This is a genomic window from Methylobacterium organophilum, assembly GCF_022179465.1.
In the GTDB taxonomy this organism is placed as follows: Bacteria; Pseudomonadota; Alphaproteobacteria; order Rhizobiales; family Beijerinckiaceae; genus Methylobacterium; species Methylobacterium organophilum.
The window spans coordinates 1-227298 of record NZ_BPQV01000001.1 but is presented as its reverse complement, the minus strand read 5'-3'; the positions used below and the strand labels follow the sequence as shown (position 1 = coordinate 227298).

Below are 227298 nucleotides of genomic sequence, written 5' to 3'. Positions count from 1 at the left end.
CGAGCGAGAAGCGGAAATCGGCCTCCACCTTCTCCTGCCGGAAGTCGAGCCCGATCAGGGGGCGGCCGATCACGTGGGTGAGCCAGGTGCCGACCACCGCGTAGCCGACCACGAGCCAGACCAGGAAGCCCGGCACCACCATGTCGGTAAACGGCAGGATGAAGTCCCGCGACAGGCCCCACAGGATCACCATGAAGGAGACCAGGGTGGCGGCTTGCGAGAGCAGGCGGATCGAGAGCGTCGTCGTCTGCTGGATGAACAGGTTGACGTCGCTCTGGATGCGCTGGTCCGGGTTGTCGGCGTGCTCGCCGGTGAAGGCGATGCGGTAATGCGTGCCGCCGTCGAGCCAGCGCTCGTAGAGGCTGCGGGTCAGCCAGGTGCGCCAGCGGATATGCAGGCTCGCATCGACGAAGACGTCGAGCATCCCGATGATCACCCAGACGGTGGCGAGCGGCCCGAACACCCAGACGAGCTGGTACCAGAACACGTCCGCCTTGTATTCCTGCAGGGCGTTGAAGAGGTCGCGGTACCAGAAGTTCAGGCGCAGCTGCAGTGCCACCTGCGCGAAGGTGATGAAGATCGAGAGCGCCACGAGGCGCTGGCCGATCCGGCCCTCGGTGGTGCCGAGGAAGCGGAACGGGCCGATCTCCTGCGTCGGCTGGCCGCGATCGGCGAAATAGGGATCGGCGATCAGGGTGATGGCGCGGATCGGCTCCAGATAGGAGATCGCGAGCACGATTCCGGCGAAGACCACGGCGCCGGTGGCGGCGAAGTCCGGCGGCAGCAGGGCGGCGAGCGTGCCCGGCAGAAGGCCGAGCCCCGCCGCCTGCTTGGCGAGCGCCAGGAACAGGTAGCCGACGCCGTAGACCGAGACGAAGACCTTCAGATAGGCGGAGAGATTGGCGGAAGCGAGCAGGATGCCCGCCATCACGAAGCCGGCGAGTGACACGTAGAGGGGCGGCGCGGGCATGCCCGGCGCGAGCAGCAGCGCCAGTGCGACGAGTCCCGTCAGGACGGCCTGGATGCCGAGCCCGCTCTTGAGTGCGGCCACGCGGGTTCTCCTTCACGTTCTCGCTCCCGGTCTCGGAACCGGGAGGCGCCGCCGCCTGTGCGGGCGCGCCATGGCGAGATAGTGGCGTGGAAGCCCCTCCGTCTCCTGAAATTTTTGTAATCCGCACCGGCGAGGGGCGGCCGCGTGCCCGCCGGGGCCGGCCGGGGCTACTTGTCCCAGTCCCAGTCGTCGTAATCGGGCTCGCGGCAGCGATAGCCGATCGGGCATTGCGGGTTGTCGCGGGTCGGCACGAAGCGCAGCTCCGCGATCTCGGTGAGCTCGCAGAAGCCGCGGTCGCGCACGAAGCGCTCCCGCCCCAGCGGGGTGGTGAAGCTGGCCGAGCCCTCCCGGCGCACCAAGGCGATCGCCTCGTCGCAGGTCGTGCGCAGGGTCGAGGGGGCCGGTTGTGCAGCTGCCGGCAACACGGCGAACGTGCCCTCCAGCAACGCGAACGCGACGGATTTCATCGAACGCACCGGCCGTCGCTCATTCTCTGGGCCCAAGCTTGAGCATAAGGGGTTCGTCGGGCGCCGCAAAGGCCTTGCCGCGGGCTTGCCGCAATCGAGCAGTCTACGATTGCGGCCGGGCCCCGAAGGCCCTTAACAATTCGTGACGCGCGCCTATTCTGGACCGCCGCGTCGCGCCTGGGACGGATGCCGACCATGACGGGCCTGTCGATCCTCAACCTGGAGGCCGTGCGCGCCGCGCCGGTCTCGCGCGATCCCTACACGTATTTCCTGGGCAGCGGCGTCCTCAACGAGGCGGCGATCGACGAGATCCGCCAGGATTTCCCGGCCATCGCCAAGCCCGGCTACCTCACGGTGGACGAGGTGGCGCTGAAGGGCCGCTTCAAGGCGCTGATCGACGAGCTCGAGAGCGACGAGTTCTCCCGTATCCTCGGCGACAAGTTCGGCATCGACCTCGTCTCCTGCCCGCGCCTGACCACGATCATGAAGCGGAGCCAGCTGAAATACGGCTCGATCCACACGGACGGCCCGTCCAAGGTCATGACCCTGCTCGTCTACATGAACGACGCCTGGGACGCCCCGGCCGCCGGCCGCCTGCGGGTGCTCTACGACGGCAAGAACTACGCGCCCTTCGCCGTCGAGGTCCCCCCGACCATGGGCACGATGTTCGCATTCCTGCGCTCGGACAATTCCTGGCACGGCCACGAGCCCTTCGAGGGCGAGCGCCGCGTGGTGCAGGTGGCCTGGGTGAAGGATGCGGCGGAACTGGAGCGCAAGAAGAAGCGCAACCGCACGGCCCAGTTCCTGAAGGGAATCTTCGGACGCTGACGGGGAGGCCGCGGCGCGGCTCTGGAACGGATGCAGGGGGCGATCATCCTCGACGAGGGGCCGCAGGCGGAGCCGGATGGGGCGCCCGCCCGGGGCCGCCTGCGCCTCGTGCTGCCGATGGCGCTCGCCGCCGGCTGGGGCGCGCTGCTGACCTTTGCCGGGCTCGTCCTGTTCGACGATTTCGGCGCGGAGACCCGCGCGGCGCAGCATCGGGAGAGCGTCGCCAATGGGGACGAGAGCGGCGAGGACCTGCTCCGGCCCATGGGGCTCGCCGCGCCGGCCCGCCGCTGGCGCGATCCGGACGAGACCGGCGCCCGGGCCGAAGCGCCCCGTCGCATCGCGATGGCCGCTGTCGGAAACGACGCGTCCTTCCCGCCTCAGCCGCCGGTCGAGGCCGCCCCGCCGCCGGTGGCGCCCGCCGCGGCCACGCCGCTGTCGAGCCCCGCGGCGGAGTATGTCGGCACCTGGGGGCCGGCGGCGGCGGCCTGCGGAGCGCCCTCCCGCCGCCGCGGCTACATCCCGGCCACCATCAGCCAGGACGGGGCGCAGGCCGGCCGCACCCTCTGCCGCTTCCGCAGCGGGCATCGCGAGGGGCCGACCTGGGCCATGACCGCCGAATGCAGCGAGCGCGGGCGGCGCTGGACCTCGCAGGTCCGTCTCCTCGTCGAGGGCGACCGTCTGGTCTGGACGAGCGCGAAGGGCACCACCGCCTATATCCGCTGCGGCCGGCGCAACGGATGATCCCGCCCCGCGCCCTGGCTTTTCCCGTCCACCGGGTGCAGGGAAGCCACAGCCCGTGCGGAATGCTCCGGAGAGAACGCGTGCCGGGTCGCGACGGAAGCGCCACGATGGGACGCCGATGGCCGGCTTGAGGGATGATTGCGTTCAGGAAAGCGAAAAACTGCTTTCCATCGAGGCCGCTGTGGCGCGGCTCATTGAGGCGCTGCCTGCGGGCGCCGGTCGCGAGACGGTGGCCCTGTCCCAGGCGGACGGGCGCGTCGCGGCGGAGGATGCCTTCGCGCGCAACGACCTTCCCCCCTTCGACAATGCCGCGGTCGACGGCTACGCCGTCCGCTTCGCCGACCTGCGGGCCGACGCGCCGACGCGGCTGCCGCTCGGCGGCCGGCTGCCGGCGGGCGCATCGGCGGAGGGGCTCGCCACGGCGGGCGTCGCCCATCGCATCTTCACCGGCGCCCCGATCCCCGCGGGCGCCGACACGGTCTTCATGCAGGAGGACGTGCGCGTCGAGGACGGTCACGTGCTTCTGCCGCCTGGCCAGTCGCGGGGCGCCAATCGCCGGCGGGCCGGCGAGGATGTCGCCAAAGGCAGCCGCGTGGTGCCGGCCGGCCGGCGCCTGCGCCCGCAGGATCTGGCGCTCGCCGCCGCGGCCGGCCTCGACGCCCTGAGCGTTCGCCCTCGCCTGCGCGTCGCGGTGTTCTCCACGGGGGACGAACTGGCCGAGCCCGGCGCGGATCTGCGGCCCGGGCAGATCCACGACGCCAACCGGGCGATGCTCCTCGGCCTTCTCGCCCGGCTCGGCACGGGGACCGCGGATCTCGGCATCCTGCGCGACGATCCCGTGACCCTCACGCGGCGGCTCGCGGAGGCCGCGACGGCGCACGACCTCGTCCTCACCTCCGGCGGCGTCTCGGTGGGGGAGGAGGACCACGTCAAGGCAGCGCTGGCGGCAACGGGCCGGCTCGACCTGTGGAAGCTCGCGATCAAGCCGGGCAAGCCCGTGGCGGTGGGGCGGATCGGCGAGACGCCCTTCGTCGGCCTGCCGGGCAACCCGGCCGCGGCCTACGTCACCCTGCTGTTCGTGGTGCGCCCGCTGCTCGCCGCGCTGAGCGGGGAGTGCTACGCCCTTCCCCGGGCGCAGCCGGTGCGCGCCGCCTTCACCCACCGCCACCAGCCCGGCCGCCGGGAATTCGTGCGGGTGAGCCTCGCTGTCGGCCCGGACGGGACGGCCGAGGCCCGCAAGGACATGCAGCAGGGCTCCGGCATGCTGAGCTCGCTCACCGAGAGCGACGGCCTCGCCGTGATCCCGGAAGCCATGGGCAACGTGACCGAGGGGGCCGTGGTCGGGTTCTACCCCCACGCCCTGCTCTGGTAGTCCTCACTCCGCCGCGTCGGCGGGGCGGAAGCCTTCGAGGCCGATGCGCTCGGGATTGATCGCGGCCAGCGCGCCCTTGGCCGCCTCCAGCGGGTGCTCGGATTCGATGCGCACACCCTTCAGGTCGGGGCTCTTGTAGACGGTGACGATGGTGTCCATCACCTCGGTCAGCGTGGTGCGCTTGTCCTCCGGCGCGGCGATCAGGAGCTGCAGGCCCCAGGCCCGGTAGAGGTCGACCAGGGCTTGGCTGTTGCGCACGTCGAGCTTGGAGAAGGCCTCGTCGAGCAGGCACAGGCCGAGGCCGGGATTCTCATCGCCGGGCCGATCGCCGGGATAGTAGGCGGAGGCGAGCGAGGCGGCGATGGCCACGTAGAACGGGGCCTGCGCCTCGCCGCCGGAGCCGCGCAGGGCCCGGTTCGACATGGTGGTGCGGTTGCCCGCCCGGTCGCGCATGCCGATCTCGTAGACGAAGTAGTTGCGGTAATCGGCGAGCCGGGCCGCGCTCTCCTCGCCGGCGATCAGCGCCGAGATCTCCTCGATCGCCGCCTTGAGCGGTCCCTCCGCCGTGGTGCCGTCGCCCGGCAGGATCGCCTGGGCGGCATCGGCCGAGCGGGCGACCTCGGTGGCCAGGGCGTGCACGGCGGCGTAGCGCCGGTCCACCGCCGCCTCGAAGGCGTAGGTCTGGCCGGTGAAGGTCTGGGAGGAGAGGCGCTCGTTCAGGGCGTCGAGCCGGGCGCGGACGCGCTCGAACTTGTCGGCGAGCCGGGTCAGCAGGTCTTCCGTCATCAGGCGGCGCATCTCGGCCTCCGCCCGCAGCGCCTGCTCGCGGTAGCGGCGCAGCTCGTGGCCGGCCACCTCGTCATGGGCCCGTTTGGCCCAGCTGTAGCCGAAGGAGGCCGGCGCGTCGGCGCCCCGCCCAAGGGGATTGTCGATGCGCCACTGCACGCAATACTCGGCGAGGTCGCGCTCGGCGGCGCGCCCCTGGTGGCGGGCGGTCTCCGTCGCCTCCTTGGCGGCGTTGCGCGCGAAGGCGGCGGCGGCGGCGAGCCCCTTGGCGTCCCGCTCGGCGAGATCGGCCCGGCAGGCCGCGAGCGAGCCGGCATCGTAGAGGTCGGGGCGGACGAGGCGGATGCGCACGCTGTCCCCGCCCGACCAGCGGGCATAGGCGGAGCGGCGTGCGGCGAGCGCCGCCTTGGCCGCCTCCCGGGTCGCGGCGAGCTTCGCCTTCAGCGTCGCCTCCTCGGAGAGCAGGGCGTCGCGCTTCGGCTCCAGCACCTGCACGAGCTCGGTGAGATAGGCCGAGCGCTCCTTGGTCAGCTCCGCGATCTCGGCTTCGAGGGCGCCGGTATCGGCCTTGGCGGCGCTCTCGCGCTCCGTCGAGAGCGAGCGGCGGCGGCCCTCGATCGCGTCCGCCTCCTCGCGCAGGACGGCGATGTCGGGCAGACCCTCGGCGAGCCGGACCCGCAGCATGGCGGCGTTGCGGGCGGCCTCGCGCAGGAGGTTGGCCTCGTTGCGCAGGCGCCGCGCCTCCTCGGTCGCCACCTCCAGGTTGCGGCGTCCCTCGGCGGTGGGGCCGCGATGGCCCCGCGTCATCATCAGCTGCACCGGCCGGTTGACCGAATAGGCCATGCCGGAGGTCGAGCGCCCGCTCGGGGCGATGGCGCGGCTCATATGGCGCAGGGCGGCGTCGTTGGGGGCGAGGTCGTAGCCGCCGAGGCGGGCGGCGAGGAAGGCCTCGGCATGGGGGTCGTCGGTGTCGATCAGGCCCATCGGCCCGTCGTCGAAGCGGCGGGCGGAGCGCTTGGCCGTGTCCGTCGTCTTCACCAGCAGGCAGCGGTAGAATTGGCTGCGCCGGGATTCGAGCACGCCGAAGGCTCGGTCGAGCCGGTCGGGATCGACCACCAGCGCCTCGCGGGCGCGGCCGAGCAGCCCTTCCAGTGCCTGCCCCCATTTCGGATCGGTGATCTCGGCGAGCTCGCAGATCGGCACCGCCGCGATCCCGATGCGGGCGAGCTCGTCGCGGAAGGCGAGGGTGTCGGGGGCGAGGCGCCCGGCCTGCTCGCGTCCGCCGGCCATCTCGGCGCCGAGGGCCTGCGCCTCGCGCTCCTGCTCGCGGGCGCGCAGGGCCAGATCCTCGGCGGCGTCCTCGAGGGGCCCGGCGATGTCGGGCAACTGGCGCAGGCTCTCGACGAGGCGGGGGAGGGGGCCGTCCGCCCGCAGGGTCTCCTCCGGCGGGGCGTCCCGGCGCAGGCCCGAGCGGGCGCAGGCCTCGACGATCCGGGCCGCGTCGGGATCGATCCGGCGCAGCTCCGCCGCGATGGTGCCGAGCCGGCCGGCCTCCTGCACCAGGGAGACCAGGGCGGAGACGCGGTTGGCGAGGTCGCGCCGGTCGCGGGCGGCCATGGCGAGCCCGGCATCGGAGGCGGCGAGCCGCCCCTCCATGGCGCTGCCGGCGATCTGTGCCTTGCGCGCGGCGATCTCGCCGTCGATCTCGCGCACGAAGCCCTGGCTCGTCGTCACGCTGTCGCGGGCGATGCGCAGGCGCTCGGACACGTCCTGAAGGCTGGTGCTCAGGGCGGCGACGTCGAGGATGCGGCGGCGCAGATCCGCGCTCGCGGCGCGCAATTCCTCGAAAGTGGCCGTGAGGCTCGCCTCCGCCCAGGCCTCGTAGCGCTTCACGATGCGGGCGAGATGGGCGAGGCGCCGCTCCAGTTCCTCGATCGTCTCCAGCAGACGGCGCCAGTTCTCCGCCGATTGCCGGATGCGGCCGACATCGAGGGGCTCGGGCTCCAGCACGAAGCTGCGCACGAAGGCGCTCGAATCGAAGATCGGCTTGAAGGCGACCGCGTTGGCGAAGGTGCGCAGGAAGTGGCGCGGCTCCGGCACCGGCGCGCCCTCGCGCAGGGTCGCCAGCACCTCGGCGGTGAAGCGCTCGCCGGAGGTGCGGAATTCCTCGAAGCGGCCGGGCTTGGCACGCAGGTCGCGGGCGATCTCGACCCAGGGCGCCACATAGCTGCCCTCCGCGGTCTCGCGGACATAGTCCGCGATTTCGAAGCGGTGGTCGACGCTGATGAAGCGCGACAGCGTCTCTTCCTTGGCCTCCTCCGCCCGGGCGGCGAGCGCCAGCCCGACCGTGACGATCCGGCCCGAGGCCTCGTTCTCGAAGACGAGGGCGATGATGGTCTCGCAGGCTTCCCGGGTGGGCCGGCCACCCTCCGCCGGGTCGCTGATCCAGCCGAGGCAGTAGTCGCGCACGGTGCGCGCGCTGCGGCCGGAGGCCGAGGCGTTCAGGGCCAGGCGGCTCGCATTGTTGCCGGCGAGCACGGTGCCGACCGCGTCGAAGATCGTGGACTTGCCCGCCCCCGTTGGCCCGACGAGCGCGGTCGCGCCCCGGATCCGGATCTGCTCACGCCGGATCAGGTACCAATTCGAGAGCGCGATATCGGTGAGGCGGTACACCGTTAGGGCCCGCGCGCCTGTCCTGGAACGATCATCGTCCCGGCATGGACGCCGCCGCCCCGGGATGCAAGCGCCGGAGGTCCGGCGGGCTGAGGCCGGTGTGGATGCGCCTCACCCGGTCGGGAGGCGGCAGTCTCCGCCGCACGATCATGCCCGCGGCAGATGCCGGCCTGGGCAGGCTGTCCCTGCGCACCGCATAAGCCGCTGACTTTTCTGAAATATCGAAAGTTTCGATCAAATTTATTCGGCTGTTTCGCCAAGTCGAACGGGGCCATCTTCCTCTCATCGGAAGCGGCCAACGGGGCCGCCTCCAAGACCCTACGAAGGAGCCCACCATGTCCCGTCTCGTTTCCGCCGCCCTGGTCGCCCTCTCGCTCGTCGCGGGCAGCGCCGCCCAGGCCCAGAGCTTCACCGCCCCCGCCGGCATCCCGGTTCAGGCCGCTCCCGGCGCCGCCGTCCAGGGCCGCTGAATCCCCTCTCTCCAATCCCCCCTTCCAAGGAGACCCGTCATGAACCGTATCGTCGCCCTCGCCCTGCTCGCCTCTTCCCTCGTCCTGTTCGGCTTCGCCATGGAAGCCCAGGCTCAGAGCTTCACCGCCCCGGCCGGCATCCCGGCCCAGACCGCCCACGCCGTCGGCGGCCGTTGAGCCCGGCCCTGGCCGGATCCGGATTCCGGCACCGCGCAGCAGACAGCGAACACGAGAAAGCCGGCCCTCTCCGACGAGACGGCCGGCTTTCTCGTGTTCGAGGCTCGCTGCGTCCTCGCTTGTCTTCGCCGCATGCGACGCCGCCCGGGCTTTGGGGGCCTTCCGGGGGGGCGCCTAGCCGTTCGCCAGCACCCGGATCCGCGCCGGTCCCTCCTCCACCCGCCCGATGATGGCGGCGGTCGGGTGACCGGCCTGCCAGATCCGCGCGAGGATCGACTCGGCGGCCTCCGGTTCGCAGCTGACGAGCAGGCCGCCCGAGGTCTGCGGATCGGTCAGCAGGTGGCGCCGCCAATCGGGGAAGCCCTCCGGGAGCGCCACCGACTCGCCGAAGGCGGTCCAGTTGCGGTGCGAGGCCCCGGTGACGAAGCCGTCGCGGGCCAGCGCCGCGGCCTTGGGCAGAAGGGGCACCTTGTCCGCCTCGATCAGGAGGCCGAGCCCGGCGCCGCGGGCGACCTCCAGCCCATGGCCGAGCAGCCCGAATCCGGTCACGTCGGTCATGGCATGCAGGTCGGGATCCTCGGCCAGGACGGCACCGACCCGGTTGAGCAGCGTCGTGCTCGCGATGAACTCCGCATAACCGCCCGTGGGCAGGGCCTCCTTCTTGATCGCCGCCGAATAGATCCCGACGCCGAGGGGCTTCGTCAGGATGAGGGCGTCACCGGCCTTGGCGTCGCGGTTGCGGCGGACATGCTCGCGGGGACAGGTACCGATCACGGCGAGCCCGTAGATCGGCTCCGGCGTGTCGATCGAGTGGCCCCCGGCCACCGGGATGCCGGCTTCCGCGCAGATCGAGGCCCCGCCCTTCAGGATCGCGGCGACGGTCTCGGGGGCGATCTTGCCGACGGGCATGCCGAGGATGGCGAGGGCCAGGATCGGCCGGCCGCCCATGGCGTAGACGTCGGAGATCGCGTTGGTCGCGGCGATGCGCCCGAAATCGTGTGGATCGTCCACCATCGGCATGAAGAAGTCGGTGGTGGCGATCAGGCAGGTGCGGTCGTCGAGGGCCCAGACCGCGGCGTCGTCCGAGGTCTCGTTGCCGACGAGAAGCCGCTCGAAGGGGCCGCCCATGGGCTGATCGGCCAGCAGCCCGCGCAGGATCGCGGGGTCGAGCTTGCAGCCGCAACCGCCGCCATGGGCGAGGCTGGTGAGGCGGGGCTGCGTCGCATCCATCGTCGTCTCCTGTTGTCCGATCCGAGCTCGGGCGGAAAGGCCGCAGCCTGTCCACCGCAGCATAGGGGGTTCAACCCTGCCGCGTTCGCGTCCGATCTGCTACCTCGCATGATGATCCGCCGGGCGGCGTCCCGCCCTTGCGTGCGGAGATTTCGGAGTTTCCGATGCGACGTCGTGCCGTCCTGTCGTGCCTTGCCCTTCTCGCCGGCGCCCTCGCCTCGGCCCACGCGCAGGAGGGCGCCAAGCCGCCCTTCGTCTTCACCGGCATCCCCGATCAGGACGAGAGCCGCCTCGTCGAGCGCTTCGGCAAGGTCGCGACCTATCTCGAGGGCAAGCTCGGGGTGCCGGTGCGCTACATCCCGGTGAAGAACTATCCGGCCGCGGTCACCGCCTTCACCAACGGCCAGGTCCAGCTCGCCTGGTTCGGCGGCTTCACCGGCGTCCAGGCCCGCAAAGCGGTGCCGGGCAGCCAGGCCATCGCCCAGGGCGCCGAGGATGCGGCCTTCAAGACCTACTTCATCGCCAACGCCGCCACCGGCCTCGCCCAGGGCGCCGACTTCCCGAAGGCGATCGCGGGCAAGACCTTCACCTTCGGCGCCCGCGCCTCGACCTCCGGCCGGCTGATGCCGGAGCACTTCATCCGCCAGGCCTTCCCGGGCAAGACGCCGGAGCAGGTCTTCTCCCGCGTCGGCTTCTCGGGCGACCACAGCCGCACGATCCAGCTGGTCCAGTCCGGCGCCTTCGAGGTCGGGGCGGTCGACTATTCGGTGTGGGATCTCGACGGCAAGGCCGGCAAGATCGATCAAAAGGCGGTCGCGGTGATCTGGGAGAGCCCGACCTTCCCGGATTACCAGTGGACCGTGCGCGGCGACGTGGACAAGACCTACGGGGAGGGCTTCACCGAGAAGCTGAGGGCAGCCCTCGTCGGTATCACCGACCCGGCCATCCTCGAGCCCTTCGGCCGCTCGAAGTTCATCCCCGTCGACAACGCGGCCTATGCGCCGCTGATCGAGGTGGGCCGTTCGACCGGCCTGCTCGACTGAGGGCAGGCTCCGCCGTGCCGGAGAATGCGATCGCCCTCACGAACGTCTCGGCGGCCTATGGCGGACGGCCGGTCCTCTCCGGCATCGACCTGACCGTGCGCCGGGGCGAGCGGGTGGCCCTGCTCGGGCGCTCGGGGGCGGGCAAGTCGACCCTGATCGGGCTGATCCACGCCCAGGGGCCGGCCCAGGTTGCCCTGGTGCCCCAGGCTTCGGCCCTGGTGCATCCCCTGAGCGTGTTCCACAACGTCTATATGGGCCGCCTCGACCGACGCTCGACCTGGCACAACCTGCGCACCCTCGTCCTGCCGGCCCGGGCCGACGTGGACGAGGTGCGGGCGGTGCTCGGCGGCCTGGGGCTCGCCGAGAAGCTCTTCGCCCGAGCCGGGGAACTCTCGGGCGGGCAGCAGCAGCGGGTCTCGGTGGCCCGCGCCCTCTATAACGGCCGGCCGATCCTGCTCGCCGACGAGCCCGTCTCCGCCCTCGACCGGCAGCAGGGGGCGGCGGTGCTGGAATTGCTCTGCGCCCGCCACGAGACCCTCGTCGTGGCCCTGCACGATGTCGGCCTCGCCCTTGCGCATACGGATCGGGTGGTGGTGCTGGAGAACGGCCGCATCGTCCTCGATGCGCCGAGCCGGGGCCTCGACGCGGCGACGCTGGCGCCCTTTTACGCGGCCGCCTGATGGACGCCTTCCTCGCCCGGCCCGGCTACGCCTCGATCAGCCGCTGGTTCGTCGCCCTGGCGCTGGCCGCCCTGCTCACGGCCGATCTCCATGTCTCGAGCCTCAACCCCTTCGCCGATCTGCAGCGCCTGCTCGCCGGGCTGATCCGGCCCGATTTCCTCTCCGTCGAGATCCGGAGCATCGCCTACACCGTGGCCTTCGCCGTGCTCGGCGTCGGGCTCGGGGCGGGGGCGGGCTTCCTGCTGGCGATCCCCTTCGCCCGCTCGCGGCCGGTGCGCCTCCTCTGCGCCTTCCTGCGGGCGGTGCACGAGCTGTTCTGGGCGCTCCTGCTGATGCAGGTCTTCGGGCTCTCGGCCACCACCGGGATCCTCGCCATCGCGCTGCCCTATGCCGGCATCTGCGCCAAGGTCTATGCCGAGATCATCGAGGAGGCGGATCTCTCGGCTCTGCGCACCCTGCCGCCGGGTACGGGGGCGATCGCCGCCTTCGCCTATGCCCGGCTGCCGGTCGTGGCCGCCTCGCTGCGGCACTACACGCTCTACCGCCTCGAATGCGGCCTGCGCTCGACCCTCGTGCTCGGCTTCATCGGCCTGCCGACCATGGGCTTCTATCTCGAATCCGCCTTCCGCCAGGGCCGCTACGGCGAGGCCGGCGCGCTGCTCCTCGTCTTCTATGCCCTGATCGGCACCCGCCGGCTCTGGATGCGGACCAAGACCCTGCCCTTCCTCCTGGTGGGCAGCGTGCTGGCCCTGCCCGCCACGGTCGGCGCCACGGATGTCGGGGCGAGTCTCGCCCGCTTCCTCGGGCACGACATCGTCCCGGCGCCCCTGCGTGATGCGCCGCTCCTGGCGATCGAGACCTGGGCGCGGTTCTGGGCCTGGCTCGCGCCGATCCTCACCGGCCAGATCCTGCCAGGCCTGCTCCAGACCCTGGTGCTGGCCCAGATCGCCCTGGTGGCGACCGCATTCGGCGCCCTGGCGCTGTTTCCCCTGGTCTCGCGGCGCTTCACGGGCCCCATCGGGCGGCCGCTCGGGCGGATCCTGCTCGTCACCGTGCGCTCGACACCGGAATACATGCTGGCCTACGTCGCCCTGCAACTCCTCGGCCCCTCGATGCTGCCGGCGATCCTGGCGCTCGCCATCCACAATGCGGGGATCGTGGGCTACCTGCTGGGGCGGCACGCGGACGAGATCGGCTACCGCCCCGACGCGCCGGCGGGCCTGAACCTCTACGCCTACGAGACCGTGCCGCGGCTCTACGGCCAGTTCCTGGCCTATCTGCTGTATCGCTGGGAGATCATCCTGCGCGAGAGCGCGATCTTCGGCATCCTCGGCGTGGCGACGCTCGGCTTCTACGTCGATGCGGCGATCTCGGAGCTGCGCCTCGACGTGGCGGTGGTGCTGATCCTCGCGACCGCCCTGCTCGCCATCGCCGTCGACGCCCTGTCGCGCGGCCTGCGTCGGGCGCTGCGCATCAACACCCTGCCGACCCGCCTGTCCGCGCCGATCGGCCAAGAAGAACCGGCCCGGTGAAGGGGGGCTTACGGGGCCGAGGCCTCCGCGGCCGTCGTCCGGTCGCCGACCGTCGCGTCGATGGCCTTGGCGTCGAGGATGGCGGCGGCCCCCGGAGCCGTGCCCGGCGGTGTGATCGCCGCCCGCAGGACGCCTCGGATCTCCGCGCCTTTGGCTCCGAAGCGCGACCAGGCCGCTTCGCAGCGGCGATGGTCGTCATCCGCCTGGAAATAACGCTCCTGGTCCTCCAGCAGGGCGGCGTAGACCGCGGCCCGGACCGAGTGCTCCTCCCCGACATAGAGCCGGTAGATCCGGCCCCAGAATTCCTCGTCGAGCTCCCACTCGCAGTGCGAGGCGGCCTTCATCATCGCGAGCTTGCGCAGGCTGCGCCGCTCCGGCTCGGGCAGATAGAGCAGGCCGTAGCGTCCCTTCAGGGCGCGGCCGCCCCCCTCGTACCCGGCATCGCTGGTGAGCGCCCAGGTCAGGTAGGCGCCGGCGCTCCCCGCGATCAGGAGGCCGGCAAGGACGGTGGCTCTGACGACTCGCATGCACGCATCCGGAGATTGAAGCCGCGTCGTAGAGCAGCCGACCCGGGCGAATTCGTGGACATGCGACCGAAAATTGCAACGCTCCCGACGCATCCGGGGTCCGCCTGCGAGACGCATGTCTCGCATCTGCGAAACGGTGCCGATTCCATGCTGCAGGGCGGTTGCCCGCCGCATCCGGCGCCATAAGTCCGCCGGGAACCGGAAAGGGTTCGCCGCCTTCTCCAGCAGGCGCCGGCTTGACCGAGCCCGTGCGGCGCTGCTGCCGAAAAGAACGAGGATCCTGATCTCCATGCGGCGCATCCATGCCATGGCCTTCGGCGGCGCGCTCGAAGCGGACGGTGCGCGGTTCGCCCTATGGGCGCCGAGCGCGAAGGAGGTCGCCCTCGTCCTCGACGGGCAGGAGCATCCGGTGCCGGAGGCGGGCGAGGGCTGGCGGCGCCTCGTCGTGCCCGGCGTGAAAGCCGGGGCCCGCTACGGTTTTCGCATCGACGGCGCCCTCGTGGTGCCGGATCCCGCTTCCCGCTTTCAGCCCGAGGATGTCTCCGGCCTGTCCGAACTCGTCGACCCCGCGGCCTATGACTGGCAGGATTCCGACTGGAGCGGCCGCCCCTGGGAAGAGGCTGTGATCTACGAGTTGCATGTCGGCACGGCCACGCCCGAGGGTACCTATGCCGGCCTGGAGAAGCGCCTCGACGACCTCGTCGATCTCGGCGTCACCGCCCTGGAGCTGTTGCCGCTCGCCGACTTCAAGGGCCGCCGCAACTGGGGCTACGACGGCGTTCTGCCCTACGCGCCCGATGCCGCCTATGGCCGGCCGGAGGACCTGAAGCATCTGATCGACGCCGCCCATGCCAAGGGGCTGATGGTCTTCATCGACTGCGTCTACAACCACTTCGGCCCGGCTGGGAACTACCTCCACGCCTACGCGAAGAGCTTCTTCACCGAACGGCACCAGACCCCCTGGGGCGCGGGCATCAACTTCGACGGGAAGGAGGCGGGCCGGGTGGTGCGCGACTTCTTCCTGCAGAACGCGCTCTACTGGCTGGAGGAATACCATTTCGACGGCATCCGCTTCGACGCGGTGCATGCCATCCTCGACGATTCCGAAAAGCACTTCCTGGCCGAGCTCGGCGAGACCGTCCGGCAGCGTTTCCCGGATCGTCACGTCCACCTGATCCTGGAGAACGAGGCCAACCAGGCCCGCTGGCTCGAACGTGACGAGGCGGAGAAGCCGCGCCTGCACAGCGCGCAATGGGCGGACGACCTGCACCATTGCTGGCACGTGCTGCTCACCGGCGAGGAGGCCGGCTATTACGAAAGCTTCGCCGACAAGCCGGTGGAGCACCTCGCCCGCTGCCTTGCCGAGGGCTTCGCCTACCAGGGCGAGCCCTTCAAGACCCTCGACAACCATCCCCGCGGCGAGCCCTCGGCGCATCTGCCGCCCTCCGCCTTCGTCACCTTCCTCCAGAACCACGATCAGGTCGGTAACCGGGCGCTGGGCGAGCGCCTGAGCCACCTCGCCGATTCGGGCAAGCTGGCGCTTGCCCGTGCCGGGCTCCTGCTCGCGCCCCAGATCCCGATGCTGTGGATGGGCGAGGAATGGTCGGCCTCTGCGCCCTTCCTGTTCTTCGTCGACTTCACCCCCGACGAAGAGCTGAACAAGGCCGTGCGCGAGGGGCGCCGGCGCGAGTTCAAGAGCTTCGCGGCCTTCGCCGACGATACCTCGGTCATCCCCGATCCCACCGAGGAGAAGACCTTCACGGATTCCAAGATCGACTGGGACGAGGCCGAGACCGGGCCGCATCGGGCGGTCTGGGCCGATACACGCAACCTGATCCAGATCCGCCACCAGACCGTGGTGCCGCTGACGAAGTCCGGCTTCCGCGGGGCCGAAGCCCACGTCCCCGCGCCGGGCGTCGTCGATTGCACTTGGCATTTCGGGGCTGGCACCCTGCGCTTCGTCGCCAATGTCGGCGACGGCGAGTACGCTGCCGATCGCGCGGGCGGCCAGGTAATCTGGTCGAGCGGCCTCTCGCGCGAAGCGCTGCAACTGCCGCCCTGGACCGGGGTGTTCCTGGTCAGTGCCCCCGAATGACCGCGCGCATGAGCGAGAAAGCCTGAAGCCGGACATGGACGCCGTCCCCGCACACCTCCTCCAGCGTCTGACCGACCTCGTCGGCATCGCCCCGGGCTATACCGATGCCTTCGGCCACCGCGTCGAAACCGGGCTCGACGTGCGCCGTGGTATGCTCGCCGCTTTGGGCTTCGCTGTCGGCAACGAAGCCGAGATCGGCGAGAGCCTCGCCAGGGTCGAGGCCGTGCGCCGGGCCTTGATCCCGCCGCTCCTGCCCACCGAAGCGCGGCGGAGCCTGCGCGTGCCGGTGCTGGCCGATGGCACTTCCGGCTCGATCGCGTGGCGCCTCGTGGATGAGCGCGGCCATGCCCGAGAGGGGCGCGCTCCGGTCACCATGGGGGAGGGCGGTCCCGGCTTCGACCTGCCGCCACTCACGCCCGGCTACCACCATCTCACCGCCGTCCTCGGCGAGCGGCGGGCTGAGGCCCATGTGATCGCGGCGCCGAAGCGCTGTTGGCGACCCCGCGCCTATGCGGAGGAGGGGGCGCGGGACTGGGGCATGGCCGCCCAGCTCTACGGCCTGCGCTCCCCGGACAATCTCGGGATCGGGACCTATGCCGATGCGGGCCGGGCCGCCCGCGACGCCGGCCTGCGCGGCGCCTCTTTCCTGGGGCTCAGCCCGGTCCATGCGCTCTTCCCCACCGACCGGAGCAAGATCTCCCCCTACTCGCCCTCCTCGCGGCTGTTCCTGGAGACGCTGTTCATCGAGCCGGGCGTGTTGCTGGGCTTCTCCGGGAGCCGGGCGGAACAGCTTCTTGCTGAGCAAACCCCGCGGATCGAGGCCCTGCGCGACGCGGCCCTCGTCGACCACGCCGGCATCTGGGAGGTGCTCGCGCCGGCCCTGGAGGCGCTCTGGCAGGATTCACCCGCCCGCGCCGGCCGGGACGAGGCCTTCGCCGCCTTCCTGAAGGAGGGGGGCGAGAACCTCGAATCTCACGCGACCTTCGAGGCCCTGGCCGAGCATTTCTCCGCCCGGGGCGCCAAGTGGCTCGGCGACTGGCCGGAGGAATACCGCCGGGCGGGAACGGAGGCGGTGCGTGTCTTCGCTCGGGAGCAGGCAGAGCGGGTGAATTTTCACCTGTGGCTGCAGTTCCTTGCCGACGAGCAGCTGAGGGAAGCCTCCGAAGCGGCTCTGGCCTCCGGCATGCGGATCGGCCTCTACCGCGACCTCGCGGTCGGAGCCGACCGAGGCGGCTCCGAAATCTGGTCGCATCCCGAGCGCTTTGCCAACGGCGTCTCCATCGGCGCTCCGCCGGATCTGCTCGCGCCCCGCGGCCAGGACTGGGGCCTGCCGGCCTTCCACCCGCTGGAACTGGAGCGGGACGGCCTCAAGGCGTTCCGGGCTCTGGTCCAGGCCAATATGCGCCATGCCGGCGCGATCCGCATCGACCACGCCTTCCAGCTCGCCCGGCTGTTCCTGATCCCCCTCGGCCAGTCGGCGCAGGCCGGCGCCTACATGGCGATGCCCTTCGAGCCGATGCTGGCGGTGCTGCGGCTCGAGAGCCACCGCGCCAAGTGCCTCGTCATCGCCGAGGATCTCGGCACCGCCCCGGAGGGATTTTCCGATGCCCTGATGCAGGCCGGCATCCTGAGCTACCGGATCCTTGCCTTCGAGCGGGAGCAGGGCGGCCGCTTCAAGGCGCCCTCGGCCTACCCGCACGACGCGCTCACCGCCATCACCACCCACGACCTGCCGACCTTCGTCGGCTGGTGGCGGGGCGTCGACACCGACACCCGCCAGTCCCTGGGCCTGTACGACTCCGACCGGGCCGATGCGGAGCGGGCCGAGCGCGTGGTCGAGCGCCACCGCCTGGCCGAGGCGCTGGCCGGCGAGCAGCTGCTGCCGGGCGCCGAGCCGCCGGAGGCCGCGCCCTTCGAGGCGGCCGCGCGCTACCTCGCCCGCGCCCCCTCGATCCTCACCGCCGTGCAATACGAGGACGTGGTCGGCGAGCTGAGCCAGGCCAACGTGCCGGGCTCTACGGAGGGCTATCCGAACTGGCGGCGCAAGCTCGATCGGAGCCTGGAGGCCATCGCCGCCCCGGGCGGCCCGCTCGCCAAGCTCGCCGCCGCGCTCGCCGCGGAGGATCGCGGCCCCCGCTCGGGCGCCGCCCGGCTGTCCTCGGCGCCGCCCCGGGCGACCTACCGGCTCCAGTTCCACGAGGGCTTCACCTTCGCGGATGCCCGCGAGATCGTCCCCTATCTCGCCCGGCTCGGCATCAGCCACGTCTACGCCTCGCCCCTGCAGCGGGCCCGGCCGGGCTCGACCCACGGCTACGACATCGTCGACCACTCGCAGATCAATCCCGAGATCGGCGGTGAGGACGGCTTCGTCGCCTTCTCGGACGCCCTCAAGGCGCACGGCCTCAAGCTCCTGCTCGACGTGGTGCCCAACCACATGGGCGTCGGCGGGGCCGACAATCCCTGGTGGCTCTCGGTGCTCGAATGGGGCGGGCTCTCGCCCTACGCCCATGCCTTCGACATCGACTGGGAGCGGCTCGGCGCCAACGGCAAGCTCGTCATCCCCTTCCTCGGCGCGCGCTACGGCGAGGCCTTGGAGACGGGCACGCTGGAACTGAAGTTCGACGAGGCGGCCGGCGCCTTCAGCGTCTGGCACTACGAGCACCAGTTCCCGGTCTGCCCGCTGCAATATCCCTCGATCCTGAACCGGGCGCTCGCGGCGCTCGGCGAGATCGGCGACGACCCCTCGGCGGACGTCCTCGCCATCTCCGAGCGCCTGCGCAACATGGGCGAGGAGACCAACGGGGAACGCCGCCGCGACTTCCCCGCCGAGGCCGAGACCCTGAAGCAGGATCTCGCGGATGCCGTGCGCGCCTCGCCCCAGATCGCCGCGGCGATCTACCGGGCGCTGCATCTCCTCAACGGCAACAAGGACTATCCCGACACGTTCGGGCCGCTGCACCGCCTGCTGGAGAGCCAGTCCTACCGGCTTGCCCATTGGCGGATCGCCTCGAGCGACATCAATTACCGCCGCTTCTTCGACGTGAACTCCCTCGCGGGCCTGCGCGTCGAGAAGTCGGACATCTTCCAGAAGTCGCACACGCTCCTGTTCCGCCTGGTCGAGGAGGGCCGCATCGACGGCCTGCGCATCGACCATATCGACGGACTCGCCGATCCGCTCGGCTATGCCCGCGCGCTGCAGGCGGCCGTCGGTCCCGGATTCTACGTGGTGGTGGAGAAGATCCTGGAGCCGGGCGAGAAGCTGCGGGCCTGGCCGGTGGCGGGCACCACCGGCTACGACGTGCTCAACCAGCTCGACGGCATCCTGGTCGACCGCGAGCGCAAGACCCGGGTGGAACGCTTCTACCGCTGGGCGACGGGCTTCGACGAGCCCTACGGCTTCCAGCTGCGTGCGGCCAAGGCCGAGATCCTCGAGATCAGCTTCGCCTCCGAGTTGGAGGTGATCACCGGCGACCTCAAGCTGATCGCCGATGCCGACCGGCGCACCCGCGACTTCTCCGTGAACACGATCCGGCGGGCGCTGATCGAGATCATCGCGCGCTTCCCCACCTACCGCTCCTACCTGCCGGGCGACCTCGACGAGAGCGACGTGGAGGATGCCGACATCGCCCTCATCGAGGGGGCGGTGAAGAAGGCCAAGCGCTGGAGCGCGCTGCCCGACCGCTCGGTGCACGACTTCGCCGAGAACGCGCTGCTCGGGCGCATCGACACCACGGGACCGGGCCGGCCGGACCCGGCCGTGATCCTGCGCTTCCGCCGCCGCTTCCAGCAGCTCACCGGCCCGGTCATGGCCAAGAGCCTGGAGGACACGCTGTTCTACCGCTACGTCGAGCTCCTGGCGCTCAACGAGGTCGGCGGCGATCCCGGCGAGTACGGCCTCGACCTTCCCCATTTCCACGCGCTGCAGGCGGCCCGGGCCCGGGACTGGCCCAACGCCATGATCGCCACGGCGACCCACGACACCAAGCGCGGCGAGGATGCGCGGTCGCGCCAGCTCGCCCTGTCCGAGCTGCCGGAGGACTGGGCGCGGGCCTGGGACATCTGGCGCGAGACCGCCGGGCCGCACTTGTCGACCCACGACGACGAGCCGGCGCCCGACGCCAACGACCAGTGGATGTTCCTGCAGGCGATTCTCGGCGCCTGGCCCCTCGAGCTCTTGGAACAGGACGACGCGGCGGCGATCGAGGATTTCCGAAAGCGCCTCGACGCCTATGCGGAGAAGGCCCTGCGCGAGGGCAAGCGCCGCTCGAGCTGGGTCAATGTCGACGAGACCTACGAAGGCGCCGTGCATGCGCTGTTCGCGAGGATCGTCGCCCCGGGTTCGGACTTCCTGGCCCGCATGCGCCCCTTCGCCCGGCGGCTCGCCCATCTCGGCATGATCGCGGGGCTCGGCCGCACGGTGCTGAAGGCGACGCTGCCCGGCATTCCGGACACCTATCAGGGCACCGAGTTCTGGGATTTTTCCTTCGTCGATCCCGACAACCGGCGCCCGGTCGACTACGCGGCCCGCGCCACGGCGCTGGAGGCGGGATTACCCCCCGCCGATCTGATCGGCACCTGGTGGGACGGTCGGGTGAAGCAGGCGACGCTTGCCCGCCTGCTCGCCGACCGGGCGGCCCATCCGAGCTTCTACGCCGATGCCGACTACCAGCCCCTCGAGGCCAAGGGCGAGCGGGCCGAGAACGTCGTCGCCTTCATCCGCTCGGATGCGGTCTCGGGGACCGGCGACCTGATCGTGGCCGTGCCCCGCCTCGTCGCGGGGCTCGCGAAGGAGGGCATCCCCTGGTCGGGCGCGGCCTTTGCCGGCACTGCCCTGAGCGTGGACGAGGGCAGCCACTGGCGCGATCTGGCCGGCGGCGAGGTCGGCGCGGAGGACGGCCGGCTCGATCTCGGTGCGCTCTTCGCACGGCTGCCCTACGCTGTGCTGCGCCGGCAGGTGTGAACCATCGCTTGCCCGGGGCTTTTGGATACGGGCAGGGTCCGAGCACATGACAAGGCCGCCGGCGGACGGCCGAGGGAGAACGGCATGAACGCACCCAACACCGCGACGAGCCCGGCGACGCCGACCGATGCGGCTGTGGCGCTGCCCGCGGGCCTCGCGCCCCGGGCCGAGGGGCCGCGGATCTACAACCTGTTCCCGCTCCTCGTGGGCAAGGTCTCGGCCTGGACGGCGGAACTGCCGCGCATCGCGCAGCTCGGATTCGACTGGGTCTATCTCAACCCGTTCCACCAGACCGGGGGCTCGGGCAGCCTCTATGCGGTCGCCGACCTCGACCGGCTCGATCCCCGTTTCCGCGACGAGGACGGCACGCCGGATGACGAGCAGATCGCCCGGTTCTGCCGTGCGGCCGACGCCCGCGGCCTCTCCGTGATGACGGATCTCGTCATCAACCACACGGCCAATGACGCGCGCCTCGCCCGCGAGCGGCCGGACCTTTATGTGCGCGACGCGGCGGGCGCCATCGTCAGCCCGGCGGCGGTCGATCCCGACGATCCTTCGATCCGTACGGTCTGGGGCGACCTCGCCGAGTTGGACTACCATTCGGAGCACGCCCGGGCGGAGCTGACGAAGATCTTCGACGGCTACATCGCCCGCCTGCAGGCGCTCGGCGTGCGCGGCTTCCGCTGCGATGCCGCCTACAAGGTGCCGGCCCCGGTCTGGCGCGACCTGATCGCGGCGGCCAAGGCCCGCGACCCGGACGCGCTCTTCGCCGCCGAGACCCTGGGCTGCACCTTCGAGGAAGCGCAGGCGACGGCGGGGGCCGGCTTCGACTACCTGTTCAACTCCTTCGCCTGGTGGGACCTGAAGGCGCCCTGGGCGCTGGAGCAATACGACCGCCTGCGGGTGATCGCTCCCTCCATCGCCTTCCCCGAGAACCACGACATGGCCCGGCTTGCCGCCGGGCTGTCCGGCGGGCCGGAGGCGATCGCCGCGAAGCTGCGGACCCGCTACGCGCTCGCCGCCTTCTTCTCCGCCGGCGTGCTGATGCCGATCGGCTACGAATGGGGCTATGCCCGCGCGCTCCACGTGGTCGAGACCCATCCGGGCAGGCGCGAGCACGACACCGGCATCGACATCTCGGCGGAGATCGCCGCCCTCAACGCCCTGCGCGCCGAGATCCCAGCGGCGAATGTCGAGGGCGTGCAGATGCGACTGTCGGCGCCGGACGCGCCCTTCGTCGCCCTGTTCCGCGCCAATACCGGGCACCCCTCCTCGGCCACCTCGGGCCTGCTCCTGCTCTACAACCCCACCGACGTCCCCGTGCCGGTCGAAGTCGGGCCGCTGATCGCCCGCACCGGGGGGCGGCTCGGCGCCTTCGTCGACCGCACGCCGAAATCCGAGCCCATTGCCTTCCACCCGGGTGCCTCCATCGACCTCCTGCCGGGCGAGCTGCGCATCCTCGCCGCGGGCGAGGCGGAGGCCGCGGCCGCGCCGAAGCCCGTCGCCCCCGAGGGCAAGGGCCGCGTCGTCATCGAGGCGGTGACGCCGGAGATCGACGGCGGCCGCTCGGCGGTGAAGCGCATCGTCGGCGAGACCCTCCGGGTCGAGGCCGACATCTTCTCCGACGGCCACGAGATCATCGACGCGGCCATCGTCGCCCGCACCGCCGATGGCGGGCCCTGGCGGCAATACCCGATGGTCTTCATCGACAACGACCGCTGGGGCGGGGAATTCCCGCTGGAGCGCAACGGGCGCTACGAATACACCGTGATCGCCTGGCGGGACGCCTTCGCCTCCTGGACCCGCGACACCCTGAAGAAGCGCGATGCCGGAGTCGACGTGCGGCTCGAGACGATCGAGGGCATCGAGCTGGTGCAGATCGCCGCCGACCTCGCCAAGGGCCGGGACAAGGACAGGCTCAACGCCCTGGTCCAGGCGCTGGCCGCCGAGCCGGAGGGCTCGCCCGCGATCCTCGAGAAGATCCTGGCCCCCGAGAATGCCCGGCTGATCCGGCGCAATTCCGAGCGGGTGAACCTGTCCCGCTATCCCGTGAACCTGCCCGTGGTGGCCGACCGCCTCGCGGCCCGCTTCTCCGCCTGGTACGAGATCTTCCCCCGCTCGCAATCCGGCGACCCCAACCGGCACGGGACCTTCGACGACGTGATCCGGCGCCTGCCGGAGATCCGCGAGCTCGGCTTCGACGTGCTTTACTTCACGCCGATCCATCCGATCGGGAAGACCAACCGCAAGGGCAAGAACAACACCCTCAAGGCGCAGGAGGGCGATGTCGGCTCGGTCTACGCCGTGGGCTCGGAGGAGGGCGGGCACGAGGCCGTGCATCCCGAGCTCGGCACCCTGGAGGATTTCCGCCGCCTCGTCGGCGCCGCCCATGCGCACGGCATGGAGATCGCCCTCGATTTCGCGATCCAGTGTTCGCCCGACCATCCCTGGATCAAGACGCATCCCGAATGGTTCGAGTGGCGCCCCGACGGCACGCTGAAATTCGCCGAAAACCCGCCGAAGAAGTACGAGGACATCTCCAACGTCCATTTCTACGGCGGCGCGCTGCCCTCCCTCTGGATCGAGCTGAGGGACATCCTCCTGGGCTGGGCCAAGCTCGGGGCGCGCATCTTCCGCGTCGACAATCCCCACACCAAGCCGGTGCCGTTCTGGGAATGGGTGATCGCCGAGGTGAACGGGATTTACCCGGACGTGATCTTCCTCGCGGAGGCCTTCACCCGGCCGAAGATGATGAAGAAGCTCGCCAAGGCCGGCTATCAGCAGAGCTATACCTACTTTACCTGGCGCAACACCAAGCAGGAACTGACCGACTACGCCATCGAGCTCGCCGGCGAGATGGGCGAGTACTACCGCCCGAACTTCTTCGCCAACACACCGGACATCAACCCGTATTTCCTGCAAACCAGCGGGCGGCCGGGCTTCGTCATCCGCGCGACGCTGGCGGCGACCCTCTCCTCCGTCTACGGCATCTATAACGGCTTCGAGCTGTGCGAGGCCGCGCCCTATCCGGGCAAGGAAGAGTATCTCGATTCCGAGAAATACGAGCTGAAGGCATGGGACTACCACCGGCCGGGCAACATCCGCGAGCACATCATCAAGCTCAATCGAATCCGGCGGGACAACCCGGCCCTGTGGGACTTCCGGAACGTCACCTTCACCGGCGCCTGGAACGACAACATCCTCGCCTATGCCAAGGCGACGCCCGAGAAGGACAACTGCGTCTTCGTCATGGTCAATCTCGATCCGAGGAACCGCCAGGAATGCTCCTACGAGGTGCCGCTCTGGCTGCTCGGCCAGCCCGACGACGGGGCCGTGGAGGTCGAAGATCTGCTGCTCGGCTACAAATTCGAGTTGCGCGGCAAGACCCACCGCATCGCCCTCGACCCCGCCGACCGTTCGGTCCTGATCTGGCGTCTTCGCGCCCCGCGGCGGGTTGCGTGAGACTCCTCCCCTGCTAGACCGGGGCCCTTCGGGCGGGATCCGGCTTAAGGCCGAATCCGACCCGGAGGGTTCCGTCCCTTCCCGCCCGCCCGGCGGGCCCTGTCCGAGACGTCCTCGAACCCGCGACGTGAGGTAGCCGACGCGATGATCGATCGCAGCGACCCGCAATGGTACCGTGACGCCATCATCTACCAGATCCACGTCAAGTCGTTCTTCGACTCGACGAATGACGGGATCGGCGATTTCGAGGGCCTGACCCAGAAGCTCGACTACGTCCGCGACCTCGGGGTCACGGCGATCTGGCTGATGCCGTTCTATCCCTCGCCCCTGCGGGACGACGGCTACGACATCGCCGATTACCGCGACATCAACCCGTCCTACGGGACGATGGAGGATTTCCGCCGCTTCGTGGAGGCGGCCCACGAGCGCGGCCTGCGGGTCATCACCGAGCTTGTCATCAACCACACCTCGGACCAGCATCCCTGGTTCCAGCGCGCCCGCGAGGCGCCGGCCGGCTCGCCGGAGCGGAATTTCTACGTCTGGTCCGACACGGACGACAAATATTCCGACACGCGCATCATCTTCCTCGACACCGAGGTCTCGAACTGGACCTGGGATCCCGTCGCCAAGCAGTATTTCTGGCACCGCTTCTATTCGCACCAGCCGGATCTCAACTTCGACAACCCGGCCGTGCTCGAAGCCGTGATCGAGGTGATGCGCTACTGGCTCGACATGGGCGTGGACGGTCTGCGTCTCGACGCGATCCCCTACCTCGTCGAGCGCGAGGGCACGAACTGCGAGAATCTCGCCGAGACGCATACCGTCATCAAGAAGATCCGCGCGGCCCTCGACGCCGAATATCCGGACCGGATGCTGCTGGCGGAAGCCAACCAGTGGCCGGAGGAGACGGCGCAGTATTTCGGCGAGGGCGACGAATGCCACATGGCGTTCCACTTCCCCCTCATGCCGCGCATGTACATGGCGATCGCCCGGGAGGACCGGCACCCGATCACCGACATCATGCGGCAGACCCCGGAGATCCCGGAAGGCTGCCAGTGGGCGATCTTCCTGCGCAACCATGACGAGCTGACGCTCGAGATGGTCACAGCGGAGGAGCGTGACTACCTCTGGTCGTTCTACGCCGCCGAGCGGCGTGCCCGCATCAATCTCGGCATTCGCCGCCGCCTCGCGCCTCTGCTCGAGAACGACCGGCGCAAGATCGAGCTGATGAAGTCCCTCGTCTTGTCGATGCCCGGCACGCCGGTGCTCTATTACGGTGACGAGATCGGTATGGGCGACAACATCTATCTCGGCGACCGCGACGGGGTGCGCACGCCGATGCAATGGTCCCCGGACCGCAACGGCGGCTTCTCCCGCGCCAATCCGCAGAAGCTGTTCCTGCCCGCGATCCAGGACCCGATCTACGGCTTCGACGCGATCAACGTCGAGGCGCAGACCCAGGCGCAGACGAGCCTGCTCAACTGGACGCGGCGCATGATCGCGATCCGCAACAACTCGGTCGCCCTCGGGCGCGGCGCGATCCAGTTCCTCTACCCGGCGAACCGCAAGGTCCTGGCCTGGATCCGTGAATATGAGAACGAGCGCATTCTCTGCGTCGCCAACCTGTCGCGGGCGCCGCAGGCGGTACAGCTCGACCTGTCCGACCTGCGCGGGGCGATCCCGATCGAGCTCACCGGCGGCACGGAATTCCCGGCGATCGGCGAATTGCCCTACCTGCTGACGCTGCCAGCCTATGGCTTCTACTGGTTCTCGCTCTCGGCGGCCAATACGGGCGAGGTCGGCCCGCAGCCGCTCTCGCCGGAGCTGTTCACCCTGGTCCTGACCGGCGGAGTCGAGACCCTGATGAAGGGCCGCGAGCGCGTGGCCTTCGAGCGCACCGTGGCGCCCCCCTTCCTGAGCGGCCGGCGCTGGTTCGGCGCCAAGGGCTCCCGCATCAAGGGGGTGCAGGTCACGGATAGCGCCATCGTCAAGGACGGCACCGGCGAGGGCAAGTTCCTGCTGCCGCAGATCGCCGTCACCCTCGTGAACGGCGAGCGCCAGGACTACTTCGTGCCGCTCGCGGTGGACGAAGGCCGCGAGGACGAATCCCTGATGGATCACGCGGTCGCCCGCGTGCGCCGGGGCCCGCGCACCGGCTTGCTCTACGAGGCGGCGGTGGCCCCGCCCTTCGCCATCGCCTTGATCGAGGCCATGCGCGACGGCCTGACCATCCCGAGCGAGCGCGGCCGGCTCGTCTTCTCGACCACCTCCGCCTACGATCCCGACCTGCCCTTCGAGGTCGGTGAGGTGCGACGGCTCGCGGCCGAGCAGAGCAACACCTCGGTCGCCATCGGCTCGAAGATGATGCTCAAGCTGCTGCGCCGGCTGCAGACGGGGGTGCATCCCGAGATCGAGATCGGCCGCTTCCTCACCGAAGAGGCGCATTTCGCCAATACCCCGGCCCTGCTCGGCACCCTGGAGCACGTGGCCGAGGACGGCACCCGCACCGCCCTGGCGCTGCTGCAGAAATTCGTGCCGAACCAGGGCGACGCCTGGACGCTGATGCTGGAGGGCCTGCGTCGCGACTTCGACATCGTGGTGCTCGCCCCCGAGAGCGAGGCGCCGATCCCGGAGGAGGCCTTCCATCCGCATCTGCGCTGGGCGGACCTGCTCGGCCGGCGCACTGCGGAGATGCACAAGGCCTTCTCCATCGCGACGGACGACCCGGCCTTCGCCGCCGAGCCGCTCTCGCCCGCGGATGTGGAGGCGCTCGCGGCGGATGCCCGCTTCCAGATGAGCCGGGCCTTCCGGGGTCTGGACGCCATCACGGCCTGGTCCCCGGGTTCGGCGAGCGAGGCCCTGGCGGCCCGCCGCAGCGAGGTCGAGGCCCTGATCGACGATCTCGCCCGCACGGTGCCGGTCGGCGCCCACAAGATCCGCATCCACGGCGACTTTCATCTCGGGCAGGTGCTCGCCTCCGAGGGCGATCTCGTCATCGTCGATTTCGAGGGCGAGCCGGCCCGGCCGGCGGACGAGCGCCGGGCGAAGTCGACCCCGCTGCGGGACGTCGCCGGCATGCTGCGCTCCTTCGCCTATGGCGCGGAGACGGTGGTGCGGGAGATCGCGGCCCGCTTCGGCGACAGCGAGGAGCGCGCCCGCAACGCGGCCATCGCCTGGCGTGGCATGATCGATGCGGCGTTCCTGCAGGGCTACGACGCGGCCCTGGAAGACAGCCGCGCTGCGGTGACCGACCCGCAGACCCATGCCCGCCTGCTGCGCCTGAGCCTTCTCACGAAGGCGCTCTACGAGGTCGATTACGAGGTCAATAACCGCCCGGACTGGATCGAAATCCCGGCCCGGGGGGTTCTCAACATCTTGGACGAAGCGAAGCGCGCCTGAGTCTTCGCATTCCGGAAACCGGTGAGAGAGGTGTCTGAATGACGGTGCTGGACGAGAAGGCCGCGGCGCGTGCCGTGGCTCCTACGGAAAGCCCCTCTTCCCCGACGGTCGAGGCGCGGCCGGGCACGGTCCGGCCCGCTTCCGGCCCTGTCGCCACCCCGGCCAAGGCGCCCCAGCCCGCCGATTCCCTCTCCGGCACATCCGAGCCCGGCAAGCCGCCCCGGCCCACCGCCACGATTCCCTCGGGCATCGCCGTGAGCCCCGAAGCGGTCGCCGCCATCATGGCGGCCGATCATGGAGACCCCTTCGCCGTGCTCGGCCCGCATCAGGTCGGCGCCGGTGCCTGGGAGGTCCGGGTGGTGCTGCCCGAAGCCCAGGGCGCGACCCTCCTCACCGCCGGCCAGCGCATTCCGTTCGAGCGGGTGCATCCGGACGGCTTCTACGTCGCGCGGGTGAAGAGCGAGGGGCGGCCCCTCTACGAGATCGAGGTCGCCTTCTGGGATGGCAGCACCCGTAACCGCCACGACCCCTACGGCTTCGGCTCGTCCCTGGAGCAGCAGGACCTGCATGCCCTGCGCGAGGTCGGCAGCAACGCGGTCTACCGTGTGCTCGGTGCCCAGGCCGGCACGCTCGACGGCATCGACGGGTTCCGCTTCGCGGTCTGGGCGCCGAATGCCAAGCGCGTGAGCATTGTCGGCGACTTCAACGACTGGGATGGCCGGCGCCATCCCATGCGGCTCTGGCCGGATGGCGGCGTCTGGGAGCTGTTCGTACCGGGCCTGAAGGCGGGGCAGAACTACAAGTTCGAGATCCGCGGCCCCGACGGGGCGCTATTGCCGCTCAAGGCCGATCCCGTCGCCTTCCGCGCCCAGCATCCGCCGGAGACGGCCTCCGTGCTCCAGGGCACCGGCGAGCCCGCCTGGCACGACGACGCCTGGATGAGGACGCGCGGCGAGAAGGATCCGCGCCACGTGCCCATGGCCGTGTACGAGGTCCATCTCGGCTCCTGGGCCCGGGTGCCGGACGAGGGCAACCGCTACCTGACCTACAAGGAGCTGGCGCAGCGCCTCATCCCCTACGTGAAGGAGATGGGCTTCACCCATATCGAGCTCCTGCCGATCACCGAGTATCCGTTCGACGGTTCCTGGGGCTACCAGCCGGTCTCGCTGTTCGCGCCGACGAGCCGCTTTGGCACGCCCGATGACTTCGTCGCCTTCGTCAACGCCGCGCACGAGGCGGGCATCGGCGTGCTGCTCGACTGGGTGCCGGGCCACTTCCCCCTCGACGCCCACGGCCTCGGCCTGTTCGACGGCACGCATCTCTACGAGCATGCCGATCCCCGCCAGGGCTTCCACCAGGATTGGGGCACCTACATCTACAATTTCGGGCGCACGGAGGTCTCGGCCTTCCTCGCCGCCAATGCCCGCTTCTGGCTGGAGCACTACCATCTCGACGGCCTGCGCGTGGATGCCGTTGCCTCGATGCTCTATCTCGACTATTCACGCCGCGCCGGGGAGTGGATCCCCAACCAGTATGGCGGCAACGAGAACCTCGACGCGATCAACTTCCTCCGGAAGACCAACGAGGCGACCTACAGCCACGCCCCGGGCACGATCACGGTAGCGGAGGAATCGACCTCCTGGCCGGGCGTCTCTCATCCGACCTATACGGGGGGCCTCGGCTTCGGCTTCAAATGGAACATGGGGTGGATGCACGACACCCTGAAATACATCTCCGAAGATCCGATCCACCGGCGCTATCACCACCACAACCTGACCTTCGGGCTGCTCTACGCCTTCTCCGAGAACTTCGTGCTGCCGCTCTCCCACGACGAGGTGGTGCACGGGAAGGGTTCGCTGCTCGGCCGCATGCCCGGCGATCGTTGGCAGAAATTCGCGAACCTGCGCGCCTATTTCGGCTTCATGTGGGGGCATCCCGGCAAGAAGCTGCTCTTCATGGGGGGCGAGTTCGGCCAGGAGCGGGAGTGGAACCACAACCAGTCCCTCGACTGGCACCTGCTCGACGACCCCTTCCACCGCGGCGTGAAGGACCTGATCGCCGACCTGAACCGGCTCTACGTGGCGACGCCCGCGCTCTACGAGCGCGACACCGAACCCGGCGGCTTCCAGTGGCTGGTGGCAGACGACCAGGACAACAGCGTGATCGCCTGGGCGCGCAAGGGACGGGAGGGCGAAATCGCCGTCGTGGTCTCGAACTTCACCCCCGTGCCGCGGGAGGGCTACCGCATCGGCGTGCCGGCGGGCGGCTTCTACCGCGAGGCGATCAACTCGGACGCTGAGCGCTACGGCGGCTCGAACCTGGGCAATATGGGCGGCGTCCAGGCCGAGGCTCAGGAGAGCCACGGCCTGCCCCATTCCCTCAGCCTGACCCTGCCGCCGCTCTCGACCATGATCTTCGTGCGCGAGGGCTGACGCGGGCAACCCCCGCCGGCGGAGCCCCGGGCTCCGCCGGGACGCGTTCAGCTTTCCTCCGCCTCCTCCGGCTCCAGCACGCGCTGGGCCGCGAGCTGGCGCTCGGAGCCGATCAGGCCGCGGGTCTCGGCGCTGAGGGCGCGGGCCGGGCGCTGCGGCGCGGTGAGCGGCTCGGGACGCAGTTCCCCCGTGCCGCCGCGCATCCAGCCGACACCGTCCGGCAGGGCGCCGGCCTGCTGGAGCACCAGACGGGCCACGTCGCGCTTGCGCACGTCTTCGGCGCGCTGCGCCGCCGCTTCCACCGGCACCCCGAGCCCTTCGAGGGCGGCCCGGCCAAAGGTCAGGGCCGATTCGACCGTCTCGCGCAGCTGGAAGTCGACATCGCGGTTCATCAGCTCGACGGCGTGGGTGCGGTCATAGGCCCTCACATAGGTGCGCACGTTGGCGAATTCCTCGTGCACCACGTCCACGATCTTCAGAGCCGCTTGGGCGTCGTCGATGCAGATGCAAACGAGCTCGGCCCGGCCGATCCCGGCCGCCCGCAGCACGTCGAGCCGGGTGCCGTCCCCGTAATAGATCCGGAAACCGAAGCGGGTGGCGGCGCGGATCTGCTCCACGTCCTTGTCGATCACGGTGACGCTGATTCCCTCCGCGAGCAGGACCTGCGTCAGGATCTGCCCGAAGCGCCCGAAGCCGATCACCAGCACTCGGGTCTCGGTGGTCTCGACGAGATCGGGGGGCGGCTCCTCCACCTCCGGGCGGCGCGCGGCGAGCAGCGCGTCGAGGCCCTTGGCGGCCACCGGGCCGACGAGCATGGTCAGCGCCGCGAGCGCCACCGCGAACCGCGTGGCGGTGGCATCGACGATGTTCAGATCGCCCGCCGCGGGCAGGATCACGAAGGCGAACTCGCCCGCCGGCGCCAGCACCGCGCCGCCGCGCACCGCATCGAGCCAGGGGGAGCCGAACAGGCGGAACAGCAGGGCGACGAGCAGGATCTTCACGCCGATCGCCAGGGCGGTGGCCCCGAACAGGGTCGGCCATTGCGCCGCCACCAGCCGCCCGTCGATCGACATGCCGACGCTCATGAAGAACAGGCCGAGCAGCATGCCGCGGAAGGGCTCGATATCGGCTTCGAGCTGGTGGCGGAAATTCGATTCGGCGAGCATCACCCCGGCGAGGAAGGCGCCCATCGCCATGGAGAGGCCGACCTCCTCCATGATCAGCGCCGTGCCGAGCACCACCAGCAGGGCCGCGGCTGTCATCACCTCGCGCCCGCCGGAGGCGGCGAGTAGGCGGAAGAGCGGGTTGAGGCCGTAGCGCCCGATCAGCACCACACCGAGGATCGCCCCGGCCGCGGTTGCGCCGGAATGCAGGGCCTCGGAGAGCCAGCCGCCCTCCGGCGTCCCCCCGGCCGAGGCCATCAGCGGCAGCAGGGCGAGGATCGCGACGACGGAGATGTCCTGGAACAGCAGCACCGCGAAGGCGCGGCTGCCGTAGGAGGTGCCGAGATCGCCCCGCTCCTCCAGGAGCTGCAGGGCCACCGCCGTCGCCGAGAGGGCCAGCGCGACGCCGATCACCGTGGCGGCGCCGGCGTGGAGGCCGAACAGGGCGCCTGCGCCGGCCAGGATCAGGGCGCAGACGGCGAGCTGCGCGGCGCCGAGGCCGAAGATGTCGCGGCGCATCGAGACGAGCCGCGACAATTCCAGCTCGAGCCCGACGATGAAAAGGAGGAGCACCACGCCAATCTCGGCGACGCTCGCCGCGGTCTCGGGCTCGGCGATCAGCGAGAAGCCCGAAGGGCCGATCACCACCCCGGCCACGAGATAGCCGAGCACGGCGCTCTGGCCGAGCAGCCGCACGATCGGCACGCCGACCACTGCCGCGGTCAGGAAGGTCAGGACCGGCGGCAGGAAGCTCGCATGAGTCGTGGCGTTCGCCATGGCACTCCGATCGGCGTGAGACGGTTTCCCGCCATAGCCCGGCGCGCCCGGCGGCGCGAGGCCGCGACGGGTGCCATTCTTCACACGTCGGAGGGGCCGCCGGCGCCTGAAACGCGACGGGAGGTCCAGCCGAAGGTCGGTCCGAGAGACCCCAGGTTGATCGCGGGGCAGCGATCGACGTGCATGGGGGTCACGTCGCGTGCGGGATGTGTTACAGACGGCACGGACCGGGGCCTTATGTCCCGGCGCTGTTGACAGCCCGACCCGCCCCTCGCACATCCCGCGGATCATGAGCGCCGACACCATCAACCTGACTGCCGATCCTGATCGGGTGCCCCAGCCGGCCATCACCGGCGAGAAGCCACCCCTCGAAATCCTGCTCTGCGCCCCGCGCGGCTTCTGCGCCGGCGTGGTACGGGCGATCGACGTCGTGGAGCGGGCGCTCGCGATCTACGGTGCGCCGGTCTATGTCCGTCACGAGATCGTGCACAACAAGTACGTGGTCGAGACGCTGAAGCGGAAGGGCGCCGTGTTCGTCCGCGAGCTCGACGAGGTGCCAGACAGCGGCGCGCCCGTCATCTTCTCCGCCCACGGCGTTGCCAAGACCGTGCCGCAGAATGCGGACATGCGCGGGCTGACCACGATCGATGCCACTTGCCCGCTGGTGACCAAGGTCCACCGCGAGGCCGAGATCCACCACAAGCGCGGCCGCCACGTGCTGCTCGTCGGCCATTCCGGCCATCCCGAGGTGGTGGGCACCATGGGCCAGCTGCCCAAGGGCTCGATCACCCTCGTCGAGGATATCGAGCAGATCGCCGCCCTGGAGCCTCCGGCCAACCAGGAACTTGCCTGGGTGACGCAGACCACCCTTTCGATCGACGATACCAAGCACATCGTCGAGGCGCTCAAGGCCAAGTTCGCTGGCATCCACGGCCCGCACAAGGACGACATCTGCTACGCCACCACCAACCGCCAGGAGGCGGTGAAGGAGGTCGCACCGCGGGTCGACGCCCTGATCGTGGTCGGCTCCTCGAATTCCTCGAACTCGCAGCGCCTGCGCGAGGTCGCCGAGCGCGCCGGCTGCCCGATCACCCGCCTCGTGCTCCGGGCGGAGGAGATCGACTGGGACGCCTTCCAGGGCGTGCGCCGCCTCGGCCTCACCGCCGGCGCCTCCGCGCCGGAGGTGCTCGTCGAGGAGATCATCGACGCCTTCGCCGCCCGATTCGACGTGACCGTGGATCAGGTCTCGGTGACGATCGAGGATATGTCCTTCCCGCTGCCGCGCGAGCTGCGCAGCGAGGCGGCCGAATAGGCTTCCAAACAGGTTCCGTCCCTCGGGACGGATCATGACGGCGGGGGCGCACGGCTGAAGCCGGCGCCCCTTTTTTCGACCCCGTGAGCAAAGCAAGTCCCGTGGCCGTCTACACCGAGGTCCCCGATGCGGCGCTCGCCGCCTTCCTGGCCGAGTACGATCTCGGCGCGATGCTCTCCTACAAGGGCATCGCGGAGGGGGTGGAGAACACCAACTTCTTCCTGCACACGACCACGGGCAACTACATCCTCACCCTCTACGAGAAGCGGGTGCGCGAGGAGGACCTGCCCTTCTTCCTCAACCTGATGGAGCATCTCGCCCGGCGCGGGCTCGCCTGCCCGCAGCCCGTGCGCAACCGGGCCGGCGTGGCCCTGGGGCGGCTTTGCGGGCGCCCGGCGGTGATCGTCAGCTTCCTGGAGGGCGTCTCCGTCAGCAGGCCGAATGCCGGCCATTGCCATGCCCTGGGGCGGGCCCTGGCCGGCCTGCACGAGGCCGGCAGCGATTTCGGCATGGTGCGGCCGAACAACCTCTCGGTCGCCTCCTGGCGTCCCCTCTTCGCGCAGAGCGCGGCGCAGGCCGACGACGTCGCCCCGGGGCTCGCGACGCGCACCCGCGCGGATCTCGCCGTCCTGGAGGCCTCCTGGCCGGAGGGGCTGCCCGGAGGCGTCATCCATGCCGATCTCTTCGTCGACAACGTGTTCTTCATCGGGGACAGGCTGTCGGGGCTGATCGATTTCTACTTCGCCTGCACCGACGCCTTCGCCTACGATCTCGCGATCTCGCTCAACGCCTGGTGCTTTGAGGCGGACGGTACCTTCCAGCACGACAAGGCCGAGGCGATGATCGCCGGCTATCAGGAGACGCGGCGCCTTGAGCCCGAGGAGGTCGCGGCGCTGCCGATCCTCGCTCGGGGCGCGGCCATGCGCTTCATGCTCACCCGCCTCGTCGATTGGCTGAACGTGCCGCCAGGCGCCCTGGTGAGGCCGAAGGACCCCCTCGAATACGATAGGCGCCTCACCTTCCACCGGCAGGCGACGCACGCGCGGGATTACGGCTGGCGGGGCTGATCCCGCCGAAATCAGGCGTTCGGATCGAGGGGGATCGGGTAGCAGCGTGCGCCGGTCGCCGCCGCCAGCACCTCCACTGCACCCACCGTCGCGGCGCAGCCCGAGACATGGACCGCGTCCGTCGTCCGCAGGGAAGGCACATGGGCCGTGAGCGGGCCCGGCCGCACCTCCGGCGGGCGCTGCCGGTGGCGTTCGGAGACGAGAGTGATGCGTGACACGCCCGTCGCCTTCAGCCAGTCGAGGGCAGGGCGCATGTAGAGATCGAGGGGATCGCGCGCGCCGACGACGAGATGGATCTCGCGGGCGGGCTCGATGTAGCGGGCGGCCCGGGCGATCGCCCAGATCCCGGCAAATCCCGTCTCGGAGGCCACCAGCACGAGGCGACCGCCCCCGGGGCGGTACTGGCCGCGGCCGACCGGCCCCTTCGCCTTCACCTCGTGGCCGAGGGCGAGGCCGTTCGCGAGGGCGGCGGCGAAGCCCTCCTCGGCGCCCTCCTGCCCGCAGCGCAGGTGGAAGACGAGTTCGTTCAGTTCGGCCGCTCCGTCCACGCGCAGGCTCGGCGTCAAGGTCAGCGGCGCGAAGCCCTCCGGGCTCAGGACGACCTGATGCCCGGGCTCGACGGCGAGAGGCTTGGTGAGCGTCACCACCGCCTGGACCAGACGGGGCGAGAGCCGCGTCACTTCTGTGAGGGTGCCGGCACGTTTGGCGAGGGCCGGCTTGCCGGCGCGCGGCTCGACCTCCGCCAGCCCCTCGCCGTCGCGCTCGGGGATCTCGGGAAGCTTCACCGCTTCGGATCGGCGCAGACGCGGCCGGCCGCGCCGCAGGGCGGCTTGGCCAAGGGCGGTCACGCCGTGGACGCCCTGGGTGGCCGCGATCATGCCGTCGGCGAGCGCGGTTTCGAGGGGCGTGTCGCCGGTGGCGCAACGCACGGTCTTGCCATTGACGACGAGGGAGCAGCGCGTGCTCATGGTCGTCTCCATCTTCTTCCGTGGCAGCGACGGAAGCGGCGCTTCGGGCGCCATCAGGCGGAGGCGTGCAGCAGGCGGTCGACCATGGCGGCCCAGCGCTCGCGCACGGCACGGGCCTCCTCGCCGAGTTCTGGCTGCTCGCCATCGAGGCCGGCGCAGATCCTGAGCTTGGCGATCTCCTCGCGCTCGGCCGCGAGAACCGCCTTGAGCACCTGGAGATTGGCCTGAAGCTGCGTCGCGTCCGGGCGGGCCGGAGTGGGCTGCGGGACGTCCTGTTCGATCTCGATTGGGGCGGGCACTGCCGGGACGGTGGAACGCGGCGCCTCGATGTCCATCTGCTTCAGCCGGATCGGACGGGCGATCAGACGCCGTACGACATCGTTGCCGTGCCCCCCCGTCGCCCGCCTCGCCGCCTCGGCCATCGCTTCCCGCTCCTCACCGCCGCCCCGACCGCATCCACAGCGATCTTCGGTGTCGCGCTCAGCTTTGGGCAGACATGGTTAAGGGACGTTTAAGATCTGGCTTTCCGGCGCCGTCCCGCTTCAGGATCCGGACGCTTTTGACAGCTTCGCGCCGGGACGCCGGTCAGGCCGCCTCGGGTGCCGCGCCGACGAGCTGGCGAGCCTGGAGCGTCGTCATCGGCTCGCCGAAGGCGAAGCCCTGGGCGTAGTCGCAGCCGAGATCCTGGAGGGCCTGGGCGTCGGCCTCCGACTCGGCGCCCTCCGCTACGATCGCGAGGCCGAGCTCCTGCGCCATCTTCACGATCGAGCGCAGAATCACGTCCTGCCCGCTGCCCATCTGGCGCACGAAGGACTGGTCGATCTTGATCGTGTCGAAGGGGAAGCGCTGCAGATAGGACAGGGACGAGTAGCCGGTGCCGAAATCGTCCAGGGAGAGGCCGGCGCCGAGGTCGTGGATCCGGGCAAGCATCTGCGCGGCGTATTCCGGGTTCTCCATCACCAGACTCTCGGTGAGCTCCAGCTTGAGCGAGCCCGGCAGCACGCCGGTGCGCGCCAGCACGGTCTTCACATCGTGCAGGAGGTCGTGGCGCAGGAGCTGGCGCGAGGAGACGTTGACGGAGGCGAAGATCGGCGGCTCGACGTCGAGGGAGCGCTGCCAGGCGGCGAGCTCCAGCGCCGCGCGCTCGATCACGAAATTGCCGAGCTGGACGATGAAGCCCGTCTCCTCGGCCAGGGGAATGAAGGTCGAGGGCGAGATGCGCCCCAGGCGCGGATGGTCCCAGCGCAGCAGGGCCTCGAAGCCCGCCACCGTCCGGTCTTCCAGCCGCACGATCGGCTGGAACAGCACCTTGATCTCGTTTCGCTCCAGGGAGCGGCGCAGGTCGCTCTCCAGCATCAGCCGGTCGGAGCGCTCCGTGCGCATGTTGGCGCGGAACACCTCGATGCGGTCGCCGCCGCCGCGCTTGGCCTGGATCATCGCCATCTGGGCGTTCTTGAACACTTCCTCCCGCTTGAGGGTGGTGCCGGCCTCGTAGAGGGCGATGCCCGTCGAGACGGTGAGGAAAACCTCGCGCTCGGCATAGGTCACCGGGGTGGCGATGGTGCGCCGGATCATCTCGGCGAAGGCGAGGATGCGGTCGGGGTCGCGCTCCGAGAGCAGGATCACCGCGAACTCGTCGCCGGCGACCCGGGCCAGCGTGTCCTGTGGGCGCAGGAGCCGGCCGAGGCGGCGCGATAGGGTGAGCAGGATGGAATCGCCCGCCGACAGCCCGACCGCGTCGTTGACGGTCTTGAAGCGGTCGATGTCGAGCACGATCACGGTCGGCTTCAGCCGGGCGTCCTGGCCGGCCAGCGCCATGGCGGCGTCGAGGCGGTCGTAGAACAACTCGCGGTTTGGCAGGCCGGTCAGGCTGTCATGCACCGCGTCGTGCAGCAGCCGTTCCTCGGCGGTCTTCAACTCGGTCACGTCGGCGATGGTGCCGACCACCCGGATCACCTCGCCGTCGGTGCCGATCACCGGCCGGGCCTTCAGCCGGTACCAGTGATAGGCGCCCCCGGTCGAGCGCAGGCGGAAATCGTGGACGATGCGCCCGCGGCGCTCCTCGATCACCGTATCGAGGGCGGCGGAATAGCGCTCCACGTCGAAGGGATGCAGCAGGCCGAGCCAGGTCGCGGCCGGCCCTTCCAGGGCGCCGCGCTTCAGGCCGAGCTGACGCTCGATTTCCTGGCCGGCATAGACGCGGTCGCCGGGCACGTCCCAGTCGAACACGATGTCGCCGGCCCCCGTCAGCGCCAGGGCGCGGCGCTCTGTGTCCGAGACGAGGGCGTGACTCAGGCCGCCCCCGGCGAAGGCGTGCTGCATCACCGTGAAGCCGATCAGCATGACGATGAGCACGAGGCCGCCGATCAGGGCCGGCTGGACGAGGTCCGATCCGATCTGGCCCGTCACCGCGAAGCCCGCCGCCGCCACCCAGACCAGCAGCAGGATCCAGGTCGGCACCAGCAGGATGGCGCGGTCGTAGCCGTTATGCACGGCGAGATAGAGGATCAGCAGCAGGCCGACCCCGGCCACCGCGGCGATGGAGATGCGCGCCACGCCTGCCGCCACCGGCGGGTCGAACACCGCGAGCCCGACGAGGCCGGCGAGGAAGACGAGCCAGAAGAAGGCGACATGGCTGTAGCGCACGTGCCAGCGCGACAGGTTGAGATAGGCGAATAGGAAGACGAGCAAGGTGGCGCCGAGCACCGCCTCGGCCGAGGCCCGGTAGATCCGCTCGGCCACCTCGTTGATCGGAAAGACCCGCTGCAGGAAGCCGAAATCGATGCAGGCATAGGCGAGCACCGACCAGGCAAGCGCCGCTGCCGCCGGGAAGATGATCGCCCCGCGCACCACGAAGATGATCGTCAGGAACAGGGCGAGCAGTCCCGAGATGCCGATGATGATGCCCTTGTAGAGCGTCAGGCCGCTGGTCTTCTTCTGATAGGCCTCCTGGTCCCACAGATAGACCTGCGGGATGTTCGGGCCCTTCAGCTCGGCGACAAAGGTGATGGTCGTGTCCGGGTCGAGGGTGATCAGGAACTCGTCGGCATCGAGCCCGTCCTGGCGGTCGGGGCGCTCGCCCTCGCTCGCGGTGATGGCGGCGATGCGCGAACCGCCGAGATCCGGCCAAACCACGCCGGAGCCGACCAGCCGGAAATGCGGGGCCACCAGCAGGCGCTGGATCTGCTCGTCGGTGTCGTTGGTGAGCGCGAACACCATCCAGTCCGGTCGCGCCCCCGCCTCGCGGGCCTTCACCACGATGCGGCGCACGATCCCGTCCTTGGCCGGGGCGGTCGAGATCTGGATCAGGTCGCCGTCCGAGCGGTAGCGCTCGATCATCGGCGTCAGGTCGATCGCTGGCGTGTTCGGAGTGACGCGCACCGCCTCCACGGCACGCGCGGGGCCGGTCGTCCCGAGGGCGCAGGCCAGGGCCGTCAGCAGGAGGAGGACGAAGGAGACTGTGCGCAACGGGGCGATTTCTTGAGGCCGGCGGAACAGGCAGGCGCGTTCGGCAAGTCGTATCGGCGGGGCGACCGGCCGGCAAGGCGAAGCTTCCCCGGAACGGACGGCGCCCACCGCTCATTGGCCGTGACACCGTCTCTGGGGTCGCTCCGATTTGCGGCCAAAACAAGCCGGGCGCGGCAGTGGATCGGGCCTGCCCTTCGTGAGCAGGCGCGCTAAAGCGGGGGCATGACGCTCGCTCCCCTCCTGGCCGTGCCCCTCGCCTGTGGCGTCAGCGCCGGCCTGATCGTGCTGCTGAAGCCCGTGCTCGCCCGCTATGCGCTGGCCCGGCCGAATGCCCGTTCGAGCCATAGGGTGCCGACGCCGCAGGGCGGCGGCATCGCCATCGTCGCTGCGGCGCTCCTCGTGGCCGTGGGCTTTGCCCTGTCCGCCGGGGCCGGCGACGCCGGATTCCTCACGCTCGTTATCGGGGCGCTGGTGCTTGCCGTGATCGGCGCGGTCGACGACATCCGCCCCCTGAGCCCCGCCCTGCGCTTCCTGCTGCAGGCGCTGGCGGTCGCGGCGGTGGTGATGGCGGCGGGCGGGCGGCTGCTGCCCGAATGGCCGCTCTGGCTGGAGCGTATCATCGCCGTCCTGGCTGGGCTTTGGTTCGTGAACCTTGTCAATTTCATGGACGGGCTCGACTGGATGACGGTGGCGGAGATGGTGCCACTTAGCGGCTTCCTGGTCGTCCTCGGCTTCGGAGGCGGCTTCGGAGCCGTCCCCACCCTCCTCGCGGCCGGCCTGCTCGGCGGGCTGCTCGGATTCGCGCCCTTCAACCGGCCGGTGGCGCGGCTCTTCATGGGCGATGTCGGCTCGCTGCCCATCGGCCTCCTCGTCGCCTGGCTGCTCTATCGGCTGGCGCTCGAGGGCCAGATCGTGGCGGCGCTGATCCTGCCGCTCTATCCCGTAGCCGACGCGACCCTCACCCTGCTCTGGCGCCTGAAGCGCGGGGAGAAGGTCTGGCAGGCCCATCGCTCGCATTTCTACCAGGTCGCCACGGTGAACGGCTTCTCCGTGCCCGAGGTCGTCGGCGCCGTCTTCGCCCTGGGGCTCGCCCTCGACGCGCTCGCCGCCGCGAGCTTGCTTTGGCCGTCCTGGCCGGTCAGGCTTCTCTGCCTCGCGGGTGCCCTCGCGCTCGTGGCCGCCCTGCTGCGGCGTTTCTCCAGGCCGAAGCCATCGAGGACCCTGCGCGCGTGACCGGACCGACCATCGCCCTCACCGGGGCCACCGGCTTCATCGGTCGCCATCTCCTGCGCACGCTCAGCGCCCGGGGCTACCGGGTGCGCGTGCTGCTGCGGCGGCCCATCGATACGCTGCCGGAGGGGGCGAGCGGCGCCGTGGTCGGGGACCTCGCCCGCCCGATGAACATGGCCGCCGCGCTGGCTGGCGTCGACGCGGTGGTGCATTCGGCGGGGCTCGCCCACGCCATGTCCGGTGCGCCGGAGGACGATTTCCGCTCCTCCAACACGGAAGCGACCCGGCACTTGGCGGAGGCCGCGCAGCGGGCCAAGGTGCGCCGCTTCGTCTTCCTCTCCTCGATCCGCGCTCAGATCGGTCCGAGCGCCCCTGCTCCCCTCGGCGACAATGACGCGCCCGCGCCGACCGACGCCTATGGCCGCTCCAAGCTCGCCGCCGAGCAGGCGCTCGCCTCCCTCGATCTCGATTGGGTGGCCCTGCGGCCCGTGCTCGTCTACGGCGAGGGGGTGAAGGGCAACATGGCGGCGTTGCTGCGGCTCGCGCGCCTGCCCTATCCCCTGCCGCTGGGCGGTTTTTCCGGGCGCCGCTCGCTGGTCTCGGTGGAGAGCCTTTCGGCGGCGGTGGCGACCGCCCTCGGGGTCGCCGGCCCCCTGCGCCGCCCGCTCATCGTGGCCGATCCCGATCCGCTGACCCTGCCCGAGATGCTCGGCGCCCTGCGCGAGGGGCTCGACCGCGCACCGGGCCTTCTGCCCGTGCCCGCCCCGCTGATCGGTCTCGCCTGCCACGTCACGGGGCGCCGCGAGGTCTTCGACCGGCTCGCCGGCTCCCTGGTCGCCCGCCCCGACGGGCTCGCCGCCTTGGGCTGGTCGCCGGCCTTCCCGTCCCGCGAAGGGCTCGCGCAGCTCGCGCGCCTCTCCGCCTGATCAGGCGGAGACGGCTTGCGGCGCGGGAACGGGCGCGGCCGGGATCGCCCCCGCCCGCAGCCGGAAATCCGGGACGGCCTCCTCGAACACCGCCTCCGCCGCGGCCCGGTCGCCCCGCTCCACGGCCGCCCGCAGGCGGGCGATCCAGGCCTCGAGCACGCTGCGGTCGGCGAAGACGGGCTTGGCCGCCATCACCCCCTCGATGCCGTCGAGGGTGACCCGGGGCTCCTCGCGGGCGAACAGGATCTCGTTGAGGCGCTCGCCCGGCCGGGCGCCGGTGACCTGGATCTCGATGTCCTCCCCCGGTTCGAAGCCGGCGAGCCGGATCATCCGCTCGGCGAGATCCTTGATCCGCACGGGCTGGCCCATCTTGAGCACGTAGACCGCCGCGCGCTGGTCGGAGGCGGCGGTCGCCGGCTCGCGGGCTTCGCGGTCGGCATGGGAGGCGGCGGTGAGCACGAGGTCGGAGGCCTCGCGCACGGTCATGAAGTAGCGCACCATGTCCGCGTGGGTGACGGTCACGGGGCCGCCCCGGGCGATCTGCGCCTTGAACACCGGCACTACGGAGCCGACCGACCCGAGCACGTTGCCGAAGCGCACGGCGATGAGGCGGGTCGGCGTCGGGCCGGCCTGCTCGGCGTCGAGGGCCTGGGCCACCATCTCGGCGAAACGCTTGGTGACGCCGAGCTGGGAGACCGGCTCGATCGCCTTGTCGGTGGAGATCATCACCAGGGCCCGGGCGCCGGCCGCCACCGTGGCCTCGGCCACGTTGATCGAGCCGAACACGTTGGTCTTGATACCCTCCGCCCAGTCGCGCTCCAGATAGGGCACCTGCTTGAGCGCCGCGGCGTGGAACACGTAGGTGGGCCGGAACTCCGCGAAGAGCGCCGCGATGCGCTCCCGGTCGCGGATATCGGCGAGGGCGCCGCGCAGCTCGGCCTCCGCGGTCAGCAGGGCCGGGCTGTTGAGCACGCCGTGCAGGGCCGGCTCCGAATTCTCGACCACGAGCAGGGCGCTCGCGCCGAAGGCCAAAGCCCGGGCGCAGATCTCCGAGCCGATGGAGCCGCCGCCGCCGGTGACGATGACCCGCGCGCCGGTGAGGAAGCGCTCCAGCCGCGGCCGGTCGATCGCGACGGTGGGACGGAGCAGCAGATCCTCGATCTCGAGGGGGGCGAGCTCGGCGTCGCGCATGCCCTCGCCGAGGCTCGTCACCCGGGCGAGCGGCAGGCCGAGCCGGCGGGCCCGGGCGATCAGGTCGTCGGGCTCCGCCTCCGGGGCGAGGGCGCTCGGCGTGGCCACGAGCCGGCGCACCGGCAGGCCGCGATTGCCGAGATCGGCCACGACCTTCTCCAGGTCCTGGAAGCCGCCGAGCACGGGCACGCCGCGCATCATCTGCCCCGCCTCGTCCGCCCGCGGCGAGAGGATGCCCTTGGGCGCGAGCCGGCGCACGGAGCCCGCCTCGATCGCGCGCAGCACGATCTCGATATCGGCGCCGCGCCCGAGCAGCAGGGTCGGGGTGGTGGCGCTGCGGGCATGGCTCTGCCGGGAGCGGGTGTATTTCAGGTAGCGGAAGGCGAGGCGCGGTCCGCCCAGCAGGAAGATCTGCAGCACCCAGTAGAGGGCGATGGCGATCTTGCCGAAGAAGTAGAAGCCGTAGAGGTTCTCGGAAACGAGGACGTAATCGAGCACCAGCAGCGTCAGGGCGCAGACGCTCGCTGCCCGCACGATGCCGGCGAGATCCGGCAGCGAGGCGAAGCGCCACTTCGTGCGGTAGAGCTTGAACCAGGCGTAGACAAAGCCGGCGAAGGCGAGGAACGGGGGCAGCAGCAGCGGCAGGGCGTGCAGCCGCTCCGTCAGCTGGTCGCCGTGGAAACGGAACACGAAAGTGAGGATCACCGCCGCCGCGGTCGCCACGAGATCGTGGCCGACCATCGCCGCCGTCTTGAGGGTGCGCTGCTGCATGATGCTTTCGCGGGAGGCCGCGCAGGGTATCGGCGGCGCCTCGGGAGATGTCAACGCGACGGGTGGGGCGCCGACCCGGCGCAGACGATGACCTACGAGCCAGCGGTCTGCCGGATCAATTTCGACACGGCGTCGTCCGCCCGGTCGATATCCGGGGCGTCGATATGGCGGTAGCGGGCCTGGATCATGCCGAAGGCTCCGAAGGCGAGATGGCCCGCGGCGACGAGCCCGAGCAGAACCCGCCCGAAGGGTTGCGCCCGCAGGGCCGCGAAGGCGCCGGACAGGCCGTGCGCCTCGGAGGAGGCCTGGGTCCAGGCCGCCGCGAGCACGAAGCCGGCGATGAGGAGGAACACGATTCCGCGCGCGGCATAGCCGAAGCGGCCGAGGGGCTTCACCCAGGCCTCGGCGCCCCCCGGGAGCGAGAGACGGGCGGCGACGTCGCCCCGCCAGGCCTTGGCGAGGTAGCCGATCCCGGCCCCGGCGACGCCCAGCCCGACGAGGCCGACGAGCCAGGGGCCGAGGGGCTGGCCCAGGAGCCAGGCCGTCCAGTCCTGCACCCCGTCCCCGCCGGCGGCGGCGCGGCCGATCCCGAAGGCGAGTTGGCCGGCGCTGACGGCGAGGGCGGCATAGGTCGCGGCGCTGACGAGATGCGCGCCGCGCACGACGAGCGCCTTGGCCGAGCGCCCGCGCCGGTCGGCATCGATCGTCCCTTCCACGAGGCGCCAGAGGGCGAAGCCCGCGAGGCCGAGGGCGATGGCCCCGACCAGGACCGCGCCGAACGGGCTGCCCATCAGGCTCCGCAGCGCGCCCTTGCTGTCGCCTGCCGCGCCGCCCTGGCCGAGGGCGGCCAGCAGGGCAAGGGCACCCACCACGCAATAGACGAGCCCGCGGGCGCCGTAGCCGAAGCGGGCGAGATGCTCCAGGGCGTTGTCGTGCCGGCTCCAGGCCATGCCGGTCAGTCGCGCTCCCGCTCCCGCTCCGGCTTGCCGGCGAGCGCCACGTAGAAACCGAGCCCGTCCTGGGCCGGCAGCGTCTGCAGCCGCTCGATCCAGCCGCGGCGCTTGGCGTCGAGGAGCTGGCGGCCCACCGGCTGGAACAGGGTCTCGCCGCCCCCTTCCGGCGGCGGGTCGAGGCGAATCGCCACCGTCTTGCCCTTGGCGAAGCGGCTGCGCTCCAGCATGTCGTTCAGCGAGGCCTCCGCCGTGGGGCGGTTCGTGCCGCGCAGGTCGAGTACGGAATCCGCATCCGTCACGCCGAGGGAGCCGCGCAGCTTGTTCGCGTAGAAGTCTTCGAAGTGGGGCAAATCCGAGCCTGCGCGTTCGTGTCAGAAGCCGATGTCGTCGTAGAGGTCGGCCACGGCAAGAGTGCCGTCGATCAGCTGCCAGCGCTCCTCGTCGGGCCGGTCCTCGACCCAGGCCCGATCCTCCGCGACCTGCATGCCGGGATCGCGCCGCACCGCCAGCGCCATCGTCAGGAACCTCCGGGTGGATGGTCGATGCTAGCACCCGGCGCAGCCCGCACCAATGCGGATGCGGCGGGTCAGAAGGCCAGGCGCGCGTAGATGTCCGGCAAGGCCAAGCTGTCGTCGAGCTCGGGCAGGTCGATCACGTCCTCCGGGCCGGCGACCCGCATCCGCCACTCGCTCTCGCGGCGCCAGATCTCGACCCGACGCTCGTCTTGGTAGACGATCAGAAGGATCCGGAGCGAGGGCACGGTCTGATAGAACGCGGTCTTGCGGCCGCGATCGTCGACCATCGTGGAGGGCGAGAGCACCTCTGCGATGAGGATCGGATCTTCTGTGTCGCCGTCTTCCGGTGGCGGGCCGCATGGAAGGACGACGTCCGGGATGGGAGCGAAATCGTCCATCGCCTCGCTGAGGATGGCGAGGCCGGGATAGGCGCCGCAGCTCCTGCGTTCCGCAAGGTCATCGAGGCGCTTGATCAGATTGGTGACGATGCGCTGGTGCGGTCCCTTGGCCTGCGCCATCAGCACCGGGACGCCGTCGAGCAGTTCCCAGCGCTCCTCGTCGGGCTGGGCCGCGACCCAGTCCCGATATTCGGCGACCTGCATGTGGGTGTCGCGGTGGGCGGCGACGGCCATGATCAGCCTCCGGTGAGGAGGGCCGATCCTAGCATGGCGCCCCGTCGGCGCGGGAGTCTCGGCCGGGGCGGCGCGCGCCTCGGAATGAGAGACGCGCCGTTCCGTCGTCGGCGAGGGGCCGCCCGCGGGGCGAGCGGCCGGCCGCCGCTTAGCCGTGCACCAGCACGTTGCGGAACTGCCAGGGGTCGCTCGTGTCGATGTCCTCCGGGAACAGGCCCGGGCGGTCGCTGAGCGGGGTCCAGTCGGTGTAGACGCCGACGACGGGGCCGAGATACGGCGTCTGCACCTCGAGGCAGCGGCGGAAGTCGATCTCGTCGGCCTCGACGATGCCGGCCTCCGGGTTCTCCAGCGCCCAGACCATGCCGGCGAGCACGGCGGAGGTCACCTGCAGGCCGGTCGCGTTCTGGTAGGGGGCGATGCGGCGGGTCTCCTCGATGGAGAGCTGCGAGCCGTACCAGTAGGCGTTCTTCTTGTGGCCGTAGAGGAGCACGCCGAGTTCGTCGATGCCGTCGACGATCTCGTTCTCGTCAAGGATGTGGTGCTTCTCCTGCACCTTGCCGGCATTGCCCCACATCTCGTGCAGCGAGAGCACGGCATCGTTGGCCGGGTGATAGGCGTAGTGGCAGGTCGGGCGGTAGACCGCCTCGCCGTTCTCGCGGACCGTGTAGTAGTCGGAGATCGAGATCGCCTCGTTGTGGGTGACGAGGAAGCCGAACTGCGCGCCGGCGGTCGGCACCCAGGTGCGCACGCGGGTATCGGCGCCGGGCTGGAGCAGGAAGATCGCGCAGCGCGAGCCCTTCTCCTGGCCGCGGGCGTTCTCGGGCTTCCAGGTCTCGTGCGTGCCCCAGCCGAGCTCGGCCGGCTGGTTGCCCTCGGACACGAAGCCCTCGACCGACCAGGTGTTGACGAACACGCCCATGGGCTTGGGGTGCTTGGCGCGCTGGGTGTCGCGCTCCGCGATGTGGACGCCCTTGACGCCGAGCTCGCGCATCAGCGCGGCCCATTCCTCGCGGGTCTTCGGCTCGGGGGTGGTCGAGCCGGTGTCCTTGGCGATGTTCAGGAGCGCCTGCTTGACGAACCAGGAGACCATGCCGGGGTTTGCGCCGCAGCAGGAAACGGCGGTCGGGCCGCCGGGGGCGGCGCGGCGCGCCTCGAGGATGTTCTCGCGCAGGGCGTAGTTGGTGCGGTCGGCCTGGCTCAGGCCCTTGTCGAAGTAGAAGCCGGTCCAGGGCTCGGCGACGGTGTCGATGTAGAGCGCGCCCAGCTCACGGCAGAGCTCCAGGATGTCCCGCGACGAGGTGTCGACCGAGAGGTTCACGCAGAAGCCCTGGCCGCCGCCCTCGGTCAGCAGGGGCGTGAGGACGTCGCGGTAGTTCTCCTTGGTCAGCGCCACCTGCTCGAAGCGCAGGCCGTGCTTCTCGGCGAGATCCTTGTGCGCGTCGGAGGGCTCGATGACCGTGAAGCGCTTCTTGTCGTACTCGAAATGGCGCTCGATGAGCGGCAGCGTCCCCCGGCCGATGGAGCCGAAGCCGATCATCACGATCGGGCCGGTGATGCGGCCGTGGACCGGCCACTCGGTCTGGGTTGCGTCGGACATGGCGCAATGCACTCCTTGGGATAATGACGTGCGGCTCGCGTGAGCGGAGCGGCGTGCTTGATGCCTGGAAATGACGTGCGGATGACGGTTCGACGCCCCGCGGTCAACCGTCCGGATCACGAGAATCTTGCGGAACGGTGAAGCACTGATCTCGGCGCTATGATGTGGGTGCAGGTCTGAGGCGGAGGCCGGGCAAGGACGAGCGACCGGAGCATGCTTATATTGCAATGCAACAAGGAGGAGACACCAAGCTTCGCACCACCTGACGCCAAGGGGATCCACACCATGCTGACCGTGCTCACGGCCCAGCCCGTCCGCCCGGAGGTCGAGGCGATCGACCGCGATCCGGGCATCATCACGCTCCTGAGCGCCCTCGTTCGCTCCGCACGCCGCGCCGGCCATGCCGTCGGTGCCCAGACCCGCGCCTGTCATCGCACCGCCGCCGAGACCGATCTGTTCAGCTCCTCGACCGCCTGGCCCTACAACCAGCGCTGAGGATCGGCCGCGCCGTCGACGGACGCGCCGCGCGCCGCTAGGATTCGCCACCGGCCGCCGGGGAGCGGGCCGGCTGCGGACCGGGTTGCTGCCTTGCCTCTGCCGATCGGACGCTGCGCCGCCCCGTTTCTCGTCGGGCTTGCGGCGGCCTCCGCCCAGGCGCGGGAGGGGGCCTGCGAATCTCTGCCGGCGGGCATCGACCGGCTCGTCCTGGTGACCGGCGCCGGTTTCGCGAGCGGGAACGGTCGTCTCCGGCTTTTCCGGCGCAACGGCGCGGACGCCTCCTGGCACGCCGTCTCGCCACCGGAGCCGGTCGTGCTCGGGCGCCACGGTCTCGCCTGGGGTCATCCGTTCCGCGACGCCGCTCGACCCGGTGAGCCCGTCAAGCGCGAAGGGGACGGTCGTACGCCCGCGGGCCTCTACCGGCTCGGCCGCAGTTTCGGCTTTCCGGCGACGGTCCGGCCCGGGCACCTCGTGTTGAGACCCGGCCGCACGGTCTGCGTCGACGACCCGGACTCGCCTGCCTACAACCACCTCGTCCCGGTCCGGCAGGGACGCGTTGCGCCGAAGGGTGAGGACATGGGCGCCGAACCGCTCTATCGGCGGGGCCTCGTCATCGCTTATCCGAGCGACGCCGCGCAACGGGCGGGCTCCTGCATCTTCCTGCATGTCTGGCGCGGGCCGACGACCGGCACGGCGGGGTGTGTCGCCCTGCCCGAGAGACGGGTTGCCGCCATCCAGAATTTCGCGAGCCGGGGTGCCGCGATCGCGATCCTGCCCGAGACGGCGCTGCCCCGCTTCTCGGCCTGCCTGCCGCGACCGTGAGGTTGCCCCGGGGCCGCCGCGATGGCGGCCGATTCCGGCCCGCCGCCGAGGCGGACCGAGATCCGACCGTGCGGCTCGCCGTGCCTGTCGGCGAGCCGTGAGGCGGCCTATCCTGCGAGATGCACCTCGACGAGGTTGTCGCTGAAGGTCGGGGAATGGCCCATGCCGCCATAGGTGGCGGAAGAGACCACGTTCACCGCCCCGTCGCGGTTGAGGGCGTGCCAGTAGCCGAGGGAGGCGACGACCACGCCCGGCGGCACGTCCTCCGTCACCCGCGCCTCGCCGTGGAAGGTGCCGCGGTCGTTGAACACCCGCACCAGGGCGCCCTCGGTGATGGCCCGCCCGCCGGCATCCCGCGGGTTGATCAGGATCGCCTGGTTGCCCTGCTTGGCGATCTTGTGGGTCTCGTTCGCGTATTGCGAATTGAGGAAGCCGTGGCTCTTCGGCGAGACGATGTTGAGGGGGAAGCGCGCGGCGAGCGCGCCGTTCGTCTCCGGCCGTTCGTTCGCCGGCACGTAGCCCGGCAGGGGGTCGAGGGGCTCGCCGCCCTGCATCGCCTCGTACATCTGCCGGAAGGGCGGGGCGACGAAGTTGCCGTTGGCGGCCGCGGCCTCCGAGTAGAACTCGCACTTGCCCGAGGCCGTCGGGAAGTTGCCCTCCGCATGCGGCGTGCGCGTCTCGGGATCGCCGACATCGAGGCGATACCAGCCCTGCGCGCGGAAATGCGCCATGCTGGCGCCGGCCATCTTCGGGCTGTCCCAGTCGAGATACCACTCCATCAGCTCGGTCTCGCTCATGGAGAACTGGGGATCGGTGAAGCCGAAGCGTTGGGCGAGGCGCCGGAACAGCTCGGCGTTCGACACGGTCTCGCCCGGGGGCTCGATCGCCTTCTGATTGAGCGTGAAGAAGAAGTGGCCCCACGAGAACATCATGTCGTCGTGCTCGGCCGCCATGGTCGCCGGCAGAAGGATGTCGGCGTAGCGGGCCGTGTCGGTGACGAAGTGCTCGCTCACCACCGTGAACAGGTCCTCGCGGGCGAGGCCCTTCTTGATGGAGGCGGTCTCGGTGGAGTTCGAGACCGGGTTGGCGTTGTAGACCATCAGGGCGTGGATGCCCGGATTCAGTCCCGCCTCGCCGTTCAGCACCGCGCCGAGCTTGAGCACGTTGACCGCCCGCGTGCCCTCCGGGATCCAGTCCGGCCGGCAGACGCGGTCCCAATGCACGGGAAATTCCCAGAGCGGCATCTGATAGATGCCGCCGCCGGGGTCCTTCCAGGCGCCGGTCAGGGCCGGCAGGGAGAAGATGGCGCGCAGGGCCTGGGCGCCGCCGGCGCTGCGCTCCACCGCCACGCCGGGGCGGATCGCGGCGTTGCGGGTGGTGGCGTATTCATGGGCCAGCATGCGGATGTCTTCCGCCGCGATGCCGCAGATCCCGGCGGCGTATTCCGGCGTGAAGGGCGCGGCGCGCTCCTTCAACGCGTCGAAGCCGAGGGTATGCTTCTCCACATAGTCCCGGTCGATCAGGTTGCCGTTGATGAGACAGTGGATCAGCGCCATCGCCAGGGCGCCATCCGTGCCGGGGCGCGGCATCAGGTGCCAATCCGCCTCCTTGGCGGTGCGGGAGCGGTAGGGGTCGATCACCACCACCTTGGCTCCGTGGCGCTGAGCCTCCTTCACCACGTGCCAGTGGTGGATGTTCGTGGAGATCGAGTTGCAGCCCCAGATGATGATGTACTTCGACTGCGTGAAGCTCATCGGGTCGAGGCCGTTGGTGGGGCCGACGGTGAGCAGCCAGGCCGTGCAGGAGCCGGAGCCGCAGAAGGTTTTTTCCGCCACGCTCGCGCCGAGCCGGTTGAAGAACGCATCGCCGACGGTGAGGCCCTGCACCACGCCCTCGTTGCCGAGATAGTTGTAGGGCAGGATCGCTTCGCGGCCGTGCGTCGCGATCACCTCTTGGAAGCGGTCATGGATCGTGTCGAGGGCTTCCGCCCAGCTGATCCGGGTGAACTGGCCCGAGCCCTTCGGGCCCGTGCGGCGCATCGGGTAGAGCACGCGGTCGGGATTGTAGTGGTGCCGCTCGAAATCGTGCACCTTGGTGCAGAGTGCGCCCCGGGTCATCGGATGGTCCGGGTTGCCGCGCACACCGGTCAGGCGCCCATCCTCGACGGTATAGATCATCGAGCAGGTGTCGGGGCAGTCATGCGGGCAAGCGCCCAGCTTGGTGGTGCTCGCAGCAGTGGCGGCCATGGTGCGTCTCCTCTCCCTCCGGTTGCCTTTTCGGCATCTTGTTGCTGGGAGACTGGCCGTCGCGCGGTTCGTAAGTCAATTATAATTCTAATGAGAGGCCCATGAAGGTCACCCTCGATCTCACCCGCCTGCGGGCGGAGGGGCGGATCACCGCGGAGGAGCACGACCGGCTCCTGGCCCTCTCGGCGAAGGAGGGCGCCTCCCTCGCCATCAACATCCTGATCGGCTTCGGCGTCGCCGCGGTGAGCCTGGCGGCGCTCGCCCTGGTGCCGGATCCCCGCGCGGCGCTCGCCCTGGGCGGGCTGATGCTGGCCGGAGGTACGGGCCTGCTCGCCCGGCTCGCTGCGTGGCGGGTGCTCGGCGCCATCCTCGTGCTGGTGGGCGCCCTGCTCTTCGGCGGCGGCCTCGTCGTGCTGCAGGAGGGCAGCGCCGCCTCCTTCCTGACCGTGACGGCGGTCTTCGCCGTCGCTGCCCTGCTCTCGGGCAACGGCCTGCTTGCGGTGCTCGCCGTGTTCGGGCTGTCCGGGGCCCTCGACGCCCGCGCGGGCTACAGCCACGCGGTCTATTCGATCGCGATTCCCGAGCCCGCGGCGACGGTGCTCGTCTTCTCCGCCCTGGCCTTCGGCCTCTACCGGCTGTCGAAGCATCTGCCCCCTGCGGGCGAGCGGCTCGCCCTGATCGGCGCGCGCACGGCGCTGTTCCTGGTCAATCTCGGCTTCTGGGTCGGCTCGCTCTGGGGCGACGAGACGCAATCCGGGATGCGGGAGTCGTTCGGCCGCTCGATCCCGGCCGAGGCCTTCGTGATCGGCTGGGCGCTCGCGCTGCTTGCGGTCGGTGCCTGGGCCGTGCGGGAGAACCGGCGCTGGGTGCTCAACCTCGCCGCGATCTTCGGTGGGATCCACTTCTATACGCAGTGGTTCGAACGGCTCGGCGCCACGCCGCTCAGCCTGCTTGCCGCCGGCCTCGTGCTCCTCGCCATCGCCTTTGGGCTCTGGCGCTGGAACGAGCGGTTTTCCCGTGAAAATTAACCCTGATAGCGAAGAAACGTGACGGCGCTGTCGCCGTAATCGCGCCGCTCCAGCGCCGTGAACCCGGGTGGCGGCGCCACCTGCACGGCGGCGGCTTCTTCGACGAGGACCAGGGCGCCAGCGCCGAGCCAGCCGCCGGAAGCGGCGGAGGCGAGGGCCTTCGGGGCCAGATCACGGTTATAGGGCGGGTCGCAGAACAGCAGGTCGAAGGGGCCTGCCGGCCCCGCCGGGCCGAGCTTGGTGGCATCCCGGCGGAACAGGCGGGTCGCGCCTTCCAGGCCCAGCGCTTCGATATTGCTCCGGATGATTGCCCGCGCCTCCGAGCCCTCGTCGACGAGGAGGGCGTATTCGGCGCCACGGGAGAGCGCTTCGAAGCTGAAGGCGCCGGTGCCGGCGAAGAGGTCGAGCACGCGCGCGCCCTCGACCACGTCGTCATAGGCATGGGCGAGGACGTTGAACAACGCCTCGCGCATCCGGTCCGTGGTCGGCCGGATCGCGTCCGTGCGTGGTCCCGCGAGCCGGCGGCCTCCGAGCCGCCCGCCGACGATCCTCACCGTTGCCGCTCCCGGACCGGGCTACTTCGACCCGCGCGGCTTGCCGCCGCCGCGGGGACCGGGCTTGCCGGAGAAGCCGCCCGGGCGTCCGCCGGGCTTGCCGCCGCCGGGACGGCCGCCGGCCTTGAAGCCCCCCCTGGCGCCGCCGGCTTCCTTGCCCGCCCCGCCGCGGGCGGGACCGGGCTTGAAGTCGCGGGAGGCGCCGCGCTCGCCCTCGGCACGGCCGCGGAAGCCGCCGGCCTTGCGCTCGAAGGCCTCACCGCCGTCACGCGAACGCTCCTGGTGCACACGCTCCTGGCGCGGGCGGTCCTGGCGCGGGCGCTCCTGCCGGGGACGATCGTCCCGAGCCCGATCCTGGCGCGGACGATCCTCACGCGGGCGATCCTGCGGCGCGCGATCCTGACGGGGACGATCTTGCCGGGGACGATCCTGGCGCGACCCGGTCGCCCGCTCCCGCGGCGGTCCGCGCCGCTCGCCCTGCCCCTCGAAGGCTCCGCGGGCCTCGGCCTCGCGGCGGCGCGGACGCGCTTCGCCGCCTTCCCCGCGCGGGGGACGGGCATCGCCGCGCGGCGGCCGGGCGTCGCCCCGGGGGGGACGGGCCTCCTCGTCGCGGCTGCGGAACTTGACCCGGCGGTGCGGCTCGGGGGCCGGCTGCTCCGGCGTGGGCTGCAGGCGCTCGACCAGAACGCGCCGCTCGCCGGTCTGGATCGAGCCGACGCGCTCGCGGCCGCGCTCGGCGGCCTGGGCGCGGGCCGCCTTCGGGTCGGCGCCCCGGCGGGGCACGCCGCCGCCACGGGGCCGCTCGTCCGCATCGGCATGCCAGATCGACTGGCGCGGACCCGGACCCATGCCGCCGGTCGGCACCCGCGCCGGCGCGGCGGGACGGGAGGGATCGCGGGCCGGACGGCCCGGCCGGGCGAAGCCGGCCTGCGGCCGCTCGGCGGGCGCGCCGCGGGAGGCACGGGGCGGGCGCGGCGCTTCGGCGGCGGCGGCCTGGGCCGCGGCCTTGGCCGTCTTCTTCGGGCTGCCGAAGGCAGCGATGGGGTCGCGCACCGGGCTCTCGAAATCGACGCCCGCCTGCTCGGCGAGGCCCTTGCCGAGCTGCTCCTTGAGCACCTTGGTCCGGATCTCCTCGACGAGCCCGACTTCGAGGTCGCCGAGCTGGAACGGCCCGAAGGAGAGCCGGATCAGCCGGTTCACGGAGAGCCCGAGATGCTCGAGGATGCGCTTGACCTCGCGGTTCTTGCCCTCGCGCAGGCCGAGTGTGATCCAGGCATTGTCGCCCTGCACCCGGTCGAGACTGGCCTCGACGGGACCGTATTCCATGCCGTCGACGGTGACGCCCTTCCTCAGCTTGTCGAGATCGGCCTGGGTGATCTCGCCGAAGGCGCGCACGCGGTAGCGGCGCAGCCAGCCGGTATCGGGATGGGCGATGACCTTGGCGAGGCCGCCGTCATTGGTCAGCAGCAGCAGGCCCTCGGTGTTGATGTCGAGCCGGCCGACCGCGACCACCCGGGGCAGATCCTCCGGCAGCACGTCGAACACGGTCTGGCGCCCTTCCGGGTCGCGGGCGGTGGTGACGACGCCCCGGGGCTTGTGGAAGATCCAGAGCCGGGTGCGCTCGCGGGCCGGCAGGGGCTCGCCGTCCACGCTGATGCGGTCGCTGTCGGTCACGTTGAGGGCGGGCGAGTGGATCACCTTGCCGTTCACGCTGACGCGGCCGGCCTCGATCATCACCTCGGCGTCGCGGCGCGAGGCGAGGCCCGCCCGGGCGATCGCCTTGGCGATGCGCTCGCCCTCGTAGCCCGCCTCGGGTTCGACCGGCTCCGCGGGGGCCTTCGCCGATTTGGCACCCTTGCGGCGCAGGGGCGCGTCGCCCCCGCTCGCCGGGGTGTCTGCCTGCGGGGGCGCCTCGGCGCCGGTGGATTCTTGGGGCACGGCCTCGTGCGGTGCGGAGTCCTGCCCGCCCGGCGCGTCGTCATTCATGTCGTTCATGCCCGCCCCATATCAGAGGCCTTCCCGGCTTGCGAGGCGTTCCGATCGAGAAGCCGCGCGCCGGATTCATGGCTCGGGCCTGCCGCAGCGGGATCAAGCACAGAAAAAGGCGGCCGAAGCCGCCTTTTCCGATGCGATCCGGGCACCCGAAGGTGCCCCGCCTCAAAGCCGGGGGGAACGGCCCCGCACGGCGCCCATCACCGCCGAGATCAGGAACAGGGCGATGGCGACGAAGAAGACGATCTTGGCAGCCTCCATCGCGGTGCCCGCGATGCCGCCGAAGCCGAGCAGCGCCGCGATCAGCGCGACGACGAGGAAGGTTACGGCCCAACCGATCATGGTATCCTCCGACAAGTTGTCTTCCGGCTGGCCGGCGCCGCTCGGTGCGGCCCGGATCCGGAGAATGTCTTCCGCTCCTCGCCGGTCGGGCCGGCGATGCGGTCTCATCCCTAGAAATTGCCAAGCTGCCGGATCGTTCCGCGCCGGCTTACAAAAGCGGGTGATGGCCGGGGAGGCGCTGAAGGGCTTCGAAGTTCGGCCGAACCGGATCGTCGCGACCCGGTCCGAGACCTGACCGTCCCGCATCCTGCGAAAAGCCAACGGACCGCGATCAGGCGATGTTCCGAGGCGCTGCGTTAGGGGCAGGATCCGGGCCTTCCCGCGGCCCCGACTCAACGCCGCCCGAACAGACGCTCGATATCCGTGAGCTTCAGCGCGACGAAGGTCGGGCGGCCATGGTTGCAGGAGCCGGAATGGGGCGTGGCCTCCATCTCCCGCAGGAGCGCGTTCATCTCCTCCGGCTTGAGGCGGCGGCCGGCGCGGATCGAGCCGTGGCAGCTCATCCGGGAGAGGATGGCGTCGAGGCGGCGGGTCAGCGGATCGCCGTCGCCGGCCGGCGCGCCCTCGTCCAGCCCACTGTCGAGGAGCGCATCGAGCACATCACGCACGAGATCGCGCACCGAGCCGCCGGCCAGGGCCGCCGGCACCGCCCGCACCAGCACCGCACCGGGGCCGAAGGCTTCGATCGAGAGGCCGAGGGCCTCCAGTTCGGCGGCGGCCGCCACGAGCCGTTCGGCCTCGGCGGGCGCCATCTCGACCACGTCGGGGATCAGCAGGCCCTGACGCGCGATGCCGCCGCCGGCCCGCTCGCGTTTCAGCCGCTCGTAGACCAGCCGCTCATGGGCGGCGTGCTGGTCGACGATGACGATGCCGTCCGCGGTCTGGGCGACGATGTAGGTCTCGTGGAGCTGAGCCCGGGCTGCTCCGAGGGGATGCTCGCTCGGTTCGGGCAGGAAGACGGCCTCCGGTGGCTCCCGAAGGTCGGCGGCGGGCGGGGCGAGATCGGCCTCGAACAGGCTCTGCGGCGTGTCGGAGAAGCCGCCGGCCGGCGGCGTCCGCTCGGGCATCCGCCAGCCCGCGGGGGCCGCGACGGAAGGGCCTGAGACGCTCGGGCGGCCCGGCGAGGGGAAGGCCTGCCGTCCGGAATGGGTGGTGAAGCCGCCGGGCCGCAGCGCCTCCAGGGTGCGCGCGGCCCCGGTCGTGGCAGACCGCATCCCGGCCTGGGCCAGGGCGGCGTGGATCGCGCTGACGACCAGGGCGCGCACGAGGCCCGGATCGCGGAAGCGCACCTCGGTCTTGGCCGGATGCACGTTCACGTCGACGAGGGCGGGATCGCAGGTCAGGTCGAGGGCGAGCACGGGATGGCGGTCGGAGGCCATGCTGTCGGCATAGGCCCCGCGCACGGCCCCGAGCAGCAGGCGGTCGCGCACCGGCCGGCCGTTGACCGTGAAGTGGATGTGGCCGGCCGCCCCCCGGTGATAGGTCGGCAGGCCGATATGGCCTTCGAGCAGGAAGCCCTCCCGGGCCAGCGAGAGCGGCACGGCGTTGCCCGCGAAATCCGACCCGAGCACGCTTGCCGCCCGGCGCAGCTGCGCCGCCGGTCCCGGCTCGCTCTCGGCGGGGAAGACGGTCGGCGTGGCGCTCTCGGTCCTGAGGGTGAAGCGGATCCGCGGCTGGGCGAGCGCCAGGCGGCGCAGCACCTCGGCCACCGCCAGGGTCTCCGCTCGGTCGGATTTCAGGAACTTGAGCCGGGCAGGCGTCGCGGCAAAGAGGTCGGTGACCTCGATGCGCGTACCCCGCGCCGCCGGGGCCGGGCGCAAGGGACCCTTCACCCCCGCCTCGACCACGAGGCTCCAGCCTTCGCCGCCCTCCGCCCGGGAGACGATGGAGAGCCGCGCCACGGCACCGATCGAGGGCAGGGCCTCGCCGCGGAAGCCGAGCGTGCCGATCCGGCTCAGGTCGCCATCGGGCAGCTTCGAGGTGGCGTGGCGCTCGACCGCGAGTTCGAGATCCTCCGGCCCCATGCCGCAACCGTCGTCGACGACCCGGATCAGCCGGCGGCCGCCGCCCTCGATCGTCACCTCGATGCTGCGGGCGCCGGCATCGATCGCGTTCTCGACGAGCTCCTTCACCGCGGAGGCCGGCCGCTCCACCACCTCGCCCGCAGCGATGCGGTCGACGAGGATCGCGTCGAGGCGGCGCACGGCGGCGCGGGGGATCACCGGTTCGGGGAGGGCGGACATCGCCGCGGGATCATAGCGGGCCGCGGCGGGCGCTCAAAGGCGCAGGCGCGTCGCGGCGGGCGCTGTCCCGCCCTCAGGCGGCGCCGGCCCGCAGCAGATCGTGGTAATGCACCAGCCCGACCGGTCGCTCCGCCTCGATCACGATCAGCGCGGTGATCTTCTTGGTCTCCTGGATCTCCAGGGCCTTGGCGAGCAGGGTCTCGGGGCTGACCGTGCGGGGATTGCGGGTCATCACCGCCTCTACCGCCACGGAATCGAGGTTCTCGCGGAAGATCGCCCGGCGCAGGTCGCCGTCGGTGACGATGCCGGCGAGCCGGCCTTCCGCGTCGGTCACGATCACCGAGCCGAAGCCCTTGGCGTCGATCTCGCGGATCGCCTCGCGCATGGGGGTGCCGAGCGGCACCACCGGCAGGCTCGCGCCGCCATGCATGACCTCACGGACTTGGCGGAGCGAGGCTCCGAGGCGGCCTCCGGGGTGGAACACGGAGAAGTCCCGAGCCGAGAAGCCCCGGGCTTCGAGGAGGGCGATGGCGAGGGCATCGCCGAGGGCGAGCTGCATCGCGGTGGAGGTGGTGGGGGCGAGCCCGTTGGGGCAGGCCTCCTTCGCCTTGGGCAGGGCGAGGCAGATATCGGCCTCCCGCCCGAGGGTGGAGGTGACCCCCGAAGTGATCGCCACCAGCGTCACCCGATAGCGGCGCGCATAGCCGATGATGTCGGCGAGCTCCGTGGTCTCGCCGGACCAGGACAGGGCCAGCACCACGTCCTCGGCCTGGATCATGCCGAGATCGCCGTGGCTCGCCTCGGCCGGGTGCACGTAGAGGGCCGGGGTGCCGGTGGAGGCGAGCGTCGCGGCGAGCTTGCGGGCGACATGGCCGGACTTGCCCATGCCGGTGCAGATCACCCGGCCGCTGCCCGTCCCGATGCGGGCGACCGCCGCGGAGAAGGCCGCGCCGAGCCCGTTGCCGACCGCCTCCATCAGGCAGGTCAGGCCGTCGCGCTCGGTCTCCAGGGTGCGCAGCGCCGAGGCGATGGCCGGGTCCCGCGACTCCGCCGGGGCGCCGTCCTGGTCCTCGATGCGCTGGGGCCGTGCCATGCCGGATGTGCTCTCTCGGGTCGCTCGGAGCGCGACGGTGGTCTGTGATGCGTCCCGCCATCGCGCCGGATTGTGGTCGCCTCATGGCTCCGCCCGAGGCCCTTCCTGAATAGGGGCCGCTGGTTGACCGCCCGTTAACCACGTCCGGTGTAGCCCGGTTAACCATGCCTGCCCGGGGGCGATGCCGGGCGACTCTTGCCCGGATGGCGGAAAGCCCCCAAGCCCGTGAAGCGCCCGCGGCCGATCGCAGAGACAGCCCGGACGGCCCGCGCGCCGGCGCGGACCGTGGCCGTGGCGCTCGCCCTCGCCGCCGGACTCCTCGTCGGGCCGGCCCTCGCCCAGGAGGCCCCCGACGCCGCGGGCGCGGACCTGTTCTCCCCCAAGCGCCAGAACCGCCTGTTCGCGCAGCCGGGCGCGGACGACCTGCCGAGCCTGCGCGGCGTGAACCCGTCTGCCGGAAGCGCGGGCGGGGGCGAGGCCGGCGTCGGCGTCTCCGGGGGCGGCGAGGGCCTGTCGCGGCTGCCCCGCTTCCGCTCGGGCGGCAGCGCGATCTCTTCGGTCGCCAACGCGCCGAATGCCGCGCGGCCCAGCCTGCTGCGCCTGCGCGCGGCCCCGCCCCGCCGGATCGGCCTGCCGACGCGCCAGCTCACGCGGGGCCGTATCCAGGATTTCACGACGGATCTGCGCCTGACGCCGGTGATCCAGCCCGCCGTCTCCGGCGTGCCCCTGCCGACGCCGATCCCCGTGCTCGGCCTGCTCAACCCCACCGGCATCCTGCTCGGCACGGCCCTGCGCCGGCCGATCGCCGCCGACCAGGCCTATGCCCCCCTCGGGATCAAGCTCGGCACCTTCACGGTGCTGCCGGCCTTCACCCAGAGCATCGGCTACGATTCGAACCCGGACCAGATCGGCGGGAACCTCGCCAAACCCTCCCTGGTGCTGCGCAGCGAGGGCGAGGTCGTCTTCCGCTCGGACTGGTCGTCGAGCGCCCTCGAGGGCGAGCTGCGCGGGGGCTATCTCGAATATCCCGACAACGAGGCCTCGAGCCGGCCCAATGCCGCGGGCACCACGCGGCTGCGGGTCGATATGAACCGCGACACCCGCATCGACGTGGAGACGCGCTTCCTCCTCGACACCCTGCGTCTCGGCAGCCCGGAGGTCGGCAGCCAGGCGACGAGCCGGCCGATCTACGCCACCTATGGCGGCACCGTCGGCGTCACCGAGAATTTCAACCGCCTGCAGGTCACGCTGCGCGGCTCGATCGACCGCCAGATCTTCGAGGATGCGCGGCTTGCGAGCGGCGCACCGCTGATCCAGAGCGACCGCGACACCAACCAGTACGGCCTGCGCCTGCGGATCGGCTACGAGGTCTCCCCGGCGATCACGCCCTTCGTCGAGACCATCGTCGACACCCGCGTCTACGACACGCCGGTGGACCAGCAGGGTTTCCGCCGCGACTCGGACGGGGTGGCGCTCACCGGCGGCGCCAGCTTCGCGCTCACCCGGTTCATCACCGGCGAAGTCTCCGGCGGCCTGCAGCGGCGCGACTATGTCGATGCCCGCCTGCGCGCCATCTCCTCGCCGCTGATCAACGCCGCGTTGATCTGGTCCGTCAGCCCGCTCACCACGGTCCGCTTCAACCAGCAGACCGGCGTCATCGAGACCTCGGTGGCCGGGGCGAGCGGCGTCGCCACCAACGTGGCCACCCTGGAGGTGCAGCACGACCTCCTGCGCAACCTCTCGATCACGCTCGGCGGCGCCTACATCGCCAACGACTATCAGGGGGTGAGCATCCGCGAGCGCGGCTTCTCCGCCACCGCCCGGCTCGATTACCGCTTCAATCGCTGGCTGACCCTGCGCGGCAGCTACATCCACCAGGAACTGACGAGCACGGCGGCCGCCTCGAGCTACCAGGCGGACACGGTCCTGCTCGGGGTGCGGGTGAACCCTTAGAGCCGCTTCCGATCGCATTGCCACCGGGAGCGGCTCCACGCCTTCGTCGTGACGCGCGCTCTCACGCCGAACCGGTGTCCCCTTCGGCGCAGAGCGTTCTCGGCGCTCAGGCGGTCCTGATCAGCAGCGCGATCGCGGCGACGGCGATCACGCCGAGGGTGACGAGGATGCCGCCGCCGCGGCAGGCGAACTGGCGGGGCGAGTTCTTCGGCGCGAACATCCCGATCGGGTGCAGGATCCGCGCGATCACGAGGACGATCAGCAGGGTCTGGACCAGGGTATGCCCGCCACCGGCGGCTTCGAGCAGGCCAATCAGCACGAGGGCCAGCGGCACGTTCTCGGTGAAGTTGCCCTGCGAGCGGATGCGCTTGAACAGGCTGTTGTCGTTGCCGTCGCCGAACAGGGTGTTGGTGGAGAGCCGGCCGCCGATCACCCAGCCGGTCAGGCCGACATGGATCAGGCCGAGAAGGCCGGCGTAGAACGCGGTGGTGATGGGAAAGATCACGCGCGGGAATCCTCAGGAGCGGGGGGGCGGCAGCCGGCTCCGCCCGGGGAGGGACATGGCGACGGGGCAACCCGAAGGCCTGCCGTTCGTTGCGGGGCGAGGTGGAAATTCCTTGTCCTGTGTTGAGAACCGCCCGCCGATGGGCGGCACGTCCCGTTAACCGCGCCGCGAGATGGCCACGCTTCGGCCCGTGGGGCGTCATGGTGCGGTCAAGCTTCCGGCCGCTTGCCGGCCGAACAAGGCACCACGCCGCACCCTATCCGCGCGGCGCCGAGGAGCCCCATGACGAACCGCCTCAAGCTCTGCGCCGCCGGCCTGCTGACCCTCACCGTCGCCGCCTGCGCCTCCGCCCCCGCCGCGCCGGTGGCCGATCCGGTGCCGCCGCCGCGCCGCCCCTACGACGCCAAGACCCAGCTCGAATACGGCAACCCGCCGCCCCCGCCGCCGCAGCAGGGCTACTGAGTGGCGACGAGCCTCATCGGAACGCCCGCGCTCACGCGGTCTCGCGGGCGCGGCGGTTCTCGTAGGCCTTGAGATGGGTGAAGACGCGCGCGAGCAGCGGCGTCTCCACGCCGAAGGCGCGCCCGCGGGCGATCAGGTCGCCGACGATGTGGTCGCCCTCGATGCGCGCGCCGTTCTCGATGTCGCGCAGCATCGAGGCGGTCATGGCGGATTTCTCCGCCGTCAGCATCTTCCGCGCGCCCTCGTAGACCTTCTCGCGCTGCGGATAGCCCGCGGCCTGCGCGACCGCGCGGCATTCCTCCAGCAGCGCCTCGACGAAGGGCAGGCCCTCCGGCGCTGCGACGATGTCGCCGATCGCCGCCCGCATCAGGGTGGTGGCCCCGGCGAGCGTCGCCAGGAAGACCCACTTCTCCCACATCTCCAGGAGCACCTTGTCGCTGGCGCGGGCCTGGAAGCGCACCCCCTCCATCAGCGCCTCGATCGCCGTGACGCGCGCGCTGCGGCTGCCGTCGCGCTCGCCGTAGGTCAGGCTGTGCAGCTCGCTCATCTGCCGGATCTCGCCGGCCTTGGTGAGCGTGGCGACGATGGCGCAGCTGCCGCCGAGCACCGTCTCCGCGCCGAAGGCGGCGTCGAGGGCGTCGAGATGGGACAGGCCGTTCAGGATCGGCAGCACGGTCGTCTGCGGCCCGACCGCGGGGGCGACGTCGCGCAGGGCGGTGTCGAGATCGTAGGCCTTGCAGCTCAGGAGCACGAGGTCGAACGGGCCGGGGATCGTGTCCGCGGTCACGGTCCGCGGGGACGCGATCTGCGCGTCGCCCACCGGGCTCAGCACCTTGAGGCCGGCCTCCGCGAGCCTCTGGGCCCGGGCCGGACGCACGAGGAAGGTCACGTCCCGCCCGATCTCGGCGAGCCGGGCTCCGAAATACCCGCCGGTCGCACCGGCTCCGACGACGAGAACACGCATCCGAGAACCCTCCCTGAGCGCCCGTTCGGGCTTTCCCGCTGCGTAGGAGGTGCGGTGCGCGCGCGCAAGGTTCAGGGGGGTGCGGCCGATGACGAAGGCGCCCGGCACCGCGTGCCGGACGCCTCGCGAAGGGCTCCGAAGGCGGTCGGGCGCGGCTCCGAGCCTTTGTCGTGACGGCTCAGCGCCCTAGAACAGGCTGCCCTGGATGCGGCCGAGGCCCTGCTTGGCGATCGGGTTGGACGGGTCGAGGCGGGCGGCCTGCTGGTAGCTCTCGGTGGCTTCCTTGCGGCGGTTCGTCTTCTCGTAGGCGAGGCCGCGATAGGCCCAGGACGCGGCGTCCTTCGAATTCACGTTGAGGGCCGCGTTGTAGTCCTCGATCGCCTTGTCGAACTGGTTCGTGGAGATCAGGCTCTGGCCGCGGGCGGCGTAGGGGGCGGCGACGAAGGGGTTGCGGTCGATGGCGGCGGCGAAGTCGCCGATCGCCTCGGCGTCGTGGCCCTGACGCTGCTTGACGAGGCCGCGGGCGTGATACGCCTCGGCCGATTCCGGGTTGAGGCGGATCGCGACGTTGAGGTCGTTGATCGCGCCCGAGAGATCGCCCTGGGCGCGCAGCAGGTTGGCGCGGCCGATATAGGCGGCGGCGAAGTTCGGGTCGTTGGCGATGGCCTTGGAGAAGTCCTGCAGCGCGACGTCGTTGCGCCCGGTCTGGCGGTTGGCCAGGGCCCGGTTGGTGTAGGCGGAGGCCGAGTTCGGATCGAGCTGGATCGCCTTCGAGAAGTCGCCGATGGCGTCGCCGAACTGGCCCGCACGGGCATAGGCCGCGCCGCGGGTGACGTAGGCGGCGGCATCGTTCGGGTTGCGGGCGATCACCTCGCTCAGCGAGGCGATGTTGACGTTGGTCGCGCCCGTGGTGTCGGATTCGAGCACCGCGAATTGCCGCGGCGCGGCGGCGCTGCCATAGGTCTCGCAGCCCCCGAGCGCCGCCGCCGTGAGGGCGAGCGCTCCGTAGAGCCCGGTCTTGCCGGCACGCAGCGAGATCAGCTTCATCCTTCGAACCCCCTCCGGCCCGAGGCCCGTCGCGCCCGGGTCCGCGCCTCGCGATCGGCCCTTTCGCGCTCGCCTGGCGAGGCTCGGGTCGATCGGCGGCGACGGTCCGACGCGTTTCGGGCCACCATTCCGCATCGCGGTGTACGGGCACTTAAAACGTCGCGGTTTCCAAAGGCTGAAGCGGGGGGATGTGGCGAAGGTATGGCCCCTGCCCGCGGGCGGCCTCCAGGGGCTCCCGCAGGCCCGTCCCGGCGCCTGGCTGTGGCTTTCGCGCCGCAATTTTCGGGGCGCGCGCCGCTCCGGCGGGCCCGGGGGGCGACTCAGGGGATGAAGTCGAGTTCCGGCGCGTCGGCGTCGTCGAGGCCGCGCATCACGTCGAGGCAGGCCTGCAGGATGTAGGCCGCGGCGAGCTTGTCCACGAGCTCGCCCCGGCGCGCCCGGGAGGCATCGGCCTCGAGGAGCGTGCGCGTCACCGCGGCCGTGGAGAGCCGCTCGTCGAAGAACAGCACCGGCAGGGGCAGGATCGGCTTGAGGTTGCGGGCGAAGGCGCGGCTCGACTGGGCGCGCGGCCCCTCCGACCCGTCCATGTTGAGGGGCAGCCCGATCACCAAACCGCCGACGCGGTGCTCCGTGCAGAGCTTGGCGACGCGGGTCGCGTCCGGCGTGAACTTCACCCGCCGGATCGTCTCCAGGGGGGAGGCGATCTGCCGGCCGACATCGCAGAGCGCGAGCCCGATCGTCTTGGTGCCGAGATCGAGCCCGATCAGCCGCGGGCCGGCCGCGCGGGACTCCGCCGCGAAGGCGGCGATCGCCTCGCGGTTCACGGCGCGCCCTCCGCCTGCCCGAGGGCGGCGAGCGCCGCCGCATCGTCGCCGAGGAAGCGCGCGGGCAGGGGCGCGGCCTCCTCGCCGAGGATGTCGATGACATCGAGCCCCTGGAGGCCGCGCAGGAAGGCGCGCAGATCCGCGCCGCCATGGCGCACCGTCTCGAGATCGGCGGCGAGCACGAAGATGTCGTATTCCTCGAAGCCGGGGGTCACGTCGAAGAACACAAAATCCCCGCCCTCGGTCTCCCCGAAGAAGCAGGCCCGGTCCATCAGACCGGCCGGGGCCTCCGCGGGCAGGGCGAAACCGGGCGCCGCGCCCCTTTCCGACAGCTCTCCCATCGCCGTCGCGATGCTGTGGGCGATCAGCTCGGCCCGCACCACCAGATCGGCCGCCTCGATCGGCAGGGGCGTGTAGAGGCGCAGATGGCCGCCGATGCGTCCGGCCCCGCAGTCCCGGCAGAAGCTCCTGTAGGAGGCGGGCAGCGCGAAGCCGAGTTCGGCCTCCGCCCGGGCGATCTCGTCCGGCTCGGAGACGAGGCCCGGCCGGAATTCGGAAAAGACGTCAGCCCACATCGCACCGGCCCGCTCGACGAAGGGCCGCTCCCGGCCCGAGGCGGCGGCTTAGGGCGGGTCGCCCCGGCTTGTCCACCGTTGTCCCCGGCTCCGTTAACCATAACGGAAGGTTGTCGGGGCTCGGCAGGAGCGTCCGCATGCGGATTGCGTTAACGATTGCTTAACCATTTCCGACGAGACGCCCGTGCCCGCCGCGACCCGCCTCCCCGAATCCCCGCGCAACCGGTCCGGCCGCCCCCTCGGACCCGTCGTCGGTGTGGTCCGGCGGCGCCGGGTGCCGGAGGAGGCCCTGGTCGCGATCGGCCGGCGCGATCCGGTCACGGGGATGCGGCGGACGATGCCGCGCCGCCACCTCATCATGCTGGCTCTGGCCGCGGAGGTGCTGTTCCTCGGCTACCGCCTGTCGGACCGCTACCGGCCGCCGGGCATCGCCGTGGAGCCGACCCTGGTCGAGGGCCACGTCATCACCTGACGCCGTCGCGTGCCCGGCGTTGCCGGCCCGCGAAGCGCTCTGCTATAGCCCGCCCCTGAGGCCCGCCGGATTGTCGGCCCGGGCCTGCGAGGCACTTTCCTTCTCAAGGGCGGCATGTCGGTCGACGCGAAGACGGTACGGCGCATCGCGCATCTGGCGCGCATCGCGGTGACGGACGAAGAGGTTGAGCCGCTCCGGGGCGAGCTGAACGCGATTCTCGCCTTCGTCGAGCAGCTCGGCGCGGTCGACGTGACTGGCGTCGAGCCGATGACCTCGGTCACCCCCATGGCCATGAAGAAGCGCACCGACGTGGTGAACGACGGCGGCCGGGCCGCCGACATCGTGGCCAACGCCCCCGAGACCGAGGACAACTACTTCCTGGTTCCGAAGGTCGTCGAGTAGACGATCCCGCGGCCAGGCATCGCCGCTGCGCGGTCTCGCCCCCCGACGGGCGCCGCGCCAGCCTCGCTCACGGGGCGACGTTACGGTTAAGGGCATGACGGCACTCAACGAACTCACCCTGGCCGAGGCCCGCGACGGGCTGAAGGCGAAGACGTTCTCGGCGCGCGAGCTGACGCAGGCGCATATCGCGGCGGTCGAGAAGGCGCGGGCGCTCAACGCCTATCTCGTCGAGACGCCGGAGCGCGCCCTGGCAATGGCCGAGGCCTCCGACGCGAAGATCGCCAAGGGCGAGGCGCGGCCGCTGGAAGGCTTGCCGCTGGGCATCAAGGACCTGTTCTGCACCCACGGGGTGGCGACCACCGCCGGCTCGAAGATCCTCGAAGGGTTCGAGCCGCATTACGAATCGACCGTCTCGGCCAATCTCTGGCGGGACGGCGCGGTGATGCTCGGCAAGCTGAACCTCGACGAGTTCGCCATGGGCTCGTCCAACGAGACCAGCGCCTACGGCAAGACGGTCTCGCCCTGGCGCCGCCAGGGCTCCGAGGCCCCGCTGGTGCCGGGGGGCTCCTCGGGCGGCTCGGCCGCGGCGGTCGCGGCGCATCTCTGCCTGGGCGCCACGGCCACCGACACCGGCGGCTCCATCCGCCAGCCCGCGGCCTTCACCGGCACGGTCGGCATCAAGCCGACCTACGGGCGCTGCTCGCGCTGGGGCATCATCGCCTACGCCTCCTCCCTCGATCAGGCCGGCCCGATCGCCCGCACGGTGCGCGATTCGGCGATCCTGCTCGCCTCCATGGCGGGCCACGATCCCCGCGACACCACCTCGGTGGACCGGCCCGTGCCGGATTACGAGGCTTCGGTCACCCGCGGCGTGAAGGGCCTGACCATCGGCATCCCGAAGGAGTACCGGGTCGAGGGCATGCCCGTCGAGATCCAGAAGCTCTGGGACCAGGGCGCGGACTGGCTGCGGGCCGCGGGCGCGCAGATCAAGGAGATCTCGCTGCCGCATACCCAATACGCCCTGCCCGCCTATTACATCGTCGCCCCGGCGGAAGCCTCCTCGAACCTCGCCCGCTACGACGGCGTCCGCTACGGCCTGCGCGTGCCGGGCAAGGACATCGTCGGCATGTACGAGAACACCCGCGCCGCCGGCTTCGGCCGCGAGGTGCGCCGCCGCATCATGATCGGCACCTACGTGCTCTCGGCCGGCTATTACGACGCCTATTACGTGCGCGCGCAGAAGATCCGCACCCTGATCAAGCGCGACTTCGAGGCGGCCTATGCCGACGGCGTCGACGCGATCCTCACCCCCGCCACCCCCTCGGCCGCCTTCGGCATCGGCGAGATGGCGAGCGCGGACCCGGTGCAGATGTATCTCAACGACGTGTTCACCGTGACGGTGAACATGGCCGGCCTGCCGGGCATCTCCGTGCCGGCGGGGCTCGACGCGCAGGGGCTGCCCCTCGGCCTGCAGCTGATCGGCCGCCCCTTCGACGAGGAGACGCTGTTCGCGGCCGCTCAGGTCGTCGAGGAATCCGCCGGCCGGATGCAACTGCCGCCGGCCTGGTGGGCCTGACGTGCCCCCGGTCGTCCCGACCTATCCCGCCTCCGTCTGGCTGCTGGCCGGGTTCGACCCCATCCTGATCGGGTTCGCCCTGTTCCTCGGCTGGAAGGCGGACCAGTTCGGCAAGGTCTTCATCGCGGCCATCGCCGCGCTCGCCGTCTCGGTCCTCGCCTCCTGGCTGATCACCGCGCTCGGCGTGCCCTGGCCCGCGCCGGTCGGCCACGATCTGCCGACCTTCTTCCCCGTGCGCACGGTCGCGGCCTTCCTGTGGGCCTGCCTCGGCTTCTTCGGCCGGCGGGTCCTCGCCCCGCGCCGCTGACCCTCGCCCCTTCCGGGCTTAAGCACCTTTCGCCCGGATTTATCTTTCACGGCAGCGTGCTGCGTTCGACAGAACGCGGCGGCTCGCTGGGCCTCCGCCGGCCCGGATGACGAAATGCGGCGCTTGCTTGAACTTTTGTTATAGCTCTCCTACGGTGTTGCGATGCAGCGCAGACACCAATCCGGGTATAGCGGAGTTGACGGCCTGACGCAGACCGGATCGTCCGGTTCCGTGGCTGCCCCTCCTGACGTGCTCGCCCAGCGCGTCGAGCCACAGGGCGGCTGCTACGGGGTTCAGATCCTGGTCGCAGGGCGCCGCAAGGGCTGGCGCAACGATGTCTGCGCCCAGATCCGGCGGGCCGGCTTCTGCGCCACCACGGTTGATTCGGGCGTCGACGCCCTCACCGTTCTCGTGCTCGGCATTCCGGTGGACGTTCTGGTGACGGACGCCGAATTGCAGGGCGAGCTCTGCTGCTCCCGGCTCGCGGCCGAAGCCAAGGCGCTGCGCCCCAATCTCGGCATCATCTACGCGGGCGACGAATCGGCGGTCTCCACCCTGCCGCCCGACGCGATCATCCTGCCGGCCGATGCGGAGGAGGAGGGCGTGACCAAGCGGGTGCGCCAGGCGCTCCGCTCGCGCGCACCGGCGGACGCGCCCGAACCCGCTCACAAGCGTGCGTGAGTTCGCCGCGGCGGTTCCCAAGAGGCTCGCCGGTTCTAAGTGAGACGGGCGGGATCCGAACCGGGGATCGAGCCATGACCCTGCTGCGCCGCGACTGCCTCGTTCTCATCGGTGCCTTCGCCGCGGGAATGGCCCGGGCGGAGGACGGCAAGGCCGAGGGCGCCTTTGCCTTCAGCTTCGAGAAGCCGGGCGGCGGCCTGCTGCCGCTCTCGGCCCATGCGGGCAAGCCGATCCTCGTCGTCAACACGGCCACCGCCTGCGGCTTCGCTCCGCAATTCTCCGGCTTGCAGGCCCTCTGGACGCGCTTCGGCGAGCGGGGCCTCACCGTGATCGCCGTGCCCTCGCCGGATTTCGGCAATCAGGAGCCCCTGGACGGCCCCGCCATCGCGGAGGCCGCGCGCAAGAATTTCGGCGTGACCTTCCCGATCGCCGAGAAGACGCATGTGAAGGGGGCCGCGGCGCATCCCTTCTATCGCTGGGCGGCGGAGCGGAAGCCGGGCGAGACCCCGCGCTGGAATTTTCACAAATACCTCGTCGGCCGCGACGGCAGCCTGAAGGCCGCCTTCGCCACCCAGGTCGAGCCGACCGATCCGCGGGTGATCGCGGCGATCGGCGCGGAACTCGGCGCCGCCTAGAGAGCCAGCTCAGCGCGTGACGGCGACGAGGCCGATCACGAGGGCCGCCATCGGCAGGACGACGTGGACGCCGCCCCTACCGGTAGGGCACCTCGGCGGGTGGCAGCGGGGCCTCTTGCGCCACGCCCCGCTGCCGGTGCGAGCGCCGCACGATCACCCGCTCCCGCGGGGCCGGGCGCATCGCGGGCGGTGGCTCGGAGGGATAGTTCGAGGCGAAGGGATTGGCCGGCAGGCCGACCGTGCTGCCGGCCAGGCCCGGCATGCCCTGCGCCCAGGCGTCCCCGGCACCGAAGCCGAGCAGGCAGAGGCCGGAAGCGGCGGCCAGGGTTCGGCGTCTCGGCATCGGCATCTCCTCGTGCGGCGGCGTTGGCGGAAGGATAGGGCGCGACCCCATATCGCGACAGCGGGGCGGCGGGCCGCGCCGCTTCAGCGAAGGACGATGCCATGGATCCCCACCGTTTCGAGCGCGACGGCGAGACCTACGAGGCCCGGTTCGAGCGGGTGGCGGAGGGCTGGGTCGCCCGCATCCACCGGGAGGGCGACGACCATGTCCATGTCCTCGCCTTCCCGGATGGTGCCGGCTTCGACCCGGAGGACGTGCGGGGCTCGCTCGTCGCCGGCTGCGAGGGCATCCTCGCGCAACTGCCGGGCCGGGGCACCACGCGCCACTGAGGCGCGGCACCCCGGGAGGGAACTCCCCCGCGGCCTGCCGTGTTCGCGCTTCTCAAGGGTAAAGACAAAGTGAGGAGCGCGCATGGGCGAGGTCGTCTATCACATCATCGAGCATGACGGGGGCTACGCCTACCGCGTCGGCGACACGATCTCCGAGACCTTCCCGAGCCGGGCGGAAGCCCTGGAAGCGGCCCAGGCCGCGGCGGCCGAGCAGCAGGTGCCGGGTTCGACCGAGGGTATCCGCTACCAGGACGGACGCGGCGTCGAGCACGAGGAAGTCGCCCGCGGCAACGATCGCCCAAAGGCCAAGGTCGAGGGCTAGGGAAATGGCGCGAAAGCCGGCCTCCCGCATCCAGCGCAGCACGCGGTCCCCTCGCCGGAGGGCGAGGAGAGGCGCGGGGCGCTCACCCGTCGAGGGTGATCAGGCTGACGCTGCCCCCGGCGGCGGCGGTGTTGACGGTCAGCGTCCGCTCGGTGGCGAAGCGGGCGAGGTAGTGGGGGCCGCCGGCCTTCGGCCCCGTGCCGGACAGGCCGGTGCCGCCGAAGGGCTGGCTGCCCACCACCGCGCCGATCATGTTGCGGTTGACGTAGACGTTGCCGTGCGGGAGCGCGGCGGCCACGCGCGCGGCGAAGGCGTCGATGCGCGACTGCACACCGAGGGTGAGGCCGTAGCCGCCGGCCGCGACCGCGGCGAGAACCGGCTCGACCGCCTCGGGCCGATACCGGACCACATGCAGGATCGGGCCGAACACCTCCTCCGTCAGGTCCTCCACCCGCGCGAGCTCGAAAATCTGCGGCGGGACGAAGAGCCCTTCCGCGGGCACCGCATCCGCGAGATGCGTCCTCGCGCTCGCCCGCATCCGCGCGACATGGGCCACGAGCCGCGCCTTGGCGGCGGCGTCGATGACGGGGCCGAGGTCGCTCGCGAGATCGCGCGGATCGCCGACCTTCAACTCCCGGGCGGCGCCCGCGATGGCCGCGATCATGCGGTCGGCGACGTCCGCCTGGACGAGGAGCAGGCGCAGGGCGGAGCAGCGCTGCCCGGCCGAGCGGAAGGCGGAGGCGACGACATCGTCGGCGACCTGCTCGGGCAGGGCCGTGGCATCGACGATCATCGCGTTGATGCCCCCGGTCTCGGCGATCAGCGGAAGGATCGCCCCGTCCCGCGCGGCGAGCGCCCGGTCGATCGCCTTCGCGGTGGCCGTGGAACCGGTGAAGACCACGCCGGCCAGCGCCGGGTGGCTGAGCAGCGCCGCGCCCACCTCCGGGCCGCCGGGCACGAGCTGCAGGGCGCTGCCCGGGATGCCGGCCGCGTGGAGCAGGCGCACGGCCTCCGCCGCGACCAGCGGCGTCTGCGGCGCGGGCTTGGCGACGACCGTGTCGCCGGCCATCAGCGCGGCCGAGATCTGCCCGAGGAAGATCGCCAGGGGGAAGTTCCAGGGCGAGATCGCCACGAACACCCCGCGTCCCCGCAGCGACAGGGCGTTGCTCTCCCCCGCCGGCCCCGGCAGCGGGACGGGGGCGCCGAACAGCTTCCGGCCCTCGGCGGCGTAGTAGCGCAGGAAATCGATCGCCTCCCGCCACTCGGCCAGGGCGTCGTCGAGGGTCTTGCCGGCCTCCGCCTGGAGCAGGTGGAGGAAGCGCCCCCGCGACGCCTCCAGCGCCTCCGCCGCCCGGTCGAGGCAGGCCGCCCGCTCGCCCGCCGGCCGGGCGGCCCAGGCGGGGAAGCCGGCGGCGGCAAAGCCCATCGCCTCCGCCGCGATCGCCGCGGTCGCCTCGATCACCGGGCCCAGGGGGGCGCCGTCGATCGGGCTCGCCACGGACCTTTCCACCCCCTCCCGCGCGCGCCCGTCGAGGATCGGAGCGGCGTGGCCCGGGCCGGCCGCGGCGTCCCGCTCGGCGAGACAGCGCCGCAAAGCCGCCCCGTCGCCGAAGGCGAGGCCTGAGCTGTTGCGGCGTGTCTCGCCGAAGAGGTCGCACGGCAAGGGGATCCGCGGATGGCGGGCCCGCGACGGGGTCTCGATCAGCGCCTGCGGCCGGGCGAGCAGGGTCCGGGCCGGCACGGCCCTGTCGGCGGCCCGGGCGACGAAGGAGGAATTGGCGCCGTTCTCCAGGAGGCGGCGCACCAGGTAAGCGAGCAACTCGCGATGGCCGCCGACCGGGGCATAGACCCGGCAGGCGAGGCTCGGCTTGCGTTCGAGCAGCCGCGCATAGAGCGCCTCGCCCATCCCGTGCAGGCGCTGGAACTCGAAGCCCGCGCCGCCGTCGCCCAGGCCGTCGAGCTGCCCGGCGAGCCCGAGGATGGTCGCGATGGTGAGCGCGTTGTGGGTGGCGAATTGCGGGTAGAGCCGGTCGCGCCGGGCGAGCAGCCGCCGCGCGGCGGCGAGATAGCTCAGATCCGTCATCGGCTTGCGCGAGAAGACGGGATAATCGGCCAGCCCCTGCATCTGGGCGAGCTTGATCTCGCTGTCCCAATAGGCGCCCTTGACGAGGCGCACCATCAGCTGGCGGTCGAACCGCTCGGCGAGATGCGCGACATGGTCGATCACGGGCAGGCAGCGCTTGGAATAGGCCTGGATCGCGAGGCCGAACCCGTCCCAGCCGGCGAGAGCCGGGTCGGCGAGCACGGCGCCGAACACGTCGAGGGAGAGTTCCAGCCTTTCGGCCTCCTCGGCATCGACCGTGACGTTGAGATCGTGGGCCCGGGCGGTGCGGGCGAGGTCGCGCAGGATCGGCACCAGCTCCGCCATCACCCGCGGTGCCTGCAAGGGCGCGAAGCGGGGATGCAGGGCGGAGAGCTTCACGGAGATGCCCGGCCGGTCCGGCAGGCGGCCGTTGCCGGCCTCCGCGCCGATCCGCGCGATCGCCTCCGCATAGGCCGCCCGGTAATGGGCGGCGTCCTGGGCCGTGCGGGCGCCCTCGCCGAGCATGTCGTAGGAGTAGCGGTAGCGCCGCCGCTCGCCGGAACCCGCCCGCTTGAGGGCGGCGCCGATCTCCTCGGCCAGCACGAACTGGCCGCCCATCAGCCGCATCGCCCGCTGCGCGGCGTTGCGCACCGCCGGGCGCCCGAGCCGGCGGACCATGCCGGACAAGGTCGCCTCGGGGCTGTCCTCGGGGGCGACGAGGCGGGCGCCGAGGCCGAGCGCCCAGGCGGCGGCATGGGCGAGCCCGGTCTCGGAGCGGATCTCGTGATGGGCGAAGTCGCCCTCGCGCAGCTTGTCGGCGATCAGCCGGTCGCTCGTGCCCGCATCCGGCACCCGCAGCAGCGCCTCGGCGAGGCTCATCAGGGCGAGGCCCTCGCGGGTGGTCAGCGCGTATTCCCGCAGGAGCGCCTCGACCGCCCCGTGCCCGGCGCCCTCCCGGATCGCGCCGATCAGGTCGAGGGCGAGGGCGTCGACCGCGGCCTCGGCCGCGGGCGGCAGCGGCGCCTGCGCCAGCAGCGCCTCGGCCAGGGCGGCGTCGTCGGGCGCGTAGGGGGCCTCGAAGCGGGGAAGCGGGTCGGTCATCGTGGCGCGCGGTCCAGGCTCGCCGGAGCCTAGCACGCCCGATGCCGTCCGGCTCTCCGCCCGGGCGACACGGGAAAGGCCCCGCCGCGGGCGGGGCCTTCCGACGAGGGCGACGTTGACGGCTCAGGGCCGCACGGGCGCCTCGTCCTCCGCGAAGATGTCGCGGTTCTTGGTCTCGGGCACGAAGATCAGGCCGATGACGAAGGTCATCACGGCGACCACGATCGGGTACCAGAGGCCGTAATAGATGTCGCCGGTCTGGGCCACCATGGCGAAGGCGGTGGCCGGCAGCAGGCCGCCGAACCAGCCATTGCCGATATGGTAGGGCAGCGACATCGCGGTGTAGCGGATCCGGGTCGGGAACAGCTCCACCAGGGCGGCGGCGATCGGGCCGTAGACCATGGTCACGAACAGCACGAGGACGAACAGGAGCCCGATGACGCCGGCCACCTGCGGCCGGAACACGTCGAAGGGGTTGCTCATCTTCACGATGTCCGCGTCGCCCGGCTTCGGATAGCCCGCGGCCTGGAGCGCGGCGCCCGCGGCCTTGTTGAAATCCGCTGCCGGCATGCCTGCCGGGAAGGGGATCTCGGTGCCGTTGACCACGATCTTGGTCGGCTGGCCGGCCGGACCGGCCTCGGTGGTGTATTTCACCGAGGACTTGGCGAGGTAGTCGCGGGCGAGGTCGCAGGGGGCGGTGAACTTGGCCGTGCCGATCGGGTTGAACAGCGTGCCGCATTCGGCGGGATCGGCCACCACGCTCACCTTCACCGTCTCGATCGCCTTCTCGAGCTTCGGGTTCGCCAGCGAGGTGATGTGCTGGAAGACCGTGAAGTAGCTCACGGCGGCGATCAGGCAGCCGGCCAGGATGATGATCTTGCGGCCGATCTTGTCGGAGAGCCAGCCGAAGAACACGAAGAAGCCGGTGCCGAGCAGCAGCGACCAGGCGACGAGCAGGTTGGCGGTGTAGCCGTCGACCTTGAGGATGCTCTGCAGGAAGAACAGCGCGTAGAACTGGCCCGTGTACCAGACCACGCCCTGGCCGGCGGTGAGGCCGAGCAGCGCGATCAGGGCGAACTTGGCGTTCTTCCACTGGCCGAAGGCCTCGGAAAGCGGCGCCTTCGAGGTCTTGCCCTCCTCCTTCATCTTCTTGAAGGCCGGCGATTCCGCGAGCTGGGTCCGGATCCAGACCGAGACGGCGAGCAGCAGCACCGAGACGAGGAAGGGGATGCGCCAGCCCCAGGCCTTGAAGGCGTCCTCGCCGGTGATGGTGCGGGTGGCGAGAATGACGAGCAGCGACAGGAACAGGCCCATCGTGGCCGTGGTCTGGATCCAGCTCGTGTAGAAGCCGCGGCGGCCGTGCGGGGCATGCTCGGCGACATAGGTCGCCGCCCCGCCATACTCGCCGCCGAGCGCCAGGCCCTGCAGCAGGCGCAGGATGATCAGGATGATCGGGGCCGCGATGCCGATCTGCTCGGCATTGGGCAGAATGCCGACGATGAAGGTCGACAGGCCCATGATCAGGATCGTGACGAGGAAGGTGTATTTCCGGCCGACGAGGTCGCCGACCCGCCCGAACACCAGGGCGCCGAAGGGCCGCACCAGGAAGCCCGCGGCGAAGGCCAGCAGCGCGAAGATGTTGCGCGTCGATTCCGGATAGGCGGAGAAGAACTGCGCCCCGATGATCGCAGCGAGCGAGCCGTAGAGATAGAAATCGTACCACTCGAACACGGTGCCGAGGGAGGAGGCGAGGATGACCTTCTTCTCCGCTCGGCTCATGGGCTGAGCGGGAGCGTGAGCGTGTGGCACGGCTGTCGCTGTGGCCATGGCGTTTCTCCGGGACGTTTCTGCTTTGCTTTTGGCGCAAGGCTGATGCGACGCTATGGCAAGTCAGAGATGTCCAAAAGTGGGATGCCCGGCCGAAAATGCGTTTTGAACGCAGAATTTGCGGGATTGTCACAAGCCCGTGAGGGATGCGTCCGCGAGGGGGTGCAGGAGGGGCGGTGGGCGATGCCGGCCCAATCGGCCGCGTGCGCTTGCTGGCCGGCCAAGCGCCATCCCGGGTCATGCCCCGGCGCGGCTCACGCGCGGGCTCGACGGCGCGTGAGCGCGGATCTGGTGGGCCATGCGCCGGGATCGCGGTTCCTGTTCCCCGCCATGCCGACGCTCCTGCAGCTGCTCGGCCCACTGAGCCTCACAGGGTCGGCACAGAGAACTGGTCCGGGCCGCCCCGTCACTGCCGGCCCCGCCGCCACGCCGGCCCGAGAGGGCTCGCGAAACCGTCGGGCGCATCGGCCGCGGGGAGTGCCGATGTAGAGGCCGGCTTTGCCGTTCGCAACCAGAAGGCGCAGCCGGTCGCAGGGGCGGGATGCCGCGCGACCGAAGGCAGCGCCGCCGAGGGCCGGGCATATGGCCCCGAGGCGTGCGGCTCAGCGCAGGGAGGCGCAGAAGCGCTGGATGCGGTGGCAGGCCTCTTCCAGGGCGGTGTTCGAGGTCGCGTAGGAGATGCGAAGGTTCGGGCCCAGGCCGAAGGCGGAGCCGTGGACGGCGGCCACACCCTCCGCCTGGAGAAGCTCGGTCACGAAATCCTCGTCGGTCTCGATCACCTTGCCGGCCTCCGTCCTGCGGCCGATCAGCTCGGCGCAGGAGGGATAGACGTAGAAGGCGCCCTCCGGCGTCGGGCATTTCAGGCCCTTGGCCTGGTTCAGCATCGACACCACGAGGTCGCGCCGCTCCTGGAAGGCGGCCTTGAAACGGGCGAGATGCTCCTGCGTGCCGTCGAGGGCGGCGACCGCCGCCCATTGCGAGATCGAGGTCGCGCCGGAGGTCTGCTGGCCCTGGACGAAATCCATCGCCTTGATGAGCGCTTCCGGACCGGCGGCGTAGCCGATGCGCCAGCCGGTCATGGCATAGGCCTTCGAGACGCCGTTCATGGTGAGGGTGCGCTCGTAGAGGCCCGGCTCCACCTGGGCGGGGGTGACGAATTCGAAGTCGCCGTAGGTCAGGTGCTCGTACATGTCGTCGGTGAGCACCCAGACCTGCGGGTGCCGCATCAGCACGTCGGTGACCTTCTTCAGCTCGTCGCGGGTATAGGCCGCGCCCGAGGGATTCGAGGGGGAGTTGAGGATGATCCACTTCGTCTTCGGCGTGATCGCCCGCTCCAGCGCCTCGGGCTGCAGCTTGAAGTCGTGGGCCATGTCGGTCTCCACAAAGACCGGCGTGCCGCCGCACAGGACCACGATCTCGGGATAGGACACCCAGTAGGGCCGCGGGATCACCACCTCGTCGCCTGGGTTCAGGGTCGCGAGCAGGGCATTGTAGATGACGTGCTTGCCGCCGGTGCCGACGATGGTCTGCGAAGCCTTGTAGTCGAGGCCGTTCTCGCGCTTGAACTTCTTCGCGATGGCCTCGCGCAGGGGCACGATGCCGGAGACGGGCGGGTACTTGGTCTCGCCGCGCCGGATCGCCTCGATCGCGGCCTCCTTGATGTGGTCGGGGGTGTCGAAATCGGGCTCGCCCACCGACAGGCTGATCACGTCCATGCCGGAAGCTTTGAGCTCCCGCGCCTTCTGCGTCATCGCGATCGTCGCGGACGGCTTCACGCGGGACAGGGCGTCGGCCAGAAAGCCCATCTCGAAAAACTCCGGTGTTCGGCAGGGGCTCCGGCCTTGCCGGAAGCGGGCGGGACCCTAGTCCCGGCCCGGTGAGCCGGCAAGGTGGCGCGGATGCGGTGGCTCCATACCTGCGCTGCGATTTCGTCACCGGCCTAACCGCCCTATCTAGCCCGCATGTCCGAGCTTCCCGCCAACCTTGTCCATGTCGGGCGCGACGGTTGGCTGTTCCTCACCGCGGGGAGCAACAACGTCGTCGGCCAGTTCAGCCGCTCGCCCTTCATGCAGCGGCAGATCGAGGGCTGGCGGCGGCTCCTGATCGCGCGCACCCGCCGCTGCGCCGCCCTCGGGATCGGCTACCGGCATCTGATCGTGCCGGAGAAGCTCTCGGTCTACGATCACAGGCTCGGCGAGGGCCTCACGGTCGACGTGCGCCTGTCGCCGGCCCTGCGGCTGCGCCGCGGCCTCCTGTTCCATCCGCGGGCGCGCCGGGCCTGTCTCGACCTCGTCGGCGCCTTCCGCGCGGCGCGCGACGCCCAGGATCTCTACCTGAAGACGGACAGCCACTGGTCCTTCGCCGGCTGCCATCTCGCCTACGAACGGCTCTGCGCCGCCTGGAAGGCCGTCCCCGTGCCGGATCTCGGCACCCGCTTCCACGGGGCGCGGGAGCGGATCGGCGATCTCGGCGAGAAGCTCGATCCGCCCCGCGGCGAGAGCGTGCCCTTCCACTACCTGCTGCGGGACGCCGAGCGGACCTATGCGAGCCCGATCGTGCGGTTCCGCGAGGCGTCGGGCGAGCCCGACAAGCTGCATGTCGGCTCGCACGTGATCTATGCCAACGCGTCGCCGCAGGCCGATCCGCGCCGGGTGGTGCTGTTCGGGGATTCCTACGCGCATTTCTCGCCGATCATGCTCACCGGCATGCTGGCCGAGACCTTCCGCGAGGTGCATTTCGTGTGGTCGTCCGCGGTGGACTGGGGCTACGTGGAACGGGTGAAGCCCGACCTGATGCTCACCCAGCTCGCCGAGCGCTTCATGTTCCGCCTGCCGACCGACGATTTCGATCTCGAGGCCTATGCGCGGGAACGCTTCGGGGCCGAGATGGCCGCACACGGGGAGCAGGCGGCCTCCGGCTGAGGCCGCCCGCCGTCGCCTTTACCAGCGGCAGACGCGGCGCGGCCCGAACGGGGTCGGGCGGAAGAAGCAGCGGCGGCCATAAAAGCCCGGGCGCGGCCCGTAATAGGGCCGGGCGAAGACGCGGCAGCGGCCGTAGGCGTCGCGGCCGGCGCCCGGGCCGCAGCCCTGCGCCACATGGGTGACGAGATCGCCGCCGGTCAGGCCGGCCGTGCCGGCCCCGAGGGGAGCCGCGCCGGCCGTGGAGGCGGTCGCGGTCAGGCCGCCCAGAGCCAGGGCTGCCGCGAGCCCGAGCAGACGCTTCGACATGGGAGTTCCTCCTGTTGGTCCCGGCGCCGAGGGCGCCGAACCCGGACACAGAGAGGGGAGGGGGCCAGGATCTCAAGGGCCTGCGGCAGGCCGTCCGGAAAACGTGAAGGCCCGCCGCTTCGAGGAACGGCGGGCCTTCGTTCGGGGGGATGGGGCGGCTGCGTCAGATGCCGCCGAAGACCCAGCGCAGACGGGACAGGAAGCCGCCGGAGGGTGCGCTCTTGCGCTTGGCCTCGTCCCCGGCCGTCTCCTTCTCGACGGGCGCCTTGGGCGCCGGGGCCTGGATCAGGCCGAGGGCGGCCGTGTCCGTGGTCTCCCGGTCGATCAGGATCAGGCTGCCGGTGTCGCGGCTGTCGCGATAGGCGTCGACCGCGATCTCCCGGTCGAGCTGCAGCGTCACGTCGCCGATGTCGTTGACGGCGAGTTTCTCCGCCGGCGCCGCCTGGCCCGTCTCCGGATCGATGCGGCGGCGGATCGCCTTCACCACCGCGTTGGTCGTGGTGGTGCCGACCTTGGCCCAGAGGCTCGCGCCCGGCGCCAGCTCGGTCTCGGAGGCCCAGAACAGGCGCACGTCGAGGGTGTCGGTGACGGTGAGGGGGGCATCCGCCGTGGCGATCACCGCGCCGCGGGAGGCGTCGACCTCGTCGGCGAGCACCAGCGTGACCGACTGTCCCTCGCTCGCCCAGGACAGGTCGCCGTCGGCGGTGAAGATGCGGGCGATGGTCGAGGTCTTGCCCGAGGGGGCGATCACGACCTTGTCGCCCGGCGCCGCCGAGCCGCTGGTGATCAGCCCGGAGAAGCCGCGGAAGTCGGAGTTCGGCCGGTTGACCCACTGCACCGGCAGGCGGAAGGCGGCGGCCCGCTCCTCCGACTTCACCGGCACCTCTTCGAGATAGGCGAGGAGCGGCACGTCCGTGTACCAGGGCGCGGCGGCGCCCGGCAGCACGACGTTGTCGCCGTTCTTGGCCGAGAGCGGGATCGCCCGCACCTCGGCGAAGTCGAGCCCCTTGGCGAAGGCGTCGAAGCCCGCCACGATCTCGTCGAACCGCGCCTGGGACCAGCCGAGCAGGTCCATCTTGTTCACGGCCAGCACCACGCGGCGGATGCCGAGCGCCGAGACGAGCAGGGCGTGGCGGCGGGTCTGCCGGGTCAGGCCCTGGCGGGCATCGACCAGGATCACCGCGACGTCCGCCGTGGAGGCGCCGGTGGCCATGTTGCGGGTGTACTGCTCGTGGCCGGGGGTGTCGGCCACGATGAAGGAGCGCTTCTCGGTGGAGAAGAAGCGATAGGCCACGTCGATGGTGATGCCCTGCTCGCGCTCGGCCTGGAGGCCGTCGACGAGGAGGGCGAGGTCGACCTCCTGGCCCTGCGTGCCATGCTTGCGCGAGTCGCGCTGGAGCGCGCTGATCTGGTCGTCGAAGATCTGCTTGGTGTCGTGCAGCAGGCGGCCGATCAGGGTCGACTTGCCGTCGTCCACGGAGCCGCAGGCGATGAAGCGCAGCACTTCCTTGTTCTGGTGCGCGTGCAGGAAGGCCTCGTAGCCGAAGGCCTCCGGTGACGGGTGGACGGTCATCAGAAGTAGCCCTCCTGCTTCTTGCGCTCCATGGCGCCGGCGCCGTCCTTGTCGATGACGCGCCCCTGGCGCTCGGAGGTGCGGGCGGCGAGTGTCTCGCCGATGATCTCCGGCAGGGTCTTGGCCGGGCTCTCCACCGCGCCGGTCAGCGGGTAGCAGCCGAGCGTGCGGAAGCGGACCTGGCGCAATTGCGGCGTCTCGCCGGGATTCAGGGGCAGCCGCTCGTCATCGACCATGATGAGCTGGCCCTCGCGCTCGACGACGGGCCGCTCGGCCGCGAAGTACAGCGGCACGATCGGGATCTGCTCCTGCTCGATGTAGAGCCAGATATCGAGCTCGGTCCAGTTCGAGAGCGGGAACACGCGGAAGCTCTCGCCGCGCCGCTTCTTGAAATTGTACAGGTGCCAGGGCTCGGCCCGCTGGCGCTTCGGATCCCAGCGATGCTGCGCGTTGCGCAGGGAGACGATGCGCTCCTTGGCCCGGCTCGCCTCCTCGTCGCGCCGCGCGCCGCCGAAGGCCGCGTCGAACTTGTGCTGGTCGAGCGCCTGCCGCAGGGCCTGCGTCTTCATCACGTCGGTATGCACCTCCGAGCCGTGGCTCACCGGGCCGACGCCCTTGGCGAGGCCGTCCGGGTTGGTGTGCACCAGAAGGTCGAGGCCGAGCTCCTTCGCGCGGGCGTCGCGGAAGGCGATCATCTCCTTGAACTTCCAGGTCGTGTCGACGTGGAGCAGGGGGAAGGGCAGGCGCCCGGGGGCGAAGGCCTTCAGCGCCAGATGCAGCAGGACGGAGGAATCCTTGCCGATCGAGTAGAGCATCACGGGGTTCTCGGTCTCGGCGACCGTCTCCCGGAAGATCTGGATGCTCTCGGCCTCGAGGCGCTGCAGATGCGTCAGGCGCGCCCGGGCGGGCGCGGAGCCCGGCACGAGCCGGGCTTCGGCGGTGGCACCGCTCATCAAACCAGTTCCCTTCTGTTCTCGCGGGATGTCGCCGCGCGCGCGGGCTCCTCGAAGGCCGCGGCCTCCTGCCCGGGCGCGACGTCGCCCTCCGGCCTGTGCACGTGCAGGCCGCATTCCTTCTTGGATTCCTGCTCCCACCACCAGCGCCCGGCCCGCTCGCTCTCGCCGATGCGCACGGCACGGGTGCAGGGCGCGCAGCCGATGGAGGGGAAGCCCCGATCGTGCAGGACGTTGTAGGGGACGTAGTTGTCCTTCACGAAGCTGTCCACATCCGCCCGGCTCCAGTCGGCGAGCGGGTTGATCTTGATGAGGCCGCGGGCCTCGTCGGCCTCCGCGAGCGGCGTGTCGGCCCGGTTGGCCGATTGCCCGGCGCGCAGGCCCGTGAACCAGCCGGCGGCGTTCTCCAGGGCCCGGGCCAGGGGCTCGACCTTGCGGAAGCCGCAGCAGGCCTGTCTTGCAGCGATGGAATGGCGGAAGCCGTTGATGCCCTCGGCCGCGACGAAGGCCTCCTCAGCCGCGCGCTCGGGCGCGTAGGCGCGGATGCGGATGCCGTAGGCGGCCTCGGTCTCGGCCCAGACGTCGTAGGTCTCGGGGAAGAGGCGGCCCGTATCGAGGGTCACGATCTCGGTCCGGCCCTTGGCCATCGCGAGGGCGTGGGTGAGCGCCTGATCCTCGATGCCGAGGCTGGTGGTGAAGACGAGCCGGCCCGGCACCCGGTCCTCGACGAGGCGGATCCGCTTCGTCAGATCCAGCCCCGCCATGGCTTCGGCGAGGTCCGCGGCCGCGCGCTGGAGGGCGTGCGTCATGTGGGCTGCTTCGATTACCTGCTTGTACGACGCCTGAAATGTTCGCTATAACGAACGCTGTCAAGGCGTTCATAGTCGCTTTGCGCGCAATCCTCTCCTGTGAGGGAGGGGGATTGAAGCGAATGGTTCGGCTTGGCCGCCGAATGGTAAAATAATCTTCTCGCAGATGCCTGCGGATGCCGGGCGCGAGCCCGGATAGGAGGCCCCTTGGATTCGATCGATCTCAAGATCCTTGCGCTCCTCCAGAAGGACGCCACCCTTTCGATCGCCGCCATCGGCGAGCAGGTCGGCCTGTCGCAGACCCCGTGCTGGAAGCGCATCCAGCGGCTGGAGGCCGATGGCGTGATCGACCGCCGCGTGGCGGTGCTTGATCCCGTCAAGCTCGGACTCGGCCTGACCGTCTTCGTCTCCATCGAGACGGCGGACCATTCCAAGGACTGGCTGGAGCGATTCGCGGACCGCATCGCGGCGATGCCGGAGGTGCTGGAATTCTACCGGATGGCCGGCGACGTGGACTACATGCTGCGGGTCGTGGTGGCCGACATGTCCGCCTACGACACCTTCTACAAGAACCTGATCGCGACGCTGCCGCTGAAGAACGTCACTTCGCGTTTCGCCATGGAGAAGGTGAAGTCCACCACCGCCCTGCCGCTGCCCGCCCCGCCGCCCCGCGGCCGCGCGACCCCGCAGCTCGCCGTGGTCGGAGAATAAAATTCTTTAACTTGCTGCGCGCGCAAAAGGCTCGTTCTCTCGTGGGCCTGTTCTGTAAAACGGACGTTCCTCCGTTGACAGCGGCGCGCTGGCAGACGACATGGCACGTATAATGTCTCGACAAGCGATCCTTCCCCGCACGGCCCCCTTCGACGAGCGCGAACGGGCAAGCCTCGACTCCGTCCTGGTGACGGCGACGCCGATCCAGCGCGCCTGGCTCACGGGCTTCCTCGCCGGGCTCGACGCCGCCGCGGGCATCCAGCCCGAGGCCGCGGCGCAGCCGGCGGCGGCTCCGAAGGCGGCGGAACCGCTGACGATCGTCTTCGCCTCCGAATCCGGCAACTCGGAGAAGCTTGCCGGCGATGTGAGCAAGCTCGCGCGCAAGCAGGGCTTCAAGCCGAAGGTGATCGATTTCGCCGATCTCGATCTCGCCATCCTGCCCAAGGCCGGCAGGCTCATCGCCATCGCTGCCACGTGGGGCGAGGGCGAGCCCCCGGCCCGGGCCGTGCGCGCCTATGGCGAGCTGATGGGGGAGGGTGCTCCGCGGCTCGACGGCGTCGAGTTCGGCGTGCTCTCGCTCGGCGACACCAGCTACGCGGAGTTCTGCGCCATCGGGAAGGCGCTCGACGCGCGCTTCGAGGCCCTCGGCGCCAAGCGCGCCTATGACCGCGCCGATCTCGACCTCGATTTCGAGAAGCCTGCCGCCGACTGGATCAAGGGTGCGCTCAAGGCCCTGGCCCCGGCCGATGCCGGCGGCAACGTCGTGGCGGTCGATTTCCGCGCCACCGGCGGCGAGGAGGAGGAGGCCGAGCTCAGCCGCGAGCCGGTGGTGGTCGAGGTGATCGACCACATCAACCTGAATTCTTCGCGCTCGGACAAGGAGACGATCCATCTCGCCCTCGAATTCGAGGGCGGGGCGCCCGCCTACGAGCCCGGCGACTCCCTGGAGATCTTCCCCGAGAACGACCCGCAGCTCGTCGAGGAGATCCTGAAGGCCACGGGGCTGTCCGGCGACGAAGCCCTGCGCAAGGCGCTGCTCGCCGAGCGCGACATCACCACCCTGTCGCCGACCACGGTCGAGCGCTTCGCCAAGGCCACCGGTCATGCCGAGGCGCAGGCCTTCGTGGAGAGCGGCGAGGTGAAGGCCTGGATCGAGGGCCGGCACCTGATCGACCTGCTCGAACGCTTCCCCGTGACGCTGACGGCCGAGCACCTCAACACGGTCACCCGGCCGCTGCCGCCGCGGGCCTATTCCATCGCCTCCTCCCGCAAGGAGGTCGGCGACGAGGTGCACCTGACCATCGCCGCCGTGCGCTACGAGACCCATGGCCGCGCCCGCTCCGGCGTCGCCTCGGTGCATGTGGCCGACCGGATCGCCAACGGCGCCAAGCTGCGGGTGCGGGTGAAGCCGAACAAGCATTTCCGCCTGCCCGCAGATCCGGCGACCGACATCATCATGGTCGGCCCCGGCACCGGCGTCGCGCCCTTCCGCGCCTTCTTGCAGGAGCGCCGCGCCACGGAAGCCCCAGGCCGCGCCTGGCTGTTCTTCGGCGACCGCCACTTCACCCACGACTTCCTCTACCAGCTCGAATGGCAGGAGGCCCTGGAGGACGGTTCGCTCACCAAGATCGACGTGGCCTTCTCCCGCGACCAGCCGGAAAAGATCTACGTGCAGGATCGGATCGACCAGAACGCGGCGGACGTGGTCGCCTGGCTCGATGGGGGCGCCTCGTTCTATGTCTGCGGCGACGCCAAGAACATGGCCAAGGACGTCCGCGCCGCCGTGGTCCGCGCCTTCCAGTCGGTGAAGGGCCTGAGCGCTGCCGATGCGGAGGCCCATGTCGCGTCCCTGGAGCGCGCCAAGCGTTATCAGCAGGACGTGTACTGAAGACACGCGACGCTCTCTCTCCCCGCCGCGGGAGAGGGTGGCCCCCGGAGGGGGTCGGGTGAGGGGACCCCGGCCTCCGGAGATTTCGCGGCAGGCGCAGCTAGGCTGCACCGTCGCTCCCCTCTCCCGCCTCGCATCCGCGAGGCACCCTCCCCCGCAGAGGGGGAGGGCTGCAGGTATCGGATCACCGCCATGGACGACCACAAGCCGATCGACACCACCGACGGGCCCGCCGTGGAGACGCCCGGCGTGGGCGCGCGCCGCTACGAGACGCCGCCGACCGGGCGGCCGATCGACGATGCGGAGGCGGCCCGGGCGGCCGGCCTCTCCCACAACGAGCACATCAAAATCGCGAGCGGCTATCTGCGCGGCACGCTGGCCGACGGGCTCCTGAAGCACGCCACCGGCGCCATCTCGGACGATGACGGGCAACTCGTGAAGTTCCACGGGATGTACCTGCAGGACGACCGCGACCTGCGGCCCGAGCGCACCAAGAAGAAGCTCGACAAGGCCTACAGCTTCATGATCCGCCTGCGCATCGCCGGCGGCGTGGTAACGCCGAAGCAGTGGCTGATCCTCGACAACATCGCGACGACCTACGCCAACGGGACCCTGCGCGCGACCACGCGCCAGACCTTCCAGTATCACGGCGTCATCAAGTCGAACCTCAAGCGGACCATGGCGGCGATCGACTCGGCGCTGCTCGACACGATCGCGGCCTGCGGCGACGTGAACCGCAACGTCATGGCCGCGACGAACCCGGCCCAGGCGGGCGCCCACAAGGCAGCCTACCAGCTCGGCAAGGACATCTCCGACACGCTGCTGCCGAAGACGCAGGCCTGGCGCGAGATCTGGCTCGACGGCGAGCGCGTGGTCGGCGGCGAAGACGAGGCGGTGGTCGAGCCGGTCTACGGCAAGACCTACCTGCCGCGGAAGTTCAAGATCGTAGTCGCGGTGCCGCCCTCCAACGAGGTCGACATCTTCGCCCACGACCTCGGCTTCATCGCCATCCTCGACAAGAAGAACAAGGTGACGGGCTGGAACGTCACCGTGGGCGGCGGCATGGGCATGACCCATGGCGAGACCGACACCTTCCCCCGCACCGCCGACGTGATGGGCTTCGTGAAGCCCGAGGACGCCCTCAAGGTCGCCGAGGCCGTGATGACGGTCCAGCGCGACTGGGGCAACCGCAAGGTCCGCAAGAACGCCCGGCTCAAATACACGATCGAGCGTTTCGGCCTCGCCGCCTTCCGGGCCGAGGTCGAGAACCGCCTCGGCAAGAAGCTCGAGGAGCCCAAGCCCTTCACCTTCACCGGCAACGGCGACCGCTTCGGCTGGGTCGAGGGCGAGGACGGGCGCCACCACCTTACCCTCTACGTGCCCTCGGGCCGCATCAAGGACGTGGAGGGCGGCCCGCGCTTCCTCTCGGGGCTGCGCCGCATCGCCCAGGTGCACGAGGGCGATTTCCGCCTCACCGGCAACCAGAACGTGATCATCGCCAACGTGCCGGCGGCCAAGCGCGCCGAGATCGAGGCGCTGGTCGACGAATACGCCCTCACCAAGGGCGCGGGCGCGCTGCGCCGCAACTCCATGGCCTGCGTGGCCCTGCCGACCTGCGGCCTGGCCCTCGCCGAGAGCGAGCGCTACCTGCCGGACCTGATCTCCGAGCTGGAGGAGAGCCTCGCCCGACACGGCCTGCAGGACGAGGAGATCACCATCCGATCCACCGGCTGCCCGAATGGCTGCGCCCGGCCCTACATCGCCGAGATCGGCCTCGTGGGCCGCGGCCCCGAGCGCTACCACCTCTATCTCGGCGCCGCCTTCGACGGCTCCCGCCTGAGCAAGCTCTACAAGGAGGACGTCACGGCCGGCGAGATCCGCGCGACCCTCGATCCCCTCTTCGCGGCCTATGCCAAGGGGCGCCGGAAGGGCGAGCATTTCGGCGACTTCGTGATCCGCGCCGGCTACGTGGCCAAGACCGGCAACGGGCCGGATTTCCACGAGCGGACCGGCGCGCTCCAGCCCGTGGCCTGACAAGGGCGTCCCGGCTGCCCGGTCCCGGGCAGCCGGATTCCGTCAGGTCTTCAGCACCGGCTCCAGCACGTCGCCGGCCCCCCGCTGCTTCAGATAGGCCGGCTGGAACAGGCACATGCGCACGGCGTCGCGGTAGCGCCCGTTCACGAAGAACTCGTCCTTGAGGATGCCCTCGGGCTTGAAGCCGCAGCTCTCGTAGATCCCGACCGCGCGGGCATTGTCCTTGTCCACGTGCAGGTAGAGCTTGTGGATGTTGAGCACGCTGAAGGCGTAGTCCATGGCGATGCGTGTGGCGCGCTTGGCGTAGCCGCGCCCCTGAAAATTGGGATGGATCGCGATCTGGAACTCGCAGCGCCGGTGCAGGTGGTTGATCTCGACGAGCTCCACCAGCCCGGCCGGCTGGTTGTCCTCCGTGGCGATGATGAAGCGTCGCTCGGTCTGGTTGTGGATGTTGCGCTCGTAGAGCTGCGACAGCTCGGCGAAGGACTCGTAGGCCTCCTCGAACCAGTAGCGCATGATGCTGTCGTTGTTGTTGAGCTGGTGGACGAAGAGCAGGTCCTCCCGTTCCAGCGGTCTCAGCTTGATATGGGCAGGCATGGGGCGGTCAGTCGGTTGCGGGGAGAGGGGTCGGATCGGCGTTCTTGCGCCGGCTCCATGACGGGAGCGCGACGGTTGCGCTTTACTGTCCCATGCACCAAAATTCCTGCGAATCATCAATGCTTGGGAGACTGGGAAAGCTTAGCCGTGACGCGTCGAAAATTCTCATGACGTGGTGAACCTTGTGAGCATTTCGCCCGTTCTCTCGCCGGCGGTATCCGGGCGCGGGAGAGGGCGATGGCCAGGCACGAGATTCTACGCTTCTTCGAGCATCGGCGGGACGGGGAATGGGTCTGCGTGAAGCCCTTCACCCTGACCACCCGCCGCGCCAGCATCGATATCCGCCAGGGCATGCGCTTCGCCTACGGCACCCGGGTGGGCGGCGTCGACCTCGCCGAGTATCTTGAGCAGCTCGGCTCGCAATTCGGATCCTGACACCCGGCTCAGGCCTGCGCCGAGGTCAGCGCGGCGTCCAGCAGCCGCGCCCGCGCGGCATCGTCCGTCGGGCATCCCTCCGCCAGCCAGAGGGCCTTCGCCGCGGCGAGCGCTTGGCCGAGCGCGCGCCCCGGGGTCAATCCCGCGGCGACGAGATCGCCGCCGCTGAGCGGCATCACGGGTTTATGGTCGAGCGCATCGAGCGCGGCCCGTGCTTCACGTGAAATCCGGGGACGGGGCTCTCCCTCGACCGCTGCCAGCACGTCGCGGACCGCCTCCGGCCCGAACTCCGCGGCCAACGCGCGGAGGCCGCGCGCATCCACCTCCGTCAGGCCGTGCAGCCGCGCCAGCGCCCGGGCATAGGCCAGGAGACGGGCATGCTCGGCCTTGGACAGGCGCAGGGTCTCGAGCAGGCGCCCGGCATCGGCGGTGCTCTGCACGGAAAGGGCGGCGAGGCGCGCGATGTCGGAGTACGGGGCCTGTCGCGCGGCCCGGGCGAGACGTCCGAGTTCGCCGACGCCCCCGGTGATGCGTCCGAGCAGGCCGGTCGCGCTCAAGGTCGCGATCGCCTCCACGGCGCGCGGGGCGACGAGCAGCTTGAGCAGCTCCGCCCGCACACGCTCCCGGCTGAGCCGGTCGAGGCTGTCGCGGGCGGCGATCGCGGCCGCCAGTCCCTCCGGGTCCGGCGCGTCCTGCCCGTAGCGGGCGTGGAAGCGGAAGAAGCGCAGGATCCTCAGGGCGTCCTCGCGGATGCGGGTGGCCGCATCCCCGATGAAGCGGACGCGGCCGGCTGCGAGATCGGCGAGGCCCCCCGTGGTGTCGTGCACCCGGCCATCCTGCGAGAGCGAGAGGGCGTTGATGGTGAAGTCGCGCCGCTCGGCGTCCCGGGCGAAGTCGCGGCCGTAGCGCACCACCGCATGGCGTCCGTCGGTCTCGATATCCTCCCGCAGGGTCGTCACCTCGTGCGGCTCGCCGTCCACGACGAGCGTCACGGTGCCGTGCTCGAAGCCCGTCGGCACGGCCTTGAGGCCGGCGGCCCTGGCCCGCGCCAGGGTGTCCTCGGGCAGCAGGGTGGTGGCGAGGTCGATATCCGCCCCGTCCCGGCCGAGGAGCGCGTCGCGCACGCAGCCGCCGACGAGCCGCGTCGCCTCGCCCTCCACCCGGAGCGCGGCCAGGCAGACCTGCACGCCCGGACGGGCCAGAAGGCGGCCGGGGCCGTCAGGGTCGAGGCGGTGTGCGCTCACTCGAAATGCCCCGGCACGAGGCGGCCGTTCTCGATGCGGCTCGGCACCCAGCCGTCCTGATGCCGAGTCGCGGTGATCCCGGTCATGACGAGGGAAGCGACCACCGCGAACAACCCCGCCATCACCAGCCGGGTCCAGTAGGGATCCCACTGCATCCGGTCGAGGGGCGAGCGCCGGGCGAAGAGCAGGTAGGCGGCGAAAGCCAGGAAGGGCAGCGCGAACACCGCGAGTTCCTGGAGGACGAGACGACCCATGCGCTCCGGCTTTACCGATAGAGGCGTTCGTAGAGGTTGTGCACGATGCCCGCGGTGACGCCCCAGATCAGGCGCTCGCCGAAGGGAATGGCGTAGAAGTAGCGCATCCGCCCCTTCCACGCGCGGGAATGCACGGCGAAGCGCAGCGGGTCCATCAGCCAGGCGAGCGGCACCTCGAACACGTCCGCCACCTCGGCCGGGTTCGGGGCGATGCGGGCGCCCGTGCTCACCAGGCCCACCACCGGCGTCACCAGGAAGCCCGTGGCCGAGAGATAGGGGTCGAGATAGCCGAGCGGCGAGACCTCGCCGATGTTCAGGCCCACCTCCTCCTCGGCCTCGCGCAGGGCGGTGTCCGCCGGCGTCGCGTCGCCGGGCTCGATCTTGCCGCCGGGAAAGGCGATCTGGCCGGAATGGTCGCGCAGATGCGCGGCGCGGGTCGTGAACAGGAGCGACAGGCCCTCCGGGCCGGCCACCACCGGCACCAGTACCGCGGCCAGGCGATGCGGCGCGCCCGGCACATGGGCGAGCCCGGCCGGGTCGAGGCTGTGGTCGCCGCGGGGATTGGCGAAGGGGCCGCCCAGGCCGGGCGGATGACGGTTCAGCAGCCGTTCGGCGCGGGCGAGGAAGTCTTCGATCGTGTCGGGGCGGCCGGCGGCCGCGGCATCGAGCAATCTCATGCGGCGGGGGCGATCCTGAAGAAGCGGCCGGCCGCCGCGAGCCCGAACCAGGATTGTCCGTCGATCATGCGTTCCTCGCCCATCCCGACGAGATCGTAGGTCAGGGACCGGCTGACCAGGGCCCAGAGGTCGCGCCGGACATGGAGATAAGGCCGCAGGCCCCCGTCCGCCCCCTGCTCGAAGCGCAGGGGATGGTCGTCGTCCACCGAGACGAGATCGTCGACATTGGTCCTGAATCCGATGCGACGGCTCTCGCCTTCGCCCTCCACCGCCATCTCCACGGCGACGAAGGGCGCGTCCTCCACGGTGATGCCGACCCGCTCCACCGGCGTCACCAGCACGATCTCCCCGTCCGGCTCCCGGCGCAGGATCGAGGCGAAGAGCTTCACCAGCGCCGGCCGGCGGATCGGCGTCCCCTCGTGATACCAGGTGCCGTCGGCGGCAATCCGCATGTCGATCCGGCCGCAATGGGGCGGGTTCCAGCGCTCGACCGGCGGCAATCCGCGCGGGGGCAGGCTGCCGAGGGCCGCGCTCAGGCGGGAGAAGGTGGGGTCGTTTGCCGTCTCGCTCATCGAAGAAATCCGGTTCAGCCGCCCGACTTGTCCCGCAAGGCCTTCCAGATCCCCGAGACGGAGACGAGGGGCCGGTCGCCGCTGGTCAGGATCGCGCGCACGAAGACCAGGGACGACGTCCTGCGCACGACCTCCGGGCTGGTCTCGACGAGGTCGCCGATCTGGGCCGCGCCGACGAACTGGCTCGTCATCTCGATGGTCACGCATTTCGCGCCCTCGAGCGCCTCCATCACGCAGATGCTGAGGGCGCGGTCCGCGAAGGTGAGGAGCATGCCGCCATGGACGAGGCCGACGAGGTTGCCGTGCTTCTCCTCGGCCCGGAAGGCGAAGCGTTTCCGGCCCTCCGCCGTGCGGTGATAGATCGGCCCGACATGGGCGACGAAGCCCGGGTCGGTGAAGGCCTCCCACCCGTCCGGAAACCCCATGCCGCTGCCTTCGTTCATCCGCGCATCCTCTGCCTCTCCGCGCCCATGATGGGCCAGGAGCGGGGCGGGCGCAAAGGCGCCGCCTCCGGAGGGCTTCCCACTCGGCCAGATAGGGCGGATGCGAAATGCCGCGTGCCCCCGGCGCTTGCCATGCGGCGGGATTCGGTTCCAGACTTGCACATTTCGTGGGCCGTTCTTCCGGGCGGCCGCATCAGGAGACGGGGATCCGATGGCACAGGGCGCCGCCACGGCCGGCACGACCAGCCTCGATGAGGGCATCGTCGCCACAGCCGAAACCTGCCTCGAAGCGATCGGGCAGGCGCGCGAGGCGATCCATGGGGTGATCTTCGGCCAGGAGAAGGTGGTCGACCTCGCCCTCGTCACCATCCTGGCCGGCGGCCACGGTCTGCTCGTCGGCCTGCCGGGCCTGGCCAAGACCAAGCTCGTCGAGACCCTCGGCACGGTCCTCGGGCTCGATGCCCGCCGGGTGCAGTTCACCCCGGACCTGATGCCCTCCGACATCCTCGGCACCGAGATCCTCGACGAGGATGCCGAGCGCCGCCGCTCCTTCCGCTTCGTGAAGGGGCCGGTCTTCACGCAACTCCTCATGGCCGACGAGATCAACCGGGCGAGCCCGCGCACCCAATCGGCCCTGCTCCAGGCGATGCAGGAGCATTTCGTCTCGGTGGCCGGCGAGCGCCACGACCTGCCGCGGCCCTTCCACGTGCTCGCGACCCAGAACCCGATCGAGCAGGAGGGCACCTATCCCCTGCCCGAGGCGCAGCTCGACCGCTTCCTCCTGGAGATCGACGTCGGCTACCCCGACCGCGCCGCCGAGCGCCGCATCCTGGTCGAGACCACCGGCGTCGAGGACCAGCACGCCCGGGCCGTGATGACCACCGAGCAGCTGCTCACCGCCCAGCGCCTCGTGCGCCGCCTGCCGGTAGGCGACGCCGTGGTCGATGCGATCCTCGATCTCGTGCGGGCCGCCCGCCCCGAGGGCGGCGATCCGGCGGTGGCCAAGAAGCTTCTCTGGGGGCCCGGCCCCCGCGCCAGCCAGGCGCTGACCCTGGCCGTGCGCGCCCGCGCCCTCATCGAGGGCCGCGTCGCCCCCTCCATCGCCGACGTGAAGGCCCTCGCCGAGCCGGTGCTCAAGCACCGCATGGCGGTCACCTTCGCCGCGCGGGCCGATGGCGAGACCGTGACCGGCCTGATCGGCCAGCTCGTCGGCAAGCTCTGAGCGGATGGCTTCGCCTCGCCTCTTCGATGGCGCGGAGCGCCGGCCCGATCGTCCCGCCATCCAGGACGCGCAGGCGCTCGCGGAGCGGATGCCGCGCCTGATTCTGGAGGCGCGCCGGGTGTCCAGCACCCTCGCCCACGGTCTGCACGGGCGGCGCCGGGCGGGGCCGGGAGAGAGCTTCTGGCAGTTCCGTCCCTTCGTCACGGGCGAGGCCGCCGCGCGCATCGACTGGCGCCGCTCGGCCCGGGACGACCGGCTCTATGTCCGCGAGCGGGAATGGGAGGCCGCCCACAACATCTGGCTCTGGATCGACCGCTCCGCCTCCATGGGCTTCGCCTCCGACCTCGCCCTCGTGTCGAAGGTCGAGCGGGCGCTCGTCCTCGGGCTCGCCCTGGCCGAGACCTTCGTCGAGGGCGGCGAGCGGGTCGGGCTGCTCGGGCTGACCCGGGCGAGCGCCGGCCGCAACGTGGTCGAGAGCCTGGCCCAGGCCCTGGTGCGCGACGAGGCGGGCCTGACCCAGGACCGGCCGCCCCCGGCCACGCCGGGCCGCTTCGACGAGGCGATCCTCGTCAGCGACTTCCTCTCGCCCCTCGACCAGGTCCGTGCCAGCGTGCAGGCGATCGGGGGCGGCGGCACCCACGGTCATCTCGTCGCCGTGGTCGATCCCGTGGAGGAGACCTTCCCCTTCGCGGGCCAGGCGAGCCTGCACGATCCGGAGGGGGGGGGGCATCTCGACATCGGCGATGCCGGAGCCTGGGGCGAAGCCTACCGGCGGCGGCTCGCCGAGCATCGCGACGGCTTGTCGGAGATCGCCCGGGCACAAGGTTGGACCCTGACGATCCATCGCACGGACCGGCCGGCGAGCGAGGCGGCCCTGCGCCTGCTCACCCTGGTCGCCGCCGCCCGCGGAAGCGGCTGAGGAACGCGCCCTTGTTCGGACTTCCGCTGACCTTCGCCGCACCCTTCGCCCTCGCCGCCCTGGTGGGGCTGCCAGTCCTGTGGGTGCTCCTGCGGGTGACGCCGCCGCCCCCGCGGCGCATCGCCTTCCCGCCCCTGCGCATCGCCCTCGACCTGCTGCCGAAGCGCGAGACGCCGGCCCGCACGCCGCCCTGGCTGCTGCTGCTGCGCATCCTCGCCGCGGCCTTGCTGATCCTCGCCGTCTCGGGCCCGGTCTGGAACCCGGCCGGGATCGGCGCCTCGGCCGGGCGCACGCCGCTCCTCGTGCTCCTCGACAACGGCGTCACCGCCGCCCAGGACTGGCGCGACCGCCAGCGCGCGGCGAGCGACGAGATCGAGGCCGCCGCCCGCGACGGGCGCCCGGTCGCCCTCCTCGCCACGGCCGAGCCCGCCGGCGCCATCGAGGCCCGCGCCCCGGCCGCGGCCCTGGAGCGCCTGCGCGCCCTGCAGCCGCGCCCGTTCCGGGCCGACCGCGAGGCGCATGTGAGTGCGCTCGCCGCCTTCTTCGAGCGCAATCCCGACGCGGCCCTGGTCTGGATCAGCGACGGGGTCGCCGGCACCGAGCCCGGCACCTTCGGCACGGCCCTCGCCGGGATCGTGGAGCGGCACGGCACTGCCCTGACCCTGCGCGCCGCCGAGCGCCCGCCGGCGCTCGGCCTCTCGGCCGCGGAGAATGGCGGCCGGCTCGTGGCACAGGTGCTGCGCGCCGCCCCCAACGGCCGGGATGCCGGCCTCGTGCGCGCCCTCGACCAGAAGGGCTTGCCCCTTGCCGAGACGCCTTTCACCCTCGCCCCCGACGCGACCGAAGCGGAGGTCGGGTTCGACCTGCCGGTGGAGATCCGCAACACCATCGCCCGGCTCGAGATCGCGGGCGAACGCTCCGCCGGGGCCGTTGTGCTGATGGACGAGCGCGGCAAGCGCCGCCGGGTCGGCCTGGTCTTCGGCGGCACCCTGGACCAGTCGCAGCCGCTGCTCGCGCCGACCTACTATCTCTCGCGGGCGCTCAGCCCCTTCGCCGACGTGCAGCAGCCCCGCGGCGGAGTCGGCACTGCGGAAGCCGTGGCGCAGATGCTCGACAACCAGGTCTCGGTGCTGGTGCTCGCCGATGTCGGCGCGCTGGACGAGAAGACCGAGGTGCGGGTGGAAAAGTTCGTGGACGAGGGCGGCCTGCTCCTGCGCTTCGCCGGGCCGCGGCTCGCCGCCGGCAACGATCCGCTGGTGCCGGTGCGCCTGCGCCGGGGCGGGCGCTCCCTCGGCGGCACGCTCTCCTGGGACAGCCCGAAGACGCTGGCGCCCTTCCCGCAGGAAGGACCCTTTTCCGGCCTGACGCCGCCGGCCGATATCGGCGTGCGCCGGCAGATCCTGGCGGAGCCCGACGGCGACTTGCCCGGCCGCACCTGGGCCTCCCTGCAGGACGGCACGCCCATCGTCACGGCGCAGAAGCGCGGCCAGGGCCTGCTCGTGCTGTTCCACGTCACCGCCGACACGACCTGGTCGAACCTGCCCCTGTCCGGACTGTTCGTGGACATGCTGCGCCGGGTCGTCGGCCTCGCCGGGGCCGCCAAGCCCGCGGGGGAGGGCGCCGCCGGGGCGAAGGCGGCGGTGCTCGCCCCGCGCCTTACCCTCGACGGCTTCGGGGCGCTCGGCTCGCCCCCCGCCACGGCCACCGCGGTGGCGGCGGATTACGCCGATTGGGCGACCTACGAGCACCCGCCGGGCTTCTACGGGCCGCCGGACGGGGGCATCGCGGTCAATGCGATGAAGCCGGGCGACCGCCTCGTGCCCCTCGACCTCGCCGGCCTGCGGGACGTGCGCCGGGCGGGGCTCGCCGGGGCCGAGATGATCGACCTGCGCGCCGCCCTGTTCAGCGCGGCGCTGCTGCTCCTCGTCCTCGACACGGTGGCCGCGCTCTGGCTCGGCGGCTTCTTCGGCCAGGGGCGCGGCGGCCTCGGCCGCCTGCGCAACCGGCCGGCGGCGCTCGCCCTCCTCGCCTTCGGTCTCCTCGCGTGGCAGGGGGAGACCCTGCGGCCCGCCTTCGCGCAGGAGGCGGCGGCCAACCGGCCCAACGGCGTCGAATCCGCCCTCATCACCCGGCTCGCCTATGTCGTCACCGGTGATGCGGCGGCCGACGCGGCGAGCCGGGCCGGCCTGTCCGGTCTGACCCAGATGCTCGCCGCGCGCACGGCCCTGGAGCCGGGGGAGCCGGTCGGTCTCGATCCGGCCAAGGACGAGCTCGCCTTCTATCCCCTGATCTACTGGCCGATCGTGCCGAGCCGGCCGCAGCCGGGCGAGGCGGCGATCCGCAAGATCGACGCCTTCATGCGCAACGGCGGCACGGTGATCTTCGACACCCGCGACGCCCTCACCGCCCGGCCCGGCGGCCCGGCCACGCCGGAGGGCGCCTATCTGCGCCGCATGCTCGCGACGCTGGAGGTGCCGGAGCTCGAGCCGGTGCCGGCCGACCACGTGCTCACCAAGGCCTTCTACCTCGTCGACAGCTTTCCCGGCCGCTACAGCAGCGGCCAGACCTGGGTCGAGGCGCTGCCGCCCGCCGCCGAGGGGGCCGAGCGCCGTCCCGCCCGGGCCGGCGACGGCGTGACGCCGATCGTGATCACCGGCAACGATCTCGCCGCCGCCTGGGCCATCGGCCGGCGCGGCGAGCCGCTCTATCCCCTGTCCGGGGGCGACCAGCGCCAGCGGGAGATGGCCTTCCGCGGCGGCATCAACCTCGTGATCTACACGCTGACCGGCAACTACAAGGCCGATCAGGTCCACGTTCCCGCGCTGCTGGAGCGGCTGGGGCAGTGAGGACCGTCGCGCAGAGTACCGCCCCATGCTGAGCCTCAGCTTCACGCCCCTCGTGCCCTGGCCGGTGCTCGCCGCCTTCGGGGTGGTGGTCGCCCTGTTCACCGTGCTCGCCCTGGTGGCGCGGGGGCGCACCGCCTTGCTGCGGGCGATCGCCCTGGCCCTGGTGCTCGCGGCGCTGGCCAATCCCTCCCTCGTGCGCGAGGACCGCGACCCGGTGAAGGATGTCGCGGCGATCGTGGTCGACCGCTCCGGCTCCCAGGCGCTGGGCGACCGGCCGCAAATGACCGATGCGGTGCGCGCCGAGCTGCAGCGCCGCTTCGGCACGCTCGCCAATATCGAGCCGCGCTTCATCGACGTGACCGACACCCATGAGGGCGACGACGGCACCAAGCTGTTCACGGCGCTGACCCAGGCGCTGGCCGACGTGCCGCCGGAGCGGCTCGCCGGTGTGGTTTTGCTCACCGACGGCGTGGTGCACGACGTGCCGCCCTCGCTCGAGGCGCTCGGCATCAAGGCGCCGCTCCACGTCCTGGTCACGGGGCACGCCGACGAGCGCGACCGCCAGATCAAGCTCCTGGAGGCGCCCCGCTTCGGCATCGTCGGCAAGGATCTGACCATCCGCGCCGAGGTGCAGGAGCGCGGCGGCACCGGTCAGGCCACCGTCACCGTGCGTCGGGATGGCGAGGAAATCGGCCGGCGGACCTTCCCCACCGGCCAACCCTTCTCGCTCACCACCAAGATCGAGCATGGCGGCCCGAACGTCGTCGAGATCGAGGTCGATCCGCTGCCGGGCGAGCTGACCACGGTGAACAACCGGGCCGTGCTCCCGATCGAGGGCATCCGCGAGAAGCTGCGGGTGCTCCTCGTCTCCGGCGAGCCGCACCAGGGCGAGCGCACCTGGCGCAACCTGCTCAAGTCGGACGCCAGCGTCGACCTCGTCCACTTCACCATCCTGCGCCCTCCGGAGAAGCAGGACGGCACGCCGATCTCCGAGCTCTCCCTGATCGCCTTCCCGACGCGCGAGCTGTTCGTCCAGAAGATCAAGGACTTCGACCTGATCATCTTCGACCGCTACGCCAACCAGAGCGTGCTGCCCTCGGCCTATTTCGACAACATCGTCCGCTACGTGCGCGAGGGGGGCGCGGTGCTGATCGCGGCCGGGCCGGAATTCGCGAGCCCGGCGAGCCTCGCCCGAACCCGCCTCGCTGCGGTGTTGCCGGGCGATCCGAGCGGCAAGGTGTTGGAGAAGCCCTACAAGGCGGCGCTCACCGAGACGGGCCAGCGCCATCCCGTCACCCGGGCGCTGCCCGGCTCGGAGGCGAATCCGCCGAACTGGGGCGATTGGGTGCGGCTGATCGCGGCCCAGGTCCGGCCCGGCGTGCAGCCGATCATGCAGGGGGCGGACGGGCAGCCGCTCCTCGCCCTCTCCCGGGAGGAGAAGGGCCGCGTCGCCCTGATGCTGTCGGACCAGGCCTGGCTCTGGGCCCGGGGCTACCAGCAGGGCGGCCCCTATCTCGACCTGCTGCGCCGCCTCGCCCACTGGCTGATGAAGGAGCCGGCCCTCGAAGAGGAGGCCCTGCGCGCCCAGACCACCGGCCATGGCCGGGAGGTCCGCATCGAGCGCCAGACCATGGCGGAGACCGCTGAGCCCGTCACCGTCACCGGTCCCACCGGCGAGGAGCGCCGGCTCGACCTCAAGCAGGCGGAGCCCGGCCTGTTCAGCGCCACCTTCGAGGCCCAGCGCCTCGGCCTGCATACCGTGCGCGCGGGCAATCTCGTCGCCTTCGTCAGCGTCGGGCCGGCCAATCCGCGCGAGCTCGCCGACGTGTTCAGCGATACCGAGCGGACCAAGGCCGTCGCCGAGGGCTCCGGCGGCACCGTGCGTCGCCTCGCCGACGCCTCCGGTAACACGGTGGTGCCCCGGTTGCAGATCGTGCGCGGCGGGCGCCTGGGTGGCGCCGACTGGATCGGCTTCCGCCCCAGCGACAGCGCCACGATCCGCGGCGTCGAGGTCTATCCCCTCGCGGTCGGCCTCTGGGCGCTCGCGGCGCTCGCGGCCGCCGTTCTGGCGATGTGGCTGGTCGAGGGACGTCGGGGCCGGGCCGCCTGAGCCCGGCCCGAAACGGCGCAGCCTGTGCGCCGGCCGCACACGGGGCGCCCTCCGGTTCATCCCGTCGGATTAAAGCGGCGACCGGTTGGCGTGCGGACCGGCACGCGGCCGAAACGAGCCGGTGGATTAAAGGGCAACAGCAAGGACGTGCCGTCACGCACCGATATTCAGAAAGATCTCTCCTATCTTCAGTTCAGGTTCGAGGAGCAAAAGTTTCCGGAGCCGAAACTGAGATAAAGGAAGGGATGAATTCATGAAGCACATCGTAGCTGCCGCCACTTTCGCCGCCGCCATCGCGTTCCCCGCCGCGGCCTTCGCCCTGGCCGAGGGCAGCCAGCAGGCCGCCGGCGGCGCCCATATGAGCTCCTACATCAGCGACCCCTATCACGATCCGAAGTCGGTCTGGGCCCAGAGCCGCGGCACCGGCCAGATCCTCGGCGCGCCGATGCTCTCGGAGAATGCCGGCGCCCATAACGTGCGCCGCGCTGCCCCGGTGAACCCCCGCTGGAGCTCCGGCACCGCCCGCTAGGCGATGGCCTTTCGGCGCCTCAGCGCCGCCTTCGCCCCTTCCAGAAACCCGTCCGGCCTGCGCCGGGCGGGTTTTTCGTTGCACGGCTCAGGGGCGGCCGTCCTCGATCGCATAGAGGGCGATCTCCTCGCCCGGCGCGGTCGTCACCCGGCGCACGCCGGCGGCCTGCTCGGCCTGGAGCAGCCGGGCGAAATCCTCGGAGGCCGCGAGGGTCAGGTCCGCCGCCTTGGCGCGGGATTCGAGCCGCGCGAGCAGGTTCATCGCCGGCCCGAGCACGGTGTATTCGGCCCGGAAGCCGTCGTCGAACACGCCGACCAGCACGTCGCCCGCATGAAGCGCGATGGTGACGCGCAGGGGCGGCAGGCCCTGGCGCTCGCGGTCCCCGTTGAGGCGGGCGAGCCGCGCCTCGATGGTGCGGGCGCAGGCCAGGGCGCCGGTCATCTGCCGCTCCACCGAGCCGACCACGAACTGCGCCAGGATGCCGTCGCCGACATATTTGTCGACGATGCCGCCCTGCTCGGTCACTGCCCCGTGGACGAGGGCCCGCACGCCGAGCAGCGCCTCCACCACCTCGGGCTGCGGCCGCGCCCGGCTCATCGCCGAGAAGCCGCGGATGTCGAGGGCCAGCAGGCAGGCATGGCGCAGGCGCGGCGTGCCGAGACCGCCTTCCTCCGCGAGCCGCGCCGCGACGCTGCCCGGCACGAAACGGGCGAGCAGGCTGCGCTCGCGCTCGAGGCCGAGGGCCGTGCCCACCGCCCGGCGCAGCCGGCGCACACCATCGACCACCACGAAGCTCGCCGCGCAGAAGGCGAGCAGCCCCGAGACCTCCTCCGTCAGGGTCACGTGCGGCCCGAGCAGGCTGCCGCGCAGGGAGGCGACCAGGAGCGCCCCGCCCCAGGCCAGCGCCACCGCCCCCGAGAAGACCAGCGTGTGCCAGACCCGCATGCTCAGGGCGGTCTGAAGCAGCAGCAGGAAGGCCGGCAGGCGGCTCACCGCGGTGGCGGCGTCGTCGGAGCCCGCCACCACGCCGGCGAGCATGTGCTCGACCTCGACATAGACGACCACGGCGGCGTTCAGCAGCGTCGAGGCCCAGGCGAGCCACTCGGTGCGCCCGGCATGGCCGACGCCCAAGGCGTCGAGGCGCCGCTCCCAGCGGTCGGCCAGGGCGAGGCCGATCGAGCAGACGGCATAGGCGCCGAGCACCGCCCAATGGCTCAGCCCGTGCACCGACCCGTCGTAGCTCTGGGCCATGGCGAGCAGCACCACCACGACGAGGGCGTGCATGGCGATGAGGCGGCTGCCGGCCGCGCCCTGCAGGAGGCGCTCGGCATGGGTCTCGCCCTCGCGGTGTGTGCTCGCGGAGCGCGCCTCGGGACTCATTCGATCTCCAGGGTTGGGCGCCGCTTCCGAGGGCGCCCGCCCCCCGTAAACGGTTCAGTCGCCGATCTCGACCGTGGGAACGCGGTCACATCAACAGGATTGCGGCGGCGAGCCCGATATTGGTGATCTGGTGAAGGAACTGGTCGAGGCCGATCAGCCACCAGAACCGGGGCTGGCCCGGCCGGCACGGCCCCCAGCGGCTCGTGAGGGTCTTCACCCGGTCGATGGCGATGTGGATCGCGAAATCGACGAGGGCGAGCCACCACAGGCGCGGCGCCAGGGCGAGGGCGATCAGGAGCGTCAGCGCCGCGTGGCAGAGCACATGCGCGCAGAGGGGCAGCAGCCAGCCGCGCCGGCTCTCCTTGCCGCGGGCGATCCAATCCGTCTGGAGCAGGAAGTCGGCGACGACGTGCTTCAACGCGAATAGGGCGACGAGCGCGGCGGTCGCCAGGACCGCCGCCGTATCGTGCGACGGAATCGACGGGCTCGGCATCGCCGGTCAGGCTCGCGCGGCAGGGTTAACGTCGGGTTTCCAGCTTTCCCGAGGAAGACGCGGTCTCACCGCCGCCCGCCGCCGAAACCGCCGGGACCGCCTCCGCCGAAGCCGCCGCCACCCGGGCCGCCGCCGCCGAAACCACCGCCGCCGAAGCCGCCGGGGCTGCCGGCCCCGCCCGGCGATGGGCTGCCGCCGAAGCCGTCTCCCCCACCGAAGCCGGGGCGCGTGTCGATCGGGTAGCCGCCGGGCCCCTGGCCCCGCCCGAATTCGTGGCCTGTCCCACCGCCGGGCGCGGCGCCGGGATAGCCGCCCGGCCCGCCTCCATGCCCGCCGCCGAAGCCGCCCCCGCCGGGTCTTCCCCCACCCTGTCCGCCGCTGCCGGGGCCGCCGCCGCCCGGACTGCCGTTGCCAGGCCCGCCGTTGCCAAGCCCGCCGTTCGGGCCGAAGCCGCCGCCGGGCTGACCGCCCGGCCCTGTCGGGCCGCCGCGGCCCTCGAAGCGCAGGCCGTCGAGGGTGAGGCGCCCGTCCCGGCCGGGGGAGACCGAGAGGACGGCGTGACGGCTGCCGCCGCGGGGCATGTCCGCGTCCGGCGCTCCGGCGACCCCCAGCCCCGAGCCGAGCCGCAGCCCGTCCCGGCCCGGGCCGATATAGGCCTCGATCGAGGCCCGGCCGATCGCGGCCGGGAAGGGTCGGCTCGCATCGCGGGCGCCCGAGACGGCGAAGGCGCCGTCGCGCATCGCCCCCTCCGCCACGATGCGGCGGCCCACGAGCCGGGGGGGCAGCCCGGCGAGGGGCAGGCCGCCGATCGCGGGCGTGCCGTTCGCCGCCTTGCGGACCGGCCCGGCCACGCGGTCGGGACCCTCCGCCCGGTGCTCGACGCGGCTCGCGACGATCACGCCGTCGAGGCGGCGCAGGCCGCTGACCGCGACCCGGTCGCCGACCTTCCAGGCGCCGGACTTCACGGTCGACACGCTCTGCCCGAGCACGGTGAGGCGCCCCTGGCCCACCGCCTCGACCGGGCCGACCACTTCGCTGTTGACTTCGATGGCCCGGGTGGAGAGGGCGCCCTCGGCGTCGGTGGCCACCACCCGCACCACGTGGCCGATGCGCAGGTCGCCGGCCCGCCGCGGCTCGCCGTCGATGCGCACCGCGACATCGGCCGGATAGGTGATGCGCAGGTCGTTGACGATGATGGAGCCGAACCGGCGGATCGTGCCGATCACGCCGGTGCCGCCGATGCCGCGGTCGCCGCCCGGGGTCTCCTCCTCGGTCGGCCTAGCTCCGGTGCCGCCGATGCCCCGATCCTCGGGCGCGTCGGGAGCGGCGGGGGAGCGCCCCGGCCGCCAGAGGGTGGCGACACCGGTCAGGAGCGCCAGCAGCGCCCGTCGGGTGCCGCCGCGATGGTCGGAGGGTTCGCGCACGGGGCCGCCTCAGGCCGTCGCGTCGGCGTTGGATGCGCCGGGCGCGGGCGGAGCCTCCTCCCGGTAGACGTAGATCCCGAAGTTCCAGCGGTGGCGCCCCCCCGGATCGCTCTCGCAGGCGGCATGCGCTTCGGCATTGGCCTGCCGCAGGGCATCCATGGCGATCTCGCGGGCACGGGCCTCGAGCCGTTCGGCGAGTTCGGCAGACAGGCCGTCGTAATGCACCGCGCGCTCCAGGAAACGGGGCGCCTCCCCGAGGATGTTCTCCACCGAAGCGGCGACGTGATCGTGCAGGTTCCGGCCGAAATAATAGAGCTGCGGCTCGCCGCCTCCGCGCGGCAGATAGGCGGATTCGAGAAGAACGACGCGGCCCTGCGGGTCGAGGACGGCGAGGCCCCGGTCGAGCCACTCGTCGAGCACGGCGCGCGGGCGCACGTCGCGGGTCACACCCGCCACCAGGCTCTCGAAAGAGGCGGCTCCCTCCTCCGCCGCCCGCGGCAGGGGCAGGGGGCGGCCCTGGCGATCGGTGAATTCCGGCGCCGCGATCCAGCGGGCGATGATGCGGCTCGTGCGCGAGACCACCGCCGGCACCTGGCTCACCGGGGCGCCCGCCCCGCGCAGGCGCCGCACCTCCTTGCGATGGATGCCGGTGAGCAGGCTCACGCGGCTGTCGGTCTGTTCCTTCCCTGGCAGGGCGAAATCGTATTCCGCGACGTTGACGTAGAGTTCGCGCAGCAGGTTCGTCAGGGCCGGGAAGGTGATGCCCCGGCTCACGAACAGCCGCACCAGCGGCCGCAGCAGGCGCGCCACCGGCGCATGCAGCGCGGTGCCTTCGGGCGGAGCTGGATCGATCGGCTCGGACATTCCGCGAGTCTTAGAAGGCTATGCGTGGGAGACAATCCCACAATCTGCCCTTTCCAGGCCTGATCGGCGATTTTGCCGTTGACGTGGGATTTTTGCACACGTAACTTTGTGTGGTCAAATTTCCCACGGAGATCGAACGTGACGGAGATCCATCCGCCGTTGTCACCGTCCCCCGAGGGGCTGCGGCTGCGCCGGGCGCGGCCGTCTCTCGCGGACCTCTCCTTGAGACCCCTGCAACGCGGCCTGCTGCTCGCGGCCGTCCTGCTCTCGCCCGTCGCCGGGCAAGCCGTGGCCGCGCTCACCCGCGGCGACGGCGAGACGGCGGTGCGAGCCTTCGCCGCCCTGCCCTCAAGCCCTCCGGGTGGGGCGGCGAAGCGAACCTATCGGATCGAGGATCTCCGGCCATGATCGCGGCGTCGACACGCCTGTTGCGCGGCATGGGCCACGGGCTTCGCCGCGAGGCCCGACTGGACCCGGATCTCGAGGAGTCCTGCGGCGGCGAGCGCATTCTCGACTTCGCCCTGTGCCTGATCGTCTCGGCCTGCGTGGTGGGCCCGCTCCTGCTGGCGCTCTGAGCCGGGCGACCGCGCGGATCCGCCGCTCGGCCGTGGGAGACGGGTGTCCCACGGTCTCCGCCGGCGCGGATCGCCATCATGGTCCTTTATTTCGGTGAGGCCCCTCGTCCCGCGGCCGCTCTCCTCCATATGAAGGATACCCTCTGCGCAATCGCGTGCCTTGGGCAGCTCGGCAGAGGACATCATGGTTCGTACGGCGAATGTCGGCGGCGCTCAGTCCGTCTCGGCAACGGACTTCAATGAGCGCGTGAAGCGGCTCCTGGCCGACAAGCCAGAGAGCGCGAAGCCCGTGCCGAAGTCCAAATCGAACAATCGCGGGCCGAGAGTCGGCCCCAAGACGTAGAATGATCGGCGGCGGCCCTGAACCGGGGAGGCCGGGCGGAATTATGCGGGGATACGCGCTCGACAACAGCGGCTCCCTGCCCTCCATGTCCACACCGACCCACCTCCGCTTCCTCTCCGCCGCCGACCCGCATCCCCGCGGCTTCGGTTCGGATTACGATCCGATCCTGCACGGCGTCGCGAGCGGCCTGGGGGCCTTGTTTCCGCCGATCGACAACGCCCGGCGGTGCGAGGCGCACGGACGCCCGGACGAAGCGGGCCAGGGCTGCGAGGGGGCGCGACAGGCCCTTGCCGTGAGCGCGGGCACGGCGGCGATCGAACCGTAGGATCCGGCCGTCCGCGACGAGCCGACCCGTCTCAGGCGGCGCGGGTGGCGACCCAGACGACGTGCCGCGGGCCGCTCTGCCCGCTGGCCGGCATGCGCGTTTCCTGAACGCCGAAGCCGACCCGTTTCAGACGCGTCTTGAACTTGCGGTCCGGCGTGCCGGACCAGACCCCCAGCACCCCCTCCGGCTTGAGCGCCCACCAGGCGCGCCGCAGGCCCCAGACGTCGTAGAGGCGGTCGTTCGCCCGCCGCATCAGCCCCTCCGGGCCGTTGTCGACATCGAGCAGGATGGCGTCCCAGGCGCCGGGACCCGACTGGATCAGGCGTGTCACATCCGTCTCCCGCAGGACGACGCGCGGGTCGTCGAGGCAGCCGGCGAAGACCTTGGTGAGGGGACCGCGCGCCCAGCCCGAGACCGCGGGCACCAGCTCGGCCACGACGACCTCCGCATCGGGCGCGAGCACCTTCAGGGCGGCCCGGAGGGTGAAGCCCATGCCGAGGCCCCCGATCAGAACCCGCGCATGCGGGCGCCCGGCGATCGGGGTGCAGGCCAGGGTCGCGAGCGCCTCCTCCGAGTCGCCCCGCGTGCTGTTCATCAACTCGATCGTGTCGACGACGATCGAGAATTCGTCGCCCCGCTGCATCAGGCTGAGGTTTCGGCCGCCCCCGGGAATCAGGCCGGTGTCGAGATGGACCCATGCGGTCATGACGTGCTTTCTCGTGGCGCCGTGCGGCGGCGTGCAGGGGGAGGAGCCGAAGCCGTCAGGGGATCGCCTCAGAACGATGCGGCCGACCGTGCGCTGGGCGCAGGGCTTGGCGAAGCCACCAGGACTGTCGCGCCATCCGCCCAGGTTCTATGAGCGCTGATGGCCAAGCGTATCAAGTCTCTCCCGCAGGAACGCGGGTTCGTGCTGTTCGACGTCGTCTATGCGGACGGCAGCCGCTCCTCCAACCGGCGCGTTCCGGTCGAGCTTCTCGGAGGGCTGGACGGCGACGGTCCGGCCCGGGACCTCATCACCGAGCAGGATGAGGCGATCGCCCAGAAAGCCGGGCGCCCCCGGCGCGAGATCGAGAGCCTGCTCCGTTCGCCCCCGGCTCCCCTGAAACCGCCGCGCGAATAGGGCTTCCCAAGACGCGTCTTCGTCCGCGCGGGGCTCTCGGAGCCTCGCGCCCCTCTTGTCTGCAAATCCGAAGCCCGGACGGGCCTGTCGGGACACGCTTCGGCCGATCCCGGGTTGTGCGGATCGCTTTCGGACGCGCTTTCGAGGTCCTTCACCGAAGGACAAACAGCATCGATCTGGGAATTTTTCCGAGGCGCATCGCGGGGCTCGATCGCCCGGCGCACGGGATCAAGCTCGGGTAGATGCTCGGATTCTGGATGTCCAAGTCCTTGCCACCGCACAACTTTCCAATCCGGGAAGTTGCTGGTGGAGCTGAGGGGATTCGAACCCCTGACCTCCGCAGTGCGATTGCGGCGCTCTCCCATCTGAGCTACAGCCCCGTCCGGAGCGCCGGCCTTGTAGGCTGGCTCGCTTCGGCCTGTCAATTCCGGAAATTTCCCGTTGCCGCATGCGCATCCAGCGCCGGTTGCGAGCGCGGGGTGCCGAGGACCGATATCCCCCGCATGAACGCCCTGCTCTGGCTCTTCAACACCGTCATCCAGCTCTACATCTACGTTCTCGTCGCGAGTGCGGTGCTGAGCTGGCTCGTCGCTTTCAACGTGGTGAACGTGCGCAACCCGATCGTCGCGCAGATCGGCGAGTTCCTCTACCGCGTCACGGAACCGGCCCTGCGGCCGATCCGGAACCTGCTGCCGAACCTCGGCGGCGTCGATATCTCGCCGATCATCCTGATCCTGCTGCTCCTGTTCGTTCAGAAGCTCGTGACCGACCTCGCCATCCAGATGGCCTACTGACGCCGGTGCCGAACTCATCCCCTCTTGCGCGTCTTGCGCGCGGGAGGGGCTTGGCACAGAACGACGCCGTTGCTCGGGCCATCCCCGGTCGGTCATTTTTCAAGGCGCATTCACAATGAAAACCAATCCCGGCCGCTTCTTCGAGGATTTCCGCCTCGGCGAGACCATCCGCCACGCGACTCCCCGGACGGTGACGGCCGGGGACGTGGCGCTCTACACCGCCCTCTACGGCCCGCGCTTCGCGGTCCAGTCGTCGGACGCCTTCGCCAAGGCGATCGGCTATCCCGCCAGCCCCCTCGACGACCTGCTCACCTTCCACGTCGTGTTCGGCAAGACCGTGCCCGACATCTCCCTGAACGCGCTCGCCAATCTCGGCTATGCCGAGGGCGGGTTCCACCGGCCGGTCTATCCGGGCGAGACGCTCTCGACCGTGTCCGAGGTGATCGGCCTCAAGGAGAGCTCCAACCGCCAGACCGGTGTGGTCTATGTCCGCTCCACGGGTTCGGATTCCGCGGGCAAGACCGTGCTCAGCTATTGCCGCTGGGTTCTGGTGCGCAAGCGCGACCCCGAGGCCAAGGTCGCCGAGGAGCATGTGCCGACGCTGGCCAAGGTGGTCGACCCGACCGATCTCGCCCATTCCCTGCCGCCCCTCTCGCCGCAGGCCTACGACACGGCGCTGGCCGGCAGCCCGCACCGCTTCGCCGATTACGCGGCGGGCGAGCGCATCGACCATGTCGACGGCATGACCGTCGAGGAGGCCGAGCACCAGATCGCCACGCGCCTGTTCCAGAACACGGCCAAGGTGCATTTCGATGCGCATGCGACCAAGGAGACGCGGTTCGGCCGTCGCCTGATCTATGGCGGCCACGTGATCTCGCTGGCCCGTGCCCTCAGCTTCAACGGGCTCGCCAACGCCTTCGCCCTGGCCGGCATCAATGGCGGCCGCCATGTCGCCCCGCTTTTTGCCGGCGACACGGTCTATGCCTGGAGCGAGGTGCTGGAGACCGCGGAGCTGCCCGGCCGCACCGATATCGGCGCCCTGCGCCTGCGCACGGTGGCGACCAAGAACCAGCCCTGCGCCAATTATCCCGACCGCCAGGGCGACGGCTACGATCCGGCGGTGATCCTCGACCTCGACTACTGGGCCTTCATCCCGCGCTGAGGCCAAGTTCAGGCTCGCCGTCGAACGGCGTCCGGAAGGGCCATCGCTCCCGTGGGCGGTGGCCCTTCGCCGTTCCGGAGTGCCTCAGCCCCCGAACAGCCAGCCGAGCACCGCCCGCCGCAGCGGGTTCTCCGGATTGGCGAGGAGGCGGGCGGCCATGGCGCAGGCGATGACGACGAGAAGCGGCCGGATCAGCCGGGCGCCGAGCCGCATGGCGAGCCGCGAGCCCACCTGCGCCCCGAGGAAGGCGCCGAGCGCCATGGCGAGGCCCACGGGCCAGATCACCGTGCCCTGGAGGGTGAACAGGGCGAGGCTGCCGAGATTGCTCGCGGCATTGGCGAGCTTCGTATGCGCCGTCGCCCGCACGATCCCGAGCCCGAGCAGGGTCACGAAGCCGATCATGTAGAAGGAGCCGGCGCCGGGCCCGAACACCCCGTCGTAGAAGCCCACCGCGGGGGCGAGCGTCAGGGCGAAGGTCTTCGGCGAGAGCCGCGCAGCGGCGTCCTCGTTGCGGATGCGCCGGGCGGTGGCGAAATAGACCGCGATGCCGATCAGCAGCAGCGGCACCAGGGCGTCGAGGGCGCTCTTCGGCAGCAGGCTGACGCAGAGCGCGCCGGCCACGGAGGCGGCCCCCGCCGCGAGCGCCGCCGGGGCGGCCCCCGGCCATCGGATCAGCCCGCGCCGCGCGAAGGCGAGCGTGGCCGAGACCGAGCCGGCGCTGCCCTGGAGCTTGTTGGTGGCGATCGCGCTCACCGGATCGAGGCCGGCGAGCAGCAGGGCCGGCAGGGTCAGCAGGCCGCCGCCGCCGGCGATGGCGTCGCAGGTGCCCGCCACCAGAGCGACGCCGAACAGGCCGGCGATCAGACTCGGATCCACCCCGCCGATCATGGCAGGGCCTTCGGGGATGTCGGGGGCAGGCGCACGGGAGGGCTCGGGACGAGGCGGCCGGGTGAGGGCCCGGCCGCCGGAGCGGCGCCTATAGCAGCTTTTGCGGCGCGCGACGGTTGCCGGCGCACGCCCGACCGCTCAGTCGCGGACGATCACCTTCGTACCGACCCGGACCCGATCGTAGAGATCGACCACGTCCTTGTTGGTCATGCGGATGCAGCCCGAGGAGACGGCCGCGCCCATGGTCTCGGGCTCGTTGGAGCCGTGGATCCGGTAGAGCGAGGAGCCGAGATACATGGCGCGGGCGCCGAGCGGGTTGTCCTGCCCGCCGGCCATGTAGCGCGGCAGGTCCGGGCGGCGGGCCAGCATCTGGGCCGGGGGACGCCAATCCGGCCATTCCTTCTTCATCGTGACGGTCTTGGTGCCGGACCAGGAGAAGCCCTCGCGGCCGACGCCGACGCCGTAGCGGATCGCCTCGTGGCCGGGCAGGACGTAGTAGAGCCGGCGCTGGCGCGTGGAGACGACGATGGTGCCGGGCTTCTCCTTGCCGGCATAGGGCACGGTCTCGCGGGGAATCGCCTGCGTCTTGAAAACGTTGATGAAGTCGGCGAGCGGCCCGGAATCGAGCGGGTTGGCCGTCGCGGGCTGCCCGGCGAGAAGCCCGAGCACGAGGGATGCCCCGACAAGGGTGCGGCGGTACGGCATCAGGATCCTCCTTGAAGCGGTGAGCCGTGCGGTCCGATCCGCGGAAGCGCGTTCACCTTGGCGGACCGCGAAGGGTCGGTTCGGGCTCGGACGTTCTTGGCGATTGGCGGCCGCTCGGGGCAAGAGGAAGGCGCGGACGTGCCATTCCTGCAACGCTTGCGCGAAATGCATGCGGTTCTGCACGGACGGCAGGGCCGTGCGATCGTCCCCTTAAGCAGCGCGGGTTTTTCGTTCCACGGGGACGATGCTTTCGTGGCCGACAGAATGTCGCACCCGATTGCGTCGTCTCCGGCAAAGCACCAGACTCCGCATCCGTGTCGAAACAATTCCGCTTGCCTGCGCTCCGCCGCATCCGTGCCACCGTGGCCGCCCTCGTCGGGATCCTGACGATGGGCCTCGTCGCGGCGAGCGGGATCGCGTCGGACTATCCGCCCGAGGCGCCCTTCCGCGTCTCGGCGGTGAGCACGGGCCTGTCCGCGTTCGGCACGGCGCCCGCGTTGCCCGACCATCTGGCGAGCCTGCGTGCCGCGGCGCCCGCCCTCGATGCGGATGACCTGCCCGGCGACGGGCGCCGGCTCTTCGCGGATGCGGTCCCGCCCTTCGTGACCGGCGACGGCCGCAGCCTGCGCCCCGTCTCCGATATCGGCTGCGCCCTTGCGGAGCGGCGCTGCCCCGACCGGCCGCCCAGGGCCTGATCCGGGCCGGCATTCCGGACGCCCCGGTCCTCGGTCGACCCCCGCGCGGCGGGCACGGTCGTGGGAATGCCAAGATCCGTCTCCAGGATACGCGGCAGGATCGAGCGGTCCGCGCAGGCGCGCGGATCGTCCGCGACGCCGACGCGATGCATCCCGCATCCGCCTTCCGGGCCGCCTGCTTGGCCCGGCGATTGCCAGAATCCTGTCCGCACGCGCCGGATCGCGGCGCGGCAGGGTCTCGCCCGCGCGTCCGTCCCCGGCCTCCCGCGCCGGGGCTGGGCGCGGCCAAGCGTCATTGCAGGAGCGAATCCCACGTGTCGTCCCGCCTGAATGTGTCGCCCCGTTCGAAGCCGCGCCGGAACCGTCCGGCGGCCTTCGCCGCGACGCTCGCCGCCAGCCTCGTCATGGTCGCCGTCTCGGCCTGCAACGAGCAGAAGGCCTCGGCCCCTGTGCCCCTGCCGCCGCCGGAGGTCAGCGTCGTCACGGCGCAGCCCCAGCCGATCCCCTATGTGCGCGACCTGCCCGGCCGCGTCGCCCCCATGCGAATCGCCGAGGTGCGCTCCCGCGTCTCCGGTCTCGTGGTGAAGCGGCTGTTCCAGCAGGGCAGCGCGGTGAAGGAAGGGGACATCCTCTACAAGATCGACCCGGCGCCCTACGAGGTGGAGCTCGCCAGCGCCGAGGCCGCCCTGGCCCGCACCGAGGCCGCCCTCGTCCTCGCCAGCCAGCAGGCGGAGCGGCTCGAGACCCTGCTCGCCCGCAACACCGCGAGCCAGGCGCAGTACGACACGGCCTTCGCCGCCAAGAAGCAGGCGGAGGCGGAGGTCGCTGGCGCCAAGGCCACCCGCGACCGGGCCCGGCTCAACCTCGCCTGGACCGACGTGCGCGCGCCGATCTCCGGCCGCATCGGCCGGGCGCTGCTCACCGAGGGCACCCTGATCGACCAGGGCTCCACCGGCGTGCTCGCCACGATCCAGCAGCTCGACCCGATCTATGTCGACATCACCCAGTCGGTGGGCGAGCTGAACAAGCTGCGCCGGGACATCGCCTCCGGCGAGCTCTCGAAGCTGGCCCACGACGCCGCCAACGTCCACCTGATCATGGATGACGGCTCCCTGTACGGCTCGGCCGGCCGCCTGCTCTTCTCCGACGTGACCGCCGATCCGAGCACCGGCCAGGTGACCCTGCGCGTGCTCCTGCCGAACCCGCACGACGAGCTCTTCCCGGGCATGTATGTCCGCGCCCGCATCGAGCAGGGCATCGATTCCGACGCCATCGCCGTGCCGCAGCAGGCGATCCAGCGCACCAACGACGGCAAGCCCGAGGTCTGGGTGGTCAAGCCCGACAACAAGGTCATGCTCCAGCCGGTCGAGGTCGGCCCCGTCGTCGGCGGCAACTGGGTGATCCGCGAGGGGCTCCGGGCCGGCGACAAGGTCGTGGTCGAGGGCTTCCAGAAGATCGTGGCCGGCATCGAGGTGAAGTCGGTGGCCTGGAAGACGGAGGCGCCGGAGACCGGCAAGCCCGTCGACACGGACAGCCGCGAGCGCGACGCGGCCTCGACGGACTCGATCGCCCCGCCCGCCGTCGCCGAAGTTCGCTGAGGAGGGGCGCGCAAGCATGGCACGCTTCTTCATCGACCGGCCGGTCTTCGCCTGGGTCGTCGCCCTCTTCATCATCCTCGGGGGCGTGCTCGCGATCCCGATGCTGCCGGTGGCGCAGTATCCGGTGATCGCCCCGCCCTCGATCGCCCTGTCGACCGCCTTCCCTGGCGCCTCGGTCGAGAGCCTCTACACGGGCACGACCCGCCTCATCGAGGACGAGCTGAACGGCGCGGCCAACATCATGAGCTTCGAGTCGACCACCGACTCCTTCGGCTCGATCAACATCACCGCGACCTTCCAGCCGGGCACGGATCCGGCGCTCGCCTCCGTGGAGGTGCAGAACCGCCTGAAGCGCGTCGAGGCCCGCCTACCCGCGGAGGTGCGCCAAAACGGCATCCTCGTGGAGGAGGCCTCGGCCGCCACCCTCAACATCATCACCCTGGTCTCGACCGACGGGAAGATGGACGAGATCGGGCTCGGCGACTTCCTGATGCGCAACGTGATCAACGAGATCCGCCGCATCCCGGGGGTGGGCCGCGCCACCCTCTACTCGACCGAGCGCTCCCTGCGCGTCTGGGTCGACCCGGACAAGCTGCGCGGCCTCTCCCTCACGCCGGGCGACGTCACCGATGCGATCCGCAACCAGAACATCCAGATCGCCTCCGGCGCGGTCGGCGCCCAGCCGAGCCCGGTCGATCACGCCGTGTTCGCGCCGATCATCGTGAAGGGACAGCTCAGCACGGTGGACGATTTCGGCGCGATCGTGCTCCGCGCCAATTCCGACGGCTCGAATGTGCGCCTGCGCGACGTCGCCCGGATCGAGCTCGGCGGCGACGCCTACCAGTTCTCGACCCGGCTGAACGGCGGCGAGGCGGCGGGCATCTCGGTGACGCTCGCCCCAGACGGCAACGCCCTGGAGACCGCCAAGGCGATCCGCGCCAAGATGGAGGAATTGTCCCAGTTCTTCCCGCCGGGGCTGAAGTGGGACATCCCCTACGACATCACCCCCGCGGTGAAGGCCTCGATCGAGAAGGTGCTGCACACCCTGGTCGAGGCGGTGGTGCTGGTCTTCATCGTGATGTTCCTGTTCCTGCAGAACATCCGCTACACCCTCATCCCGACCATCGTCGTGCCGATCGCCCTGATGGGCACGGTCACGGTGATGCTGCTCGCCGGCTTCTCGGTGAACGTGCTGACCATGTTCGGCATGGTGCTCGCCATCGGCATCCTCGTCGACGACGCCATCGTCGTGGTGGAGAATGTCGAGCGCATCATGAACGAGGAGGGCCTGCCCCCGAAGGAGGCGACCCGCAAGGCCATGGGCCAGATCACCGGGGCGATCATCGGCATCACCCTGGTGCTGGTGGCCGTGTTCATCCCGATGGCCTTCTTCCCCGGCTCGGTCGGCATCATCTACCGGCAGTTCTCGATCGCGATGGTCACCTCCATCGCCTTCTCGGCCCTGCTGGCGCTGACGCTGACGCCGGCGCTCTGCGCCACCCTGCTCAAGCCCATCGCCAAGGGCCACGGCCACGCCAAGGGCGGCTTCTTCGGCTGGTTCAACCGGATCGTCGACCGCGAGACCGCCCGCTACGGCCGCGGCACCGGCTGGTTCATCAAGAAGTCGGGCCGGGTGATGGTGATCTACCTGATCCTGGTGGGCGGCACCGCCTTCGCCTTCCTGCGCCTGCCGGAGGGCTTCCTGCCGGTGGAGGACCAGGGCTTCTTCACCGTGGACATCCAGACCCCGGCGGGCGCCTCGTTCAACCGGACCCAGGCGGCGGTGCGCAAGGTCGAGGAGCATCTCCTGGCCCAGCCGGGCGTCGCCACGGTGACGATGCTCAACGGCTTCTCCTTCTCCGGCCAGGGGCCGAATCTGAGCCAGGCCTTCGTCACCCTGAAGCCCTGGTCCGAGCGGGACGCAGCCAATTCCGCCATCGCCCTCGTCAACGGCACCAATGCGGCGCTCGCCGATTACCGCGACGCGGTGGTCGACGCGCAGGAGCCGCCGCCGGTGGACAATCTCGGCAACGCGGCGGGCTTCTCCTTCCGCCTGCAGGATCGGGCCCAGAAGGGCTACTCGGCCCTCACCGCGGCGGAGGCGCAGCTCCTCGGCCTCGCCAAGCAGAGCCCCGTCCTGCAGAAGGTGAAGATCGAGGGCCTGCCGCCCACGCCTCAGGCGGAGCTGGTGATCGACCGCGAGAAGGCCGCCGCCCTCGGCGTCAAGTTCGAGGACATCAATGCCGCGATCCAGGTCAATCTCGGTTCGGTCTACACCAACGACTTCCCGAACCGCGGCAAGATGCAGCGCGTCTACGTGCAGGCCGAGCAGCTGCAGCGCATGCAGGCCGCCGACCTGATGAACTACGCGGTGAAGAACAGCCAGGGCACCATGGTGCCGATGTCCTCCTTCGCCGACCTGAAATGGAGCCTCGGGCCGAGCCAGATCGTCGGCTTCAACGGCTACCAATCGGTGCGCTTCACCGGCGAGCCGCGGGCGGGCTACACCACGGGCGATGCCATCGCCGAGATGGAACGGCTGATGACCTTCCTGCCCCGGGGCTTCGGCTACACCTGGACCGGCCAGTCCGAGCAGGAGAAGCAGGCGGGCTCCCAGGCCTCGTTGCTCCTCGCCCTCTCGGTGCTGATCGTGTTCCTGTGTCTGGCGGCCCTCTACGAGAGCTGGTCGATCCCGTTCTCGGTGCTGCTGGTGATCCCCCTCGGCGTCGTCGGGGCCCTGGCCGCGGTCTATCTGCGGGGCATGCCCAACGACGTATATTTCAAGATCGGGCTCATCACGATCATCGGCCTCTCGGCCAAGAACGCGATCCTGATCGTGGAATTCGCCAAGGACCTCTGGAAGCCCGGCACCAGCCTCGTCCAGGCGACCATCCAGGCGGCGACCCTGCGCTTCCGCCCGATCGTGATGACCTCGCTCGCCTTCATCTTCGGCGTGGTGCCGCTCGCCATCGCCACCGGCGCCGCCTCGAAGAGCCAGCAGGCCATCGGCACGGGCGTGATGGGCGGCATGATCTCGGCCACGGTGCTCGCCGTGTTCTTCGTGCCGGTCTTCTTCGTGGTGGTGATGCGGCTCTTCAGGCGGAAGGACGCCGCCGAGGGCGAGACGGCGCAGCCGGGCCCCGCCCCCGTGCCCCACGGGCATTCCGTGCCGGCGGAGTAGGCCCTGCACCGCAAACGAAAAGGCCCCCTTCCCGGGATCTGAAAGAGGGCTTTTCGTTGTCGCTGGGAGCGCCCGCTCGGGCGGCGGCCTTGCCTCGCCCCCTGGGCGAGGGGGACCGCGAGAAGCGCGGTGGAGTGAGGGCGCCGGGTCCGATGCCGGGCACCACGGCGCCGCCCTCTCCGTCCGCTTCGCGGCCACCTCCCCCAAAGAGAAGGAAAAACCGCGGCGACCGCTGCCACCGTTTGGAAACAGCCTCAGTCGAGATGGGCGCCGTACTGCTCCACATGCGCGGCGAGGCCGAGGCCGTGGTCGCGCACCAGGCGCTCGGCCCGCACGGCGTCCCGCGCCTCCAGCGCCTCGATGATCTGAATGTGTTCCTCGATCGACTTCGAGGCGCGGTCGCCCTGGCGCAGGGCCTGATTGCGGATGCCGCGCACGTGCATGAGCAGATTGCTGCACATGTCCTTGATCACCTCGCTCTGGCCTAGCGAGATGATCTTCTGGTGGAAGCGGATATTGGCCTCGGAATACTCGTCGAGATGGTCCGAGGGCCTGCCCTCGAAGAATTCCGGGAACATCCGCCGCATGCAGGCGAGATCCTCGTCGGAGGCGTGGGTGCAGGCGAGGCGCGCCGCCATGCTCTCCAGGGCCGCCCAGGCCTGGATCATCTCGACGATCTCCTTGCGCGTCTTCTTGACGACGAAGACGCCCCGGCGGGGCTCGTTGCGCACGAAGCCTTCCTGCTCCAGCACGGTGAGCGCTTCGCGGATCGGGGTGCGGCTGACGCCCAGGGTCTGGGACAGACCGCGCTCGTCCAGGCGGACGTCGCCGGCCTGTCCGTAGATGTCCATGTTGGTGATCGCGGACTTCAGTGCTTCGTAGGCAAGGGTCCGCAAGCTCGTCGCCGGCACGATCGGCTTTATTGCGAAATTTTCCATCTCACCAGGTTTTCGCGTTCCGAGCCGGATTGGTCGAGGGACCACTGCAGCGTGCAAACGACCTCGACCATGGCGACTCCCCTTGCGAAAGACAAGGCGACGGCCGGCTCTCCGAGAAGTTCTGCCCAGGTCGCGCGTGAAGGGGAAGAGCCTTCTACCCGGCAACGGACGCATGGCAGGTGCCTAAAAAATTGACGTCTGGCATCTGGTATGCCAGATTATTCGCGAAGAGTCGGCAGGGGTGACGGCCCGACTCGTGCGCGGGACGCGCTCCGTTTGAGGAGCCTTCCGGGGAGCTTCCGATGCGGCGCGAGGCCGCGGGACGGGCTCCGCACGATGCGCCGCGCGGAAAGACCGGCTCTCAGGAGGAAGCGATGATGGGCAAGGCGCTCGACGGCGTGAAGGTGCTCGACTTCACGCATGTCCAGTCCGGTCCGACCTGCACGCAGCTTCTCGCGTGGTTCGGCGCCGACGTGATCAAGATCGAACGCCCCGGAACGGGCGACGCCACGCGCCAGCAGTTGCAGGACATCCCGGGCGTGGACAGCCTCTATTTCACGATGCTGAACCACAACAAGCGCTCGATCACCATCGATGCCAAGAACCCGGCCGGCAAGGAGGTGCTCTGGCGCCTGATCCGCGAATGCGACGTGCTGGTCGAGAACTTCGCCCCCGGCGCCCTGGAGCGGATGGGCTTCTCCTGGGAGAAGTTGCATGCGGAGAATCCGCGCCTGATCCTCGCCTCGGTGAAGGGCTTCGGCCCCGGCCGCTACCAGGATTGCAAGGTCTACGAGAACGTCGCGCAATGCGCGGGCGGCGCCGCCTCCACGACCGGCTGGCGGGACGGGCTGCCCATGGTGACCGGCGCCCAGATCGGCGATTCCGGCACCGGCCTGCATCTCGCCCTCGGCATCGTCACCGCCCTGTTCCACCGCACCCATTCGGGTGAGGGACAGCGGGTCGACTGTTCCATGCAGGACGGCGTGCTCAATCTCTGCCGGGTGAAGCTGCGCGACCAGCAGCGCCTCGAGCGCGGCCCGCTGATGGAATACAGCCAGTTCGGCGAGGGCATTCCCTTCGGCGATTCCGTGCCCCGGGCCGGCAATGATTCCGGGGGCGGCCAGCCCGGCCGCATCCTCAAGTGCAAGGGCTGGGAGCAGGACCCCAACGCCTGCATCTATTTCATCACCCAGGGCGCGGTCTGGGAGCCGATCTGCGACATCATCGGCGAGCCCGGCTGGAAGACCGACCCCAGCTACGCCACCCCGAAGGCGCGCCTGCCGCATCTCAACGAGATCTTCACGCGCATCGAGGCGTGGACGATGAAGCACGACAAGTTTGAGGCGATGGAGATCCTCAACGCCTACGACATTCCGTGCGGGCCGATCCTGTCGATGAAGGAGATCGCCGAGGACGAGGCCCTGCGGGCGAGCGGTACCGTCGTCGAGGTCGAGCATCCGGCCCGCGGGCCGTATCTGACGGTCGGAAATCCGATCAAGCTGTCGGCGAACGCGGTGGCCATCACCCGCTCTCCCCTGCTCGGCGAGCATACGGAGGAGATCCTGCGGGACGTGCTCGGCTGCTCGGAGGGGGAGGTTCAGCGCATCGTGGCATCGGGCGCTACCGGCTACGTGCAGAAAGCGGCCGCAGAATAGCGCGCTATCGCGGCGCATCTTGCATTATAGCGCTTATTGGTATACCAGATACCAAATCATGAGTCAGGGCGTCCGCGGGACCCCTGGCCCCCAACGGGAGGACGCCTGATGGCCGACATAGCGCTTGCTCTGCTTGCCGAAGCGTTCGGGCAAGCCTCCGAGGAGGAAACGTCCGTGGCCCTTCCGGCGGCCGACGACGAGACGCTCGGGTTTCCGGTCGGCGGGGCGACCGGATTCGCTGGGCCTGTGCGGGACACGCCTTCGGGCTCGATCCCAGCCTTCCCCGGCATCGTCTGAGCGATCCGGAACCGAACGGGACCTCCGGGGAGGCATGGCCGAGCGCCGCGCCGTCAGGCGCGGGCGCTGGGAGACGCGAATCGGATCACGCGGTGGCGGACGGCCGCCGGGGTGATCGAGGTCGGCTTACGCGGCGTGCGCGGCGTAGCGGCCGGCCGGCTGCGCGACGCCCTTGTGGCTGTCCTGGCGGGCGGCGGCATCGGCGGTGAGCTTGTCGGCGAGCTTGACGACGAGCAGGGCCTGCACAGCGAAGAGCAGGACCAGAGAAGAAAGTACGGTGCCGATCATGTGACCCCTCCAGAAGCGATGGTGCGGTGCGAACAAGAGTGAGATAGCCCTCGCACCATTGGATATGAAGTACAAAATACCAGATGCCAGCATGCGTCCCACGCATGGATCGAAGTGCTGCGCGCTGCGATGGAGGGCCTGACGCAGGGGAAACGGCGGCCGACACGGCCCAGCATGCCGCGCTGCGGGATCGGCACGAGGCCGTCGAGGGCCGGCTTTGGAGAGTCGGGGGAGGGCTTCAGCCCAGGGAAGGGCGCGGGGCGGGAGGCCGGTAAGGGTTTAGTAAACAAACGTGCTTAACCAATGCTTTCCGAGGTTTACGGGAAGCACGAGTCATGACCGACTCCGTCGACGCCGCCGGCAAGGACGACCTGAAGAAGGCCTCCGCCCCCACGCTCTCGCCCGAGGCCCTGCTGAAGCAGGCCGTCTCCGGTTCCGCGACATCCGCCGAAACCCCCGCATCGCGGATTCCGGCCTTCAAGCCCAACCCGCTGATGCTCGGCGCCCTCGCCGGCGCCCTGGCCCTCGGCGGCGTGCTCGGCCTCGTGGCCGCGCCGCAGGGCGGGAGCGACGAGGCCCTGCGCCAGATGGCCGCCGGGCTTGAGGCGGGCCGCCTCGAGAGCGCGCGGCTGAGCGGCGAGGTCGAGCGGCTCACCAAGGCCGTGGCCGGGCTGAAGGATCAGGGCGAGGCCGCGCGCGGGGACCGCAAGTCCGTCACGGGCGTCCTCGGCGAGCGCATCGGCAAGATGGAGCAGGTGCTCGACAAGCGCATCGCGGCCCTGAGCGAGCGCCTTGAGCAGGCGGAGCGCGAGCAGGCCGTCCGCCAGGCCAGCCTGACCGCTCTGATCGAGAAGCGCGTCCCGGCCGTGCCGGTGGCGGCCCTCTCCGCCCCGGCTCCGACGGCGAAGGCCGATCCGGTCCAGACGACGGGCAGCCTGCCCGATAAGCCGAAGCCGGAGGCGATCGAGAACTGGGCCGTGCGCGAGGTCTATGACGGGGTCGCGATGCTGGAGGATCGCAAGCGGCGGCTGGTGGAGGTCGCCCCGGGCGATTCCGTGCCGGGGATCGGCCGGGTCGAGGCGATCGAGCGGCGCGGCCGCAACTGGGTCGTCGTGACGAAGCAGGGACTCATCACGACGCAGAGCTGGTGAGAGGCTTAGCGCGCGGCCGGGGAGAGGGCGCCGTCGACCGCCGGCGTCGGATCCTCGGGCTGGACGGCGAAGGGATTGGCTCGCTTGAGCAGCCGCCGGCCGCGCAGCTTCGCATGAGCACGGGTCGCGGGCGTCGGATGCAGCACATGCGCGAGCAGGGCCGCATCGTCGGAATTCAGCGTCGGATCCTTCGCATCAAAGACAGCCATGACCGGCTCCTGGGCCGCCATCCGGGTCTCGCGACCGCCGAGCGGGAAGCTCGACCGTTCGATAACGGGACTTGCGGGGAAAAGTTCCGCGAAGCTTTCGCGGTTCATCACATCTTCATCATTGCATCGCAGGGGTCTCGCCGCGGTGCGAAGGCGCACGAGAACTTAACGAGTCAATAATGGGCGCCGGGGCGCCCGTGCATCCGTAGATATTGCCGGGCAGGCCGCGGATGCCGGTCTCGACCGCGTAGAGATGGCCCGCCATCGGGTCCAGGGTCGGATCGCGGCCCCTCAGGCAGGTGGTGACGTAGAGGGTCGTCAGATCCGGGCCGCCGAAGGTGCATTTGGTCACCAGTGCCGTCGGCATCGGCAGCACGCGCTCGATCTCGCCGCAGGGCGCGAAGCGGGTGATGCGCGAGCCGTTGTAGTGGCAGATCCAGACGAAGCCCTCCGCATCGACGGTCAGCCCGTCCGGGTGGCCCCAGCCCTTCTCGAAGCGGATGAAGGGCGCCGCCTCGCCGATCGTCCCGTCGAGGATCGGGTGCCGGCGCACCAGGTCCCGGCTCGTCGCGATCGTGTAGAGGCAGGATCCATCCGGGCTCAGGACAGGGCCGTTGGTGACGGCGTGGCGGCCGCCGAAGGTCGCGAGGCGCTGCCCGTCCCAGCGATGGAAGCTGCCCGTATCGGCCTTCTCCGCGTCGTCCATGCTGCCGAACCAGAGGACGCCGTCCGGCCCGACATGGCCGCTGTTGAGGCGATTGCCCGGCGGATGCGGCTCCGGCCGCACGATCGGCTCCCGGCTTCCGTCCGATAGAGTGACGAGGGCCACGCCGGATTGGAAGCCCGCGACGACCCGGTCGGGTTCCTGCGTCGGAAGCGCGAAGCCGATTTTCTCGTCGAGGGGCAGGCGCGTGGTCTCGTCCGTCGCCGGCCAGTGGCGCCAGATCGCCGGGTTCTCGATATCGACCCAGATCAGCAGGCCGGAGCGCGCGTCCCAGATCACCTCCTCGCCGAGCGTGCAGCCGCAGGCGACGGCGACGCGGGGGCTGTGCGGGTGCAGGCGTGGGGCCATGGCTCTCGATCGCTCCGGACGGGACCGGTCCCGTTTCGGGGACAACGCCGGGCCCCGAGCCGATATCCGGCCCCGTCCTCTCGCCTCCGGCCGCGTGCTCGGGCAGCCGCTCCCCCGCGCTGCGCGCGGTCCCCCTCGCCCAGGAGGCGAGGAGAGGCGCCACCGCCTCACCCCGAAACCAGCCTCAGCGGGTGTCCTCGGCGATGAGCTCCGTGTTGATCGCGAAGGCGGCCATCGCGCCCTCCGCCGCGGCGACGACGGCGAACTGCACCCGGCGGGAGGCGTCGCCGGCCACGTAGAGACCCGGCACGTTGGTCTTCTCGTAGTCCCGGGTCGGCACCACCCCGCGCTCGGTGAGTTCGCAGCCGAGCTGCGTCACCAGAGGGGAGGGGGCGCAGGTATCCGGCATCAGGAACAGGGCCGTGCAGGCGATCGCGCGCCCGTCCGCGAGCACGAGGCGGCTCGGCTGGTCGCCGTCGCCTTCCAGGCGGAGGGCCGGGCCCTCGACCACGCGGATGCGGTTGCGGGCAAGGCGCGCCCGGTCCTTCTCCGACAGGGACGCCTCGCCTTCGACGCAGAGGGTGACGTCGGGGCTCCAGCAGGTCAGCTCCAGGGCGAGCCCACAGCCGCCATGCCCCTCGCCATAGGCGACGAGGGCACGGTCCCGCGCCTCGTAGCCGTCGCAATAGGGGCAGGCATGCACGCCCCGGCCCCAATAGGTGTCGAAGCCCTCGACCTGCGGCAGTTCCTGGCGCAGGCCGGTGGCGAGGATCAGGCGGCGGGCGCGCTCGCGGCGCCCATCGGCCTGGACGATCTCGAAGCCGTCCTCCACCCGCCGGGCTTCCACCACCTCCACCTGCCGCCGCCGCACGGTCTCGTAGCGGTCGAGATCGGCATGGGCCTTGGCCCGCAGGTCGAAGGGGGCCGTGCCGTCCCGGGTGAACAGGCCCCAGGTCCGGGGCGTGGCCGCGTTGCGCGGCTCGCCGGTGTCGCAGAGGAGCACGCTGCGCCGGCTGCGCCCGAGGATCAGGGCGGCATTCAGCCCGGCCGGGCCGCCGCCCACGATGATGACATCCCGCATGCGCTCCCTCCGGCGACGCTCGCTCCGAAGAGAAGTCCCTGAGGCCGCAGGCGTTTCCCGCCGCTCTGGCCAGTGCGCACGAAAAAGGGCGCCCGCGGCGCCCTTCCTCCGTCCGCTCCGGCGCCGGTCAGGCGGCGGCGGTCTTCACCGGGATGCCCTTCTCGGACAGGAACTGCTGCAGCTCGCCGGACTGGAACATCTCGCGGGCGATGTCGCAGCCGCCCACGAACTCGCCCTTCACGTAGATCTGCGGGATGGTCGGCCAGTTGGAGAAGGCCTTGATGCCCTCGCGGATCGCCATGTCGTCGAGGACGTTCACGCCCTTGAACGGCACTTCGAGGTAATTGAGGATCTGCACGACCTGGCCCGAGAAGCCGCACATCGGGAATTGCGGCGTGCCCTTCATGAACACGACCACGTCCTGGGAGGCGATCTCGTTCTGGATCGCCGTGTTGATGTCGGTCATGGGTCCCGTCCTTGCGCGGTTCTGCGAATTGATCGTCGGAGTCCGGTGGCGCGATGCCCGGGCAAACCCGTCCGCGCGCGGAATCCCTTAATCCTGGGGAACGCCCGTGGTCAGCGCAAGGGCGTGCAGCACGCCGCCCATGCGTCCCTGCAGGGCGCCGTAGACCATCTGGTGCTGGGCGACCCGCGTCTTGCCCTTGAAGGCGGAGGAGATCACGGTCGCGGCATAGTGGTCGCCGTCGCCGGCGAGATCCTTGATCTCCACCGTGGCGTCGGGCAGCGCCTCGCGGATCATCGCCTCGATCTCGCGCGCATCCATCGGCATCGGAACGGTCCTTCTCGAAGGGCTTCAGGCCGCGGCGCCCGCGGGCTGGCTCGCCATATAGGCGGGGAACCAGCCCTCGTGGGCCGCGGACAACTCGGCCACCGAGATGGACTCGCCGCCCGGCAGGGTCAAACGGTCTGTCCCGGTGACGCCGACGATGGCCGCGTCGATGCCCTGCGCCGAGGCGCTGTAGAGCAGGTCGGTGGCGGCCTCCGCCTCGACGGCGATGAGGTAGCGGCCCTGGTCCTCGCCGAAGAGATAGGCATGGGCGGGCAGGGCGCCGGCGACCTCCGGCAGGGCCGCGCCGATCCCACCGGCCATGGCCATCTCGGCGAGCGCCACGGCGAGCCCGCCATCGGAGAGGTCGTGCACCGTGTCGACGATGCCCCCGGTGATGAGTCCGCGCACGAAGTCGCCGACCTTGCGCTCGGCGGCGAGGTCGACGGGCGGGGGCGCGCCCTCCTCGCGGCCGGCGATCTGGGCGAGATAGAGCGACTGGCCGAGCCAGCCCTCGGTGCGGCCGAGCAGAACCAGCACGTCGCCCTCGCGCTTCAGGGCGATCGTGGCGTGGCGGGCCACGTCGTCGATCACGCCGACGCCGCCGATGGTCGGGGTCGGCAGGATGCCGACGCCGTTGGTCTCGTTGTAGAGGGAGACGTTGCCCGACACGACGGGGAAGTCGAGGGCGCGGCAGGCCTCGCCGATGCCCTTCAGGCAACCGACGAACTGGCCCATCACCTCCGGCTTCTCGGGATTGCCGAAATTGAGGTTGTCGGTGATGGCGAGCGGCCGTCCGCCCACCGCCGTGATGTTGCGCCAGGCCTCCGCCACGGCCTGCTTGCCGCCCTCGACCGGATCCGCCTCGCAATAGCGCGGGGTCACGTCGCAGGTGAGCGCCAGGCCCTTGGGGCCGTCCTCGACCCGCACGATCGCGGCGTCGCCGCCGGGCTTCTGCACGGTGTTGCCGAGGATGAAGTGGTCGTACTGCTCGTAGACCCAGCGCTTCGAGGCCAGTTCCGGGGATCCGACGAGGCGCTTCAGGGCCTCGGCGTTCGGCACGTTCGCCGGAACCTCGGCCGCGCTCACCACCGGCTGGTGGGTGTTGGGCAGATGGGGCCGGTCGTAGAGCGGGGCCTCGTCGCCGAGCTCCTTGATCGGCAGGTCGGCCACCGTCTCGCCGTGCCACTTGATGACGAAGCGCAGGGTGTCGGTGGTGTGGCCGATCACCGCGAAGTCGAGGCCCCACTTCACGAAGATGGCCTCGGCCTCCTTCTCCATGCCGGGCTTGAGCACCATGAGCATGCGCTCCTGGCTCTCCGAGAGCATCATCTCGTAGGGCGTCATGCCCTCCTCGCGCACGGGCACGCATTCGAGGTTCAGCTCGACGCCGAGATCGCCCTTGGCGCCCATCTCCACGGCAGAGCAGGTCAGGCCCGCCGCGCCCATGTCCTGGATCGCGATGACGGCGCCGGAGGCCATCAGCTCCAGGCAGGCCTCGAGCAGGAGCTTCTCGGCGAAAGGGTCGCCGACCTGTACGGTCGGGCGCTTCGACTCGCTCTCCTCGTCGAACTCCGCCGAGGCCATGGTGGCGCCGTGGATGCCGTCGCGGCCGGTCTTGGAGCCGAGATAGACGATCGGATTCCCGAGGCCGGTGGCCGCCGCGTAAAAGATGCCGTCGGTCTTCGCCAGGCCGACCGCCATGGCGTTGACGAGGATGTTGCCGTCGTAGCGGCGGTGGAAGCCGACCTGGCCGCCCACCGTGGGCACGCCGAAGGAATTGCCGTAGCCGCCGATGCCGGCGACCACGCCGGAGACGAGGTGGCGGGTGCGGGGGTGGTCCGGCGCGCCGAAGCGCAGCGCGTTCAGGGCCGCGATCGGCCGGGCGCCCATGGTGAAGACGTCGCGCAGGATGCCGCCGACGCCGGTCGCCGCGCCCTGGTAGGGCTCGATGAAGCTCGGGTGGTTGTGGCTCTCCATCTTGAAGACGCAGGCATGGCCGTCGCCGATATCGATGACGCCCGCGTTCTCGCCCGGCCCCTGGATCACCCAGGGCGCGCTCGTGGGAAGGCCGCGCAGATGTTTGCGCGAGGATTTGTAGGAGCAGTGCTCGTTCCACATCGCCGAGACGATGCCGAGCTCGGTCAGCGTTGGGTCCCGGCCGATCAGCCCGCGGAAGCGTTCGTATTCCTCGGGCGTGAGGCCGTGCTGACGGACGAGTTCGGGAGTGATCGGAACGTCGTTTCGGAACATGCCAAGACCTTGAAGCCTCACCTGACGCCGTCCGGCGTCAGGCGTCCACGACACGCTGCGGCCGTCCGACAGGAGACGGCAACCGCGGGCGGGATGTTACCCTGCGAATCCAGGATCTGCATTCATGTGCGTGGATGCGGCTCTAGAGCGTCAGGGCCGAGCCTGCAAACACTCTCTTGTGCGCGATCCGCTCATACCCCCGCGATGGCGGCCTCCGGATCCTGCGCTGCCCCCTGCTGCCCCGCCTTGCGGCGCGCCGCCACATAGGCGTGGACGGGCTCCGGGGCGGCCGTGAAGGCGATGTAGTCGAAGGTGTCCGGGCGGCAACTCGACATCAGCAGCTGGAAATGCATGCGGAACAGGTTCCAGCGCCGCCGGGCCACGATCCGGGGCTCGATCAGGTCCTCGATCCGCACGTGCTGCGCCACGAGCCGCCCCGGGGCGGCCGCCGGGAGCCCGCTCGCCTGGAGGGGATCGCGCAGGTGGATCGAAAGCCAGTCCCATTTGGCTCTGAGGTCGAGCCAAGCGATCGCCGAGGCGGCTCCGAAGCGCTGGAGCGCGGCCCGCATCTCCACTGCCCGGGGGTCGAGGGTGATCCAGGGAATTACGCTGCCGATGGTAACGAGGGTCACGGGCGTGCTGCGGCGGCCGAAATCGGGGTCGGTGGACAGGAGCCGGTCCAATGCTTCGATCGCGAGGAAGCTCGACGAGGAATGGCCGATCACCACGATCTCGTCCGCCTGGCCTTCCGCGGCGCGGATTTTCTCGGCCCAGGCGCCGAGCCGGTCGCGCATGCGGGTCTCGGCCCCGCTCGCGTGGTCGTGGGTGAAGGCCGTGTCGTCGACGAGGTGGGCGATGTAGAGCGGCTTGCCCTTGGTGACGCGGGTGATGAGCCCCAGGATTCCGTAGGCTACGAGCGGGATCAGGAGAGCGGTCAGTGCGGCCGGCCCGCCGCTGAGGGGCGTGCCCGTCACCAGCAGCGTCGCCGCCGCAACGGCCAGCAGCACGAAGGCGGCGTAGATCTGATGCACGCCGTAGATGACTCGGGCGAAGCGGCGCGCCTCCTTGCGGAAGGCTTTCGTGTAGCCGCTGCGCCGGAGACGCCACCAGAGCGCTGGGATCGCCCAAAGGCGCGTCAGGTTGGAGCGGGGGAAGCGGCTGCGGACGATCTCTTCCCAGCGCAGAAGCGTATAGCGCGTCTCGGCCTGCCGTGCCCCGGCTTCGCAGCGGATCGTCCAGTCGAGGCTGAGGCCATCGGAGTTCCGCACCGGCTCGCCGACCGTGATTCCGAGGCCACGCCGACCAGCCGTGAAGCGGGCTTCGCGGCGATAGAGGCCCCAATAGGTCTCGGGATCGCGCGGATCGAAGCCGGGCAGGTAGAAGACCTGACGGCGGAAGGGGGCGCTCGAAGCGGGACTCTCGGAAATGACTCGGCGGCTCCTCGGGCGAAGGCGTGAGGGAGCCGCGTGCCTACACGATGCAGATCGCCAGGGGCGAGTGCGAAAGAGTCACGCGCGCAACCGGAAGGGCACGCTTGGACGATCGCCCGTGGGCAGGGCTTGGCTCTCACGCAAGCCAGATACGAACGCCGAGGTCTTGCTGCATCGTTTTCCGAAGGCGAGAACCATCATTCTGATCAATCCTTCGGTGTCGTGGTAACTGCGCCTTCACGGGGAGGGCCCTAGGCTGCAGGCATGACCTCCATCGCCTCGCAAGCCACGCAGATGCTGGCCGCCTCGTTCTCGCAGAACGTCGGCACGGCCGTGGCACGCCAGCAGATCGATGCGGAGCGCGCCGTCGCCGATCTCGTGGCGAGTACGGCGAATGCGTCGCCCGCCCCGCCACAGGGACAGGGCAAGCTCGTCGACGTGAAGGTGTGAACCGGTCGCCCCGCGTCCGATCTTAGCGGTCAGCCGGTGATCGTCCGGCGGCGCTGCCCGTCATCGGCCAGAAATTCCGCGATCGCGGTCACGAAGCGCTCGCCATAGGCCTCGCGTTTGCGCTCGCCGACCCCGTGGACCGAGCGTAGGGCCCAGAGATCGACGGGCTTGGCGCGGGCCATCTCGATCAGCGTCCGGTCGGGGAAGACCATGAAGGCGGCGATGCCTTCCGCCCGGGCGATAGTGGCGCGCAGACCGCGCAGGTGCTGGAACAGGGCCTCGTCCGCCTCGCCGAGCTGAAGGGCGTCGTCCTCGCGGGTGGCGGAACGCCGGCTGCGGGATTCGGCCTTGCGTGGCTCTGGATCGGGGCGCAGCTCGATCCGGTCGCGACCGAACAGGATCGCCTCGCCCTTCTCGGTCATGGACAGGCCGCCATAGCCGTCGGCATTTTCGGCGACCGCGCCTGCCGCGAAGAGCTGGCGTAGGATCGCGCGCCAAGCCGCGACCGGCTTGTCGGCGCCGACGCCGAAGGTCTTGAGGGCGGCGTGGCCGTTGCGACGGATCTGCTCGCTCTCCTTGCCGTGCACGAGGTCGCAGACATAGGCCGCGCCGTAGCGCTGCCCGGTGCGCACGATCGCGGAAAGGAGCTTCTGGGCGGGGACGGTGCCGTCGATCAGGGTCACCCCGCCGCGGCAGAGGTCGCAGCGGCCGCAGGGGGCGCTGGTCTCGCCGAAATAGGCCAGCAGCGACTGGCGGCGGCAGGTCGCGCCCTCGCAGAGCGCGATCATCGCCTCGAGCTTGCGGCGCTCGACCCGGCGCCGCTCGTCCGGGATCTCCTTCTCGTCGATCTGACGGCGCCGCAGGGCCATGTCGTCAAGGCCATAGAGGGTGAGCGTGTCCGCGGGCAGGCCGTCGCGGCCGGCGCGGCCGATCTCCTGGTAATAGCCCTCGACATTGGTCGGCATGTCGGCATGGCAGACGAAGCGCACGTCGGGCTTGTTGATCCCCATGCCGAAGGCGACGGTGGCGGTCATCACCACCCCGTCCTCCTGCAGGAAGGTGTCCTGGTTGCGCATGCGCGTGCCCTGGTCGAGCCCGGCATGGTAGGGGAAGGCCTTGAAGCCATCCGCCTTGAGGCTGTCGGCGAGCTGCTCCACCCGCTTGCGGGACGAGCAATAAATGATGCCGCTCTCCGAGCGCCGGGGGCGCAGGAAACGCTCCAGCTGCCGTGTCGGATTGTCCTTGGGCTCGAACGTCAGCCGGATGTTCGGCCGATCGAAGGAATGGACGAAGGTCCGCGGCGGCCGGCCGGCAGGGAAAAGCCGCTCGGAGATGTCGGCCTGCGTCGCCTGGTCGGCGGTGGCGGTGAGGGCCAGCGTCTGCACGTTGCCCAGCGCCTCGCGGACACGGGCGAGCTCGCGGTATTCCGGCCGGAAGTCGTGCCCCCATTGCGAGACGCAATGGGCCTCGTCCACGGCGAGACGGCGCACGCCGGCCCCGCACAGGGCGTCCATGCAGCCTTCCATCAGCAGCCGCTCCGGCGAGACGAAGAGCAGGCGCAACTCGCCGCTCCGGATCTTGCGCCAGGCCTCGCGCGATTCGGATTCGGCCACCGTGGAATTCAGCGTCGCCGCCTCGATGCCGAAGGCGCGCATCTGCTGCACCTGATCGTGCATCAAGGCGATCAGCGGCGAGACCACCACCGTCAATCCGGCATCCACCAGAGCCGGGAGCTGGTAGGTCATCGACTTGCCCGACCCGGTCGGCATCACGGCGAAGACGTGCTCGCCGTCGAGCACCGCCCCAATCACCTCATCCTGGCCGGGCCGGAAATCGTCGTAGCCGAAGGTCTTTCGGAGCGCGGCACGGGCCTCGTCGAGGCGAGCGGTCATGGTGTCTCTGCGAAAATCGGATCGAAGCCGGAGCGGCCGGTTTGCGGGGCGGGCGTGTAGGCGATGCGTTTCGGATGTCTAAGCAGCGAAGCCGCGCATGCCTCTAAAAACGTCCGCAGCGACGAGGTGAACGCCTCGCCGAGAAGCTGGCACTACGGGCGCGCGGGAGCAAGACCGAGGCGGTGCGTCATGCCCTCGTAAATGAGCCCGCGTGGCGGGAGCTGTCGCCGGACGCATGGCCGGGAGCGATCAAGCCGCTCCGGAATCGCATGGCCCGACAAAGTGTTCTTCGGTGAAGCTGGCAGTGACGGGATATTCGTCGGTGCCCGCGCCCGCGTCTCGCTCCTCGACGTGATAGGGGGCTTCCTGTGCCGAGCCGACCTCAGCGGGTGGCCACAGCGAGAGCCGCGCCGGCCATGACGGCCCCGGACCCGCGGTTGACGGCCCGGCGAGCCCTTTGGGAAGTAAACAGGCGGCGAGCTCGATCAGCCGCGACGGCATAGCCGCCGAGGGTCGTGCTGAGCACGATCACGATGACGGCTGCGATCTCGGCCATTCCGCGCGCATCGAGATGTTCGAGATCGACCACGCTCGGCAGCAGCGCCAGGAAGAACAGCACCACCTTCGGGTTGCCGAGGGTCAGTGCGAAGCCGCCGAGAAACAGGCGCAGGCGGCCCTCGCCATGCAGGGGCTCTGCCGTCACCGATTCGACCGGTGCGGTCCAGGCGCGCCATGCGAGATAAAGGAGATAGGCCGCGCCGAGATAGCGGAGCCCGATGAACAGGGCTGCGAAGCTCTGTGCGAGCACCGCGAAGCCGGTCGCCGCGATAGAGAACCAGACGAGGTCCCCGACGAGGAAACCCACGATGAAGGCCGGCACGCCGCCTGGCCCACGCGCCAGGACGCGGGCGACGAGGGCGACCACACCGGGCCCCGGCGTGGCGACGGCGACCGCATAGACGGTGGCGAACAGGGCGAGGCTCGACAGGGGCATGGCGGAATCAGGCGTCGGACGGCACCACGTGGCCGTCCACAATCCGTATCACATCGGCGCGCCCGTCGAGCTCCACGAACAGGGCCGGATCCGCCCCCGTCATCCAGACCTGTCCCGGCAGCGCCTCCAGGGCGTCGAACAGGCCGGCGCGGCGGCGCGGGTCGAGATGGGCGGCGACCTCGTCGAGGAGGATGAGGGGCGCAAGCCCACTCATCGCCTGGACGAGGCGGGCATGGGCGAGGACGAGCCCGATCAGCAGGGCCTTCTGCTCGCCCGTCGAGGCGGTCGCGGCGGGCACGTCCTTCGGCCCGTGACGCACGACGAGATCCGTCGTCTGCGGTCCGATGAGGGTACGACCCGCAGCGCGGTCGCGATGGCGCCCCTGCTGCAGGGCGCGGCGGAAGCGGTCCTCCGCCTCCAGAGCCGGCCAGACCGCGACGAGGTCGTCGAGATCGCCTTCGAGCCGAACGCTCGCCCAGGGAAAAGGCTGTGCGTCGTCCCTGTTCTCGGCGATCAGGCGGTCGAGGCGCTCCACGGTCTCCCGGCGGGCAAGGGCGACGGCGATGCCGAGCTCGGCCACCTCGCGCTCGATGGCGTCGAGCCAGCGGGCATCGTCGGGGCGTTCCTCCAGCAGGCGGTTGCGCGAGCGCAGCGCCCGTTCCATCGCGGAGACCCGGGCGCCGTGCCCGGCATCGACGGCAAGCACGAGCCGGTCGAGGAAGCGCCGTCTGTCGCCGGCCGGACCGCGGAACAACCCGTCGAGATCCGGCGTCAGCCAGACCACGCGCAGGAATTCCGAGAAGGCGACGGGTGAGGAGGCCGCGGCACCGTCGATCCGGCACAGCCGCGCCGCCCGGCCGTCATGCCCCGGCGGCTCCAGGCCGGTGCCGAGTCGGTGACCGTCTCCGTCGCCGGACAGGGTCGCGGACACGGCAAAGCCCCCCGGACCACCTTGGCGGGCCATGGTCGCGAAATCTGCCCGCCTCAGGCCGCGGCCCGGGCAGAACAGCGAGATCGCCTCCAGAAGATTGGTCTTGCCCGCTCCGTTCTCGCCCACCAGCGCGACAAAGCGCCGCCCGAGCACGAGATCGAGATCGGCGTGGTTGCGGAAGTCGCGGGCGATCAGGCGGCTGAGGCGCGGCGCCCCGGCCGGCATCGTATCCATGCAAACGATATAGACGCAGGCGTCGTCTTCGAAACCTGCGTCACACCCGCATCGGCATCAGCACGTAGAGGGCAGAGGCGCCTTCTTTGTCCTGGATCAGGGTCGGGGAGCCCGGATCCGCCAGCTTGAACAGGGCGGTGTCGCCCTCGAGCTGGCCGGTGATGTCGAGCAGGTAGCGGGCGTTGAAGCCGATATCGAGAGTGGCCGCATCGTAGTCGACGTCGAGCTCTTCCGTGGCCGAGCCGGAATCCGGATTGTTCACCGAGAGGGCGAGGCGCCCCTCGCCCATGGCGAGCTTCACGGCGCGGCCCCGCTCGGACGAGATCGTCGAGACGCGGTCCACTGCCTTGGCGAACTCGTCGCGCTGGACGGTGAGGTACTTGTCGTTCCCGGAGGGGATGACCCGCTGGTAATCGGGGAAGGTGCCGTCGATCAGCTTCGAGATCAGCGTCACGCCGCCGGCGAAGCGCAGGCGGATCTTGGCCGGCGACAGCTCGACCTCGACGGTCTCGCCGCCATCGTCCACGAGCTTCTGAATTTCGGCCACGGCCTTCCGCGGCACGATGATGCCCGGCATGCCGCCGCTGCCTTCGGGAGCGTCGATCTCGACACGGGCGAGGCGATGCCCGTCGGTGGCGACCGCCCGCAGTTTCAGCCCGGCATCGGCATCGAGCGTGTGCAGGTAGATGCCGTTGAGGTAGTAGCGCGTCTCCTCCGTCGAGATCGCGAACTGCGTCTTGTCGATGAGACGCTTCAGGTCGAGGCCGCCGATGGTGAAGCGGTGGGGCAATTCGCCCGCGGCGAGATCCGGGAAGTCCCCTTCCGGCAGCGCGCCCAGGGCGAAGCGCGAGCGGCCCGAACGGATCGTCATCTGCCCGGTCTCACCGCTCGTCTCCAGGGAGACCTGCGCGCCTTCGGGCAGCTTGCGGACGATGTCGTAGATGACATGCGCCGGCACCGTGGTGGCGCCCGCATCGACCACATCGGCGGGAATCGTCTCGGTCACCTCGATGTCGAGGTCGGTCGCCTTCAGCTCAAGCCCGTCCGGCCCGCCGCGCAGCAGCACGTTGGAGAGAATCGGGATCGTGTTGCGACGCTCGACGACCCGGTGCACGTGGCCGAGCGACCTGAGAAGGGCCGCGCGCTCGACGGTGACTCTCATCTTTCGAAAAACTCTGGCTTCGACCGATCGTCCCGCGACTGTCCGAGATCGGGCGCGGTCCGGCAACTTGGCGAACCGGCACCGGCAACGCAAGAGACCGGGCCGCGATCAACCCCAAGTGATTGGCGGCGCAGGTCGGGGTGGACCGGATCGCGAGCGACGGTTCGGCTCCGAAAACGACGACGCCGCACCCCCTCGGATGGGGCGCGGCGTCCGGCGATGTGGTCCTTTGGCGTTCGGCTCAGTCCATCAGCATGCGCTTCAGGAGTTCGACTTCGTCGCCGAGCGTCGCGTCCTCGCCGATCTGCTTCTCGATCTTGCGCACGGCATGGAGGACCGTGGTGTGGTCGCGCCCGCCGAAACGGCGGCCGATCTCCGGGAGCGAGCGCAGCGTCAATACCTTGGAGAGGTACATGGCGATCTGACGCGGCTTCACCACGGCGGCGGTGCGCCGCTCCGACAGGATGTCGGAGCGCGAGACGTTGTAGCGGCTCGCGACGAGCTTTTGGATGTCCTCGATCTTGATGCGCTTGGGCTCGCGGTTCTTCACGAGATCGCGGATCGCGTTCTCCGCGGTCTCGACCGTCACGGGAGCGCCGGTGAGCGTCGCGTGGGCGAGCAGCCGGTTCACCGCGCCTTCGAGGTCGCGTCCGTTGGCGGTTATGGCCTTGGCGACGTAGCTCGCCACGGCCGGCGAGACCTCGAAGCCGGGATGGGCGAGGCGCACCGCCGTGAGCCGCGCCTGCAGGATGGAGGCGCGCAGCGACTCGTCGAGGCTGCCGATCTCGACGACGAGGCCGCCGGCCAGGCGCGAGCGCACCCGCTCGTCCAGGGCCTCGAGCTCGGTCGGCGGCCGGTCGGAAGCGACGATCACCTGCTTGCCCGCATCGACCAGCGCGTTCAGCGTGTGGCCGAATTCCGCCTGGATCGACTTGCCCTGGATGAACTGCACGTCGTCCAGGATCAGCAGGTCGATGGCGCGCAGCCGCTCCTTGAAGGCGAGGGCGTTCTGCGTGCGTAGGGCGTTGACGAAGCCGTACATGAAGCGGTCGGCGGTGAGGTAGATCACCCGGCGCCCGCCCTCGCGGGCCGCGTGGCCGATCGCGTGCAACAGGTGCGTCTTGCCCAGGCCCACGCCGGCATGGACGTAGAGCGGGTTGTAGAGGGTGCCCTCGCCTTCGTGGCTCGCGACCCGCTCGGCCGCGGCATGGGCCAGGGCGTTGGAGCGGCCGACCACGAAGTTCGAGAAGGTGAGGCGGGGGTCGAGCGGAGCTCCGTTCAGGTCACCCGGTACCCCGGTCTCTGCGCGCTGGAGCGGCAGTTCTGCGTCCGGCAGCGGCTCGGCGCCGGTGGAGATGGCTGCCATGGAGGCGGCGCTGGCCTGGATGCGGGCGAGCGGCGCACTCGTCGGGTGAGGCTTGGCCGATGCGGAGGCCGGCCGCGGCGAGGCCGAGGGGCCGCGCACGCCGACTTCGATGCGCTCGACGGCCTCCGTCTCGGCCCGGAAGGTGTTCAGGACGCGGTCGAGATAATGCGACTCGATCCAACTCTTGAGGAACCGGGTTGGCACGGTGAGGCGGGCGGTCCCGCCGCTCACGTCCTCCAGTTCCAGCCGGGCGAACCAGCTCGCGAATACGTCCTCGCCGAGTTCGGCGCGCAGCCGCCGCTTCACCCGGGTCCAGGCGGCCGGGACGTCGCTCCCGTTCTCGCCGTTCCTGCCGCCACCGGCACCGTCCGCCATACTGCCGTCGAGGTGCATCATACGCTCTCCTCGCAGCCGGAACGGGGAGCCGCCGCGGCTGCGTACGCACACACTGAGTAAGAGGTGGACTCGCGGAGATTCGCGAGGCCCCCGAATCGTCATGGGGCTGTCAAGGCCCGCACCGCCGCCGCTTGGCGATGGTGGAGGTCTATCAACAATTCTCTATCGTTCTCCTAACATTGGGAGTTATGGGGACAGTTCGGCCCCGCTTCCTGCGGCGCGGCAAAGCAGCGTCGAGATGAGAATCCGCAGGCGACTTGGGGATCATGCCGGTGCAAGTCGTTGAAACTTGGTATCCAAGCGACTTTGGATACGTTTTGTTAAGCTACACGGCGTGCATGACGCGCTGCAACTGGAACAATTTTGATTATCGTTAACGGGTTCTGAAACCGGTGTCCGTCTGGGGGCTGCAAGGGGCGCCCGGGGACAACTCGAAACATCCTGTGAACAACTCGCGCTCGACGGTGCACAAGCGTGTCGGGCGATCCTTGGGGTCGTGCGCGGCGCGCGAGGCATGAAAAAAGCCCCGCCGAATGGCAGGGCTGATTCCGAATCGAACGCGATGAGAGGCGGTGCTGGCCCTCAGGCCGCGAGCGCCTTCACCCGAGCGCTGAGGCGCGAGACCTTCCGGGAGGCATTGTTCTTGTGAACGATGCCGTGCTGGGCGGCGCGCATGATCTCCGGCTCGGCGGCGCGCAGCGCCTCGAGAGCCTTGGAGGAATCGCCGGTGGCAATGGCCTCCTCGACCTTGCGGACGAAGGTGCGCATGCGGGAGCGGCGCGAGCGGTTGATCGCCGTGCGCTTGGCGATCTTGCGGGTCATTTTCTTGGCCGACACGGTGTTGGCCATGGGCATCCTCGTTTGGTCGGGCGGCGCCGATGCGCCCCGCTCTCAAAGGGAGCGGCCGATCGGCCGGCGCGTCATGTCTTCAGGCAATGACGAAGCCGCCGATTCGCACTGATGGCGCCCGGCGGCGGATGGGGCTCTATATCGGCGCTCCGGTCCTGCGTCAATCAAGTTGAGCGCGGGCCCGAAAAGCGTCGAGATAGGCCGTTCGCACCAGAGCCTCCGGAGCTTACGGAGCCACATCGCCGCGCGTCATCCTCCGAAACGGCCCGATCATCAAGGGGGACACTGTTCGCACGGCAGGAGAGGGAAGCTGTGTTCCGCACAGCGACCTCTTTCATGGTCGGGCGAAAAACAGGGTGGGCCAACCGGGCGCGGAGGGACGGATGCAGGCTTCGCCGGTGCGGCGCCGCGGCCACGTCGCGCATGGTCGGGCTCGTCTTCTTGCCTCGGCGGCCGAGAAGGCGTTGCAAAGCCGTCCGGCTTCCGCTAATGCCGCCTCCGTCCGGGGCCGACGCGCTGCCGGCCCTCCTGCTGCGGTAGCTCAGTGGTAGAGCACCTCATTGGTAATGAGGAGGTCGAGAGTTCAATCCTCTCTCGCAGCACCAGTTTTCCAAAACACTTAAGTTTCAGGCACCGAACCTGCGGTATCTCGGCGGCAGAGCCGGGGATGCGCGGCGCTGCCTTGGGTATGCCGATGATCGGAGATGCCGTTGGGAAGCCGCTACGGGCTTGAGATCCGCACGGCAACGGCCGCCGATGCGCCCGGCCTCGCCGAATTGATGCGGGCCGCCGGGCATCCGGTACCCTCGCATGTGCTGGCCGAGCAGCTCGACGCGATCCGTTACACGCATGGCACGGCCCTGCTCGCGCTGGAATGGGGGCCGCCGAGCGGCATCGTGGTCCTGCACTGGTATCCGGCCCTCGAACAGGCCTTCCCCATCGCTCAGATCACGCAGTTGCTGGTGGGCCCGGAGGAACGTCGCCGCGGCATCGGGCGCCAGCTCCTCAAGGCCGCCGCCCAAGCCGCCCGCATGGCGGGCTGCGGCAGCTTGCAGCTTCTCGTGCCGCCGCAGGTGCCGGGTCTGGGGGCATTCTGCGAGGCGACCGGCTTCCTCGAGACCGCAGGCTGCTTCGTGCGCCCCCTTCGGAAGAAAAGCTGACGGGCGGCCGTGCCGCGAGAGTGACGGGCTCTTCCGTCCAGGCTGCTGGTCGGATCGGCTCCGTCCCGCAAAGGTCCCGATGCGTGTCCCGATCTCGACACTCGGAAGAATGAAAGCGACGACGCGGGGATAGGGCATCGCTTTCCCTTGCCAAACGTTCCTGTGGTAGCGCCTCTTTGACGAGGCCCGAGCCGATCCCTAGGCTTCACCACGATGACGACCGAGACCGACGCCGCACTCGCGGAGGAGAACGCCCCGACCACGCGCTGTCGCATCATCGCGACTGCGGAGCGCTCGTTCCGGGAGATCGGCTACCAGAAGACCACGGTGGCCGACATCGCGAAGACGCTCCGGATGAGCCCGGCGAACGTGTACCGGTTCTTCGACTCGAAGAAGGCGATCAACGAAGCGGTCGTGGAGCGCCTCACCAGCGAGATCGAAGCGCTGATCCTCAGCATCGCGGATGCGCCGGGCCTCAGCGCTGCCGATCGGCTGGCGGACATCATCACGACCCTCCATCGCGATTGTCTGGAGCGCTGCGAGGCGTTCCCCCGCATGCATGAGATGGTCGAGGCGGCGATGACCGAGAGCTGGGACGTCTGCCGCAAGCATGTCGACCGGATCGGTGCCGTCTTCGAGCGCGTCGTAGCCGACGGCGTGCGCCGGGGGGAATTCACCGTCTCAGATCCCGTGACCGCGGCCGCCTGCATCCACGTGGCGATCGTGCGCTACTGCCATCCCGTTCTGGTGAGCCAGACGCCGGACGCACCCGTGCCGCCACTCGAGGCGATGATCGCCTTCCTGCTCGGCGGCCTGCGCCCGGCCGCCTGACTCGGGAGCGAGAACCGGCATCGACTCGGCGAGACTGTGGGCCGTGATGCTTCGAGGATGACGAGGCGGGCTTGGCCCGTCGTGCCCAGATCGTGAGGATCCCGCAGCCTTCTACGGAGCCGCCGGCTGCATCTCGGCGACGATGGCCTGGGCCACCGCTCTGGGATCAGCGGCGCCGGTGATCGGTCGGCCGACGACGACGTGGTCGATCCACGCTGCCCGGGCCTGGCCCGGGGTCATCACCCGCTTCTGGTCGCCGTGATCGGCGCCGGCGGGGCGGATGCCGGGGGTGACGATGAGCCGGTCCGGCCCCGCAATGGCGCGCACGCGCTCCGCCTCCGCCGCCGAGCAGACGATGCCGTCGATCCCGGCTTCGGCGGCCTGGGCCGCGCGCCGGGCGACGAGCTCGCCCACGGGTAGGGCATAGCCCGCTTCCGCCGCGTCCGCATCGTCGTAGGAGGTGAGCACGGTCACCGCCAGGATCTTCAGGCCGGCCCCGCGTCCGCGCAGGGCGGCCCGCATAGTCTGCGGATAGGCATGCACGGTGAGGAAGGTCGCGCCGAGGTCGGAGACGGCGCGCACGCCCTCTTCCACCGTGTTGCCGATGTCGTGGAGCTTGAGGTCGAGGAAGACCTTGAGACCGCGCCGGGCGAGATCGGCTGCAAGGGCGAGGCCGCCGGCATACCCCAAGCGGTAGCCGATCTTGTAGAAGGTGGCGGCATCGCCGATCCGGTCGATCAGCGCCTCCGCCTCGGCCACGCTCGGCAGGTCGAGGGCGACGATCAGGCGGTCGCGGGGATCGGCGAAATCGGGCATCGGCAACTCTGCAGCGGGGCAGTCCGCACCATCACGCCGAGGGCGGCCCTGTCAACGCTGCCGGCGGCTCCATCACCCGCGCCACCTCCTCCCGCAGCACCGGCAGAAGCTCCGCCTCGAACCAGGGATGGCGCTTGAGCCAGCCGCTGTTGCGCCAAGAGGGATGGGGCAGAGGCAGCACGCGGGGGCGGCGCGGGGCGTCGAGGATCGCGCGCCAGTCCCGCACCGTCTCGGTCAGACCCCGGCCGCGGCCGAGATGCCAAGCCTGCGCGTATTGTCCGATCACCATGATCAGCTCGATCCGCGGCAGGCCGGCGAGGAGCGCCTCCCGCCAGCGCGGAGCGCATTCCCGCCGCGGTGGCAGGTCGCCCCCCTGGGCATCGTGGCCGGGGAAACAGGCGCCCATCGGCACGATGGCGAGCCGGGAAGCGTCGTAGAAGGCCGTCTCGTCGAGGCCGAGCCAATCGCGCAGACGGATGCCGGAGGGGTCCTGAAAGGGCACACCGCTGCGGAAGGCGCGGTTGCCCGGCGCTTGGCTCGCGATGCAGAGTCGGGCGGAGCGGCTGCCCTGCACGATCGGGCGGGGTTCGACCGGCAGGGGCGGGCCGAAGGCGGGGGCGTCCCGGCAGAGCCGGCAGGCGCGCAGATCCGCGGCGACATCCTCGAAGGCGGTGGAAGAGGGGGACATGCTTCCTGAGATGGAGAGGCGTCCTTGTTCTGGCGAGCGGGGCGTTACCGTGTCGCGTCGGCCTTCCGGCTCGGGTCACGCCCTCGGGATTCACGCAGAAGACGTAGGTGTCGATGGTGCGGTAGCGTCGCTGCCCGCGACAAACTTGTCGAGGGCCGCGGCCTTATCGGCTGCCACCGCGGCGCCCCGGTTCGACAGCCACTTCGCGTCGCCTTCCGCGCCGCCCTCGCCGCCCTCGCCGCAGGCGAAGGTATGGGTGGGCGATAGCGCGGAGATTGCCAGCAGGGGCGCGAAGCCTGATTTGCGCCTCATCGCGTGCCCCCAGGGATCAGGATGGATTGCGAGTCGTCGCGATGAGACGTGCCGAAAATTGATTTCGCAAGATTCCGGTCGATCGCGCCTTCGTTCATGATGTTGGGGGATGTTCCGAGGCGAGCGCGAAGTCTTGGCGCTGAGGCGGCGCTTCGCGCAGGCCGATGGAGGAGCCTTCTGCAGCACCCCGACCCCTCTCCACACGGGGACGCTTCAAACGTCTCTCAGGGCCCGACCGAGATCTCGGAAGTCACTCCGCGCGATCGGATGGCGCTCAGGCCCCCTTCAGCCCGGCCGTGTCGAGGGGCAGGGAGCGCAGGCGCTGGCCGGTTGCCGCGAAGATGGCGTTCGAGATGGCCGGGGCCAGCACCGGGACGCCGGGCTCGCCGATGCCGGTCGGGTCGGTGGTGGAGGGGGTGATGTGCACCTCCACCTTTGGCATCTCGCTGATCCGGGTCGGCTGGTAGCTGTCGAAGTTCGTCTCCTGCACCATGCCGTCCTTCAGGGTGATCCGGTTGCGCAGCACGGAGGACAGGGCGAAGCCGACTGCTCCCTCCACTTGGGCGCGGATCACGTCCGGGTTCACGGGGATGCCGACATCGACCGCGGCGACGATGCGGTTCACCTTCACGCCGGAGGCGCCCACCGTCACGTCCGCCACCATAGCGACGTACGAGCCGAAGGATTCGTGGGCGGCGATGCCGTAGGCGCGGCCCTTCTCCGCCGGCTTGTCGGCCCAGCCGGCCTTCTCGGCGGCGAGTTTCAGAACCCCCGAGAGCCGCGGCGCGCGGTTCAGGAGCGACAGGCGATAGGCGAGGGGATCGGCCCCGGCGGCGTGGGCCAGTTCGTCGATGAACACCTCCATCGCATGGGCGGTGTGGGTATGGCCGACCGAGCGCCACCACAGGACGGGCACGCCCTCGCGGGCATTGTGCACTTCGAAGCGGTAGGCGGGGAGCTGGTAGGGCGTGTCCGAGGCGCCCTCGACGGTGGTGGAATCGATGCCGTTCTTGATCAGCATCGCCTCGAAGGGCGAGCCGATCATGATCGACTTGCCGACCATGACGTGCTGCCAGCCGAGGATGGCACCTTTGGCATCGAGGCCGGCCCTGACCTTGTGGTAGACGGTCGGGCGGTAGAAGCCGCCGGCCATGTCGTCCTCGCGGGTCCAGACCAGATGGACCGGCGCCTTGCCGTCCCAGGCCTTCACGATCTGGGCGGCTTCCGCGAAGTAATCCGCACCCGGCGTCGCTCGGCGGCCGAAGGAGCCGCCGGCCCATTGGGTATGCAGCCGCACCTTCTCCGGCGTGATGCCGAGGGTGGCGGCTACCACCGCTTGCTCGATCGTCTGGAGCTGGCAGCCGGCATAGACGTCGAAGGAGCCGTCGGCGGCCCGCTCGATCGTGGCGTTCAGCGGCTCCATTGCCGCATGGGCGAGATAGGGGAAGCTGAACTCAGCTTCCAGCACCTTGGCCGCCCCGGCGATCGCCTTGTCGGGCTCGCCGCTCGCCGAGGCGACGAGGCCGGGCTTCTCGGCCAGGGTGCGGTATTCCGCAAGGATCGTATCGGAGGAGCGCGTTTCGGCGGCGGAGTCGTCCCAGGTCACCGACAGGGCCTCGCGGCCCTTCATGGCGCTCCAGGTGTCCCTGGCGATCACGGCGACGCCGGTCGGGATCGTCACCACCGCGAGGACGCCGGGCACGGCGTATGCGGCCTTGTCGTCGACGCGTTTCGGCACCCCGCCAAAGCGCGGGCTGTGGGCGACGAGGGCGGTTACCTGGCCCGGGCGGCGGATGTCGAGGGAGTAGATCGCGCTGCCGTTGGTCTTGGCCACGGAATCGAGGCGGGGCACCCGTGTGCCGATCAGCGTCCAGGCGCCCGGCTCCTTGAGCTTCGGCTCCTGCGGCACCGGCAGGCTCGCCGCCGTCTCCGCGAGTTCGCCGAAGCGGGCCGCCCGGTTCGAGGCGGCATGGCGTACCACGCCCTTCTCGACCGTGACCTCGGCTACCGGCACCTTCCAGCGATAGGCGGCGGCGGTCACCAGCATCTCGCGGCCCGCGGCGCCCGCCTTGCGCAACTGGTACCAGGAATTGGCGATGGCGGTGGAGCCGCCGGTGCCCTGCACCGGGCCCATCAGCAGGTTGTTGTAGAGCCGCGCATCGGCGGGGGCGAAGGCGGTGCGCACCTTCGACCAGTCGGCGTCGAGCTCGTCGGCCAGGATGGTGGCGAGCCCGGTCGTGTTGCCCTGGCCCATGTCGAGATGCTTGATCATCACCGTGACGGTGTCGTCGGGGGCGATGCGCAGGAAGGCGTTAGGCTGGGCCCCGACCTTCGACAGATCGGGGCCCCCAGCCGCGCGGGCCGGATTGCGCAGGTCGAGGCGGAAGCCGATCAGGATCGCGCCCGTGGCGACCGCGCCGCCGCTGAGGAACGCGCGGCGGGAAGGGGCGGGGTGCTGGGCGTCGGGCCGGGCGGTTTTCAGCATAGGGACCTCCGGTGCGGCAGGGAGCCTGAGGAATCTGCGGCCCCGCCGAAGCGGTGGGGCGGCGAGGGGCCTTTCGGCCTCGGAGGGGCTCAGCCCAGGGTCCGGGAAGCCTCGTGGATGGCGGCGCGGATGCGCTGGTAGGTGCCGCATCGGCAGACGTTGCCGTCCATGGCACCGTCGATATCGGCATCCGAGGGCTTCGGATTGTCGGTAAGCAGGCCGATGGCCGACATGATCTGGCCGGACTGGCAGTAGCCGCACTGGACCACGTCGAGCCCGCGCCAGGCGGTCTGGACGGCCTCGGCGACCTTCCCGGACACGCCCTCGATGGTCGTGACCTTGGCCTCGCCGACATCGCCGATGCGGGTTTGGCAGGCGCGCACCGGCTGCCCGTCGAGATGCACGGTGCAGGCGCCGCACTGGGCGATGCCGCAGCCATACTTGGTGCCCGTCATGTCGAGGCGGTCGCGCAGCACCCAGAGCAGGGGCATCTCGGGATCGGCCTCGACCTGATGCGACGTCCCGTTGACGGTGATCGTGAACATGCCAGTCTCCGATCGCAAGGCCCCAAGCGCTGGGGTTAGTCCCGGTCTCGCCCCGGCCGATGTGCGCCGGCGCACATGAGGCCGCGGCGGCCTCGAGCCGCTTTCTGCCGGTACGGTGAAAACTCTCCCGGTCTCGGCAGCCGGTTCTTAACATATCGCGCGCAATCTGGGTCTTCCGATCCGGGGCAGGCCCCCCGCCGCTCCGCCCCCCAGCGTTCCCACACCGGCATGCCCGATCTGACGGCGGAGATGGTTCAGCGCGGACGTGGGCCGTCCTCGCAGGAGGTGGCTCGCCGCCGCGGTATCGCGCGCGAGATGCGCTCGGCGCGCGAACGTCTGACCTCGAAGAGCGGGCTGGAGCGCGCCTTCGACCACGAATTGATGCGGCTCTACGCCGAGTACCGCGCCGGGTCCTGCATCCCGCTCGTGTTGCTGGCCCTTGCGCTGGCCGTGGCCGCGACCCTGCGCGTGTCGCCGGCCACCGTCGGCATCGGGTGCTGCGGCGTGATTCTCGTCGTCCTCATGATGACGCGTCTCTGCCGCCGCTTCCTGCGCGGGGGGCACGACGTCGCCGCGCTCCGGCGCTGGCGCAATGTGTTCATCCTCGGGGAGTTCGTGCAGAGCGGCGCCTGGGCGGGGATGATCCTGCTCACCGCGATGGAGGCGCGCACTTTCGCCCTGTTCGGTCTCACCATCGTCGCGGCGGTTGCGACCATGGTCGCGGCCACCGTTCCCATCGCGGCGCTCGGCGGGGTGTTGCCGCTGACGCTGGCCGCGCTGTCTCTGCTCCTGGTCTCGCAGGATGCGAACATGATCCTGCTCGTCGTGATGACGGTGGGGTCGCAGGCTTTCTTCACCGTGCTCTCGCGCCGGCTCTACGCCTCCGCGGTCGGGACCGTGCAGTCGCGGGCGGAGAAGGACGCCATCTTCGCCGAGCTGGAGCAGGCCAAGGCCAATTCCGACGAGGCCCGGCGCCGGGCGGAGGAGGCCAACCTCGCCAAGTCCCGCTTCCTCGCCACCATGAGCCACGAGCTGCGCACGCCGCTCAACGCCATCCTTGGCTTCTCCGAGGTGATGAAGAACGAGGTCTTCGGGCCCCACACCGCTCCGGCCTATCTCGAATATTCCAACGACATCCACGACAGCGGGATGCATCTTCTGAACCTGATCAACGAGATCCTCGACCTCTCGCGGATCGAGGCGGGGCGCTACGAGCTGAACGAGGAGGCGGTGCAGCTCGCCCACACGGTCGAGGAGTGCAGGCACATGATGGCCCTGCGGGCGCGGGGGAAGAACCAGTCCATCCAGTGCCTGATCGATGACTCGCTGCCCCGCCTCTGGGCGGACGAGAGGGCGCTGCGCCAGATCGTGCTCAACATCCTGACAAACGCCGTGAAGTTCACGCCTCAGGGCGGCGAGATCGTGCTCAAGGTTGGCTGGACCGCCTCGGGCGGACAATATGTGAGCGTGAAGGATTCCGGGCCGGGCATCCCCGAGGAGGAGCTCGGCATCGTGATGTCGTCCTTCGGCCGCGGGGCGCTCGCCATCAAGACCGCCGAGCAGGGCTCGGGTCTGGGGCTGCCCATCGTGAAGGGCTTGGTCGATCTCCATGGCGGCGGCTTCCAGCTCGTCTCGAAGCCACGCCACGGCACAGAGGTCATCGTCACCTTCCCGGCGACCCGCGTGATGGACGCGCTGCCCGCGGTCGATCTCAGTGCGCCGGTCGCCGAGGAGCCCCCGCGTCGGCGCCGGCGACGTCCCTGGGCGGCCTGAGGGCTCAGGGCAGCGCGCCCGCCAGGATCGACCAGGCGCCGAGATCCGATGGCAGGCGCCAGACCAGGGCGCTCGCGCCGCGATGCTCCACATGCAGGCCCGGCGCCTCCGCAGGCGCCCCGGCGGCCGGGACGACCTCCAGCGCGAAGCTCTCCGGTCCAGGCATGCCGAGGGAGGCCCAGCGCCGATAGGCCTCGATCAGAATCCGTGCCGCTTCCTGCGTGCCGTAGACCTCGAGCCGGTCGCCGCGGAGCAGGGCGAGGGAGCCGCCCGATGGCGCGCACAGGGCGATCGTGGGCGGGAGTTTTCCGCCCGTCGCGAGGGCGAGGGTCCCCGGCTCCGCGATCCGCAGGAACAGGCCGAAGGCGGCCGCCACCGGCCAGAACGCTGCGAGCGGGAAGGGCCATGAGGCCGTGGGCTCCGAAGGCAGGCCGTACATCCGAAGCGCTTCCTCCAGGCGTGGCAAAGACCGACCGGCCGGCTGGCCCGGCCCGACCAGGGGCACGAAGAAGCCCGGGATCCGTTTCTCGGCGACGAGGCGTGCATCCTCCCGGTGGAGGAGCGCGACCTGGCAGACATCCCCGCCGCCGCGCATCAGGATCGGCACCAGCAGGCGGCCGCCCTCGACGACGTTCGCGAAGAGCGCTGCCGTCAGGTCCCAGGTCGCGGCGGTGACGATCACCCGGTCGAAGGGGCCGCCTGCGACCGCCGCCGTCCCGTCGCCGGTCACGATGGTCGCTTGGTCGAGGCCGAGCCCGGCAAGGTCCTGCCGGCTGCGCGCGGCGAGCTCGGGGATGATCTCGACGCCGACGACGCGGCCCTCCGGGCCGGCGAGCCGCGCCATCACCCCGACGAGCCAGCCCGAGCCCGAGCCGACCTCGAGGACCCGCTGCCCCGGTTCGATCCCGAGCAGGCGCAGTAGCCAGAGGATGTAGCTGGGCTGGGAATTGCTCGACGGCAGGGCGGCCCCGTCCGCGCCGACCGGGCGCATCACGGCATCGCTGTAGATGTCATCAAGGCACGCTTCCGGTGCCGCCTCGAAATCCTGAATGTCCCCGTCGTCACTCAGGCGGAAACGGTGGACGAAATGGTGCCGGGGTGTGGCTCGTACGGCCTCGGCCAGGGAGGGAGGCAGGCCCTCTGCCGCCCCGTAGCGGCGGAAGCTCCTGTCCAGCATCCGGAGGAAGCGGGTTTCGTGCGCGGCCGTCTCGGGTACCGTCATGGCTGGGCCTGATCCGGGCCCTCAGGATGGTCCGCCCGCGAAGCGGCGTCAAAGCTTGCCGGAGACGCCCGCCTGCTCGAAGGTCGCCATGTCCCGGTGGCAGGCGAGGGCGCCCTTCAGGACGCCCATGGCCAAGGCCGCGCCCGAGGCTTCGCCCAGGCGCATGCCGAAGGTGAGCAGCGGGGGTAGGCCGAGGCGCTCCAGCACCTCCGCATGGGCACCCTCCGCCGAGACATGGCCGGCGAGGCAATGGTCGAGGGCGCGCGGGTCGAGGGCGTGCAGGATCGCCGCCGCCGCGGTGGCGACGTAACCGTCGATGACCACGGGCACCTTCTGTAGCCGGGCGGCGAGGATCGCGCCGGCCATGGCGGCGATCTCGCGGCCGCCGAGGCGGGCGAGCACCGCCAGCGGGTCGTCCAGATGCCCTTCGTGGGTCTTCAGCGCCAGGGCCACGGCCTCCGCCTTGCGGGTCAGGCCAGCCTCGTCCACGCCGGTGCCACGCCCCACCCAGTGCGCCGGCGCGCTGCCATAGAGGGCGGTGTAGATCGCCGCGGCGATGGTGGTGTTGCCGATGCCCATCTCGCCCACCCCGAGGCAATCTGTGCCGGCGGCGGCCGCCTCCATGCCGAAGGCCATGGTGGCCACGCAGGCCTTTTCGTCGAGCGCCGGCCCCTCGCAGATGTCCCCGGTCGGCATGTCGATGGCGAGGTCGAACACCCGGAAGCCGAGGCCATAGGCCGCGCAGAGCTGGTTGATCGCCGCCCCGCCGGCCGCGAAGTTGTCGAGCATCTGACGGTTCACCGCGGCCGGAAAGGCCGAGACACCCCGCGCCACCACCCCGTGGCTGCCGGCAAAGACGCAGACGAGAGGCCGGTCGAGAGTCGGGCTACCTTTGCCCTGCCAGGCGGCGAGCCATTCGACCAGGCTCTCCAGGCGGCCGAGCGCCCCCGGCGGCTTGGTCAGCACGCTGTCCCGGGCGCGGACCGCTGCGATGGCATCCGCATCGGCATCCGGCATCTGCGCGATCAGGGCGCGGATATCCGCGAAGGGAGAGGTGGAGTCCGACATCGCGGAATTGTCCGTGCAGAGAGCCAAGAAACCGTGGCCGAAGGGCTGCGGCCGGGGAAAGAGCGGAGCTATAACGGCGTGGCCGACCGTGGTGAAGGCGAGCGGGCAGCGTCGAGGGATCCGGGGCTCTTCGTGAGGCTGGCGATGAACGACAATGGCGGGCAGGATCTCGGACCCGCCTTTCCCGGCGCGGGCGTGCTCTACGATCTCGCGGCCTGCATGCGGTTCTACTCGCGCCTGTCGATTCCGGCTCTGCCCTACGAGCCTGATCCCTACGCCACGCCCGATTTCCGCACGGTTCCGCGGATGCTGCCCCTCGCCGGCGTGATTCTCGCTCTGCCGTCGGCCCTCGTCATGGTGGGGGCCTGGGAGATCCGCCTCGGCCCCTTCGTCGCCGCCACTCTGGCACTCGCGGTCTCGGCCCTCGTCACCGGCGCCCTGCACGAGGACGGGCTCGCCGACGTCGCCGACGGCTTCGGCGGCGGCCGCACCCGGGAGCGGCGCCTGGAGATCATGCGCGACAGCCGCATCGGCGCCTATGGCGGCACTGCCCTGTTCCTGGTGCTCGCTCTGCGAGCCGGCGCACTCGCGACCCTGCTCGATCGGGCGGGGCTCCACGCCGCCCTGGTGCTGCTGCTCGCCGCCGCCATCTCCCGCGCGGCGGCCCTCGCCCCGATGGTGCTGCTCGCCCCGGCCCGGCCGGGCGGGGCCGGCGCCTCGGTGGGGCGACCCACGGGCACGACGGTGGGGATCGCGGCCGGGCTCTGCCTGCTGCTCGCCCTGATCGGTCTCGCCCTCGGCCTGCCGCTGCTCGGGCTGGTGCTGACCCTGCTGCTCGCGTCCGCCCTGTCGCTCGCTCTCTGCGCCCTCGCGCGCGACCGCATCGGCGGCCAGACCGGCGACGTCATCGGGGCCTGCCAGCAGGTGGCAGAGGTCGGCGCTTTACTGGGCATGCTCGCTGCCATTCCCGTCTGAGCCCTGGACCCCGCGCCGTTGTCGTCCCACCTCACGCCCATGTTCGTCTCCGCCGCGCCGAAGCCGTCGAGCCCCTGCACCAAGGTCTGCATCCTCGATGCCGTGACAGGCCTGTGCGAGGGCTGTGGGCGCACCCGCGGGGAGATCGGCGCCTGGGGCTCCCTCTCCGAGCCGCAACGCCGGGCCATCATGGCCGAGCTGCCCGAGCGCCTGCGCCGGGCCTATCCGGATCGGGAGGTCGCACCCCGCCGATGATGTGGTTCCTCCTCGGCCTTCTCGGCCTTGCCCTCGTCGTCCTCGTGGCGACGGATGCCAGCAATGGCCTCGGCGGCCTCAGCTCGGACCAGATCGCAGGCCTCGCCTCCGGGGGCGCGCTCTTGATCCTGTTCGGGACCGGCTTCCTGCGCCGTTTTCGCGAGGGGGCCGGGCGGACGTTGGGACAGTTCGCGATCTGGGTCGTGCTCTTCCTCGTGGTGATCGGCGCCTATGCCTATCGTGAGCAGGCGCAGGAGGTCGGCGCCAACCTGATGGGCGTGCTCCGCCCGGGTGCGGCGGTGGTCGGGCCGGGCGGCGAGGTGACGATCACCCGCCGCTCCGACGGCAGCTTCTCCGTGCTCGCCGACGTGAACGGCCAGGGTGAGCGCCGCTTCGCTTTCGACACCGGAGCGAGCAGCGTCGTGCTCACTGCGGACACAGCCGCCGCGCTCGGGATCAGGCCGGAGGCCGCGGATTTCCATATTCGCGTCGCGACCGCCAATGGCACGACGCTCGCCGCCCCGACCCAGCTCGAATCGATCACGATTGGCCCGATCACCGAACGCCGCGTCGATGCCATGGTGAGCCGGCCGGGCACATTGTCCGAGAACCTGCTCGGCCAGAGCTTCCTCACCCGCCTACCCTCCTACGAGGTGCGCGGCGACCGACTGATCTTGCGCAGCCGCTGAAGCCTCCGCCCGAACCGAAAAGGCGCCGCCGTTGTCGGCGACGCCCTTTCGTATCTGCCGCGTCATGGTCGCGCCGGAAGGCTTGCTGGCCTCACCAGCGCAGGGTGAAGTTGCCCTTCACCGCGTGGTCCTGGGCCCGCTCGCCGACCTGGCCGGTATAGGCGATGCCGATCGTGGCATTGGCCGAGACGCGCAGGTCGAGGCCGGCATTGGCCACCAGGGCATCCCGGTCGATCGGGATGCCGGCCGTCACGAAGCTCGGGCCGGTGCTGAAGGCCAGGAGCGCGGTCGGCACCACGTCGCCGAAGGCGCGGCGATAGCCGGCCATGGCATAGGCCGAGACCGGCGCGCCGAGCCCAAGGTCGAACACCGTCCGCGCCCGCACGCCCGCGGTAAAGGTGCCGACATCGGTGTCGCGGCCGAAGCCGCGCAGGGCCGCTAGGCCGCCCGTCTCCGCGAAGCGGTCGTGGTGGATGCTGACATAGGCGCCCCCGACGAAGGGCTCGATGTAGGAGAGCGGCGCGGCAGGCGCGACCACCGGGGCCTTGCTGACAGGGGCGGAAGGGGCGCCGGAGCCCAGGGCGAAGCGGTAGCCGAGCTCGCCGAAGCCCTGCACCGTGGAGCCGCCGTAGCGCGCCGTCTCGACCTCGGACAGGCCGGGGGAGGTGACGGTGCGGCGCGTGCGCAGGGAATTGTCGGCATAGACCGCGCCGAGCCGGAGGGCGACCGGGCCGAACTCGGTGCCGCCATAGACCGCGCCGAAGCCGCTCCCGATCTCGCCCGTCTGCTGGCGGCCGCTGGTGTCGAGACTGGTGAAGGCATAGCCGCCGGCCACGCCGAGACGGAAGCCGTTCTCGAGCCGCAGGTCGGCGCCGAGCACGAAGCCGCTGCTCTGGCGGGTGAGCCCGGCGGCGTTGCCGTCGCTGCGGACGTCGCCGAAGCTGCCGAAGCCCTGGCCCCACAGCCCGAATACCCGCGGGTCGATCACCCGCGCGGGCACCACCGCCACCGGCGCCGTGCGGCCCGGCAGGTCGGCGGTGTAGGTCGCCGGCAGGTTGCCGAAATCAGCGGTCTCGGCATAGCCCGGGCTGCCGCCCCGGCGCAGCCGGTCGAGGATGGCCTCGCGGATGAAGAAGGCGGTGCCGAACTCGGCCGAGGCGGCGCTCGCATGTACGTCGCCCGACAGGGCCTGGAAGGCGTCCTGCGCCTCCGCCGTGGTGAGGCCGACCGTGCGGTCGTAGACACCCGCCCCAGGGCCGGTGTTCTGCACCGCATCGGCCGCGGCGGCCTGATTGCGGTTCTGCGCGATGGCGGCGAAGGCGATGTCGTTGCGGGTCAGCGTCAGATCGACCTCGTTGGCCTGGTAGCGCAGGCTTGGGGTGAGGAAAGCGAAATTCGCGCTGACGTTGGAGAACTGGCCGTTCACGCCGCCCTGGGCGGTCAGGATGGTGTAGGCCGTGCGCGGGGCGTAGAGGCCGCCCTGGGCCTGCACGTCCACTGTGCCGCCGAGGCTAGCGCTACCGCCAACGGCGAGGCGCGAAGCCTGGCCGGCGGCATTGGCCTGGACCTGGTAGGTTGCTCCCGAGAGGAAGGCGGCATTTCCGGCCACTGTCAGGGTGCCAAGACCGTTGCCGGGGGCGACCGTCGAACCGCTCAGGGCCGTAAGGCTGCCGAGGCTGCCCGTGCCGCCGAGGACGGCGCCGGCGGTCAGGATGGTGCGGCCGGTGATGGTGCCGTCCGCGAAGAGCGTGCCGCCATTGCCGACGATGACGTCGGTGGTCAGCCGGTCGAGTGGGTCCATCCGCAGGCTGCCGGTGACGTTCCCGAAATAGCCGGCGGCCGAATAGAGGTCGATGCGGCTCCAGTAGCTGAGGGGCGTGCCGTAGAAGGCGGTCAGCGCGTTGGTCTCGGTGTTCACCAGGATCTGGTTGATCGTGCCGGATTGCAGCGAACCGTAGAGGCCGCCGGTGGGCGCGATCGTCTTGGCCGCGGCGGTGCTGCCGCCGTAGAGCGGGGCGAGCAGGATCGAGGCGTCGGGGCCATTGGCCGGCGCCGCCTCGCGTGGGGCGGCGACGAAGCTCAGGGTCGGCAGGCCGTAGGTCAGGCGCTGCTGGTAGAGGGCTTGGTTCACGGCGGAGGCGGTATAGGGATTGCCCGCATTGTTGGCCGTGCTCGCCGCGCAATTGGCGACGGTGTCGCCGCATTGCGCGGAGAGATAGGCCTGGATCTGGCCCGAGGCCTGGGTGAACAGGCTCGGCAGGTTGATCGCCGTGCCAGTGGTGGCCGCGTTGTTGACGTAGAGCGGATTGGTGAAGGCCTGGGCGAGGTCGTAACTCGCGAGCGCCCGGCCGCCGATGATGTCGAGCGGGTAATGCACGCCGAGGATGATGCGGCTCGCTCCGTAATCGGCGGCACGGGCCATCATGCTCTGATATTGCTGCGGTACCAGCATCGCGATCAGGATGCTGTCGGTGAAGGCGTAGGTGGTGTGCCCGCTCGGGAAGGAGGGGTTGGTCGCCAGCCCGCCGAGGGCGGTCGGGTCGAACTTGTTCAGGCGGTCCGGCACGACCTGCACGGGGCGAGAATCGCCGTAGACGTTCTGGCCCGGCTGCGTGTTGGTCACGCCATAGGCGAGATCGTAGACACTGTTGCTCGTGTTCGGCAGGCCGTTGAAGCTCGGCAGGGTATAACCGGCCGGGGCGACAGCGGGGGTGGGGACGTAGCCCGCGGGCGTCACGGCCGGATTGTTCGGCGCGCCGTTGGCGAAGAAGTTCTTGGCGACGCCGAGATCGGTGCCGGTGAAGGAAGAGGCGCGGGCGAGTAGGTCCACGGTGGCGCCGAGGGGGCCGCCCGTGCCGTTGGCGGTGCCGCGCTGGAAGATCGGGCCGAGTCGGGCGCCGAGGCCGCCCACCGCCTGAATCGGCGTGATGCCGTTGATCGGGGTCTGGGCGGGCAGGCCGCCTGCGAGGTTGGCGCCCGGGCCGTAGATGCCGAGGCCGACCGAGGAGAGATTGTTGCTCGCGTTGCCGGGCAGGTTCTTATCGCTGATCGCCTGGGCCTGCCGGTCCGAGGACGCCCCGTTGTTCAGGGCGACCGTCTGGTCGAGATTGGTCTGGAGCGTGGCCTGGCCCGTTGCCGTCGCGTTGAGGCCCAGGAAGGGCGAGAGCAGGTTGAGGACGTTGACGTTGGCGGGCGTGGTGTTGGCCGTCTGGGCCTGGGCCGCGCCTGCCCCGATCGTGGCGGCCAGGATGGCCGCGACCGAGACGCCGTGATCGAACCGCATGATGAAGGTCCCCCGGGGAGCGAGTCAGCTGGTGGTTGCTTCCCGGAGGCGTAGCGGCTGCTACGGTTCAACGCTCAGTCATAATCCGTCACAATATTTGTTTCGGAAGCATGTGTTTTGGCCGCCACAAATATTTGCCGAATAAGATTTTTGACTAATTTGCCGGCGAAAAGAAAGGCATTGCCGAACCTCGTCTCGATGCGCGTTCTCTCGCCGAGCTGGTATCCATTTCGGCGCGCGCTAGCAGGCCGTCTGCCACGCCTCGTCGGTGCCGTAGGCCGAAGCCGTCGCCCGCGTGACATGGACCACGGCCTCCCGCAGCGTGGCGAGCCCGGCCTCGGGCGCCATACCGGCGGTGGCAAGATGGCGGCGATAGGCCCGAGCGCCCGGGCGCCCGTTGAACAGGCCGAGCATGTGCCGGGTGAAGGCGTGCAGCCGCAGTCCCTCTTCGAGGCCGCGGGCGATGGTGGGAGCAAAGGCTTCCACCGCCTCGAAGGCGTTGGCGACCGGCGGCGTTTCTCCGAACAGCTCGGAATCCACGTCGAGCAGGATTGCTGGGTCGCTATAGGCCGCCCGGCCGATCATGACGCCGTCGAGGTTGCGCAGGAGGGCCTTGGCCTGCGCGATCGTGGTGACGCCGCCATTGACCGCGATCGGCAGGGCGGGATGGGCCGCCTTCAGGCGGGCCGCCCGGCCGTAATCGAGGGGCGGGATGTCCCGGTTCTCCTTAGGCGACAGACCCTTCAGCCAGGCTTTGCGGGCATGCACGATCAGCCCATCGACGCCAGCCGGGATCACCGCCTGCGCGAGGCTGTCGAGGGCCTCTTCAGGATCCTGGTCGTCGACGCCGATGCGGCACTTCACCGTCACCGGAATCGAGACGGCCGCTTTCATCGCCGACACGCAGTCGCCGACCAGGGCGGGCTCGCGCATCAGGCAGGCGCCGAAGCGGCCCTCCTGCACCCGGTCGGAGGGACAGCCAACATTGAGGTTGACCTCGTCGTAGCCGTAATCGGCGGCGATCCGGGCGGTCGCCGCCAGATCGGCCGGATCCGAGCCGCCGAGCTGCACGGCGACGGGATGCTCGACGGCATCGAAACCGAGCAGCCGGTCCCGCGGTCCGTGGAGCACGGCGCCCGTCGTCACCATCTCGGTATAGAGCCGGGCCCGGCGCGATAGGACACGGTGGAACGACCGGCAGCGCCGATCGGTCCAGTCCATCATCGGTGCCACCGTGAAGCGCAGGTCTTCGGCGTTGAGGAGAGGCTTGGTCATCGCGGGCGGATAGCCCCTCGCCGTTTCGGCTTCAACGCGCGAGGGTCTCAATGGTCGTGGTGATGCCCGTGCTTATGGTCGTGGTCATGGTGATCATGGCCGCAGCCGCACTCGGCACCGTGCTTATGCTCATGTCCGTGATCGTGCGCATGGTCGTGAGCCTGGGCATGGCCGTGCCCGTCGCCATGATCGTGATGATGGTGGTCGTGGCCGCACTGGCTATGGTCGTGGGGGGGCTTTTCGGGCTTGAAGGGGCGGGTGACCGGGGCGGCTTCGCAGCCGGCGTTGCGGACCAGGGCGTTGGCGGTGACCGGGACGTAGAGGGCTTCGGAGCCGACCTCGGTGGGGACGTGCTCGCCTCCGAGCTGCCAGGCGAGGCGCAGCAGCCGGGCCGGGTTGCCGGCGCGGACTTCGAGGAGCGGCTCGTCCGCCGCGCGGATGGCGACCAGGCGCCCGTCCTCGAGCTTCAGGGCGTCCCCGTCCTCCAGACCGGCGGCGTTGGAGAGGGCGAGCTCGAAGCCGAGACCGCCCGCGGCGGTGAGGGCGCCGTGCGTCGCGCGCCGGCCGGCATGGTCGAGCGCGATCGTGTCGACGACCTGCTCGGGCCGGACGGCGGGCTTGCGGACGATCAGGGTGGCTTTGGGCATGGAATCCTCGAGATGGGTGACGGGCCGGCTGCGTTCCGCCGCACACATGGCGGTCTGCGGCAAAAAAGTCATGCCCCCCGACGAAAGAGGCGGAACCTAGACCGTTCCGGCGCCATTCATGTGCATAATGGCTAAGCTGGGTTAGGGCGCCACGGTGAAATCAGGCCGGGCGCGGGACCGCACAAGGGAGTTCTCGGTCATGAAGAAGCTCGTCGCAGCCGTGCTCGCAGGTACGCTCGCCCTGTCCGTCGGCGCCTGCAACACGCCCCAGGACCGTGCCCTCGGCGGCGGTGCCCTCGGCGCCGGCCTCGGCGCGGCGATCGGCGGCCTCGCCACGGGCCGGGCCGGCGGCGCGCTCGCGGGCGCGGCCATCGGCGGCGCCGGCGGCGCCATCGCCGGTGCGGCCACCGCGCCGCGCTGCCCCTACGGCACCTACCGCGACGCCTATGGCGACGTGTACTGCCGCTAAGAATCGCCGTCAGGGTTGAATTCAAGCGTGCGAGGCCGGGGCGATCGCCCCGGCCTTCGCGTTTTCGGCGGCGGAGCCGCCACGGCGCGGTTGCACCGGCGCGCGCTTCCGGGGTTAACCGGCGAAGCCGCGACAGCCTGCCGATGAGGCCGACCTTGCTTTCCCCCGCCGCCCCGCCCGTCCCGTCCGCGGGCGCCCTCCGCGCAGGAGCGCCCCGCACATGAGCGCCGGTCTCTGGGGCAAGATCGGGGGCGCCGGGCTCGGGGCCCTGCTCGGCGGGCCGCTCGGCGCCCTGCTCGGCGGCGTGGCCGGGCATTTCCTGGTCGACCGCGAGGGCGCGCTGCTCGGCGCGACGCCCAAGGACGTGGTCTTCACCACCGGCCTCGTGGCGCTGGCCGCCAAGATGGCGAAGTCCGACGGGGTGGTGACGCCCTCCGAGATCGAGGCCTTCGACCGCGTGGTCCAGGTCGCGCCTGCGGCCCGGCCCGGGGTCGCGCGGCTGTTCGACCTCGCCAAGACGACGACCGCCGGCTTCGAGGCCTATGCCCAGCAGCTCGCCTCGACCTTCCGCGACGAGCCGGCCCTGCTCGAGGACGTGCTCGACGGCCTCTTCCACATCGCCAAGGCCGACGGCGCGATCCACGAGAAGGAGGAGCGCTACCTGCGCGACGTGGCGGCGATCTTCGGCCTCGACGAGGCGGGCTTCCTGCGCGTCGCCGCCCGGCATGTCCGCCTGCCCGACGATCCCTATCTCGTGCTCGGCCTCGGCCGGGAGGCGGACGACGCCGCCCTCAAGGCTCAGTACCGCCGGCTCGTGGCCGAGAACCATCCCGACCGGGCCGTGGCCCGCGGCCTGCCGCCGGAGGCGGTGGCGATCGCGACCCACCGGCTCGCCGCCCTGAACGCGGCCTGGGACCGCATCGCCGCGGAGCGGGGCATCACGTGAGCCTCGTCCCCGACAGCCCGTTCGCGGAGAAGGTGCTGCCTTCGCCGAACCACGGGGAGCGCAGCGGTACCGCCCCGGACATGCTGATCCTCCACTATACCGGCATGGAGAACGCCGCCCTGGCGCTCGCCCGGCTGCGCGACCCCGCCGCCGAGGTCTCGGCCCATTATCTCGTCTACGAGGATGGCCGCGCGGTGCAGCTCGTGCCCGAGGCGCGCCGCGCCTGGCATGCGGGGCGGGCCGTCTGGATGGGCGAGACCGACATCAATTCCCGCTCCATCGGCGTCGAGATCGTCCATCCCGGCCATGACGGCGGCCTGCCGCCCTATCCGGAGGCGCAGATCGCGGGGGTGATCGCCCTGTGTCGGGACATCGTCGCGCGCTGGCGCATCCCCGCGGCGCGGGTGCTCGCCCATTCGGACGTGGCGCCGGAGCGCAAGGAGGATCCCGGCGAGAACTTTCCCTGGGATCGTCTCGCCGCGGCGGGCATCGGCCATCACGTGCCGCCGTGCCCGATCCGCGACGGCCGCTTCCTCAGCCGGGGCGAATCCGGCCAGCCGGTCGAGGCGCTCCAGGCCATGCTCGCCCTCTACGGCTACGACCAGCCGGTGACCGGCCTCTTCGAGGCCCGGACGGAGGCGGTGGTGACGGCCTTCCAGCGCCATTTCCGGCAGGCGCGGGTCGACGGCGTCGCCGACTCTTCCACCATCACCACCCTGCGCGACCTGATCGCCGCCCGCGGCTTCTGAGGCAGGAACTCCCGCGGCGCGGGCGCGCTTTCCCTGGATCCGCAACGATCGAGGGCCGCCGTGCCGTATCTCACCCGTTTCGCCGCCGCTGCGTTTCTGCTCGCCGCCTCGGGGCTGCCCGCCCTCGCGCAGGACAAGGGCGGCATCAAGGGCCAAGACGTGCTCGGGGACAGGTCGCGCAGCGCCAATGACGGCTGGAGCCAGGCGCCGGTGCCGCGGGAGCAATCCGCCGGCAAGGACGCGCCCGATCCGGGCGGCCAGTCGACCGCGCAGAACAAGGACCGCCCGGTGCCGCCGAGCGAAACCCCCAACAAGACCGGCCAGGAGCCGCAGGAGCCGCTCCCGCACCGCACGCCGAACCCGTCCGGCAGCAATCCGGCCTCGCCGTCGAAATAAGGAGGGCTAACCCGCCATCGCTTGGGATGGAATCCGGCCTTCGAACGTATCGATTGCGCGCAACAATTTAGGGTCGTGTGTCACGCGACCGCACTTGCCACCAGGGCGCGTTCCTGGGAAACGATTTGGAATGAGAATACCTCTCAACAGGGTCAGGCCATGACGGTCCAGGTCTCGCGGCGCGGGTTGTTGAAGGGGCTGGGCGCCGGCCTCGCAGGGGGCTCGCTCGGCGCCCTCGGATTCGGCGGGCTCGAGCCCGCCATGGCCGCCGCGGTGCGGCCCTACAAGCTCGCGCAGATGCGCGAGACGCGGAACACCTGCCCGTATTGCTCGGTGGCCTGCGGCGTCATCCTCTACAGCCTCGGCGACCGTTCGAAGAACGCCAAGTCCGCGGTGATGCATGTCGAGGGCGACCCGGATCATCCGGTCAACCGCGGCACGCTCTGCCCGAAGGGCTCGGCGCTCCTCGACTTCATCCGGTCCGAGACCCGCACCAAGTACCCGCAATACCGGGCGCCGGGCACGACCGAGTTCAAGCGGGTCTCCTGGGACTTCGCCCTCGACCGGATCGCGACGCTCCTCAAGGAGGACCGCGACAGGAACTTCGTGGCCAAGAACGGCGACCTCACGGTCAACCGATGGATCACCACCGGCTTCCTGGGCGCCTCGGCCACCACCAACGAGACGGCCTGGCTGACCTACAAGACGGTCCGAAGCATGGGGGCCCTGGTCTTCGACAACCAAGCCAGGGTTTGACACGGTCCTTCGGTCGCCAGTTTGGCGCCCTCCTTCGGCCGCGGTGCGATGACCAACCTCTGGATGGACATCAAGCACGCGGACCTCATCACCGTGATGGGCGGCAATGCCGCTGAGGCTCACCCCTGCGGGTTCAAGTGGGTGGTGGAAGCCAAGGCGCACAACAACGCCAAGCTCATCGTCATCGATCCTCGTTTCACGCGCACCGCCTCGGTGGCCGATCTCTACTGCCCGATCCGGCAGGGGACGGACATCGCGTTCCTATCGGGTGTCGCCAAGTACCTGATCGACAACGACAAGCTCCAGCATCGCTATCTCACCGCCTACACCAACGCCGCGTTCGTGGTGAAGGACGGCTACGCGTTCGAAGAGGGCCTGTTCTCGGGCTACTCGGAGGACAAGCGCGACTACGACAAGACCACCTGGGACTACGAGATCGGTCCCGACGGTTACGCCGTCGTCGACGAGACGATGCAGCATCCGCGCTGCGTGATGCAGCTTTTGAAGAAGCACATCGCGCTCTACACGCCCGAGATGGTGGAGCGGATCTGCGGCTCGCCCAAGGAGACCTTCCTCAAGGTCTGCCAGATGATCGCGGAGACGTCGTCGCCCGAGAAGACGATGACCTCGCTCTACGCGCTCGGCTGGACGCACCATTCCAAGGGCTCGCAGAACATCCGCTCGATGTGCATCGTGCAGACCCTGCTCGGCAATATCGGCATGCTGGGCGGCGGCATGAACGCCCTGCGCGGCCACTCGAACATCCAGGGGCTCACGGATATCGGGCTGATGAGCAACCTCATCCCCGGCTATCTGAACATCCCGATCGAGAAGGAGCCGGATTACGCGTCCTACATCGCCAAGCGGCAGTTCAAGCCGCTGCGCCCCGGCCAGATGAGCTACTGGCAGAACTACAACAAGTTCTTCGTCTCCTTCCAGAAGGCGATGTGGGGCGACAAGGCGCAGAAGGAGAACGACTGGGCGTACGACTATCTGCCCAAGCTCGACGTGCCGACCTACGACGTCATCCGCGGGTTCGAGCTTGCCAAGCAGGGCAAGATGACGGGCTACGTCATCCAGGGCTTCAACCCCCTGTTGTCGTTCCCGAACCGCGCCAAGATGACCGAGGCCTTCTCGAAGATGAAGTTCCTCGTGGTCATGGACCCGCTCCAGACCGAGACGGCCCGCTTCTGGGAGAACCACGGCGAGTACAACGACGTCGATCCGACGAAGATTCAGACGGAAGTCTTCGAGCTGCCGACCACGCTGTTCGCGGAGGAGGAGGGGTCGCTCTCGAACTCCTCGCGCTGGCTGCAATGGCACTGGCAGGCTCAGGATGCGCCGGGCGAGTGCCGCTCGGACATCGAGATCATGTCGGCGATCTTCCTTCGGATGAAGGCGATGTACCAGAAGGACGGCGGCGCCTTCCCGGATCCGATCGTCAACCTGACCTGGAACTACGCCCTGGCGGAATCGCCGACGCCGGTGGAGCTCGCCCGCGAGCTCAACGGCTACACGCTGGCCCCGATCCAGGACGCCACGGGGGCGACGATCCCCGCCGGCAGGCAGGTCGACGGGTTCGCGCAGCTCAAGGACGACGGCTCGACCGCCTGCGGCTGCTGGATCTACTCGGGCTGCTACACCGAGAAGGGCAACACCATGGCCCGCCGGGACAACACCGATCCCGGCAATCGCGGCATCGCGCCGAACTGGGCCTTCGCCTGGCCGGCCAACCGCCGCGTGCTCTACAACCGCGCCTCGTGCGACCCGGACGGGAAGCCCTGGTCGGAGAAGAAGAAGCTCATCGAGTGGAACGGCAAGCAGTGGGTCGGCTTCGACGTGCCGGACTACGGCGCCACCGTGGCCCCCGAGAAGGGCATGGGCCCGTTCATCCTGAACCAGGAGGGCGTCGCCCGGCTGTGGACCCGGGGCCTCATGCGCGACGGGCCGTTCCCGACGCATTACGAGCCCTTCGAGTCCCCGGTCGCCAACGCCGCCTTCCCGAAGATCAAGGGCGCGCCCGCCGCCCGCATCTTCAAGGGTGACCTGGCCGATCTCGGCACCTCGGAGGAGTTCCCCTACGCGGCGACGAGCTACCGGCTGACGGAGCACTTCCACGGCTGGACCAAGCACGCGAAGATCAACGCGATCCTCCAGCCGGAGGCCTTCGTCGAGATCTCCGAGGAGCTCGCCCGCGAGAAGGGCATCGCCAAGGGCGACTGGGTCCGCGTCTGGTCGAAGCGCGGCTCGGTGAAGGCCAAGGCGGTGGTGACCAAGCGCATCAAGCCGCTGATCTGCGACGGCAAGAAGGTCCACGTGGTCGGCATGCCGCAGCACTGGGGCTTCATCGGCCAGACCAAGAAAGGATGGCACCCGAACTCGCTGACCCCCGTGGTCGGCGACGCCAACACCGAGACGCCGGAGTTCAAGGCTTGGCTCGTGAACATCGAGCCGACCTCGCCTCCGTCGGACCGGGTCGCGTGAGGGAGGGTGTGAACCATGGCTGACTACAGCTCCCTCGATATCCGGCAGCGCTCCGCCTCCACGGACCAGCCGCCGGCCATCCGCGCCCACGAGGAGGTCGCCAAGCTCATCGACGTGTCGAAGTGCATCGGCTGCAAGGCCTGCCAATCGGCCTGCGAGGAGTGGAACGACCTGCGCGACGACGTCGGCATCAATGTCGGCGTCTACGACAACCCGCACGACCTCACCGCGAAGACGTGGACCCTGATGCGGTTCACCGAATACGAGAACGAGGCCGGCAATCTCGAATGGCTGATCCGCAAGGACGGCTGCATGCACTGCACCGACCCGGGCTGCCTCAAGGCCTGCCCGTCGCCGGGGGCGATCGTGCAGTACTCCAACGGCATCGTCGACTTCGTCGAGGAGAACTGCATCGGCTGCGCGTATTGCGTGAAGGGCTGCCCCTTCAACATCCCGCGCATCTCGAAGACCGACCGCAAGGCCTACAAGTGCACCCTGTGCTCGGACCGCGTCGCCGTCGGCCAGGCCCCGGCCTGCGCCAAGGCTTGCCCCACCGGCGCGATCATGTTCGGCACCAAGGAGGCCATGGTCGAGCAGGCGCATGACCGGATCGACGACCTCAAGTCGCGCGGGTTCGACCATGCGGGGCTCTACGACCCGAAGGGGGTCGGCGGCACGCACGTGATGTACGTGCTCCACCACAACGACAAGCCGCACCTCTATAACGGCCTGCCGGACGATCCGAAGATCTCGCCGCTCGTCTCCTTCTGGAAGGGGGGCGCCAAGGTGTTCGGCCTCGCCACGATGGGCTTCGCGGCCCTCGCGGGCTTCTTCCACTACGTCACCGCCGGCCCGAACGAGGTGGTGCCGGAGGAGGAAGAGGAGGCGATCGACCTCAAGGACAAGGCGGCGCGCGAAGGGGGCAGAGAGATCCGGCCGTCGTGAGCGGCCGGATCGTGGTATTCTCCCGGGTGGCGTTCGAACGAGACTGATCCGATGACGATCCATACCGACGTTCGCGACAGCGAGGTCCGGCCTCTTCGGGAAGTGAAGACCGAGGCGTCCGAGGTCCTCTACGTGCCCCGCTATACCGGGCTGCAGCGGGTGAACCACTGGATCACCGCGATCCTGTTCACCCTGCTGACCCTGTCCGGGCTGGCGATGTTCACGCCCTACCTGAACTTCCTCACCGCCCTGTTCGGCGGGGGGCAGACCACGCGCGCCTTCCATCCCTGGATGGGCGTCGCGCTGGTGGTCAGCTTCGCGTTCCTGTTCATCCGCTTCTGGCGGCTCAACATCCCGAACCGCGACGACGTGGAATGGTCGAAGCATATCGGCGACGTGGTGACCAACCGCGAGGACCGCCTGCCCGAGCTCGGCAAGTACAATGCCGGGCAGAAGGGCGTGTTCTGGGGGCAGACCGCCCTGATCGGCATCATGTTCGTCACGGGGCTGGCGATCTGGGAGCAGTATTTCGGCGGCGCCACCACCATCGAGACGCAGCGCTGGGCGCTCCTCGGCCACTCGCTCGCCGCGGTGGTGGCCATCGCCATCATCGTCGTGCACATCTATGCCGGCATCTGGGTGCGCGGCACCGGGCGGGCGATGGTGCGCGGCACGGTGACGGGGGGCTGGGCCTACCGGCACCACCGCAAGTGGTTCCGCCAGATCGCGGCCAGCCTGCCGACCCGCACCGGATCGACCGACAAGCGCGGACACTGAGATTTGGCCCGTTTCTTCAAGCGCGCTCCCTCGAAGGAGGGGGCGGGCAACGACACGCCGTCCACCCCCGCCGAGCAGGCGGAGGCCCGGCAGGCGACCGCCCGCCGCCTCGAGCGGATCAAGCCCGATCCCGACCAGATCGGCATCTCGGGCGCGGTGCCGTTCGTGCGGCTGCCGGCGCCGGAGACGCTGTTCCGGGATCGCGCCGCCCGCTTCCGGGCGCTCGCGCCCGAGCATCCCCTCGGCGGCTACCTCCTGTTCCTCGCGGCCATCGCCGAGGCCCAGGCCGCGGTGCAGGCGGAGAGCCCCGGCTCCGAGGCGGGAGCGCCCGTCTCCGAGGCGGACCTCGCCCTGCGCGCCGAGCACGGCATGCCGGCGCTCTCGCGCAGCGTGCTCCCCGACGAAAGCGGCTTTCCCGCCTGCCTCGACGCCCTGCTCGACAAGGTCGACCTCTCCGGCGCGCCCGAGGCCGCGCGGCAGACGCTCGCCGCGCTGAAGGCCGCGCCGGCCGAGGACCGGCTCGACCTCGCCCTGCAGGTCTTCGAGGGCGCCTTCCCGGTCGAGCGCATGGCCGAATGCGTCTTCGTCGCCGGCGCCCTTCAGGTCCATCTCGCGGGGCTCGCCGCGCGGCTGACCCCGAAGGCTCTGAAGCCGGTCGCCGACGGCGTCTGCCCGGCCTGCGGCGGCGCGCCGACCGCGAGCCTGATCGTGTCCTGGACCCCGGCTGACAAGGCCCGCTACCTGTCCTGCTCCCTCTGCGGCACCCTGTGGAACCACGTGCGCATCCGCTGCACCGCCTGCGGCTCCGGCGAGGACATCAGCTATTACGGCCTCGACGAGCTCTCGAAGGACGTGCAGGTCGAGGCCTGCGGCACCTGCCACAGCTATCTCAAGCACCTGCACCAGCACCGCGATCCGGCCCTCGACCCCATCGCCGACGACGTGGCCTCCTACGGCCTCGACCTGAAGATCGTCGAGGACGGCTTCCGCAAGGCCGGGCTCAACCTGCTCTTCGTGACCTGATCCGGCCTTGACCGCGGCAAGGGCCTTCACCCGAGGTGACGCCGTCTCTAATCAGCGGTTGTCCGTCACCGCCTGCATCGTCCCGAGTCCATGAAGTCGCTCCTCGTCGGCGTGATCGGCCATGTCGATCACGGCAAGACCGCCCTCGTCCGCGCCCTCACCGGCGTCGAGACCGACCGCCTGAAGGAGGAGCAGGCCCGCGGCGTCTCCATCGTCCCGGGCTTCGCCCTGCTGCGGCGGCCGGAGGGCGAGATCGACCTCGTCGACCTGCCCGGCCACGAGCGCTTCGTGCGGGCGATGATCTCCGGCGCCACCGGCATGCGCGCGGTTCTGCTCGCCGTCGACGTGCAGGAGGGCATCAAGCCGCAGACGGTGGAGCATCTGGAGATCGCCCGGCTCGTCGGCGTGCGCCGGGGCGTGATCGCCCTCACGAAATGCGACCTCGTCAGCCCGGAGGCTGTCGCCGCCCGCAGCGCGGAACTCGCCGCGGTGGCGGCGCGGGCGGGGCTCGAACAGGCGGTGGTGGTGCCGACCTCCGTCGTCGCCGGCACCGGCCTCGAAGCCCTGGCCCAGGCCCTGGGCGCGCTCCTGAAGGACGCCCCGGCGGCGATCGACGACGGCTTCCCCTATCTGCCGGTGGACCGCGTCTTCGCCCGGGCGGGCTTCGGCGCGGTCGTCACCGGGACGCTCCGCCGCGGCCCCCTCGCGGTCGGCGACAAGCTCGCGCTGATGCCGGGCGGCCGCGCCGTCACGGTCCGCAGCCTGCAGATCCACGGCCGCAGCGTGCAGACGGCGGAGCCCGGCCGGCGCACGGCGGTCGCCCTGCGCGGCATCGAATTGTCCGATCTGCACCGGGGCCAGGCCCTGTGCGCGCCCGGTCTTCTCGCGCCGACGCGCTGGATCGACGTGGTGCTCACCGCCGTGGCCTCCGCCGAGGCGCCGCTTGCCGGCGGCACCGCCTGCCGGCTCCTCTACGGCACCGCCGAGGTCCCCGCGCGCCTGCGCCTGCTCGACCGGGAAGCCCTGGAGCCCGGCGAGACCGCCTATGCGCAACTGCGCGCCGAGGAGGACATCGCGCTTCCGGTGCGCGAGCCCTTCATCCTCCGCCTGGATGCGCCGCCGATCACCGTGGCCGGCGGCCGCGTGCTCGATCCGCTCTCCCGGCGGCGCAAGCGCAACGACGCGAAGGTGCTGGCGGATCTGGCCGCGCTCGCGGCCGGCGGCCCTCGCGAAGCCCTCGACATCCGCTTGGCACAGGGGGGCCTGGAGGGCGTGAGCGAGGCCGATCTGGTCCGCGCCGTCGGCGTGGCCCCGGATCGGGTACGCCGCCGCCTGAGCGAGATCCGCGCCCGTCCGGTCGGGGACAGGCTCGTCGATGCGGCGCATTTCACGCGCCTGCGCGAGACGGTGCTGGCGGCGCTCGCCCGCCATCACCGCGATCACCCGATCGAGCACGGCGTCCCCCTCGACCGGCTCGCCCGGGAGAGCGGCCTCGGCGAGGCCGCCGCCGCCGCGGCCCTGCGCGACCTCGTCGCCACGAAGGATGCGGTTCAGGCGGGCACGCTGTTCCGCCGGGCGGATTTCGATCCCGCCCGCAACGCCACCGAACATGTCCGCGCCCTGGAGGCCCTCTTCCGCAAGGGCGGCCTGACCCCGCCCGACGAGATCGAGGCGGTCGGCCGCGACATCCGCCGGCGTGAGGCGCTCGCCTTCCTGCTGGGCGCCGGCACCCTCGTGCGCGCCCTCGACCGGGTGCAGAAGCGGACGATCCTGTTCCACAAGGACGCCATCGCGCAGGCGAAGCGGCAGCTCGCGCAGACCTATCCGGCCGACCGGGGCGGGGAGGGCTTTCTGGCACGGGAGGCGGGGGCGACCCTCGGCATCTCCCGCAAGTTCTCGATTCCCCTGCTGGAGCATCTCGACGCGATCCGCTTCACCCGCCGGATCGGCGACCGCCGCGTCATCCTCGGCGAGGACGGGCGCCCGGGATAGACACGAGCCTCGCCCGAGCCTTGCGGCGGCGCCGGCCCGGCTTATCATTCCGGCGCCGGTGCGGGATGGCCCGCGACGTCCGGCGCCCTGGGAGGACATCGGATGTCGTTCTTCATCGGGATCGCCTGCCCGTGGCTCGTCGTGGCGGGCCTGATGCTGATGTGGCACCGGCGCGCGGGCGACCTTGCCTCGCGGCGCTGAGACGAATCCGGGCACGGCCCCAGACCCTTGCCCTGACGCGCTGTCTTTCGCCGAACCGGATCCGCGTCGGCGGGGAGCGCCTAGCGTGTCCGCACGCTCCAGGTCGACCAGTAGACGGGGCGGCCATAGAGGCTCGACCCCTCGCTGCCGTCGCTGCGCGGGGCTTGGCGGTCGAGCCAGGTCAGGAAGCCGTCCTTGCCGGGGTAGATCGACGGCGTGTCGAGGTTGCCGTAGCGGTCGGTCATCCAGAAGAAGCCGTCGCGGCCGTAGCGTCCGCTGCCGTCGCCCCCCGAGCGCAGGCCGAGGAAGGCCGGCGAGCGCACGGCGCCGACCGGCTCGGAGAACAGGGTGAGGCCCGCGATCGCGCCGGGCGCGAGCGTGGCCGTGTATTGGAGGCAGACATCCGCCACCGGGCCGCCCGGGGCGTTGGCGGGCCGGAAGCAGGAATAGGCGACCGCCCAGCGCTCCATGCCCTTGGCCTTGGCCACCCGCATCAGGGTGTCCGGCGGCAGCCCCTCGATGATCATGCGCGGTGCCGACCAGCTGCGCTCGGCCATCACGTCCTTGCTGGTGCGCAGGTAGAGCCCCATCCGGCGCTTGGCCGCCGGCTCGCTGCAATCGGACGGGAGCACATCCGTGTAGAAGTAGTAATAGGTCTGGTCGACCACGCTCACGGAGCCGACCAGCCCGCGGGATTCGGCGCCCTGCGCCGCGCAATGGCCGGTGATCGGCTTGCCGGCCTCGTCGAGCACCGGTGCCAGGGCCGGCGCCGACGGCGCGTTGCGCCGGCCGCGCCGCCGGGGCTGCGACGCCTCTTCGCCGAAGGGCGTCCAGGCGGTGGCGCCGCTCTCGTCGCGGGTGCGCAGGTCGAAATGCTCGAAATCCGCGGTGCGGGCCTGGATCAGGACGTGACGGCGCCCCTGGTCGTTGGTCTCGGTGGCGAGCATCAGCACGGCATAGGTGTCGTCGCCCGCCCAGTCGCGGCCGGCCACGGTCATCGGATCCCGGGCGCCGCTGGCCTCCTCGGCCGCGGCGACCATGCGGATCTCCTGGGGCTGCTCCTCCCGCGCCCTGCGGCCCCGCCGGCGCTTCTTCCGCCGCGGCGCCTCGCCCGAGGCCGCCTGCCCGGCCCAGAAGCGATAGGCGGAGGGGGGCATCGTCGCGACGAGCTGCTCCGCTTGCCGCCCGGTCCTCAGCGTCCCGCCGAGGCTCGGATCGGTGGCGCGCAGATCGCCCGGGCATCCGTCCTCCGCCCCCCGGTGGCCGCGCCGCGTCTCGCGCTTCGGCTCGGCGTGATAGACGAATTGCAGCGGACCCGGCGCCCCGCGCCATTTCAGGCGGAGGATCTGCACGCCGTAGGCGAAGGCGCAGGGGGGCGGCGCGAACAGGAGCCCTTCCGGCTCGCCCAAGCTCCGGCAGATCTCCAGGGCGCCTCCGGCCGTGGGATAGCAGGCGGGCAGGCTGTTCTCCGTCTCGGCCGAAGCCGGCCGGGGGAGGCCGGTGGCGGCCAGGAGGGTGGCACCCCAGAGGGCGGCACCGAGACGGGCGAGGCGGGACGGATCGGGAAGGGGCACGACGTCTTCTAGCCAAACGCAACTTTTGCGCGAAGTCTTGTGGCGACGGCATCCAATGATTTCGGGCCGTCGGATGGCGCGGAGCCAAGGCCGCGGCCGGCAAGCGAACCCGCGGGGCCTCTGGCGTGTTGTCGGGGCTCCAAGGCGGGGCCGGCGAGCCGCCTCCGCGCCGCCATGCCAGAGACGGGAGTTTCGTGAATGGACATCGCCCTCGACAAGGTCACGGAGACCATCCTCAGGCTGCGGGCGATCGAGGTGAAGGAAGGCCCGACGGATCCGGATTCCGGCTCGAACCCCATCGATGACGGCGCGACCGACGTGCTCGTGAGCGGCACGGACGATGCCACGGAAAGCGAGATCCGCTCGTTCCTGAGGGGGCTCAACGACGATGAGCGTGCCAACCTGCTCGCCCTCCTCTATGTCGGCCGCGGCGACATGGAGGCCGCCGAATGGCCGAACGCCGTGCGCTTCGCCCGCGAGCGCGAGGCGGCCGGCGACGGCGTGGTGAAGGAGCTGCTCGGCACGCCGAACGCGAGCGACCTCCTGGACGAGGGGCTCGACGCCCTGGGCATCGTGCCCGACACGCCGCAGGCCTGAGGCCCTCCGGCGGCACCGCCGTCAAGGCGGCGGTGCCGTGGGCGGCTCAGCGGCAGGCGAGGGTCTTCGCCCCCTCCATCACGACCTGGGCGGCCATATGCGTGTCCTGGGGAAGGTCCCGGCGCAAGGAGACCGCCCGGGCCTCCTTGTAGAGCCGGCGGTTGCAGCCGCAGCTGGGCAGGGCGCCGCTGCCCACCGCCGGCGAGCAGGCATCGTGATGCATGCAGGCGGCGTCGAGGGCATCGATCGGCGGCAGGCCCGGCCCCTTGCTGCCCGGGCCGCAGTAATTGCCGTAGAAGACGAGATCGCCGTTGGAGAGCGGGTTGTCCTGGGGGGCGATCGGCAGGGTGATCGGGGGCGGCGCGCTCAGCCCCTCCTGCGCCAGCGCCGGAAGAGGCGCCACGGCGGCCGCGAGAAGCGAGAGGCCGAGCAGCGTTCGTTTCATGCCATCGCGAGTCTTCGGGACGATCATTGTCCAAGTCCTCCGCTCTGTCGAAAACCCCTCGCAGCGCAACATGGGCGGAGGCGCCCCCGCGACAAGCATGCGTGCGCAGGGATTCTTCGGCGGAAAGGCGGCGCGTGAAGCCTCGATCGCGCGCGTCGCGACGCGCCGCCCCGTGCGAGGACGCGCGGGCGCGGTAGAGGACGTTCGAGCGCCGTGTTCCGGAAGAAGCGAAGAGAAACGCGGCTGCTCTCAAGATCTCTGAACCGTTTCGAGCCCGGGCAGGAATGCCCAGGGCCCGATTTCGTTCCGCGGGATCGACCGGGAGGCAGCCGGAGGGATCGTCGAAGGGCCGAGGGGCCGCCCGAGGGGGCTCAGGGCCCCTCGGACGGGGCGTCGGGGCCGGAGGCGGGCAGGGCGGGCGCGGGCTCCTGCTTCAGGCGGCGCCGGTACTGGAGGGTGCCGAGGGGCAGGAGCAGGAGATAGGCGAGGCTCACCGTCACCAGGCTCTCGAAGGGGAAGCTGATGACGAGGCCGAAGCCCACCACGACCACGAGGAAGATCGGCACCACCCAGTCGCGGGGCACGCGCTTGCCCCAGGTCTTGCCGGAGAAGGTCGGCACCGTGGAGACCACGAGTAGGGCGATGACGAGGATATAGGCCAGGATGACCGGCGCGCCCCAGCCCTCGAAGGAGAGGCCGAGGAAGTTGAGATAGAGCGGCAGCATGCCCGTCAGCGCGCCGGCGGGGGCGGGCATGCCGACGAAGAAGTCCTTCTTCCATTCCGGCCGGTGGGGATCGTCCAGCATCGCGTTGAAGCGGGCGAGCCGCAGCGCCATGGCGATGGCGAAGACGAGCGCCCCGATCCAGCCGACCGAGCGCAGGTCGTGCAGGGCGAAGCCGTAGAGGATCAGGGCCGGGGCGCAGCCGAAATTCACGAAGTCGGCAAGCGAGTCGAGCTCCGCGCCGAAGCGCGAGGTGCCCTTGAGCAGGCGGGCGACGCGCCCGTCGATGCCGTCGAGCACGGCGGCGACCACCACGGCGATCACCGCCGGCTCGAACTTGCCCTCGAAGGCGAGCCGGATCGCGGTCAGCCCCAGGCAGAGCGCCAGGAGCGTGATCATGTTGGGCGCGATCATCCGGAACGGGACCGGCTTGAAGCGGCGCCGGCGCGGCTCGTTGAGATCGGGCTCGAAGGGGGCGAAGAGATCGTCCATCGCGGTCAGATACGGCGAAACGCCCGCTCCGGGCCACCCCCGAGATCGGCGAGAACCGTCTCGCCGGCCACGGCCTTCTGGCCGAGCCCGACCAGCACCCGCGTCGAGGCGGGCAGGTAGACGTCGACGCGGGAGCCGAAGCGGATCAGGCCGAAGCGCTCGCCGACCTGGAGCGAATCCCCGGCCGAGACGAAGCCGACGATGCGGCGCGCCACGAGGCCGGCGATCTGCACCACGCCGATCCGCACCGGCCGGCCCGCATGGGTCGTCTCCATCACGAGGGCGTTGCGCTCGTTGTCCTCGCTCGCCTTGTCCAGCTCGGCATTGAGGAACAGGCCCGGCGTGTAGTGGATCTGCCCGATCCGGCCCGTCACCGGCACGCGGTTCACGTGGCAGTCGAACACGTTCATGAAGACCGAGATGCGCAGCATCGGCTCGGGCGGCAGGTCGAGCTCGGGCGGGGGCAGCACCGTGGCGATCAGGTTCACCCGGCCGTCCGCGGGGGAGACGACGAGCCCGTCGCCCACCGGCACCACGCGCTCCGGGTCGCGGAAGAAGTAGCAGACCCAGAGGGTCAGGATCAGGAAGATCCAGCCGAGGAACTGGGAGAAGTAGCCGAACAGCACCGTGAGCACGATGCCGATCAGGATGAAGGGATAGCCCTCCTTGTGGATCGGCACGAGCGTTCGGCGGATCGTCTCGAGGAGGTCGGACATGAGGCTCCGGCGGATCAGCGGGCGTGGACCTTCGCCCGATGGCAGGGGGGCGTGCCCGCGTCAACCGCGCCTTTCGTGGCGGCCCGCTGCCGGTGCGGCAGCGGGTGGGGCGAACCGATAGGTATTCCGCCCCGCGTTCTTGGCGGCGTAGAGGGCGGCATCGGCCTGGCCGAACAGGGAATCCGGGTCCTCCCGGGCCGCGAGGGCGACGCCGACCGAGGCGCCGACGTGGAAACTCAGGCCCCCGTGGCGGATCGGCTGGCCGAGGGTGGCGACGATGCGCGCGGCCAGCGCCTCCAGCCCGTCTTCGGGCGCCCCATCGAGAAGCAGGGCGAACTCGTCGCCGCCGATGCGGGCGACGAGGGCGACCCTGCCGCAGAGATCCGACAGGCGCCGGGCGGTCTCGACGAGGCAGACATCGCCCACCGCGTGGCCGTAATTGTCGTTGACGCCCTTGAAGCCGTCGAGGTCGACCAGGATCAGCGCGTGGAAGGGCGTGTGCAGCCGGGCCTGGAAGCGATGGCGGTTGGCGAGCCCGGTCATGGCGTCGAAATTCGCCAGGTACTGGGTACGGTCCGAGAGGATCTTCTCCTCGGTGATGTCCTGCTTCATCCCGAAGATGCGCACGGCATGCCCGCCCTCCGACTCGACGGTCGCGGTCAGGCGGATCCAGCGGCGGCAGCCGGCGGCGGTGACGATCTCCGCATCGAGGCTGAAGCCGCTTCGCTCGGCGATCGCCCGATTGCGCAGGGCGGTGAGCGCGCGGCGCGACTCCTCCGTGTAGCAGGCGAGGGCACGGCCGCGATCGACCTTGCTGCCGCGCGGCATGTCGAACAGGTCGTAGACCACGTCCGTCCAGCGCAGCGTCTCGGAGGGCAGGTCGCATTCCCACACGCCGATCCGGGCCGCTTGCGAGGCCCGGTCGAAGGTCTTGCGGGAATGGGCGAGTTCCTTGGCCTGCGCGCGGATGATCGCGTTCTGCAACCGGATCTGCGCTTCGAGCAGCCGAATTCTCTCCCCCGCCGAGGTGGGGAGGGAGCGCGATCGTCTCGAAGGGCCAGGCATGCGCGGGTTCGATCAACTCCGCTTTCGACCCACCGACCGTAACCGGGGCCGGTTAAGACGATCTTTGTTGGGCGCCCGGTCGCCGCTACTCCGCCGTCGCCGGCTCCCGGCGCGTGGGAAGCTGCTCCATCGCCTCCTCCTCGGCCGTGCGCTTCAGGGTCTCGAGAGCGGCGTCCGCCTCCCGCTGGCGGTTCCACATCGCCGCGTAGATGCGGCCCTGCGCCAGCAACGCGCCATGGGTGCCCCGCTCGACGATGCGGCCGTGGTCCAGAACGAGGATCTCGTCGGCATTGACCACGGTCGAGAGGCGGTGCGCGATCACCAGCGTGGTGCGCCCCTCCGCCACCCGGTCGAGGGCCGACTGGATCTCCCGCTCGGTGAAGGAATCGAGCGCCGAGGTCGCCTCGTCGAGGACGAGGATCGGCGGCCCTTTCAGGATGGTGCGCGCGATGGCGACCCGCTGCTTCTCGCCCCCCGAGAGCTTCAGCCCGCGCTCCCCGACCGGCGTGTCGTAGCCTTCCGGCAGACTCGCGATGAAGCGATCGATCTGGGCGAGGCGCGCCGCCTCGCGGATCTCCGCGGCGTCCGCATCCCAGCGGCCGTAGCGGATGTTGTAGCCGATCGTGTCGTTGAACAGCACCGTGTCCTGCGGGACCATGCCGAGGGCGGCCCGCAGGCTCTCCTGCCGCACGGCCGCGATGTCCTGCCCGTCGATGGTGATGCGGCCCTCCTGCGGCTCGTAGAAGCGGAAGAGCAGGCGCGAGAGCGTCGACTTGCCCGCCCCCGAGGGGCCGACGATCGCCACCGTCCGGCCCGCCGGCACCTCGAAGGAGACGCCGCGCAGGATCGGCCGGGCCGGGTCGTAGGCGAAGCGCACGTCCTCGAAGCGCACGACGCCGCGCTCCACCCGCAGGGGAAGTGCCCCCGGCCTGTCCGCGATCTCGGGATTGCGGTGCAGGATCAGGAACATGTCGTCGATGTCGATGAGCGCCTGCTTGATCTCCCGGTAGATCATGCCCACGAAGTTGAGCGGGATCGAGAGCTGAACCAGCATCGTGTTGACGAGCACGAAGCTGCCGATCGTCGCCCGGCCCGCCAGGATGTCCCGGGCGGCGAGCCACATCACCGCCGTCATACCGATGGTGAAGATGATCGCCTGGCCGGCATTCAGCACGGCGAGGGAGACGTAGGTCTGGGTCGAGGCCTTCTCGTAGGCGGCCATCGAGGCGTCGTAGCGCTCGGTCTCGCGCGTCTCCGCGCCGAAATACTTCACCGTCTCGTAGTTCAGCAGCGAGTCGACGGCCTTGCCGTTGGCGTCGGTGTCGGAATGGTTCATCCGCCGCCGGATCGCGATGCGCCACTCGGTCGCCTTCCAGGTGTAGCCGAGATAGGCGGCGATCATGGCCGCGACCACGGCCGAGTAGACCCAGTCGAACTCGTAGGCGAGGATGCCGAGCACGAGCACCAGCTCCACGACGGTCGGCACCAGCGTCAGCACCATCAGGCGCGACAGCTCCTCGATGCCGTTGCGCCCCCGCTCCAGCACGCGGGTGAGGCCGCCGGTCTTGCGCTCCAGGTGGAACCGCAGGGACAGGCGGTGCATGTGCTCGAAGGTCTGGAGCGCCAGGCGGCGCACGGCGTGCATCGCCACCTTGGCGAACAGGCCGTCGCGCACCTGCGTCAGCGCCGCCATGGCGATGCGGATGAGGCCGTAGGCGCCGATCAGCAGCATCGGCGCGGCGAGCAGCCCGGTCGGAAGCGAGGGCTCCTTGCCGCCGACCGCCGCGACGAGGGCGTCGGTCGCCCATTTGAAGGTGAAGGGCATCACCATCGTGGCGAGCTTGGCCACGAGCAGCAGCCCGAAGGCGACGAAGACGCGGGCCTGGAGGTCGCGCCGGCCATGGGGCCAGAGATAGGGCCAGAGGCGCTGGAGCGTGGCGACGAGGCCGGGACGCGCGGGCGGGGCCGGTGCGCGCGCCGCCGCCGGAGCGGGTTCGGATGCCATGATGGAAGCGTTCTGAAGAGACGTGGTGTCCGCCGCATATAGGCCCATCGCCCGGCGAACGCACCCGGCGGCGTGTCACAGTGCCTTCGGGGAAGAAGCTCCCCGCGCTTCGTCACGCGCCCAGGCCTGAATCCCCTCGCCGGCGCCGCAATTCCGCGGAGATCGCGCTGCCGCCGGTTCGCGTCGGATGCGCCTTACTTGCCCAAAGCCTCCGCGAAGGCGGCGATGCGGTTGCGGGCATAGACCGGCAGGCCGGCGCTGATCGAGGTGCCGGTGTTGAAGGAGGAATTGCCCATCAGCACCTGCACCGGCAGCAGGTTCTTGAGCACGGGCACGCGGGAATATTCCTGCTTGCGGTCGAGCACGTCGGCCTTCACCGCGAGCGCCATGTAGGTCGTCACCACGGTCTTGTTCGGGTCGTCCGGCGCCGGCTGGAACACCGCCAGGAACTTGCCGAAGCGCAGGATCTGGTTGACCCAGAAGATCGTCTGCTCGAGGCCGCCGCTCGGCGGGGTCGCGATCCTGGTGAGCGCCCCGAACCCGGCCGCCTCGGAGGCCGAGAGCGGCCGCAGCTCGCTCTGGAAGGAGACGAATTCCGCGATTTTCTTCGAGGAGCCGAGCTCCAGCTTGTTGGCGAGCTTCACGCCGAGGGGCAGCTTGCCTTCCAGATCGTAGCGGGACTCGATGCAGGTCGTCTCGGGGGCGCCGCACCAGGGCCGGTCGGGCCGCTTGGCGAAGGCGGCCGCCGGGTCCTTGGTCGGGGTCACCTCCCCGGGGGGCAGGGCCTTGTGCTTGATCGCGGGGTCCATCTTCGCGACGAAATCGAGCTTGGCGAAGCGCGACAGGTCGATGGCGGAGGCGGGCTTGGCGATCGTGAAGCGGCCCTCCGCGACATAGACCTTCAGGGTCTCGTGCCGCGGCTTCGTCGTGCCGTTGAGCGTCACGGTGTAGTCCGGCTCGGCATAGCTCGGATAGGGCGCCAGGATCTCGGCTTCCTCGGGACGCGCCTTGCGCCAGTCCTTGAACAGGATCAGCCCGCTTTCCGGGTTGGTCGAGGCCTTGTCGCGGTGGTCCGTGAACAGGATCGTGCCCGGCTTCGGCACTGCCTGCCCGTCGAGGGAGGGCACGTCCTGCACGGCGGAGGGCGTGGATGCGGGCTGGATCTTCATGCCCTCCTGCGCGGCGGCCTGGGCCGCGAGGCCGAGCGCGAGGAGAAGGGAGGCCGGAAGCTGCCTGATCACGTCTTGTCCTTGAGGAAGAGGGGGAGGGCCGGGCCGTCGGCGGCGGCTCAGTAGCGCGGATCGTCGCCGAACAGGTAGTCCGGGTCGCGGCGGCGCTGGCGCGGATAGGACTCGTCGTCGCCGAAGGGCGAGGGCTGGGCCTGGCCGTAGCGGTTGCGCCCGGGCCAGGGGCTGTACTCGTCCTGCGGCGGGCGCCGCTGCGGGGCGGGATCGCCGCGATCGGCGAAGGGATCGAGCAGGTCGCCGCGGCGGCGCTGGCCGTAGATGGCGTCGCCCGCCATGTCGGCGCCGTCCTCGCCGCCGCCGAGATCGCCGTCCTCCCCATCGGGCCGCATGGCGTAGAGGGTCTCGCGGGGGACGAGGTTGTATTGCGTGTCGGCCACGCGCCCGTCCTTCACCCGGAAATGCTCCAGGAAGCCGCCGCCCGCGACGAGCTGGCCGCTGCGGGGCTCGATCAGACGGTCGGCGATCAGGGGCCGCGCCTCCGGCGAGGGGCCGGAGAGCGGCGTCTTCGGCACGCCGTTGGCCCAGGCCGCCTGGAAGATGGTGCGGGCGATCGGCACCGAGACGTGGCCGCCGGTCTGGCCGCGGCCCAGGGTCTTCCGGGTGCCGTCGGCATTGTCGTAGCCGACCCAGACCACCACCGTGATCTCGTTGGAGAAGCCCGCGAACCAGGCGTCGTTCTCGTTCTCGGAGGTGCCGGTCTTGCCGGCCACATAGGCCGAGACGCCGGACAGGGCCGCGGCGGTGCCGTGCTGGGTCACGCCCTGGAGCATGGTCTTGAGCTGGTAGAAGGCGACGCGGTCGGCCGAGCCGATCCGCACCGGATCCTTCGGCGCGCGGCTGTAGACCGCCTTGCCGTCCTTCTCGACGCTCTCCAGCGCATAGGCGCTCGGCCGGCCGCCCTCGTTGGCGATGGCCGCGTAGAAGCTCGCCAGATCGATCATCCGCACCGGCTGCGCGCCGAGCACGAAGGGATAGTAGCGCTCGCATTCCGCGTAGAGCTGGGCTTCGAGGGCGATGTCGCAGACCCGCTGGAGCGAGGCCGGCGCCTTCTCGGCGATGCCGCCCTGGAGCAGGCGGGCGGTGACGAGGTTCTTCGAGAATTCGAGGCCGCGCCGCAGGGTGGTCGCACCCGCTCCGCCGCCGTCGTAGTTCTTCGGCGACCAGGACTCGCCGATGCCGCCGATCGGCGGCAGGGTGACGGGGGCGTCCATCACCAGGGTGTTGGGCTGGAGGCCGGCATTGAGCGCGGCGAGATAGGTCAGCGGCTTCAGGGTGGAGCCCGGCTGGCGCACCGTCTGCGTGACGCGGTTGAGCTGGCTCAGGGGATAGGCGAAGCCGCCGGTCATGGCGAGGATGCGGCCGGTGCGGTTCTCGAGCACGATGGCGGCGCCCTGCACCGCGGGCCGCACCCGCAGGTCGGCGCGGGGCACGCGCGCGTTGGGGTCGCGCAGCCGCACCCGCACGGCGTCGTAGAGCTGGAGCTTGCCGCGGGCCGGCCCCGGATCGAGGCTCGCCACCCGGCCGTCGGCGAGGCCGACCTTGGTGCCGTTCTTGCCGGTCTGGAGCACGACGGCCAGCGGCCAGTGCACGTCGTAGAGGACCGGCCGGGCGGTTTCGAGGGCGCGCTGCCAGGCGGGCTTCACCGTGGGCTTCGCGGCGGCTTTCGGCGGCGGCAGGGCCTTTCCGGCCTTCACCCCGCTCGGCACGGGCACCGGCTTCGCCTCCTCCGCGGGGGCCGGCTCGGGCGCCGGGGGCGGCGCGGCCTCCAGCTTCCTGACCGCCTCGGCGAGGTTCAGCTCCGGCCCCTCGTAGCGGGCGCGGCCGGTGGCGCGCTCATAGGTGGAGAGCCCCTCCTGCAGGGCCGTCTCGGTGGCCGTCTGCAGGCGGGCATTCACGGTCGAGCGCACGGTGTAGGAGGCGCTCGTCAGGGATTCGAGGCCGGCGAAGGTGCGCGCCTCCCGGCCGAGATGCTCGACGAAGTAGAAGCCGGACTCCCGCCGTGCCGTCTCGGGCGGGCGGATGCCGAGGTCGCTCTTCAGCGCCTCGTTCAGTTGCGCGTCCGTGATCGCGCCGTCTTCCTTCATCCGGGTCAGCACGTAGGCGCGCCGCTCCCGGGCTCGCTCCGGATATTTGTCGGGACTGTAGTAGTTCGGCCCCTTGGGCAGGCCCGCGAGCAGCGCGGCCTCCGGTAGGGTGAGCTGCCCGACCGACTTCCCGAACCAGGAGCGCGCCGCCATCTCGATGCCGTAGGCGCCGCGGCCGAGATAGATGCCGTTGAGGTAGAGGCCGAGGATGTGCGGCTTGTCGAGGATGCGCTCCAGCCGCGCGGCCACGATCATCTCGCGGATCTTGCGCTCGTAGGTGACGTCGTCGCCCACCGACAGGTTCTTGACCACCTGCTGCGTGATGGTGGAGCCGCCGGCCGGCCGGCCCGGCGCGGCGAGATTGCCGATGAAGGCGCGGATGACGCCGCGTTCGTCGATGCCGTGGTGCTGGTAGAAGCGCTTGTCCTCGGCCGCGACGAAGGCCTGCCGGACCATATCGGGGATCGCGCCGACGGGCACCGCGAGGCGGCGGCCGTTGGCTTCGAAGGTTTCCGAATAGGGCTTCCCGGCCTGGTCGAGGATCACGGTCGCGCCGGGCAGCTTGGCGTCCCTCAGCGCCTCGGCGGAGGGCAGGTCGGTCACGGCCTTGTTGTAGAACGCGATCACCGCCTTCGGGTCGAAGGGGGAGGAGGCCGGGTTCTCGCCCTTGCAGAACTGCTTGTAGCTCGTGTTCAGCTCGGTCAGGTCGAGCCCGTGCAGGATCTTGGGCGCGTTGTCGCCGGCGACCGCGCTCGGATCCTCCATCGCCGTGCTGATGAGCTCGTCGAGGTTGATGTCCTCGATGTCGAAGGCCTTGCGCATATGGGCGCAGCCGTCGCGCAGGATCTGCACCACCTGCGGCCCGTCCGTGGCCGGATCGAAGCGCGTGCGGACGTCGTCGGGCCGCGTCGTGACCTGGCTGAGCGTCAGCGCCGTCGCGAACAGCTTGATCAGGATGGGGTTCATTCAGACCGGAGCGCGGGCGGACGGGAGGCCCGCCCGCGGCGGGGGCCGCGCTCGGGCGCCCGCAGGGCGGGCCCCCGCAAGATGGGGTGCACAACGCGGCTGTTTTAAGGTGCGCCGGCCGGGGAGCCGGCCATGGCCGCCCGCCCGCTCACTCCTTGATCGCGAAGGGCTGCTCGAAGCGCGAGACCTTGTTGCCGTTGCGGTCGTGCAGGGTGTAGCCGAGCACGTAGTCGCCCGGCTCGATGCCGTTCAGCGACATGGTGATGTTCATGAAGACCTCGCGGTTCTTGTAGCGGCTCGCGAAGTCGAAGCGCTGGAACCCGTCCTGCCCGGCGAGCACCTTGCCGTCCCGGCTCTTCACCGTGAAGTCGAGCACGAAGCCGAAATGGTTCACCCCGTCGGCATCCGCCTTCCAGGTGAAGCCGATGGGCTCGAGATAGGTCACGAGATCCTCGCCCTTGGCGAAGACGCGCGAGGGGCGCTCCGTGTAGGCGCCGTAGAGTGCCGCCTTCTCCGCGACGAAGACGACGTGGCGCTGGGTCAGCGGGGTCTTCTCCCAGGCCTCGGCGAGCGCCGCCTCCAGGGATTCCACCTCGGCGAGGCCGCCGCCCGCGCTCCGCACCGGGGCGGCCGGTTTCGGGGCGGCCCCTCCCCAGAAATCCTCCGCCGCCCGGGCGGCCACGCCCGAGAGCAGCACCAGCACCAGGCCCGCGACCACGCGCTTCATCTTGGAGATCCTTATCGTGCCGGGTCCGGTTGATCCGGCTGTCTGCTCTTCCCGACGGAGCCCGGGGCCGCCCGGTTTCGGGCGGGGAGAGGGGAGCCGGCGCGATCCGCTCCGATCGGCCGGAGGCTTGTCAGGCGGCCGGTCGCCTACCGGATCGGCCGCACGCTTTTCATGATGCCGCTGATGGCCTCGGAATTGGCCGCGCGCTCCTCCTGGGAGCCCCAGAGCGTCAGCATGACCACGTTGCCGCCGCCGCCTTCGAGCAGCACGAAGTCGACGATGGTCTTTCCTTGAGAATCGGTGGTGTTGTAGCGCAGCACCTGGCCCTTGGTGCCGTTGAAGTCCATCTCGCGCTCTTCCGGCTTTACAGAACCGTCGATCTCGTTCTCGGCCATCCAATCCTTGTTCAGATTGATCATCGCGTCGAGCTTCTTGCCCTTGGCGTACTCGACATAGAACATCACCGCGCTGTCGGGCGACTTGGCGGAATAGCCGTAATCGATTTCCTTGATCTTCCAGTCGTCCGGCACGACGATGGTGACCGCCGGGTTCCCGTTCGGCACGGCGAAGTTGCGCGCATGGGCCGACGACGTCAGCGCGGCGGCCAGCGCCACGCCCAGGATCCAAGTCTTCATCGAACGCCCCCAAGGACACCGTCTCGATCGCGCGGTGTTGTCGTCACGCTTCACGGGCACCGTTCGTGCCGTCAAGCTTGCCTGGGCAAACATCCTGCAATCGTCCCGCGATCCTCACCGGACTCTCGCGGAACGGTTAAGCTCTTGCTGGGGTTGAGCCGGGTCGCCGTCCGGAGCCCGTTCCATGAAAGCCAGCGTGATCCGCGACCTCTGGTACAAGAACGCGGTGTTCTACTGCCTGTCGGTCGGGACCTTCATGGATGCCGACGGGGACGGCACCGGCGACTTCGCCGGCCTCGAGCGGCGGCTGGACTACCTGCTCGGCCTCGGCGTCACCGCGCTCTGGCTGCACCCGTTCCAGCCCTCGCCCCAGCGCGACCACGGCTACGACATCACCGACTATTACGGGGTCGATCCGGCCTACGGCTCGCTCGGCGACTTCGTGGCCTTCACCCATGCGGCCAAGCAGCGGGGGCTCAAGGTCATCATCGACCTCGTAGTCAACCACACCTCGGACCAGCATCCCTGGTTCCGGGCGGCCCGCTCCGACCCGGCCTCGCGCTACCGCGACTGGTATGTCTGGTCGAAGACGCGGCCGGCCGATTACGACGAGGGCATGGTCTTCCCGGGCGTGCAGAAGACGACCTGGAGCTACGACGAGACGGCGAAGGCCTGGTACTTCCACCGCTTCTTCGACTTCCAGCCCGACCTGAACACCGCCAACCCGGAGGTGCAGGCCGAGATCCTCAAGATCATGGGCTTCTGGCTGGAACTCGGCGTCTCCGGCTTCCGCATGGACGCGGTGCCCTTCGTGATCGCCCAGAAGGGCGCCGCGGTGAAGGGCGCGCCCAAGGAGCAGTTCGACCTGCTCCGGGACTTCCGCGAATTCCTGCAATGGCGCTCGGGCGACGCCATCATCCTGGCCGAGGCCAACGTGCTGCCGAAGGACGACATGGCCTATTTCGGCGACGATGCCGACCGCATGCACATGATGTTCAACTTCCAGGTCAACCAGGCCCTGTTCTACGCGCTCGCCGCCGCGGATGTGCGGCCCCTGGTCAAGGCCCTGAAGAAGACCTGGAACCGGCCGCCCTCGGCCCAGTGGGCGATGTTCCTGCGCAACCACGACGAGCTCGATCTCGGCCGCCTGACCGAGGCCCAGCGGCAGGCGGTCTTCGCGAAGTTCGGCCCCGAGAAGAGCATGCAGCTCTACGACCGCGGCATCCGCCGCCGGCTCGCGCCGATGCTCAACGGCGACCAGCGCTGGCTGGAGCTCGCCTATGCCCTGATGTTCTCCCTGCCGGGCACCCCGGTGCTGCGCTACGGCGACGAGATCGGCATGGGCGACGACCTCTCGATCCCGGAGCGCGACTGCGCCCGCACGCCGATGCAATGGACCGCCGACGCCCAGGGCGGCTTCACCCGCAGCGACCGGCCGGTGAGCCCGCCCATCGACGCGGGGCCCTACGGCTACCCGCACGTCAACGTCGCCGCGCAGCGCCACGCCCCGCGCTCCCTGCTCAACTGGATGCAGAGCGTGATCCGTATGCGCAAGGAGGTGCCGGAGATCGGCTGGGGCGACTTCACGGTGATCGAGACCGGCGAGAACGCCGTGCTCGCCCTGCGCTACGACTGGCGCAACAACTCCGTGCTCTGCCTGCACAACCTCGACGCCAAGCCCGTCGAGGCCCGCTTTGAGACCGGCGTGCCGGGGCCGGAGGGCGCCGTGCTGGTCGACCTCCTCACCGGCGCCCGCAGCGAAGCGGGGGCGGATGGCCGCCACGGCATCGTGCTGGAGGGCTACGGCTACCACTGGTACCGCGTCGGCGGCCTCGACGCGTTGTTGAAGCGCAGCGCGAACTGATCGCCCGCGTTGCGCCGGCCCTTCAGAAGCTCAGCTTCATCCCGGCCACGAAGGTGCGCGGGGCGCCGGCATAGATCGAGCCGGAGGTCGCCGCGAGCACGTCGCGCCCGTTCTGCAGACCCGTCGTCGCGTTGAGCGAGTTGGCGAGGGGATTGGCGGAGGCGATGTAGGTCGTGTCGAACACGTTGCGGACCTCCCCGTAGAGGTCGATCCGCTTGGCGTAGCCGGCCGGCAGCAGGCGCGAATAGTGGATGTTGAGGTTGACGATCGCGTAGCCCGGCACCCGCAGCAGGTTGGCGTTGTCGAGGTAGTAGCCGTCCTGCACGATCGTTTCCGCGAAGGCCCCGAGGCCGGCCAGGGGGCCGGCCGGCACGTCGTAGCCGATCCGGGCGAGGAGCTGGTGGGCCGGCACGCCGGGGATCGCGTGGCCGGCGCGGTCGAACCGGACCGGCGCCGCCCCGGCGCTCAGCTGCTCCACGTAGTCGGTGTAGAACTGGTCGTCGAAGGTATAGGCGAGGGTGCCGCGCCAGCCCTCCCCGAACAGCCACTCCGCGCCGAACTCGATGCCGCGATGCTCCGAGGCGGGGGCGTTGAAGGTGTAGCTGAGGAGCCCGAAGCCCGGCGACTGGGACAGGAGCTCGTTGCGATAGAACTCGTAGAAGCCGGTCAGGCTGAGGCGAAGGTCCGGCAGCGGCGTCCAGTCCGCGCCGAGGTCGAAGCCGAGATTCTCCTGCGTCTGCAGCTGCGTGTTGTTGCCCGGCAGGCCGGCGGAGGTGACGAAGAGGTTGCTCGCCCCCGGCGTCGCGTAGCCCGTGGCGACGCGCCCCCGGACGGCGAGGGCCTCGTTCGGCCGGTAGACCAGGGCCAGTTCCGGCGCGACGTTGAGGAAGCTGCGGTCGGCCGTGGCGAGGCTGCGGGTCAGGCTGCCGTTGGTGTAGGAATAGGCGAGGTTGCGCCCCTTGATCCAGGTGTTCTCGGCGCTGATGCCGAGCACGCCCGTCCAGCTTTCCGAGAGGGCGAGCTCCGTGCGGGCGCGCCCGCCGAGATTGGCCTGCTGCGAGAACTGGTCGCCGATCAGGGCGCCGAGGCGCGGCCCGGCGAAGGGCGTGAGGTTGAAGGTCGGCGAGTGGCCGTCCAGCGCGCTGAGGTTCAGGGCCGCGTAGGTGAGGGCCGGCAGGCCGAACAGCTCCGAGCGGTGGGTCACGTCGGCCAGGACGTTGAGGGAGGGGATGCTGCCGCGCCCCGACGAGGTGTAGAAGGCCTGGTTGATGTTGCGCTCGTCGAAGCCGGCCTGGATCCGCCAGGTCGTGTCGGCGTCCACGTCGTGCTCCCATCGCGCGGCGACGATGGTGCGCCGGTCCTTCCGCTCCAGGCCGATCTGCGCGGCCGTCACGGGAATCCTCGTCCCGAAGGCGCCGTTCCGGAAGAGCGAGTAGGTCACGCAGCCCGGCGCCGCCGTCGCGGCGCTCGCGCAGCTGCGCTGGAAGGGGTTGAGCCGGTACTCGTCGAGGGAGGCGCGGCCGGCGATGTCGGCATGCACCTCGTTGTCGATCACCTTGAGCGTGAAGCGATTGTCCGGCGTCGGGGTGTAGCTCGCGAGCAGGTTCACCGTCTGCGTGTCGTAGCCGGTATGCTCCTGATAGCCGTTGCCGCGCACGTCGCTCGCGAACAGGCTGATCTCGACGGGGCCGCTCACGCCGCCGACGGTGAAGTAGTTGCTGAGCAGCCCGTAGCTGCCGGCATCGGTGCCGACCTCGTAGCCGTCGATCTCGCGGCCGGTGCGGGTGCGGAAGGCCAGGGCGCCCCCGGTGGCGAAGTTGCCGAACAGCGCCGATTGCGGGCCGCGGAAGACGTCGATGCGCGAATAGGCGCGGGGATCCACCAGATCGAACCGCGTGAAGCCCTCGGGCTGGGTGACGACGAAGCCGTCCTCCAGCACCACCATGTTGCGGGTCACGCCGGTGGAGCGGGCGTTGTTGCCGCGGATCGAGATCACGACGTCGCGGGCGCCGTTGCCCTGGCGCACGGTGACGCCCGGGCTGTTGAGCAGCACCGCGCCGATCCCGGTGGCCGGCCGGTTGGCGATGACGTTCTCGCGGCCCACCGCGGTGACCACCTGGCCCACGGGATGCTCGATCACCGCCGCGGCCGAGCCGGGCGGGGCCGCGACGCCGAACGCCTTGCCGGTGCCGGCGACGGAGACCTCTTCGAGGGTGATGGCGGGGGAATCCTCGGCCCAGGCCGGCGTCGCGGGCAGGAGCAGGACGGCGAGGAGGGCGGGCGCACGGAGGAGGGACGCACGGGCGGCAGGGCCCTGCGGGAGGGAGGAAGGCATCGGGGAAGACTCGTCTGATCCGGCGGCGTGCGGGCGGCACCGCCGCGGAGGGCGTCGGGAAGGGCGCTGGCGATCAGACGAAGGCGGGCGGCGCGCGGGGCTGGCCGGAAGGATGGTCGGAAACGATCCGGGCGGGCGGGGGCGGGATCGGCCAGGCGGCGGCGATCCGCCAGGACGGGGCGGCCAGGGCGGGCGGCGCGGCCGGGAGGATGGCGCCGGTCAGGCCCGCGGCGCAGAGGCCGCAGAGCTGGCAGGCGGCGTGCGGGGCCTGTTGGGCGGGCTCGTCCGGGTCCGTCTCCGCGCCGGAAGGGCCGCAGATCACGGCATGGGCGACGGGATCGGCGGCGAGCGCCATGGCGCGCAGGGCGGCCGCGGGGGCCAGGGCCTGGAGCCAGAGCGCGAGGAGGATCAGCCCCGCTCCGATGATGCCGCGCTGCGCCACGTGCCCCACTTCGTTCCGCGGCGGCAGCGATAGCGGGCGCGTGATGGGCCCGCCAGCCACGGCCGCGCTTGGCCGGCGCGTTCCGGGCGCATGGGGACACCTTGTGGCCGGGCGGTCACGCCGCCGGCCCGGGATGCCCCGGCCGGCGTTCCGCGCTAGAAGGCGGCAGGACGCGCCGCCAGGGCGCCTTTCGCGCACAGGGACCGCCATGCCAGGAACGCCCCGCGCCGGGATCATCCCGGTCACGCCCTTCCAGCAGAACTGCACCCTGATCTGGGACGAGGCCACCAAGGTCGGCGCGGTGGTCGATCCGGGCGGCGACCTCGAGCGCATCGAGAAGGCGATCCGGGATCAGGGGGTGAAGGTCGAGAAGATCCTGCTCACCCACGGCCATATCGACCATGCCGGCGGCGCGGCCGAGCTGAAGGAGCGCCTCGGCGGCGTGCCGATCGAGGGCCCGCACGCGGCCGACAAGTTCCTGCTCGACAGCCTGCCGCTGACCGGCGCCGATTACGGCCTCGACGGCGCCCGCGCCGTCACCCCCGACCGCTGGCTCGACGAGGGCGACAGCGTCACGGTCGGCGGCCTCGGCTTCGACATCCTGCACGCCCCCGGCCATTCCCCGGGCAGCGTCGTGTTCGTGAGCCGGGACGCCCGCTTCGCGCTGGTCGGCGACGTGGTGTTCCAGGGTTCGGTCGGCCGCACGGACCTGCCCGGCGGCAATCATGAGCAGCTCATCCGCATGATCAAGGAGAAGGTGCTGCCCCTCGGCGACGACGTCGCCTTCATCCCCGGCCACGGCCCGACCAGCACCCTCGGCAAGGAGCGCGCGACGAACCCGTTCCTGCAGGATTGAGGCGGACCCCGCGAGCCCCCGGCAGGGCCCTAACGCCGCGTTAAGCTCCCCCCTTCAAGAGGGGGGATCAGGCGGCGCTCGGTGGCCGGAAAACGATGTAATCCCAAGGCGAAACCCCTATATCAGGGGACCCGAACGAATCGCAGGCGCGCGCCTGGGCCGACGAGGCCCTCGCGTGGGAACCACGAAGCCGGAAACCGCCTGCCCGAGGAACTGCATGTCCGATAACGAGAACAACGAACACGCCGAGAGCTACGGCGCAGAATCGATCCGCGTGCTGAAGGGCCTTGATGCGGTCCGCAAGCGGCCCGGCATGTATATCGGCGACACCGACGACGGTTCCGGCCTCCACCACATGATCTACGAGGTGGTGGACAACGCCATCGACGAGGCGCTCGCGGGCCACGCGGACCTCGTCACGGTGACGCTGAACGCCGACGGCTCCTGCACGGTCACCGACAACGGCCGCGGCATCCCCACCGACATCCACAAGGAGGAGGGCGTCTCGGCGGCCGAGGTCATCATGACCCAGCTGCATGCGGGCGGGAAGTTCGACCAGAATTCCTACAAGGTCTCCGGCGGCCTGCACGGCGTCGGCGTCTCGGTGGTCAACGCCCTCTCCACCTGCCTCAAGCTGCGGATCTGGCGCGGCGGCAAGGAGCACCGCATGGAGTTCCGCCACGGCGATGCCGTGGCGCCGCTGGAGGTGGTCGGCCCGGCCGGCGAGCGCCGGGGCACCGAGGTGACCTTCTATCCCTCGCCCGAAACCTTCTCGATGATCGAGTTCGACTACCCGACGCTGGAGAAGCGCCTGCGCGAGCTCGCCTTCCTCAATTCGGGCGTGCGCATCGTGCTCACCGATGCGCGCCATGCCGAGCACAAGCGCGAGGAGCTCTGCTACCAGGGCGGCGTCGAGGCCTTCGTGCGCTATCTCGACCGCTCCCGGAAGCCGGTCGAGGGCATGTCGAAGCCGGTCACGGTGCTGGGCGAGCGCGACGGCATCCGCGTCGAATGCGCGTTCTGGTGGAACGACTCGTTCAACGAGACGGTGCTGCCCTTCACCAACAACATCCCCCAGCGCGACGGCGGCACCCATCTCGCCGGCTTCCGCGCGGCGCTCACCCGCCAGCTCACGGGCTATGCCGAGTCCTCCGGCATCGCCAAGAAGGAGAAGGTGGCGCTCACCGGCGACGATTGCCGCGAGGGCCTGACCGCCATCGTCTCGGTGCAGGTGCCCGACCCGAAATTCTCCTCGCAGACCAAGGACAAGCTCGTCTCCTCCGAGGTGCGTCCCGCGGTCGAGAACATCCTCAACGAGGGCCTGTCCAACTGGCTGGAGGAGCATCCCGGCGAGGCCCGCTCCGTGATGGGCAAGGTCGTGCTCGCCGCCGCCGCCCGCGAGGCGGCGCGCAAGGCGCGCGAGACCATCACCCGCAAGGGCGCCCTCGACATCGCCTCGCTCCCGGGCAAGCTCGCCGATTGCCAGGAGCGCGACCCGTCCAAGTGCGAGCTGCTGCTGGTGGAGGGCGATTCCGCCGGCGGCTCGGCCAAGCAGGGCCGCGACCGCACCTTCCAGGCGGTGCTGCCGCTGCGCGGCAAGATCCTCAACGTCGAGCGCGTGCGCGCCGACCGCATGCTGTCCTCGGCGGAGATCGGCACGCTGATCACGGCGCTCGGGGCCGGCATCGGCCGCTCCTCGACGGACCGCGAGGGCTTCAACCCGGAGAAGCTGCGCTACCACCGCATCATCATCATGACCGATGCGGACGTGGACGGCTCGCATATCCGCACGCTGCTGCTCACCTTCTTCTTCCGGCAGATGCCGGAGGTGATCGAGCGCGGGCACCTCTACATCGCGCAGCCGCCGCTCTACAAAGCCGAGCGCGGCCGCCGCACGATCTACCTGAAGGACGAGCGGGCGCTCGAGGACTACCTGATCGACCAGGGCGTCGAGGGGGCGGTGCTGCGCCTCGCCTCCGGCACGGAGTTCGGCGGCGAGCAGCTCAAGACCCTGGTGGAGGAGGCCCGCGGCTTCCGCAGCATCCTGCAGGGGCTCCACACCCGCTACGACCGCTCGGTGGTGGAGCAGGCCGTGCTGGCCGGCGCCTTCGCCCGGGACGCGGCGGAGAATCCCAGCGAGGCCGAGGTGCTGGCCGATGTCGCGGCCAAGCGGCTCGACCGCATCGCCGAGGATATCGAGCGGGGCTGGACCGGGGCGGCCTCCGAGGGCGGCTACGTCTTCAGCCGGACGTTGCGCGGCGTGAAGCAGGTCTCGACGCTGGATGCGAGCCTGATCGCCTCGCAGGAGGCCCGCCGCCTGGCGGACCGCTCCGAGGCGCTGCAGGAGATCTACGGCGAGCCGGTGACGCTGGCCCGCAAGGGCGACGAGACGGTGCTGCACGGCCCCGTGGCCCTGTTCGAGGCGGTGATGGCTTTCGGCCGCAAGGGGCTGCAGCTCCAGCGCTACAAGGGCCTGGGCGAGATGAACCCGCACCAGCTCTTCGAGACCACCCTCGACCGGGAGACGCGCTCGCTGCTCCAGGTGAAGGTGAAGGACCTGACCGATGCGGACGATCTGTTCGTGAAGCTGATGGGCGACGTGGTGGAGCCCCGCCGCGAGTTCATCCAGGAAAACGCGCTGAGCGTCGCCAATCTCGACGTCTGAGCGAGAGGGCGGCGTCCGGACTGTAATTTCTCAGTAAAGTTTGACCCTATGGAAGGGTAACTTGACCGGATTTACTGAGAAGTTCGACCCTCGCGGCTCTGGGGGAAAGTGATTAGGCTGCCTTTCAAAGCGAATAGGCTGACCTATGAAAGCGATTAAGTGTTCTTCCCGGGCATCCTGGTGCGTTCAACAGGCAGCTGGCGTTCGAGACCGAGGGCGAAAAGAGCGCGCGCCATCCGTGGCGCTCGTTATAGCACGGGACAGGCGCAAGTGCCTACTTCCGACGTGAAAGCCAACGCCAGCTTGAGATCTCACCTGGTTCGGGAGATCCACGGACAGTCGGCTGTCTTTGCTTAAAGGTAATCTGGTGCTTACGCGTAGGGAAAATAGCAAAGCTTGGTGAATAACGGCGCGGCCGCGGCATCCCCCCGGATGCACCGCGCCCCGCCAACTACGCCCACCGGGAGGCACGTCGGCCGGAAATCGGCCTCTCGGCTTCACCCGTCGCCGAGCATTTCTCAACGAGCCAGGCTCGCTCTTGAACGGCGGGTCGCGCCCGTCCGTCGGATCGTTGATGATCCCGAAGTCCTCGCCAGGTTCATAGAACACTCGACCGCAATCGAGGTCAGGTGCGAATGGCCCGCCTTCGGTCAGGAAGTACGCATCACCGTCGTGTCTTGGACCCACGAGCGCGGCGACAGGCCCGCGCCCTTCTTCCTCGTCGCGGCGTCGTACCCCGTCGGCCGGTCCTCTCCGAGGACGTTCCGGTCCGGGAAACGCGCCGCCACACGGCCATGCTCGCACGCGGCCACCATGCCTTGCGGCCCGCCGCGCGCTGCCATGGGGCGATTGACGCTTAACCTCGGTCCGGTGACCAGGGGTGGCGGCGTCCACCTCAGCGCAAGGCCGGTTCCATGGATAGGGCCCGGCAACTCGCGAGGCGCATCAGCCTCGAACGCGGGAGCACGCGGGCCGGATCAGGATGATCCGGGACACCTCAACCGCCCCGGCGCCGGCCACGGAACATGGGAACGGTCGGGGCAGCCATGCCGGTTCGCCCGGTCCCGCTCGCCCCGCCCGGGCGCCTCACCACCCGCACCCGGGTGCCGCGCGGCGGCCGTGGCTCCCAGGCCGTCGGGCAGCGGGCGCAGGCCTGCGAGGATGCGTGACAGGCGTGATGCGAGGTCCCCATCGAGGCAGCCCGCGTGCCCCTTGGCCATCCTGCGGAGATACCTCTCCAAGCCGGGCCCGACGGCCTGCCGATGTTCGAGGAGGATCCGTAACGCGCGGGCCACGACCCCGTGCGGGTTCGGGTTCTCCTCCAGGTTGGTGTCGACGATGGCGTCGCGCAGCCAGGCGGTGAAACGCGGTCCGTGGTGAACCCGGCGGGAGCCGCACAGGTAAAGCACGGCGTCGCAGTCGAAGAAGGTGGTGTGCACCAGGTCGGTCAGGTGGGCGGCCTGCACGTGCCCGGACTGGACCGCCCAGGTGGAGGGTAGGGCCCAGACGTCGTACGAGTGGCGGCGCCCGGCGATGCGGTAGCCGCCGAAGCGGTTCCGAACGGCCGCGCCGTCCCGCATCAGCTCCGCCAAGCGCTCCGGCGGCGCGTGCACGACCAGGTCCACGTCCGATGCGAAGGCCGCAGCCCCGCCCCGGGCGATATCCCGGGCCATGCCGCCGAAGATCGCAACCTCGCCCACCTGCCCGAGATGGCCGATCAGATCCGCGATCTCGGGGCCCCCGCGAGCCTCGTCCGCCAGGAACGCCTGCATCCGCCGGCACAGCTCAGCGCCGTCGCGGACGGGGGAGCCAAGGTCAGCCATGGTGCCGCCTCAGGTCGTCGCGCAGGGACACCGCGAACGTGTCGGTCATACCCGAGATCATGTCGGTGACGAGCTGCAGTTCGCGGTAGCGCATCGGCATCGCGTTCCCGGGCGACTCGGCCACGCGCCGGTAGTTCTCCGAGATCCGGGAATACACGTAGGCCGGCAACGCCTCGCGGTCGGAGCGCAGGTCGTCCGGATCCTTGCGCTCGATGATGGCCTTCCAGAACATGTCCATGAGCTCGTGAACGGTCCGGTGCCCGTCGAGCTCGACTTCGAGGACGCTGCGGTGGCGGTAGACGTGAAACTTGGCGAAGCGCTTCAACGAGGTCCACAGCACGACCGCCTCGGAGGCCGCCATCAGCTCCCTGTCGAACGCGCCGGCCATGATGGCATCCCGGTTCGCCACGAACGCCCCAACCGCGGCCCGCACCATCTTCCCGATGGCGTCCACGCGGAACATCTGCATCGAGATGTCGTCGAGTTCCCCGGGCGACAATCCCGCGTCCCGGAACTCGGCGTGGCTGCGCTCGGCCCGCTCGCAGACGTCGAGCGTCAACTCGTCGTCGCACGCGTCGTGACGCAGCCAAGCCATGAGCACGTTGAAGTTGATCAGCTTCTTCTTGGCCGCGTCCTCGACGTCCACCACCGAGTAGGCGATGTCGTCGCAAGCCTCCATCACGAAGGTCAGGGGATGGCGGACGCCCTCCCGCAAGCCGGTCTCGGCCCAGACCTCGGCGGCGATCTCGGCCTCCGACTGGAAGAAGTTGAACTTCTTCCTTGCCTGGGAGGTCTTGTCGACCGCGTCCGACGGCACGGGATACTTCATCAGGGCCGCCAGGAAGGCATAGGTCATGTTCAGGCCGAAGTCGTCGTTCAGGATCTGCAATCGCGTCAGCAGCCTGAACGCCTGCGCGTTGCCCTCGAATTTCAGGAAATCACGGCGCATCGGCTCGCTCAGGTCCGGCGCGTCGAAGATGTCGAACGAGGCCGGGTCATCCTTGCGCGGCACGGAGTGCCGCTTCACCCAGGTTTGGATCGCGGTCTCGCCCTGATGTCCGAACGGCGGATTGCCGAGGTCGTGGGCGAGCCCGATGGCCTCCAGGAGGGCGGGCACGTTGCGCAGGGGCTCGACCTCCCCGGGGAAACCCAGCGCCCCGCCGTGCACGAAGGCGAGGGTGGTTCCCATGCTCCGCGCCATGTTCGCCACCTCGTGGCTGTGGGTTAGCCGGGTGCGGACGCTGTCGTTGCGTTCCAACGGGAAGACCTGCGTCTTGTCCTGGAGGCGCCGCACCGGGGTCGAGAACAGGATACGGTCGTGGTCACGTTCGTGCTCGGTCCGGTCCTCGCCCAGCCGCGCCGTGTAGGCTCTGCCTGCGGCCTTTCCCTTGCGCCGCTGCGCGTTGAGGAGGCGTCTCCAGTCGAGTTGATCGGCCATCCTTCGATCCCGTTGCGGCGAGGACGCCCGGTCCATCGCCCACCCACAACACCGTGCGCCCCGGTCTACGTTCCGGCCCTCCGACGCGTCACGCCAGGATCCTGCGGTTGTCCACGGATTCCGTTCGGTACGGTGCCGCTCGCGCCAGCAAGACACTAGGGCAGGCGCTCCAAGATTGGAACATAGAGAGAACGAAATCGGTGTTGGCCGGCCCATCCGGAGGTCCCTGCCTCGCCCCGTCCCCACCGAACCCGGAGGGGCGGCTCATGCCGGAGATCTGCCCGACCGGCGTGTCCTGCTCAAAGCCCTGGGCCGTCCCGTACCGGAGGCGGCGCGCGGTCGCGCGTCGCTTGCATCGCCACCTGTGGCCCGCCGGCTGTCACTCCCGGTGCGCGGACACAGCGGCCCCCGCCCCGGCGGCACATGGATGGCGGGCCGGGCGAGGGGGCACGAGCGGGCCGGGCGATCCGCCGTGGCTCTCATGCTGGTCCCGGGCGTTCCTGTGCCTCGGGATCCGGGCCTCCCGCGCCCGGCGCCGTCACAGCTACGGCGACCGCAGCACCGACGATGGCGCCTCCCAGGGCCGCCGCCGCCAATGCCGCAGGTGCCGGCGGCCGACCCTTAACCGCCTCAGCCAGGATGGACTTCGCCTGGGCCTCGCTCTCACGCACGGCGAGCATCAGCTTGGGACCGAACTTGAGGACCGATCCGGCACCCTCGTGGTGGATGGCGGGGCTCGGCGGCTCGACCTCGCGGACCCGTTCGGCGCTGACCATCATCTCGATGGCGCCCTCGGGAGGGGTCAGCCGAGCCATGGCGGCCCCGGCTGCGGCGAACTTCGCGGCCAGGGACGCCACCGTTTCCACGGAATAGATCCGGTCACCCGTGATGCGGAGCATCACCGCATCCTTGAACTCGTGGTCAAAGGCCTGCCGCATCCAGAGCAGCTCGTCCGGAGCGATAGACTCGACATCGCCACCCGGCATCCTGACGATCACCATGTCAGCTCCCCCTGGCATCTAAGCTCGACAACACCCTAACATCTTCCCCGCCGTGAACGACGGGGATTTTCGGGAACCGCGAGGTCCCCTCCAGTCGACAGCGCGCTTGGCTCCCGCGGCTCCTCGCATCCACGACGCCGCACGCGGCGCAGGTCTGGCTCGTGAACCGAGCCGGAACGGTCGCGACCTGACCGCCTCTCTCCTCAATCTTGTAGCTCAGGATCGTCGCGAACTGATGCCAGCGCGCGTTCAGGATGGCGCCGTTCAGCCCTGCCTTCTGCCGGACGTTGCGGCCCGGCTCCTCGGCCGACGCCGAAGCGGCGGGCGACGCCCAGGGCCTCGCGATGGTGGAAGTCGCGCCGGATGCGGGCCTGCCGCGCCTGCAGGCGCGCGACGCGAACTTGGGCCCGGCGGCGTCGGTTCGAGCCGCGCTTGCGACGCGAGACGACCTTCTGCGCCTTCCACTTCCGCGCCTCGATCCGCCCCAGGCTCTCGGGCAGCGTCGTTCGCTGGCCGGTCGAGAGCGCGAGCGTGGTGGTGGCACCACGCCGCTCAGGGCAGGGGGCCGGTTCCCGGGTCGGGCACGGCCGACCGCGTCATGAAGAACCGCTCCTTTCCCTCCGCCCACGCGAAGCCGACGCGCGCCAGTTCGGCAACCGGTGGGCCACCGTCGTCCGCGGCGAACCTCAGGGTCACCCCCAACGCGTCTGCGGCCTCGACGAGCCAGTCCGCGAATTCTTCCGGAAGCCGGCCACCGGCGCGGCAGGCGATCACGAGCTGGTCCTCCGCATAGGCATCGAGCACGAAGCCGTCGCCACCGTCCCGTTGCAGGATGTGGCGCATCAGGCGGAAGGAGGCGGTGTCGAGTTCCGGCGGAACATGAGCGTCGAGACACGCGTCCACCTCGGCCCAGGTGGGCTGGTCGACCCGGTGGCCCGGTCCGACGAGATCCTCCGCCCTGTGCCGCATCGAGCCGACCTGAAGGTCGAAGCAGGTGGCGACCGCAAACCGGACCCCGTGCCGCGTCAGGACCGCCCGAGCCCGCCCGCACAGGTCGCCGCTGCGGTCGACGGCGATCTCCGTGACCTCCAGCCCGGGATGGCGCCGCAGCACGGTTTCCAGCGCCGCTCCGAAGCCGCCCCAGATATCGCCCTGCAGCCCGTCGAGCAGGCGACGGCGCCAGGGTGGCCCCGCCAAGCCCCGCTTCCTCGGACCGCCGACCGGGGGTGACCGCAGGACCGGCGCGGCTCGGGCGAACGCGGCGCTCCGGACCGCTCCGAGCTCCGCCTCGAAGACGGCGTCCGCCAGGCGCAGCACGAGGGGCGCGAGCGCCTTCCTCGCCGCTTTGCGGAACTCATGGGCGGCCGACCGCACCTGACGGGCACGCGTGTCGTCGCGTGCGCCCGAATTGTACCCGACCGCTCGCGAGCGGCCCGCACCCTGGGCGAAGGTCCGGGCTTCGAGGGCCTCGACCGCGCGCATCAGGATCGGGAGCGCTTCCAGGAAGCGGACGGCGCCGTCGAGGTGCTCCCGCGCCGTGGTGTGCTCCGGGACCTCGCCCGCGATCTGTCTCACCGCCGCGAGGAGGCCGGAGACGTCCCGTGGGTCCCGCAGTTGCGGCAGGGCGGAGGAGGCGGCGCGATGGAGTGGGTTGCGCGTCCTCGCGAGCGGCACGACGACCCCGTCGAGCCACGTTTGCCTGAGGTGCTTGCGCAACCCGACGTCCAGGCCGTGCAGCTTGGACCGCAGGATGCCTCCCGCTCGGCTGGCGGTGAGAAGGTTGTCCAGCAACACGTTCAGGATCATGCCCGATTCGGGCGGACAAACCGCGACGACGGCCCGCATCGCCCGCCGGATTTCCCCTTCCGGGACGGAGGGCATGCCGGCGGCAGAAGCGTCGGGCGCGTTCGAGGCATACGGGACGTGGCCGGAAGGAGACATGCGAGCACCGGAGGGTTGGGACGGAGCCGCGCCGCCGGGGATCGGGCACCCCAGCGGGGCCCGCCGGGACCGCCGCTTGCGAGTGGCGCCGGCCCGAATCGACAGAGTGCTGCTCCGCCCGGGAGCACGCGTTGATCGTCCGGGCGGTCGTGAAAGGGACAAGCTGCGACCCGCCACCCCGATCTTCGGCCAGGAGTCCGCGAGGGGAGAGGCGCGTGCCAAGCCAGACCTGGCCCGGGCAGCCACAGGATTGCGCAGCTCTCAGGCCCAGCCCCAGTCCGGCGAAGCTCGGGGAGGGCGGTGACGTGGACCGGGAGTCGACCGGGGTCTGAACCCTCCGCGTGTCTCACAGCCGCCCGGAACCCGCGACCTGTATCAGGGCTCTGCTTGGGGGGGAGCCCACGGTCGAGCATGGCGCGGCGCCCGGCGGGTTCGTCGGCCAGCTGGCCCTCCGAAGCACGCACCGGTCGGCCACCGGCCCGCGCCTCCTCCTTGTCGGGCGAGCGGAAGCCGGCGGGTCCTTCCGGGCCCGCGGCGTAAGCGAGGAGGGTACCTGGGCCGGAGGCTGGGTGGCGGATTGCGCGGGCCGGCTCGCGCCGACTTGGTCGGAGGGGCCCGAGCCGCGACCGATGTTGACCGGACCCGTACCCCGCCTGGCGGAGGTGTCATGGCTCGGCGAAGGCGCCCAGGTCACGGACCGTGACCCGTGCCCGGGCCGCCCAAGGCGGGCACGTGCATCTCGACGAGCAGACGAGGCGCCGGGCGTTTCGCATCATCGACCGGCCGGGGGCTGGGACGGGCCCGGCGGGGCCGCGGTCGCGCCGGTGGCGGGCGGTGCATGGCTGCCACGAGGAGGGCGACGCTCGTGCACGCCTTCTCACGGCCCTGGTTTCCTCGACATTGACGCCTTCAGGCAGCTCGCCGGTTGCGTCATGCGAGCGGCCTGCCCCCGACGGCTGGCGCCCCGAGGCGAGGGCATGCCGCGGCCCCGTATCCGGGGGCCGCGGAGCAGGGACACCGGCCCCTGAATCGGGGGCGCTTGGCTCTCCGGGTCGGACGCTCGGGCCCGACGAGCGCCGGCGGGTCCAGGGCCCTGCCGGGCCTAGCGGCGGCCGGCCGCCATCCGGCCAACCAGGTTCCGGCCGGCCTTGCCCCGCAACGTCCAGGCGTGGGCCCGTGACGCTCCCGGCGGGACGGCGGGCGGCGCGGTCCGCACCGCGTCCACGTCACGACCGCGCGGGGACGCGTAGCAGGCGGCGATCCAGGCATGCACCGCGCCGACGAGCGCCGCCATGGTGACGGCGCTTCGCCCTTGACCGTCGCGACAGGACCCGGACCGGCCCAACAGGGCGTTGAGGTGCGCTTGTCCCGGCAGTGCACGTGCGGGCCGGTGCAGGACCTGGATCCCCATCCGCCACGCGGCCTCGTGGAAGCCCGTGTCATGGTACCCGACGGCGTGGTCCACCACGATGACTTCCGGCACGCCCAGGCACGGCCAGACGGCACCGAGCCCGCCTGCCGTGCCCGAGCCGTCACCGAACAGCCCGAGGACATCGACCGGCCGGCGCCGCGCCGCGTCGAGGGCCGCGGCGACGACCAGGCCCGTGCTCTCGTCGCGGGCCAGCGTCATGTGGACGACATCGAGGCCGAGGTCCGCGACGCGAACGGCGAGGGCTGCCTGGCTGATGCCTACGCACGCCAGCGCACGCGGGGAGGGGGCGCTCACGGGCACGCACCGGCCGTGCGCGTCCGGCGGCACCTGGCGGCACGATGCTGCCCGGGCGGCATCGTCGAGGGAGGGGGAGGAGGTGGTCGTTTCCTGGTCACGGATCTTCATCGGGGAACTCCGGCATGACGGCCGCAAGGGCGGCCCGTCGCTGGACAGGGGGCTCCCCCGGCCGGAGCCGAGGGAGGGGAGCGCACCGCGGTGCGGACGCTCAGCGGTCGGCGTCGTCGGCGTCGGAGGGGCCCCGCCCGTCGAAGTCGGCGGCCCGGCGGCCCAGGGCACGCGCGACGTCGCCGTCCCACCGGTCGAAGTCGGGGTCGAGGAAGGCGGCGGTGACGGGGTCGTCGTCGGCGCCGGTGAGGCCACCGAAATCCAGGTCGTCCATGGGTCTTGTCCTCTCGCAGGCGAAGGGACCGGGCCCGCATGCCGTGAGGGCGGCGGGTCCTCGGCGATGGTCGCCAACGGGATCCAGGACGGGCGCAACGAGACGCTTGCGCAGGCGCGCAGGTGCGGCTAGGGTACGACTGTCGATCCGCGGGGCCTGGCAGCCTCCCGGAGGAACCCGTTGGCCTTGGCTGGCCGATCCCGAACCCTAGGGTGCGGGATGCCTGACACTCGCGGCAGCTGCGACACTGAGAGGCGAGTTCAGGGTAAAGCGCGCGGCCCATGGGCCGCGCGTTTCTTTTTGCCCGTCCGAGACCTGGGGTCCCGGGTCGGCCCGAACCAAGGGCGGGCCGCGAGCGCGCCCCTGCCTGACCGGGCGGTCAGCCGCCGGAGCGTTCGGGCAACGGGTCCAGGCCTGCTTGAGGTGATCGGCCGCCACGCGCGCCTCCATCATCCACGGTGAATGGTACCATGTTCCGGCGAGTTTTTACACCCGCGGTGTAGGTTGCCTGGACGACTTTGCCGGGTTGGTTAAGGTTCAGGCACCCGCCGGCCCGGATGTCTCCGACCGCCGTCATCTTGCGCCTACTTCCGCCCGGGGCAGCGGGTACCATCGGCGAGCGAGCTCGTCGTGGCGGACCAGGCCGAGGCGCTTCAAACGCGTTTTCGCCTTCTCGGACGCGTCCTTGCTCATCTGGGCGTCTCGGACGGCATCGTTCAGCTCGGTTCCGGACAGGCCGGCCTCGCCGGCCCGCTCCAGCGCCTCCACGATGACCGTGGCCGCGCGACCGAGGACCACGGAGGACGCTCCCGCGCGCTCGGGCCTCCCTGGCGGGGGCGGGGATGCCGGCGCCGCGGGCAGGGGCATCGGGACGGTCTCGGTCTCCGCCTTTGCCAGAAGCTCCTCCATGCGCTCCTTCTGGAGGTAGAGGAGCGCCAGCCGCGACGCGGTGGCGCGCAGGGACCTGTTCTGCTCCTCGACGAGCTTCTCGATATCCTCCTCGATGCGCCTGACCGCGGAGCGAAGGTCGTTGAACATGTGAGCTCCCCTTGCCCGCAGCGCAGCAGCCCCGGACGAAGCTGCCGGCCAGGGCTTACATGGCCATGGCCGTACCTACGGCACCTGGCGGCCGACGGCAAGCATTTCCGGCCATGGCCGCCCGGGGAACGCCGGTAAGGTTAAGAAAGCCTTTCGCCCTATGCTTGTGCCCCATCGGACTGTCCCGGCCGCGGCTCGCCGCGTTGCCCGGACGGATCCTGGGCCTGACACGGTCACGGTCTCCGGGGCAGGGCCGCCGAAGTCCAGGGCCAGGCGCCGGGGGCGGGGCTTCCGCGATGCCCTCCGCCGTTGGCGACACCTGGCGGAACGGGAGAAACGGCACCGGTTATTCCGGCATGGCCATTGCACGGGCCAGCCATGGCCATGCCGCGCCGATCCTCGTCTGACGCCAAGAGATCCTGCGGACCCGCACCGTCGGCTCAACCGCGAGGCTCGCCGGCGGGCCGGAGCCGTGCGGTCCCGGCGGCGGCTTCCGCAAGTCGCGCCTCGCGATGCCTACAAGCGAGGCCGGGTCCGGGGTGCGCCCCGGATCGCGCGATCCCATCGCCCCGGCCTGCGCGGCGTGCCGGCGACCTGCCCAGGGCCGGTGCAGCGGACAATCGCGCCGGGATGCCGACCTCGGAACGCCCCGTAGGCATGCCTTAACAATTCACGGTCATTCGTCATTTGAGGTTGATGCCCCCATCCGACGTTCTCCAGCGCCGCCCTCAGGCGGCGAGGAGCGTCCCGGGACGACGCACGGCCCGACGGCCCACGTTGGCGCCCCCGAGGGGCTGACCCCCCTCGCTCGCGGCCTTCACCGCGAGACCCCGGTCGCGGATCACCCCGGCCGAGTTAACGTCGCGATGCTCGTTCAGCCCGCACGGGCAGACGTGGCGGCGCAGGGACAGCGGCTTTGGCACAACCGCCCCGCACTGCCGGCATTCCTGCGACGTCCCCCTGGCGTCGACGCAGATCAACTCGCCACCGGCCCTGGTAGCCTTGTAGCGGACGAACTGCACGAGCTTGCCCCATCCCGCATCCAGGATGGACCTGTTCAACCCTCTCTTCTGGCGGACGTTCGCTCCGGGCTCATCGACCGTCCCGGCGGCCGAGCGGGTCATGTTCCGGATGCGCAGGTCCTCCAGCATGACGAGCGAGTGCTCGCGCGTCAGCCGCGCCGAGACGCGGTGCAGGTACTGGTCCCGCGTGTTCGCCACCGCCTGCAACTGACGCGCCAGCCGAGCCTTGATCTTGCGCCGCCGGTTCGAGCCCTTGCGGCAGCGGGCGAGGGCCCGGCGGGAGACGCGGATCTCGCGCTCGCGACGCGAGGACGGGCGGACGTTCGGGATGCGCTCGCCGGTGGACAGCGTCAGCAGCGCCTCGACGCCCAGGTCGCCGCCCACCGCCTCGCCCGCAGGCGGCGTGGTCGCCACGACTTCGCTCGTCTTGACGGTAATGCAGACGAACCAGTGCCGGCCCTTGCGCGTGAACGTCACGCCCAGGATCTTCGCGTCGGACGGCAGCGGCCGGTCGTGGTTGAGGCGGATCGGGCGGCCGAAGCCCTTGAGCCGGATGCGGTCGCCCTCGTGCCGCAGGCCGGTGGCTTCCAGCAGGCCGAAAGAGCTCCAGCGGGACGCAGGCTTGAACCGCGGGAAGCCAGGCTTGAGCCCCCGCTTCACCCGTCCGAAGAAGCCGGTGAATGCGTCCTCGACGCGCTTGAGCGTCCAACGGCCCATGGTGACCGGATCGGCGCCGTGGCCTTCCGGGTCGTCGGCGCGGATGACGGTGAGGCTCTTCTGCTGGTCGAGGCGGGTGAAGGCCTTGCGCCCGAGCCGCCAGGCGTCGCGGCGCTCCTACAGGGCGGCGTTGTAGAGCAGGCGCTGACGCTCCAGCGCCTCGGCGAGGAGGCGGTGCTGGGCGGCGGTCGGCTGAGCTTCTGCTGGTACGTCAGGATCACGCGACCAGAGTAGAACGGAGTGGGAACGCGTCAAGCCCGCCCGAAGGTCGATCAACCCCAAACGACGAAGAACCGGAAGTTCCCGCTCGACCGGATCAAGATCGACCGCTCCTTCGTCGAGGCGGTGGACGAGCCGGGCACGGCGGCCATCGTTGGGGCCATCGCCGGCCTGGGGGCCTCCCTCGGCGCCGCGGTCACGGCCGAGGGCGTCGAGACGGAGCGGCAGCTCGGGGCGCTGCGGCTGTCCGGCTGCGGCGAGGCGCAGGGCTACCTGTTCGGCAAGCCCGCGCCCGCGGCCGAGGCCGCCGCGTTCCTGCGCCGGGGGGCCGGAACGAGGGCCGCATGACCCGGGCAGCCCCTTCGGGCCGCGGCGGGCGGCACAGGGCAGGAAGCGGGCCGCCCTAGCCCGCGCCGCGGGCGATCCGGCGGACGCCGCGCCGCGACCTTGGCGGTAGGCGACACGGCCGCTTAAGATTCCCCGCGGTACGCTCGATTCGGCGAACGTCCGTCACGTTCGTCGCCGCCGTCGCAGGGCCGGATACCCGCGCGGCGCATCGCGGTTACCGAGACGGCGGAGCCGCGCCGGAGGCGGTCGGAGGCGCCCATGGAGGCTTGGTCGACCACGGCGTTCGACGAGACCTCGCAGGCGGACCTGTTCGCGGCCTCGCCGGTCGCGGGCGGCCGCCCGCCGGTGGTGCGGTGCTGGCTGGCCTTCGACCGGGGCGGCGACGACGTCGGCGTCGCGCTGACCCTGTCCGACCGCCGCCACCTCATAGCGGATGCGTCGACCGGGTACGCCATCGTCGGCGACGACGATTTGGTCCTGCTGCCGGATCGGTCGCGCGACGAGCTGATCTGCCTCGGGCCACCCTGGCTGCTGCCCGCGCTGCCCACCGGCTTCCGGGCCCGCGGCCTCGCCCACTGGTCCAAGCTTCTGCGGGACACGTCGCTGGCGACGTTCCGCCCGTCGCCGGAGGCCAACGCCTGCATCGCGTTCGATATCAGGCCCGGTCCGCCGCTCGGTTGGTCGGCGCTGCACGGCGACCTGCGCGACGGGACCGTGGGCCGCCACCCGGATCGACCGGCCCCCGACGGCGTGGCCTTCCGCGGCGCGCGGGACGCGCGGCTCGTCGACGGCCTGCTTCACTTCGAGCGCGGCCGGCAGCTTGCGGAGGCGGGGAACGGCTCCGAGGCGCGCCTGGAGCGGGCGAAACGGCATCTCCGGCGCGCCGCGCAGCATTTCGCCGCCGGGCGGCAGCTCGGATGGGGCGAGGTGGCCGAACGATACCTGTCCAGGTTGGAAAGCCAGCTCTTCCGCATGAGGCAGATGGATCTGCCCGCCCTGCTTCCGCCGCGGCAAGCCGATGCGCTGTGCCTGCCGCGCCTCGGCCTGGGCGTTCACCGCCTGATGGCCGTTCCGCTGCCGCCGTTGGCGCTGACGCGGGGGGCCGTTCCCGCGGCGGCGGGGCGGGGCGCGCGCGAGCGCCGCGAGGCGCTCTGCTTCGTCCCGCTGCATCGGCCGACGCTCCGGCGTCTCCTGCCGGGCACGCGACCCGACGCCCTGCGCGGTCAGGTCGTCTTCGGGCCGCCGGGCACGGGGACGGCGACGACCGCCGTGCGGCTCGGCAAGGGGGCGAGCGTCGCCGTCTCGGCCATCCTCGACGGCGAGGTCCACCAGCTCCTGGGCATCGCGAGCCGTGAGCGCGCTGCCGAGACGGTGACCGTGTTCGCCGATGGCAACGGCGTCGTGGTCTCGCCCGGGGTCAAGCAGGGCAGGGTAGGGCACCCGCTGACCTTCAAGGCGACCGCCCGGGAAGGCGGGAGGCACGCGCTTCGATTCACGTTCTTGACTCGCGACCGCATCGTTTCGAAGATCCAGAGAACGGTCGAGGTTTACGAGGACAACGGTCAGGATGGCTCGTCGGCATGGCGGTCGCCGAAAGCGGGATGAGATCGCAGCCGGCGCGTTCCGAATGCGCATCGCCACGTCCACGAGCGACCACTCGCCCGCGAGGACCGAAGTCAGCGTCTTCGGGGCGGGGCAGCTCGACAGCCTGCGCTTCCACGGAGGCCCGCTGCGCGGTGCGCTGGCCGACGCCGTCCGCGCGTTCGCCGAGGGCCTGGCCGAGTTCGCCGGGCGCACCTGGGCACCCGAGGCCCAGGACCCGGCGTCGGCGGCGAGGCTGCAATCCTTCCAGAACGCCGCCGTGAGCCTCTTCAGCAACCTCTTCCGCCACACGGATCCCGAGAAGGGGGCCAAGGTCCGTGCCGACCTGGACTTCTACCTCGATCACCCGAACCTCAGGTCGATCACGTTCGACAGCGACCTGGCCGGCATCCCGCTCGACGCCCTGCACTACGGGCGCGTGGGCTCGGGGTTCGACGTCGAGCGCTTCCTCGGCAGCCGGGCCCCGCTGATCCACGCGCCGAGGCCTGATAAGGAAGAGAGGGAGGCGGACGACGCCGCGCCATCCGTCGGCCTGCTCGGGTCCACGCGCGTCACCTCCGTGTCCCGACGCGACGAGGCCAGCATCTTCGCCGTCTTCGAGGACCTTGGCGCCGCCTGCACGACGCGGGAGGACACGCCCCTGCTCGGCCTGGACAGGGAGCCGATGGCCGTGGCCGACCTCGCGTCCCTGTTCCGCGCGCTGGGCCAGCTCAGGTCGGTCTGGCACGTCACCAGCCACATGGAAAGCTTCGCGGGCCAGCACTACTTCGTGCTCGACAACGGGCTGGAGGTCCGGCCCGACTTCTTCAGCCCGCACCAGAAGGAGGCCCGTCCCTTGGTCGGGGAGCCTCTCGTGTTCCTGAACATCTGCGCATCGGCGGCCCCCGGGGTCATCGCCGACAGCAACTTCCCGGACAACCTGCACCTCATGCAGGCGGGCGGCGTGATCGCGACCCACTGCCTCGTCAACGAACGCTTCGCCACGGAATTCGCGCGCCGGTTCTACCGGCACGCATTCTCCCGCGCGCCCGGGGTGCGGGGCGAGCGCCTGACGGTCGCGGAGAGCCTGCATCAAGCGCGACGCGACAGCCTCCACCGGGACGGATCCGTCGCCAGCCTCTGCTATTCCTTCCATGCCCTGGACGATTTCGCCCTGCCCGGGGCCATCGAGGGCGAGGTCGCCACGGCGCGCGGGGAAGCTCTGCATGGAGCGGCATAAGAGGGGCGGCACCGGGACGGCGGCAGCCGAGCCCGCGGTGTGGGCCGTCCTGCGGACCGGCGGGAAGCAGTACGTCGTCCGCACCGGCGACCGGCTGAACGTCGCCCGCTCGGACTACCTGGCGGCCACGGTCCGCGACGCGGACGGACGCCGCTTCCACGCGTTCGACGACATCCTCATGCTCGGCTCGGGCGAGGGCACCGTCGTCGGCAGCCCGAACGTGCCGAACGCGCGGGTCATCGCGGAACTGCTGCCCGAGAAGCGGGGACCGAAGACAGTCTCGTTCAAGAAGCGGCGGCGCCAGAACTCCCGGCGGATGCGAGGCCACCGCCAGGTCCTGCAGCCCGTGCTGATCGTCTCGGTGGAGCCAGGCGACGGGCCCTTTGGCGAGATGGCTTGGCGGAGCGTCGACCGGTCCGGACCGGCGGAGCGTGGCAGGTTGGCGGGTGCCGCCGTTCCCGACCTCCTCGCGAGCCTCCGGTGGGGTGGGCCCGGGCAGGCCGTCGAGACGCTGCGGGAGGTGGCGACAAGGTCCTGGTCCGACGTGGCGGAACGGGAGCGCCGGGAAGTGGAGAGGTCCCTCGAACCGCTCCTGACCGCACCGGACGCACGTCTGCGCGCCGCCTCGGCGCTCGCCCTGGCGACCGTCACGGGCGTCCCGGCGGGCGGGGCCACGCCGGATGCCGTGGCCGATGCCTTGACCCGGTATTTCGCGCGCACCGGACGTCGCCACTTCGCCGAGGTGGCCCTTCGGGCCGACGCCGCACGCGGCACCGGCCCGGACGGCCTCGCGCATTACCGAGCGACGGTTTCCCTGAGGGACCGGCTCGACCTGCCGTCCGGCAACGCGACGGTGCGGCTCGGGCAGGGCATCCCGGTCGCGGCGCATGTCGAGGTCAACGTCTCCGGTCCAGGGATCGACCTCGGGTCGCGGCGCGTGATCGCCCGCGGCGAGAAGCCGGCGGGAACGGTGCGCGAGGCGGTCGTCTGTTTCGGGAACGACCACAGCGTCGGGGACAGCGCGATCCTCGACGTCGTGGTGGACGGTCGGCGGATCGAGCGCCGCTTCCTTTCTCTGTCGCGGCTCGCCATCACGCGCGACCCGCCCGCCCTGCCCGGGTCCGCGAGCTGGCCGGCGGCCTACGCCGGCGGCCTGATCCCGATGCCCAACCCTCCGGCCCAGGGGTCGGCCAGCAGCCTGTAATCCCGCGCATCCGCCTCGGCGGTGCCGCCGTCCCGCGGCCCGCCGCCGAGGACGTCGATCCTGGTATGGGCGAGGCGCAGCCGCAACCCGGGTCCGTCGTCGCGGCGCACGAGCTCCATCAGGCGGACGCCGAAGGCCAGGGCCGTGTCCCCGGCCACCTTGACCAGCCCGCCCGCCTCCTTGCGCACCTTGTGGCCCAGGCCGAGCTTGGCCGCCTCCGCCACCACCGCCTCGGCGTCGATCACGCGGCCCTTGTCGTCCGTCCAGGACATCTCGATCTCCGGGCAGCGGTACACGTCCACGACGGCGAAGATCCGCACGGCCTCAGCGCCTTCGACGAAGGAAAGGTCCGGGGCGTTCGGCCCCAGCGCCCGGCCGAGCGCGGCGAAGTCGATGCCGTCGCGCGTGGCCTTGGAGAACCGCAGGAACAACTTGCGCCCGCCGCTCGCCTCCGCCTTGGCCGAGATGCTCGGCAGGGTCGCGCCCGGCCAGAACCGCTCCAGGAAGGACGCGAAGATACCCCCCTCGACCCGGCCCTCCTGGCTGTCCGAGAACGTGGCGTCGACGTCCGCGAGGCGCGCGTCGCGCGCCACCTCCGGAAGAACCAGGCCAGGCACGAGGTTCTGGAGCGCGACGGGCCCGAACGCGTCCGGCACCGCACCGCTCCCCGCCAGCAGGAGCGCTTGGCCGGGCTGCAGGTCCTCCCGTGGCACCTTGAGCAGGTTGATCCGGTGCTTGTCGAACAGCAGCCGCAGCAGCGCATCCTGGATGTCGGGTCGGAAGACCGGATCGGTCATGGCTGGGTCCTGTCTCGTCTTGGTCGACCGGCCGGACCCTATCACGCGGCGCCGACCCGGACAGCGCCGCGCACGCCCCGGGCCGAATCCGGGACGCGCGACATAGCGCCCCCGCACGGGTCCGGTTCCTGCGTCCCGCCCGCTCGGGCGCCGGAGCCACGCGCTCGCCCGCCCGCCGCGCGCCTCGCCAGCCGCCCGTCCCGCCCGCGCGGACAAGGAGACCCATGGCGGACGCCCGCATCCGAGGCGTCCGCGGCGGCAGCCGACGGGATCGACCCTGCGCAAGCGTCCATCGACGCACCGGGACCTGCAGCCGGGGCCCCGCGTCGCGCTCCGGTGCGGATCGCCCCTCAACCCCGTGGCGCTCGCTGCGCCGGCCCGGACCGGCCGCCGCTACGGCCCCGGGGTACCGCGTGGGCCTTGATCGCCCATGTAACGGCCCGTCCAGGCCGTGGAGGTCAGGATCTGCCTGCCGACGACGCCGCACGCCCCCGCGACCGCGATGGCCACCAGGATGCGCAGGAACGTTCTCCGCGCGGCCGCCCGAACCCCTGGCCGGACGCGGCGCCTTCGTCCCGCGTTCCTGGATGTCCAGGCATGGCGTTCCGCGCGCATGCGAACTCTCCGGTCTCGCGGATACACGCCCGGGAACGCGGGAGGCCGCGCGCCCGGGGGGAACGGTACCCGCCTCTCAGCGGGGCGGGTCGAAGGAGTAGGGGAAGCTCAGCGAGTGCTGAAGGCCGGCCGTGACCCGGAAGTCCTGCCGGCGGTCGCCGCCGAAGCCGACGCCGACGGCCCCGACCAGGAGCGTCTGCGGCGTCACGATGTAGCGGGCGCCGATCTCGGCGAGGTTCACCGCGCGGCCGCGCTCCCGGTCCGTCTCGCGGTAGACGTCCGCCACCAACACGACGTCGTTCGACACCGGCTGGCTGTAGGCGACGCCGACCCGGTAACGGTCGCGCCGCTCCGCGTCCCGTCCGGTTATCGGGTCGTAGTTGTGGAACCAGGACGCGTTGAAGTGGATCTGGCGCGGCACGTACGAGTACGGCGAGAGCCCCTCCGGATCGGGCGTGCCGAGGGATTTGGTGGCCAGGAACTTGAGCTCGGTCTCGGTGCCGCCGGCCATCCGCCCGTAGGGCGTGTTGACGCCGAAGGCGACCGCCATCGCGGGCAGGACCAGGTCCTCCTGGTTGACGTTGTAGAAGCCTTGCGCCCGGAACGCGCCCTGGTCCGTATCGCTCGCCGTCCCGACACGGTACGGCGCCTCGACCGAGAGCTGGAAGTTCTTGAAGGCGCCCCATTCCAGCCGCGGCACGGCCATCAGGCTGCTGAGGCCGCGCGGGTCGTTCCGGATGCGGTTGTACTGGAAGTAGGACTGCACTTCGAGGCCGTTCTCCTTGATCGGATAGGCATCCTCGATGGTGATGGGCAGGCCCTCCTCCAGGTTGGAGTGGTCGGCGGCGAGCGCCGGGCCGGCGCAGAGGGCGAGGAGGGCCGCGAGGGCGCCGCGCGTGGTCATCGACATCGGGCGGCTCCTCAGCGGACGGCAACGCGGACCGGGCCGAGGCTCGGCTCGACGGACATGTCGATGGAGGGCACGTCGGGGATATGGGCGGCCTTGGCCTTCCAGGCGGAGAGCATGTGCTCGACCATCATGGCCGGGGTCTCGCCGGGCTCGGTGGCGCCCGGCATCATCCGCATGCCGGGGGCGACCTGCATCAGGGCGTCGCGGAGCGAGCCGGGCACCTCGCCGGGCTCGATCCCGAGCCGGCCGTTCATCATCATCTGCCGCATGACTGCGGCCCGTTGCGCCTTCGAGAGGCCGCCCGGGTACATCATCGGCAGCATCTCCATGAGCATGTCCATCATGATCATGCCCATGGCGCCCTGAGGCGCGCGCACCCAGGCCGGGTAGGTGCGCGGATCGTAACTGGGGTGGGGCTCGCGGAACTTGCGGGCGTAGGCCTCGTCGCCGGGCTGGTAGCCCATGGCGTCGATGACCCGGTACATCTCGGCCCGCTTCTCCTCGACCGTCCAGCCCTTGTAGGCCAGGATCGAGTAGGCGATGCCGTGGAGCATGTGCAGGTTGTCGAAGATGTTCGCGCTCTCGGGACTCATCCGCGCGTAGCGCGGCATGATCTCCCGCGAGAGGACCATCCGGCCCGGCCGGTCCGGGAGGACGTCCCGGTACAGGGTGTCCTGCACGGCCCGGATAGCGACCTCCTGGTCGCGGTTGCCCGCGATCATCTGGGCCTCGTAGACAGCCGGGTGCCACCAGTGGGCGACGTAGAACAGACTCTGGTCGAGCGGGTAGAAGTTCCGGAAGTAGTTGAAATAGGGCTTCATCATGATGCCCGCCCGCCGCATCGTCAGCTCAAGCGGCGCGACGCTGCGGGGCACGCCCGGGGTCTGCATGGCGAGGTAGTATTCGACCGCGCGGTCGGTCCAAACCTTCTTCTCGGCCCACGGGATCTCGCGGAACGCCATCACGTCGTAAGTCTGCTCGTGATGCATGTGCGTCCAGTCGATGGTCCGGAACAGCGTGTGCATCGCCCGGTCGACGTAGGACGAGTAGTACGGCATCTCCGGCTCGGTGGCCGGCGGGTCGCGCAGCCATCCCTGCGCTTCCTTGTCGAAGCGGGCGTCGACCGCGGCGTGGTCCTCGAACCGGGTGAGTTGCAGCAGGTCGTGCTGCTTCGAGTGGAAGAAGTGCATCCCGGCACCGATGCGGTACGCTTGGTTGTGCCGGTAGAAGAACGCGAGGTTGTACGGGCCCTTGAGGAAGCCGACCTCGTTACGCTGTTCGAGCGCGAATGCCCGACCGACGCCGCTCGACAGGGTTGCCGTCGCGGCCAACGCCCCGGCGGCGCATGCGAGAAAGCCCCGTCGCGACGTGTCGGTCATCCGAACCTCCCAAGATACCCCCTATGGGTAATGGGACCGGCGCCGGCGCGTCAAAGCCAACGTGCCGATAATCCCTGGAGGAGGACAAGATCTCGCCGCGTGTTGCCGGGAGGCGACAATCGATGCGGCCAGGGGGCTGAAGGCTCGCCCCACGAGGAACGAGGCGGCGAGGTCGGAGGTGACCAGCCAAGACCGAGCGGCGAGGCGGGTGCGGGGGCCGCGGCGGGACCGAGGGGCGCAGGCCACCCCGCCACCGCGGCGGGTGCGACGCCTTCCCCTTGCCGGGAGGCGGGGACGACGACCACGAACGAGGCGCCCTCGCGCGAGGCGCCTGGCGGAGGTCAGACGATCCGGGCGATGAGGCTGCCGACCTCATCCGCGAGCCGCTGCCGCTCGGCCTCCGAAAGGTTGCCGGCGAGGGACGATTGCACCAGCGCGTGCATGTGGTCGCGAACCATGTCGGACTGCACGCGCCGGAGCGCCGCAATCACCGCATCGATCTGATGCGCGACGTCGACGCAGTAGCGCCCGGTCTCGATCATCTGCTGCACGCCGCGCACCTGCCCCTCGATGCGGCGGAGCCGCGGAAGCTGCTGCTTGTGGTCGACCGGGACGCCCCCGTGGTCCACTTCGGAACCTGACATGTTGCCGTGCACCTCTGGTGGGGAGGCCGAGCGACGGCCCGCAACCCGGAACCATACCCCAAAAGGGTATGTTGATTCATCGCGAGCCCCCGAGCTCCGCCTGAGCTTGCGGGCCGCTCCTCATAGTAAGGCTTGACCCCACCCCCAACAATGCGAGCCGCCAAATGCATCAGATGAGCCCGGACATGCAGTCCTGCATCGACGAGTGCCTGCGCTGCTATCAGACCTGCCTCGGCATGGCCTCGAACCACTGCCTCCCGGCCGGCGGCAAGCACGTCGAGCCCGAGCATTTCCGGCTGATGCTGGCCTGCGCCGAGATCTGCCGGACCTCGGCGCACTTCATGCTGCTCGGCACCGCGCACCACAAGCACACCTGCGCCGAGTGCGCCGACGTCTGCGAGGACTGCGCCCGCAGCTGCGAGCAGGTCGGCGACATGCAAGCCTGCGTCGAGCAGTGCCGCCGCTGCGCCGAGAGCTGCCGGAAGATGGCCGCCTGAACGCGGCGACCTCGCCGGTGCGGCGTTTGCGAGGGGGCCCAAGCCGCGCGCTCGCTGCCCTTCGTGCCGGCGCCGCGTCCGCCCCAGCGTGGCGGTGCCGCAGCCGGCATGGGTCACCCCGATGTCAGGCATGCCCGCCGCCGAGCGCGACGGGGCGAGCGCTGCCCGCCGCGCAGCGTCATCCGCCGTGCCAGCCGGCCCCGCGGCGGCCGGCGCGCGCCGACCGATCCGCTTGGCGCACCTGGCCTGAGAGGTCGAATCCCGTCAGACCTCACGCCGTCCCGACGGGCCCAAGCGGCGGCACCGCGTCTGGCTGCGCTGGCCTGGCGAGCGGCCAACGACAGGCCGATCCCAGGCGTGGTGGGAAGCGAAGGCCGCGTCCCCGGTCGCTCGACCCCGTCGTCCGGCGGCTGCCGGCCTCGCCTGCGCGTCAATGCCGTCAGGCGTGTTCCGCGCGTCGCCGGTTATCGGGACGACCCGCGGGGGACCGGGGCGCGGTGCCGGCGAGGTCATCGAGGATCGGGCAATCCGGACGGTCGTCGCCCGAGCAATGCTCGGCGAGATGGCTGAGGGTCCGGACCATGGCCTGCATCTCGGCGATGCGCGCTTCGAGGTCGCGCACATGCCGCGTTGCCACGGCCTTCACCTCGGAGCTGGCCCGCCGCTTGTCGTGCCAAAGGCCAAGCAGGGCGGCGACCTCGTCCAGGGGAAACCCCAGGCTGCGGGCGCGCCGCACGAAGCGGAGCGCGTGCACGTCCTCGTCACCGTAGAGCCTGTAACCCGCCTCGGAGCGCGCCGCCGGCCGGATCAGGCCGATGCTTTCGTAGTAGCGGATCATCTTGGCCGAGACCCCCGAGGCCTTGGCCGCCTCACCGATGTTCATGGCTTTGCCCTCCGCTGGACGGGTGACCGGGGCCGGGCCTTCGCAACCGCCTCCGGGTCTAGGACGCGGCGCCGCCGCGGTCGAGCCCGCGCCGGCCGGGGCCGTCCCCGACCGTGGCCCCGGGGCGGCGCCTAGGAAGCGGCAGCCTTCGTGGCCTGGAGCATCGGCGCGAACGCCCGCAAGCGGAGAGCGTTCAGGACGACGCTGACGCTGGAGAAGGCCATGGCGAGGCCGGCGAACAGCGGCGACATCAGGATGCCGAAGGCCGGATAGAGTGCACCGGCGGCGACCGGGATCAGCACGGCGTTGTAGGCGAAGGCCCAGAACAGGTTCTGGCGGATGTTGCGGATGGTCGCCCGCGACAGCGCGACGGCGTTCGCGACGTTCCGCAGGTCGCCGGACATCAGCACGACGTCCGCGCTTTCCACCGCGATGTCCGTTCCGGTGCCGATGGCCAACCCCACGTCGGCCTGCGCGAGCGCGGGGGCGTCGTTGATGCCGTCGCCGACGAAGGCCACGGGAACGGTCCCATCCGCCTGAAGCCGGCGCACGACGTCGGCCTTGTCGGTCGGCAGCACCTCCGCCTCGACCGCGTCGATGCCGAGACGGCGCGCGACGGCCTCGGCGGTGCGACGGTTGTCGCCGGTGACCATCACCACCCGCGCATCGAGGCGCCGCAGGGCCGCGATGGCCTCGGGCGTGCTCTCCTTGATCGGGTCGGCGACCGCGACCAGGGCCGCCAGGACACCATCCACGGCAACGTACAGGGGGGTCCGACCGTCGTCGGCCAGCCGCTCGGCCGCGCCGGAAAGGGCGGAGAGGTCGAGGCCGCGCCGCCGCATGAGGCGGTCGGCGCCGGCCTCGACGCGGCGTCCCTCGACCATGGCGCGTGCCCCGAACCCGGGGATCGCCTCGAACCCGACGGCCTCCGCCAGTCGGACCCCGCGCCGCTGCGCGGCCGCGACGATGGCCGCCGCGACGGGATGTTCCGAGCGCGCCTCCATCGAGGCCAGGAGCCGCAGCACGGTGTCCTCGTCGAAGCCAGGCAGGACTGCGATGTCGGTCAGCTCGGGCGTGCCCTTGGTCAGCGTCCCGGTCTTGTCGAGCGCGATCACCCGGGCGTCCCGCAGCGCCTGGAGCGCCTCCCCGCGTCGGAACAGGATGCCGAACTCGGCCGCCTTGCCGGTTCCGACCATGATCGAGGTCGGCGTCGCGAGGCCCATCGCGCAGGGGCAGGCGATGATCAGCACCGCGACCGCGTTGGCGAGCGCGAAGGCCAGGGCGGGAGACGGGCCGAAGGCGAGCCAGATCCCGAGCGTGACGGCCGCGGCGCCGAGCACGGCGGGCACGAACCAAGTCGTCACCCGGTCGACGAGGGCCTGGATCGGCAGCTTCGACCCTTGCGCCGCCTCGACGGTACGCACGATCTGCGCCAGCAACGTGTCGGACCCGACCTTGGTGGCCCGGAAGCGGAAGCTGCCGGTGCCGTTCACGGTGCCGCCGATGACCTCGTCGCCGGTTGCCTTGCGCGCGGGGACGGGCTCGCCGGTGACCATCGCCTCGTCGACGTAGGAGGCGCCGTCGAGCACGGTACCGTCGACGGGCAGGCGCTCGCCGGGCCGCACGGCGACGACGTCGCCGGGACGGACCCCCTCGACGTCGACCTCCGTCTCGACCCCGTCGCGCACGACCCGGGCCGTCCGCGCCTGGAGCGTCAGCAGGTGCCGGATCGCGTCGCTCGTGCGGCCCCTTGCCCTGGCCTCGAACCATCGTCCCAGCAGGATGAGCGTCACGATCACGGCGCCGGCCTCGAAGTAGGTGTAGGCCGTGCCGGCGGGCAGGAGCCAGGGCGCCAGCGCCGCGACGACCGAGAAGCCGTAGGCCGCGCTGGTCCCGAGCATCACCAGGCTGTTCATGTCGGGCGCGCCGCGCAGGAGGGCCGGGATGCCCTTCGCGTAGAAGCGCAAGCCGGGCCCGAACTGGATCAGGCTGGCGAAGACGAGGGACAGGAGCGTGAGCATGCCCTGACCGAGGGTTCTCGTCAGGGCCTCGTGCAGGCTGCCGGAGAGGTGCGCGCCCATCTCGAAGACGAGCAGCGGTGCGGTGGCGAGCGCGGCCAGAAGCACCGAGCGGCGCAAGGCCGCAATCTCCGCCTCGCGCTCCGCCCGTTCGCGGTCGCCGGCCGCCGCGGCGTCGCGCACCGGCTCGGCCTCGTAGCCCGCCGCGGCGACCGCCGCGACGATGCGTTGGGCCATGCCGGCCCCGCCGAGGTGGCGCACCGACGCGCGCTGGGTGGCGAGGTTCACGGTGGCGTCACGAACGCCCGGGACCTGGCCGAGCGCCCGCTCGACACGGCCGACGCAGGACGCGCAGGTCATGCCGGAAACGCGCAGCTCCGTCACGACCTCGACGGGTTCGTAGCCCGCCCCGCGAACCGCGTCGGCGACCGCGATGTCGCTCGCGCCCGCGGCCAGGACGCCGCTGACGCGTCCGGTGGCGAGGTTCACGTTGGCCGCTTGCACCCCCGCCACCGCGCGGACCGCCGTCTCGACGCGCCCTACGCACGAGGCGCAGCTCATTCCCCGGACCGGAAATTCGAACGTCGTCCCGTTCCGCCTGGCTCCTTCGGCAGTCGCTTGTGCGGCCATCCTCGTCTCCCTCGAACGTCGATGGCTCCCGAGATGGGGCTTCCTACAATGGGAAGGTCAAGGGGCCTTCGAGGCGGGCCTTCCGGTGCGGGCGATCTCGTGGTCCCGCAGAGAATGCGTTCGAATGCCAGGGATGGCCCTTGACCTTCCCACCATGGGAACGACCATTTGCGTGGGGATCCCAACCGAGGAGGTTCCCAAATGTGCTGCTGCACGAACAATCTCACCGCTCGCCCGGCTTCCGCTTCCGGTTCGGCGCGGCCCGACGCGGTCGTGCTGCGGGTCGACGGCATGACCTGCGGCCATTGCGTGCGGGCGGTCACCGCCGCCATCGCGCGCGATCTGCCCGGCGCGGTGGCGAGCGTGGACTTGGCCACGAAGACGCTCACGGTCAGCGGGACGACGGACGCGGTCGCCGTCGCCAGGGCGGTCGTGTCGGCCGGCTACACGCCCGTACAGGCCGGGTGAGTCTCCTGGCCGAGCGAGACGCGGCCGGTGCCGGGGCCGGGCGCCCCGGCTCCGGGGGCGCCGCGATGGGGCCGGTGACCCCGGCCTCGCCGACCGCGACCTCGCTCGGCGCGCCCCTCACGCCCGGCGCCCCCGCACATTCCGAACCTGGATGCGCATCACCCGATCCGGGACCGCGTGGCCGGGTCCGGGGCCGTCGGACTGACGGCGTCACCCGACCGGCCCCTCGGCACGGGCCATGGGACCACCCACCTGGGAGACCGCTTCCCGGATCACGGGACCGCAACGGCGTGGTGGCTTCCGGTTCGACGCCTCATCGTTCACGGCGCGCCATCCCGCTTCCTGGCGGCCACGCTGGGCTTCGGCGAAAGGTGCCCGCGGCCTGAGGACCGCTCGTCGATCTGGTACGAAAGCGGCCGATGATCGACCCTCCTGCGCGACCTGGGGCAGGGGGCGTTAACGGCACGGTCGAGGGATCGGGAGGGGTCCTCCCGATTGCGGGCGGACCCCGTTCACACGCCGTACGTCCTGGCCGAAGTCCGGATCGCGGCTTGGCAGGACCTTCGGCCGCCTGCCGTGATGGCCGGCGCGCGGACGTTGCGCGGTTGCGACACCCTTCCAGGATCGCACGAGACCGCGCCGAGCCAAGCCGGATCTTGTGGTGCCCGATACCCGGCCGGGGCATAAGTCCCCTGCAGCGCGGCCGAGCCTTGGGGCGATGACGAACGTGGACGACGCCTGGGTCGGCAAGCTCATCCGGCACTGGCGCGAGGATGCCGGTGCTTCCTACCGCACTTGGTTCCTCTGGGACGAGCGCATCAAGAACTTCCGGTCGATCCGACGCGGCATCCAGGCGGTCGTCGACGAGGTCAAGGCCGACACCTTCGGCAACGCCTACCGGGGCTCCTCGCTGGAGACGGTGGTCCATTCCATCGCCGAGCAGCGCCAGGTCTTCAAAGGTGCCGACCACGCCTTCCTCTGGAAGCCGAAGCTGCGCATCCCTGACATCTACGAGGATCGCGCCAACCAAGTCGCGTTCGGGCGCTTCCTCGAAACCTGCCTCTGCTGCAACGCCGAGGCGCACGTGGTGTCCGCGATACAGGCGCTTGACCAGGCCCGCATCAAGGGCTTGGGGCCGGCCGCGGCCAACCTGCTCTATTTCCTGCACCCAACCTGGGTTCCGCCGTTCAACACGGCCATCGTGAAGGGCTACAACGCCCTGACGGGCGCCAACGTGAAGCTCGGCAAGTGGGACGAGTATCTCGCCATGCGGCGCGGCATCCTCGACCTCAACAAGACCCATCGCTCGCTGCTGTCGAACGACTTCGGTGCCGTCGCCGGCTTCCTCTTCGACGTGGGATCGGGTCGGTATCCGCTGCCGGAGCGCGACACCTCCGCCGCGCTGGAGCTCTGGCGCGAGAACCTCGAACGCGTGCGGGTGGAGGCGACCGGCGCCGCGTCGAAGGCGGAGCAGGCCGCCCGCGAAGCCGACCACACCCACACCGAGGTTCAGGGTTGGCTGCGCGACCTCGGCCTCGCGCTCGGCTTCGACGTCTGGATCGCCTCGAACGACGGCAACCGGCCCTACGGCGCGGGCCGGCTCTCCGACGGATGCCTGCAACGCCTGCCCGGGCGGCTGGCCGCGACCGCCTCGGCCGAGACCGTCCGCCTCATTGACGTGATCTGGATCGACAAGGCCAGCCAGGACCTGGCCGCAGCCTTCGAGGTCGAGCATACGACGAGCATCTACTCCGGCATCGTCCGCATGCTGGATCTGGCCCTCGGGGCCGAGGGCGGGACCGCCCGGAACTTCTTCCTCGTCGCTCCCGACAATCGGGAGGACGACGTCCGGGCACAGTTCGCCCGGCCAGCCTTCTCGCGGGTGGCCGAGCTGGATCTCCGCTACCTGCCCTACAGCGAGCTGCGCGGTCACCGCGAGAGCATCGCCCGTTTCGGGAGCGGCCTGAAAGGCGTGCTCGCCATCGCGCGTCCCGTCGGCCAGATCCGTTAGCGAGGCCGGCCCTGCCGACGGGCGACGGCCGGCTTCGCGGCAACCGGCGCGGCCGGACGGCGGTCGGGCCCTGCCCTGGCGCCGGACTGCCGACCGGCCCTTACCCGGGCAGGGTACGCTCCCCGGAGCGCGCAGGCACGACCGGGCGCCGCCGCTACCGGTAACGACGCTTACCCCGGCCAACGGCGCGGACACTGCGGCAATGCGTCCCGAATTGCTTGCAGACCGGAAACCACGAGCCCGCAAGCGCGGTTTGGGTGATGTGTACCCCATGGGGGTACAGACCGAGGTGCCCGCCTCCGGCCCGGCACGTCGGCTTCCCTCCATCGGCACAAGGACCCGGCAGATGACGCACAAACCGCAGCATCGGAGCTCCCTCGACGGTGAGCTGGACACCCCGCTGAGCTTCGGCGAGCACCGCTTGTTCATCGGTGGATCGGGCTCGGACATCCAGCCGGGGACGGAACGGCTGGACACCGCCTTCGGGCGCGGCGGCGCCGACTACCTGGCGGGCCGCGGCGAGAACGACGACCTGCTCGGGGGCAACGGTCGCGACGTCCTGGTCGGCAACGGCGGCATGGACCACCTCGACGGCGGCAGGGGGGCCGACGTGCTCGTCGGCGGCGACGCGGCCGACGGCCTCCGGGGAGAGGACGGGCGCGACTACCTCGACGAAGGGGTCGGCCACGGCGACCTTGAGGGCGGGGCCGGCGACGACATCCTGGTGGGCGGGCCCGGCGGCGACGCCTTCGTCATCAGCGCCGACAGCGGCGACGACGTGATCCGGGACTTCCAGGGCGGCCCGGGCATCCTCGACCACTTGGCGGTGCGCGGCCTTAACGCCGAGGACCTGCGTTTCGAGGACACCGACGCGGGCGTGCGGATCAGCTGGGACGTCGCCGAAGGCCGGGGCTCGGTCCTGCTGGAAGGCTTCGATAAGTCGCGACTCGCCCAGGACGACTTCATGTTCACGGACGACCGCCAGGTCATCCGCCCGACCGGCGCCGACGCGGAGACCGTCACCGCCGACAAGTTCATCAAGGACGAGGGCGGCAACCTGTCCGCCCCCGGCACGGGCAGCGAGACGACCGCCGAGGACGCCTTCCGCTTCGACGAGTTCAACGTGAAGGTCGGCACGGCGGGCCGAGATGCCTTCGCGGGTACGGGCGACCGCGACTTCTACTATGGCCAGGATGGCGCCGACCGTCTTTCCGGCGCGGCAGGGGACGATGACCTATCCGGGGATGCCGGGCGCGACGTCCTCGACGGCGGCGCGGGGCAGGACCACCTCATGGGCGGCCGCGGCGCCGATCAGCTCTACGGCGGGGACCAGGCCGACAACCTGATGGGCGAGGACGGCAACGACGTGCTCTACGCCGGGGCCGGCCACGACATGCTGGACGGCGGCCGGGGCGACGACGTGCTGAACGGCGGCGACGGGGCGGACGCCTTCATCGTGGGGCCGGACACCGGCAACGACATCGTTTCGGGCGGCTTCGATGCGGGCCCCGGCGCATTCGACCACATCGCCTTCCGCGACATCACCCCGGACGAGGTGACGGTCGCCGACGTCTCGGGCGGCGTCCTGGTGAGCTGGCAGACGGATCAGGGAGACGGCTCGATCCTCCTCCAGGGCCTGACGAGGAGCCAGATGGCCCAGGACGACTTCATGTGGAACGCCGACGACGCGACGCGGGGCGCCTTCATCAACGACCCGGCGATCACCGGCGACGGCTCCAGGCTGATCTTCCAGGAGACCGCGACGGCCTCCGCCAGCCCGGAGCACGACTACATGCTCGCCTGACCGGGTGCGGCCCCGCGCCCATGCGCGGGGCCGAGCGGCCGGGCGCCTCGTGCCGCCCGGCCGGCACCTGAAGGCCGCCGCGCCCTCGCGCGCGAGCCCCGTCGCATGAGGCAGAACGACATGCAGCCAACCGCGCTCGCGAACAACGCCGCGGCGGCCAAGGATGACGAACCGTCTTCCACGATGGCCGAGGTGCGTCCCGGCATCGGGGGCGCGCTCCTCGGCGTCGGCTTGCTGAGCGCCCTGGTGAATCTCCTCTATCTCACCGGCTCCCTGTTCATGCTGGAGGTGTACGACCGGGTGCTGCCGAGCCGCAGCGTGCCCACGCTGCTCGGGCTCGCCGCCATCGTTCTCGTCCTCTACGGCTTCCAGGGCCTGTTCGACGTGCTGCGCAACCGCCTCCTCGTCCGGATCGGCGCGTCCGTGGACCGGGCGTTCGGGCGCCGGACCTACGACGCCGTGGTGCAGGCCCCGCTCGTCGCCGCGCGTCACGGCGACGGACTGCAGCCGCTGCGCGATCTCGACCAGGTCCGCACCTTCCTGTCGAGCCCGGGGCCGGCCGCCCTGTTCGACCTGCCCTGGATCCCGCTCTACCTGCTGCTCTGCTTCGCCTTCCACCCCTGGATCGGCGCGGCGGTGCTGGGGGGCGCGCTGCTTCTCGTCTCCATCACCCTCGTCACGGATCTCCTGACCCGCCGCCCGTCGCGGGCGGCGGCAGCAGCGGCCGGCCAGCGCTACGCCCTGGCGGAGGCCGGCCGGCGCAACGCCGAGGTGCTGCGCGCCATGGGCATGACCCCGCGCACGGGCGACCTCTGGGCCGAGGCGAGCGAGCGCCACCTCGTGGCTCAGCGGCGCGTGTCGGACGTCGCCGGCGGGTTCGGCGCCATGGCCAAGGTGCTGCGGCTCACCCTGCAATCCCTGGTGCTCGGCGTCGGCGCCTACCTCGTGATCGAGGGCGAGGCGACGGGCGGCATCATGATCGCGAGCTCGATCCTGGTCGCCCGGGCCCTGGCGCCGGTCGAGCTGGCGGTGGCACACTGGAAGTCGCTCGTGGCGGCCCGGCAGGGCTGGGGACGCCTCAAGGCCTTCCTCGCCGCGTTCCCGAACGAGCGGTTGAGCGTCGCCCTGCCGGCCCCCTGCGAGAGCGTCCGGGTCGAGGCCCTGACGGTCACCGCCCCCGGGCTCGAACATGCCCTCGTCGACGACGCCACCTTCGCGCTGCGGGCCGGCGAGGGGCTCGGCGTCATCGGTGCCAGCGGCTCCGGCAAGTCCTCGCTCATCCGTGCCCTGGTCGGGATCTGGGGGCCGGTCCGCGGCTGCGTCCGGCTCGACGGCGCCACCCTCGACCGGTGGCCGCCGGATGTGCTCGGCCGGCACATCGGCTACCTGCCGCAGGACGTCGAACTCTTCGCCGGCACGGTGGCGCAGAACATCGCGCGCTTCGACCCGGACGCGGCCTCCGCGGCCATCGTCGCCGCCGCACGCGCCGCCGGCGTCCACGACCTCGTGTGCGCCTTGCCGAAGGGCTACGATACGCCCATCGGCGAAGGTGGGGCCGCCCTGTCGGGAGGCCAGCGCCAGCGCATCGCGCTGGCGCGCGCCCTCTACGGCGCGCCGTTCCTCGTCGTCCTCGACGAGCCGAACTCCAACCTCGACGCGGAGGGTGAGGACGCCCTGAACCGCGCGATCCGGGACGTGCGTGCCCGCGGCGGGACCGTGGTCATCGTCGCCCACCGTCCGAGCGCCCTCGCGGCGGTCAACCGGTTGCTGTTCATGGCGGAGGGCCGGGTCCGCGCCTTCGGGCCCAAGCATGAGGTCCTGTCCGCCCTGAAGCGCCCGACCGCGGCCGCGAGCGCCTGGCTGCCGAGGGGCGACGGCAAGGAGCGCCCGCCACCCGAGAGAGCGGTGCCGCTGCGCGTGGTCGCCGCCACGGAAGGGACCCTATCGGAAGGAGCGCGGGCGTGAGCGCGCAGCGCCCCTGGGACATCCGCCGCTCCGTTCGGCGCCACCTCGTCCTGAGCCTGGCGGCCGCGGCCCTGCTCACCGTCGGCCTCGGGGGGTGGGCGGCCACCACCGAGCTCGCCGGCGCCGTCGTGGCACCGGGGACGCTCGTCGTCGATTCCTTCGTCAAGAAGGTGCAGCACCCCACCGGGGGCGTGGTGGGCGAGGTGCGGGTCCGGGACGGCGACCTCGTGCGCGCCGGCCAGGTCGTCATGCGGCTGGACGAGACCGTGACCCGCGCCAACCTCGCCGTCGTCGACAAGAGCCTGGCCGAGCTGACCGCGCGCCAGGGCCGCCTGGAGGCGGAACGCGACGGCGCCCCCCGGATCTCGTTCGCGGCCGTCCTCAGGGGCCGCGCCCAGAGCGACCCGGAAGCGGGGAAGGTCATCGCAGGCGAGACCCGGCTGTTCGAGCTGCGCCGGGACGCCCGCGCGGGCCAGAAGGCGCAGCTGAAGGAGAGGACCGGCCAGCTCCGGGAGGAGATCCAGGGCCTGACGGGCCAGATCGCCGGCAAGCGGCGCGAGACCGAGTTGATCAACCGCGAGCTCGAAGGCGTGCGCGACCTCTGGCGCAAGAACCTGGTCCCCATCCAGCGCGTGACCGCCCTGGAGCGCGACGCCGCCCGCCTGGAGGGCGAGCACGGGCAGCTCGTCGCCTCCGTCGCGCAGGCGAAGGGCAAGATCTCCGAGACCGAGCTCCAGGTGATCCAGGTCGACCAGGACCTGCGTAGCGAGGTGGCAAAGGAGTTGAGCGAGGTTCAGGCCAAGATCGCCGAGCTCGTCGAGAAGCGGGTCGCGGCCGAGGACCAGCTCAAGCGCATCGACATCCGGGCCCCGCAGGACGGCATGGTCCACCAACTGGCCGTCCACACCATCGGCGGGGTCGTCAGCCCGGGCGAGTCCATCATGCTGATCGTCCCGAGGTCGGACACGCTCGTGATCGAGGCGAAGGTCGCCCCGAAGGACATCGACCAGGTCCGGCTCGGACAACACGCCGTGCTGCGCCTGACCGCGTTCAACCAGCGGACCACCCCGGAGATCGAGGGCACGGTCAGCCTCGTGGCCGCCGACCAGATCACGGACGAGAAGACGGGCACGAGCTTCTTCAAGGTCCATGTCAGGCCGGACGCGGACCAGGTCGCGCGGCTCAAGGGGATCAAGCTCGTGCCGGGCATGCCGGCCGAGGTCTTCATCCGGACAGGCGAGCGGACGGTGCTCTCCTACCTGACAAAGCCCCTCAACGACCAGGTTCGGCGGGCGTTCAAGGAAGATTGAGGCAGGCCGGCCGGGGCGCGCCCCGTCGGTCGCGACAACGGTTCCGGGCGGATGGGCGGTGCGGTCCTGCGGCCGAGGCCCGGCGAGCGAGGGCCGCCATGGGAGGGGAGGAGCGAGGATGGAACCGCTGCCGGGGTCGACCGTGAGCGACTACGCGTTCGTGGCGCTGGTGCTGCTGATGGGCGCCGGCCTCGCGCTGCTGGCCGCGGCCGCATTCGTGCGGGTCCCGAGGCGGACGACCCGTGCCCCCCAGGCCTGGGCGCAGTTCCGCTTCGGCTACGCCGTCTACGCGCTGATCTTCCTCGCCTTCGATATGGAGATGATCTTCATGTATCCCTGGGCGGTCGTCTTCGCCGACGTCGGCGTGACCGCCTTCCTGGACATGCTGGTCTTCATCGCGCTCCTCTCGGCGGGCATCGCCTACGCCTGGGGCATGGGCGGGCTCCGATGGGAATGATCGCGAGCGCCGCGGCGGTGCTGGCCGCGCTCCTCGGAGGCGCCGCCCTGACCCTTGCGGTCGAGCGCCTCGTCGCGCGCCGGGGCCTGGAGGCCGGGCCGGCGCGCGCCGTCGGCCTCGGGCGCGGCCTGGACCTGCCCAATGCCGACCGCTGGCTGCTGCCGGCCGGCCCGGCGGTGGCGCTCGGCGGGGTCGCGCTCGCCGTGGTGGTCATCCCGTTCGGGCCCGGGCTGATCGGCCGGGATCTCGGCGTCGGCCTCTTCTACGTCATCGTCGTCGTCGACTTCGTCGTACTCGGCCTGGCGCTCGCCGGCTGGGGCGCGAACACGCCCGAGGCCGTGGAAGCCTGCTACCGCATCGTGGCCCAACTCGTCGCCTACGTCGTGCCGCTCGGCCTGGCCTATGTCGGCGTGGTCATGATGGCAGGCTCCCTGTCGACCGTCGCCGTCGTCGCGGCGCAACGAGACCTGTGGTTCGTGGTCCTGCAACCCATGGGCTTCCTCCTCTACCTCGTCACCGGGCTGATGCATTCCTACCGCGCCCCGTTCCTGGAGCCGTTCGCGGATTCCATCGGCGGTGGCGTGCTCGGCGCGGCGGGAGGCTGGTCCGCCCTCCTGTGGCGGGTCGCGCTCGCCGGGGTGCTCTTCGTCGTCGCGGCGGTCGGAGCGGTGCTCTATCTCGGCGGCCCCTCGGGCCCCTGGCTGCCGGGCTGGGCCTGGATGCTGGCGAAGACCTACGCCCTGATGGCGCTGATGCTGGGGCTCGGGCGCTGCGTCCGGCCGTTCTCGACGGCCGGGATGCTGGCGCTGTCCTGGAAGGCCCTGATCCCGGCGGGTCTCGTCAACGTGCTCCTCGTCGGCGGCCTGATCCTTCTCGGCGTGGGACCGCGGGCATGACCGCGGCCTTCGAGCTCACCGCCTTCGCGACCTGCGCCTTCGTCGCGGTCGCGGGCGCGCTCGGCATGACCACGACCATGAGCATGTTCCGCTCGGGCATCTTCCTGATGGCCTCCTTCATCGGGGTCGCCGGCCTGTTCATCCTCCTGTCCGCCGACCTGATCGGGCTGCTCCAGGTCATGATGTATATCGGCGGCTTCCTCGTCATGATCCTGTTCATGGTCCTGGTCATGCACGACCCGGGCGGGGCGATGATGGCCGGCATGGACCTGGCCCCGCTGGAGCGCTGGTCCAGCTTGGGGCTCGTCCCGCGCCGGCCCGCGGAGGCCGGGCCGGACGGCCACCGGCAGGGCGAGGCCGGCGACCGAACCGCGGCCACGGGACACGGCGAGGGCCACTCCGGCACCCACCCGCCCCGGCCCGGCGGCGAGGCGCGCGGCGACCATGCCGAGGCGCACGACGGGGCGGCGAAAGCCATGCCGCACGAGGCCCAGGGCGGGCACGGCGAGCGCGCGGCCCACCCACACGGGCAGGCTGCCCACGGGCACGACCACGCGCCTGGGGGCGGCCACGGCGGCATGGACATGGGTGGCATGGACATGTCGATGGTGACGCCCGTGCGCCCCGTCGCGGCCTGGCTCGCCCTCGGCGTCGGGGCCGTGCTCGTCGGGATGCTGGTCCTGCGGCCGGCCTGGCCGGTGATGCCCGACGCGGTGCCGGACGCGGATTCGGCACGCCGGGTCGGACATCTCCTCATGGAGAAGTACATGGTCGCCTTCGAGGGCGCCGGCTTCCTGATCCTGATCGGCATCTTCGGCGCCCTGCTGCTCGCCCGGCCCTCCACCTACCCGGACGACGCCTCGCGCGCCGCCAAGGTCGCGGTCGACGCCGAGCCCGAGCCGATCCGGAACGACCGCCTCGCGCCACGCGCGACCCTGAACGGGGTGGCGGAGCCCGCGCCCGACCACGGCGCCCACCGCCGGCATGGGGGACATATCGGATGACGGTACCGCTGACCGCCTACCTCGTCGTAGGCGCGCTCCTGTTCGCCATCGGCCTCTACACCGTGGTCGCCCAGCGCTCGGCGGTCATGATCCTGATGGGCGTCGAGGTGCTCCTCAACGCCATCGGCCTGAACGTCGTCGCGTTCTGGCGGTTCACCGCGCCGGGCGACTACTCCGCGCAGATCCTCGCCATCCTGGTCGTCACGGTGGGCGCCGTCGAGATGGCCATCGGGCTCGCCCTCGTCCTGCTGCTGTACCGGCAGCGCCGGACGGCCGAGGTCGACGCCTACGCCGACCTCAAGCGATGACCGCCCTACTCGCCGTCCCGCTCCTGCCGCTCGTGGCGGCCGCGGCCGCCCTCGGCCTCGGCCGCCGCCTGCCCCGGGGCGGCGGCGAGCTCGTCGTCGGCGCCGTCGCCCTGGCGCTCGCCGGCCTCGCGTCGCTGCCGTCCGATGCCGCCCTGTCGGCGACCTGGTTCGAGAGCGGCGGCTATCGGCTCACCGTCGGGCTCGCGGCGACGCCGCTCACGCGGTTCGTCGCGGCGGTGGTCGCGGGCGTCGCGGTCTGCGTCGGCCTCTACGGCCTCGGCTACATGGCCGGGCGCGACGACCGGCCCCGCTTCTTCGCCGAGCTCGGCCTGTTCGTCGGCGCGATGCTGACGCTCGTGCTATCGAGCTCCCTCGCGCTCCTGTTCGCGGCCTGGGAAGTGGTCGGGCTGGCCTCGTTCCTCCTGATCGGCTTCGACCATGCCGAGCCTGGCGCCGCCGCGGCCGCCGCCAAGGCGTTCCTGATGACCCGGATCGGCGACGTCGGCCTCCTGCTCGGCTGGCTCCTGGCGCTCGCCGCCGTCGGGACCACGGACGTCGACGCGCTCGTCGGAGCCGTCGAGGGCGGGCGGATCGGCCCCGGCACGGTCACCGCGATGGCCCTCCTCATGCTGGCCGGCGCGGTCGGCAAGAGCGCCCAGCTACCGCTTTCCGCCTGGCTCCCCGACGCGATGGTCGGGCCGACCCCGGTCTCGGCCCTGCTGCACTCCGCCACGATGGTGGCCGCCGGCGTGTTCCTCGTGCTGCGCCTGTACCCGGTCTTCGCGGCGTCGCCCGGCGCGCTCGACACCCTCTTCTGGATCGGGGCCGCGACGGCGCTCGCCGCCGGCCTCATCGCCACCGCCGAGGCGGACCTGAAGCGGGTGCTCGCCTGGTCCACCTGCTCGCAGCTCGGCGAGATGATGGTGGCCCTCGGACTGGGCGGCCCGGGCGCGGCCGCCTTCCACCTCGCGGCGCACGCCGCCTTCAAATCGACCCTGTTCCTCGCCGCGGGCATCGTGCAGGAACGGGCGGGCACGCGCATCCTCGTCCGCCTCGGGGGGCTGGCTCGCGCGCTGCCGTTCGCCGGCGCCGCCTTCCTGGTCGCGGCCCTGTCGTTGGCCGGCGTGCCGCCCCTGTCCGGGTTCCGGAGCGAGGAGGCAATCCTCGCGGTGGCGTCGCGGCACGGCCCCGGGACGGGGGCCCTGGTCGTCCTGCTCGTCCTCCTCGGCGGAATCTACATCGGCCGTGCGGGGGCCGCGACCTTCCTCGGGCGCCGACGCGGCGCGGTCGGCCCGTCAGGACCCGACTGGGCGATGCGCGCCGGCCTGGGTCTGCTCGCGCTCGCCGCCGCCGGGCTCGGCTGGCTGTTGGCCGGACGGTTCGGCGCCGCTCTGCCCTTCGCCGCGCCCGAGACCGAGGCGGGGTGGCGCAGGCTCGGCGTCGCCGCCGGACTGCTCGGGCTCGGTCTCGGCGCGGCGCGGGGGTGGAGTGGCGCGCCCGCGCTCGGCGCGCTCCCCGCGCGGCTCGCCGCCGGGCTGGAAGCCGTCACCGAGGCCCCGGCGCGCCGGACGCTGTGGCTCGCCCGGACGGTCCCGGCCGTCGAGGGGGCGCTCGATGCCGGGGCCCGCGCCGTGGCCGGGTGGGCCTGGCGGTCCGCCGGGTGGGCGGGGCGGGTGGAGGAAGGGGGCTTCGGGCGCGGCGGCGACCGCCTCGCCGCCGGGCTCGCCGCCGGGGGCGAGCGGCTCCGCGCCCTGCAGGCCGGGCGCCTCTACCTCTACACGCTCGGCCTGTTCGCCTGGACCGCGGCGGCGCTCGCCGCCGGCGCCCTGATGCTGTGGCCCTGAGGGGACTGGACCCGATGCTCACCGCGACCATCCTCCTGCCGCTCCTCACGGGCCTCGCCGTGCTGGCGCTGCCACGTCACCGTCCGGACCTCGTCCGCCGCGTCGCCCTCGGCGGTTCCGTGCTGACGCTGGGCGCGGCGCTCATCCTCTGGGCCGGCTTCGATCCGGACGACGGCGGCCTGCAATGGCGGATGTCGCTCCCATGGATCCCGTCGCTCGGGGCGCGCTACGACGTCGGCGTCGGCGGCCTCTCCCTGGCGCTGATCCTGCTCACGGCCCTCCTGCTCACGGTGGTGATGGTCTACGTGCTGGGCGAGCACGACCGGGCGCACGCCCACGCCTTCCTCTTCCTCCTGCTCGCGACCGGGCTGATCGGGCTGTTCGCGGCGCAGGACCTGCTGCTGTTCTACCTGTTCTTCGAGGTCGGCCTGGTGCCGATGTACTTCATCGTCGGCATCTGGGGCGGGGAGCGGCGGCGGTACGCGGCGCTCAAGTTCTTCCTCTACACCCGCGCCGGCAGCCTCGCCATGCTGCTCGGCTTCCTCGCCCTCTACCTCGCCATGGAGCCCCACACCTTCTCGCTGCCGGCCATCGTCCAGGCGCGGCCGCTGGACCGGACCCCGCTCGCGGGCGGCCTCGTCTTCCTGGCCCTCCTCCTCGGGTTCGGGGTGAAGCTCCCGGTGGTGCCGCTGCACAACTGGTTGCCCGACGCGCATGTCGAGGCGCCGACCGAGGGCAGCGTCGTGCTGGCCGGTCTCCAGCTCAAGATGGGCGGCTACGGCATGCTCGCCGTGCTGCTGCCGACCCTGCCGGACACGGTCGCACGGTTCGGCTGGCTCCTGGTTGCCCTGGCCCTGGCATCGCTCCTCTACGGGGCCCTGGCGGCGCTGGCGCAGTCCGACATGAAGCGGCTCGTCGCCTACACCTCCGTCAACCACATGGGCTTCGTCACGCTCGGCGTCGCGGTGGCGGCGCTGGCCGGCAACGAGGGCGTGCGCCGGCTGGCGCTGAACGGCGCCGCCGTGCAGATGGTCAGCCACGGCTTCCTGACCGGCGGCATGTTCCTGCTGGTGGGCATGCTCCAGCACCGCGCCGGCACGCGGGAACTCGCCCGCTTCGGCGGCCTGATCGGCGCGATGCCGGCCTTCAGCGGGCTGTTCGGCCTGCTCGCCTTCGGCTCGCTCGGACTCCCGGGCCTGTCCGGCTTCATCGCGGAGTTCCAGGCCATCGGCGCCGCCCTGCAGCTCTCCGCCTGGGTCGCCGCGCTCGCGGTCCTCGCGCTCGTCGTGACGACCGCGGTCTACCTCCGGCTGTTGACGGGCCTGCTGATGGGTCGGGCGCCGCCCGACATGCCGGCGCTGCCGCCCCTCACGGCGGCCGAGGCGGGCGCGGCGGGGGCGCTCGCGGCACTGGCGGTCGGCATCGGCGTCCTGCCGGCCGTCCTCGTCGCGCTGCTCGACGGCACGACCGCAGCCCTGGCGCACCTTCCATGACCGGCGGGCAGGCGATGGGCGGCTGCATGGATCTCGGCGCCGTCGCGCCCGAGATGGTCCTGGCGGGGAGCGCCCTCGCGCTGGTCCCGGTTGCCGGCTGGGTCCGGGGCCGGTGGCGCCGCCTGCCCGCCGCCGTCGCGCTCCTCGCCCTGCTCGTCGCGATGGGCCTGACCGCGCCGATGCTGACGGCCCCGCCGCGCGAGGCCTTCTGCGGCACCTACGCCGTCGACCCGTTCCGGGGCTTCTACCAGTTGGTCATCGAGGCCGGCGCCCTGGTGAGCCTGCTCGCGCTCGGGTCCCACTTCCGCGGGAGCGAGCAGGAACCGCACCACCCGGTCGCGCTGCTCATGGCGACCGTGGGCGGCATGGGGCTCACGGCGGCCACGGATCTCGGCCTCATCATCCTGTTCCTGCAGATGGTGAGCTTCCCGTCCTACCTGCTCGTCCTGCTCGTGCGGAGCGACGGACCGGCCCAGGAGGCGACGCTCAAGTACTTCCTCTACGGCGCCGCCGCGCTGGCGGTGATGGCCTACGGCCTCACCTTCCTGTTCGGCCTCACCGGCAGCCTGAACCTGCGGGCCATCGGGGCGGGGCTGGCCGGCGCCGACCGGGCCTGGGTGGCGCTGGCCTTCGGCCTGGTCCTCGTCGGCTACGGCTTCGAGATGACGCTGGTGCCGTTCCACGTCTGGGCCCCGGACGTGTTCCAGGGCGGGACGGCCCCCGCCTCGGGCTTCGTCTCCGTCGTGCCGAAGGTGGCCGCCTTCGCCGGCCTCCTCCGCTTCCTGCTGGCGGCGATGCCGGACGGCCTCGCCGCCTGGCCGACCGTGCTCGCGCTCCTGGCCGCCGCGACGATGACCTTCGGCAACTTGGTGGCCCTCCGCCAGGCGAGCCTGAAGCGCCTGCTGGCCTATTCGAGCATCGCCCAGGCCGGCTACGTGCTGATGGGGGTTGCGGCGGCCGGGCAGGCCCCCGAGGCCCTGCCGGCCATAGGCTATTACCTCGCGGCCTATCTCCTGATGAACCTCTCGGCGTTCGCGGTGGTCGCGCAGGTCGAGCGCATGACCGGGAGCGACGCCCTCGCCGCGATCCGCGGCCTCGGACGGCGGGCGCCGGGGCCGGCGGCGGCGCTGGCGCTTGCCCTCCTGTCGCTCGCGGGCGTCCCGCCGTTGGCGGGCTTCGCCGGCAAGGTCTTCCTGCTCGTGGCCGCCATCGAGGGCGGCTTCGCGTGGCTGGCCGTGGTGGCCGCCGCCAACATGGCGGTGGCGCTGTTCTACTACGCGGCCATCATCGCGGAGACGTACTTCAGGGATCCGGACCGTGCCGAGGGGCCGGCATCCGGCGCCGGCTACGCATGGGCACTCGGCTTGTGCACGGCAGGGACGCTGGGCCTCGGCATCGCGCCGGGCCTCGGGCGCGGGCTGGCACAGCTCGGCGCGACGCTGCTGCGGTAGGAGCGGCCGCGCCGGGTGCGTGCCGGAAGGTGAGGGTGGTGCCCGGCCATGCGGGATGGCGTCGTCGCGCGGGGCCGGACGCCTGCTCGCGAGGCTCCGGCGCTCGCCGGCTTCGCTCAGGCCGCCCGAACGGTCCGGTCGCGCGCCGACCTCTCCGTCGCGCGATCCCCAGGCCCGGCCGGCCCGAGGGCCTTGGTGACCTCCTCGAAGCGCGCGCTCGCGTCGGACCAGTCCTGGGCGAAGTCGAACAGCTCGCGCATGGCCGGGGCGATCTCCTTGTAGGCGGCCAGGGCTGCGACGAGCGCGCCGAGCGAGAGCTGACCCTGCACGACGAGGTAGCCGCCGATCGAGAAGAAGAAGAACGGGGTGAGGTTCGAGGTGTAGTTGTAGAGGCCCTTGAGGCGGCCCTTCAGGTCGTTGATCTCGATGCGCACCCCCTCAAGCTTCCGGGCCTGAAGCATCTGCCGGCTCAGGTCGGAGGGCTCGCACGCCGCGCGGCCGGCTTGTCGCGCGTCCGCGGGAGCGGTGAGGAGCGCCCCCAGCTCCCGCGTGGCATGGACCCTTTGGCGGACCTTCGCGTTCAACCGCCCCTGCAACCGCGGCAGGATAGACAGCTGGACCGGCAGCATGATCAGGGCCGCCAGCGCCAGGGCGGCGTTCTGCAGGAGGAGGAAGACGATGCTGGTCACGAGCGTGCCGCCTTGGACGAGTGGCACGACCACCAGGCTGCCGCCGAAATAGCCGATGGGCTCGACCTCCTGGACCGCGACGGCGGCCAGCGTGGCCCGCCGTTCGGGGGAGCGCTCGCCGCGCGCGCGGCGGACGATGGCGAGGCGGAGGCGGCGCACGAGGCGCTCGTTCACGCGCCCCCGGACCCGATTGACCGCGTACTTGGCGAGGCCGCTGAGCGTGAGCACGGCCAGGTAGCTGGCACACAGCGCGAACAGCAGCTCGACGCGACCCAGCTGGACGCCGAGGAAGGCCATCTTCGGGTGACCGTCGCCCGTATCGTCGGCGAGGGCGTGGTTGATGATGTGCTTGGGGATCTCAAGGAGCAGCCAGGCCGCCGGCAGCGTCAGGACGGAGAGGAGCACGAGACGGAACTGCAGCCGCGAGGTCGCACGCACGACGTAGGATTCCAGCCGCACCGCCACTGCCGGGCGGGCGCCTGGCCGTCCCGCCGCGTCCAGGGACGCGGCGGGCGGCGGAAGCGCCGCCGTCCCGCGGGTGCGATGCCGCCGGGCGGCGGCCCAGCGCAGGCCCGACCGGATGGCGAGCCAAGCGGTCCAGGCAGGTGCCACGACGAGGACCAGGACCGTGACGAGGTCGATCCACCAGTGGGTGTGGGGGTGGTCGAGGCCCAACGTCCGATGGATCAGGTCGTGGATGATCGGCGGGGTCAGCAACGGGTACTCCTGGCGACAAGGCTCCGGCGTTTGTCCGGGCGGAAGGGCGCGGCGCGGCTTGCCGTGAGCCCGACGACCTCCGAATGGGCTTCGGAGGTCCGGCCCTGCCGGGAGCGCCCGCGGGCGCTCCCGGCAGAACGAAGGCCGATCTCGTCGGCGCCCCTCTCGCGGCCCGTCCGCAGGCCTGGCGTAACGGCCAAGCTCGGGACGGCACAGGCGGCCGCGCACCGCAGCGCGGCCGTTCCCGGCCGGGCGATGTGGGAGACCGAGCGCCCTCAGCCCGGTCCGGAACCGCCAGGACCGACGACGAGCGTTCGTGCGTCGTCCGCGACGAGGCGGACGAAAGCCAACGCGTCGCGGCCGCGCTCGCCGGGCGTCGCGTAGAGGCATTCCGCCCCCGGTTCCCTGCGGATGCGCAGGGCCTCGTCGATGATGCGATGCCACTCCGGCTGGAAGGTGATCAACCCGTACAGGCCGGCGTCGCTCTTCGAAGGCACGACCCCGGTCGCGAGGACGTAATGGAGCCGGCACATGCCGAGGACGAACCGTTCGACCCCGTTCGCCGCGAGGAGCGTCGCGTCCGCCGTATCGGGTCCGAGTCCAGCGCGCCGGCGTTCGTCGACGCTGGCCAGGGCCCACCGTTCCAGGTGGGTCGTTCCACGCCAGAGCCCGGTGCCCGCGCAGAGCGGACCGCGGATGGTGACCGCGCTGGCCCTCAGGACGCTCCAGGTGAGCGGATGCCGGTCGTGGCATCCCGACGCGAAGAATCGCCCTTGCCGGACGCAGGGGCCGTTCGGGACGGCAAGCGGGCCGGCCCGCAGGTCGTCCCAGGTCAGGTAGACGCCGTCGAGCGCCGGGGCCGGCCAGCCGCGGGCGAGGCCGGCATGAGCCTCGGCGAGGGCGGCCACCTCGCCCCGGCCCGGGCGAGCCTGGGACACCGCCACGAAATTCACGTCGCTGAGCGGGGGCCGAAAGTCGCCCATGGCGACGGAACCGACGAGGTACAAAGCCTCGACGAAGTCAGGGACGACGGTATCGACCATGGCGAGGTAGGCGCCCGTGACGCCGAGTGCGAGCGGGTGCGTGGTCATGGTCTCCACGGGCTCATGCGATTGCTCGAAGGAGGGAGGGGGGCACGGCCCAGAATTCGCCCGCGCCGGGTTTCCGCCCTACGGGTCGGGCCGGGCCCGTCGGCGGAGGGCGGCGCGCAGGCCATGGCCCTGCCTCAGCCGATCCGCGTCGTGCGGAGGCGCAGGGCGTTCCCGATCACGCTCACCGACGAGAGCGCCATGGCGGCCGCCGCGATGACTGGCGAGAGCAGGATGCCGAGGAACGGGTAGAGCAGCCCGGCGGCGACCGGCACGCCCAGCGCGTTGTAGATGAAGGCGAAGAACAGGTTCTGGCGGATGTTGCGCATCGTCGCCCGGGACAGGCGCCGGGCCCTGACGATGCCGACCAGGTCCCCGCGGAGCAGCGTCACGCCCGCGCTCTCGATGGCCACGTCGGTGCCGCCGCCCATCGCGATGCCGACATCCGCTGCGGCGAGGGCCGGCGCGTCGTTGATCCCGTCGCCGGCCATCGCCACGACCGCGCCCTGGCCCTGGAGCGTCCTGACCACCTCCGCCTTCCGGTCGGGAAGGATCTCGGCCTCGACCTCGTCGATGCCGAGCGACCTGGCGACGAACTCGGCCGTGGTCCGGCTGTCGCCGGTCAACATGACGATGCGCAAGCCTTCCTCCCGCAGCCTTCGCAAGGCCTCGAACGTGCTCGTCTTGACGGGGTCCTGGATGGCGATGACGCCGGCCGGCTTCCCGCCCGCGGCGACGAGGACCGCCGTCGCGCCCCGGCTGCGCACCTCCTCGGCCCGCGCCTGGAGCAGCGTCACGTCCGTCCCCTGCTCCTCCAGGAAACGCCCGTTGCCGATGGCCACGCGCCGTCCCTCGACCGTGCCGAGCGCCCCCTTGCCGGTCGGGGCCTCGAAGTCGGACGCCACGGCTCCCGGGACGCCGCGCGCTTCCGCGGCCCGGACGATGGCGAGGGCCAGGGGATGCTCGCTCGCACGCTCGACCGCGGCGGCGAGGCGCAGCACCTCGGCGTCCGTGAAACCGGGGGCCGGCAACACGGCGGTGACCTTGGGCTTGCCCTCGGTCAGGGTCCCGGTCTTGTCGATGACGAGCGTGTCGACCTTCTCCAACCGCTCCAGGGCCTCGGCGTTCTTGACCAGCACCCCGTCCTGGGCGCCGCGACCGACCCCGACCATGATCGACATCGGCGTCGCCAGGCCGAGGGCGCAGGGGCAGGCGATGATGAGGACCGCGACCGCCGCGAGGAGGGCGTAGGTGAAGCGTGGCTCCGGCCCGAAGGCCATCCAGGCGACGAAGGCGAGGGCGGCGACGGAGATCACCACGGGGACGAACCAGGCCGCCGCATCGTCCACCAGGCGCTGGACGGGGGCGCGCGAGCGCTGGGCCTCGGCGACCATCGCGACGATGCGGGCCAGCGTGGTCTCGGACCCGACACGCGTCGCGCGCATGACGAAGCCCCCGGTCGTGTTCAGGCTCCCGCCCACCACGAGGGAGCCGGGCTCCTTCGAGACGGGAATCGGCTCGCCGCTGATCATCGCCTCGTCCACGGCCGAGCGCCCCTCCAGGACCTCGCCGTCGACCGGCACCTTCTCCCCGGGTCGGACGCGCAGGCGGTCCCCGACCGCCACCGCCGAGACGAGCACCTCCTCGTCGGCCCCTCCCATCCCGAGACGCAAGGCCTTCTGCGGGGCGAGGTCGAGCAGCGCCCGGATCGCGCCCGAGGTGCGCTCGCGGGCCCCGAGTTCCAGCACCTGCCCGAGCAGCACCAGGACGGTGATGACCGCCGCGGCCTCGAAGTAGGCCGGCACCGCCCCGTCATGGCCGCGCAGGCCTTCGGGGAAGAGCCCCGGCGCCACGGTCGCGGCGACGCTGTAGAGGTAGGCCGCGCCGGTCCCGAGGGCGATGAGGGTGAACATGTTGAGGCGGCGGTTCACCAGCGACTGCCAGCCCCGCTCGAAGAACGGCCACCCCGCCCAGAGGACGACCGGCGAGGCGAGCAGCAGCTGGACCCAGTTCGAGGTTTGCAGGCCGAGGCGGTCGACGAGGCCGGTCAGATGTCCCCCCATCTCCAGGGCGAAGACGGGCAGGGTCAGGAGGAGGCCGACCCAGAAGCGGCGGCTCATGTCCTTGAGCTCGGCGTTCTCGACCGGGCCGCTCGTCGGCGTGAGCGGCTCCAGCGCCATCCCGCAGATCGGGCAGCTGCCCGGTCGGTCGCGGCGGATCTCCGGGTGCATCGGACAGGTGTAGACCGCCCCGCCAGGGGCGTCCGGCGGCCCTTTGTCAGCCGCCAGGTAGCGTGCCGGCTCGGCCACGAACTTCGCGCGGCAGCCCGCCGAGCAGAAGTGGTAGGTCGCGTGCTCGTGCTCGGCATGGTGGGGCGTGGCCGCAGGGTCGACCCGCATGCCGCAGACGGGGTCCGTCGCGGTTTCCCCGGCCGCGCACGCCGCGCCGTGGCCGTGACGGTGCCCGTGGGGATGGTGCGCGTGGTGACCGTGGTCCATGGGTTCAGACCTCCAAGCTGCCGCCGCCCGCGGCGGGCAGGGCACGTGGTTTGACGGCGGGCGGGACCGGGCTGAGGCGGACGTTCACGTAGCTTGCTCCGACAGGTTCTCAGCCGCCGCCCATGATGCGGTCGATGCGCGCCCCGATGCCGCGGACACGGGCCGCATGCTCGGCCCACAGGCGCCGCGCGATTGCCGAACGGGGGTCGCTTTCCGTGAGGCGCGCCGCGGGAACCCCGCGGACGCTTCCCGGGAAGGAGGGTGGGGCGGTCCCGGCGAGGGAAGCGTCGGTCGCCGCGAGGCGGACCCGCACCCGCTGGCAGTAGGTGGCGGAGCGCGGGCTCATCCGCTCCTCGCCATGACCGGCCCTGTACTTCATCAGCGTGCGGCAGAGATCGCCCTGCGTGAGCTTCCAAGCTTGGGCGAGGTAGGCGACGCCGAAGCGGACGTTGGTCGCGGGATCGAGGAGGGCCCCGGCGGGACCCGTGTGACCGAGCATGGCCGCGGTTGTCGGCCGGACCTGCATCAGTCCGAGCTCGCCGACCCCGCCGACCGCGCCGGCATCGTACCCGCTCTCCACGTACGCGACGGCATCGGCGATGGCCGGGGGCACTCCGCGCGCTTCGGCCTCGCGCGCGAGCATCCGCCGATAGCCGGCCTGATCCGACGCCGTGCGAGCCGCATCGCCCGCGGATGACGGCGCGGCAGGGGCGGACGCGCCCGCGGGCGCGTCCCCGACGGCGACGGCCGGGGATGAAAGGAGGAGTGCCGCGCACGGGACCAGGAACAGCCGGGAGCGAGGCAGGACGAGGGCGCCCGGCACCCCACCTCGCACGCCGGCGGCCGCTTCCCCGGACAGGGACGCCGCCCTCATCAGGGACGATTGCCTCATCGCGGCTTCCGGAAGTGTGCGACCCCGAAGAGCGGCAGCTTCGTCTCGGCCATCGAGCGCATGCCGGTCGCGGTCATCCGTGGGTTCCCTTTGGGGGTTAGTCCGGGGGCGGGCGGGGTTTGGTTACAGGGCTCGCGCATCACCGCCCTCCCGTGTCGCGCTTGCCGCCCATGCCGGGCATGGTCATGCCGGGCATGCGGGAGTGGTCCATGCCCTCCATGCCGCCCGAGCCGGACCTCGGCGTCACGGCGCGGTTGAGTTCGCGCCAGTCCTTGGGATCGACCACGTCGTAGCGCGCCACGCCCGCGGTGACCGCGGAGTAGCGCGGCGCGCGCACGGCGACGGCGGGGTTGGCCGGGGCAACCAGCCAGTCCGGCGCGGCGGTGGGCACGCAGGCCGCGA

Annotated in this window: 194 protein-coding genes and 2 tRNA genes (1 of these 196 only partly in view); 91 read left to right on the top strand and 105 right to left on the bottom strand. The window is 70.9% G+C overall.

Going from position 1 to position 227298, the window contains the following annotated elements:
• A protein-coding gene (locus MFF21_RS00965) for an ABC transporter ATP-binding protein/permease (protein WP_238309319.1) crosses the window boundary here: on the bottom strand, positions 1-1051 show its beginning. It extends 1064 nt beyond the left edge of the window; only the first 1051 of its 2115 coding nucleotides appear in the window; it begins with the start codon at positions 1049-1051; its stop codon lies beyond the left edge, outside the window.
• Between the two features lie 167 nt (positions 1052-1218).
• Positions 1219-1518 carry a hypothetical protein gene (locus MFF21_RS00960; protein WP_238309318.1) on the bottom strand — a complete coding sequence of 100 codons (300 nt, stop codon included), beginning with the start codon at positions 1516-1518 and terminating at the stop codon, positions 1219-1221.
• Positions 1519-1713: 195 nt separating this feature from the next.
• On the opposite strand from MFF21_RS00960, the gene MFF21_RS00955 reads away from it, so the two are divergent.
• From MFF21_RS00955 to MFF21_RS00945, 3 genes are all read left to right on the top strand, one after another.
• A complete protein-coding gene (locus tag MFF21_RS00955; protein WP_238309317.1) occupies positions 1714-2346 on the top strand; it encodes a 2OG-Fe(II) oxygenase in 633 nt (210 codons plus the stop codon).
• Between the two features lie 30 nt (positions 2347-2376).
• Entirely contained in the window at positions 2377-3087 is a 711-nt protein-coding gene (locus MFF21_RS00950) for a hypothetical protein (protein WP_238309316.1), read from the top strand.
• A gap of 118 nt (positions 3088-3205) precedes the next feature.
• The gene (locus MFF21_RS00945) at positions 3206-4459 is read left to right on the top strand and encodes a molybdopterin molybdotransferase MoeA (protein WP_238309315.1); all 1254 of its coding nucleotides are present in this window, start codon (positions 3206-3208) and stop codon (positions 4457-4459) included.
• 3 nt (positions 4460-4462) lie between these two features.
• On the opposite strand, the gene MFF21_RS00940 is transcribed toward MFF21_RS00945, so the two are convergent.
• A complete protein-coding gene (locus MFF21_RS00940; protein WP_238309314.1) occupies positions 4463-7918 on the bottom strand; it encodes an SbcC/MukB-like Walker B domain-containing protein in 3456 nt (1151 codons plus the stop codon).
• A gap of 335 nt (positions 7919-8253) precedes the next feature.
• On the opposite strand from MFF21_RS00940, the gene MFF21_RS23945 reads away from it, so the two are divergent.
• Both MFF21_RS23945 and MFF21_RS00935 read left to right on the top strand, forming a co-directional pair.
• Positions 8254-8388 (top strand): hypothetical protein, encoded by a 135-nt coding sequence (locus tag MFF21_RS23945; RefSeq protein ID WP_276518061.1) that lies wholly within the window; start codon positions 8254-8256, stop codon positions 8386-8388.
• A 39-nt stretch (positions 8389-8427) separates the two neighbouring features.
• On the top strand, positions 8428-8565 hold the full coding sequence (locus MFF21_RS00935) for a hypothetical protein (RefSeq protein ID WP_238309313.1): 138 nt from the start codon (positions 8428-8430) through the stop codon (positions 8563-8565).
• 174 nt (positions 8566-8739) lie between these two features.
• On the opposite strand, the gene selD is transcribed toward MFF21_RS00935, so the two are convergent.
• Positions 8740-9795 carry a selenide, water dikinase SelD gene (gene selD, locus MFF21_RS00930; RefSeq protein ID WP_238309312.1) on the bottom strand — a complete coding sequence of 352 codons (1056 nt, stop codon included), beginning with the start codon at positions 9793-9795 and terminating at the stop codon, positions 8740-8742.
• 164 nt (positions 9796-9959) lie between these two features.
• Between selD and MFF21_RS00925 the strand changes: the two genes are divergently transcribed.
• The 3 genes from MFF21_RS00925 to MFF21_RS00915 are packed head-to-tail and all read left to right on the top strand — an operon-like array spanning position 9960 to position 13050.
• A complete protein-coding gene (locus MFF21_RS00925) occupies positions 9960-10838 on the top strand; it encodes a putative selenate ABC transporter substrate-binding protein (RefSeq protein ID WP_238309311.1) in 879 nt (292 codons plus the stop codon).
• A 14-nt stretch (positions 10839-10852) separates the two neighbouring features.
• Positions 10853-11518, top strand: a complete 666-nt coding sequence (locus MFF21_RS00920; protein ID WP_238309310.1) for an ATP-binding cassette domain-containing protein — start codon at positions 10853-10855, stop codon at positions 11516-11518.
• Positions 11518-13050, top strand: a complete 1533-nt coding sequence (locus MFF21_RS00915) for a PhnE/PtxC family ABC transporter permease (RefSeq protein WP_238309309.1) — start codon at positions 11518-11520, stop codon at positions 13048-13050. Before MFF21_RS00920 ends, MFF21_RS00915 begins: the two co-directional genes overlap by 1 nt.
• 8 nt (positions 13051-13058) lie before the next feature.
• Here the strand turns inward: MFF21_RS00915 and MFF21_RS00910 are convergent, their stop codons facing one another.
• On the bottom strand, positions 13059-13577 hold the full coding sequence (locus MFF21_RS00910; RefSeq protein WP_238309308.1) for a hypothetical protein: 519 nt from the start codon (positions 13575-13577) through the stop codon (positions 13059-13061).
• Between the two features lie 289 nt (positions 13578-13866).
• Here MFF21_RS00910 and treZ point away from each other — a divergent pair, with 289 nt between their 5' ends.
• The 5 genes from treZ to glgB all read left to right on the top strand — a co-directional run bounded on the left by treZ (position 13867) and on the right by glgB (position 29925).
• Complete coding sequence (treZ, locus tag MFF21_RS00905) at positions 13867-15672, top strand: malto-oligosyltrehalose trehalohydrolase (RefSeq protein ID WP_238309307.1); 1806 nt, start codon at positions 13867-13869, stop codon at positions 15670-15672.
• Between the two features lie 34 nt (positions 15673-15706).
• Positions 15707-20632, top strand: coding sequence for a malto-oligosyltrehalose synthase (locus tag MFF21_RS00900; protein WP_238309306.1), 4926 nt, complete (start codon positions 15707-15709; stop codon positions 20630-20632).
• Between the two features lie 84 nt (positions 20633-20716).
• On the top strand, positions 20717-24094 hold the full coding sequence (locus tag MFF21_RS00895) for a maltotransferase domain-containing protein (RefSeq protein ID WP_238309305.1): 3378 nt from the start codon (positions 20717-20719) through the stop codon (positions 24092-24094).
• Positions 24095-24238: 144 nt separating this feature from the next.
• Positions 24239-27493 carry a maltose alpha-D-glucosyltransferase gene (gene treS, locus MFF21_RS00890; protein WP_238309304.1) on the top strand — a complete coding sequence of 1085 codons (3255 nt, stop codon included), beginning with the start codon at positions 24239-24241 and terminating at the stop codon, positions 27491-27493.
• A gap of 281 nt (positions 27494-27774) precedes the next feature.
• On the top strand, positions 27775-29925 hold the full coding sequence (gene glgB / locus MFF21_RS00885; RefSeq protein WP_373324894.1) for a 1,4-alpha-glucan branching protein GlgB: 2151 nt from the start codon (positions 27775-27777) through the stop codon (positions 29923-29925).
• Between the two features lie 47 nt (positions 29926-29972).
• Here glgB and MFF21_RS00880 read toward each other — a convergent pair whose 3' ends face one another.
• On the bottom strand, positions 29973-31865 hold the full coding sequence (locus tag MFF21_RS00880) for a monovalent cation:proton antiporter-2 (CPA2) family protein (protein WP_238309302.1): 1893 nt from the start codon (positions 31863-31865) through the stop codon (positions 29973-29975).
• 289 nt (positions 31866-32154) lie between these two features.
• Here MFF21_RS00880 and ispH point away from each other — a divergent pair, with 289 nt between their 5' ends.
• Together ispH and MFF21_RS00870 are read left to right on the top strand one after the other, a co-directional pair.
• On the top strand, positions 32155-33177 hold the full coding sequence (gene ispH / locus MFF21_RS00875; protein ID WP_238309301.1) for a 4-hydroxy-3-methylbut-2-enyl diphosphate reductase: 1023 nt from the start codon (positions 32155-32157) through the stop codon (positions 33175-33177).
• A gap of 101 nt (positions 33178-33278) precedes the next feature.
• On the top strand, positions 33279-34244 hold the full coding sequence (locus tag MFF21_RS00870) for a homoserine kinase (RefSeq protein ID WP_238309300.1): 966 nt from the start codon (positions 33279-33281) through the stop codon (positions 34242-34244).
• An 11-nt stretch (positions 34245-34255) separates the two neighbouring features.
• On the opposite strand, the gene MFF21_RS00865 is transcribed toward MFF21_RS00870, so the two are convergent.
• From MFF21_RS00865 to MFF21_RS00855, 3 genes are all read right to left on the bottom strand, one after another.
• A complete protein-coding gene (locus MFF21_RS00865) occupies positions 34256-35224 on the bottom strand; it encodes a ferredoxin reductase domain-containing protein (protein ID WP_373324873.1) in 969 nt (322 codons plus the stop codon).
• Between the two features lie 41 nt (positions 35225-35265).
• On the bottom strand, positions 35266-35634 hold the full coding sequence (locus MFF21_RS00860; protein WP_238309298.1) for a hypothetical protein: 369 nt from the start codon (positions 35632-35634) through the stop codon (positions 35266-35268).
• 163 nt (positions 35635-35797) lie between these two features.
• The gene (locus MFF21_RS00855) at positions 35798-38680 is read right to left on the bottom strand and encodes a sensor domain-containing phosphodiesterase (RefSeq protein WP_238309297.1); all 2883 of its coding nucleotides are present in this window, start codon (positions 38678-38680) and stop codon (positions 35798-35800) included.
• Between the two features lie 222 nt (positions 38681-38902).
• Here MFF21_RS00855 and MFF21_RS00850 point away from each other — a divergent pair, with 222 nt between their 5' ends.
• The gene (locus tag MFF21_RS00850; RefSeq protein ID WP_238309296.1) at positions 38903-39913 is read left to right on the top strand and encodes an MraY family glycosyltransferase; all 1011 of its coding nucleotides are present in this window, start codon (positions 38903-38905) and stop codon (positions 39911-39913) included.
• The gene (locus tag MFF21_RS00845) at positions 39910-40836 is read left to right on the top strand and encodes an NAD-dependent epimerase/dehydratase family protein (protein WP_238309295.1); all 927 of its coding nucleotides are present in this window, start codon (positions 39910-39912) and stop codon (positions 40834-40836) included. The genes MFF21_RS00850 and MFF21_RS00845 overlap by 4 nt, the downstream gene beginning before the upstream one ends.
• Here the strand turns inward: MFF21_RS00845 and MFF21_RS00840 are convergent, their stop codons facing one another.
• The 6 genes from MFF21_RS00840 to MFF21_RS00815 all read right to left on the bottom strand — a co-directional run bounded on the left by MFF21_RS00840 (position 40837) and on the right by MFF21_RS00815 (position 46495).
• Positions 40837-42798, bottom strand: a complete 1962-nt coding sequence (locus MFF21_RS00840; RefSeq protein WP_238309294.1) for an SDR family NAD(P)-dependent oxidoreductase — start codon at positions 42796-42798, stop codon at positions 40837-40839. It abuts the gene before it with no gap.
• A gap of 92 nt (positions 42799-42890) precedes the next feature.
• The gene (locus MFF21_RS00835) at positions 42891-43748 is read right to left on the bottom strand and encodes a DUF1206 domain-containing protein (RefSeq protein ID WP_238309293.1); all 858 of its coding nucleotides are present in this window, start codon (positions 43746-43748) and stop codon (positions 42891-42893) included.
• Positions 43749-43753: 5 nt separating this feature from the next.
• Entirely contained in the window at positions 43754-44101 is a 348-nt protein-coding gene (locus MFF21_RS00830; protein WP_238309292.1) for a hypothetical protein, read from the bottom strand.
• Positions 44102-44122: 21 nt separating this feature from the next.
• Positions 44123-44266 carry a hypothetical protein gene (locus MFF21_RS00825; RefSeq protein ID WP_373324871.1) on the bottom strand — a complete coding sequence of 48 codons (144 nt, stop codon included), beginning with the start codon at positions 44264-44266 and terminating at the stop codon, positions 44123-44125.
• Positions 44267-44337: 71 nt separating this feature from the next.
• Positions 44338-44898, bottom strand: a complete 561-nt coding sequence (locus tag MFF21_RS00820; protein ID WP_238309291.1) for a Uma2 family endonuclease — start codon at positions 44896-44898, stop codon at positions 44338-44340.
• A 148-nt stretch (positions 44899-45046) separates the two neighbouring features.
• Positions 45047-46495, bottom strand: a complete 1449-nt coding sequence (locus MFF21_RS00815; protein WP_238309290.1) for a homospermidine synthase — start codon at positions 46493-46495, stop codon at positions 45047-45049.
• A gap of 285 nt (positions 46496-46780) precedes the next feature.
• Between MFF21_RS00815 and MFF21_RS00810 the strand changes: the two genes are divergently transcribed.
• Positions 46781-46990 (top strand): hypothetical protein, encoded by a 210-nt coding sequence (locus tag MFF21_RS00810; protein ID WP_238309289.1) that lies wholly within the window; start codon positions 46781-46783, stop codon positions 46988-46990.
• A gap of 93 nt (positions 46991-47083) precedes the next feature.
• Positions 47084-47815, top strand: coding sequence for a L,D-transpeptidase family protein (locus MFF21_RS00805; protein ID WP_238309288.1), 732 nt, complete (start codon positions 47084-47086; stop codon positions 47813-47815).
• Positions 47816-47922: 107 nt separating this feature from the next.
• Here the strand turns inward: MFF21_RS00805 and MFF21_RS00800 are convergent, their stop codons facing one another.
• Entirely contained in the window at positions 47923-50061 is a 2139-nt protein-coding gene (locus MFF21_RS00800; RefSeq protein ID WP_238309287.1) for a molybdopterin-containing oxidoreductase family protein, read from the bottom strand.
• Positions 50062-50162: 101 nt separating this feature from the next.
• Here MFF21_RS00800 and MFF21_RS00795 point away from each other — a divergent pair, with 101 nt between their 5' ends.
• Positions 50163-51089, top strand: coding sequence for a hypothetical protein (locus MFF21_RS00795; protein ID WP_238309286.1), 927 nt, complete (start codon positions 50163-50165; stop codon positions 51087-51089).
• Here MFF21_RS00795 and rsmD read toward each other — a convergent pair.
• The 5 genes from rsmD to MFF21_RS00770 form a co-directional block, all read right to left on the bottom strand.
• Positions 51086-51643 (bottom strand): 16S rRNA (guanine(966)-N(2))-methyltransferase RsmD, encoded by a 558-nt coding sequence (rsmD, locus tag MFF21_RS00790; RefSeq protein ID WP_238309285.1) that lies wholly within the window; start codon positions 51641-51643, stop codon positions 51086-51088. The two genes, MFF21_RS00795 and rsmD, sit on opposite strands and share 4 nt — an antisense overlap.
• Positions 51644-51664: 21 nt before the next feature.
• Complete coding sequence (locus MFF21_RS00785) at positions 51665-53638, bottom strand: pseudouridine synthase (RefSeq protein WP_238309284.1); 1974 nt, start codon at positions 53636-53638, stop codon at positions 51665-51667.
• 162 nt (positions 53639-53800) lie between these two features.
• Positions 53801-53977: a DUF1328 domain-containing protein gene (locus tag MFF21_RS00780; protein WP_012456035.1), complete on the bottom strand. Its 177-nt coding sequence runs from the start codon at positions 53975-53977 to the stop codon at positions 53801-53803.
• A 332-nt stretch (positions 53978-54309) separates the two neighbouring features.
• The gene (gene mutL, locus MFF21_RS00775; protein ID WP_238309283.1) at positions 54310-56220 is read right to left on the bottom strand and encodes a DNA mismatch repair endonuclease MutL; all 1911 of its coding nucleotides are present in this window, start codon (positions 56218-56220) and stop codon (positions 54310-54312) included.
• Between the two features lie 73 nt (positions 56221-56293).
• Positions 56294-57313: a KpsF/GutQ family sugar-phosphate isomerase gene (locus MFF21_RS00770; RefSeq protein ID WP_238309282.1), complete on the bottom strand. Its 1020-nt coding sequence runs from the start codon at positions 57311-57313 to the stop codon at positions 56294-56296.
• A 291-nt stretch (positions 57314-57604) separates the two neighbouring features.
• Here MFF21_RS00770 and MFF21_RS00765 point away from each other — a divergent pair, with 291 nt between their 5' ends.
• Positions 57605-59266: an outer membrane beta-barrel protein gene (locus MFF21_RS00765; RefSeq protein WP_373324870.1), complete on the top strand. Its 1662-nt coding sequence runs from the start codon at positions 57605-57607 to the stop codon at positions 59264-59266.
• Positions 59267-59372: 106 nt separating this feature from the next.
• On the opposite strand, the gene MFF21_RS00760 is transcribed toward MFF21_RS00765, so the two are convergent.
• Positions 59373-59771, bottom strand: a complete 399-nt coding sequence (locus tag MFF21_RS00760) for an MAPEG family protein (RefSeq protein ID WP_238309280.1) — start codon at positions 59769-59771, stop codon at positions 59373-59375.
• Between the two features lie 282 nt (positions 59772-60053).
• Here MFF21_RS00760 and MFF21_RS00755 point away from each other — a divergent pair, with 282 nt between their 5' ends.
• The gene (locus MFF21_RS00755) at positions 60054-60233 is read left to right on the top strand and encodes a hypothetical protein (RefSeq protein WP_238309279.1); all 180 of its coding nucleotides are present in this window, start codon (positions 60054-60056) and stop codon (positions 60231-60233) included.
• 31 nt (positions 60234-60264) lie between these two features.
• On the opposite strand, the gene panE is transcribed toward MFF21_RS00755, so the two are convergent.
• The 4 genes from panE to MFF21_RS00735 form a co-directional block, all read right to left on the bottom strand.
• Positions 60265-61197, bottom strand: a complete 933-nt coding sequence (panE, locus tag MFF21_RS00750) for a 2-dehydropantoate 2-reductase (protein WP_238309278.1) — start codon at positions 61195-61197, stop codon at positions 60265-60267.
• A gap of 186 nt (positions 61198-61383) precedes the next feature.
• Positions 61384-62244 (bottom strand): tetratricopeptide repeat protein, encoded by an 861-nt coding sequence (locus MFF21_RS00745; RefSeq protein WP_238309277.1) that lies wholly within the window; start codon positions 62242-62244, stop codon positions 61384-61386.
• Positions 62245-62564: 320 nt separating this feature from the next.
• Positions 62565-63068 (bottom strand): Holliday junction resolvase RuvX, encoded by a 504-nt coding sequence (gene ruvX / locus MFF21_RS00740; protein ID WP_238309276.1) that lies wholly within the window; start codon positions 63066-63068, stop codon positions 62565-62567.
• On the bottom strand, positions 63065-63643 hold the full coding sequence (locus tag MFF21_RS00735) for an SMI1/KNR4 family protein (protein WP_238309275.1): 579 nt from the start codon (positions 63641-63643) through the stop codon (positions 63065-63067). Before MFF21_RS00735 ends, ruvX begins: the two co-directional genes overlap by 4 nt.
• A gap of 184 nt (positions 63644-63827) precedes the next feature.
• On the opposite strand from MFF21_RS00735, the gene MFF21_RS00730 reads away from it, so the two are divergent.
• The 6 genes from MFF21_RS00730 to MFF21_RS00705 all read left to right on the top strand — a co-directional run bounded on the left by MFF21_RS00730 (position 63828) and on the right by MFF21_RS00705 (position 67716).
• Complete coding sequence (locus tag MFF21_RS00730) at positions 63828-64115, top strand: hypothetical protein (protein WP_238309274.1); 288 nt, start codon at positions 63828-63830, stop codon at positions 64113-64115.
• A 114-nt stretch (positions 64116-64229) separates the two neighbouring features.
• Positions 64230-64517: an Asp-tRNA(Asn)/Glu-tRNA(Gln) amidotransferase subunit GatC gene (gatC, locus tag MFF21_RS00725; RefSeq protein WP_238309273.1), complete on the top strand. Its 288-nt coding sequence runs from the start codon at positions 64230-64232 to the stop codon at positions 64515-64517.
• Between the two features lie 94 nt (positions 64518-64611).
• Positions 64612-66093, top strand: a complete 1482-nt coding sequence (gene gatA, locus MFF21_RS00720) for an Asp-tRNA(Asn)/Glu-tRNA(Gln) amidotransferase subunit GatA (protein ID WP_238309272.1) — start codon at positions 64612-64614, stop codon at positions 66091-66093.
• Between the two features lies 1 nt (position 66094).
• Complete coding sequence (locus MFF21_RS00715; protein ID WP_238309271.1) at positions 66095-66400, top strand: hypothetical protein; 306 nt, start codon at positions 66095-66097, stop codon at positions 66398-66400.
• 231 nt (positions 66401-66631) lie between these two features.
• Positions 66632-67081: a response regulator gene (locus tag MFF21_RS00710; RefSeq protein ID WP_238309270.1), complete on the top strand. Its 450-nt coding sequence runs from the start codon at positions 66632-66634 to the stop codon at positions 67079-67081.
• A 74-nt stretch (positions 67082-67155) separates the two neighbouring features.
• Positions 67156-67716 carry a glutathione peroxidase gene (locus tag MFF21_RS00705; RefSeq protein ID WP_238309269.1) on the top strand — a complete coding sequence of 187 codons (561 nt, stop codon included), beginning with the start codon at positions 67156-67158 and terminating at the stop codon, positions 67714-67716.
• A 76-nt stretch (positions 67717-67792) separates the two neighbouring features.
• Here MFF21_RS00705 and MFF21_RS00700 read toward each other — a convergent pair whose 3' ends face one another.
• Positions 67793-68059 (bottom strand): hypothetical protein, encoded by a 267-nt coding sequence (locus MFF21_RS00700; RefSeq protein ID WP_238309268.1) that lies wholly within the window; start codon positions 68057-68059, stop codon positions 67793-67795.
• Between the two features lie 101 nt (positions 68060-68160).
• On the opposite strand from MFF21_RS00700, the gene MFF21_RS00695 reads away from it, so the two are divergent.
• Together MFF21_RS00695 and MFF21_RS00690 are read left to right on the top strand one after the other, a co-directional pair.
• Positions 68161-68388 carry a hypothetical protein gene (locus MFF21_RS00695; RefSeq protein ID WP_238309267.1) on the top strand — a complete coding sequence of 76 codons (228 nt, stop codon included), beginning with the start codon at positions 68161-68163 and terminating at the stop codon, positions 68386-68388.
• 82 nt (positions 68389-68470) lie between these two features.
• Positions 68471-68710 carry a DUF2188 domain-containing protein gene (locus MFF21_RS00690; RefSeq protein ID WP_238309266.1) on the top strand — a complete coding sequence of 80 codons (240 nt, stop codon included), beginning with the start codon at positions 68471-68473 and terminating at the stop codon, positions 68708-68710.
• Positions 68711-68792: 82 nt separating this feature from the next.
• Here the strand turns inward: MFF21_RS00690 and putA are convergent, their stop codons facing one another.
• From putA to MFF21_RS00675, 3 genes are all read right to left on the bottom strand, one after another.
• Entirely contained in the window at positions 68793-71894 is a 3102-nt protein-coding gene (gene putA / locus MFF21_RS00685) for a bifunctional proline dehydrogenase/L-glutamate gamma-semialdehyde dehydrogenase PutA (RefSeq protein ID WP_238309265.1), read from the bottom strand.
• Between the two features lie 123 nt (positions 71895-72017).
• The gene (locus tag MFF21_RS00680; protein WP_238309264.1) at positions 72018-73721 is read right to left on the bottom strand and encodes an MFS transporter; all 1704 of its coding nucleotides are present in this window, start codon (positions 73719-73721) and stop codon (positions 72018-72020) included.
• 602 nt (positions 73722-74323) lie between these two features.
• Positions 74324-75526, bottom strand: a complete 1203-nt coding sequence (locus MFF21_RS00675) for a pyridoxal phosphate-dependent aminotransferase (protein ID WP_238309263.1) — start codon at positions 75524-75526, stop codon at positions 74324-74326.
• Between the two features lie 156 nt (positions 75527-75682).
• On the opposite strand from MFF21_RS00675, the gene MFF21_RS00670 reads away from it, so the two are divergent.
• Complete coding sequence (locus MFF21_RS00670; RefSeq protein WP_238309262.1) at positions 75683-76642, top strand: alginate O-acetyltransferase AlgX-related protein; 960 nt, start codon at positions 75683-75685, stop codon at positions 76640-76642.
• Positions 76643-76660: 18 nt separating this feature from the next.
• Here the strand turns inward: MFF21_RS00670 and MFF21_RS00665 are convergent, their stop codons facing one another.
• The 4 genes from MFF21_RS00665 to MFF21_RS00650 all read right to left on the bottom strand — a co-directional run bounded on the left by MFF21_RS00665 (position 76661) and on the right by MFF21_RS00650 (position 80283).
• Positions 76661-76948 carry a GCG_CRPN prefix-to-repeats domain-containing protein gene (locus MFF21_RS00665; protein WP_238309261.1) on the bottom strand — a complete coding sequence of 96 codons (288 nt, stop codon included), beginning with the start codon at positions 76946-76948 and terminating at the stop codon, positions 76661-76663.
• Between the two features lie 163 nt (positions 76949-77111).
• Positions 77112-78521: a sulfate adenylyltransferase subunit CysN gene (gene cysN, locus MFF21_RS00660; protein ID WP_238309260.1), complete on the bottom strand. Its 1410-nt coding sequence runs from the start codon at positions 78519-78521 to the stop codon at positions 77112-77114.
• Entirely contained in the window at positions 78521-79474 is a 954-nt protein-coding gene (gene cysD / locus MFF21_RS00655; RefSeq protein WP_238309259.1) for a sulfate adenylyltransferase subunit CysD, read from the bottom strand. The genes cysN and cysD overlap by 1 nt, the downstream gene beginning before the upstream one ends.
• Positions 79474-80283, bottom strand: a complete 810-nt coding sequence (locus MFF21_RS00650; RefSeq protein ID WP_238309258.1) for a phosphoadenylyl-sulfate reductase — start codon at positions 80281-80283, stop codon at positions 79474-79476. The genes cysD and MFF21_RS00650 overlap by 1 nt, the downstream gene beginning before the upstream one ends.
• Positions 80284-80490: 207 nt before the next feature.
• On the opposite strand from MFF21_RS00650, the gene MFF21_RS00645 reads away from it, so the two are divergent.
• The 3 genes from MFF21_RS00645 (at position 80491) to MFF21_RS00635 (ending at position 84916) form a co-directional block, all read left to right on the top strand.
• Entirely contained in the window at positions 80491-80994 is a 504-nt protein-coding gene (locus tag MFF21_RS00645; RefSeq protein ID WP_238309257.1) for an Lrp/AsnC family transcriptional regulator, read from the top strand.
• Between the two features lie 112 nt (positions 80995-81106).
• Positions 81107-82882 (top strand): diflavin oxidoreductase, encoded by a 1776-nt coding sequence (locus MFF21_RS00640; protein ID WP_238309256.1) that lies wholly within the window; start codon positions 81107-81109, stop codon positions 82880-82882.
• 192 nt (positions 82883-83074) lie between these two features.
• The gene (locus MFF21_RS00635) at positions 83075-84916 is read left to right on the top strand and encodes an NADPH-dependent assimilatory sulfite reductase hemoprotein subunit (protein WP_238309255.1); all 1842 of its coding nucleotides are present in this window, start codon (positions 83075-83077) and stop codon (positions 84914-84916) included.
• Positions 84917-84958: 42 nt separating this feature from the next.
• Here MFF21_RS00635 and speG read toward each other — a convergent pair whose 3' ends face one another.
• The gene (gene speG / locus MFF21_RS00630; protein WP_238309254.1) at positions 84959-85513 is read right to left on the bottom strand and encodes a spermidine N1-acetyltransferase; all 555 of its coding nucleotides are present in this window, start codon (positions 85511-85513) and stop codon (positions 84959-84961) included.
• A 237-nt stretch (positions 85514-85750) separates the two neighbouring features.
• Here speG and MFF21_RS00625 point away from each other — a divergent pair, with 237 nt between their 5' ends.
• Positions 85751-85948 carry a hypothetical protein gene (locus tag MFF21_RS00625; RefSeq protein ID WP_238309253.1) on the top strand — a complete coding sequence of 66 codons (198 nt, stop codon included), beginning with the start codon at positions 85751-85753 and terminating at the stop codon, positions 85946-85948.
• Between the two features lie 8 nt (positions 85949-85956).
• Here the strand turns inward: MFF21_RS00625 and MFF21_RS00620 are convergent, their stop codons facing one another.
• From MFF21_RS00620 to MFF21_RS00600, 5 genes are read right to left on the bottom strand one after another with little or no spacing between them, the layout of a single operon-like run.
• On the bottom strand, positions 85957-87192 hold the full coding sequence (locus MFF21_RS00620; RefSeq protein WP_238309252.1) for a CCA tRNA nucleotidyltransferase: 1236 nt from the start codon (positions 87190-87192) through the stop codon (positions 85957-85959).
• Complete coding sequence (locus MFF21_RS00615; protein WP_238309251.1) at positions 87189-87446, bottom strand: DUF6111 family protein; 258 nt, start codon at positions 87444-87446, stop codon at positions 87189-87191. Before MFF21_RS00615 ends, MFF21_RS00620 begins: the two co-directional genes overlap by 4 nt.
• Positions 87447-87457: 11 nt before the next feature.
• Positions 87458-88123, bottom strand: coding sequence for a CoA pyrophosphatase (locus MFF21_RS00610; protein WP_238309250.1), 666 nt, complete (start codon positions 88121-88123; stop codon positions 87458-87460).
• Positions 88120-88695: a DUF1285 domain-containing protein gene (locus MFF21_RS00605; protein WP_238309249.1), complete on the bottom strand. Its 576-nt coding sequence runs from the start codon at positions 88693-88695 to the stop codon at positions 88120-88122. Before MFF21_RS00605 ends, MFF21_RS00610 begins: the two co-directional genes overlap by 4 nt.
• Positions 88696-88709: 14 nt before the next feature.
• Positions 88710-89138 (bottom strand): PaaI family thioesterase, encoded by a 429-nt coding sequence (locus MFF21_RS00600; protein WP_238309248.1) that lies wholly within the window; start codon positions 89136-89138, stop codon positions 88710-88712.
• A 211-nt stretch (positions 89139-89349) separates the two neighbouring features.
• Between MFF21_RS00600 and MFF21_RS00595 the strand changes: the two genes are divergently transcribed.
• The 5 genes from MFF21_RS00595 to MFF21_RS00575 all read left to right on the top strand — a co-directional run bounded on the left by MFF21_RS00595 (position 89350) and on the right by MFF21_RS00575 (position 96764).
• A complete protein-coding gene (locus MFF21_RS00595) occupies positions 89350-90360 on the top strand; it encodes an AAA family ATPase (RefSeq protein WP_238309247.1) in 1011 nt (336 codons plus the stop codon).
• A gap of 4 nt (positions 90361-90364) precedes the next feature.
• A complete protein-coding gene (locus MFF21_RS00590) occupies positions 90365-91279 on the top strand; it encodes a DUF58 domain-containing protein (RefSeq protein ID WP_238309246.1) in 915 nt (304 codons plus the stop codon).
• Positions 91280-91290: 11 nt separating this feature from the next.
• Positions 91291-94125, top strand: coding sequence for a DUF4159 domain-containing protein (locus MFF21_RS00585; RefSeq protein ID WP_238309245.1), 2835 nt, complete (start codon positions 91291-91293; stop codon positions 94123-94125).
• A gap of 25 nt (positions 94126-94150) precedes the next feature.
• The gene (locus MFF21_RS00580) at positions 94151-96235 is read left to right on the top strand and encodes a hypothetical protein (protein WP_238309244.1); all 2085 of its coding nucleotides are present in this window, start codon (positions 94151-94153) and stop codon (positions 96233-96235) included.
• Between the two features lie 253 nt (positions 96236-96488).
• Positions 96489-96764 (top strand): hypothetical protein, encoded by a 276-nt coding sequence (locus MFF21_RS00575; RefSeq protein ID WP_238309243.1) that lies wholly within the window; start codon positions 96489-96491, stop codon positions 96762-96764.
• Between the two features lie 87 nt (positions 96765-96851).
• Here the strand turns inward: MFF21_RS00575 and MFF21_RS00570 are convergent, their stop codons facing one another.
• The 4 genes from MFF21_RS00570 to MFF21_RS00555 all read right to left on the bottom strand — a co-directional run bounded on the left by MFF21_RS00570 (position 96852) and on the right by MFF21_RS00555 (position 100925).
• A complete protein-coding gene (locus MFF21_RS00570) occupies positions 96852-98144 on the bottom strand; it encodes an adenylate/guanylate cyclase domain-containing protein (protein ID WP_238309242.1) in 1293 nt (430 codons plus the stop codon).
• Between the two features lie 85 nt (positions 98145-98229).
• Complete coding sequence (locus MFF21_RS00565) at positions 98230-98637, bottom strand: DUF3307 domain-containing protein (RefSeq protein ID WP_238309241.1); 408 nt, start codon at positions 98635-98637, stop codon at positions 98230-98232.
• A gap of 65 nt (positions 98638-98702) precedes the next feature.
• Entirely contained in the window at positions 98703-100061 is a 1359-nt protein-coding gene (locus MFF21_RS00560) for a DUF5666 domain-containing protein (RefSeq protein ID WP_238309240.1), read from the bottom strand.
• A gap of 9 nt (positions 100062-100070) precedes the next feature.
• Entirely contained in the window at positions 100071-100925 is an 855-nt protein-coding gene (locus tag MFF21_RS00555) for a DUF6502 family protein (protein ID WP_238309239.1), read from the bottom strand.
• Between the two features lie 138 nt (positions 100926-101063).
• Between MFF21_RS00555 and MFF21_RS00550 the strand changes: the two genes are divergently transcribed.
• The 3 genes from MFF21_RS00550 to MFF21_RS00540 all read left to right on the top strand — a co-directional run bounded on the left by MFF21_RS00550 (position 101064) and on the right by MFF21_RS00540 (position 102168).
• Positions 101064-101333, top strand: a complete 270-nt coding sequence (locus tag MFF21_RS00550) for a hypothetical protein (RefSeq protein ID WP_238309238.1) — start codon at positions 101064-101066, stop codon at positions 101331-101333.
• Positions 101330-101500 (top strand): hypothetical protein, encoded by a 171-nt coding sequence (locus MFF21_RS00545; RefSeq protein ID WP_238309237.1) that lies wholly within the window; start codon positions 101330-101332, stop codon positions 101498-101500. Before MFF21_RS00550 ends, MFF21_RS00545 begins: the two co-directional genes overlap by 4 nt.
• Before the next feature lie 386 nt (positions 101501-101886).
• Positions 101887-102168 (top strand): hypothetical protein, encoded by a 282-nt coding sequence (locus MFF21_RS00540; protein ID WP_238309236.1) that lies wholly within the window; start codon positions 101887-101889, stop codon positions 102166-102168.
• Positions 102169-102199: 31 nt separating this feature from the next.
• Here the strand turns inward: MFF21_RS00540 and MFF21_RS00535 are convergent, their stop codons facing one another.
• On the bottom strand, positions 102200-102874 hold the full coding sequence (locus MFF21_RS00535) for a spermidine synthase family protein (RefSeq protein ID WP_238309235.1): 675 nt from the start codon (positions 102872-102874) through the stop codon (positions 102200-102202).
• A gap of 159 nt (positions 102875-103033) precedes the next feature.
• Between MFF21_RS00535 and MFF21_RS00530 the strand changes: the two genes are divergently transcribed.
• Complete coding sequence (locus MFF21_RS00530) at positions 103034-103288, top strand: hypothetical protein (protein WP_238309234.1); 255 nt, start codon at positions 103034-103036, stop codon at positions 103286-103288.
• 304 nt (positions 103289-103592) lie between these two features.
• Here the strand turns inward: MFF21_RS00530 and MFF21_RS00525 are convergent.
• Positions 103593-103668: transfer RNA gene (locus MFF21_RS00525), tRNA-Ala, on the bottom strand.
• Positions 103669-103791: 123 nt separating this feature from the next.
• On the opposite strand from MFF21_RS00525, the gene MFF21_RS00520 reads away from it, so the two are divergent.
• Together MFF21_RS00520 and MFF21_RS00515 are read left to right on the top strand one after the other, a co-directional pair.
• Positions 103792-104082 (top strand): YggT family protein, encoded by a 291-nt coding sequence (locus MFF21_RS00520; protein ID WP_238309233.1) that lies wholly within the window; start codon positions 103792-103794, stop codon positions 104080-104082.
• Between the two features lie 115 nt (positions 104083-104197).
• Positions 104198-105244, top strand: coding sequence for a MaoC family dehydratase (locus tag MFF21_RS00515; RefSeq protein WP_238309232.1), 1047 nt, complete (start codon positions 104198-104200; stop codon positions 105242-105244).
• 84 nt (positions 105245-105328) lie between these two features.
• Here MFF21_RS00515 and MFF21_RS00510 read toward each other — a convergent pair whose 3' ends face one another.
• On the bottom strand, positions 105329-106132 hold the full coding sequence (locus MFF21_RS00510) for a TSUP family transporter (protein ID WP_238309231.1): 804 nt from the start codon (positions 106130-106132) through the stop codon (positions 105329-105331).
• A 138-nt stretch (positions 106133-106270) separates the two neighbouring features.
• Positions 106271-106837, bottom strand: coding sequence for a L,D-transpeptidase (locus MFF21_RS00505; protein ID WP_238309230.1), 567 nt, complete (start codon positions 106835-106837; stop codon positions 106271-106273).
• A gap of 332 nt (positions 106838-107169) precedes the next feature.
• Between MFF21_RS00505 and MFF21_RS00500 the strand changes: the two genes are divergently transcribed.
• The 3 genes from MFF21_RS00500 (at position 107170) to MFF21_RS00490 (ending at position 112311) form a co-directional block, all read left to right on the top strand.
• The gene (locus MFF21_RS00500) at positions 107170-107532 is read left to right on the top strand and encodes a hypothetical protein (RefSeq protein ID WP_238309229.1); all 363 of its coding nucleotides are present in this window, start codon (positions 107170-107172) and stop codon (positions 107530-107532) included.
• Between the two features lie 404 nt (positions 107533-107936).
• Positions 107937-109130, top strand: a complete 1194-nt coding sequence (locus MFF21_RS00495) for an efflux RND transporter periplasmic adaptor subunit (RefSeq protein WP_238309629.1) — start codon at positions 107937-107939, stop codon at positions 109128-109130.
• A 16-nt stretch (positions 109131-109146) separates the two neighbouring features.
• Positions 109147-112311 (top strand): efflux RND transporter permease subunit, encoded by a 3165-nt coding sequence (locus MFF21_RS00490; RefSeq protein WP_238309228.1) that lies wholly within the window; start codon positions 109147-109149, stop codon positions 112309-112311.
• A 254-nt stretch (positions 112312-112565) separates the two neighbouring features.
• Here MFF21_RS00490 and MFF21_RS00485 read toward each other — a convergent pair whose 3' ends face one another.
• Positions 112566-113249 carry a GntR family transcriptional regulator gene (locus MFF21_RS00485; protein ID WP_238309227.1) on the bottom strand — a complete coding sequence of 228 codons (684 nt, stop codon included), beginning with the start codon at positions 113247-113249 and terminating at the stop codon, positions 112566-112568.
• 377 nt (positions 113250-113626) lie between these two features.
• On the opposite strand from MFF21_RS00485, the gene frc reads away from it, so the two are divergent.
• Positions 113627-114904 (top strand): formyl-CoA transferase, encoded by a 1278-nt coding sequence (frc, locus tag MFF21_RS00480; protein ID WP_238309628.1) that lies wholly within the window; start codon positions 113627-113629, stop codon positions 114902-114904.
• A gap of 108 nt (positions 114905-115012) precedes the next feature.
• Positions 115013-115201, top strand: a complete 189-nt coding sequence (locus MFF21_RS00475; RefSeq protein ID WP_238309226.1) for a hypothetical protein — start codon at positions 115013-115015, stop codon at positions 115199-115201.
• A gap of 126 nt (positions 115202-115327) precedes the next feature.
• On the opposite strand, the gene MFF21_RS00470 is transcribed toward MFF21_RS00475, so the two are convergent.
• Positions 115328-115489: a hypothetical protein gene (locus MFF21_RS00470; RefSeq protein ID WP_238309225.1), complete on the bottom strand. Its 162-nt coding sequence runs from the start codon at positions 115487-115489 to the stop codon at positions 115328-115330.
• A 335-nt stretch (positions 115490-115824) separates the two neighbouring features.
• On the opposite strand from MFF21_RS00470, the gene MFF21_RS00465 reads away from it, so the two are divergent.
• The gene (locus MFF21_RS00465) at positions 115825-116640 is read left to right on the top strand and encodes a hypothetical protein (protein WP_238309224.1); all 816 of its coding nucleotides are present in this window, start codon (positions 115825-115827) and stop codon (positions 116638-116640) included.
• Between the two features lie 5 nt (positions 116641-116645).
• Here MFF21_RS00465 and MFF21_RS00460 read toward each other — a convergent pair whose 3' ends face one another.
• The 7 genes from MFF21_RS00460 to MFF21_RS00430 form a co-directional block, all read right to left on the bottom strand.
• Positions 116646-116957: a hypothetical protein gene (locus tag MFF21_RS00460; protein WP_238309223.1), complete on the bottom strand. Its 312-nt coding sequence runs from the start codon at positions 116955-116957 to the stop codon at positions 116646-116648.
• A gap of 10 nt (positions 116958-116967) precedes the next feature.
• The gene (locus MFF21_RS00455; protein ID WP_238309222.1) at positions 116968-117921 is read right to left on the bottom strand and encodes an SMP-30/gluconolactonase/LRE family protein; all 954 of its coding nucleotides are present in this window, start codon (positions 117919-117921) and stop codon (positions 116968-116970) included.
• A gap of 184 nt (positions 117922-118105) precedes the next feature.
• Complete coding sequence (locus tag MFF21_RS00450; protein ID WP_238309221.1) at positions 118106-119002, bottom strand: NAD(P)/FAD-dependent oxidoreductase; 897 nt, start codon at positions 119000-119002, stop codon at positions 118106-118108.
• Positions 119003-119129: 127 nt separating this feature from the next.
• Entirely contained in the window at positions 119130-119468 is a 339-nt protein-coding gene (gene grxD / locus MFF21_RS00445) for a Grx4 family monothiol glutaredoxin (protein ID WP_238309220.1), read from the bottom strand.
• An 87-nt stretch (positions 119469-119555) separates the two neighbouring features.
• A complete protein-coding gene (locus MFF21_RS00440) occupies positions 119556-119792 on the bottom strand; it encodes a BolA family protein (RefSeq protein ID WP_232630094.1) in 237 nt (78 codons plus the stop codon).
• 24 nt (positions 119793-119816) lie between these two features.
• The gene (gene purL, locus MFF21_RS00435; protein ID WP_238309219.1) at positions 119817-122042 is read right to left on the bottom strand and encodes a phosphoribosylformylglycinamidine synthase subunit PurL; all 2226 of its coding nucleotides are present in this window, start codon (positions 122040-122042) and stop codon (positions 119817-119819) included.
• A 191-nt stretch (positions 122043-122233) separates the two neighbouring features.
• Positions 122234-123469, bottom strand: a complete 1236-nt coding sequence (locus tag MFF21_RS00430; RefSeq protein ID WP_238309627.1) for a hydrolase — start codon at positions 123467-123469, stop codon at positions 122234-122236.
• A gap of 267 nt (positions 123470-123736) precedes the next feature.
• Here MFF21_RS00430 and MFF21_RS00425 point away from each other — a divergent pair, with 267 nt between their 5' ends.
• Positions 123737-123922, top strand: a complete 186-nt coding sequence (locus MFF21_RS00425) for a putative motility protein (protein ID WP_238309218.1) — start codon at positions 123737-123739, stop codon at positions 123920-123922.
• Positions 123923-123951: 29 nt separating this feature from the next.
• Here MFF21_RS00425 and recQ read toward each other — a convergent pair whose 3' ends face one another.
• The 6 genes from recQ to rpsT all read right to left on the bottom strand — a co-directional run bounded on the left by recQ (position 123952) and on the right by rpsT (position 131746).
• A complete protein-coding gene (recQ, locus tag MFF21_RS00420) occupies positions 123952-125814 on the bottom strand; it encodes a DNA helicase RecQ (protein WP_238309217.1) in 1863 nt (620 codons plus the stop codon).
• A 382-nt stretch (positions 125815-126196) separates the two neighbouring features.
• Entirely contained in the window at positions 126197-126808 is a 612-nt protein-coding gene (locus MFF21_RS00415; RefSeq protein WP_238309216.1) for a LysE family translocator, read from the bottom strand.
• 7 nt (positions 126809-126815) lie between these two features.
• Entirely contained in the window at positions 126816-127973 is a 1158-nt protein-coding gene (gene recF, locus MFF21_RS00410; RefSeq protein WP_238309215.1) for a DNA replication/repair protein RecF, read from the bottom strand.
• A gap of 40 nt (positions 127974-128013) precedes the next feature.
• Complete coding sequence (gene dnaN, locus MFF21_RS00405; RefSeq protein ID WP_238309214.1) at positions 128014-129135, bottom strand: DNA polymerase III subunit beta; 1122 nt, start codon at positions 129133-129135, stop codon at positions 128014-128016.
• A gap of 241 nt (positions 129136-129376) precedes the next feature.
• Positions 129377-130894 carry a chromosomal replication initiator protein DnaA gene (gene dnaA, locus MFF21_RS00400; RefSeq protein ID WP_238309626.1) on the bottom strand — a complete coding sequence of 506 codons (1518 nt, stop codon included), beginning with the start codon at positions 130892-130894 and terminating at the stop codon, positions 129377-129379.
• Positions 130895-131479: 585 nt separating this feature from the next.
• Positions 131480-131746, bottom strand: a complete 267-nt coding sequence (rpsT, locus tag MFF21_RS00395) for a 30S ribosomal protein S20 (protein ID WP_238309213.1) — start codon at positions 131744-131746, stop codon at positions 131480-131482.
• Between the two features lie 530 nt (positions 131747-132276).
• Here rpsT and MFF21_RS00390 point away from each other — a divergent pair.
• The 3 genes from MFF21_RS00390 (at position 132277) to MFF21_RS00380 (ending at position 133737) form a co-directional block, all read left to right on the top strand.
• Positions 132277-132351, top strand: a tRNA-Thr gene (locus MFF21_RS00390).
• A gap of 105 nt (positions 132352-132456) precedes the next feature.
• Positions 132457-132906: a GNAT family N-acetyltransferase gene (locus MFF21_RS00385; protein WP_238309212.1), complete on the top strand. Its 450-nt coding sequence runs from the start codon at positions 132457-132459 to the stop codon at positions 132904-132906.
• A gap of 213 nt (positions 132907-133119) precedes the next feature.
• Positions 133120-133737 carry a TetR/AcrR family transcriptional regulator gene (locus tag MFF21_RS00380; protein WP_238309211.1) on the top strand — a complete coding sequence of 206 codons (618 nt, stop codon included), beginning with the start codon at positions 133120-133122 and terminating at the stop codon, positions 133735-133737.
• Positions 133738-133848: 111 nt separating this feature from the next.
• On the opposite strand, the gene pyrF is transcribed toward MFF21_RS00380, so the two are convergent.
• The 4 genes from pyrF to MFF21_RS00360 all read right to left on the bottom strand — a co-directional run bounded on the left by pyrF (position 133849) and on the right by MFF21_RS00360 (position 138583).
• Positions 133849-134553, bottom strand: coding sequence for an orotidine-5'-phosphate decarboxylase (gene pyrF, locus MFF21_RS00375; protein ID WP_238309210.1), 705 nt, complete (start codon positions 134551-134553; stop codon positions 133849-133851).
• Positions 134554-134584: 31 nt separating this feature from the next.
• Positions 134585-135241 (bottom strand): uracil-DNA glycosylase family protein, encoded by a 657-nt coding sequence (locus tag MFF21_RS00370; protein ID WP_238309209.1) that lies wholly within the window; start codon positions 135239-135241, stop codon positions 134585-134587.
• 586 nt (positions 135242-135827) lie between these two features.
• Positions 135828-138038, bottom strand: coding sequence for a xanthine dehydrogenase family protein molybdopterin-binding subunit (locus MFF21_RS00365; RefSeq protein ID WP_238309208.1), 2211 nt, complete (start codon positions 138036-138038; stop codon positions 135828-135830).
• An 89-nt stretch (positions 138039-138127) separates the two neighbouring features.
• Entirely contained in the window at positions 138128-138583 is a 456-nt protein-coding gene (locus MFF21_RS00360; RefSeq protein WP_238309207.1) for a (2Fe-2S)-binding protein, read from the bottom strand.
• Between the two features lie 228 nt (positions 138584-138811).
• Between MFF21_RS00360 and MFF21_RS00355 the strand changes: the two genes are divergently transcribed.
• Positions 138812-140356: a sensor histidine kinase gene (locus MFF21_RS00355; RefSeq protein WP_238309206.1), complete on the top strand. Its 1545-nt coding sequence runs from the start codon at positions 138812-138814 to the stop codon at positions 140354-140356.
• Positions 140357-140360: 4 nt separating this feature from the next.
• Here the strand turns inward: MFF21_RS00355 and MFF21_RS00350 are convergent, their stop codons facing one another.
• Both MFF21_RS00350 and cobT read right to left on the bottom strand, forming a co-directional pair.
• On the bottom strand, positions 140361-141578 hold the full coding sequence (locus MFF21_RS00350; RefSeq protein ID WP_238309205.1) for a protein-L-isoaspartate O-methyltransferase family protein: 1218 nt from the start codon (positions 141576-141578) through the stop codon (positions 140361-140363).
• 48 nt (positions 141579-141626) lie between these two features.
• Entirely contained in the window at positions 141627-142646 is a 1020-nt protein-coding gene (gene cobT / locus MFF21_RS00345; protein WP_238309204.1) for a nicotinate-nucleotide--dimethylbenzimidazole phosphoribosyltransferase, read from the bottom strand.
• 144 nt (positions 142647-142790) lie between these two features.
• Here cobT and MFF21_RS00340 point away from each other — a divergent pair, with 144 nt between their 5' ends.
• The 3 genes from MFF21_RS00340 to MFF21_RS00330 are packed head-to-tail and all read left to right on the top strand — an operon-like array spanning position 142791 to position 144565.
• Complete coding sequence (locus MFF21_RS00340) at positions 142791-143621, top strand: adenosylcobinamide-GDP ribazoletransferase (protein WP_238309625.1); 831 nt, start codon at positions 142791-142793, stop codon at positions 143619-143621.
• 39 nt (positions 143622-143660) lie between these two features.
• Entirely contained in the window at positions 143661-143876 is a 216-nt protein-coding gene (locus MFF21_RS00335; RefSeq protein ID WP_238309624.1) for a DUF1289 domain-containing protein, read from the top strand.
• Positions 143873-144565, top strand: a complete 693-nt coding sequence (locus MFF21_RS00330) for a retropepsin-like aspartic protease family protein (protein ID WP_238309203.1) — start codon at positions 143873-143875, stop codon at positions 144563-144565. The genes MFF21_RS00335 and MFF21_RS00330 overlap by 4 nt, the downstream gene beginning before the upstream one ends.
• Before the next feature lie 91 nt (positions 144566-144656).
• Here MFF21_RS00330 and MFF21_RS00325 read toward each other — a convergent pair whose 3' ends face one another.
• The 3 genes from MFF21_RS00325 to MFF21_RS00315 form a co-directional block, all read right to left on the bottom strand.
• Complete coding sequence (locus tag MFF21_RS00325; RefSeq protein WP_238309202.1) at positions 144657-147848, bottom strand: autotransporter family protein; 3192 nt, start codon at positions 147846-147848, stop codon at positions 144657-144659.
• Positions 147849-148088: 240 nt separating this feature from the next.
• Complete coding sequence (dusA, locus tag MFF21_RS00320; protein WP_283206498.1) at positions 148089-149123, bottom strand: tRNA dihydrouridine(20/20a) synthase DusA; 1035 nt, start codon at positions 149121-149123, stop codon at positions 148089-148091.
• A 47-nt stretch (positions 149124-149170) separates the two neighbouring features.
• Complete coding sequence (locus MFF21_RS00315; RefSeq protein WP_238309201.1) at positions 149171-149770, bottom strand: urease accessory protein UreE; 600 nt, start codon at positions 149768-149770, stop codon at positions 149171-149173.
• Between the two features lie 199 nt (positions 149771-149969).
• On the opposite strand from MFF21_RS00315, the gene MFF21_RS00310 reads away from it, so the two are divergent.
• From MFF21_RS00310 to selB, 9 genes are all read left to right on the top strand, one after another.
• Positions 149970-150239: a YMGG-like glycine zipper-containing protein gene (locus MFF21_RS00310; protein WP_238309200.1), complete on the top strand. Its 270-nt coding sequence runs from the start codon at positions 149970-149972 to the stop codon at positions 150237-150239.
• A 220-nt stretch (positions 150240-150459) separates the two neighbouring features.
• Positions 150460-151185, top strand: a complete 726-nt coding sequence (locus tag MFF21_RS00305; protein ID WP_238309199.1) for a J domain-containing protein — start codon at positions 150460-150462, stop codon at positions 151183-151185.
• A complete protein-coding gene (locus MFF21_RS00300; protein ID WP_238309198.1) occupies positions 151182-151934 on the top strand; it encodes an N-acetylmuramoyl-L-alanine amidase in 753 nt (250 codons plus the stop codon). Before MFF21_RS00305 ends, MFF21_RS00300 begins: the two co-directional genes overlap by 4 nt.
• Before the next feature lie 60 nt (positions 151935-151994).
• On the top strand, positions 151995-152330 hold the full coding sequence (locus MFF21_RS00295; RefSeq protein WP_238309197.1) for a hypothetical protein: 336 nt from the start codon (positions 151995-151997) through the stop codon (positions 152328-152330).
• A 159-nt stretch (positions 152331-152489) separates the two neighbouring features.
• Positions 152490-155570: a formate dehydrogenase-N subunit alpha gene (gene fdnG, locus MFF21_RS00290; RefSeq protein ID WP_238309196.1), complete on the top strand. Its 3081-nt coding sequence runs from the start codon at positions 152490-152492 to the stop codon at positions 155568-155570.
• A 15-nt stretch (positions 155571-155585) separates the two neighbouring features.
• The gene (fdxH, locus tag MFF21_RS00285) at positions 155586-156515 is read left to right on the top strand and encodes a formate dehydrogenase subunit beta (RefSeq protein WP_238309195.1); all 930 of its coding nucleotides are present in this window, start codon (positions 155586-155588) and stop codon (positions 156513-156515) included.
• 51 nt (positions 156516-156566) lie between these two features.
• A complete protein-coding gene (locus MFF21_RS00280) occupies positions 156567-157292 on the top strand; it encodes a formate dehydrogenase subunit gamma (protein ID WP_238309194.1) in 726 nt (241 codons plus the stop codon).
• Between the two features lie 3 nt (positions 157293-157295).
• Positions 157296-158315 carry a formate dehydrogenase accessory protein FdhE gene (gene fdhE, locus MFF21_RS00275; RefSeq protein ID WP_238309193.1) on the top strand — a complete coding sequence of 340 codons (1020 nt, stop codon included), beginning with the start codon at positions 157296-157298 and terminating at the stop codon, positions 158313-158315.
• Positions 158316-158405: 90 nt separating this feature from the next.
• Positions 158406-160307: a selenocysteine-specific translation elongation factor gene (gene selB / locus MFF21_RS00270; RefSeq protein WP_238309192.1), complete on the top strand. Its 1902-nt coding sequence runs from the start codon at positions 158406-158408 to the stop codon at positions 160305-160307.
• 281 nt (positions 160308-160588) lie between these two features.
• Here the strand turns inward: selB and MFF21_RS00265 are convergent, their stop codons facing one another.
• Positions 160589-162082, bottom strand: coding sequence for a hypothetical protein (locus MFF21_RS00265; protein ID WP_238309191.1), 1494 nt, complete (start codon positions 162080-162082; stop codon positions 160589-160591).
• Between the two features lie 198 nt (positions 162083-162280).
• On the opposite strand from MFF21_RS00265, the gene MFF21_RS00260 reads away from it, so the two are divergent.
• On the top strand, positions 162281-162679 hold the full coding sequence (locus tag MFF21_RS00260; RefSeq protein WP_238309190.1) for a DUF3775 domain-containing protein: 399 nt from the start codon (positions 162281-162283) through the stop codon (positions 162677-162679).
• Positions 162680-162725: 46 nt separating this feature from the next.
• Here MFF21_RS00260 and MFF21_RS00255 read toward each other — a convergent pair whose 3' ends face one another.
• The 9 genes from MFF21_RS00255 to MFF21_RS00215 all read right to left on the bottom strand — a co-directional run bounded on the left by MFF21_RS00255 (position 162726) and on the right by MFF21_RS00215 (position 173783).
• A complete protein-coding gene (locus MFF21_RS00255; RefSeq protein ID WP_238309189.1) occupies positions 162726-163124 on the bottom strand; it encodes a phospholipase A2 family protein in 399 nt (132 codons plus the stop codon).
• Between the two features lie 371 nt (positions 163125-163495).
• Positions 163496-164338, bottom strand: a complete 843-nt coding sequence (locus MFF21_RS00250; RefSeq protein WP_238309188.1) for a CDP-alcohol phosphatidyltransferase family protein — start codon at positions 164336-164338, stop codon at positions 163496-163498.
• A gap of 5 nt (positions 164339-164343) precedes the next feature.
• Positions 164344-165054, bottom strand: coding sequence for a phosphatidylserine decarboxylase (locus MFF21_RS00245; protein ID WP_238309187.1), 711 nt, complete (start codon positions 165052-165054; stop codon positions 164344-164346).
• Positions 165055-165114: 60 nt separating this feature from the next.
• Positions 165115-166038 carry a sensor domain-containing diguanylate cyclase gene (locus MFF21_RS00240; protein WP_238309186.1) on the bottom strand — a complete coding sequence of 308 codons (924 nt, stop codon included), beginning with the start codon at positions 166036-166038 and terminating at the stop codon, positions 165115-165117.
• A 166-nt stretch (positions 166039-166204) separates the two neighbouring features.
• The gene (locus MFF21_RS00235; protein ID WP_238309185.1) at positions 166205-168124 is read right to left on the bottom strand and encodes an ABCB family ABC transporter ATP-binding protein/permease; all 1920 of its coding nucleotides are present in this window, start codon (positions 168122-168124) and stop codon (positions 166205-166207) included.
• Between the two features lie 194 nt (positions 168125-168318).
• Positions 168319-169365 (bottom strand): hypothetical protein, encoded by a 1047-nt coding sequence (locus MFF21_RS00230; protein WP_238309184.1) that lies wholly within the window; start codon positions 169363-169365, stop codon positions 168319-168321.
• Between the two features lie 47 nt (positions 169366-169412).
• Positions 169413-172421, bottom strand: a complete 3009-nt coding sequence (locus MFF21_RS00225; RefSeq protein ID WP_238309183.1) for a penicillin-binding protein 1A — start codon at positions 172419-172421, stop codon at positions 169413-169415.
• Between the two features lie 148 nt (positions 172422-172569).
• Complete coding sequence (locus MFF21_RS00220) at positions 172570-173148, bottom strand: hypothetical protein (RefSeq protein ID WP_238309182.1); 579 nt, start codon at positions 173146-173148, stop codon at positions 172570-172572.
• Positions 173149-173294: 146 nt separating this feature from the next.
• Positions 173295-173783: a hypothetical protein gene (locus MFF21_RS00215; RefSeq protein ID WP_238309181.1), complete on the bottom strand. Its 489-nt coding sequence runs from the start codon at positions 173781-173783 to the stop codon at positions 173295-173297.
• A 196-nt stretch (positions 173784-173979) separates the two neighbouring features.
• On the opposite strand from MFF21_RS00215, the gene MFF21_RS00210 reads away from it, so the two are divergent.
• Positions 173980-175647, top strand: a complete 1668-nt coding sequence (locus MFF21_RS00210) for an alpha-amylase family protein (protein WP_238309622.1) — start codon at positions 173980-173982, stop codon at positions 175645-175647.
• A 22-nt stretch (positions 175648-175669) separates the two neighbouring features.
• Here the strand turns inward: MFF21_RS00210 and MFF21_RS00205 are convergent, their stop codons facing one another.
• Positions 175670-177982, bottom strand: a complete 2313-nt coding sequence (locus MFF21_RS00205; protein ID WP_238309180.1) for a TonB-dependent receptor family protein — start codon at positions 177980-177982, stop codon at positions 175670-175672.
• A gap of 73 nt (positions 177983-178055) precedes the next feature.
• A complete protein-coding gene (locus tag MFF21_RS00200; protein WP_238309179.1) occupies positions 178056-178424 on the bottom strand; it encodes a DUF2946 family protein in 369 nt (122 codons plus the stop codon).
• A 208-nt stretch (positions 178425-178632) separates the two neighbouring features.
• Here MFF21_RS00200 and MFF21_RS00195 point away from each other — a divergent pair, with 208 nt between their 5' ends.
• Positions 178633-179280 (top strand): MBL fold metallo-hydrolase, encoded by a 648-nt coding sequence (locus MFF21_RS00195; RefSeq protein ID WP_238309178.1) that lies wholly within the window; start codon positions 178633-178635, stop codon positions 179278-179280.
• A gap of 217 nt (positions 179281-179497) precedes the next feature.
• Positions 179498-181945, top strand: a complete 2448-nt coding sequence (gene gyrB / locus MFF21_RS00190; RefSeq protein ID WP_238309177.1) for a DNA topoisomerase (ATP-hydrolyzing) subunit B — start codon at positions 179498-179500, stop codon at positions 181943-181945.
• Between the two features lie 977 nt (positions 181946-182922).
• Here the strand turns inward: gyrB and MFF21_RS00185 are convergent.
• The 10 genes from MFF21_RS00185 to MFF21_RS00150 all read right to left on the bottom strand — a co-directional run bounded on the left by MFF21_RS00185 (position 182923) and on the right by MFF21_RS00150 (position 193081).
• Positions 182923-183768, bottom strand: a complete 846-nt coding sequence (locus tag MFF21_RS00185; protein ID WP_012454408.1) for a nucleotidyltransferase family protein — start codon at positions 183766-183768, stop codon at positions 182923-182925.
• On the bottom strand, positions 183761-185206 hold the full coding sequence (dgt, locus tag MFF21_RS00180) for a dGTP triphosphohydrolase (RefSeq protein ID WP_012454409.1): 1446 nt from the start codon (positions 185204-185206) through the stop codon (positions 183761-183763). Before dgt ends, MFF21_RS00185 begins: the two co-directional genes overlap by 8 nt.
• Positions 185207-185685: 479 nt before the next feature.
• A complete protein-coding gene (locus tag MFF21_RS00175) occupies positions 185686-186207 on the bottom strand; it encodes a hypothetical protein (protein ID WP_012454410.1) in 522 nt (173 codons plus the stop codon).
• A gap of 1 nt (position 186208) precedes the next feature.
• Complete coding sequence (locus MFF21_RS24080) at positions 186209-186415, bottom strand: zinc ribbon domain-containing protein (protein WP_373324892.1); 207 nt, start codon at positions 186413-186415, stop codon at positions 186209-186211.
• A complete protein-coding gene (locus MFF21_RS24075) occupies positions 186411-186695 on the bottom strand; it encodes a hypothetical protein (RefSeq protein ID WP_373324891.1) in 285 nt (94 codons plus the stop codon). The genes MFF21_RS24080 and MFF21_RS24075 overlap by 5 nt, the downstream gene beginning before the upstream one ends.
• 64 nt (positions 186696-186759) lie before the next feature.
• Positions 186760-188013, bottom strand: a complete 1254-nt coding sequence (locus MFF21_RS00170; protein WP_158022282.1) for a hypothetical protein — start codon at positions 188011-188013, stop codon at positions 186760-186762.
• Between the two features lie 1237 nt (positions 188014-189250).
• Complete coding sequence (locus MFF21_RS00165) at positions 189251-189985, bottom strand: hypothetical protein (protein WP_009866585.1); 735 nt, start codon at positions 189983-189985, stop codon at positions 189251-189253.
• A 100-nt stretch (positions 189986-190085) separates the two neighbouring features.
• Positions 190086-190259 (bottom strand): hypothetical protein, encoded by a 174-nt coding sequence (locus tag MFF21_RS00160; protein WP_009866584.1) that lies wholly within the window; start codon positions 190257-190259, stop codon positions 190086-190088.
• A 573-nt stretch (positions 190260-190832) separates the two neighbouring features.
• The gene (locus MFF21_RS00155) at positions 190833-191297 is read right to left on the bottom strand and encodes a hypothetical protein (protein WP_009866583.1); all 465 of its coding nucleotides are present in this window, start codon (positions 191295-191297) and stop codon (positions 190833-190835) included.
• A gap of 728 nt (positions 191298-192025) precedes the next feature.
• Entirely contained in the window at positions 192026-193081 is a 1056-nt protein-coding gene (locus tag MFF21_RS00150; protein WP_306438902.1) for an RNA-guided endonuclease InsQ/TnpB family protein, read from the bottom strand.
• Here MFF21_RS00150 and MFF21_RS00145 point away from each other — a divergent pair.
• The 5 genes from MFF21_RS00145 to rplU all read left to right on the top strand — a co-directional run bounded on the left by MFF21_RS00145 (position 193055) and on the right by rplU (position 197628).
• Complete coding sequence (locus MFF21_RS00145; protein ID WP_052300043.1) at positions 193055-193270, top strand: hypothetical protein; 216 nt, start codon at positions 193055-193057, stop codon at positions 193268-193270. The two genes, MFF21_RS00150 and MFF21_RS00145, sit on opposite strands and share 27 nt — an antisense overlap.
• Positions 193271-193276: 6 nt before the next feature.
• The gene (locus MFF21_RS00140) at positions 193277-193603 is read left to right on the top strand and encodes an EAL domain-containing protein (protein ID WP_009864761.1); all 327 of its coding nucleotides are present in this window, start codon (positions 193277-193279) and stop codon (positions 193601-193603) included.
• A gap of 258 nt (positions 193604-193861) precedes the next feature.
• A complete protein-coding gene (locus MFF21_RS00135; protein ID WP_012454412.1) occupies positions 193862-195208 on the top strand; it encodes a hypothetical protein in 1347 nt (448 codons plus the stop codon).
• A gap of 22 nt (positions 195209-195230) precedes the next feature.
• Positions 195231-196424 (top strand): CHAT domain-containing protein, encoded by a 1194-nt coding sequence (locus tag MFF21_RS00130; protein ID WP_142583512.1) that lies wholly within the window; start codon positions 195231-195233, stop codon positions 196422-196424.
• Positions 196411-197628 carry a 50S ribosomal protein L21 gene (rplU, locus tag MFF21_RS00125; RefSeq protein WP_052300044.1) on the top strand — a complete coding sequence of 406 codons (1218 nt, stop codon included), beginning with the start codon at positions 196411-196413 and terminating at the stop codon, positions 197626-197628. The genes MFF21_RS00130 and rplU overlap by 14 nt, the downstream gene beginning before the upstream one ends.
• Here rplU and MFF21_RS00120 read toward each other — a convergent pair.
• From MFF21_RS00120 to MFF21_RS00105, 4 genes are all read right to left on the bottom strand, one after another.
• Positions 197565-198425, bottom strand: a complete 861-nt coding sequence (locus MFF21_RS00120) for a hypothetical protein (protein WP_012454415.1) — start codon at positions 198423-198425, stop codon at positions 197565-197567. The genes rplU and MFF21_RS00120 overlap by 64 nt on opposite strands.
• Before the next feature lie 691 nt (positions 198426-199116).
• On the bottom strand, positions 199117-199950 hold the full coding sequence (locus MFF21_RS00115; protein WP_012454416.1) for a hypothetical protein: 834 nt from the start codon (positions 199948-199950) through the stop codon (positions 199117-199119).
• 11 nt (positions 199951-199961) lie between these two features.
• Positions 199962-201329: a hypothetical protein gene (locus MFF21_RS00110; protein ID WP_012454417.1), complete on the bottom strand. Its 1368-nt coding sequence runs from the start codon at positions 201327-201329 to the stop codon at positions 199962-199964.
• Positions 201330-201670: 341 nt separating this feature from the next.
• Positions 201671-201973 (bottom strand): metal-sensitive transcriptional regulator, encoded by a 303-nt coding sequence (locus tag MFF21_RS00105; RefSeq protein ID WP_012454418.1) that lies wholly within the window; start codon positions 201971-201973, stop codon positions 201671-201673.
• Positions 201974-202137: 164 nt separating this feature from the next.
• On the opposite strand from MFF21_RS00105, the gene MFF21_RS00100 reads away from it, so the two are divergent.
• The gene (locus MFF21_RS00100) at positions 202138-202470 is read left to right on the top strand and encodes a four-helix bundle copper-binding protein (protein WP_142585592.1); all 333 of its coding nucleotides are present in this window, start codon (positions 202138-202140) and stop codon (positions 202468-202470) included.
• A gap of 439 nt (positions 202471-202909) precedes the next feature.
• On the opposite strand, the gene cueR is transcribed toward MFF21_RS00100, so the two are convergent.
• Positions 202910-203353 carry a Cu(I)-responsive transcriptional regulator gene (cueR, locus tag MFF21_RS00095; protein ID WP_153874043.1) on the bottom strand — a complete coding sequence of 148 codons (444 nt, stop codon included), beginning with the start codon at positions 203351-203353 and terminating at the stop codon, positions 202910-202912.
• A 131-nt stretch (positions 203354-203484) separates the two neighbouring features.
• Entirely contained in the window at positions 203485-206001 is a 2517-nt protein-coding gene (locus tag MFF21_RS00090) for a heavy metal translocating P-type ATPase (RefSeq protein ID WP_153874042.1), read from the bottom strand.
• A 201-nt stretch (positions 206002-206202) separates the two neighbouring features.
• Here MFF21_RS00090 and MFF21_RS00085 point away from each other — a divergent pair, with 201 nt between their 5' ends.
• The 12 genes from MFF21_RS00085 to MFF21_RS23940 all read left to right on the top strand — a co-directional run bounded on the left by MFF21_RS00085 (position 206203) and on the right by MFF21_RS23940 (position 221012).
• On the top strand, positions 206203-206469 hold the full coding sequence (locus tag MFF21_RS00085) for a heavy-metal-associated domain-containing protein (protein ID WP_009866539.1): 267 nt from the start codon (positions 206203-206205) through the stop codon (positions 206467-206469).
• A 718-nt stretch (positions 206470-207187) separates the two neighbouring features.
• Positions 207188-208480, top strand: a complete 1293-nt coding sequence (locus MFF21_RS00080) for a type II restriction enzyme NmeDI-related protein (RefSeq protein ID WP_183667274.1) — start codon at positions 207188-207190, stop codon at positions 208478-208480.
• A gap of 346 nt (positions 208481-208826) precedes the next feature.
• The gene (locus tag MFF21_RS00075) at positions 208827-210284 is read left to right on the top strand and encodes a calcium-binding protein (protein ID WP_238309176.1); all 1458 of its coding nucleotides are present in this window, start codon (positions 208827-208829) and stop codon (positions 210282-210284) included.
• 120 nt (positions 210285-210404) lie between these two features.
• Positions 210405-212249 (top strand): type I secretion system permease/ATPase, encoded by a 1845-nt coding sequence (locus tag MFF21_RS00070; protein WP_373324890.1) that lies wholly within the window; start codon positions 210405-210407, stop codon positions 212247-212249.
• On the top strand, positions 212246-213559 hold the full coding sequence (locus MFF21_RS00065) for an HlyD family type I secretion periplasmic adaptor subunit (protein ID WP_183667272.1): 1314 nt from the start codon (positions 212246-212248) through the stop codon (positions 213557-213559). Before MFF21_RS00070 ends, MFF21_RS00065 begins: the two co-directional genes overlap by 4 nt.
• Positions 213560-213677: 118 nt before the next feature.
• Positions 213678-214016 (top strand): NADH-quinone oxidoreductase subunit A, encoded by a 339-nt coding sequence (locus MFF21_RS00060; protein WP_183667271.1) that lies wholly within the window; start codon positions 213678-213680, stop codon positions 214014-214016.
• The gene (locus tag MFF21_RS00055; protein WP_238309175.1) at positions 214013-214912 is read left to right on the top strand and encodes a complex I subunit 1 family protein; all 900 of its coding nucleotides are present in this window, start codon (positions 214013-214015) and stop codon (positions 214910-214912) included. The genes MFF21_RS00060 and MFF21_RS00055 overlap by 4 nt, the downstream gene beginning before the upstream one ends.
• Positions 214909-215916, top strand: coding sequence for an NADH-quinone oxidoreductase subunit J family protein (locus MFF21_RS00050; RefSeq protein WP_183667269.1), 1008 nt, complete (start codon positions 214909-214911; stop codon positions 215914-215916). Before MFF21_RS00055 ends, MFF21_RS00050 begins: the two co-directional genes overlap by 4 nt.
• Complete coding sequence (nuoK, locus tag MFF21_RS00045) at positions 215913-216224, top strand: NADH-quinone oxidoreductase subunit NuoK (RefSeq protein ID WP_009865163.1); 312 nt, start codon at positions 215913-215915, stop codon at positions 216222-216224. Before MFF21_RS00050 ends, nuoK begins: the two co-directional genes overlap by 4 nt.
• Positions 216221-218068: an NADH-quinone oxidoreductase subunit 5 family protein gene (locus MFF21_RS00040; RefSeq protein ID WP_183667268.1), complete on the top strand. Its 1848-nt coding sequence runs from the start codon at positions 216221-216223 to the stop codon at positions 218066-218068. The genes nuoK and MFF21_RS00040 overlap by 4 nt, the downstream gene beginning before the upstream one ends.
• A gap of 14 nt (positions 218069-218082) precedes the next feature.
• Positions 218083-219561 (top strand): complex I subunit 4 family protein, encoded by a 1479-nt coding sequence (locus tag MFF21_RS00035; RefSeq protein WP_183667267.1) that lies wholly within the window; start codon positions 218083-218085, stop codon positions 219559-219561.
• Complete coding sequence (locus MFF21_RS23940; RefSeq protein WP_156454034.1) at positions 219558-221012, top strand: NADH-quinone oxidoreductase subunit N; 1455 nt, start codon at positions 219558-219560, stop codon at positions 221010-221012. Before MFF21_RS00035 ends, MFF21_RS23940 begins: the two co-directional genes overlap by 4 nt.
• 116 nt (positions 221013-221128) lie before the next feature.
• Here MFF21_RS23940 and MFF21_RS00025 read toward each other — a convergent pair whose 3' ends face one another.
• The 5 genes from MFF21_RS00025 to MFF21_RS00005 form a co-directional block, all read right to left on the bottom strand.
• Positions 221129-222418, bottom strand: a complete 1290-nt coding sequence (locus MFF21_RS00025; protein WP_238309620.1) for an ABC transporter ATP-binding protein — start codon at positions 222416-222418, stop codon at positions 221129-221131.
• A 275-nt stretch (positions 222419-222693) separates the two neighbouring features.
• Complete coding sequence (locus tag MFF21_RS00020) at positions 222694-223509, bottom strand: aminoglycoside adenylyltransferase domain-containing protein (RefSeq protein ID WP_096487849.1); 816 nt, start codon at positions 223507-223509, stop codon at positions 222694-222696.
• Positions 223510-223643: 134 nt separating this feature from the next.
• On the bottom strand, positions 223644-226004 hold the full coding sequence (locus MFF21_RS00015; protein WP_183667264.1) for a heavy metal translocating P-type ATPase: 2361 nt from the start codon (positions 226002-226004) through the stop codon (positions 223644-223646).
• A gap of 109 nt (positions 226005-226113) precedes the next feature.
• Positions 226114-226647, bottom strand: a complete 534-nt coding sequence (locus MFF21_RS00010; RefSeq protein ID WP_373324868.1) for a lytic transglycosylase domain-containing protein — start codon at positions 226645-226647, stop codon at positions 226114-226116.
• Positions 226648-227035: 388 nt separating this feature from the next.
• Positions 227036-227298, bottom strand: a 263-nt coding sequence (locus tag MFF21_RS00005) for a hypothetical protein (RefSeq protein WP_238309173.1), incomplete at its 5' end; no start/stop codon positions are given.

Excerpts from the sequence above, each read along its gene's own strand:
- MFF21_RS00960 (WP_238309318.1), bottom strand. The coding sequence starts at position 1,518 with ATGAAATCCGTCGCGTTCGCGTTGCTGGAGGGCACGTTCGCCGTGTTG.
- MFF21_RS00955 (WP_238309317.1), top strand. The coding sequence starts at position 1,714 with ATGACGGGCCTGTCGATCCTCAACCTGGAGGCCGTGCGCGCCGCGCCG.
- MFF21_RS00950 (WP_238309316.1), top strand. The coding sequence starts at position 2,377 with ATGCAGGGGGCGATCATCCTCGACGAGGGGCCGCAGGCGGAGCCGGAT.
- MFF21_RS00945 (WP_238309315.1), top strand. The coding sequence starts at position 3,206 with ATGGCCGGCTTGAGGGATGATTGCGTTCAGGAAAGCGAAAAACTGCTT.
- MFF21_RS23945 (WP_276518061.1), top strand. The coding sequence starts at position 8,254 with ATGTCCCGTCTCGTTTCCGCCGCCCTGGTCGCCCTCTCGCTCGTCGCG.
- MFF21_RS00935 (WP_238309313.1), top strand. The coding sequence starts at position 8,428 with ATGAACCGTATCGTCGCCCTCGCCCTGCTCGCCTCTTCCCTCGTCCTG.
- selD (WP_238309312.1), bottom strand. The coding sequence starts at position 9,795 with ATGGATGCGACGCAGCCCCGCCTCACCAGCCTCGCCCATGGCGGCGGT.
- MFF21_RS00925 (WP_238309311.1), top strand. The coding sequence starts at position 9,960 with ATGCGACGTCGTGCCGTCCTGTCGTGCCTTGCCCTTCTCGCCGGCGCC.
- MFF21_RS00915 (WP_238309309.1), top strand. The coding sequence starts at position 11,518 with ATGGACGCCTTCCTCGCCCGGCCCGGCTACGCCTCGATCAGCCGCTGG.
- MFF21_RS00910 (WP_238309308.1), bottom strand. The coding sequence starts at position 13,577 with ATGCGAGTCGTCAGAGCCACCGTCCTTGCCGGCCTCCTGATCGCGGGG.
- treZ (WP_238309307.1), top strand. The coding sequence starts at position 13,867 with ATGCGGCGCATCCATGCCATGGCCTTCGGCGGCGCGCTCGAAGCGGAC.
- MFF21_RS00900 (WP_238309306.1), top strand. The coding sequence starts at position 15,707 with ATGGACGCCGTCCCCGCACACCTCCTCCAGCGTCTGACCGACCTCGTC.
- MFF21_RS00895 (WP_238309305.1), top strand. The coding sequence starts at position 20,717 with ATGAACGCACCCAACACCGCGACGAGCCCGGCGACGCCGACCGATGCG.
- treS (WP_238309304.1), top strand. The coding sequence starts at position 24,239 with ATGATCGATCGCAGCGACCCGCAATGGTACCGTGACGCCATCATCTAC.
- glgB (WP_373324894.1), top strand. The coding sequence starts at position 27,775 with ATGGCGGCCGATCATGGAGACCCCTTCGCCGTGCTCGGCCCGCATCAG.
- MFF21_RS00880 (WP_238309302.1), bottom strand. The coding sequence starts at position 31,865 with ATGGCGAACGCCACGACTCATGCGAGCTTCCTGCCGCCGGTCCTGACC.
- ispH (WP_238309301.1), top strand. The coding sequence starts at position 32,155 with ATGAGCGCCGACACCATCAACCTGACTGCCGATCCTGATCGGGTGCCC.
- MFF21_RS00865 (WP_373324873.1), bottom strand. The coding sequence starts at position 35,224 with ATGGAGACGACCATGAGCACGCGCTGCTCCCTCGTCGTCAATGGCAAG.
- MFF21_RS00860 (WP_238309298.1), bottom strand. The coding sequence starts at position 35,634 with ATGGCCGAGGCGGCGAGGCGGGCGACGGGGGGGCACGGCAACGATGTC.
- MFF21_RS00850 (WP_238309296.1), top strand. The coding sequence starts at position 38,903 with ATGACGCTCGCTCCCCTCCTGGCCGTGCCCCTCGCCTGTGGCGTCAGC.
- MFF21_RS00840 (WP_238309294.1), bottom strand. The coding sequence starts at position 42,798 with ATGCAGCAGCGCACCCTCAAGACGGCGGCGATGGTCGGCCACGATCTC.
- MFF21_RS00835 (WP_238309293.1), bottom strand. The coding sequence starts at position 43,748 with ATGGCCTGGAGCCGGCACGACAACGCCCTGGAGCATCTCGCCCGCTTC.
- MFF21_RS00825 (WP_373324871.1), bottom strand. The coding sequence starts at position 44,266 with ATGGCGCTGGCGGTGCGGCGCGATCCCGGCATGCAGGTCGCGGAGGAT.
- MFF21_RS00820 (WP_238309291.1), bottom strand. The coding sequence starts at position 44,898 with ATGGCCGTCGCCGCCCACCGCGACACCCACATGCAGGTCGCCGAATAT.
- MFF21_RS00815 (WP_238309290.1), bottom strand. The coding sequence starts at position 46,495 with ATGTCCGACGCAACCCAGACCGAGTGGCCGGTCCACGGCCGCATCACC.
- MFF21_RS00810 (WP_238309289.1), top strand. The coding sequence starts at position 46,781 with ATGCTGACCGTGCTCACGGCCCAGCCCGTCCGCCCGGAGGTCGAGGCG.
- MFF21_RS00800 (WP_238309287.1), bottom strand. The coding sequence starts at position 50,061 with ATGGCCGCCACTGCTGCGAGCACCACCAAGCTGGGCGCTTGCCCGCAT.
- MFF21_RS00795 (WP_238309286.1), top strand. The coding sequence starts at position 50,163 with ATGAAGGTCACCCTCGATCTCACCCGCCTGCGGGCGGAGGGGCGGATC.
- MFF21_RS00785 (WP_238309284.1), bottom strand. The coding sequence starts at position 53,638 with ATGAACGACATGAATGACGACGCGCCGGGCGGGCAGGACTCCGCACCG.
- MFF21_RS00780 (WP_012456035.1), bottom strand. The coding sequence starts at position 53,977 with ATGATCGGTTGGGCCGTAACCTTCCTCGTCGTCGCGCTGATCGCGGCG.
- mutL (WP_238309283.1), bottom strand. The coding sequence starts at position 56,220 with ATGTCCGCCCTCCCCGAACCGGTGATCCCCCGCGCCGCCGTGCGCCGC.
- MFF21_RS00770 (WP_238309282.1), bottom strand. The coding sequence starts at position 57,313 with ATGGCACGGCCCCAGCGCATCGAGGACCAGGACGGCGCCCCGGCGGAG.
- MFF21_RS00755 (WP_238309279.1), top strand. The coding sequence starts at position 60,054 with ATGACGAACCGCCTCAAGCTCTGCGCCGCCGGCCTGCTGACCCTCACC.
- panE (WP_238309278.1), bottom strand. The coding sequence starts at position 61,197 with ATGCGTGTTCTCGTCGTCGGAGCCGGTGCGACCGGCGGGTATTTCGGA.
- MFF21_RS00745 (WP_238309277.1), bottom strand. The coding sequence starts at position 62,244 with ATGAAGCTGATCTCGCTGCGTGCCGGCAAGACCGGGCTCTACGGAGCG.
- MFF21_RS00735 (WP_238309275.1), bottom strand. The coding sequence starts at position 63,643 with ATGTGGGCTGACGTCTTTTCCGAATTCCGGCCGGGCCTCGTCTCCGAG.
- gatC (WP_238309273.1), top strand. The coding sequence starts at position 64,230 with ATGTCGGTCGACGCGAAGACGGTACGGCGCATCGCGCATCTGGCGCGC.
- gatA (WP_238309272.1), top strand. The coding sequence starts at position 64,612 with ATGACGGCACTCAACGAACTCACCCTGGCCGAGGCCCGCGACGGGCTG.
- MFF21_RS00705 (WP_238309269.1), top strand. The coding sequence starts at position 67,156 with ATGACCCTGCTGCGCCGCGACTGCCTCGTTCTCATCGGTGCCTTCGCC.
- MFF21_RS00700 (WP_238309268.1), bottom strand. The coding sequence starts at position 68,059 with ATGCCGAGACGCCGAACCCTGGCCGCCGCTTCCGGCCTCTGCCTGCTC.
- MFF21_RS00695 (WP_238309267.1), top strand. The coding sequence starts at position 68,161 with ATGGATCCCCACCGTTTCGAGCGCGACGGCGAGACCTACGAGGCCCGG.
- MFF21_RS00690 (WP_238309266.1), top strand. The coding sequence starts at position 68,471 with ATGGGCGAGGTCGTCTATCACATCATCGAGCATGACGGGGGCTACGCC.
- putA (WP_238309265.1), bottom strand. The coding sequence starts at position 71,894 with ATGACCGACCCGCTTCCCCGCTTCGAGGCCCCCTACGCGCCCGACGAC.
- MFF21_RS00680 (WP_238309264.1), bottom strand. The coding sequence starts at position 73,721 with ATGGCCACAGCGACAGCCGTGCCACACGCTCACGCTCCCGCTCAGCCC.
- MFF21_RS00675 (WP_238309263.1), bottom strand. The coding sequence starts at position 75,526 with ATGGGCTTTCTGGCCGACGCCCTGTCCCGCGTGAAGCCGTCCGCGACG.
- MFF21_RS00670 (WP_238309262.1), top strand. The coding sequence starts at position 75,683 with ATGTCCGAGCTTCCCGCCAACCTTGTCCATGTCGGGCGCGACGGTTGG.
- MFF21_RS00665 (WP_238309261.1), bottom strand. The coding sequence starts at position 76,948 with ATGTCGAAGCGTCTGCTCGGGCTCGCGGCAGCCCTGGCTCTGGGCGGC.
- cysN (WP_238309260.1), bottom strand. The coding sequence starts at position 78,521 with ATGACCGTCCACCCGTCACCGGAGGCCTTCGGCTACGAGGCCTTCCTG.
- cysD (WP_238309259.1), bottom strand. The coding sequence starts at position 79,474 with ATGAGCGGTGCCACCGCCGAAGCCCGGCTCGTGCCGGGCTCCGCGCCC.
- MFF21_RS00650 (WP_238309258.1), bottom strand. The coding sequence starts at position 80,283 with ATGACGCACGCCCTCCAGCGCGCGGCCGCGGACCTCGCCGAAGCCATG.
- MFF21_RS00640 (WP_238309256.1), top strand. The coding sequence starts at position 81,107 with ATGTCTCGACAAGCGATCCTTCCCCGCACGGCCCCCTTCGACGAGCGC.
- MFF21_RS00635 (WP_238309255.1), top strand. The coding sequence starts at position 83,075 with ATGGACGACCACAAGCCGATCGACACCACCGACGGGCCCGCCGTGGAG.
- speG (WP_238309254.1), bottom strand. The coding sequence starts at position 85,513 with ATGCCTGCCCATATCAAGCTGAGACCGCTGGAACGGGAGGACCTGCTC.
- MFF21_RS00625 (WP_238309253.1), top strand. The coding sequence starts at position 85,751 with ATGGCCAGGCACGAGATTCTACGCTTCTTCGAGCATCGGCGGGACGGG.
- MFF21_RS00615 (WP_238309251.1), bottom strand. The coding sequence starts at position 87,446 with ATGGGTCGTCTCGTCCTCCAGGAACTCGCGGTGTTCGCGCTGCCCTTC.
- MFF21_RS00610 (WP_238309250.1), bottom strand. The coding sequence starts at position 88,123 with ATGAGATTGCTCGATGCCGCGGCCGCCGGCCGCCCCGACACGATCGAA.
- MFF21_RS00605 (WP_238309249.1), bottom strand. The coding sequence starts at position 88,695 with ATGAGCGAGACGGCAAACGACCCCACCTTCTCCCGCCTGAGCGCGGCC.
- MFF21_RS00600 (WP_238309248.1), bottom strand. The coding sequence starts at position 89,138 with ATGAACGAAGGCAGCGGCATGGGGTTTCCGGACGGGTGGGAGGCCTTC.
- MFF21_RS00595 (WP_238309247.1), top strand. The coding sequence starts at position 89,350 with ATGGCACAGGGCGCCGCCACGGCCGGCACGACCAGCCTCGATGAGGGC.
- MFF21_RS00590 (WP_238309246.1), top strand. The coding sequence starts at position 90,365 with ATGGCTTCGCCTCGCCTCTTCGATGGCGCGGAGCGCCGGCCCGATCGT.
- MFF21_RS00580 (WP_238309244.1), top strand. The coding sequence starts at position 94,151 with ATGCTGAGCCTCAGCTTCACGCCCCTCGTGCCCTGGCCGGTGCTCGCC.
- MFF21_RS00575 (WP_238309243.1), top strand. The coding sequence starts at position 96,489 with ATGAAGCACATCGTAGCTGCCGCCACTTTCGCCGCCGCCATCGCGTTC.
- MFF21_RS00570 (WP_238309242.1), bottom strand. The coding sequence starts at position 98,144 with ATGAGTCCCGAGGCGCGCTCCGCGAGCACACACCGCGAGGGCGAGACC.
- MFF21_RS00565 (WP_238309241.1), bottom strand. The coding sequence starts at position 98,637 with ATGCCGAGCCCGTCGATTCCGTCGCACGATACGGCGGCGGTCCTGGCG.
- MFF21_RS00555 (WP_238309239.1), bottom strand. The coding sequence starts at position 100,925 with ATGTCCGAGCCGATCGATCCAGCTCCGCCCGAAGGCACCGCGCTGCAT.
- MFF21_RS00545 (WP_238309237.1), top strand. The coding sequence starts at position 101,330 with ATGATCGCGGCGTCGACACGCCTGTTGCGCGGCATGGGCCACGGGCTT.
- MFF21_RS00540 (WP_238309236.1), top strand. The coding sequence starts at position 101,887 with ATGCGGGGATACGCGCTCGACAACAGCGGCTCCCTGCCCTCCATGTCC.
- MFF21_RS00535 (WP_238309235.1), bottom strand. The coding sequence starts at position 102,874 with ATGACCGCATGGGTCCATCTCGACACCGGCCTGATTCCCGGGGGCGGC.
- MFF21_RS00530 (WP_238309234.1), top strand. The coding sequence starts at position 103,034 with ATGGCCAAGCGTATCAAGTCTCTCCCGCAGGAACGCGGGTTCGTGCTG.
- MFF21_RS00520 (WP_238309233.1), top strand. The coding sequence starts at position 103,792 with ATGAACGCCCTGCTCTGGCTCTTCAACACCGTCATCCAGCTCTACATC.
- MFF21_RS00515 (WP_238309232.1), top strand. The coding sequence starts at position 104,198 with ATGAAAACCAATCCCGGCCGCTTCTTCGAGGATTTCCGCCTCGGCGAG.
- MFF21_RS00510 (WP_238309231.1), bottom strand. The coding sequence starts at position 106,132 with ATGATCGGCGGGGTGGATCCGAGTCTGATCGCCGGCCTGTTCGGCGTC.
- MFF21_RS00505 (WP_238309230.1), bottom strand. The coding sequence starts at position 106,837 with ATGCCGTACCGCCGCACCCTTGTCGGGGCATCCCTCGTGCTCGGGCTT.
- MFF21_RS00495 (WP_238309629.1), top strand. The coding sequence starts at position 107,937 with ATGGTCGCCGTCTCGGCCTGCAACGAGCAGAAGGCCTCGGCCCCTGTG.
- MFF21_RS00490 (WP_238309228.1), top strand. The coding sequence starts at position 109,147 with ATGGCACGCTTCTTCATCGACCGGCCGGTCTTCGCCTGGGTCGTCGCC.
- MFF21_RS00485 (WP_238309227.1), bottom strand. The coding sequence starts at position 113,249 with ATGGAAAATTTCGCAATAAAGCCGATCGTGCCGGCGACGAGCTTGCGG.
- frc (WP_238309628.1), top strand. The coding sequence starts at position 113,627 with ATGGGCAAGGCGCTCGACGGCGTGAAGGTGCTCGACTTCACGCATGTC.
- MFF21_RS00475 (WP_238309226.1), top strand. The coding sequence starts at position 115,013 with ATGGCCGACATAGCGCTTGCTCTGCTTGCCGAAGCGTTCGGGCAAGCC.
- MFF21_RS00470 (WP_238309225.1), bottom strand. The coding sequence starts at position 115,489 with ATGATCGGCACCGTACTTTCTTCTCTGGTCCTGCTCTTCGCTGTGCAG.
- MFF21_RS00465 (WP_238309224.1), top strand. The coding sequence starts at position 115,825 with ATGACCGACTCCGTCGACGCCGCCGGCAAGGACGACCTGAAGAAGGCC.
- MFF21_RS00460 (WP_238309223.1), bottom strand. The coding sequence starts at position 116,957 with ATGAACCGCGAAAGCTTCGCGGAACTTTTCCCCGCAAGTCCCGTTATC.
- MFF21_RS00455 (WP_238309222.1), bottom strand. The coding sequence starts at position 117,921 with ATGGCCCCACGCCTGCACCCGCACAGCCCCCGCGTCGCCGTCGCCTGC.
- MFF21_RS00450 (WP_238309221.1), bottom strand. The coding sequence starts at position 119,002 with ATGCGGGATGTCATCATCGTGGGCGGCGGCCCGGCCGGGCTGAATGCC.
- grxD (WP_238309220.1), bottom strand. The coding sequence starts at position 119,468 with ATGACCGACATCAACACGGCGATCCAGAACGAGATCGCCTCCCAGGAC.
- MFF21_RS00440 (WP_232630094.1), bottom strand. The coding sequence starts at position 119,792 with ATGCCGATGGATGCGCGCGAGATCGAGGCGATGATCCGCGAGGCGCTG.
- purL (WP_238309219.1), bottom strand. The coding sequence starts at position 122,042 with ATGTTCCGAAACGACGTTCCGATCACTCCCGAACTCGTCCGTCAGCAC.
- MFF21_RS00425 (WP_238309218.1), top strand. The coding sequence starts at position 123,737 with ATGACCTCCATCGCCTCGCAAGCCACGCAGATGCTGGCCGCCTCGTTC.
- recQ (WP_238309217.1), bottom strand. The coding sequence starts at position 125,814 with ATGACCGCTCGCCTCGACGAGGCCCGTGCCGCGCTCCGAAAGACCTTC.
- MFF21_RS00415 (WP_238309216.1), bottom strand. The coding sequence starts at position 126,808 with ATGCCCCTGTCGAGCCTCGCCCTGTTCGCCACCGTCTATGCGGTCGCC.
- recF (WP_238309215.1), bottom strand. The coding sequence starts at position 127,973 with ATGGATACGATGCCGGCCGGGGCGCCGCGCCTCAGCCGCCTGATCGCC.
- dnaN (WP_238309214.1), bottom strand. The coding sequence starts at position 129,135 with ATGAGAGTCACCGTCGAGCGCGCGGCCCTTCTCAGGTCGCTCGGCCAC.
- dnaA (WP_238309626.1), bottom strand. The coding sequence starts at position 130,894 with ATGCACCTCGACGGCAGTATGGCGGACGGTGCCGGTGGCGGCAGGAAC.
- rpsT (WP_238309213.1), bottom strand. The coding sequence starts at position 131,746 with ATGGCCAACACCGTGTCGGCCAAGAAAATGACCCGCAAGATCGCCAAG.
- MFF21_RS00380 (WP_238309211.1), top strand. The coding sequence starts at position 133,120 with ATGACGACCGAGACCGACGCCGCACTCGCGGAGGAGAACGCCCCGACC.
- pyrF (WP_238309210.1), bottom strand. The coding sequence starts at position 134,553 with ATGCCCGATTTCGCCGATCCCCGCGACCGCCTGATCGTCGCCCTCGAC.
- MFF21_RS00370 (WP_238309209.1), bottom strand. The coding sequence starts at position 135,241 with ATGTCCCCCTCTTCCACCGCCTTCGAGGATGTCGCCGCGGATCTGCGC.
- MFF21_RS00365 (WP_238309208.1), bottom strand. The coding sequence starts at position 138,038 with ATGCTGAAAACCGCCCGGCCCGACGCCCAGCACCCCGCCCCTTCCCGC.
- MFF21_RS00360 (WP_238309207.1), bottom strand. The coding sequence starts at position 138,583 with ATGTTCACGATCACCGTCAACGGGACGTCGCATCAGGTCGAGGCCGAT.
- MFF21_RS00355 (WP_238309206.1), top strand. The coding sequence starts at position 138,812 with ATGCCCGATCTGACGGCGGAGATGGTTCAGCGCGGACGTGGGCCGTCC.
- MFF21_RS00350 (WP_238309205.1), bottom strand. The coding sequence starts at position 141,578 with ATGACGGTACCCGAGACGGCCGCGCACGAAACCCGCTTCCTCCGGATG.
- cobT (WP_238309204.1), bottom strand. The coding sequence starts at position 142,646 with ATGTCGGACTCCACCTCTCCCTTCGCGGATATCCGCGCCCTGATCGCG.
- MFF21_RS00340 (WP_238309625.1), top strand. The coding sequence starts at position 142,791 with ATGAACGACAATGGCGGGCAGGATCTCGGACCCGCCTTTCCCGGCGCG.
- MFF21_RS00335 (WP_238309624.1), top strand. The coding sequence starts at position 143,661 with ATGTTCGTCTCCGCCGCGCCGAAGCCGTCGAGCCCCTGCACCAAGGTC.
- MFF21_RS00330 (WP_238309203.1), top strand. The coding sequence starts at position 143,873 with ATGATGTGGTTCCTCCTCGGCCTTCTCGGCCTTGCCCTCGTCGTCCTC.
- MFF21_RS00325 (WP_238309202.1), bottom strand. The coding sequence starts at position 147,848 with ATGCGGTTCGATCACGGCGTCTCGGTCGCGGCCATCCTGGCCGCCACG.
- dusA (WP_283206498.1), bottom strand. The coding sequence starts at position 149,123 with ATGACCAAGCCTCTCCTCAACGCCGAAGACCTGCGCTTCACGGTGGCA.
- MFF21_RS00315 (WP_238309201.1), bottom strand. The coding sequence starts at position 149,770 with ATGCCCAAAGCCACCCTGATCGTCCGCAAGCCCGCCGTCCGGCCCGAG.
- MFF21_RS00310 (WP_238309200.1), top strand. The coding sequence starts at position 149,970 with ATGAAGAAGCTCGTCGCAGCCGTGCTCGCAGGTACGCTCGCCCTGTCC.
- MFF21_RS00305 (WP_238309199.1), top strand. The coding sequence starts at position 150,460 with ATGAGCGCCGGTCTCTGGGGCAAGATCGGGGGCGCCGGGCTCGGGGCC.
- fdxH (WP_238309195.1), top strand. The coding sequence starts at position 155,586 with ATGGCTGACTACAGCTCCCTCGATATCCGGCAGCGCTCCGCCTCCACG.
- MFF21_RS00280 (WP_238309194.1), top strand. The coding sequence starts at position 156,567 with ATGACGATCCATACCGACGTTCGCGACAGCGAGGTCCGGCCTCTTCGG.
- selB (WP_238309192.1), top strand. The coding sequence starts at position 158,406 with ATGAAGTCGCTCCTCGTCGGCGTGATCGGCCATGTCGATCACGGCAAG.
- MFF21_RS00260 (WP_238309190.1), top strand. The coding sequence starts at position 162,281 with ATGGACATCGCCCTCGACAAGGTCACGGAGACCATCCTCAGGCTGCGG.
- MFF21_RS00255 (WP_238309189.1), bottom strand. The coding sequence starts at position 163,124 with ATGAAACGAACGCTGCTCGGCCTCTCGCTTCTCGCGGCCGCCGTGGCG.
- MFF21_RS00250 (WP_238309188.1), bottom strand. The coding sequence starts at position 164,338 with ATGGACGATCTCTTCGCCCCCTTCGAGCCCGATCTCAACGAGCCGCGC.
- MFF21_RS00245 (WP_238309187.1), bottom strand. The coding sequence starts at position 165,054 with ATGTCCGACCTCCTCGAGACGATCCGCCGAACGCTCGTGCCGATCCAC.
- MFF21_RS00235 (WP_238309185.1), bottom strand. The coding sequence starts at position 168,124 with ATGGCATCCGAACCCGCTCCGGCGGCGGCGCGCGCACCGGCCCCGCCC.
- MFF21_RS00225 (WP_238309183.1), bottom strand. The coding sequence starts at position 172,421 with ATGAACCCCATCCTGATCAAGCTGTTCGCGACGGCGCTGACGCTCAGC.
- MFF21_RS00220 (WP_238309182.1), bottom strand. The coding sequence starts at position 173,148 with ATGAAGCGCGTGGTCGCGGGCCTGGTGCTGGTGCTGCTCTCGGGCGTG.
- MFF21_RS00215 (WP_238309181.1), bottom strand. The coding sequence starts at position 173,783 with ATGAAGACTTGGATCCTGGGCGTGGCGCTGGCCGCCGCGCTGACGTCG.
- MFF21_RS00205 (WP_238309180.1), bottom strand. The coding sequence starts at position 177,982 with ATGCCTTCCTCCCTCCCGCAGGGCCCTGCCGCCCGTGCGTCCCTCCTC.
- MFF21_RS00195 (WP_238309178.1), top strand. The coding sequence starts at position 178,633 with ATGCCAGGAACGCCCCGCGCCGGGATCATCCCGGTCACGCCCTTCCAG.
- gyrB (WP_238309177.1), top strand. The coding sequence starts at position 179,498 with ATGTCCGATAACGAGAACAACGAACACGCCGAGAGCTACGGCGCAGAA.
- MFF21_RS00185 (WP_012454408.1), bottom strand. The coding sequence starts at position 183,768 with ATGGCTGACCTTGGCTCCCCCGTCCGCGACGGCGCTGAGCTGTGCCGG.
- dgt (WP_012454409.1), bottom strand. The coding sequence starts at position 185,206 with ATGGCCGATCAACTCGACTGGAGACGCCTCCTCAACGCGCAGCGGCGC.
- MFF21_RS00175 (WP_012454410.1), bottom strand. The coding sequence starts at position 186,207 with ATGGTGATCGTCAGGATGCCGGGTGGCGATGTCGAGTCTATCGCTCCG.
- MFF21_RS00170 (WP_158022282.1), bottom strand. The coding sequence starts at position 188,013 with ATGATCCTGAACGTGTTGCTGGACAACCTTCTCACCGCCAGCCGAGCG.
- MFF21_RS00165 (WP_009866585.1), bottom strand. The coding sequence starts at position 189,985 with ATGAAGATCCGTGACCAGGAAACGACCACCTCCTCCCCCTCCCTCGAC.
- MFF21_RS00160 (WP_009866584.1), bottom strand. The coding sequence starts at position 190,259 with ATGGACGACCTGGATTTCGGTGGCCTCACCGGCGCCGACGACGACCCC.
- MFF21_RS00155 (WP_009866583.1), bottom strand. The coding sequence starts at position 191,297 with ATGTTCAACGACCTTCGCTCCGCGGTCAGGCGCATCGAGGAGGATATC.
- MFF21_RS00135 (WP_012454412.1), top strand. The coding sequence starts at position 193,862 with ATGGAGGCTTGGTCGACCACGGCGTTCGACGAGACCTCGCAGGCGGAC.
- MFF21_RS00130 (WP_142583512.1), top strand. The coding sequence starts at position 195,231 with ATGCGCATCGCCACGTCCACGAGCGACCACTCGCCCGCGAGGACCGAA.
- rplU (WP_052300044.1), top strand. The coding sequence starts at position 196,411 with ATGGAGCGGCATAAGAGGGGCGGCACCGGGACGGCGGCAGCCGAGCCC.
- MFF21_RS00120 (WP_012454415.1), bottom strand. The coding sequence starts at position 198,425 with ATGACCGATCCGGTCTTCCGACCCGACATCCAGGATGCGCTGCTGCGG.
- MFF21_RS00115 (WP_012454416.1), bottom strand. The coding sequence starts at position 199,950 with ATGTCGATGACCACGCGCGGCGCCCTCGCGGCCCTCCTCGCCCTCTGC.
- MFF21_RS00110 (WP_012454417.1), bottom strand. The coding sequence starts at position 201,329 with ATGACCGACACGTCGCGACGGGGCTTTCTCGCATGCGCCGCCGGGGCG.
- MFF21_RS00105 (WP_012454418.1), bottom strand. The coding sequence starts at position 201,973 with ATGTCAGGTTCCGAAGTGGACCACGGGGGCGTCCCGGTCGACCACAAG.
- MFF21_RS00100 (WP_142585592.1), top strand. The coding sequence starts at position 202,138 with ATGCATCAGATGAGCCCGGACATGCAGTCCTGCATCGACGAGTGCCTG.
- cueR (WP_153874043.1), bottom strand. The coding sequence starts at position 203,353 with ATGAACATCGGTGAGGCGGCCAAGGCCTCGGGGGTCTCGGCCAAGATG.
- MFF21_RS00090 (WP_153874042.1), bottom strand. The coding sequence starts at position 206,001 with ATGGCCGCACAAGCGACTGCCGAAGGAGCCAGGCGGAACGGGACGACG.
- MFF21_RS00085 (WP_009866539.1), top strand. The coding sequence starts at position 206,203 with ATGTGCTGCTGCACGAACAATCTCACCGCTCGCCCGGCTTCCGCTTCC.
- MFF21_RS00080 (WP_183667274.1), top strand. The coding sequence starts at position 207,188 with ATGACGAACGTGGACGACGCCTGGGTCGGCAAGCTCATCCGGCACTGG.
- MFF21_RS00075 (WP_238309176.1), top strand. The coding sequence starts at position 208,827 with ATGACGCACAAACCGCAGCATCGGAGCTCCCTCGACGGTGAGCTGGAC.
- MFF21_RS00070 (WP_373324890.1), top strand. The coding sequence starts at position 210,405 with ATGCAGCCAACCGCGCTCGCGAACAACGCCGCGGCGGCCAAGGATGAC.
- MFF21_RS00060 (WP_183667271.1), top strand. The coding sequence starts at position 213,678 with ATGGAACCGCTGCCGGGGTCGACCGTGAGCGACTACGCGTTCGTGGCG.
- MFF21_RS00055 (WP_238309175.1), top strand. The coding sequence starts at position 214,013 with ATGATCGCGAGCGCCGCGGCGGTGCTGGCCGCGCTCCTCGGAGGCGCC.
- MFF21_RS00050 (WP_183667269.1), top strand. The coding sequence starts at position 214,909 with ATGACCGCGGCCTTCGAGCTCACCGCCTTCGCGACCTGCGCCTTCGTC.
- nuoK (WP_009865163.1), top strand. The coding sequence starts at position 215,913 with ATGACGGTACCGCTGACCGCCTACCTCGTCGTAGGCGCGCTCCTGTTC.
- MFF21_RS00040 (WP_183667268.1), top strand. The coding sequence starts at position 216,221 with ATGACCGCCCTACTCGCCGTCCCGCTCCTGCCGCTCGTGGCGGCCGCG.
- MFF21_RS00035 (WP_183667267.1), top strand. The coding sequence starts at position 218,083 with ATGCTCACCGCGACCATCCTCCTGCCGCTCCTCACGGGCCTCGCCGTG.
- MFF21_RS23940 (WP_156454034.1), top strand. The coding sequence starts at position 219,558 with ATGACCGGCGGGCAGGCGATGGGCGGCTGCATGGATCTCGGCGCCGTC.
- MFF21_RS00020 (WP_096487849.1), bottom strand. The coding sequence starts at position 223,509 with ATGACCACGCACCCGCTCGCACTCGGCGTCACGGGCGCCTACCTCGCC.
- MFF21_RS00015 (WP_183667264.1), bottom strand. The coding sequence starts at position 226,004 with ATGGACCACGGTCACCACGCGCACCATCCCCACGGGCACCGTCACGGC.
- MFF21_RS00010 (WP_373324868.1), bottom strand. The coding sequence starts at position 226,647 with ATGCTCGCGCGCGAGGCCGAAGCGCGCGGAGTGCCCCCGGCCATCGCC.